General features: G+C 68.1%; 222 protein-coding genes, 1 tRNA gene, 2 pseudogenes and 1 riboswitch (2 of these 226 only partly in view). Of the genes and pseudogenes, 113 read left to right on the top strand and 112 right to left on the bottom strand.

Annotated elements, in window-relative coordinates:
- The 4 genes in view from G4H71_RS14245 to G4H71_RS14230 are tightly spaced (at most 35 nt apart) and all read right to left on the bottom strand, a layout consistent with a single transcriptional unit that may run on beyond the window.
- Positions 1–389, bottom strand: the 5' portion of a protein-coding gene (locus G4H71_RS14245; protein WP_072738921.1) for an arsenate reductase ArsC. The gene continues 46 nt to the left of window position 1, outside the view; only the first 389 of its 435 coding nucleotides appear in the window; it begins with the start codon at positions 387–389; its stop codon lies beyond the left edge, outside the window.
- A 25-nt stretch (positions 390–414) separates the two neighbouring features.
- Positions 415–1,065 (bottom strand): arsenate reductase/protein-tyrosine-phosphatase family protein, encoded by a 651-nt coding sequence (locus G4H71_RS14240; protein ID WP_072739021.1) that lies wholly within the window; start codon positions 1,063–1,065, stop codon positions 415–417.
- A 25-nt stretch (positions 1,066–1,090) separates the two neighbouring features.
- Entirely contained in the window at positions 1,091–2,131 is a 1,041-nt protein-coding gene (gene arsB, locus G4H71_RS14235) for an ACR3 family arsenite efflux transporter (protein WP_174561876.1), read from the bottom strand.
- Positions 2,132–2,166: 35 nt separating this feature from the next.
- The gene (locus G4H71_RS14230; RefSeq protein ID WP_072738919.1) at positions 2,167–2,574 is read right to left on the bottom strand and encodes an ArsR/SmtB family transcription factor; all 408 of its coding nucleotides are present in this window, start codon (positions 2,572–2,574) and stop codon (positions 2,167–2,169) included.
- A 63-nt stretch (positions 2,575–2,637) separates the two neighbouring features.
- Here G4H71_RS14230 and G4H71_RS14225 point away from each other — a divergent pair, with 63 nt between their 5' ends.
- From G4H71_RS14225 to arsA, 3 genes are read left to right on the top strand one after another with little or no spacing between them, the layout of a single operon-like run.
- Entirely contained in the window at positions 2,638–3,060 is a 423-nt protein-coding gene (locus G4H71_RS14225) for an arsenate-mycothiol transferase ArsC (protein ID WP_072738918.1), read from the top strand.
- Between the two features lie 58 nt (positions 3,061–3,118).
- Positions 3,119–3,511 carry an arsenite efflux transporter metallochaperone ArsD gene (gene arsD / locus G4H71_RS14220; RefSeq protein ID WP_072738917.1) on the top strand — a complete coding sequence of 131 codons (393 nt, stop codon included), beginning with the start codon at positions 3,119–3,121 and terminating at the stop codon, positions 3,509–3,511.
- A 57-nt stretch (positions 3,512–3,568) separates the two neighbouring features.
- Complete coding sequence (gene arsA, locus G4H71_RS14215) at positions 3,569–5,365, top strand: arsenical pump-driving ATPase (RefSeq protein ID WP_072738916.1); 1,797 nt, start codon at positions 3,569–3,571, stop codon at positions 5,363–5,365.
- A gap of 70 nt (positions 5,366–5,435) precedes the next feature.
- On the opposite strand, the gene G4H71_RS14210 is transcribed toward arsA, so the two are convergent.
- The 10 genes from G4H71_RS14210 to G4H71_RS14165 form a co-directional block, all read right to left on the bottom strand.
- The gene (locus G4H71_RS14210) at positions 5,436–5,783 is read right to left on the bottom strand and encodes a DUF3703 domain-containing protein (protein WP_054720545.1); all 348 of its coding nucleotides are present in this window, start codon (positions 5,781–5,783) and stop codon (positions 5,436–5,438) included.
- Between the two features lie 10 nt (positions 5,784–5,793).
- Complete coding sequence (locus tag G4H71_RS14205) at positions 5,794–7,758, bottom strand: heavy metal translocating P-type ATPase (protein ID WP_059384189.1); 1,965 nt, start codon at positions 7,756–7,758, stop codon at positions 5,794–5,796.
- Positions 7,755–8,126 (bottom strand): ArsR/SmtB family transcription factor, encoded by a 372-nt coding sequence (locus G4H71_RS14200; protein ID WP_054720048.1) that lies wholly within the window; start codon positions 8,124–8,126, stop codon positions 7,755–7,757. Before G4H71_RS14200 ends, G4H71_RS14205 begins: the two co-directional genes overlap by 4 nt.
- 148 nt (positions 8,127–8,274) lie before the next feature.
- On the bottom strand, positions 8,275–9,141 hold the full coding sequence (locus tag G4H71_RS14195) for a TniQ family protein (RefSeq protein ID WP_072738915.1): 867 nt from the start codon (positions 9,139–9,141) through the stop codon (positions 8,275–8,277).
- A 46-nt stretch (positions 9,142–9,187) separates the two neighbouring features.
- Positions 9,188–10,252 (bottom strand): ATP-binding protein, encoded by a 1,065-nt coding sequence (locus G4H71_RS14190; RefSeq protein WP_059384188.1) that lies wholly within the window; start codon positions 10,250–10,252, stop codon positions 9,188–9,190.
- On the bottom strand, positions 10,249–12,303 hold the full coding sequence (locus tag G4H71_RS14185) for a TnsB C-terminal domain-containing protein (RefSeq protein ID WP_172506154.1): 2,055 nt from the start codon (positions 12,301–12,303) through the stop codon (positions 10,249–10,251). Before G4H71_RS14185 ends, G4H71_RS14190 begins: the two co-directional genes overlap by 4 nt.
- Positions 12,300–12,989 (bottom strand): TnsA-like heteromeric transposase endonuclease subunit, encoded by a 690-nt coding sequence (locus G4H71_RS14180; protein ID WP_226435562.1) that lies wholly within the window; start codon positions 12,987–12,989, stop codon positions 12,300–12,302. Before G4H71_RS14180 ends, G4H71_RS14185 begins: the two co-directional genes overlap by 4 nt.
- Positions 12,990–13,218: 229 nt before the next feature.
- Positions 13,219–13,542, bottom strand: coding sequence for a hypothetical protein (locus tag G4H71_RS14175; protein WP_072738914.1), 324 nt, complete (start codon positions 13,540–13,542; stop codon positions 13,219–13,221).
- Entirely contained in the window at positions 13,539–13,820 is a 282-nt protein-coding gene (locus G4H71_RS14170; RefSeq protein WP_072738913.1) for an Asp23/Gls24 family envelope stress response protein, read from the bottom strand. Before G4H71_RS14170 ends, G4H71_RS14175 begins: the two co-directional genes overlap by 4 nt.
- 64 nt (positions 13,821–13,884) lie before the next feature.
- Positions 13,885–14,343: an Asp23/Gls24 family envelope stress response protein gene (locus tag G4H71_RS14165; protein WP_072738912.1), complete on the bottom strand. Its 459-nt coding sequence runs from the start codon at positions 14,341–14,343 to the stop codon at positions 13,885–13,887.
- 162 nt (positions 14,344–14,505) lie between these two features.
- Here G4H71_RS14165 and G4H71_RS14160 point away from each other — a divergent pair, with 162 nt between their 5' ends.
- Both G4H71_RS14160 and G4H71_RS14155 read left to right on the top strand, forming a co-directional pair.
- The gene (locus G4H71_RS14160; RefSeq protein ID WP_072738911.1) at positions 14,506–15,072 is read left to right on the top strand and encodes an RNA polymerase sigma factor; all 567 of its coding nucleotides are present in this window, start codon (positions 14,506–14,508) and stop codon (positions 15,070–15,072) included.
- Positions 15,069–15,527: a hypothetical protein gene (locus tag G4H71_RS14155; protein ID WP_139183311.1), complete on the top strand. Its 459-nt coding sequence runs from the start codon at positions 15,069–15,071 to the stop codon at positions 15,525–15,527. Before G4H71_RS14160 ends, G4H71_RS14155 begins: the two co-directional genes overlap by 4 nt.
- Positions 15,528–15,655: 128 nt before the next feature.
- On the opposite strand, the gene G4H71_RS14150 is transcribed toward G4H71_RS14155, so the two are convergent.
- Positions 15,656–16,627: a TauD/TfdA dioxygenase family protein gene (locus G4H71_RS14150; protein WP_072739020.1), complete on the bottom strand. Its 972-nt coding sequence runs from the start codon at positions 16,625–16,627 to the stop codon at positions 15,656–15,658.
- A 284-nt stretch (positions 16,628–16,911) separates the two neighbouring features.
- On the opposite strand from G4H71_RS14150, the gene G4H71_RS14145 reads away from it, so the two are divergent.
- The gene (locus G4H71_RS14145; RefSeq protein WP_072738909.1) at positions 16,912–17,649 is read left to right on the top strand and encodes an LLM class flavin-dependent oxidoreductase; all 738 of its coding nucleotides are present in this window, start codon (positions 16,912–16,914) and stop codon (positions 17,647–17,649) included.
- Positions 17,650–17,769: 120 nt separating this feature from the next.
- Entirely contained in the window at positions 17,770–18,540 is a 771-nt protein-coding gene (locus G4H71_RS14140; RefSeq protein WP_072738908.1) for an amidohydrolase family protein, read from the top strand.
- Between the two features lie 23 nt (positions 18,541–18,563).
- Here G4H71_RS14140 and G4H71_RS14135 read toward each other — a convergent pair whose 3' ends face one another.
- Together G4H71_RS14135 and purT are read right to left on the bottom strand one after the other, a co-directional pair.
- Entirely contained in the window at positions 18,564–19,046 is a 483-nt protein-coding gene (locus G4H71_RS14135) for a DUF456 domain-containing protein (protein ID WP_072738907.1), read from the bottom strand.
- Positions 19,043–20,245 (bottom strand): formate-dependent phosphoribosylglycinamide formyltransferase, encoded by a 1,203-nt coding sequence (gene purT, locus G4H71_RS14130; protein WP_072738906.1) that lies wholly within the window; start codon positions 20,243–20,245, stop codon positions 19,043–19,045. The genes G4H71_RS14135 and purT overlap by 4 nt, the downstream gene beginning before the upstream one ends.
- Before the next feature lie 206 nt (positions 20,246–20,451).
- Between purT and G4H71_RS14125 the strand changes: the two genes are divergently transcribed.
- Both G4H71_RS14125 and G4H71_RS14120 read left to right on the top strand, forming a co-directional pair.
- Positions 20,452–20,835, top strand: a complete 384-nt coding sequence (locus G4H71_RS14125) for a hypothetical protein (RefSeq protein WP_246442142.1) — start codon at positions 20,452–20,454, stop codon at positions 20,833–20,835.
- Entirely contained in the window at positions 20,832–21,407 is a 576-nt protein-coding gene (locus tag G4H71_RS14120) for a DUF3558 domain-containing protein (RefSeq protein ID WP_083343220.1), read from the top strand. Before G4H71_RS14125 ends, G4H71_RS14120 begins: the two co-directional genes overlap by 4 nt.
- 73 nt (positions 21,408–21,480) lie before the next feature.
- Here the strand turns inward: G4H71_RS14120 and G4H71_RS14115 are convergent, their stop codons facing one another.
- Entirely contained in the window at positions 21,481–22,320 is an 840-nt protein-coding gene (locus G4H71_RS14115) for a hypothetical protein (RefSeq protein ID WP_169847169.1), read from the bottom strand.
- 55 nt (positions 22,321–22,375) lie between these two features.
- A complete protein-coding gene (locus G4H71_RS14110) occupies positions 22,376–23,374 on the bottom strand; it encodes a hypothetical protein (protein WP_139183312.1) in 999 nt (332 codons plus the stop codon).
- Between the two features lie 176 nt (positions 23,375–23,550).
- Between G4H71_RS14110 and G4H71_RS14105 the strand changes: the two genes are divergently transcribed.
- The gene (locus tag G4H71_RS14105) at positions 23,551–24,732 is read left to right on the top strand and encodes an ISAs1 family transposase (protein WP_072740404.1); all 1,182 of its coding nucleotides are present in this window, start codon (positions 23,551–23,553) and stop codon (positions 24,730–24,732) included.
- A gap of 142 nt (positions 24,733–24,874) precedes the next feature.
- Here the strand turns inward: G4H71_RS14105 and G4H71_RS14100 are convergent, their stop codons facing one another.
- The 3 genes from G4H71_RS14100 to G4H71_RS14095 form a co-directional block, all read right to left on the bottom strand.
- A complete protein-coding gene (locus tag G4H71_RS14100; protein ID WP_072739338.1) occupies positions 24,875–25,180 on the bottom strand; it encodes a hypothetical protein in 306 nt (101 codons plus the stop codon).
- Positions 25,177–25,512, bottom strand: coding sequence for an SAV_915 family protein (locus tag G4H71_RS22900; protein ID WP_367890091.1), 336 nt, complete (start codon positions 25,510–25,512; stop codon positions 25,177–25,179). Before G4H71_RS22900 ends, G4H71_RS14100 begins: the two co-directional genes overlap by 4 nt.
- Before the next feature lie 158 nt (positions 25,513–25,670).
- A complete protein-coding gene (locus G4H71_RS14095) occupies positions 25,671–26,048 on the bottom strand; it encodes a VOC family protein (RefSeq protein WP_072739339.1) in 378 nt (125 codons plus the stop codon).
- A 143-nt stretch (positions 26,049–26,191) separates the two neighbouring features.
- On the opposite strand from G4H71_RS14095, the gene G4H71_RS14090 reads away from it, so the two are divergent.
- Positions 26,192–27,292 (top strand): CaiB/BaiF CoA transferase family protein, encoded by a 1,101-nt coding sequence (locus G4H71_RS14090; protein ID WP_072739341.1) that lies wholly within the window; start codon positions 26,192–26,194, stop codon positions 27,290–27,292.
- Between the two features lie 71 nt (positions 27,293–27,363).
- On the opposite strand, the gene yczR is transcribed toward G4H71_RS14090, so the two are convergent.
- Together yczR and G4H71_RS14080 are read right to left on the bottom strand one after the other, a co-directional pair.
- Positions 27,364–28,836 carry a MocR-like transcription factor YczR gene (yczR, locus tag G4H71_RS14085; protein ID WP_072739342.1) on the bottom strand — a complete coding sequence of 491 codons (1,473 nt, stop codon included), beginning with the start codon at positions 28,834–28,836 and terminating at the stop codon, positions 27,364–27,366.
- Between the two features lie 278 nt (positions 28,837–29,114).
- Complete coding sequence (locus G4H71_RS14080) at positions 29,115–30,647, bottom strand: alkaline phosphatase D family protein (protein ID WP_072739345.1); 1,533 nt, start codon at positions 30,645–30,647, stop codon at positions 29,115–29,117.
- A 220-nt stretch (positions 30,648–30,867) separates the two neighbouring features.
- On the opposite strand from G4H71_RS14080, the gene G4H71_RS14075 reads away from it, so the two are divergent.
- The 6 genes from G4H71_RS14075 (at position 30,868) to G4H71_RS14050 (ending at position 37,221) form a co-directional block, all read left to right on the top strand.
- On the top strand, positions 30,868–32,160 hold the full coding sequence (locus tag G4H71_RS14075; protein ID WP_072739347.1) for a lipase family protein: 1,293 nt from the start codon (positions 30,868–30,870) through the stop codon (positions 32,158–32,160).
- A gap of 144 nt (positions 32,161–32,304) precedes the next feature.
- Positions 32,305–32,841, top strand: a complete 537-nt coding sequence (locus G4H71_RS14070) for a methylated-DNA--[protein]-cysteine S-methyltransferase (RefSeq protein ID WP_072739349.1) — start codon at positions 32,305–32,307, stop codon at positions 32,839–32,841.
- Positions 32,842–32,875: 34 nt separating this feature from the next.
- Positions 32,876–34,132, top strand: a complete 1,257-nt coding sequence (locus tag G4H71_RS14065) for a helix-turn-helix transcriptional regulator (protein ID WP_072739351.1) — start codon at positions 32,876–32,878, stop codon at positions 34,130–34,132.
- Between the two features lie 136 nt (positions 34,133–34,268).
- The gene (locus tag G4H71_RS14060; RefSeq protein ID WP_072739353.1) at positions 34,269–35,354 is read left to right on the top strand and encodes an S-(hydroxymethyl)mycothiol dehydrogenase; all 1,086 of its coding nucleotides are present in this window, start codon (positions 34,269–34,271) and stop codon (positions 35,352–35,354) included.
- Positions 35,351–35,977 (top strand): MBL fold metallo-hydrolase, encoded by a 627-nt coding sequence (locus G4H71_RS14055; protein ID WP_072739354.1) that lies wholly within the window; start codon positions 35,351–35,353, stop codon positions 35,975–35,977. The genes G4H71_RS14060 and G4H71_RS14055 overlap by 4 nt, the downstream gene beginning before the upstream one ends.
- A gap of 113 nt (positions 35,978–36,090) precedes the next feature.
- Positions 36,091–37,221, top strand: a complete 1,131-nt coding sequence (locus G4H71_RS14050) for an NADH:flavin oxidoreductase (protein ID WP_072739508.1) — start codon at positions 36,091–36,093, stop codon at positions 37,219–37,221.
- A gap of 80 nt (positions 37,222–37,301) precedes the next feature.
- Here the strand turns inward: G4H71_RS14050 and G4H71_RS14045 are convergent, their stop codons facing one another.
- From G4H71_RS14045 to G4H71_RS14035, 3 genes are all read right to left on the bottom strand, one after another.
- Positions 37,302–37,760, bottom strand: coding sequence for a hypothetical protein (locus G4H71_RS14045; RefSeq protein ID WP_072739357.1), 459 nt, complete (start codon positions 37,758–37,760; stop codon positions 37,302–37,304).
- A 63-nt stretch (positions 37,761–37,823) separates the two neighbouring features.
- Positions 37,824–38,561: a ferredoxin reductase gene (locus G4H71_RS14040; RefSeq protein ID WP_072739359.1), complete on the bottom strand. Its 738-nt coding sequence runs from the start codon at positions 38,559–38,561 to the stop codon at positions 37,824–37,826.
- On the bottom strand, positions 38,558–38,920 hold the full coding sequence (locus G4H71_RS14035; RefSeq protein WP_169847181.1) for a hypothetical protein: 363 nt from the start codon (positions 38,918–38,920) through the stop codon (positions 38,558–38,560). Before G4H71_RS14035 ends, G4H71_RS14040 begins: the two co-directional genes overlap by 4 nt.
- Before the next feature lie 301 nt (positions 38,921–39,221).
- On the opposite strand from G4H71_RS14035, the gene G4H71_RS14030 reads away from it, so the two are divergent.
- Both G4H71_RS14030 and G4H71_RS14025 read left to right on the top strand, forming a co-directional pair.
- Positions 39,222–39,875: an SDR family oxidoreductase gene (locus G4H71_RS14030; RefSeq protein ID WP_072739362.1), complete on the top strand. Its 654-nt coding sequence runs from the start codon at positions 39,222–39,224 to the stop codon at positions 39,873–39,875.
- A 127-nt stretch (positions 39,876–40,002) separates the two neighbouring features.
- Complete coding sequence (locus G4H71_RS14025) at positions 40,003–41,043, top strand: iron-siderophore ABC transporter substrate-binding protein (protein ID WP_072739364.1); 1,041 nt, start codon at positions 40,003–40,005, stop codon at positions 41,041–41,043.
- Here the strand turns inward: G4H71_RS14025 and G4H71_RS14020 are convergent.
- On the bottom strand, positions 41,040–41,636 hold the full coding sequence (locus G4H71_RS14020; RefSeq protein ID WP_083343242.1) for a GbsR/MarR family transcriptional regulator: 597 nt from the start codon (positions 41,634–41,636) through the stop codon (positions 41,040–41,042). The genes G4H71_RS14025 and G4H71_RS14020 overlap by 4 nt on opposite strands.
- 35 nt (positions 41,637–41,671) lie before the next feature.
- Positions 41,672–42,961, bottom strand: coding sequence for an adenylosuccinate synthase (locus G4H71_RS14015; protein WP_072739365.1), 1,290 nt, complete (start codon positions 42,959–42,961; stop codon positions 41,672–41,674).
- A 249-nt stretch (positions 42,962–43,210) separates the two neighbouring features.
- On the opposite strand from G4H71_RS14015, the gene G4H71_RS14010 reads away from it, so the two are divergent.
- Together G4H71_RS14010 and G4H71_RS14005 are read left to right on the top strand one after the other, a co-directional pair.
- On the top strand, positions 43,211–43,864 hold the full coding sequence (locus G4H71_RS14010) for a hypothetical protein (protein ID WP_072739367.1): 654 nt from the start codon (positions 43,211–43,213) through the stop codon (positions 43,862–43,864).
- Positions 43,861–44,634 (top strand): site-2 protease family protein, encoded by a 774-nt coding sequence (locus G4H71_RS14005; protein WP_072739368.1) that lies wholly within the window; start codon positions 43,861–43,863, stop codon positions 44,632–44,634. The genes G4H71_RS14010 and G4H71_RS14005 overlap by 4 nt, the downstream gene beginning before the upstream one ends.
- On the opposite strand, the gene G4H71_RS14000 is transcribed toward G4H71_RS14005, so the two are convergent.
- A complete protein-coding gene (locus G4H71_RS14000; RefSeq protein ID WP_072739370.1) occupies positions 44,610–45,155 on the bottom strand; it encodes a winged helix-turn-helix transcriptional regulator in 546 nt (181 codons plus the stop codon). The genes G4H71_RS14005 and G4H71_RS14000 overlap by 25 nt on opposite strands.
- Positions 45,156–45,265: 110 nt before the next feature.
- On the opposite strand from G4H71_RS14000, the gene G4H71_RS13995 reads away from it, so the two are divergent.
- Positions 45,266–46,432 (top strand): thiolase family protein, encoded by a 1,167-nt coding sequence (locus tag G4H71_RS13995; protein WP_072739371.1) that lies wholly within the window; start codon positions 45,266–45,268, stop codon positions 46,430–46,432.
- Between the two features lie 6 nt (positions 46,433–46,438).
- On the opposite strand, the gene G4H71_RS13990 is transcribed toward G4H71_RS13995, so the two are convergent.
- Positions 46,439–47,395, bottom strand: coding sequence for a helix-turn-helix transcriptional regulator (locus G4H71_RS13990; RefSeq protein WP_072739373.1), 957 nt, complete (start codon positions 47,393–47,395; stop codon positions 46,439–46,441).
- A gap of 93 nt (positions 47,396–47,488) precedes the next feature.
- Here G4H71_RS13990 and G4H71_RS13985 point away from each other — a divergent pair, with 93 nt between their 5' ends.
- Positions 47,489–47,959 (top strand): pyridoxamine 5'-phosphate oxidase family protein, encoded by a 471-nt coding sequence (locus G4H71_RS13985; protein ID WP_072739512.1) that lies wholly within the window; start codon positions 47,489–47,491, stop codon positions 47,957–47,959.
- A gap of 208 nt (positions 47,960–48,167) precedes the next feature.
- Here G4H71_RS13985 and G4H71_RS13980 read toward each other — a convergent pair whose 3' ends face one another.
- The 4 genes from G4H71_RS13980 to G4H71_RS13965 form a co-directional block, all read right to left on the bottom strand.
- Positions 48,168–49,079: an aminotransferase class IV gene (locus tag G4H71_RS13980; RefSeq protein ID WP_072739374.1), complete on the bottom strand. Its 912-nt coding sequence runs from the start codon at positions 49,077–49,079 to the stop codon at positions 48,168–48,170.
- A 47-nt stretch (positions 49,080–49,126) separates the two neighbouring features.
- Entirely contained in the window at positions 49,127–50,050 is a 924-nt protein-coding gene (locus G4H71_RS13975; RefSeq protein ID WP_072739376.1) for a cation diffusion facilitator family transporter, read from the bottom strand.
- A 114-nt stretch (positions 50,051–50,164) separates the two neighbouring features.
- Positions 50,165–51,232, bottom strand: a complete 1,068-nt coding sequence (locus tag G4H71_RS13970) for an FUSC family protein (RefSeq protein WP_072739513.1) — start codon at positions 51,230–51,232, stop codon at positions 50,165–50,167.
- Between the two features lie 79 nt (positions 51,233–51,311).
- Positions 51,312–51,728, bottom strand: a complete 417-nt coding sequence (locus G4H71_RS13965; protein WP_072739377.1) for a DUF3151 domain-containing protein — start codon at positions 51,726–51,728, stop codon at positions 51,312–51,314.
- Between the two features lie 149 nt (positions 51,729–51,877).
- On the opposite strand from G4H71_RS13965, the gene G4H71_RS13960 reads away from it, so the two are divergent.
- Positions 51,878–52,882 (top strand): Rv0361 family membrane protein, encoded by a 1,005-nt coding sequence (locus tag G4H71_RS13960; RefSeq protein ID WP_139183323.1) that lies wholly within the window; start codon positions 51,878–51,880, stop codon positions 52,880–52,882.
- A 96-nt stretch (positions 52,883–52,978) separates the two neighbouring features.
- Here the strand turns inward: G4H71_RS13960 and fbaA are convergent, their stop codons facing one another.
- Complete coding sequence (gene fbaA, locus G4H71_RS13955; protein WP_072739379.1) at positions 52,979–54,016, bottom strand: class II fructose-bisphosphate aldolase; 1,038 nt, start codon at positions 54,014–54,016, stop codon at positions 52,979–52,981.
- Positions 54,017–54,221: 205 nt separating this feature from the next.
- Here fbaA and G4H71_RS13950 point away from each other — a divergent pair, with 205 nt between their 5' ends.
- Positions 54,222–54,947, top strand: coding sequence for a VTT domain-containing protein (locus G4H71_RS13950; RefSeq protein WP_072739380.1), 726 nt, complete (start codon positions 54,222–54,224; stop codon positions 54,945–54,947).
- Positions 54,948–54,970: 23 nt separating this feature from the next.
- Complete coding sequence (locus G4H71_RS13945; protein WP_072739517.1) at positions 54,971–55,633, top strand: DedA family protein; 663 nt, start codon at positions 54,971–54,973, stop codon at positions 55,631–55,633.
- Between the two features lie 25 nt (positions 55,634–55,658).
- Here G4H71_RS13945 and G4H71_RS13940 read toward each other — a convergent pair whose 3' ends face one another.
- Genes G4H71_RS13940 through G4H71_RS13930 form a run of 3 tightly spaced genes read right to left on the bottom strand, consistent with a single transcriptional unit; the run spans position 55,659 to position 58,122 of the window.
- Complete coding sequence (locus G4H71_RS13940) at positions 55,659–56,819, bottom strand: glycoside hydrolase family 76 protein (protein ID WP_072739381.1); 1,161 nt, start codon at positions 56,817–56,819, stop codon at positions 55,659–55,661.
- Between the two features lie 42 nt (positions 56,820–56,861).
- Positions 56,862–57,578, bottom strand: a complete 717-nt coding sequence (locus tag G4H71_RS13935) for a TrmH family RNA methyltransferase (protein WP_072739382.1) — start codon at positions 57,576–57,578, stop codon at positions 56,862–56,864.
- Positions 57,526–58,122 carry a DUF6636 domain-containing protein gene (locus tag G4H71_RS13930; RefSeq protein ID WP_072739383.1) on the bottom strand — a complete coding sequence of 199 codons (597 nt, stop codon included), beginning with the start codon at positions 58,120–58,122 and terminating at the stop codon, positions 57,526–57,528. Before G4H71_RS13930 ends, G4H71_RS13935 begins: the two co-directional genes overlap by 53 nt.
- A gap of 99 nt (positions 58,123–58,221) precedes the next feature.
- Between G4H71_RS13930 and G4H71_RS13925 the strand changes: the two genes are divergently transcribed.
- On the top strand, positions 58,222–58,668 hold the full coding sequence (locus tag G4H71_RS13925) for a hypothetical protein (protein ID WP_072739384.1): 447 nt from the start codon (positions 58,222–58,224) through the stop codon (positions 58,666–58,668).
- Here G4H71_RS13925 and G4H71_RS13920 read toward each other — a convergent pair.
- A complete protein-coding gene (locus G4H71_RS13920) occupies positions 58,652–59,392 on the bottom strand; it encodes a lysoplasmalogenase family protein (protein ID WP_072739518.1) in 741 nt (246 codons plus the stop codon). The genes G4H71_RS13925 and G4H71_RS13920 overlap by 17 nt on opposite strands.
- 221 nt (positions 59,393–59,613) lie before the next feature.
- The gene (locus G4H71_RS13915; protein WP_072739385.1) at positions 59,614–60,246 is read right to left on the bottom strand and encodes an SRPBCC domain-containing protein; all 633 of its coding nucleotides are present in this window, start codon (positions 60,244–60,246) and stop codon (positions 59,614–59,616) included.
- A 132-nt stretch (positions 60,247–60,378) separates the two neighbouring features.
- Here G4H71_RS13915 and G4H71_RS13910 point away from each other — a divergent pair, with 132 nt between their 5' ends.
- The gene (locus G4H71_RS13910; protein WP_072739386.1) at positions 60,379–61,173 is read left to right on the top strand and encodes a maleylpyruvate isomerase N-terminal domain-containing protein; all 795 of its coding nucleotides are present in this window, start codon (positions 60,379–60,381) and stop codon (positions 61,171–61,173) included.
- 93 nt (positions 61,174–61,266) lie between these two features.
- Here G4H71_RS13910 and G4H71_RS13905 read toward each other — a convergent pair whose 3' ends face one another.
- Both G4H71_RS13905 and gad read right to left on the bottom strand, forming a co-directional pair.
- Entirely contained in the window at positions 61,267–62,529 is a 1,263-nt protein-coding gene (locus tag G4H71_RS13905; RefSeq protein WP_072739388.1) for a hypothetical protein, read from the bottom strand.
- A 554-nt stretch (positions 62,530–63,083) separates the two neighbouring features.
- Positions 63,084–64,496, bottom strand: coding sequence for a glutamate decarboxylase (gene gad, locus G4H71_RS13900; protein WP_072739389.1), 1,413 nt, complete (start codon positions 64,494–64,496; stop codon positions 63,084–63,086).
- 227 nt (positions 64,497–64,723) lie between these two features.
- Between gad and G4H71_RS13895 the strand changes: the two genes are divergently transcribed.
- Complete coding sequence (locus G4H71_RS13895; RefSeq protein ID WP_072739391.1) at positions 64,724–65,989, top strand: MFS transporter; 1,266 nt, start codon at positions 64,724–64,726, stop codon at positions 65,987–65,989.
- A 134-nt stretch (positions 65,990–66,123) separates the two neighbouring features.
- Positions 66,124–66,636, top strand: a complete 513-nt coding sequence (locus tag G4H71_RS13890; protein ID WP_139183325.1) for a hypothetical protein — start codon at positions 66,124–66,126, stop codon at positions 66,634–66,636.
- A 71-nt stretch (positions 66,637–66,707) separates the two neighbouring features.
- Here the strand turns inward: G4H71_RS13890 and G4H71_RS13885 are convergent, their stop codons facing one another.
- The 8 genes from G4H71_RS13885 to clpB form a co-directional block, all read right to left on the bottom strand.
- Complete coding sequence (locus tag G4H71_RS13885) at positions 66,708–68,045, bottom strand: LLM class flavin-dependent oxidoreductase (protein WP_072739393.1); 1,338 nt, start codon at positions 68,043–68,045, stop codon at positions 66,708–66,710.
- Positions 68,046–68,121: 76 nt separating this feature from the next.
- Entirely contained in the window at positions 68,122–68,655 is a 534-nt protein-coding gene (gene pyrE / locus G4H71_RS13880; RefSeq protein WP_072739395.1) for an orotate phosphoribosyltransferase, read from the bottom strand.
- Between the two features lie 11 nt (positions 68,656–68,666).
- Entirely contained in the window at positions 68,667–69,521 is an 855-nt protein-coding gene (locus tag G4H71_RS13875; protein WP_072739397.1) for a TtfA family protein, read from the bottom strand.
- Positions 69,522–69,541: 20 nt separating this feature from the next.
- Positions 69,542–70,618 (bottom strand): ABC transporter ATP-binding protein, encoded by a 1,077-nt coding sequence (locus G4H71_RS13870; RefSeq protein ID WP_072739398.1) that lies wholly within the window; start codon positions 70,616–70,618, stop codon positions 69,542–69,544.
- On the bottom strand, positions 70,615–72,177 hold the full coding sequence (locus tag G4H71_RS13865; protein WP_083343245.1) for an ABC transporter permease: 1,563 nt from the start codon (positions 72,175–72,177) through the stop codon (positions 70,615–70,617). The genes G4H71_RS13870 and G4H71_RS13865 overlap by 4 nt, the downstream gene beginning before the upstream one ends.
- Positions 72,174–73,229: an iron ABC transporter substrate-binding protein gene (locus G4H71_RS13860; protein ID WP_072739400.1), complete on the bottom strand. Its 1,056-nt coding sequence runs from the start codon at positions 73,227–73,229 to the stop codon at positions 72,174–72,176. Before G4H71_RS13860 ends, G4H71_RS13865 begins: the two co-directional genes overlap by 4 nt.
- Positions 73,230–73,367: 138 nt before the next feature.
- Positions 73,368–74,210: a hypothetical protein gene (locus G4H71_RS13855; protein WP_072739402.1), complete on the bottom strand. Its 843-nt coding sequence runs from the start codon at positions 74,208–74,210 to the stop codon at positions 73,368–73,370.
- A gap of 126 nt (positions 74,211–74,336) precedes the next feature.
- The gene (gene clpB / locus G4H71_RS13850; protein ID WP_072739404.1) at positions 74,337–76,889 is read right to left on the bottom strand and encodes an ATP-dependent chaperone ClpB; all 2,553 of its coding nucleotides are present in this window, start codon (positions 76,887–76,889) and stop codon (positions 74,337–74,339) included.
- Positions 76,890–77,381: 492 nt separating this feature from the next.
- On the opposite strand from clpB, the gene G4H71_RS13845 reads away from it, so the two are divergent.
- The 11 genes and pseudogenes from G4H71_RS13845 to G4H71_RS13795 form a co-directional block, all read left to right on the top strand.
- A complete protein-coding gene (locus tag G4H71_RS13845; protein WP_072739405.1) occupies positions 77,382–77,654 on the top strand; it encodes a hypothetical protein in 273 nt (90 codons plus the stop codon).
- Complete coding sequence (locus G4H71_RS13840) at positions 77,651–78,637, top strand: ABC transporter ATP-binding protein (protein ID WP_083343246.1); 987 nt, start codon at positions 77,651–77,653, stop codon at positions 78,635–78,637. The genes G4H71_RS13845 and G4H71_RS13840 overlap by 4 nt, the downstream gene beginning before the upstream one ends.
- Positions 78,634–79,452 carry an ABC transporter permease gene (locus tag G4H71_RS13835; RefSeq protein WP_072739407.1) on the top strand — a complete coding sequence of 273 codons (819 nt, stop codon included), beginning with the start codon at positions 78,634–78,636 and terminating at the stop codon, positions 79,450–79,452. Before G4H71_RS13840 ends, G4H71_RS13835 begins: the two co-directional genes overlap by 4 nt.
- A complete protein-coding gene (locus G4H71_RS13830; protein WP_246442147.1) occupies positions 79,449–80,591 on the top strand; it encodes a sensor histidine kinase in 1,143 nt (380 codons plus the stop codon). The genes G4H71_RS13835 and G4H71_RS13830 overlap by 4 nt, the downstream gene beginning before the upstream one ends.
- Positions 80,588–81,208 carry a response regulator transcription factor gene (locus G4H71_RS13825; RefSeq protein ID WP_072739408.1) on the top strand — a complete coding sequence of 207 codons (621 nt, stop codon included), beginning with the start codon at positions 80,588–80,590 and terminating at the stop codon, positions 81,206–81,208. Before G4H71_RS13830 ends, G4H71_RS13825 begins: the two co-directional genes overlap by 4 nt.
- A gap of 125 nt (positions 81,209–81,333) precedes the next feature.
- Entirely contained in the window at positions 81,334–83,688 is a 2,355-nt protein-coding gene (locus G4H71_RS13820; protein ID WP_083343248.1) for an esterase-like activity of phytase family protein, read from the top strand.
- A gap of 220 nt (positions 83,689–83,908) precedes the next feature.
- Positions 83,909–85,063, top strand: a complete 1,155-nt coding sequence (locus G4H71_RS13815) for a globin domain-containing protein (protein ID WP_083343255.1) — start codon at positions 83,909–83,911, stop codon at positions 85,061–85,063.
- A gap of 88 nt (positions 85,064–85,151) precedes the next feature.
- Entirely contained in the window at positions 85,152–85,895 is a 744-nt protein-coding gene (locus G4H71_RS13810; protein WP_072739412.1) for an FAD-binding oxidoreductase, read from the top strand.
- A gap of 218 nt (positions 85,896–86,113) precedes the next feature.
- The gene (locus tag G4H71_RS13805; protein ID WP_072739414.1) at positions 86,114–87,307 is read left to right on the top strand and encodes a globin domain-containing protein; all 1,194 of its coding nucleotides are present in this window, start codon (positions 86,114–86,116) and stop codon (positions 87,305–87,307) included.
- Positions 87,298–88,044: a DivIVA domain-containing protein gene (locus G4H71_RS13800; protein ID WP_072739416.1), complete on the top strand. Its 747-nt coding sequence runs from the start codon at positions 87,298–87,300 to the stop codon at positions 88,042–88,044. Before G4H71_RS13805 ends, G4H71_RS13800 begins: the two co-directional genes overlap by 10 nt.
- 30 nt (positions 88,045–88,074) lie before the next feature.
- A pseudogene (locus tag G4H71_RS13795) lies at positions 88,075–88,875 on the top strand (globin domain-containing protein); the annotation flags it as partial.
- 23 nt (positions 88,876–88,898) lie between these two features.
- Here the strand turns inward: G4H71_RS13795 and G4H71_RS13790 are convergent.
- Positions 88,899–90,488, bottom strand: coding sequence for an AMP-binding protein (locus tag G4H71_RS13790; RefSeq protein WP_072739419.1), 1,590 nt, complete (start codon positions 90,486–90,488; stop codon positions 88,899–88,901).
- A gap of 317 nt (positions 90,489–90,805) precedes the next feature.
- Between G4H71_RS13790 and G4H71_RS13785 the strand changes: the two genes are divergently transcribed.
- The 8 genes from G4H71_RS13785 (at position 90,806) to G4H71_RS13750 (ending at position 97,722) form a co-directional block, all read left to right on the top strand.
- The gene (locus G4H71_RS13785) at positions 90,806–91,294 is read left to right on the top strand and encodes a flavin reductase family protein (RefSeq protein WP_072739421.1); all 489 of its coding nucleotides are present in this window, start codon (positions 90,806–90,808) and stop codon (positions 91,292–91,294) included.
- A gap of 62 nt (positions 91,295–91,356) precedes the next feature.
- Positions 91,357–91,433: riboswitch (Fluoride riboswitch) on the top strand.
- 15 nt (positions 91,434–91,448) lie between these two features.
- Entirely contained in the window at positions 91,449–91,892 is a 444-nt protein-coding gene (locus G4H71_RS13780) for a fluoride efflux transporter FluC (protein WP_072739422.1), read from the top strand.
- Positions 91,889–92,254 (top strand): fluoride efflux transporter CrcB, encoded by a 366-nt coding sequence (gene crcB, locus G4H71_RS13775; RefSeq protein WP_072739423.1) that lies wholly within the window; start codon positions 91,889–91,891, stop codon positions 92,252–92,254. The genes G4H71_RS13780 and crcB overlap by 4 nt, the downstream gene beginning before the upstream one ends.
- Positions 92,255–92,393: 139 nt before the next feature.
- A complete protein-coding gene (locus tag G4H71_RS13770; protein WP_072739425.1) occupies positions 92,394–93,575 on the top strand; it encodes a 3-ketosteroid-9-alpha-monooxygenase, oxygenase component in 1,182 nt (393 codons plus the stop codon).
- Positions 93,576–93,603: 28 nt separating this feature from the next.
- Positions 93,604–94,785, top strand: coding sequence for an acyl-CoA dehydrogenase family protein (locus G4H71_RS13765; RefSeq protein WP_072739426.1), 1,182 nt, complete (start codon positions 93,604–93,606; stop codon positions 94,783–94,785).
- A gap of 96 nt (positions 94,786–94,881) precedes the next feature.
- On the top strand, positions 94,882–95,787 hold the full coding sequence (gene bphC / locus G4H71_RS13760; protein ID WP_072739428.1) for a biphenyl-2,3-diol 1,2-dioxygenase: 906 nt from the start codon (positions 94,882–94,884) through the stop codon (positions 95,785–95,787).
- Positions 95,788–95,941: 154 nt separating this feature from the next.
- On the top strand, positions 95,942–96,727 hold the full coding sequence (locus G4H71_RS13755; protein WP_072739430.1) for an IclR family transcriptional regulator: 786 nt from the start codon (positions 95,942–95,944) through the stop codon (positions 96,725–96,727).
- Entirely contained in the window at positions 96,724–97,722 is a 999-nt protein-coding gene (locus G4H71_RS13750; RefSeq protein ID WP_072739527.1) for an alpha/beta hydrolase, read from the top strand. The genes G4H71_RS13755 and G4H71_RS13750 overlap by 4 nt, the downstream gene beginning before the upstream one ends.
- On the opposite strand, the gene G4H71_RS13745 is transcribed toward G4H71_RS13750, so the two are convergent.
- Positions 97,702–98,322, bottom strand: a complete 621-nt coding sequence (locus tag G4H71_RS13745) for a PadR family transcriptional regulator (protein WP_083343256.1) — start codon at positions 98,320–98,322, stop codon at positions 97,702–97,704. The genes G4H71_RS13750 and G4H71_RS13745 overlap by 21 nt on opposite strands.
- Before the next feature lie 191 nt (positions 98,323–98,513).
- On the opposite strand from G4H71_RS13745, the gene G4H71_RS13740 reads away from it, so the two are divergent.
- The 4 genes from G4H71_RS13740 to G4H71_RS13725 are packed head-to-tail and all read left to right on the top strand — an operon-like array spanning position 98,514 to position 101,041.
- On the top strand, positions 98,514–98,894 hold the full coding sequence (locus G4H71_RS13740; RefSeq protein ID WP_072739433.1) for a nuclear transport factor 2 family protein: 381 nt from the start codon (positions 98,514–98,516) through the stop codon (positions 98,892–98,894).
- A gap of 51 nt (positions 98,895–98,945) precedes the next feature.
- Positions 98,946–99,200: a hypothetical protein gene (locus tag G4H71_RS13735; protein WP_072739434.1), complete on the top strand. Its 255-nt coding sequence runs from the start codon at positions 98,946–98,948 to the stop codon at positions 99,198–99,200.
- 8 nt (positions 99,201–99,208) lie between these two features.
- Positions 99,209–100,384 carry an oxidoreductase gene (locus G4H71_RS13730; RefSeq protein ID WP_072739436.1) on the top strand — a complete coding sequence of 392 codons (1,176 nt, stop codon included), beginning with the start codon at positions 99,209–99,211 and terminating at the stop codon, positions 100,382–100,384.
- A 9-nt stretch (positions 100,385–100,393) separates the two neighbouring features.
- Positions 100,394–101,041, top strand: coding sequence for an NAD(P)-dependent oxidoreductase (locus G4H71_RS13725; protein ID WP_072739438.1), 648 nt, complete (start codon positions 100,394–100,396; stop codon positions 101,039–101,041).
- 9 nt (positions 101,042–101,050) lie between these two features.
- Here the strand turns inward: G4H71_RS13725 and G4H71_RS13720 are convergent, their stop codons facing one another.
- The 15 genes from G4H71_RS13720 to dnaK form a co-directional block, all read right to left on the bottom strand.
- Positions 101,051–102,187, bottom strand: a complete 1,137-nt coding sequence (locus G4H71_RS13720) for a lipase family protein (RefSeq protein ID WP_169847182.1) — start codon at positions 102,185–102,187, stop codon at positions 101,051–101,053.
- A gap of 57 nt (positions 102,188–102,244) precedes the next feature.
- Positions 102,245–103,075, bottom strand: a complete 831-nt coding sequence (locus G4H71_RS13715; protein ID WP_072739441.1) for a mycofactocin-coupled SDR family oxidoreductase — start codon at positions 103,073–103,075, stop codon at positions 102,245–102,247.
- A gap of 1 nt (position 103,076) precedes the next feature.
- Positions 103,077–103,874, bottom strand: coding sequence for a mycofactocin-coupled SDR family oxidoreductase (locus G4H71_RS13710; protein WP_072739443.1), 798 nt, complete (start codon positions 103,872–103,874; stop codon positions 103,077–103,079).
- A gap of 116 nt (positions 103,875–103,990) precedes the next feature.
- The gene (locus G4H71_RS13705; protein WP_072739445.1) at positions 103,991–104,713 is read right to left on the bottom strand and encodes an ABC transporter ATP-binding protein; all 723 of its coding nucleotides are present in this window, start codon (positions 104,711–104,713) and stop codon (positions 103,991–103,993) included.
- Positions 104,710–106,530 (bottom strand): branched-chain amino acid ABC transporter ATP-binding protein/permease, encoded by a 1,821-nt coding sequence (locus G4H71_RS13700; RefSeq protein WP_072739447.1) that lies wholly within the window; start codon positions 106,528–106,530, stop codon positions 104,710–104,712. The genes G4H71_RS13705 and G4H71_RS13700 overlap by 4 nt, the downstream gene beginning before the upstream one ends.
- A gap of 2 nt (positions 106,531–106,532) precedes the next feature.
- On the bottom strand, positions 106,533–107,390 hold the full coding sequence (locus G4H71_RS13695) for a branched-chain amino acid ABC transporter permease (protein ID WP_072739449.1): 858 nt from the start codon (positions 107,388–107,390) through the stop codon (positions 106,533–106,535).
- Positions 107,387–108,604: an ABC transporter substrate-binding protein gene (locus G4H71_RS13690; protein ID WP_371842812.1), complete on the bottom strand. Its 1,218-nt coding sequence runs from the start codon at positions 108,602–108,604 to the stop codon at positions 107,387–107,389. Before G4H71_RS13690 ends, G4H71_RS13695 begins: the two co-directional genes overlap by 4 nt.
- A gap of 100 nt (positions 108,605–108,704) precedes the next feature.
- The gene (locus G4H71_RS13685) at positions 108,705–110,318 is read right to left on the bottom strand and encodes a flavin-containing monooxygenase (protein WP_072739452.1); all 1,614 of its coding nucleotides are present in this window, start codon (positions 110,316–110,318) and stop codon (positions 108,705–108,707) included.
- Between the two features lie 29 nt (positions 110,319–110,347).
- Entirely contained in the window at positions 110,348–111,202 is an 855-nt protein-coding gene (locus tag G4H71_RS13680) for a metal ABC transporter permease (RefSeq protein WP_072739528.1), read from the bottom strand.
- Positions 111,203–111,258: 56 nt separating this feature from the next.
- The gene (locus G4H71_RS13675) at positions 111,259–112,044 is read right to left on the bottom strand and encodes a metal ABC transporter ATP-binding protein (RefSeq protein ID WP_072739530.1); all 786 of its coding nucleotides are present in this window, start codon (positions 112,042–112,044) and stop codon (positions 111,259–111,261) included.
- Positions 112,045–112,055: 11 nt separating this feature from the next.
- Positions 112,056–112,985 (bottom strand): metal ABC transporter substrate-binding protein, encoded by a 930-nt coding sequence (locus G4H71_RS13670; RefSeq protein WP_072739453.1) that lies wholly within the window; start codon positions 112,983–112,985, stop codon positions 112,056–112,058.
- Between the two features lie 110 nt (positions 112,986–113,095).
- Positions 113,096–113,488, bottom strand: a complete 393-nt coding sequence (locus tag G4H71_RS13665; RefSeq protein WP_072739532.1) for a heat shock protein transcriptional repressor HspR — start codon at positions 113,486–113,488, stop codon at positions 113,096–113,098.
- Positions 113,488–114,660, bottom strand: a complete 1,173-nt coding sequence (dnaJ, locus tag G4H71_RS13660; RefSeq protein ID WP_072739455.1) for a molecular chaperone DnaJ — start codon at positions 114,658–114,660, stop codon at positions 113,488–113,490. The genes G4H71_RS13665 and dnaJ overlap by 1 nt, the downstream gene beginning before the upstream one ends.
- A 22-nt stretch (positions 114,661–114,682) precedes the next feature.
- Positions 114,683–115,363 carry a nucleotide exchange factor GrpE gene (gene grpE, locus G4H71_RS13655; RefSeq protein WP_072739457.1) on the bottom strand — a complete coding sequence of 227 codons (681 nt, stop codon included), beginning with the start codon at positions 115,361–115,363 and terminating at the stop codon, positions 114,683–114,685.
- The gene (gene dnaK, locus G4H71_RS13650) at positions 115,360–117,222 is read right to left on the bottom strand and encodes a molecular chaperone DnaK (RefSeq protein WP_072739458.1); all 1,863 of its coding nucleotides are present in this window, start codon (positions 117,220–117,222) and stop codon (positions 115,360–115,362) included. Before dnaK ends, grpE begins: the two co-directional genes overlap by 4 nt.
- A 274-nt stretch (positions 117,223–117,496) precedes the next feature.
- Between dnaK and G4H71_RS13645 the strand changes: the two genes are divergently transcribed.
- Positions 117,497–118,093 carry a nucleotidyltransferase family protein gene (locus tag G4H71_RS13645; protein WP_072739460.1) on the top strand — a complete coding sequence of 199 codons (597 nt, stop codon included), beginning with the start codon at positions 117,497–117,499 and terminating at the stop codon, positions 118,091–118,093.
- Positions 118,094–118,109: 16 nt separating this feature from the next.
- On the opposite strand, the gene G4H71_RS13640 is transcribed toward G4H71_RS13645, so the two are convergent.
- Positions 118,110–118,367 carry a hypothetical protein gene (locus G4H71_RS13640; RefSeq protein WP_072739461.1) on the bottom strand — a complete coding sequence of 86 codons (258 nt, stop codon included), beginning with the start codon at positions 118,365–118,367 and terminating at the stop codon, positions 118,110–118,112.
- A gap of 236 nt (positions 118,368–118,603) precedes the next feature.
- On the opposite strand from G4H71_RS13640, the gene G4H71_RS13635 reads away from it, so the two are divergent.
- Positions 118,604–119,134, top strand: coding sequence for a DinB family protein (locus G4H71_RS13635; RefSeq protein ID WP_072739463.1), 531 nt, complete (start codon positions 118,604–118,606; stop codon positions 119,132–119,134).
- A 26-nt stretch (positions 119,135–119,160) separates the two neighbouring features.
- On the opposite strand, the gene G4H71_RS13630 is transcribed toward G4H71_RS13635, so the two are convergent.
- Positions 119,161–120,681 carry a multicopper oxidase family protein gene (locus G4H71_RS13630; RefSeq protein WP_072739464.1) on the bottom strand — a complete coding sequence of 507 codons (1,521 nt, stop codon included), beginning with the start codon at positions 120,679–120,681 and terminating at the stop codon, positions 119,161–119,163.
- Positions 120,682–120,802: 121 nt separating this feature from the next.
- On the opposite strand from G4H71_RS13630, the gene G4H71_RS13625 reads away from it, so the two are divergent.
- The 5 genes from G4H71_RS13625 to G4H71_RS13605 all read left to right on the top strand — a co-directional run bounded on the left by G4H71_RS13625 (position 120,803) and on the right by G4H71_RS13605 (position 127,204).
- Positions 120,803–121,423 (top strand): TetR/AcrR family transcriptional regulator, encoded by a 621-nt coding sequence (locus G4H71_RS13625; RefSeq protein WP_072739466.1) that lies wholly within the window; start codon positions 120,803–120,805, stop codon positions 121,421–121,423.
- A gap of 117 nt (positions 121,424–121,540) precedes the next feature.
- Positions 121,541–122,941, top strand: a complete 1,401-nt coding sequence (locus G4H71_RS13620; RefSeq protein ID WP_072739468.1) for a lipase family protein — start codon at positions 121,541–121,543, stop codon at positions 122,939–122,941.
- 155 nt (positions 122,942–123,096) lie between these two features.
- Positions 123,097–124,305, top strand: coding sequence for a hypothetical protein (locus G4H71_RS13615; protein WP_139183327.1), 1,209 nt, complete (start codon positions 123,097–123,099; stop codon positions 124,303–124,305).
- A gap of 145 nt (positions 124,306–124,450) precedes the next feature.
- Positions 124,451–125,767, top strand: a complete 1,317-nt coding sequence (locus tag G4H71_RS13610; protein ID WP_072739472.1) for a S1 family peptidase — start codon at positions 124,451–124,453, stop codon at positions 125,765–125,767.
- Positions 125,768–125,899: 132 nt separating this feature from the next.
- On the top strand, positions 125,900–127,204 hold the full coding sequence (locus tag G4H71_RS13605; protein ID WP_072739474.1) for a S1 family peptidase: 1,305 nt from the start codon (positions 125,900–125,902) through the stop codon (positions 127,202–127,204).
- 93 nt (positions 127,205–127,297) lie between these two features.
- On the opposite strand, the gene G4H71_RS13600 is transcribed toward G4H71_RS13605, so the two are convergent.
- Together G4H71_RS13600 and G4H71_RS13595 are read right to left on the bottom strand one after the other, a co-directional pair.
- Complete coding sequence (locus G4H71_RS13600) at positions 127,298–128,011, bottom strand: DUF8020 domain-containing protein (RefSeq protein ID WP_072739476.1); 714 nt, start codon at positions 128,009–128,011, stop codon at positions 127,298–127,300.
- Positions 128,008–128,742 (bottom strand): DUF8020 domain-containing protein, encoded by a 735-nt coding sequence (locus G4H71_RS13595; RefSeq protein ID WP_072739478.1) that lies wholly within the window; start codon positions 128,740–128,742, stop codon positions 128,008–128,010. The genes G4H71_RS13600 and G4H71_RS13595 overlap by 4 nt, the downstream gene beginning before the upstream one ends.
- Positions 128,743–129,150: 408 nt before the next feature.
- Between G4H71_RS13595 and G4H71_RS13590 the strand changes: the two genes are divergently transcribed.
- Together G4H71_RS13590 and G4H71_RS13585 are read left to right on the top strand one after the other, a co-directional pair.
- Positions 129,151–132,264, top strand: coding sequence for a (Fe-S)-binding protein (locus G4H71_RS13590; RefSeq protein ID WP_072739480.1), 3,114 nt, complete (start codon positions 129,151–129,153; stop codon positions 132,262–132,264).
- A gap of 236 nt (positions 132,265–132,500) precedes the next feature.
- Positions 132,501–133,496: a type IV toxin-antitoxin system AbiEi family antitoxin domain-containing protein gene (locus tag G4H71_RS13585; RefSeq protein ID WP_072739482.1), complete on the top strand. Its 996-nt coding sequence runs from the start codon at positions 132,501–132,503 to the stop codon at positions 133,494–133,496.
- Here the strand turns inward: G4H71_RS13585 and G4H71_RS13580 are convergent.
- Both G4H71_RS13580 and G4H71_RS13575 read right to left on the bottom strand, forming a co-directional pair.
- Entirely contained in the window at positions 133,436–135,376 is a 1,941-nt protein-coding gene (locus tag G4H71_RS13580) for a S9 family peptidase (protein ID WP_072739483.1), read from the bottom strand. The two genes, G4H71_RS13585 and G4H71_RS13580, sit on opposite strands and share 61 nt — an antisense overlap.
- An 18-nt stretch (positions 135,377–135,394) precedes the next feature.
- Positions 135,395–135,916, bottom strand: a complete 522-nt coding sequence (locus tag G4H71_RS13575; protein WP_072739485.1) for a pyridoxamine 5'-phosphate oxidase family protein — start codon at positions 135,914–135,916, stop codon at positions 135,395–135,397.
- 94 nt (positions 135,917–136,010) lie between these two features.
- On the opposite strand from G4H71_RS13575, the gene G4H71_RS13570 reads away from it, so the two are divergent.
- From G4H71_RS13570 to G4H71_RS13560, 3 genes are read left to right on the top strand one after another with little or no spacing between them, the layout of a single operon-like run.
- Complete coding sequence (locus tag G4H71_RS13570; RefSeq protein WP_072739486.1) at positions 136,011–137,273, top strand: pyridoxal phosphate-dependent aminotransferase; 1,263 nt, start codon at positions 136,011–136,013, stop codon at positions 137,271–137,273.
- A 51-nt stretch (positions 137,274–137,324) separates the two neighbouring features.
- Complete coding sequence (locus G4H71_RS13565) at positions 137,325–138,026, top strand: helix-turn-helix domain-containing protein (RefSeq protein ID WP_072739488.1); 702 nt, start codon at positions 137,325–137,327, stop codon at positions 138,024–138,026.
- On the top strand, positions 138,023–138,445 hold the full coding sequence (locus G4H71_RS13560; protein ID WP_072739489.1) for a hypothetical protein: 423 nt from the start codon (positions 138,023–138,025) through the stop codon (positions 138,443–138,445). Before G4H71_RS13565 ends, G4H71_RS13560 begins: the two co-directional genes overlap by 4 nt.
- Here G4H71_RS13560 and G4H71_RS13555 read toward each other — a convergent pair.
- Both G4H71_RS13555 and G4H71_RS13550 read right to left on the bottom strand, forming a co-directional pair.
- Positions 138,433–139,626, bottom strand: a complete 1,194-nt coding sequence (locus tag G4H71_RS13555; RefSeq protein WP_072739491.1) for an MAB_1171c family putative transporter — start codon at positions 139,624–139,626, stop codon at positions 138,433–138,435. The two genes, G4H71_RS13560 and G4H71_RS13555, sit on opposite strands and share 13 nt — an antisense overlap.
- Positions 139,627–139,628: 2 nt before the next feature.
- On the bottom strand, positions 139,629–140,183 hold the full coding sequence (locus G4H71_RS13550) for a hypothetical protein (RefSeq protein WP_246442151.1): 555 nt from the start codon (positions 140,181–140,183) through the stop codon (positions 139,629–139,631).
- A gap of 507 nt (positions 140,184–140,690) precedes the next feature.
- Here G4H71_RS13550 and G4H71_RS13545 point away from each other — a divergent pair.
- Positions 140,691–141,998: a YibE/F family protein gene (locus tag G4H71_RS13545; RefSeq protein ID WP_072739493.1), complete on the top strand. Its 1,308-nt coding sequence runs from the start codon at positions 140,691–140,693 to the stop codon at positions 141,996–141,998.
- A gap of 8 nt (positions 141,999–142,006) precedes the next feature.
- Here G4H71_RS13545 and G4H71_RS22805 read toward each other — a convergent pair whose 3' ends face one another.
- Both G4H71_RS22805 and G4H71_RS13535 read right to left on the bottom strand, forming a co-directional pair.
- Positions 142,007–143,674 carry a DUF7159 family protein gene (locus G4H71_RS22805; RefSeq protein WP_281392594.1) on the bottom strand — a complete coding sequence of 556 codons (1,668 nt, stop codon included), beginning with the start codon at positions 143,672–143,674 and terminating at the stop codon, positions 142,007–142,009.
- Positions 143,675–143,786: 112 nt separating this feature from the next.
- Positions 143,787–145,103 (bottom strand): UDP-glucose dehydrogenase family protein, encoded by a 1,317-nt coding sequence (locus tag G4H71_RS13535; protein WP_072739502.1) that lies wholly within the window; start codon positions 145,101–145,103, stop codon positions 143,787–143,789.
- 151 nt (positions 145,104–145,254) lie between these two features.
- On the opposite strand from G4H71_RS13535, the gene G4H71_RS13530 reads away from it, so the two are divergent.
- Complete coding sequence (locus G4H71_RS13530; RefSeq protein WP_072739504.1) at positions 145,255–145,773, top strand: arsenate reductase/protein-tyrosine-phosphatase family protein; 519 nt, start codon at positions 145,255–145,257, stop codon at positions 145,771–145,773.
- Between the two features lie 58 nt (positions 145,774–145,831).
- Here the strand turns inward: G4H71_RS13530 and G4H71_RS13525 are convergent, their stop codons facing one another.
- From G4H71_RS13525 to G4H71_RS13510, 4 genes are all read right to left on the bottom strand, one after another.
- Positions 145,832–147,196, bottom strand: coding sequence for a DUF2252 domain-containing protein (locus G4H71_RS13525; RefSeq protein WP_072739506.1), 1,365 nt, complete (start codon positions 147,194–147,196; stop codon positions 145,832–145,834).
- A 131-nt stretch (positions 147,197–147,327) separates the two neighbouring features.
- Positions 147,328–148,581, bottom strand: a complete 1,254-nt coding sequence (locus G4H71_RS22800) for a hypothetical protein (protein ID WP_185280449.1) — start codon at positions 148,579–148,581, stop codon at positions 147,328–147,330.
- A gap of 177 nt (positions 148,582–148,758) precedes the next feature.
- Positions 148,759–149,346: a DUF3558 domain-containing protein gene (locus G4H71_RS13515; RefSeq protein WP_083575212.1), complete on the bottom strand. Its 588-nt coding sequence runs from the start codon at positions 149,344–149,346 to the stop codon at positions 148,759–148,761.
- Entirely contained in the window at positions 149,343–149,684 is a 342-nt protein-coding gene (locus tag G4H71_RS13510; protein WP_246442154.1) for a hypothetical protein, read from the bottom strand. The genes G4H71_RS13515 and G4H71_RS13510 overlap by 4 nt, the downstream gene beginning before the upstream one ends.
- Before the next feature lie 354 nt (positions 149,685–150,038).
- Here G4H71_RS13510 and G4H71_RS13505 point away from each other — a divergent pair, with 354 nt between their 5' ends.
- A complete protein-coding gene (locus tag G4H71_RS13505) occupies positions 150,039–151,220 on the top strand; it encodes an ISAs1 family transposase (RefSeq protein ID WP_072740404.1) in 1,182 nt (393 codons plus the stop codon).
- Positions 151,221–151,431: 211 nt separating this feature from the next.
- Positions 151,432–152,361, top strand: coding sequence for a hypothetical protein (locus G4H71_RS13500; protein ID WP_139183378.1), 930 nt, complete (start codon positions 151,432–151,434; stop codon positions 152,359–152,361).
- 33 nt (positions 152,362–152,394) lie between these two features.
- On the opposite strand, the gene G4H71_RS13495 is transcribed toward G4H71_RS13500, so the two are convergent.
- Positions 152,395–152,982 (bottom strand): DUF3558 domain-containing protein, encoded by a 588-nt coding sequence (locus tag G4H71_RS13495; RefSeq protein ID WP_083575207.1) that lies wholly within the window; start codon positions 152,980–152,982, stop codon positions 152,395–152,397.
- On the bottom strand, positions 152,979–153,320 hold the full coding sequence (locus G4H71_RS13490) for a hypothetical protein (RefSeq protein ID WP_083575208.1): 342 nt from the start codon (positions 153,318–153,320) through the stop codon (positions 152,979–152,981). Before G4H71_RS13490 ends, G4H71_RS13495 begins: the two co-directional genes overlap by 4 nt.
- A gap of 412 nt (positions 153,321–153,732) precedes the next feature.
- On the opposite strand from G4H71_RS13490, the gene G4H71_RS22635 reads away from it, so the two are divergent.
- The 10 genes from G4H71_RS22635 (at position 153,733) to G4H71_RS13445 (ending at position 165,124) form a co-directional block, all read left to right on the top strand.
- A complete protein-coding gene (locus G4H71_RS22635) occupies positions 153,733–153,864 on the top strand; it encodes a hypothetical protein (RefSeq protein WP_255314924.1) in 132 nt (43 codons plus the stop codon).
- Positions 153,861–154,853 carry a hypothetical protein gene (locus G4H71_RS13485; protein WP_072740195.1) on the top strand — a complete coding sequence of 331 codons (993 nt, stop codon included), beginning with the start codon at positions 153,861–153,863 and terminating at the stop codon, positions 154,851–154,853. Before G4H71_RS22635 ends, G4H71_RS13485 begins: the two co-directional genes overlap by 4 nt.
- Positions 154,853–155,800, top strand: coding sequence for a hypothetical protein (locus G4H71_RS13480; RefSeq protein WP_139183213.1), 948 nt, complete (start codon positions 154,853–154,855; stop codon positions 155,798–155,800). Before G4H71_RS13485 ends, G4H71_RS13480 begins: the two co-directional genes overlap by 1 nt.
- Positions 155,797–156,312, top strand: coding sequence for an LpqN/LpqT family lipoprotein (locus G4H71_RS13475; protein WP_072740196.1), 516 nt, complete (start codon positions 155,797–155,799; stop codon positions 156,310–156,312). The genes G4H71_RS13480 and G4H71_RS13475 overlap by 4 nt, the downstream gene beginning before the upstream one ends.
- A 102-nt stretch (positions 156,313–156,414) precedes the next feature.
- Positions 156,415–157,212 (top strand): ESX secretion-associated protein EspG, encoded by a 798-nt coding sequence (locus G4H71_RS13470; RefSeq protein WP_083343005.1) that lies wholly within the window; start codon positions 156,415–156,417, stop codon positions 157,210–157,212.
- A 198-nt stretch (positions 157,213–157,410) separates the two neighbouring features.
- The gene (locus G4H71_RS13465; protein ID WP_083343020.1) at positions 157,411–158,490 is read left to right on the top strand and encodes a lipase family protein; all 1,080 of its coding nucleotides are present in this window, start codon (positions 157,411–157,413) and stop codon (positions 158,488–158,490) included.
- 89 nt (positions 158,491–158,579) lie between these two features.
- On the top strand, positions 158,580–160,541 hold the full coding sequence (locus G4H71_RS13460) for a cellulose biosynthesis cyclic di-GMP-binding regulatory protein BcsB (protein WP_072740197.1): 1,962 nt from the start codon (positions 158,580–158,582) through the stop codon (positions 160,539–160,541).
- A gap of 7 nt (positions 160,542–160,548) precedes the next feature.
- Positions 160,549–162,018 (top strand): hypothetical protein, encoded by a 1,470-nt coding sequence (locus G4H71_RS13455; RefSeq protein ID WP_072740198.1) that lies wholly within the window; start codon positions 160,549–160,551, stop codon positions 162,016–162,018.
- Complete coding sequence (locus tag G4H71_RS13450) at positions 162,009–163,484, top strand: glycosyltransferase (protein ID WP_072740199.1); 1,476 nt, start codon at positions 162,009–162,011, stop codon at positions 163,482–163,484. The genes G4H71_RS13455 and G4H71_RS13450 overlap by 10 nt, the downstream gene beginning before the upstream one ends.
- Positions 163,481–165,124, top strand: a complete 1,644-nt coding sequence (locus G4H71_RS13445) for an ArnT family glycosyltransferase (protein WP_072740200.1) — start codon at positions 163,481–163,483, stop codon at positions 165,122–165,124. Before G4H71_RS13450 ends, G4H71_RS13445 begins: the two co-directional genes overlap by 4 nt.
- A gap of 41 nt (positions 165,125–165,165) precedes the next feature.
- On the opposite strand, the gene G4H71_RS13440 is transcribed toward G4H71_RS13445, so the two are convergent.
- Positions 165,166–166,284, bottom strand: coding sequence for a cellulase family glycosylhydrolase (locus tag G4H71_RS13440; protein ID WP_072740201.1), 1,119 nt, complete (start codon positions 166,282–166,284; stop codon positions 165,166–165,168).
- A gap of 124 nt (positions 166,285–166,408) precedes the next feature.
- Between G4H71_RS13440 and G4H71_RS13435 the strand changes: the two genes are divergently transcribed.
- Positions 166,409–166,831, top strand: coding sequence for a DoxX family protein (locus G4H71_RS13435; protein WP_072740202.1), 423 nt, complete (start codon positions 166,409–166,411; stop codon positions 166,829–166,831).
- 6 nt (positions 166,832–166,837) lie between these two features.
- Here G4H71_RS13435 and G4H71_RS13430 read toward each other — a convergent pair whose 3' ends face one another.
- The 3 genes from G4H71_RS13430 to G4H71_RS13420 are packed head-to-tail and all read right to left on the bottom strand — an operon-like array spanning position 166,838 to position 169,695.
- Positions 166,838–168,433 carry a hypothetical protein gene (locus G4H71_RS13430; protein WP_072740203.1) on the bottom strand — a complete coding sequence of 532 codons (1,596 nt, stop codon included), beginning with the start codon at positions 168,431–168,433 and terminating at the stop codon, positions 166,838–166,840.
- Positions 168,423–169,067, bottom strand: a complete 645-nt coding sequence (locus G4H71_RS13425) for a signal peptidase I (RefSeq protein ID WP_083343003.1) — start codon at positions 169,065–169,067, stop codon at positions 168,423–168,425. The genes G4H71_RS13430 and G4H71_RS13425 overlap by 11 nt, the downstream gene beginning before the upstream one ends.
- Before the next feature lie 7 nt (positions 169,068–169,074).
- Positions 169,075–169,695, bottom strand: coding sequence for a SipW-dependent-type signal peptide-containing protein (locus G4H71_RS13420; protein WP_072740204.1), 621 nt, complete (start codon positions 169,693–169,695; stop codon positions 169,075–169,077).
- 311 nt (positions 169,696–170,006) lie between these two features.
- Between G4H71_RS13420 and G4H71_RS13415 the strand changes: the two genes are divergently transcribed.
- From G4H71_RS13415 to G4H71_RS13395, 5 genes are all read left to right on the top strand, one after another.
- Positions 170,007–170,732, top strand: a complete 726-nt coding sequence (locus G4H71_RS13415) for an HAD family hydrolase (protein WP_083343019.1) — start codon at positions 170,007–170,009, stop codon at positions 170,730–170,732.
- Positions 170,729–173,083, top strand: a complete 2,355-nt coding sequence (locus G4H71_RS13410; protein ID WP_072740205.1) for a glycoside hydrolase family 65 protein — start codon at positions 170,729–170,731, stop codon at positions 173,081–173,083. Before G4H71_RS13415 ends, G4H71_RS13410 begins: the two co-directional genes overlap by 4 nt.
- A gap of 98 nt (positions 173,084–173,181) precedes the next feature.
- On the top strand, positions 173,182–173,706 hold the full coding sequence (locus G4H71_RS13405; RefSeq protein ID WP_072740206.1) for a MarR family winged helix-turn-helix transcriptional regulator: 525 nt from the start codon (positions 173,182–173,184) through the stop codon (positions 173,704–173,706).
- Positions 173,622–175,292, top strand: a complete 1,671-nt coding sequence (locus G4H71_RS13400; RefSeq protein ID WP_083343018.1) for an MDR family MFS transporter — start codon at positions 173,622–173,624, stop codon at positions 175,290–175,292. The genes G4H71_RS13405 and G4H71_RS13400 overlap by 85 nt, the downstream gene beginning before the upstream one ends.
- A gap of 477 nt (positions 175,293–175,769) precedes the next feature.
- Complete coding sequence (locus G4H71_RS13395; protein WP_074700622.1) at positions 175,770–181,262, top strand: ATP-binding protein; 5,493 nt, start codon at positions 175,770–175,772, stop codon at positions 181,260–181,262.
- A 96-nt stretch (positions 181,263–181,358) separates the two neighbouring features.
- Here the strand turns inward: G4H71_RS13395 and G4H71_RS13390 are convergent, their stop codons facing one another.
- Positions 181,359–182,291, bottom strand: a complete 933-nt coding sequence (locus G4H71_RS13390) for a type IV toxin-antitoxin system AbiEi family antitoxin domain-containing protein (RefSeq protein WP_072737245.1) — start codon at positions 182,289–182,291, stop codon at positions 181,359–181,361.
- 250 nt (positions 182,292–182,541) lie between these two features.
- Between G4H71_RS13390 and G4H71_RS13385 the strand changes: the two genes are divergently transcribed.
- Positions 182,542–183,531, top strand: coding sequence for a sigma-70 family RNA polymerase sigma factor (locus G4H71_RS13385; protein WP_072737006.1), 990 nt, complete (start codon positions 182,542–182,544; stop codon positions 183,529–183,531).
- 26 nt (positions 183,532–183,557) lie between these two features.
- On the opposite strand, the gene G4H71_RS13380 is transcribed toward G4H71_RS13385, so the two are convergent.
- Complete coding sequence (locus G4H71_RS13380) at positions 183,558–183,962, bottom strand: VOC family protein (RefSeq protein WP_072737007.1); 405 nt, start codon at positions 183,960–183,962, stop codon at positions 183,558–183,560.
- A gap of 86 nt (positions 183,963–184,048) precedes the next feature.
- Complete coding sequence (locus G4H71_RS13375; protein WP_072737008.1) at positions 184,049–184,429, bottom strand: hypothetical protein; 381 nt, start codon at positions 184,427–184,429, stop codon at positions 184,049–184,051.
- Between the two features lie 303 nt (positions 184,430–184,732).
- Between G4H71_RS13375 and G4H71_RS13370 the strand changes: the two genes are divergently transcribed.
- Positions 184,733–186,133 carry a WS/DGAT/MGAT family O-acyltransferase gene (locus tag G4H71_RS13370; protein WP_072737009.1) on the top strand — a complete coding sequence of 467 codons (1,401 nt, stop codon included), beginning with the start codon at positions 184,733–184,735 and terminating at the stop codon, positions 186,131–186,133.
- Here the strand turns inward: G4H71_RS13370 and G4H71_RS13365 are convergent.
- Complete coding sequence (locus tag G4H71_RS13365) at positions 186,126–186,860, bottom strand: alpha/beta hydrolase family protein (RefSeq protein ID WP_072737010.1); 735 nt, start codon at positions 186,858–186,860, stop codon at positions 186,126–186,128. The two genes, G4H71_RS13370 and G4H71_RS13365, sit on opposite strands and share 8 nt — an antisense overlap.
- 46 nt (positions 186,861–186,906) lie before the next feature.
- Entirely contained in the window at positions 186,907–187,575 is a 669-nt protein-coding gene (locus G4H71_RS13360) for a TetR/AcrR family transcriptional regulator (protein ID WP_169847122.1), read from the bottom strand.
- Between the two features lie 98 nt (positions 187,576–187,673).
- Between G4H71_RS13360 and G4H71_RS13355 the strand changes: the two genes are divergently transcribed.
- Positions 187,674–189,164: an MFS transporter gene (locus G4H71_RS13355; RefSeq protein ID WP_072737012.1), complete on the top strand. Its 1,491-nt coding sequence runs from the start codon at positions 187,674–187,676 to the stop codon at positions 189,162–189,164.
- 34 nt (positions 189,165–189,198) lie between these two features.
- On the opposite strand, the gene dcd is transcribed toward G4H71_RS13355, so the two are convergent.
- Both dcd and G4H71_RS13345 read right to left on the bottom strand, forming a co-directional pair.
- Positions 189,199–189,768 carry a dCTP deaminase gene (gene dcd, locus G4H71_RS13350; RefSeq protein WP_072737013.1) on the bottom strand — a complete coding sequence of 190 codons (570 nt, stop codon included), beginning with the start codon at positions 189,766–189,768 and terminating at the stop codon, positions 189,199–189,201.
- Between the two features lie 9 nt (positions 189,769–189,777).
- Positions 189,778–190,410 (bottom strand): TetR/AcrR family transcriptional regulator, encoded by a 633-nt coding sequence (locus G4H71_RS13345; RefSeq protein ID WP_072737014.1) that lies wholly within the window; start codon positions 190,408–190,410, stop codon positions 189,778–189,780.
- 92 nt (positions 190,411–190,502) lie between these two features.
- Here G4H71_RS13345 and G4H71_RS13340 point away from each other — a divergent pair, with 92 nt between their 5' ends.
- The 10 genes from G4H71_RS13340 to G4H71_RS22630 all read left to right on the top strand — a co-directional run bounded on the left by G4H71_RS13340 (position 190,503) and on the right by G4H71_RS22630 (position 198,666).
- Positions 190,503–191,327: an oxygenase MpaB family protein gene (locus G4H71_RS13340; RefSeq protein ID WP_072737015.1), complete on the top strand. Its 825-nt coding sequence runs from the start codon at positions 190,503–190,505 to the stop codon at positions 191,325–191,327.
- Positions 191,328–191,435: 108 nt separating this feature from the next.
- Positions 191,436–191,867, top strand: a complete 432-nt coding sequence (locus tag G4H71_RS13335; RefSeq protein ID WP_072737016.1) for a PPOX class F420-dependent oxidoreductase — start codon at positions 191,436–191,438, stop codon at positions 191,865–191,867.
- A 167-nt stretch (positions 191,868–192,034) separates the two neighbouring features.
- Positions 192,035–192,108: transfer RNA gene (locus G4H71_RS13330), tRNA-Gly, on the top strand.
- 169 nt (positions 192,109–192,277) lie between these two features.
- Entirely contained in the window at positions 192,278–193,591 is a 1,314-nt protein-coding gene (locus tag G4H71_RS13325; RefSeq protein ID WP_083343002.1) for a tyrosine-type recombinase/integrase, read from the top strand.
- 17 nt (positions 193,592–193,608) lie between these two features.
- Positions 193,609–194,214, top strand: a complete 606-nt coding sequence (locus tag G4H71_RS13320) for a hypothetical protein (RefSeq protein WP_072737018.1) — start codon at positions 193,609–193,611, stop codon at positions 194,212–194,214.
- A gap of 244 nt (positions 194,215–194,458) precedes the next feature.
- Positions 194,459–195,085 (top strand): helix-turn-helix domain-containing protein, encoded by a 627-nt coding sequence (locus G4H71_RS13315; protein WP_083343001.1) that lies wholly within the window; start codon positions 194,459–194,461, stop codon positions 195,083–195,085.
- 32 nt (positions 195,086–195,117) lie between these two features.
- The gene (locus G4H71_RS13310; RefSeq protein ID WP_072737020.1) at positions 195,118–195,843 is read left to right on the top strand and encodes a hypothetical protein; all 726 of its coding nucleotides are present in this window, start codon (positions 195,118–195,120) and stop codon (positions 195,841–195,843) included.
- Between the two features lie 84 nt (positions 195,844–195,927).
- Positions 195,928–197,307, top strand: a complete 1,380-nt coding sequence (locus G4H71_RS13305; RefSeq protein WP_139183212.1) for a hypothetical protein — start codon at positions 195,928–195,930, stop codon at positions 197,305–197,307.
- 133 nt (positions 197,308–197,440) lie between these two features.
- The gene (locus G4H71_RS13300; protein WP_139183211.1) at positions 197,441–198,316 is read left to right on the top strand and encodes a helix-turn-helix domain-containing protein; all 876 of its coding nucleotides are present in this window, start codon (positions 197,441–197,443) and stop codon (positions 198,314–198,316) included.
- Between the two features lie 218 nt (positions 198,317–198,534).
- A complete protein-coding gene (locus tag G4H71_RS22630; RefSeq protein ID WP_255314909.1) occupies positions 198,535–198,666 on the top strand; it encodes a hypothetical protein in 132 nt (43 codons plus the stop codon).
- A gap of 618 nt (positions 198,667–199,284) precedes the next feature.
- Here G4H71_RS22630 and G4H71_RS22625 read toward each other — a convergent pair.
- A complete protein-coding gene (locus G4H71_RS22625) occupies positions 199,285–199,698 on the bottom strand; it encodes an HNH endonuclease (RefSeq protein ID WP_246442168.1) in 414 nt (137 codons plus the stop codon).
- 424 nt (positions 199,699–200,122) lie between these two features.
- Here G4H71_RS22625 and G4H71_RS13290 point away from each other — a divergent pair, with 424 nt between their 5' ends.
- From G4H71_RS13290 to G4H71_RS13265, 6 genes are all read left to right on the top strand, one after another.
- Positions 200,123–200,653, top strand: a complete 531-nt coding sequence (locus tag G4H71_RS13290; protein WP_072737022.1) for a hypothetical protein — start codon at positions 200,123–200,125, stop codon at positions 200,651–200,653.
- A 1,293-nt stretch (positions 200,654–201,946) separates the two neighbouring features.
- Complete coding sequence (locus G4H71_RS13285) at positions 201,947–203,170, top strand: Na/Pi symporter (RefSeq protein ID WP_072737023.1); 1,224 nt, start codon at positions 201,947–201,949, stop codon at positions 203,168–203,170.
- Positions 203,171–203,190: 20 nt separating this feature from the next.
- On the top strand, positions 203,191–203,487 hold the full coding sequence (locus tag G4H71_RS13280; RefSeq protein WP_072737024.1) for a hypothetical protein: 297 nt from the start codon (positions 203,191–203,193) through the stop codon (positions 203,485–203,487).
- A complete protein-coding gene (locus tag G4H71_RS13275; RefSeq protein WP_072737025.1) occupies positions 203,480–204,475 on the top strand; it encodes a PstS family phosphate ABC transporter substrate-binding protein in 996 nt (331 codons plus the stop codon). Before G4H71_RS13280 ends, G4H71_RS13275 begins: the two co-directional genes overlap by 8 nt.
- Positions 204,476–204,765: 290 nt before the next feature.
- Positions 204,766–205,320, top strand: a complete 555-nt coding sequence (locus tag G4H71_RS13270; protein ID WP_072737247.1) for an RNA polymerase sigma factor — start codon at positions 204,766–204,768, stop codon at positions 205,318–205,320.
- A gap of 88 nt (positions 205,321–205,408) precedes the next feature.
- A complete protein-coding gene (locus tag G4H71_RS13265; RefSeq protein ID WP_072737026.1) occupies positions 205,409–206,203 on the top strand; it encodes a GAF and ANTAR domain-containing protein in 795 nt (264 codons plus the stop codon).
- A 59-nt stretch (positions 206,204–206,262) separates the two neighbouring features.
- On the opposite strand, the gene G4H71_RS13260 is transcribed toward G4H71_RS13265, so the two are convergent.
- The 9 genes from G4H71_RS13260 to G4H71_RS13220 form a co-directional block, all read right to left on the bottom strand.
- Positions 206,263–206,532, bottom strand: coding sequence for a DUF4235 domain-containing protein (locus G4H71_RS13260; protein ID WP_072737027.1), 270 nt, complete (start codon positions 206,530–206,532; stop codon positions 206,263–206,265).
- 9 nt (positions 206,533–206,541) lie between these two features.
- Entirely contained in the window at positions 206,542–206,805 is a 264-nt protein-coding gene (locus G4H71_RS13255; protein ID WP_072737028.1) for a DUF3618 domain-containing protein, read from the bottom strand.
- Complete coding sequence (locus tag G4H71_RS13250) at positions 206,805–207,200, bottom strand: phage holin family protein (RefSeq protein ID WP_072737029.1); 396 nt, start codon at positions 207,198–207,200, stop codon at positions 206,805–206,807. Before G4H71_RS13250 ends, G4H71_RS13255 begins: the two co-directional genes overlap by 1 nt.
- Positions 207,201–207,279: 79 nt before the next feature.
- A complete protein-coding gene (locus G4H71_RS13245; protein ID WP_072737030.1) occupies positions 207,280–207,654 on the bottom strand; it encodes an STAS domain-containing protein in 375 nt (124 codons plus the stop codon).
- 463 nt (positions 207,655–208,117) lie between these two features.
- Positions 208,118–209,638: an alanine/glycine:cation symporter family protein gene (locus G4H71_RS13240; RefSeq protein WP_072737031.1), complete on the bottom strand. Its 1,521-nt coding sequence runs from the start codon at positions 209,636–209,638 to the stop codon at positions 208,118–208,120.
- A gap of 88 nt (positions 209,639–209,726) precedes the next feature.
- Complete coding sequence (locus G4H71_RS13235; RefSeq protein ID WP_072737248.1) at positions 209,727–210,383, bottom strand: GAP family protein; 657 nt, start codon at positions 210,381–210,383, stop codon at positions 209,727–209,729.
- Positions 210,384–210,514: 131 nt separating this feature from the next.
- Positions 210,515–212,194, bottom strand: a complete 1,680-nt coding sequence (locus G4H71_RS13230; protein ID WP_072737032.1) for a SulP family inorganic anion transporter — start codon at positions 212,192–212,194, stop codon at positions 210,515–210,517.
- A gap of 100 nt (positions 212,195–212,294) precedes the next feature.
- Positions 212,295–212,444 (bottom strand): hypothetical protein, encoded by a 150-nt coding sequence (locus tag G4H71_RS13225; RefSeq protein ID WP_169847121.1) that lies wholly within the window; start codon positions 212,442–212,444, stop codon positions 212,295–212,297.
- Between the two features lie 132 nt (positions 212,445–212,576).
- Complete coding sequence (locus tag G4H71_RS13220) at positions 212,577–213,734, bottom strand: AI-2E family transporter (RefSeq protein ID WP_072737249.1); 1,158 nt, start codon at positions 213,732–213,734, stop codon at positions 212,577–212,579.
- A gap of 330 nt (positions 213,735–214,064) precedes the next feature.
- On the opposite strand from G4H71_RS13220, the gene G4H71_RS13215 reads away from it, so the two are divergent.
- Together G4H71_RS13215 and G4H71_RS13210 are read left to right on the top strand one after the other, a co-directional pair.
- On the top strand, positions 214,065–214,934 hold the full coding sequence (locus tag G4H71_RS13215) for a hypothetical protein (protein WP_139183210.1): 870 nt from the start codon (positions 214,065–214,067) through the stop codon (positions 214,932–214,934).
- Between the two features lie 68 nt (positions 214,935–215,002).
- On the top strand, positions 215,003–215,974 hold the full coding sequence (locus tag G4H71_RS13210; protein ID WP_072737033.1) for a TIGR00341 family protein: 972 nt from the start codon (positions 215,003–215,005) through the stop codon (positions 215,972–215,974).
- 22 nt (positions 215,975–215,996) lie between these two features.
- Here the strand turns inward: G4H71_RS13210 and G4H71_RS13205 are convergent, their stop codons facing one another.
- A complete protein-coding gene (locus tag G4H71_RS13205) occupies positions 215,997–216,737 on the bottom strand; it encodes a methyltransferase domain-containing protein (RefSeq protein WP_072737034.1) in 741 nt (246 codons plus the stop codon).
- Between the two features lie 68 nt (positions 216,738–216,805).
- Positions 216,806–217,600 carry an SDR family NAD(P)-dependent oxidoreductase gene (locus G4H71_RS13200; RefSeq protein ID WP_072737035.1) on the bottom strand — a complete coding sequence of 265 codons (795 nt, stop codon included), beginning with the start codon at positions 217,598–217,600 and terminating at the stop codon, positions 216,806–216,808.
- Between the two features lie 79 nt (positions 217,601–217,679).
- Between G4H71_RS13200 and cynR the strand changes: the two genes are divergently transcribed.
- On the top strand, positions 217,680–218,573 hold the full coding sequence (gene cynR / locus G4H71_RS13195) for a transcriptional regulator CynR (protein ID WP_072737036.1): 894 nt from the start codon (positions 217,680–217,682) through the stop codon (positions 218,571–218,573).
- 77 nt (positions 218,574–218,650) lie between these two features.
- On the opposite strand, the gene G4H71_RS13190 is transcribed toward cynR, so the two are convergent.
- Both G4H71_RS13190 and G4H71_RS13185 read right to left on the bottom strand, forming a co-directional pair.
- A complete protein-coding gene (locus G4H71_RS13190) occupies positions 218,651–218,821 on the bottom strand; it encodes a hypothetical protein (RefSeq protein WP_169847123.1) in 171 nt (56 codons plus the stop codon).
- Positions 218,822–218,837: 16 nt separating this feature from the next.
- Positions 218,838–220,031 (bottom strand): NAD-dependent formate dehydrogenase, encoded by a 1,194-nt coding sequence (locus tag G4H71_RS13185; protein ID WP_072737038.1) that lies wholly within the window; start codon positions 220,029–220,031, stop codon positions 218,838–218,840.
- Positions 220,032–220,352: 321 nt separating this feature from the next.
- Here G4H71_RS13185 and G4H71_RS13180 point away from each other — a divergent pair, with 321 nt between their 5' ends.
- The 5 genes from G4H71_RS13180 to G4H71_RS13160 all read left to right on the top strand — a co-directional run bounded on the left by G4H71_RS13180 (position 220,353) and on the right by G4H71_RS13160 (position 223,786).
- Positions 220,353–221,003, top strand: a complete 651-nt coding sequence (locus G4H71_RS13180) for a DUF1345 domain-containing protein (protein WP_072737039.1) — start codon at positions 220,353–220,355, stop codon at positions 221,001–221,003.
- Between the two features lie 68 nt (positions 221,004–221,071).
- Positions 221,072–222,100, top strand: coding sequence for a bile acid:sodium symporter family protein (locus tag G4H71_RS13175; RefSeq protein WP_083342997.1), 1,029 nt, complete (start codon positions 221,072–221,074; stop codon positions 222,098–222,100).
- A 61-nt stretch (positions 222,101–222,161) separates the two neighbouring features.
- Positions 222,162–222,536 carry a VOC family protein gene (locus tag G4H71_RS13170; RefSeq protein ID WP_139183209.1) on the top strand — a complete coding sequence of 125 codons (375 nt, stop codon included), beginning with the start codon at positions 222,162–222,164 and terminating at the stop codon, positions 222,534–222,536.
- Positions 222,537–222,575: 39 nt separating this feature from the next.
- Complete coding sequence (locus G4H71_RS13165; RefSeq protein WP_139183208.1) at positions 222,576–223,445, top strand: ketopantoate reductase family protein; 870 nt, start codon at positions 222,576–222,578, stop codon at positions 223,443–223,445.
- Entirely contained in the window at positions 223,442–223,786 is a 345-nt protein-coding gene (locus G4H71_RS13160) for an ArsR/SmtB family transcription factor (protein WP_072737042.1), read from the top strand. The genes G4H71_RS13165 and G4H71_RS13160 overlap by 4 nt, the downstream gene beginning before the upstream one ends.
- Before the next feature lie 13 nt (positions 223,787–223,799).
- Here G4H71_RS13160 and G4H71_RS13155 read toward each other — a convergent pair whose 3' ends face one another.
- From G4H71_RS13155 to G4H71_RS13145, 3 genes and pseudogenes are all read right to left on the bottom strand, one after another.
- Positions 223,800–225,083 (bottom strand): RNA polymerase sigma factor, encoded by a 1,284-nt coding sequence (locus tag G4H71_RS13155; protein ID WP_072737043.1) that lies wholly within the window; start codon positions 225,081–225,083, stop codon positions 223,800–223,802.
- Between the two features lie 54 nt (positions 225,084–225,137).
- Positions 225,138–225,554: a YciI family protein gene (locus G4H71_RS13150; RefSeq protein ID WP_072737044.1), complete on the bottom strand. Its 417-nt coding sequence runs from the start codon at positions 225,552–225,554 to the stop codon at positions 225,138–225,140.
- Positions 225,555–225,684: 130 nt separating this feature from the next.
- A pseudogene (locus G4H71_RS13145) lies at positions 225,685–226,095 on the bottom strand (alpha/beta hydrolase); the annotation flags it as partial.
- A 153-nt stretch (positions 226,096–226,248) separates the two neighbouring features.
- Between G4H71_RS13145 and G4H71_RS13140 the strand changes: the two are divergent.
- Positions 226,249–227,243 carry the 5' portion of a tyrosine-type recombinase/integrase gene (locus G4H71_RS13140; protein WP_083342996.1) on the top strand. 184 nt of this gene lie beyond the right edge of the window, so 995 of the gene's 1,179 nt are visible here — the first part of the coding sequence; its start codon is at positions 226,249–226,251; its stop codon lies off the right edge, out of view.

Below are 227,243 nucleotides of genomic sequence, written 5' to 3'. Positions count from 1 at the left end.
ACCTTGGCTTTGATCTCGTCGCGGATCGGACGCACCGCCTCCACCCCTTGCCCGGCCGGATCCTCGAGCACCCAATCCCGATACGACTTGCCCGGAAACACCGGGCACGTGTCACCGCACCCCATGGTGATCACCACATCCGAGGCCTGCACCGCATCAACGGTGAGGATCTTCGGGCTCTGCGCGGAAATGTCGATACCCACCTCGGCCATCGCCTCGACGGCGGCCGGGTTGACCTGCTCGGCCGGTGCCGAGCCCGCGGAACGGACCTCGACCCGGTCGCCGGCCAGCGCGCTGAGGAATCCCGCGGCCATCTGGGAACGGCCGGCGTTGTGCACACACACGAACAGCACCGAGGGTGTGCGGGCGGTCGTGGAGTCGATGGTCATGGAACCAGACGTCCTTTCGTAGAAGTCAGACAGCGACAGAGTCGAGTTCGGCGAGAAGCGCACGCACCCGGGCGTCGATGCTGTCGCGGATCGCGCGCACCGCGCCCACCGTTTCGTCCTCCGGGTCGAGCAACGACCAATCGAGGTAACGCTTACCCGGATACACCGCGCACGCATCACCGCACCCCATGGTGATCACCACATCCGCGGCCGCCACCACATCGTCGGTCAGAGGTTTGGGATATTCGCCGCCGAGATCGAGCCCGATCTCGGCCATCGCCTCAACCACGACAGGATGAATCGCCTCTGCAGGAGCCGATCCGGCGGAGCGCACGTGCACCCGCCCCGCGCCGTGATGAGCCAGCAGTGCCGCGGCCATCTGCGAACGCCCGCTGTTGCGCACGCACACGAACAGCACCTCCGGCACATCCTTCGGCACGGCGCTCTCGGCCTGCGCCAGAGCAGTGAGACGTTCGCCCGCGAAGCGGGTGGCCAGCGAGGGCAGATGGGTGTGGATCTTGGCGGTGCGCCGCAGCGCCGCATACGACTCGAAGACCATCCGCTCGACGGTCTGCGCCGAGAACACCCCGGCATACTTCTCGGCGAGATGTTCGGCGCTGCGGTGCAACACCGCCTGAGGCATCAGTAATTCCGGCTGAGCAGCGTGCTCGGACATCATCGACTCCTGAGGTGGTCGGTCCTTACGACACAGCGGGGGCGGGCGAGCGGGTGAAGCGTTTCCGCAGTGCGAGCGAGACGTAGATGAGAGCAACCAGGATGGGCACCTCGATGAGCGGACCGACCACCCCCGCCAAAGCCTGGCCGGAGGTGACACCGAAGGTGCCGATCGCGACGGCGATGGCGAGCTCGAAGTTGTTTCCGGCGGCGGTGAACGCCAGTGTGGTGGTGCGCTCGTAACCGAGCCCGACCGCCGCCCCGAACAGGAACCCGCCACCCCACATGAGGATGAAGTACGCGAGCAGCGGCAGAGCGATCCGCACCACGTCCCAGGGCTGCGAGGTGATCTGCTCGCCCTGCAGGGCGAACAGGATCACGATCGTGAACAACAGCCCGTAGAGCGCCCACGGGCCGATCTTCGGCAGGAACGTGTCCTCGTACCACTCGCGGCCCTTGGCTTTTTCGCCGAAGTGGCGGGTCAAGAAACCGGCGACGAGGGGGATACCGAGGAAGATCAGCACCGACTTGGCGATCTGCCACGGCGAGACATCGAGGGTGGTCTGTTCGAGCCCGAGCCAGCCGGGCAGGACCGACAGATAGAACCAGCCGAGCACCGCGAACATGATCACCTGAAAAACCGAGTTGATCGCGACCAGTACGGCGGCGGCTTCACGGTCGCCGCACGCGAGGTCGTTCCAGATGATGACCATCGCGATGCAGCGAGCCAGGCCGACGATGATCAGTCCGGTGCGATACTCGGGCAGATCCGGGAGCAGCAGCCAGGCGAGGGCGAACATCAATGCCGGGCCGAGCACCCAGTTGAGGATCAGCGAGGAGATCAACAGCTTGCGATCGCCGGTGACGGTGTCGAGGCGGTCGTAGCGCACCTTCGCGAGCACCGGGTACATCATGATCAACAGACCGAGCGCGATCGGCAGAGAGATGTTGTCGATCTCGATGACGCTCAACGCGTCGCCGAGCCCGGGGATCAGTCGGCCGAGCAGCAGGCCGGCGACCATGGCGATGCCGATCCACACGGCCAGGAACCGGTCGAGGACCGACATCTTGCCGGCGACGGACCGGTTGTCGGTGGCGGTGGTCACGAGGCGGTCTCCTCGAAAGGTTCGGCCGGTGCGCAGGTGCAGGCCGAACCGGGCAGGACCCCGGATTCGGTGGCGAGCACCGCGGACAGTTGTTCCAGCGCTGCAGGGAGCAGCCGGTAGTACACCCAGGTGCCCCGGCGCTCGCAGTCGAGCAGTCCGGCTTCGCGCAACACCTTGAGGTGGTGCGAGATGGTCGGTTGCGACAGGTCGAACGCGGGGCTGATGTCGCACACACAGCTCTCCCCACCCTGATGGCTGGCGATCATGCTGAGCATGCGCAGACGCACCGGATCACCGAGGGCCTTGAACATGCGGGCCAGGTCGGTGGCCCAATCCGAGGTCAGGGGCTCACGGGCGAGCGGCGGGCAGCACGGCTCGGCCTCACTCGACAACTGATTCGACATGCGTCTATATTGACTGTCATCAATCCAGTAGTCAATCCGAGAACCTCGGGAAGGACCACTCTCGTGCCCACTGCTTCGGTGCTGTTCGTGTGCGTGAAGAACGGCGGAAAATCCCAGATGGCTGCCGCCCTCATGCGTAAGACCACAGGCGACCGGATCGCTGTCCATTCCGCCGGCACCACGCCCGGATCGTCGCTGAACGCACTGTCGATGCAGGTCCTCGGCGAGGTCGACGCCCCCACCGCAGGTGAGTATCCCAAGCCGATCGATCCGCAACTCCTCACCGAAGTCGACCTAGTGGTCACCCTCGGCGGCGAAGCCCACGTCGATGCGCCCGCCGGGGCGGTCGTCGAAAACTGGGACACCGATGAGCCGTCCGAACGCGGCATCGACGGCATCGAGCGGATGCGCCTGGTCCGCGATGACATCGCCGTCCGCGTCGAGGAGCTCGCTACCCGGCTGCTGTCCGACGCCGACGCCCGATAACCGAGTTCGTCCCGGAAACTCTGTTCGCCCTCGAGCACTGAAGGAATACCTGATACCTATGAGCACCATCGCAGTCTTCGAACCGGCCCTGTGCTGCAACACCGGCGTGTGCGGCGAGGACCTCGACCAGAACCTGGTCACCTTCACCGCCGACATGGCCGCGCTGACCGAGCAGGGCGCCGCCATCACCCGCCACAACCTGGCCAACGACCCACTCTCGTTCGCCCACAACGAGACCGTCAAGAAATTCCTCGAACTCGCCGGATCCGACGGGCTGCCGCTCGTGCTCGTCGACGACGTCACCGTCGCTACCGGGCGCTACCCGACCCGCACCGAGCTCGCCACCTGGGCCGGCCTCGAGGTACCCGCGCCGCCGTCCGGGGTGACGATGCTCGGGCTCGCCGACGACAACGACTCCTGCTGCACCCCGGGCGAGTCCACCTGCTGCTGACCATGTAGATCCGTATCCCGCCCGCCGATATCCCTCCGACGAGGAGTACCTGCTTTCATGGCTGCCGCCGACCCGACGTTTCTGACCGACCCGCCCCGGTTTGTGTTCTTCACCGGTAAAGGTGGGGTCGGTAAGACCTCCATCGCGTGCGCGTCGGCGGTGCGCCTGGCCCGGGCCGGCAAGAAGGTGCTGCTCGTCTCGACCGACCCCGCCTCCAATGTCGGGCAGGTCTTCGGTCTGAGTATCGGCAACACGATCACCGAGGTCCCCGCGGCGGCGGGGCTCTGCGCGCTCGAGATCGACCCCGAGGAGGCCGCCGCCGCCTACCGCGAACGCATCGTCGGTCCCGTCCGCGGGTTGTTGCCCGCAGCGGAGATCGCGTCGATCACCGAGCAGTTGTCCGGCTCGTGCACCACCGAAGTCGCGTCGTTCGACGAATTCACCTCACTGCTCACCGATCCCGACAACCGGGTCGCCGGGTTCGATCACGTGCTGTTCGACACCGCCCCCACCGGCCACACCATCCGGCTGCTGCAACTACCCGGCAACTGGACCGAATTCCTCGACCACGGCAAAGGCGACGCGTCCTGCCTCGGACCGCTCGCCGGACTCGACAAGCAGAAAGCCATGTACGCCGGCGCGGTCGAGGCGCTATCCGATCCCGGCCGTACCCGCCTGGTGCTCGTGGCACGCGCGAACCGTGCCGCTCTGGCCGAGATCGCCCGCACCCACAGCGAACTCGCCGCGATCGGCATGACGAGACAGCATGTGGTCGTCAACGGCGTGCTGCCCGACCCGGCCGATGACACCGACCCGCTGGCTACCGCCGTGTACCAGCGTGAGCAGGCAGCATTGGCGGGTCGCGGCGCCGCGATCGTCGCGCTGCCCACCGATCTGGTGGAGCTCAAGCCGGTCAACATGGTCGGTCTCGATGCTTTGAGCACCCTGTTCGACACCACCACCACCACCGCTGTGAGTGTCGACGACACCGAACCGGGTGTCGCCGCGGTCGCCGATGCTTCACTGGCGGATCTGGTCGATGCGATCGAGGCTGATGGCCACGGGCTGGTGATGTGCATGGGCAAAGGTGGAGTCGGCAAGACCACCATTGCCGCCGCGATCGCGGTGGCGCTGGCCCGCCGTGGTCATGACGTGCACCTGACCACCACCGACCCCGCCGCACATCTGACCGACACTCTCGCCGGGGAACTCGATCACCTCGTGGTCTCCCGCATCGACCCTCATGAGGCGAGCGAGACCTACCGCGACCGGGTGCTCGCGACCAAGGGCGCCGGGCTCGATGAGGCCGGCCGCGCCACCCTCGCCGAAGATCTGCTCTCCCCGTGCACCGAGGAAGTCGCGGTGTTCCAGGCCTTTTCGAAGGTCATCCACGAATCACGCCGCAAGTTCGTCGTCGTCGATACCGCCCCGACCGGGCATACTCTGCTGTTGCTCGATGCGACCGGCTCGTATCACCGGGAGATCGCCCGGCAGATGGGCGATGGCGGGCGCTTCATCACCCCGCTGATGCGGCTGCAGGACCCGGCGCAGACCAAGATTGTGCTGGTCACTCTTGCCGAGACCACCCCGGTGCTCGAGGCGGCCGGTTTGCAGGATGATCTGCGGCGCGCTGGTATCGAGCCGTGGGGGTGGGTGGTCAACAATTCCCTGGCCGCGGCGGCGCCCACCGCGCCGCTGCTGCGGCAGCGAGCGGTTGCCGAACTCGAGCAGATCGACACGGTCCGGGACGAACTCGCCAATCGGTGCGCGGTGATTCCGCTGGCCGTCAGCGAACCGGTCGGAATCACCGCGTTGGGACAGCTGGCCGAACGGCATCCGGCACCGGTGCGTTGATCCGCCAGCACCGGGCCGGGTCGTCCACTCATGTCGTTCGTGTGAGACATGCCTGAAGCCACGATTCGGATCACGCTGTGCCAGTGAGGACGTCGGTCAGATCGGCGGGAATCGGCATGGGGGTCATCAACCCTGCAGCGACGCGGCCGGTGTTGCCTTCGGGGTAACCCCCGAGCGCGGAACCGGGGGCAGCAACCATGATCCGGATGATCTGCCCAAGGGCTTCGCGACGGTCGCGTTGACGCACCGCGAGACCGAGCATGGCGAGGTGATTGCGAGTGTGCGGCCACGGGTAGGGCTGCGACAGGATGTGCGCGCGTTCGAGATGGGTCCACCGCTCGGCTGCAGTGTGAGTGTGTCGAGCGGCGGTCATCTCCGCGGCATACCAGGCTCGGACAGTTGCAGGCATTGGACTCATGGAAGGCCCTTCAGGAAGAAAAGGATTCTCGTACCCCAGGATTCGACGCAGGTGCCGCCGATCCGGAGATTGTCAGGGGGCGAGCGCGTCCGGCGCGGACCCCGTTGGCGATCACGATGATCTCGGCGACCTCGTGAACCAGGACAACCGCCGCCAGGCCGAGTACCCCGAACAGGGCCAGGGGCATCAGGACGGTGATGATCGCGAGCGAGAGGCCGACGTTCTGCAACATGATCGTTCGTGATCGGCGGGCATGCTGCAGGGCTTGAGGTAGATGCCGTAGGTCCTCACCCATCAGGGCGACGTCGGCGGTTTCGATGGCCACGTCGGTGCCCATCGCGCCCATCGCGATCCCCAGATCGGCGGTGGCCAGGGCCGGGGCGTCGTTGACACCGTCGCCGACCATCGCCGTCGGCCGTGTACCGCGGAGGGTGTCGATGATGTGGGCCTTGTCCTCCGGACGCAGATCGGCGTGCACCTCGTCGATACCGACATCGGTGGCCAACGCTCGTGCGGTGCGCTCGTTGTCGCCGGTGAGCATCGCCACGGTGTAACCGTCGCGGCGCAGCCCCGCGACGACGTCGCGGGCTTCGGGACGCAGTTCGTCGCGCACCGCGATCGCCCCGATCAGGGTGCCGTCGCGTTCGATGAGCACCGCAGTGGCTCCGGCGTGCTGCATCCGCTCGATATCGGCAGCCAGAGAGCCCGGGTCGATCCACCCGGGCCGGCCCAGACGGGCAGGAATGCCGCCGACGTGACCGGTCAGTCCGGCACCGGGGACCGCGTCGACGTCCTCGGCGGGGGTGTAGTCGTCGACGGCGGCGAGGATCGCTGCAGCGAGGGGGTGCTCACTGCGTGCCTCGAGCGCAGCGGCGACATTCAGAACGTCGGCGCGGGTGGCGCCGCCGGTGGTGGCAACGTCGATGACCTCGGGGCGGTTCCGGGTCAGGGTGCCCGTCTTGTCCAACGCGACGGTGCGGATCCGGCCCAACGCTTCGAGGGCGGCACCGCCCTTGACCAGGACGCCGAGCTTGGAGGCGGCGCCGATCGCGGCGACCACGGTCACCGGGATCGCGATGGCCAGCGCACACGGGGACGCGGCGACCAGCACGACGAGGGCGCGTTCGATCCACACCAGCGGATCACCGAATACGCTGCCGATCGCGGCGATCAACGCCGCGGCAACCATCACTCCCGGCACCAGGGGCTTGGCGATCTTGTCGGCCAGACGCTGGGCCTCGCCCTTGCGGGATTGCTCGGCCTCCACGATTTTCACGATCTTGGCCAGCGAGTTGTCCTGCGCGCCGGCGGTGACCTCGACCTCGAGCACGCCGGTGCCGTTGATCGACCCGGCGAACACCTCGGAGCCCGGTCCGGCCTCGACCGGCACCGATTCCCCGGTGATCGCGGAGGTGTCCAGGGCGGTGCGCCCGGTGCGGATGGTGCCGTCGGTGGCGAGCCGCTCCCCGGGTTTGACGATCATGATCTCCCCGAGCCCCAACTCCGCGGGGGCGACGGTCTGTTCACGGCCGCCGCGCAGGACGGTGGCAGTGTCCGGCACCAGATTCAGCAGGGCGCGCAGGCCCCGTCGGGTGCGAGTGACCGCGTACTCTTCGAGACCCTCACTGATGGCGAACAGGAACGCGAGCATCGCGGCTTCGCCGACCTCGCCGAGCAGCACGGCGCCGACGGCAGCGATCGTCATCAGGGTCCCGACCCCGATCTTGCCGCGGGCCAGCCGCTTGAGGGTCGAGGGGACGAAGGTGTAGCCGGCGACGACCAGCGCCACCGCCTCGAAGCCCGTCCCGAGAGCGTCGGGCCCACCGGTGACGCGGACGATCAGGGCCGCAATCAGCAGGACACCCGCGGCGGCGGCCGCCCGGATCTCGGTGACCTGCCACCACTTGTCGGGCTCCTGGTCGTCTTCGCCCTCGACGCGGGGTTCGTCGGGGCCGCATCCGCAGGCGTCGCTCATGCCGTCACTCCCGTGTCGGTGTCGGTGCCGTAGTTCGGGCACAGCGCGACGGCGTTGCCCGTGGCGGCCAGGAGGGTTTCGGCCGAGGCCAGCAGGTCGAGCAGTTCCAGTCGGGCCAGCGAGTAGAACACCTGCCGGCCCTGCGGGCGGCCTTGCACCAGGCCGCAGTCCCGCAGGCATGCCACGTGCGCCGACACTGTCGATTGCGCCAATCCCAGCTCGCCGACCAGGTCCGCTACTCGGGATTCCCCGGCGGCGAGGCGGCGCACGATGGCCAGGCGGGTGCCGTCGGAGAGACTGTGGAACAACGCTGCTGCAGAGTCGAGACTTTCACCGAAGCAGGTCGTCGCTCGCTCATTCATCGTCATAAAACGATGATATTGAGGAAACATGATTAATCAAGCGGAGGGAGCGGGACAACGCGCGTTCTACTCCGCCAGTGCGGACTCCGACAACGGTCGCGAATGATGACGGCTGGCGGATTCTCGGACCGGCTCGTCACGACTCAAGGGACGTTCACAGACTGGCCGGCTGGCTCCCAGCCTGGAACGGCCAACGGGTCGCATGCCAGTTCTGCCTCGCGGGAGGATCGCCTTGCTCAGACTGTCCAGGCCGGTCGCCAGGTCCTCGCACGGGAGAGCCGATCGTGTCGACGAATCGACGGCACAGCTCGTCGAGCACCTCGGTGATGGGCATGTCGGTGGTGCCGTAGCGCAACTGTCGGCTCGGCTGAAGGTCGGCGAGGGCAGCGAACTCGATCAGATTCTGCTGGGCATGACACAGCTTCGCCGGTGCAGCGAGGACAGCAGCGTCACGCAGGTCGTATCGGCAGAACGGTCTCACACGCCCCGGGCGTTGCGGTTCGCGAGCATGGCGCTGCGGGCACTGCCACGGCGGGGCCAGAGCGCTCATCCACGCCGTTCCTGTCCACGGCACCTGACCGCAGCCTTCGCATGTCGACTGCAGATACACCTGGTGGCGTACACAGAGCGGCAGCAGCGGATTGGCCCAGCCTGCATGCCACCACGGATCGGGTTCGGCCAGGCATCGGGCACAGAAACGCGATCCTCCCCGGTCGGGCCGAATGTGGCGGTGGTGCACCAGGTACCGTGCCGCGGCGGCATCGATCGGCCGGCCCCACAGGGCGGCGCGCAGGTCACCGGCAGGGACACCGAGGTGAGCGGCGATCCACCGAGCGTGCAGGCTCAGGTGCTCGAGAACGAGGTGATATCCGGTCGGGCTCCGCGGCACACGGAGCTCGCGCAAAATCTGGATCGGGGTCAGTTGGTAGCGACAGCCGACGCGCATCAGCCAGCCCGGCAGATACTCGGCGGGATGTAGTTGCACGGTGATCGGCCACCGGTCGACTCTTATCGTGGCCATAGTGGTTCCCCAACCACTGAGCCGGCCAGGGCGGGACCAGCCGGTATCAGCCGGTGCGGGCGGCGGATTCGCTGGCATTGTCGACGGTCGCGGTCGTAATCAACTCAGCAGTGACGGCTTCGACGCCGGTGACGATCGCGAGATACGAGATCCGGTCGAGCAGATTCGTCAACGACGCGATCCGCCCCTGGGTGCGGCGGTGCAGCAGCCGAGCATGCTCGCACAGCATCCCGTCATGGCTGCCGGCGAGGGTGAGGTGTTCTTCGGCGGTGCGCAGCAGCGCGAGCCAGCCGCGCATCCCGGTGTCGGTGTCGATGCTGAACGGGGCAACCGGGCAGCGGGTGGCGCGGCGGCTGGTCTGGGCGTAGACGGTGTGCTCGCCGAGCAGGCCTTCGTCGAAGAAGCGTTTGGCGGTCAGATTCACCCCGACGTAAATGAAGGTAGCGGCCATGTCGTTGGCCAAACCCTTGAGATGGTTCGATACCTCCAGGCCGTTGCGGTGCCGGAAGTCGACGAAGTGCAGATCGTCGAGCACGATCAACCGGGTACCGCAGGAGGTGACACAGTCCACCGCCAAGGCCCCGAGTTTCGAGGTGGAGGCACGGTCCACGGCCGGATGGCCGTAGAACCGCAGGATCTGCTGATTGAGGCCTTTGAGGGTGACCCCGGCGCTGAGCGGGATGAACGCCACCGGCCACCGTTGATGCCCCTCCACGGTGAGGGGTCCGTCGCGGCGCAGAACTCGCCGGTGGACGTCGCGGGCATAGCGGGTGGCGATGGTGGTCTTGCCGAGGCCGGGTTCGGCGTCGATGACCACCGAGCCGCGCAGCTTGTCGCCGTCCCGATACGCCGAGGCCATCACCTGATCGCAGATCCCGTAGGCGGCGGCGAGTTGGCTGGTCTTGATCGTCGGCAGGTTCGCGTTCCACACCATCCGGGCTTCGTTGTAGTCCTCGAGCTCCTCCTGCGACAGTCGGGACATCGCGGTGCGGGAGAGGACCTCGAACGGTTCACGCGGTGGGGCGGTGACGAAGGCGTGCCAGCCCTGTTTGCGGGAGAGCTGGTAGCGGACAGTGCCATACGTTGCCAGCCAGGTGGCCCAGGGGTTCATTCGTCGAACACCTCGAACACGTCTTCGTCGGGATGCTCCGCGTAGTACCGGTCGAATACGTCGACGTCGTCGACCACCTCCAACCGTTGAGTTCGACTGGTGGCGAGTTCGTCGAGCAGCTCGGCGACGCCCGGCACGGACGCAGTGTCGCGTTCGTCGTCGATACCGGACTGCTGTCCTTCGGTTTCCGGATGCGGGCGGTGGGCACTGAGTCGGCGGGCCAGGGCGCGGTCGCGGCGTGTCGCGACGTCGTCTCGGCTCCACGCGAGCAGCAGATCCCGTACCGCGGCGGCGGGATCGAAGTGGCGATGCTCGCGCACGGCGATGCGTTTGGCGTAGTCGGCGGCGTCCCTGCTGAACGGCTGGTTCAGGCAAGCGCCGTGCTCCCACACCAACTGATGCCAACGGTGGCTGTCCGGGTCCTGGAACCAGGCGTGCCGGATGTCGTGATTGTCGACGAAGATCGGCCACTTGCCGGCGTGCACACCGCCATACGGCGAACGGGTGGTGCGATACAAGGTGAGCCCGGATCCGTCGTAACGCAGTCCGTCGACCTCGACGCCGTAGTGCTGGATCGTACGCCAACGCACATCGAGGAACTCATACGCCAGATCCGGATTCGCCGGCAACAGCAGACCACCCGATTTGGCGACCCCGATCTCGAACATCTCGCTCGGCGAAAACCCCACCCGCGGCAGTTCCGGCACGCACAGCCCGTCATGTCGGGTGTGGTGATAGACCCGGCCCACCCATTCCCGGATGATCTGCTCGAGTTCGCTGGCGTAGTAGAACGCGGCGTCTTCGACGTCTTTGCCCCGTGAGTACACGTCCGGGCCCTTGTAGGCGGGCAGGTGCTGTAGCAGTGATTCGCGCAGGGTGCGGAAGAAGCGTTCGACGGTGGGTTTGTCGGTGGGCTTGTGCGGGATCGCCGGCTGAACGGTGATACCCAGTCGGGCGCAGACTCCGATCACATGAGAGGACAGGTACTGCTTGCCGTGATCGACGACGATCGCCTCGGGCAGACATGCCGGTAGATCCCCGACGCGTCGCTGGGAGATCCCGTCCGGGGACTCGGTGCCGACGAGCAGGTTTCGCGGCACCCCGTGATACGGCCAGAGTTGATCCGCAGTCGGGTCGGTGTCGCGGGCGGGAGTGATGCACTGGTACAGCACATTCGCCACGTCCTGGGACCGCGTCGACAGCGGTGTCAGGCGCAGTCCGAGGATGCAGCGGGTGAACAGGTCCATCGCCACGGTCAACTCCACCCCAACCCAGCGCATGGTGACCGGTTCCATCGCGAACACATCCAGCGCGGTGGTATCGAGCACCACGTACTCCCCCGGACGGGTCGCGCGCAGTCGGCCGAGGACACCGCGGGGCCGGTCCGCCACCGACCGCCGGCCTTTCGCGCTACCGAACGCGTGCCGCCCCTTCGACAATGTCTTCACCCGCCGGTATGCCGTGCTCAGGGAGGGCAACGGCACCATGCCCGGCCCGAATTCTGCTTCCAGGTCCTTGGCAACGGCATCGATGACCGCGCCGATCGTCGGGGTCGAGACGGTGACGTACCTATCGAGCACCCGCACACATGCTGCGTCCCACCGGTGATCGACACTGGTGGCGTAGCGGCTACGGATCCGACTGTCCGTGAGTCCGGCAACTCCTGCCGCGCGGTATCCGGCGATCCAGCGGTACAGGGTGCGCACAGAGACGTGAAGTTCCGCCGCTCTGGTGGCCAACACCGATTCGAGTTCGGCGCCGGAGGTCGCAACCTCGGTCAGGATGCCGCGGACGTGTTCGGCTCGTGTTTCCAGTTCCTGAATCTGGGTTGCGGTCAGCGAGGAGAGCACTACGGCAGCAGGGTCAGCGGAGGCGGTGTCGTCCGGCGGTGAGATCGCTGTTCCCCGTGCCGCGATCTCGGTGACCGCGACACGCTGCATCCGCTCTCCGGACCGGAGGGTGACATCGTGTCCCTGCAGCGCCACGACTTCCCATGAGCAGCCGTCGAGCCAGACCTTGATTCCTGCACGTAGTTCGACGATGTTGGTCACGGCGTGCTCCTTACACCGGACACCTGCGACTGTCCGGACAGCGGCACCGTCAGGTCCACCGACCACAGACCGGACCACAGCTTCGCCAGCACCGCGATTCGCGAGCCGGGCCTGTTCACCGATGCGGCGAGGTCGTCGAGGGTCATCCCGGGCACTGCGACGCTGTCGAGTGCCCTCATCACCGCGGGGTCGATCCACTCGCTACGACGAGCGCCCCCGAGGATTCGGAGGTTCGCCAGCACTACTGGGTTTGCACCGGTCCACACTTCATACGACCAGCCCCGACTCGAACACAGTCGTTCGGTCCAGGCGAACACCTGCGCAACTGCGTCGCGACGGGCGAACTCGGCGGGTTTGACGTCGACGACCGTGAATCCGCCGTCTGTGCGTTGGAGCAGCAGATCGGGCGCATGCCGACGCATGGTCTTCCCGTCCGGGCCGCACAGCCACATCGGCTGTGCGGCGATCCGCACCACTTCCGGTGCGTAGTCCGCCAGCCACAACCGGTCCAGTTCGAGTCGGCTCTCGTAGAGGACGTGGCCACGGTTGGTGGCCGACCAGAACATCCCGGAATAGTGGCGCTGATGGGGGTGACTGCGGACTTTCCGTACCGGCAGGCCCAGGATCATCCGATAGGGATCTGCCGCAGCGAGGGTCGTCGCGACAGGATCACCTGATTCCTGCACGTACCTGACCTCAACCTCGCTGGTCCGGGGCACTTTTTCAGGGTCCCGCTACTGACACGAATTTGAGAAACCGACACGCCGCTGACAGGCGACTGACATGAAATTGAGAAACTGACACCGAATCCGAGAACCTACAGCAGCAGGCCGGCGAGTAGTCCGACAGTGGAAGTGGTCATGATGTCCTCCGTTGATGGGATGGGGCGAAAGTGAGTTCGGAGTCCGGCAGCGGTCACAGAGCGATGTACCGGCGGCGGACCCCGGGTACCAGACGCGCGGGTGTCGCCGCCCGGAGCGCACGCCAGCGCACCCGGACGTGTCGGGCCAGGCGGGCACGTCGCCGGACGATCACGACGACCGGCTCCCGGGTGACCGGGCGGGCGTCGATCCGGAAGCGGGCGTCGATCCGGAAGCGGGCGTCGATCTCGGCGAGCGCCCGAGTGAACGACTCCGCGTCACCACCGAGGTCGGGGTGCAATCTGCGTGCCGCCTCGCGACGCGCCGATCGCCGGACCGCCTCCCGGCGAGGGTCGACGGGCCCCGGCACGCCGGTCACGACGGCTCGTCCCGCGGGACGATGTCCTCGACGGTGACGTCCACGACGCCGCCCACCAGGGCGGTCACGTCGTCCCGGATCCGCCCCGCGGTCTCCCGGATCGGAGCACCGACGTAGAGCGCCACATGGATCTCCGTGGTCTCGCCGTCGGTGCGCACGCCTACGACCCTCCGCCGGGGCAGGTACGTGGCGACCTCACCGAACATTCCACCGTGCAGGTCGTACACACCCGGCACGGCTCGCACCACCTCGGCAATGCTCTCGGCTGGCTCGGCCACCGTTTCCTCCTCGTGTCCTGCTTCACTCGGTCGGGTACGCCTCGGGCGCACCCGTCACCCGTTCCTACTGCACGCGTGTGGATTCCGCCGTCTCGTCGTCGCTTCCGTCGTCGAGGTGGATGTCGTGCACGGTGATGTTGACCTCCGTGACCTCGAGACCCGTCATCCGCTCGATCGCAGCGATCACGTTCCGCCGGATGCCACTGGCGAGGTCCGCGAGGGCGACTCCGTATTCGGCGACGATGTCGATGTCGACGGCCGCCTGGCGCTCACCGACCTCCACGGAGACTCCCTGGGACTGGTTGACGCTCGCGCCCGGAATACGTTCGCGCAGCGCTCCCACCACCCGAGTCGCGCCACCGCCGAGATCGTAGACACCGCTGACCTCGCGGGTCGCGATTCCCGCGATCTTCGACACGACGGTGTCGGAGATCGTCGTCGAACCGTGGGTCGAGGCCAGGGCGGAATCCTCCTTCTTCGCCACGTCCTTGACGGCGGTTGCGGTCTGCTCGCTGGTCGGCATGTGATGTCCTCTCTGTTGTGGGCTGGACATCCGTGTAGTCGGACGCCGACACCGAATCCGAATGCACGAATACTGTGACTCCACTCACGCCGATACCTGCTCCTGCCGATACTATGGGCCCCTCCGCGACAATGGGCGCGTGCGAACCGAGGAAGGAGTTCGGTGACATCGTCCGAACCGAGCGAGGCCGCTTCCGACCGGGATCTGGTGGATGCGGCGAGACTCGGCGATCGCGGCGCATTCGAGGACCTCGTCCGGCTCAACGGCCCACTGCTCTACCGCTACGCGCGGCGGATGGTGACAGACGAGGGCGTCGCCGCCGAGGTCGTCCAGGACACGTTCGTCGCCGCCTGGCGTCAACTGACGGACTTTCGCGGCGAATCGTCGTTCCGCACCTGGGTGTTCTCGATCTGTTCCCGCAAGATCACCGACTCGCGGCGGGTCAAACGCGCGCAGCCGATCGACGACCAGCTCCTGGTCCCGCTGCTCCCCACCGAACGGGACGCGGACCCTATGGTGGTCGTCCAGAACAGCGCATTCCTGGAGGCACTGGAATTGGCGCTGGCCGAGCTTCCCCCACGCCAGCGTGCCTGCTGGGTACTCCGGGAGGTCGAACAGATGACATTTCCACAGATCGGAGAGATCCTGTCCATGTCTCCCGATTCGGCCAGAGGGCATCACCACCGGGCCCGAACCACGCTCGGTCAGCGACTGATGAGGTGGCGATGAACGACGACAGCGACACAGCACTCTCGGCCGCCGCGCGGTCGCTCCGAGCCGCCCCCGAGCCGGGGTGGGAACGTATCAGCGGCGCCGTACTCGACGCCGTCCGCAGCTCGCCCCGAACCTCGTGGCCTCTGACGGCGGAGCCGACCGCCCCGAGTGGTGTGCAGATCCCTGCAGGCGCGCTGGCGGTCAGTGATCACGTGCTCCGCAGCGCCATCGCGAGCACGGTGCGCGACCGGCATCCGGGCCGGATCACCGTGATCGAATTCGGAGTCGACGGGCACGCGCTACGTCACATCGTCCTCGAGATCACGGCTCCCTTCGGGGTGGATCTGCGAGCGCTCTCCGACGAGGTCCGGCGCACGGCGGCGGAGGTGGCACGAGACGTCCTCGGCGACACCCAGCCCCCGGTGTCGGTCGACGACATCGACGTGGTCGTCTCGGACATCGACGAGTAGACCCTCTACCCCAGACCCTGCACCTCCCCAGACCCTGCAACCCGGGACGGCCGCGGGGAGGGTACGCGCGTACCCTCCCCGCGGCCGTCCCGTCCAGACCGGGCGCTCTCCCGGCGCAACGTCGCAGGCTACTTCTCGCCCCGGAAGAACGCTCCGGCAAGGGAAATGGACTCACGTCCGTCCGGACCGACCGGGACGTCACCCTCGAGCGTCGTCCGGTACAGCACCCGGGTGACGTCGAGATGATCGAGATCCGTCGGGGCCAGGTGCGCGGTGGCGCGATTGTCCCAGAATGCGACACTTCCCGGCGCCCAACGGAATCGGACGGTGAACGCCGGATCGGTGATCTGGGCGAAGAACAGGTCCAGCAGCCGGTCGCTCTGCGCCGGTGACACCCCGACGATGCGGCTGGTGAACCCCGGAGTGACGAACAGTGCCCGCTCACCCGTCACCGGATGCACGCGGACCACCGGATGCTCGGTCACCAGTGGGTTCTCCCGCGTCTTGCGGGCGTAGCTCGAATCCTCCGCCCACTGCGGGTGCCTGCCACCGAAACGGTGCTCGGCACGAAGACCGTCGGCCAGCCGGCGCAACGGTTCCGGCAGGGCCTCGTACGCGGCGACCAGGTTGGTCCACTGGGTGTCGCCGCCCTGCTCGGGCACCAGGTGTGCCCGCAGGATCGTGCCCGCGGGCGGATTGATCAGCGCGGTGACGTCGGTGTGCCACTTGTTGTCGTAGCTGTACTTCTTGCGCCCGAAGCGACGCTCGTACTTGCGGCTGTCGACGGCGAGGATCTGCGGGAAGCCCTCGGGTGCCTCGTCGTCGTACGGATGCGACGGCGTGACCTCGCCGAACCTGCGCGAAAAGGTCACCTGCTCGGCGTGGCCGATGTCCTGCCCCCGGAAGAACACCACCTTGTGACGGTGCAGCGCCTCGCGGATCGCGGTGACTTCGTAGTCGGTGAGCTCCCGGCTGAGGTCGACGCCGTGGATCTCGGCGCCGATGTGCCCGGCCACCGGCCGGACATCGAGTGCTTCGGCGGTGTCGAGTGTGGCCCCGGTGGCGGTGTCGCCGGGCGCAACGGTTGTCGCAGCGGTCATGGTGATCACTCCCTGTAGGTGGTGTCGCGTGTGTGTCGGACGAAGTGGAGACGCGTGGCGGCGAGCCGGAGACGCGTGCGAGAGCTGCCGGGCCGGCGCCGAGGCACTCCCACCGTGGCACACGCCCGCACCGGCCGCGCCGGTTGTATTCACGCTGATTCCGTATCGGATCGAGTTGTGTTCACGCTGCGGAGAACGGTTGTCACCGTGAGGTTTCCGTCCGTAGCGTCACGACTCGGACTACGCGGATCCGGCGCCCCTCTCCCCGCTTTCAGGAGGCCCACATGTCACGGCGACCGACCCTGCTGCACCAGTGTGAGAATCGCTCCGGGCCCGCACGGCACCGGCGGCCCCTGTACGGCCTGGCACTCGCGGAATCCGTTCTGGTGGAATCGATGAGGAAACGCAGGTTCGATCGGGTGGTCCGCTACGTGCAGCGCTCCGGTGCAGATTTCGTCGTCCTCGGCCTGGAGTGGCTGACGCCGTCCGGTCCGGCACCCACCGCGGCGCTGTCGACGAGTCTGTCGGCGGCTGCTCTCACCGCCGAGACCGATCATCTCGGGATCTTCGTCGCACCGGTGCCCGAGCTGGACCATCCGCTGAACCTCGCCCGCAGGCTGGCCACCCTGGAGCCGGCCAGCAGAGGCCGGATCGGCTGGCTCACCGGTGGCCGGGACCGCAGCTGGGATTCCCGTGACACGCCGCCGGCGCTGCCCGCACTCTGGTGGGCTCACGGCGACGACGACCCGGTCGACATCTGTACCGCCGATCTCGCCGTGCTCGATCGGGACACGCTCACGCTCCACCGCAACAGCATTCGTGAGGACACCCTGCTCCTCGCCGTCGACTCCCCCGATGACGAGGACGTCGACGGCCATGTCGCCACGGTCGACGATCTGGGCCGGCCGATCACCGAATGGCCCCGCCGGCCCCGATCCCGCACCGCGTACCGGCCCTCCTTCCACGCCGGGCTGCAGACCCGATCACCGAACTTCCATCGCCACGACGGTCTCGGAAACTGAGTCCGGCACGAGGACAGGCGAACTGCACCGAGTGCAATTCGTCTCTGCCCGCCGGGGCATGAGACAATCCGCCCTGCGACCGGCGCACGGGGGCCCGGTCATTCAGGGCAGGATGGACTCGTGTTCGACGCGCACCTACACATCATCGACCCGCGGTTTCCGCTGGTCGAGAATCACGGCTACCTGCCGGAGCCCTTCACGATCGCGGACTATCGCCGCCGGACGGCCCATCTCGACGTGAACGGCGGAGCCGTCGTCACGGCGTCCTACCAGGGAACGGACCAGACCTATCTCCGAGCGGCGCTGGCCGAACTCGGTCCCGGCTGGGTGGGAGTGACCCAGCTCGATCTGGACGCCACCGACGAGGACATCGTCGAACTCGACCGGGCCGGGGTGCGGGCCGTGCGATTCAATCTTCGGCGCAGCGTGAGCGATCTTCGGCTACTGACCGCGCAGGCGTTGCGTGCGTACGACATCGCCGGCTGGCACGCCGAGTTCTACGTGGACGCCACCCTGTTGCTGTCCCTGGAACCGGTGTTCGCGAAGCTTCCCGCGGTGAGTATCGATCACCTGGGGATGTCCACCCGCGGGCTGCCGTACCTCCTCGATCTGGTGGACCGCGGGGCCCGGGTGAAGGCCACCGGCTTCGGGCGGACCACCATCGAGGACGTCGGGGAGGTGCTGCGGCGGATCCACGCCGTCAACCCCGAGGCGCTCATGTTCGGTACCGATCTGCCCGGTAGCCGGGCGCGGCGTGTGTTCGAGGACCCGGATCTCGACATCGTGGCCGAGGCCGTCGGCGACCTGGACGGCTGGACCGCCGTGACGAGCGGCAACGCGCGCCGCTGGTACCGCTGCCCCGAGCCGGAACCCGGTGCCGCTCCGGAGTGAACCGGGCCGGGTCTGGGGTCAGTTCAGGTCTGGGTCAGCGCCGTGAGCCACACCGCCGTCGCCACCAGACCGCCGAACAGTTCCACGAGGATCGAGAGTCCGACGGCCTTGGTCGCGTGCCAGCTCGATGTCCAGGCGAGGCCCGGCCGGCGCAGGCGGCACCACTCGGCGGCATAGGTTCCGGCGACGAAGCCCGCGAAGAGCCCGACGACGGGGACGACGAAGAAGCCCACCAGCCCGGTGAGCCCGCCGACGACGATCGACCGGTTCGGCACACCGGCAACTTGCATCCGACGGCCCGGCCACGTGTACTTCACCACCCCGGTGGCCACCAGGACGGCGGTGGCGATGCCGAATGCCACCCAGGCCGCCGTGCCACCGGTGAACACCGCCCAGACCGTGATCGCGCCGAAGATCAGGATCACCCCGGGCAGAACCGGAACGACGATCCCGATCAAGCCGACCAGGATGACGAGCCCGACGACCAGCTCGGCGGCGCCGCTCACCCGATCGGGCGCACGGCGGCCGCGGCGGTCCGGGCCCGTGCGCGCGCCGTCTCCACGTCCGACCCGGTTGCCACGGCGACACCCATCCGGCGGCGCGGGAAACTCTCGGGCTTGCCGAACAACCGTAGGTCCGTCTCCGGTACCGCGAGGGCCTCCGCGACGCCCTCGTATGCGATGCCGGTGGCGTCCACCCCGCCGTAGATCACGGCCGAGGCCCCGGGCGCGAGCAGTGTGGTGTCCACGGGAAGACCGAGCACCGCCCGCGCGTGAAGTTCGAACTCGGACAACCGCTGCGTGCGCAACGTGACCAACCCGGTGTCGTGCGGGCGCGGGCTGACCTCGGAGAAGTAGACGTCGTCGCCCCGGACGAACAGCTCGACCCCGAACACTCCCCGGCCGCCGAGCGCACCGGTGACCTTCTCGGCCACCTCGCGGGAGCGGGCCAGCGCGGTCGCGCTCATCGGCTGCGGCTGCCAGGATTCGACGTAGTCGCCGGACTCCTGCAGGTGCCCGATCGGCTCGCAGAACGATGTCCGGACCTGACCGTCCGCACCGAGTGCCCGCACCGTCAGCAGGGTGATCTCGTAGTCGAAGTCGACGAACCCTTCCACGATGACCCGGCCTCGGTTGACCCGGCCACCGGCCAACGCGTACTGCCAGGCCGCCTCCAGTTCGTCGGCGGCGCGCACGGTCGACTGGCCCTTGCCGGACGAGGACATCACCGGCTTGATCACACAGGGGAATCCGATGCGCTCGGCGGCCGCTCGCACCTCGTCGAGCGATTCCGCGAACGCGTACGGCGACGTCGGCAGGCCCAGTTCCTCCGCGGCCAGCCGCCGGATCCCTTCCCGGTTCATCGTCAGCTGCGTGGCGCGTGCGGTGGGCACGACGGTGGCCAGGCCGCGTTCCTCCACGGTCGCGAGGGCGTCGGTGGCGATGGCCTCGATCTCCGGCACCACGTAGTGGGGTCGCTCCGAGTCGATCACCGCGAGCAGCGCGGCGGGGTCGGTCATGTCGATCGTGTGCGCGCGGTGCGCCACCTGATGGCCGGGTGCGTGGTCGTAGCGGTCCACCGCGATCACCTCGACACCGAGGCGTTGCAGTGCGATGACCACTTCCTTGCCCAGCTCACCCGAGCCGAGCAGCATCACGCGGGTCGCGTTCGCAGTGAGCGGCGTGCCGATGCGCAGTTCGTCCATGAAGAGAACTGTAGGCGCAGCCTCCGGGCCTGCAATCAGACGTTCTGCTCGAACAACGACAGCACGTTGTCGTGGGGATCGCGGAACCAGGCGACCCGGCCACCGTTGGGGCCTCGTTGTGTGGAGTGACTTGGTGACGTTCGAGGTGCAGCATGCTGTCTCGCCACGTAGCACTGGACGCTTCCAGGCTGGAAGGGTCGGTTAGCATGACGGCCGAGCACCACTATATGAGGACCCGGGGGGCACTGATGAGTGAGCAGAAACCGCTACATCTGACAGACGGCGCGATCGAAGAACTCGTCGGGATATGCGAGGACATCATCACGAATCTGGAGGAGGCGATGGGGAAGTCCGCGGCGCTCGACTGGGTAAGTGGGTTCGGCGGTTTCGATTCAGCCAATCAACTCGAGGTCGGATACAAGCGGAAGGGCTCTGGCGGCGAGGACTCCGTGTATGACCGATTGATCGACTTCAAGGAGGCTGTAGAGGCGATGAGGGATGCGTTTCGGGCAGGTGGTGACGCCTACGCGGATCAGGAAAGTGCCGTGATGCAAAAAATTGCGGGTATCGCCGGAGGAATCTCGTCGTGAGAGCCTGGGGTATCGTGGCATCGACCTGTGCGGCCGTTCTGGTTTCTGGATGCAGCGCAGGCGGCCAGGAGGGCAATTCGCCGTTTGCGAGTCCGTCGTCCACTTCGGAAATCCGTAAACCTAGGCTCACGGATCTGTCCGCTCGCCCAGATGTAATTTTTGATCCGTGTATGGATATTCCCGATGACGCATTGCGAGCAGCAGGCCTGGAGCCGTCGACGCGCTCGTTCGAGGACGTATCCAGTAGTGACCGCACCTTCCTGATTTGCGCCTATCGGCCGGGGCCCCGAGGAATGTACGTGAATATCGGCTCATCAAACTCGACATATGATGAGTATGTTGCGAAGGAGTCGGAGTCCGAACTCCACGAGTATGATATAGACGGCCGCCGTGCAGTAACCAAGCATGTTGGAAGCCGAGGGGGGAATTGCATACTTACCGTCGAGACCTCCTACGGAACCCTCGGCGTGACCCGCGACCTCTTCGACAGCGAGTTGCCCCGCGAGCAGTCGTGTGACGGCATCGATGACATGGCGCGGATATTTCTGAGCCATCTTCCCGAGGGTGCTTGAACGGTTCGAGGCTGTTCAGATTCCTCAGCCGGAAGGAACCCTGATAGGGACGTGCTTAATGGCCTGTTGGTTGTCATCTCCTGGATGAACTCATTCGTTCCGCCATTCGAACGTCGCGGCGGTACTGTTCGATCGTTCGACGGGAAGCCCACAGGGCGAGCACAACTATGAAAACGCCGATGGGAAGCATCTGTGATGGCGCGTCAGAATCTGACACGAATGAGTAGATGAGGAATGACGCCAAAGCAATCGCACCGATCCAGAATCCAATAGCGAAGTACGGGCGACGGACTCGGGCAGGGACGGCGGACGCCGGAACTGTGTTTTCGAGCTTGAGAACAGCAAGCGCCCGCGGCGAGATTTCGCACTTCCCAGAGTGAAGCGAGTGCAGAATCCCGTTGTAGGTGAGGTCCCATAATTTCGCGTTGACCTGCACGTCACGCAGCGACAGGCTTCTAATCTCTCTACCACTGCTGTCCGCGACCCGGAGCACTCTCTTGACCCCGTCGATGCCGAAGTCGATGCTGGTGAGTTCATAGGTGCTGACCCAATTCTTTCCATGCTGAACCCAGGACGCCCCTGCCGCGCACCAGTGCGACCGACTCAGCTGCCACATCACAGCCCCAAAAATGGGAAAGAAAGCCCAAATCACTTGCACCCCAGGGTCCGACAGATCGGTCAACCAGCCCCAGCCCGTGTTCGCGAAAGCCAACGCCGCAACCAGAGCGAATCCGAAGAACACCGCTTTCCACTGATCCCACACCGTATCCTGCACCCACTCCAGGACTGGCCCTTCGCTTTCGGGAACAGGTGGATGACCACGCTGATTGCGACGCCGAGGGGTAGGGCAATCACCCCTCAACTCGCGCGGCGCGGCGGGGGGACGCGGCTCACCACTGACGACATCGGGCATCGACGGCAACGTGGGGGTAGCACTATCAGGACTCACAAATTTCAACTCCGTGTGTCTATTTGAGTACTTTATCAACTGCGAGGGTCGCCCCGTAGCTCAGAACCAATCCACCACCGATAATCGCCCACACGGGTGCACCTGCTGTAAATAGCGCCGCAGACGCGGCTGAACCGACGATCAACCCCGCTGTATTCTTGGTCGTAATACGCGCGACGTCCCCACCGTCCTCGGCTGTCGTCGCTATTTCATGACCGGTTTGGAGCACCGTGATTCCGGTGCCGATCACCGGAATCCGGGGAGCGATCTTGCCTCCGGTGTGGATCAGATCATCGAGTGTCATTGCCGCCAATCGGGGAACCCTTGCGTTGGGGTTTCCTCCCGCCAGCCTCGCATTGAACGCTGCGGCATTTTCGGCATTTCCTACCCCGCCCGCAAATCCAACCATGGCACCGATTGCAGCCCTGCGGTAAGTCTCACTCACCGCCTCGGAAGCTATTGTTCTGTATGTCGCGACGTTGGCTGCGCGGGTCTGAGCAACATCGGTCCATTTGTCGTAATGCTTGACTGCTTCCCCGATCGTTCCCACTACCGCCTGGGCAACGAGCCAGGGGGAGTTTGCGATAAGGTCGGCACGCAACATCGCGAGGAAGCTTTCTTCATCTGTCAGCGCTTGTCTCAGCGCGGCGTGCGCTTCCTCCTCGATAACGCGGCCTTCGGAAGCGAGCTCGAGAGCTGCCGCATACGCTTCCTGCTGCTTCGCCAACTCGATCTCGTCGGCAAGAGATATCGGACCGGTGGATACTTTCCGAACCGGGTCGCCGATCCACTCGGGGTCCACAACCCTGGGTTCCACCACCAGACCCGCATGAGCAGCGATACTTGCAGCAAGATCCATACGGCACTTCACCGTGGTCAGCGCAGAAGCCAGCTCTTCCACCGCACTTGCGACAGTGTTCGCCGAGTCAGCGATCTTCCTGGAGACATCACGAACACCATCGACGCGGTCCCGGAAATTGTCGCCAGCGTCGCCCTTCCCCCACTCGGATCTGGACACGTCCCCAGACCTCCCGAGGAGGTCGATACCACAGGGCTCCGTAGTTGTTGAGTAGCGGAGCTGTGGCCTGGTGGTTTGGGTTCGTTGGAGCGTGTGGGGGCGGTGGAGCGGGCATGGGGACAGGGGCCGATCATGGGTGTGTCTTACGCATCCAGATCGTCCACAAGGAGTCACCCATGCCCGCCGGGACAGTGTCCCCGATCGACCCATGCCTTGACCAGCTGACCCGGTTTGTCGGTGGTGTCGTCGACGAGAAGCAGGTGCCGCGGTTGATGACTGCACTCGAAGTGGTGCCCGATCCGCGGGATCGTCGCGGTCGCCGGTACTCGCTGCCCTCGTTGATCGCGATTGCCCTGTGTGCGGTTGCCGCGGGCGCTCGGTCGTATTCGAGTATCGCGGATTGGGCCGTAGCTGCTCCGCGGGAGGTGTTGGTGCGCTTGGGTATCCGGTTCCGTGTGCCGAGCGAGGCCACGATCCGGCAGGTCCTCGGACGGGTCGAGGGGGATGGGTTGGATCTGGTGCTGGGCCGCTACCTGTCCGATGCCGGCGATAATGACAGCGGCGGCGAGCGGGTGGCAGTGGCTGTCGACGGTAAAACTGTCCGCGGTGCACGAGCCGGCGAGGAGTCGGCCCCGCACCTGGTTTCGGCGGTCACCCATACCGGTGGTGTGGTACTCGGGCAGTGCCGCACCGCGGACAAGTCCAACGAGATATCCGCTGTCCGAAGGTTGCTGCGAGGAATCGACCTGGTCGGTGCGGTCGTCACCGTCGATGCCATGCACACGCAGAAGGCCACTGCCCGGTGTCTGCGTGAGCGGTGTCGGGCCGAGTACGTGATGGTTGTCAAGGCGAACCAGCCTGGGCTGCTCGCCCGGATCCGGGAGCTGCCGTGGGAGCAGGTGCCGGTGGTGTGGTCCGACCCGCTCGAACGTGGTCACGGTCGTGAGGAGGCGCGGATCTACAAGATCGTCACCGTCACCCGTGGTCTTCGATTCCCGTACGCGCAGCAGGTGATCGAGATCACTCGCCGTCGCCGCCGGATCGGTGCCGACCGGTGGAGCATCGAGGTTGTGTACGCGATCTGCTCGTTGCCCTGTGAGCAGGCGCCACCGAAGCTGCTCGCGAGGTGGATCCGCGGGCATTGGTCGATCGAGAACAGGGTCCATTGGGTACGGGACGTGACGTTCGACGAAGACCGCTCCACGGTCCGTGCCGGTCACGGACCGCAGGTGATGGCGACGCTGCGGAATACAGCGATCAGCCTTCATCGACGGGCGGGGCAGTCGAATATCGCCCAGGCCTGCCGACGTGTCGCGGTAAACCCGCATCGTGCTGTCGACCTGGTCTTGAGATCCTGAACCCGCAGGTCGCGGCCCTGGGCCTCAACAACTACGGAGCCCTGGTCGATACCACCGGCAACGCCTTCGGCCAGAGTTCGGAGCCTGGTGGCACATGTATGGCATGCGTCCGGATTGCCGAATACCTTCACATAGATAGGCATCAGCGTCCGCCGGGGGGTAGATCGTCGCCGATCTTCTCGAGTTCCAGCCTGTTGAGATTCTCCGCCTCGAAGTAGTCTTCGCCACTAGTCTCCACGGCGTCAGCGAGAGACGTGACGGTGTCGACGAGTTGGGACATCGAGTTCGCGATGGCCACTAGTGCATCGCCGACACGGGCGGTGGACGGTCCCGCATCGGGAGCCTCCGGAGCCTGACTGCTCAGGTTCGCGAAGCCCTGCGCTGCTTGATGGAGCGGCGACGCGACTGCGTTGAGGTCACCTACCTCCATCTCGTTCGGCCCACTCATCTCGAACCTCCCCGCTTGTCGAGTGGCGACTCCAGCCATCTGTCAGGTAGATGAGAGTCTTCGTCCTCCCAATGAAGGTCCACGCTTTGGTTCTTCTGCTGCTCGATCGGCAGCGCACCGTCGACCAGAATGACACTGGCTCCGACCTGTCGTTGCACTTCGTGCAGCTTGTCGACGGCGACAGTCGCGGCCGCCTGGTGTGTACCGCAGCAACGTGTCAATTCGTGGGGGCTTGTGTATACGAGCAGTGCCATGGACTCGTCCGCGAGCCGTCGAAGCTCGAGTTGAATCGGCTCAGTTCCCCTTCGCGTGCGCACCGGCACATAGAGCATTCCAGCCCATGTGAGTTCATCGCACCCCCCCTCGGAACGTATTCGAGAAAGGTATCACGCGGGGCGCCCCACGCGAGCGTCTACTCCACCCACTCGCGACGCCCCTGCCAGCGCATATGCCTGCCGGGCCCGGAAGTCGCCGTCAAGCCGGCCTGCGATCAGACGTTCTGCTCGAACAACGAGAGCACGTTGTCGTGGGGATCGCGGAACCAGGCGACCCGGCCGCCGTTCGGCGTCGTCCAGGCGGCGTGCTCGTCCTGGTCGAGGCCCGGATAGACCGTGAACACGATGCCCTTCTCGCGCAGCGCGTCCACCACCGGGTCGAGGTCGTCGACCTCCCAGCCCAGCACCGTGTACCCGGTGTCCGCCTTCGACTGCACGAGCGTGACCCGCAGAGCAGCACCCCCGCCGTCGAGGACGAGGGCGAACTCGTCGCGGGCGACGAGTTCGAGACCGAGCGTGTCGACGTAGAACATCGCGGACACGTCGAGGTCGGTGCTGGCGACGAAACTGACGATGCGTCCCGGAAAGGCCATGGATCAACTCTGCTCCGCACGCCGCGCCGTCGGCAAGGAAACCGCTCACAAAGCGCTACTTCCCGTGACCCGCGGCACACAGATACTTTCGGACAAGTTAGCGTCGATTCGACAGGTTGTCGTGCACGGGAAGAGGAACCTACGTGTCTGCTGCATCTACCGAGAAGAAAGGCCCGCTCGCGGGCATCCGGATCGTCGAGTTGGCGGGCATCGGCCCGGGACCACATGCCGCCACCCTGTTGGCCGACCTGGGAGCCGACGTCCTCATCGTCCAGCGCCCCGGCCAACTGTCCCCGGAGGGCGTGCCGTCCGACCAGACCAAGCGCGGTCGCCGCGTGGTGGAGGCGAACCTCAAGGACCCGGAGCAGATCGAGAAGGTCCTGGGCCTGATCGAGCGTGCCGACGTCCTGATCGAGGGGTTCCGGCCGGGTGTGACCGAGCGGATGGGGCTGGGCCCGGACGAGTGTCTGGCCCGCAACCCGCGGCTGATCTACGGCCGGATGACCGGCTGGGGCCAGGAAGGACCGCTGGCGAACGCGGCGGGCCACGACATCAACTACATCTCGCTCACCGGCATCCTGCACGCCGTCGGCCGCAAGGACGAGCGTCCGGTGCCCCCGCTCAACATGGTCGGTGACTTCGGCGGCGGGTCGATGTTCCTGATCATGGGTCTCCTCGCGGCGCTGGTCGAGCGCCAGTCCTCGGGCAAGGGCCAGGTGGTGGACGCCGCGATGGTGGACGGCGCGCTCGCGCTTTCCCACATGATGTGGGCGTTCCGCGGCCGGGGCCTCTGGTCCGACGAGCGCGGGGTCAACCTGCTCGACACCGGCGCCCCCTTCTACGACACGTACGAGACCTCGGACGGCAAGTACATGGCCGTCGGATCCATCGAACCGCAGTTCTACGCCCTGCTGCTGCAAGGCCTCGAGATGGACCCGGCGGACCTGCCGAACCAGATGGACGTGTCGAAATGGCCGGAGATGAAGAAGATCTTCGCGGACAAGTTCCTCACCAGAACCCGCGACGAGTGGTCGGAGATCTTCGCCGGCACCGACGCCTGCGTCACCCCGGTGCTGACCTTCGACGAGGCCACCCGCAACGAGCACGTCGTCGCCCGCGAAGCCCTCGTCGAACTGGACGGTGTCACCCAGCACGCGCCCGCACCGCGGTTCTCGCGGACCCCGACGGACGTCCCGGCACCACCGGCTCGGGAAGGCGTCGACATCGACACCGTCTGGACCTGAGCCGGAAGTCCGGCACGGCCTCCGGGTCGTGCCGGACCCCCGCTCGGCGGCTGAATGGTGTCAGAGCGGGGTCAGAGCACCACGCCGGTGCGTTCGACGTCGTGGTGCGCCAGCGTCGCGTACGCCGCGGCGACAGCGGCGACACCACGACGCAGATCCTCCGCCGGCCGCGCGTACGGCAGCCGGAGGAACCGTTCGAATGCGCCCTCCACGCCGAACCGCGGCCCGGCTGCGAGCAGGACGCCGTGGCTCGGTGCCGTCGCGGCGAGGGCCGACGACACCGGGGTCGGCATCCGCAGCCACAGTGACAGCCCGCCGGCACCGACCGTCGGCTCCCACCCCGGTAGATGTTCGGCGAGCGCGCCGAGCAACGTACTGCGCTGCTCACGCAACTGCGCACGACGCCGATCGAGCAGGTCGGCGTCGTCGGCCATCAGCCGCGCGGCCGCGAGCTGATCCATCACGGGTGTCCCCAGGTCGACGGCGGCGCGGGCGCCGGCCAGGCGGGCGATGAGGGTCGGATCGGCCCGGATCCAGCCCACCCGCAGACCGCCCCAGAACGACTTGGCGGTCGAACCGATCGTGACGACCTCCGTCTTCGCGCCGCCGCGCCCGTACGAGGCGACCGACCCCGGGGAGGGCGCGTCGAGCCACAGATCGACCATCGTCTCGTCCACGACGAGCGTCATCCGCGTCTCGCGTGCCGTCTCTGCCAGCCGGGCCCTGCCCGGTCCGTCCAGGCACAGACCGGTCGGGTTGTGGAAGTCGGGGATCAGGTACGCCATGCGCGCGGCGGTCTGACGCGCCGCACTGCGGATGCCGTCGAGGTCCCAGGCCGCCGCCCCGCCGGCCTCCGGACGCACCGGCACCGGCACCGCCCGAGCACCCACCCGCCGGATCGCCTCCAGGGCATTGGGATACGTCGGGTGATCGACGAGGACCCGCTCTCCGGGAGCGGTGAGAACGCTGAGCAGCAACCGAAGTGCGTGCTGCGCCCCGGAGGTCACCATGATCTGGTCCGGCGTCGTGGAGAGACCACGGGCGCAATAGCGTTCGGCGATCACCTCCCGCAATTCCGGGACACCGACCGGCTCCATCCCGTGGGTCGGCAGATAGCGGCCCAACGACTCGAGGGCTGCCGCGTACGCGGACTCGATCTCCTCTTTCGGCGCCGCCATCGCGGCGTAACTCAGGTCGACGACCGAGGATTCGGCCCCCGGGAGGTGCGCGCGGACGACCGCCGCCGGACGGGTCGGAATCGCGACGGTCGACCGCGAGCCCTGGCGAGTGACGAGATACCCCTCCTCACGCAGTACCGAGTAGGCGGAGGTGATCGTCGTCCGGCTGACCCCGAGAACGGAGGCGAGTTCGCGCTCGCTCGGCAGGGCCACACCGAGGGGCACCCTCCCGTCGTGCACGAGCATCCGGATGCCGTCGGCGAGCGCCCGGTAGGTGGGCCGGGCAGCCGTACGTCTGCCCGGCCGGTCCTGCCAGTTGCCGAGGTCCCGGGTCAGGGTCCGGGCACCGAGCACACGCGTGATCATGGGGACCAGTATCGCCGGACTGGCTATTCGATTCCAAGCCAGTTCGGTCCATTCTGAGGAACATGATGACCGTAGCGATCCTCACCGCACTGACCCTGCTGTTCGCCGCGATCTCCCGAGCCGCGCCGAAAAACAGAGGTGAGCGTTTGTTTCGCCCGGAGCAGTTCCGTCCGGGAGCGCCACTCGGCGGGATCGTCCAGCACCACGACGAGCTCCGTCGATCAGACGAGCTCCGTCGATCAGACCAGTGACCCGGCACTGGACTGAGAGAACTGCGATCAGGCGGGCGGATCGAGCACCTGACTGAACAGCGTGGCCCCGGTGGAATCGAGGAGATCCACCCGCATCTGCCGGGTCTCGCCGTCGATGAAGACCTCGCCGAAGTGCTGGTAGCCGTCGAGCGGTGACAGGTTGGCCTCCGGCGGGGCGTGCACGAAGACCGCCTCCGGGCCGAAGGTGCCGTCGAGATCGTTGGGACCGAATCCGCCCGCGTGGAGCGGCCCGGAGACGAACTCCCAGAACTCGTCGAAGTCGGTGAATGCCGCCCGCTCCGGCGAATAGTGGTGGGCCGCGGTGTAATGCACGTCCGCGGTCAGCCACACCGTGCCGGTGATCCCCCGCGCCTTGATCGCCGAGAGGATGCGGGCAATCTCCGATTCGCGGCCCGACGGCATCCCCGGGTCACCGTTCGCGACACCTTCGAACGCCGTGTCCCCGTCGGGTACGACGAGCCCGATGGGGAGATCCGCGGCGATGATCTTCCAGGTCGCCGTGGAACGAGTCAGCTCGTCGATCAGCCAGTCGGTCTGCGCCGCACCGAGCACCTGCCCGGCCGGCCCCACGTTCGCGTCGTTCGCATCCTTGTAGGTGCGCATGTCGAGGACGAACACGTCCAGCAGCGGCCCGTACGGAATGGTCCGGTGGATCCGCCCGTCGACCGCCTCGCCGGGCTCGATCGGCAACCACTCGTGGAACGCCCGGAACGCGCGCTCCGCCAGCACGTCCACGTTCTTCTCGGTGTACTCGTCGAGGTCGAGGATCTCCCCGGGGTACCAGTTGTTGACGGTCTCGTGGTCGTCCCACTGGACGATCTGGGCGACGGACGAGTTGAACCGGCGGTAGTTCTCGTCAGTGAGGTTGTACGCGTACTGACCGCGGAACTCGTCCAGGGTCTGCGCGACGGCACTCTTCGGCTCGGTGACGATGTTGCGCCAGATGCGGCCGTCCGGGAGTTCGACGGTTTCCTCCAACGGCCCGTCGGAGTACACGACGTCACCGGAGTGCAGGAACAGGTGCGGGTCGCGCCGGGCCATCGTGTCGAAGACCGGCATGCCGCCGATGTCGGGATTGATCCCGTAGCCCTGGCCTGCGGTGTCACCGGACCACTGCAACCGGATGTCGCCCGGCGCGCTGGGCGCGGTACGGAACACGCCTGTCACCGGCTCCGACGTCGCGCCGTCGTCGCCCTCGAGCGTCACCCGATAGTGCACCTGCTCGCCGGACGGCAGGCCGGTCACCCGGAGCCGGCCCGTGCCGTCGCTGTCGGGAGTGAGCAGGCCGCCGACATGTCGCGTGGCATTCGTGAACGAATCGGTACCCGCGGTCTCCACGATCAGGGTCGCGGGCCGGTCCGAGCGCGCCCAGATCACCGCCCCGTCCCGCCGGACATCGCCGGCCGCGACGCCGTGGGTCAGGGTGGGCCGCTCCCGAACCAGCGCGGGAGCCGAGCCGCCGTTCGAGCAGGCCGCGGCGGGCACTGCCAGCAGCCCGAGTGCCGTGGTGCGGAGCAGTGCGCGGCGGGACAGGTACACGGTGAGTTCTCCTCGGGTCCGAAGTGCGGTGCGAGGGGGAGGCTGCCGGGGTTCCGCCAACGGTCGGTGAACGCGGCGTGAGCACGCGGTTCCCGGTCGGCGACGGGGTGGATATCCGGACCGGACAGGCGGAACTTACCCATCGGTAATACCCGGTGTTACAGTTACCGCCGCTGTGTGACAGCACACAATCGATCGTCTTTCTGCTGGGAGGATCTACATGAGGGCGCGACGCACTCGGAGTTGGCTGGCGGCCTCGGTGACCGCCGCAGCACTGGCAGGCGGCCTGGTCGCGGCACCCGCGACGGCGGGCGCGCAGACGGACTTCTACACCCCGCCCGCCGAACTCGGCGGCACCCCCGGCGAGATCCTGCGGGCAGATGCCTCGGACCTCGCGATCCGCGTCGCCACTCCGGACGGCGTCTTCCCGGCCCAGGGCACGCGCCTGATGTACCGCAGCAGCGACACCCACGGCGACGCCAACGCCGTCACCGGCACCTACCTCGAGCCGTCTCTGCCGTGGCACGGCGACGGCCCGCGGCCGCTGGTCGCGCTCGCGCCGGGCACTCAGGGCCAGGGCGACCAGTGCGCGCCGTCGAAGCAGCTGAACTCGCTGATCACTTACACCCCGCCGCTGGATCTGTTCACGGAGTACGAGCTGCTGTCGATCAACGCGATGCTGCTGCAGGGCATCGCCGTCGTCGTCACCGACTACGAGGGGCTCGGTACACCCGGCCACCACACCTACGTCAACCGCAAGGCCAGCGGTCACGCGCTGCTCGACGCCGCCCGCGCCGCCCGGAACCTGCCCGGCACCTCGGTGTCCCCGGACAGCCCGGTCGGCCTGTGGGGCTACTCGCAGGGGGGCGGCGCCGTCGCCTCCGCGGCGGAACTGCAGCCCACCTATGCCCCCGAACTGACACTGAAGGGCGCGTACGCGGGTGCACCGCCCGCCGACCTCGAAGCCACCCTCGAGCAGATCGACGGCACCTTCCTCACCGGCGCGATCGGCTACACCGTCAACGGGCTCGCGGACGCCTATCCCGAACTCCGCGACAACATCGACTCGGTGTTCAACGACCGCGGGCGGCAGATGCTCGCCGAGGTCGCGAACGCCTGTGTCGTCGAGACGGGCCTGCGCTACGGGTTCCAGCACACCAGCGACTTCACCAACAGCGGGGAACCGCTCAACGTGGTCGTCGAGGGCCTGCCGGACGTGAAGGCGGCACTGGCCGACCAGCGGATCGGACGCCAGAAACCCGCCGTGCCGGTGCTGATCCAGCACGGAACCCAAGACGACATCGTTCCCTACGGCCAGGGACGACAGCTCGCACTCGACTGGTGCGCACAGGGCGTCGACGTCCAGTTCACCCCGAACCCGACGCCGCCGATCCTGCCGAATGTCGCGGTCAACCATGTCGTTCCGCTGCTCGCGGGCATGCCGGAAGCGGTGTCCTACCTGAACGACCGGTTCGCGGATCGGCCCGCACCGAACAACTGCGGCGCTTTCTGACCGCACGGCGCTCCGGACGTCGCAGACCCTGTGGAGCGTCGCACAGCGCATACCCTGTGCGACGCTCCACAGCGCGTGCGAGGTGACGCGCGCATCGGGAGTCTGCTCGCGGAGTCTGTCGGGCACCACGCGCATACTGGGGACGTGACGACCGGATTCGCGTTGTTCGACACCGCACTCGGGACCTGCGCACTGGCGTGGCGTGCCACCGGCATCGTCGGCCTCCAGCTGCCGGAAAGCTCCCCCGAGGCCACCCTCGAGCGGATCGTCGCGAGTTTCCCCACGGCCACCGAGCACGATCCCCCACCCGCGGCACTCGAGGCGATGGAACTGATCCGCGCTCACCTTTCCGGTTCACCGGACGATCTGCGCTCGATCCCCCTCGATTTCGAAGACGTCCCCGAGTTCGACTGCCGGGTGTACGAGGTCACCCGCTCCATCGGCCCGGGCAACACCCTCACCTACGGCGACATCGCCCGCGAGATCGACGTCCCCGGGGCGTCGCAAGCCGTGGGCCAGGCACTCGGCCGCAACCCCATCCCGCTCATCGTCCCGTGTCACCGCGTCCTTGCCGCCGGCGGCGCGGTCGGCGGGTTCTCCGCAGGCGGCGGCACCGTCACCAAACGGGAGCTGCTCGCGCTCGAGCACGTTCCCGGATTCGACGATCCCACCCTGTTCTGACCACACGACGCTCCCGGACGACGGCCTGGCTAGGGTGACAGCCGTGGGACGGACGGAGCAGGTGGACGCGCTGCGCGAGGTTCTCGTCGGGGAACTCGCGGACATCGGCCGACGCTTCTCCCGGCTGATCGCAGACATCGTCCCGCACGCCGCGCTGGTCATCTTCACCCGCGAGTGCACCGGCCGGCCCCGCAAGGTCGCCGGCGATCCGGCGATCGTCGACCGCGTCACCATCACCGAACTCGACTCCCTGCGCGGCGAACTCGCACCGGGAACCGGAAGCCGTCGTACCGCCCGCATAGCCGGGCGCGACCGCGACGTCCTCGCGATCCTCGACCGCACCGACACCCTGCTCGTGCTGGTACTCCGCGACCACTCGCGCCCCGACGTCGACACCGTCCGGGCGCTGTTCGGCGTGGTCGCCACCGGGATCACGCTGCAGGTCGGCACCGCGAGCCCGGCCTACCTGGCGGAGTCACGGGCCGCGTCCGCGGAGCGGGCCCGCACCATCGCGGAGCTGACGGAAGTCCACGCCACCACCTTGGAGACGATTCTCGCCACCCTCCGGTCCACGGATCTCGACGATGCGCGGGCCCGCTCGTCGGCGCGAGAGACCGCCTCGGCAGCCCTCGTCGGGCTCCGCGCCGCCGTCGACGTCCACCGTGATCTCGCGGAGGAAGCCGTCGCCACCGCGTTCGCGCGGCTGCGCGGTGAGCTGCGCACGCTCATCCGGCACCGTGACGTCGCACTCGAGCTGGTCGAGCCTCCCGTCGGCGGGCGCGCACTGCCCGGGGAGGTGGCTCACGGTGCCCGCGCCGTCGTACGCGGCGCGGTGCTCGCGCTGTCCGACCAGACACGACTCCAGCGAATCCGGGTCGCCTGGGAGTGTGACGACGACGGGCTCGTCGTGGACATCCGTGACGACGGGGAGGGCGAAGCCGACGTCGCCGGACTCGCACACCAACTGCAGCCGCGCGTCGTGACTCTCGGCGGATCGCTCGAGACGGAGTCCACGACGGGGTGGGGTTCACACCTGTGTGCCCGCTTCCCGCTGACCGTCCCCGCGCCGGTTCCCGATCAGCCGCTGCTCGCGACGCTCGCCCCACGCGAGGTGGAGGTGCTCGGGCACCTCGTGGCGGGACGGCGCAACCGGACCATCGCCGAACGGCTCGGGGTCAGCGAGAGCACGGTGAAGTTCCACGTCGCGAGCGTGCTGCGCAAGCTGGCGGTACAGACCCGGGGCGAGGCAGCCGCCGTGGGCGCGCAGTCGGGTGTCGAACCGGCACCGTGACCCTGGCCGTTCGGACAGGTCGAACTCGCCGCCCGAACAGTCCCCCGCGGGCTCGGCGCGAACTACCGTCGTATGCGGACATCGCGATAGGCGAACACCGACATACGAGCACTCGACGCCGAACCAGGAGCAGAACATGCCGCAACAGGTACGAGGGATCATCTCGCGGGCGAAGGGCGCGCCCGTGGAGTTGGTGACGATCAACGTCCCGGATCCCGGTCCCGGCGAGGCCGTCGTCGCCATCGCGGCGTGCGGGGTGTGCCACACCGACCTCACGTACCGGGAGGGCGGCATCAACGACGAGTACCCGTTCCTGCTCGGTCACGAGGCGGCCGGCATCGTCGAGGCGGTCGGCGAGGGCGTCGACACCGTCGAGGTCGGTGACTTCGTCATCCTCAACTGGCGCGCGGTGTGCGGGAAGTGTCGCGCCTGCAAGCGCGGACGGCCGTGGTACTGCTTCGACACCCACAACGCGACCCAGAAGATGACCCTCGAGGACGGCACCGAATTGACCCCCGCGCTGGGGATCGGCGCGTTCGCCGACAAGACCCTCGTCGCCGCCGGTCAGTGCACCAAGGTCGATCCGACGGCCGATCCCGCCGTCGTGGGACTTCTCGGCTGCGGCGTCATGGCAGGTCTCGGTGCCGCGGTGAACACGGGCGGCGTCACGCGGGGCGACTCGGTCGCCGTCATCGGCTGCGGCGGCGTCGGTGACGCGGCCGTGATGGGGGCGCGGCTCGCGGGCGCGAACCGGATCATCGCGATCGACCGCGATCCCACGAAACTGGAGTGGGCAGTGGGGCTCGGCGCCACCCACACGATCGACGCCTCCACCGCCGACGTCGTCGAGGCGGTGCAGGAGTTGACCGGCGGCTTCGGTGCCGACGTCGTCATCGACGCGGTCGGGCGGCCGGAGACCTGGAAGCAGGCGTTCTATGCGCGCGATCTCGCGGGCACCGTCGTGCTGGTCGGCGTCCCCACCCCGGACATGACGCTCGAGATGCCGCTGGTGGACTTCTTCAGCCACGGCGGATCGCTGAAATCGTCCTGGTACGGAGACTGCCTGCCCGAGCGCGACTTCCCGATGCTGGTCGACCTGTACCAGCAGGGCAGGCTGCCGCTGGAGAAGTTCGTCACCGAGCGAATCGGCCTGGACGAGGTGGAGCAGGCGTTCGAGACCATGCACCGCGGTGAGGTCCTGCGATCGGTGGTGGTCCTGTGACTTTCCGCGTGGACCGAGTCGTCACGTCCGGCACGTTCTCCCTCGATGGCGGAACGTGGGAGGTGGACAACAACATCTGGCTGATCGGCGACGATTCCGAGGTGGTGATCGTCGACGCCGCACACACCGCCGCGCCCATCGTGGACGCGGTGGGCGATCGCACGGTGAAGGCGATCGTGCTCACCCACGGGCACGACGACCACGTCACCGTGGCCCCCGAGTTGTCGGAGCGGCTCGATGCCCCGATCCTGCTCAACCCCGCCGACGACGTCCTGTGGCAGATGACCCATCCCGGCGTCGGCTACCAGCCTCTCGAGGACGGCCGGCGGATCTCCGTGGCGGGCACCGACATCCAGGCCATCGCCACGCCTGGCCACTCCCCCGGATCCACGGTGCTGTACCTGCCCGAGGCCGGCGAACTGTTCTCCGGGGACACGTTGTTCTCCGGCGGCCCCGGGGCAACCGGACGTTCATATTCCGACTTCCCGACGATCATCGACTCCATCAAGGAGAAACTGTTCGTCCTGCCACCCGAGACGGTGGTCCGCACCGGACACGGCGACGGCACCACCATCGGCACCGAGGCTCCGCATCTCGAGGAGTGGATCGCGCGCGGGAGCTGATCCACCCCCGGGCCTGGGACGATGTCACACCGGTTCGATCTGAACGAACCGGTGTGACATCGTCCCGGCGTGGAGCCGGAATAACGGGCGTGACGGCGGAGTTGGACATTGTCGTGGCTGATACCGATCCGAAGACAGACAGTCTGTTCGAACCGTTCGCGCACAAGTCGCTGAAGCTGCGGAACCGCTTCGCGATGGCGCCCATGACGCGAGGATTCTCGCCGAACGGCATTCCCGGGGAGGACGTGGCGGCCTACTACCGGCGCCGCGCCGCGGGAGGCGTGGGCCTGATCATCACCGAGGGCACCTACATCCCCGACCCCGCAGCCGGGCCGATGCCGAGCGTGCCCCGTCTCTACAGCTCCGAGTCGCTGGAGGGGTGGCGCCGCGTCGTCGACGAGGTCCATGCCGAAGGTGGCGTGATCATCCCACAGCTGTGGCACACCGGGGTCGAGCGCGGCGAGCGGCCGCGGTTCAACCCGGACGTGCCGACCGTGAGCCCGTCGGGCATCGCCCTGGACGGATCGACACTCGGCCGAGCCTTCGAGACCGCCGAGCTCGACACCCTGCTCGAGGCCTGGGTGGCCGCGGCCGTCAACGCGAAGGACGTCGGATTCGACGGCATCGAGTTGCACGGCGCGCACGGGTACCTGCTCGACGAGTTCCTCTGGGACCGCACGAATGTGCGCGACGACGGTTACGGCGGTTCACTTCCCGCACGGGTGCGATTCCCCGTCGAGGTGGTCTCCGCGATCCGGGCCGCGGTCGGGCCGGAATTCGCCATCGTCTACCGCTTCTCGCAGTGGAAGTCGAATCAGTACGACGCACGGATCGCGAACACCCCCACCGAGCTCGAGCAGATTCTCACCCCGCTCGTCGACGCGGGCGTGGACATCCTCCACCCGTCGACACGCAGGCACTGGGAACCCGCCTTCGAGGACGAGCCCGGGCGCGACGGCACACTCGGCCTGGCCGGTTGGACGAAGCGCCTGACCGGCGTCCCGACGATCACGGTCGGCTCCGTCGGGCTGGATCGCGTGTTCACCACCGCGTTCACCGACGACGGCGACTCCCGTGCCGCCGGGCTCGAGGAACTGGTCCGTCAATACGAGAACGGCGACTTCGATCTCGTCGCCGTCGGCCGAGCGCTGATCTCGGACCCGCAGTGGGTCCGGAAGCTGCAGACCGGCCGCACGGACGAGCACATCCCGTTCTCCACGGAGCACCGGAAAGTCCTGCACTGACCCGAGCCGGAAACGAACCGTCGTCGCCCGGCTGACGAGCGACGGCGGTTCCGGTGTCCCCGAATCCGAATGTGCCGCACTCAGCGCGCGGTGAACTCGCCTCCGCCGGGCAGGTTCGGTGTGGACGGGGTGACGGTGACCTCCACCCGGCCCGGCCCCGGATCGAAGTAGCGCACCGTCCCTGCACCCGGGCCGTCCCATCCGGACAGGGCCCAGTCGGCCGAACCCGAGGCGCCGGTGTCGAGGTTGCGCCAGGTCAGTGTTCCGTCCACCAGACACACCGGCGTGAAGCCGAAGAAATGGGTCTCGAACCGAACGTAGTAGGGCTCCGGACCGTCGACGGACTCGTGTGCGGCGAGGTCGATACGGCCCGCGCAGACGGCGATCGAATCGGCTGAACCGTGCCCGACCGTGAACGTGGGCGCCAGCGGTGTCGGCGGCGCGACCTGCGCGGATGCCACCGCATTGCCTGCGAACATCAGGCCCACGGCAGCGAACGCGACGAGCGGGATCCGGATCATTCGCTGTGCTACCTTCATGCACCCACTGTCGCGCGAACGTACCACTCGTGTCCACCGTCACATTTCGGGCGTCGACTCCGATCAGGCGGACACCGCCAGCGGGTCGGCGTGAGTGAACCTCTCGACATGGATGCGCTCGGTCGGCCACCCCGAGACGCGCGCCATCTCGACGACGGTGTGCGCCATCGGCGGCGGACCGCAGACGTACAGGTGGGCACCCATCGGCTGCTCCACCAGGGCGGTACGCACCGAATCGAGCAAGCCGACCCGGGTGCGGTGAGCGGACAGTCGGTCGCCGCAGGCGTCGGACAGCTCGTCCAGATGCGCACCGAACTGGCGGCGGTAGCCGTACAAGACCCCGAACGACCGTGCGGACTGTGCCGCCGCCCTGGCGTGGGAGAGGACCGGGGCGACCCCGATCCCACCGGCGACGAACAGGTGGTGCCGTGCCGTCGGGACCGGTGCGAACCCTGCGACCGGCCGGCCGACCGTCACACGACTCCCGGGTTCGAGTGAATGCAGCCACGCGGATCCACCCCTCCCTGCCGGATCGAGCCGCACCGAGATCGAATAGTCGCCGGGCGCAGCACCGGCACCGGTGAGTGCGTAGGGGTTCCGTCGCGCGCGGCCGTCGGCGCCGGCACCGCACGTCACCGTCACGGAGCTCCCCGGCTGATACGGATCCAGCGATTCCCCCGCCGGGTCGACCAGAACCAATTCCCTTACTTCGCAGCTTTTCTCGACCACCCGGTCGACGACGAGAACACGGTCGTCGCCATCGGAGGACCCTGCGCGGGCAGCGCCGCCGTACCCCGTCATGCGTACTCCTCCTGACGCAGGAACGGGCGCGGCACGTCGACGACGTCGGTGCGGATCTCGGTGGCGAGCACGCCCGCCGCCAACGCCCGCTCCCGCGCGGCCGTCACGTCGTCCGCGGCACCGATCAGCATCAGCCGCCAGCCGACGGTCGCCTCCTCGACTGCCTGCACGAGCGCGGCGTGATCCCTGCTGCCGGATCCCGACCTGATCCAGTTCACTCTCCGGCCGCGCAACTGCCCGAGCATCCGGCGGGCCTGTCCGTCGCACCCGCGACCGAACGACACGATCGTGAAGTATCGCCCCTCGGCGAACCACCTGTCGGAGCTCCCGGGCGTCCCGGCCTGCACGTACGCGTTCATCTGTGCACTCTCTTCCGAGCCGTCGGCACCCCGCTCCCGGCGCCGGGATACGAGGGGAAGATCGTTCGCGGCGGCCACTCACCGGTGGCATGACAGGGATTCTAGGAGGCGGAATCGCATCGTCGGTTACACATCGGTTAACACGATGGATCGAAACCGGCTACCGGGCAAGGCCTTTGGTGAACACCATGTATCGCGCCACGCACAGCCCCCGCCGAGGGCAGGTCCCCGGCCCTGCTTCGAGCACTCCACACGCGGGTAGGCTGGCGAACGATCCGGACATCGTCGGAAGGAGTCTCCCGTGGCACGCGTCGCCATCATCGGCGGGCACGGCAAGATCGCTCTCCAACTCGCTCGAATCCTCACCGCACGCGGCGACGAGGTCACCTCCGTCATCCGCAACCCCGACCAGGCGGGCGAGGTGGCCGCGACCGGTGCCACGCCCGTGGTCGCGGACGTCGAAGGCCTGGTCACCGACCAGATCACGGACGTACTCCGAGGCCACGACGCCCTGGTGTGGTCGGCGGGAGCCGGGGGCGGCAACCCCGCGCGCACCTACGCGGTCGACCGGGATGCGGCGATCCGGTCCATGGACGCGGCGGCACGCGCCGGCATCGGGCGCTACGTCATGATCTCGTACCTGGGCGCGCGACCGGACCACGGCGTGGACCCGGAGAACTCCTTCTTCGCGTACGCCGAGGCGAAGGCCGCGGCGGACCAGTACCTGCGCGGTACGGAACTCGACTGGACCATTCTCGGCCCGAGCACCCTGACCTCCGACCCGGGCACGGGGACGATCACCGTCGACCCCGACGCCGCCTCGGGAACTGTCCCCCGCGAGGACGTCGCGCGGGTAGCGGCCGCGGTGCTCGAACGTCCGCAGACGGCGGGCAGGTTCATCGGCTTCATCGGCGGGGACACCCCGATCGACCAGGCTCTCGACGCACCGTCCTGACCCTCGCCGGTCCGACCGGCGAGAAGTGTCGCCGGTCGGGCCGTACCAAACTTTCATTTGAGTTGAAATTTCAAAGTAGGTAAGCCTATGCTCGCGGCGCATCGTCAGCCGTGTCGAAAGGCCCCTCATGAGATTCGCCCGTTCGCGAAGCGCTCGCCTCGCCGCCCTGTCGTCCGGCCTGATGGCCGTCGCCCTCGTCGTCGCGGGCTGCGGGACGGCGGACGACGCGGACGAGGCACGGGACTCGGACTTCGAGACCGTGACGATCGAGCACGCGCTCGGTCGGGCAGTGGTCACCGAGGAACCCGAACGCATCGTCACCCTGGGCATGGGCTCGGCCGAGACGGCAATCGCGTTGGGCACCGTCCCGGTCGGTGTCGAGGAGTACGCCTGGGGCAGCGACGACACCGGCTACCTGCCGTGGATCCACGAAGCGGTCACCGAACGCGGCGACGAACTGCCCGTCCAGTTCACCGGCGGCAGCGAGATCGACATCGAGTCCATCGCCGCCCTGGAACCGGACCTCATCCTCGCGCCCTGGTCGGGCATCACGCAGGAGCACTACGACGCACTGAGTGCCCTCGCGCCCACGGTCGCCTACGCGGAGAAAGCCTGGACGACGACCTGGGAGGAACAGATGCGGGTCATCGGTGCCGCGATGGGCAAGTCCGCGGAAGCCGAGCAGGAGATCGAGAAGATCAGGACGCAGTTCACCGACGCCGCGGCCGCCCACCCCGAGTACGCCGACGTCTCGTTCTCGTTCGTCTACAACACCGGGCCCGGCACGTTGGGGGTGTTCTTCCCCGAGGAACAGCGCGTCGCGATGGTGCGCGCCCTCGGCCTGACCGTCGACCCCGTCGTCGAGACGCTGCCCGAGAAGGACGGCACCGACTCCGCGGTCATCGGTCTCGAGAACGCACACCTGCTCGACAACTCGGATCTGCTGTTCACCTTCTACTCCGACGCGGTCAACCGCGCCGAGACCGAGGCACAGCCGGTGTACGCGCAGATCCCTGCCGTCGCACGCGGTTCGGTCGTCGCGCCGACGGAACAGGCGTTCGTCACCGGCTCGTCGATCATCAATCCGCTGACCGTGCCGTGGTCACTCGAACGCTACGTGCCGCTGATCGACCAGGCACTCGAGGCACTCCCCGAGCCGACGAACTAGTCGGCCCGGCTCGTGCCCTCGTCGTCACCGGATGCCCGCGCGTCGCGTTCCGCTTTGAAACGGTTCCACTCGCTGCGGAGCATCCGGTTGTCGATGATCCACCCCATGTAGTCACGCATGTTCAGGACGCGGACGTACGCCGGCCCGTTCGGGTCGGTGTGCGCGAGCGCCTCGGCAGCCAGGCGTCGCTGGTTCTCCAGATATTCGTGCTCGATCTCGAGGAAGCCGCCCCACACATCGGAATCCATGGCGTAGTAGTGAATCCGGTCGCGCGGCTTCCGGATGCGCTTGACGAATCCCCGGTCGATGAGCCGCCGGATGTACGTCGACACCGACCCCCGGCTCGCGTCCAGCGCCCGGGAGAGTTCCTCGGCGCTCACGCCCGGGGACTCGTCGATCAGGAGGTAGCCGGCGATCCGTCCCTCGATCCGGGACGCGCCGGTCGACTGCCAGTAGTCCGCGAACCGCTCGACGAACCATCGCTCGAAGCCCCCGTCGTTTTCGACACGACTGTCGCTTTCGACACGACTGTCGCCTTCGAAACCACCGTCGCCTTCGAAACCACCGTCGCCGACGGACGTCGCGTCACTCATGCGCCTCCCCGCGCCGCTCCCCTACCGCGGGGATGTCAGCGCACGACCTCGCGGCGGACGATCGTCTGATCGCGACCGGGGCCGACGCCGATGCAGGAGATGAACGCACCGGACAGCTCTTCCAGTCGCAGCACGTAGTTCTGCGCGTTGACCGGCAGATCCTCGAAGGTGCGGGCACCGGAGATGTCCTCCCACCAGCCGGGCATCTCCTCGTAGATCGGCTTCGCGTGATGCACCTCGGTCTGCGACATCGGCATCTCGTCGTAGCGCACGCCGTCGACCTCGTAGGCGACGCAGATCGGGATGGTGTCGAGACTCGACAGCACATCGAGCTTGGTGAGGAAATAGTCGGTGATGCCGTTGACGCGGGTCGCGTAGCGCGCGATCACCGCGTCGAACCAGCCGGTGCGTCGGGCTCGCCCGGTGGTGACACCCACTTCGCCGCCCTGCTTGGCGAGGTACTCGCCGTGGTCGTCGAACAGTTCGGTCGGGAAGGGGCCGGAGCCGACACGCGTGGTGTACGCCTTGAGGATTCCCAGCACGGTGGTGATCCGGGTGGGCCCGATTCCGGAGCCGACCGAGGCGCCGCCGGAGGTGGGGTTGGACGACGTGACGTACGGGTACGTCCCGTGATCGACGTCGAGCAGCGTGCCCTGCGAGCCTTCGAGGAGGACGATCTCGCCGCGCTCGAGGGCCTGGTTCAGCTGGAGCCGCGTATCGGCGATGCGGTGCTTGAACCCCTCTGCCTGGCCGAGGACCTCCTCCACCACCTGCTGCGGGTCGAGGGCCTTGCGGTTGTAGATCTTCGCGAGCACCTGGTTCTTGAATTCCAGTGCCGCCTCGACCTTCTGGGTGAGGATCTTCTCGTCGAGAACGTCCGCGACGCGCACACCGACGCGGGCGATCTTGTCCTGGTAGCAGGGCCCGATCCCACGTCCCGTGGTGCCGATCTTGCGGGCGCCGAGGAAGCGTTCGGTGACCTTGTCGATGGCCACGTGGTACGGCATGATCAGGTGCGCATCCGCCGAGAGCAGCAGCCCGCCGGTGTCGATGCCACGCTCTTCCAGACCGGACAGCTCCGTGAGCAGCACACCGGGATCGACGACGACGCCGTTACCGATCACGTTCGTCACGCCGGGCGTGAGGATTCCGGACGGGATCAGATGCAGCGCGAACTTGTCGCCGTTGGGCAGGACGACGGTGTGCCCCGCGTTGTTTCCGCCCTGGTAGCGAACCACCCACTGCAGGCGCCCGCCCAGTAGATCGGTAGCTTTGCCCTTGCCCTCGTCGCCCCACTGGGCGCCGATCAGGACGATTGCCGGCATGACGTTGTCTCCTACGGTCGACTCGCAGCCGAAGTCCGACCGCGTGGTTCTGCCGTCACTGGGCAGTGACCGGGGGAACAGTCTAGCCCAGGCCCCTGACCGACAGACCGGACGGCTTGTCCGGGCGACGTGATGCGCACCGCTCGACGATGCCGTGGTGAAGACCCGCGGGAGGGCTACGATGGCGGGCGTGCCGCCGCCGGGGCGGTGCGAGGCGATCCGGGCGAGGAGCGGCGTGTGACACCAGTAGTGCTCATATGCGGAGATGCACCCCTGCCCCTGGCTCTCGGTTCGCTCTCCGCCTCGAGTGCTCCCGCCGTCCCGGAAAAGGACGATTTCGACGAGGTGTTCTCCAAGCTCCAGGTGACGCCCGACCCCCGCCTGGTGGTGGTCGGCAGCGATGCGGCGTTCGCGGCGGCACTGACCCGGCTGATGCGCACCGAACGGCTCCACGTCGAACTCGCCTACGTCGCCGAACGACGCTCCCCCGCCACCGACGCCTACCAGTTGGCCACCGGCGCCAAGGCCGCGAGCGTGGCGCTCGAGGGCAAGGCCCGGGAGGTTCCACTCATCCGGGACGACGCCGGGATCGCGCTCGTCGGCGCCGCCACTCTCACCGGCCCTTCCGCGGGCGAACTGGTCGGTGAGGCCTACGTCGACGACACCCGGTTGTTCTCGGGAGTCGCGCCGCGGCTGAACGTCGCACCGGTGCCCGCCGCACCCGGCCTGCGCGCCGCGGTCGACCGGCGGTCCCGATGGCTGCCGCGCCGCTGGGTCGAGGGCCGCGCCGTCCAACTCGGCTCGCCCGAGGCGGCGCTGGTCCGTGACGGGGTGCCGAATCCCCGGATGCTGAAGCGCTCCACGTTTTACCGCCACGAGCACGACTGGCTTCTCGTCGGATGAGCCGGGCCGCCGCCCGGCGGGCACCGGTGCGTCCCAGCCCGGTGTTCCTGCTGGTGGTGGCTGTCGCCGTCGCCGGCGGCGTCGCGGCCTGGTTCGCCGAGCGCGGTTCGGTACTCGCCCACGTCGGCGTGTTCGTCCTGGTGGTCGCCGGATGGGTGGTGACGCTGTGCCTGCACGAGTTCGCGCACGCGTACACGGCCTGGCGCGCCGGGGACACCGACGTCGAGGTGCGCGGGTATCTGACGTTGAACCCGTTGAAGTACAGCCACCCGATGCTGTCGATCGGACTTCCGTTGCTGTTCATCGCGATCGGCGGGATCGGCCTACCCGGCGGGGCCGTGTACATCCGCAGCGGCCTGTTCCCGCCGAAGACGCAGGCGCGGGTGTCGCTGGCCGGTCCCGCGGTCAATGCGCTGTGCGCAGTCGTACTCTTGGCGGCGATCCGGGTCTTCGGGCTCGGCAGCGAGCAGCAGGTGTTCTGGGCCGGCGTGAGCTTCCTGGCGTTCCTCCAGGTGATGGCCACCGTCCTCAATCTGCTCCCGGTCCCCGGGCTGGACGGTTTCGGCGCCCTCGAACCCTTCCTGTCACCGCGGACGCGACGACAGTTCGACCAGTTCAAGCCGTACGGCCTGCTGATCATCGTCGCCCTGCTGTTCGTCCCGGCGATCAACGTGGTGTTCTTCGACGCGATCTACGGTCTCTTCGAGTTGTCCGGGGTGCCGCAGATCTACGCCCAGTACGGCAACTACCTCATGCGCTTCTGGCTCTGAGTCTCGGCGCCCGCCCGGTCCCGCTCCTGCGCGGCGAGAGCCTGTTCCTCGGTGAACGTGGGGCTGATCCTCAGCTCGCCGAGGGGAACTTCCCGTCCGGATTCGCTGCGTAGTTCGACGCGGACGAGGTCTCCGGTGAGGTCGTCTCGCAGTTCGAGCGGTGCCCGCTTCTGCAGGTACTTGTCGCCCCACTGCATCAGCGCGAAGACGGCGGGGATCAGGTCGCGGCCCTTGTCGGTGAGCACGTACTCGCTCCTGGTCCGGCTTCCGGGTTCCTTGTACGGCCGCCGCTCGAACAGCCCGTGCGCGGTGAGTTCCTTGAGCCTCGCCGCGGCGACCGCCTCGGTGATTCCGACGCGCTTGGCGAAGTCGTCGAACCGGGTCGTGCCGTAGTAGGCCTCGCGCAGGATCAGCATCGCGGATCGGGTGCCGATGACGTCCATCGACTTCCCGATGGAGCACTGCGCCGTGCGCCACCGTTCTCGATCGGAGATGAACCCGTCCAGCCGCGCCGCTTCCATGCACCCAGCCTACCTGACTTGCATTTGGCATAGTCAGATCGTAGGGTTCTGACTACGGAAATGCATAGCCAGCTGTCGATGCATCCATCGACGAACGGAAGGGACATGCCATGAGGGACGCAGTCGTCGTCGAGGCAGTACGCACCCCGGTCGGCAAGGGCAAGCCGTCGGGCGCGTTGCACGACATCCATCCGATCGACCTGATGGCCGAGAGCCTGTCGGCACTGATCGAACGCACCGGGATCGACCCGACCGTGATCGACGACGTCGTCGGCGGATGCGTCACCCAGGCCTCGGAACAGGGCCAGAACATCACCCGCGCCGCCCTGCTGGCCGCGGGATTCCCGGAAGCCGTTCCCGGCACCACGGTCGACCGCCAGTGCGGCAGCAGTCAGCAGGCGGTGCACTTCGCCGCCCAGGGAATCCTCGCCGGCGCGTACGACGTCGTCGCGGTCGCCGGGGTGGAGTCGATGTCCCGAGTACCGATGGGCACCAACGTCGTCGGCCGACAGAGCATGGGCGAACGCTTCGAGGCGCGGTATCCGGACGGCCTCGTCCCCCAGGGAATCAGCGCCGAACTGATCGCCGCCCGCTGGCAGCTGCCCCGCGCCCGGCTCGACGAGTTCTCCGCGTCCAGCCACCACAAGGCGGCCGCAGCCGCAGACGACGGGCTGTTCGCCAAGGAACTACTGACCTTGCCGCAGCTCGGCGTGGACGAGACCGTCCGCCCCGGCACGTCGGTCGAGACACTGTCCACACTGCTGCCGTCGTTCCACTCCGACGAATACGCGCGGCGGTTCCCGCAGATCGACTGGTCGATCACCGCGGGCAACAGCAGCCCGCTGTCCGACGGCAGCGCCGCCCTGCTGCTCACGACCAGCGAGAAAGCCGCCGAACTCGGACTCACCCCACGGGCCCGCCTCCACAGCTTCGCCGTCGCCGGTGACGACCCGCTCTACATGCTCACCGCAATCATCCCCGCCACCCGCAAGGTGCTCGAACGATCCGGACTGAGCCTGTCCGACATCGACCTGTTCGAGGTCAACGAGGCGTTCGCGCCCGTCGTCCTCGCCTGGGCACACGAGACCGGCGCGGACCTCGACCGGGTGAACGTGCACGGAGGCGCGATCGCACTGGGGCACTCCCTCGGCGCCAGCGGCGCGCGAATCATGACGACCCTCGTCCACGCGCTGGAACAGCGCGGAGCCCGCTACGGACTGCAGACCATGTGCGAGGCAGGAGGACTGGCGAACGCCACCATCATCGAAAGGATCTGATTCCCGCTACGCGTGGCGGTGGGCGACGGCCTCGCCCACCGCCCTCAGCGCCACCCGCAACGCTGCCGGGGCGAGCACCTCCACCCCGTCGCCGAGTGCGATCAGCTGGTCGGCGGCAACCTCCTCGCTCTCGAGCCGCAGATCCACGCTCACCCAGCCCTGGGCATCGGGTTCGCCGGGCTGCACCCGCGAGGCCTCGATCCCGACGACGTCGGGCAGCCGACGCCACCCTCGCGGCGACAGGCGGACCCGGCAGTCGTAACGCAGCAGCGAGCGGTCGAATCGTGCGGTGTGCTCGTCCCACCACTCGCCGAGCGCGAAATCCGTGGGACGCACCACCTCGTCGTCCAGGACCGTCGCCGACGCGATCCGCGACACCCGATAGGACAGGATCCGGCTCCGATTCCGGGCAACGAGATACCAGGTGCCCGCCTTCACCACCAGACCGAGCGGTTCGAGGTCACGGCAGCTCGTGTCGTCGCCGCGCGTGTACTCGATCCGCAACCGCCGGCCGCCCAGGGCGGCGGAGGCGACCGTCGGGAGCGCCCCGCCGTCCTCTCGGCCGCGGAACCATCCCGGCGCGTCGACGTACACGCGCTCGCGCCAGACCTGCGCACCCGCGCGCAACGGAACCGGCAGCGCGCCCAGCAGCTTGGTGCCCGCCGCGGACGCCGCGTCGCCGAATCCCAGATCCTCCGCGACGGAGGGCACTCCCAGCAGCATCAGCGCCGACGTCTCGGTGTCCGTCATCCCCGACAGCCGCGAGTGCCAGCCGTCGAGCAGCCGGATCCCGCCGCCGGGCCCGCTCTCGGTGTACAGCGGAACCCCGGCTGCCGACAGAGCCGCCACGTCCCGGTAGACGGTGCGTATCGAGACGCCGAGAGCATCGGCGAGCCGGCTCGCGGTGGTGCCCCGCCCGCCCTCGAGGCGCAGCATGATCTCGACCAGCCGACTGGACCGCATCCTCCGAGTCTAGAAATCCTTCCGGTCCGGAAGTCCCCGAGGCCGGAAAATCACTGACAGAAGATGTCAGTGACTGCCGCGCAGACTTTGTCCATGACCAGTTGGAAACAGTTCGACAGCGAAGCACCCGAACTGGCCGCGGCGATCCGTGCCCGGTTCGAGGCGCATCGACATCACGTCCTCGCCACGCTGCGCCGCGACGGATCGCCACGAGTGAGCGGCACCGAGGTGCAGTTCGGCGACGTCGATCTCATGCTCGGATCGATGCTCGGCGCGAGGAAGGCCCGGGACCTGCAGCGCGACCCGCGCTACGCCGTCCACGCCCATACCGGCGACGGAACGATGGAGGGCGGCGACGCGAAGGTGTCCGGCCGCGCCCGCGAGCTCGACGGACCGGAGTGGGAGGCCGTCGTCGCCGACTATCCACCCGAGATCCGCGAATGCCACGTCTTCGTGCTCGACCTCGACGAGGCCGTCCTCACCACCATCGAGGACGGCGACAAGATCGGCGTGCAACTGTGGCGACCCGGCCAGGGTGTGACACGCACTCTCCGCGCCGGGTGACCCACTCGCCCCTCCTCCCCGCAGGCGCCCACCCGCAGCACCTCCCGCCGGCTCCTTCCGCCGGCTCCCTCCGCGGGCTCTCCTCCTGGGTGAAGGTGGCCTTCAGCCGATCTGTCCGGTCGAATGGTCCCTTCGCCCAGCGACGTGGGGTGACCCAGCAGCTCAGATCGGGGTGACCCAGCAGCTCAGATCGGGGTGACCCAGCAGCTCAGATCGGGGTGACCCACCCGTGCTCGACATCGGTGCGCAGCGCCGCCGTGTGGCGCTTCCGCAGCGCCCCCGAGATCGGGCCCGGACGTCCGTCGCCGACGGCACGCCCGTCCACCTCTATCACCGGCGACACTCCGGCCGACGTACCGGTCACGAACACCTCGTCGGCGATGTACAACTCGGTGAGATCGACGGCCCGCTCGACCACCGGGATCCCGTCCTCGGCGGCCAGGGTCAGGATGGTGCGGCGGTTGATGCCGTCGAGGATGTCGGAGGAGACGTCCGGGGTCACCACGGTGCCGCCCCGGACGAGGAAGATGTTCGCCGCGCTGAGCTCGCACACGTGGCCCTGCGTGTCGAGGAAGATCGCGTCGTCGTACCCGGCGTCGATCGCGTCCTGCTTCGCCAGCACGGAGTTCACGTACGCGCCGTTGACCTTCGCCCGCGACGGGATGGCGTCGTCCGGGATCCGCCGCCACTGGCTGGTCTTGAGGCGCATCCCGTCCTGGGGCACGATCGGCACGGCGTCGTAGACGAACATGCTGACCGTGATCCCGCAGCCACGCACGCGGGTACCGGGAATCGACTCGTCCACGTGCACGCTGGCTCGCACGAACACGTCCCGCTGCGGGTCGTTCTCCGCGACGAGCTCACGGGTGGCAGCGGCGAACCGCTCGAAGTCCCACTCACCCGCGAACCGGTCGATGCCGATGATCTTGCAGGACTCCACCAGGCGCTGGAAGTGATCGGCCAGCCGGAACACCGAGCGAGTGCCGCCGTCGACCTGCACCGGAAAGACCGTGTAGACGCTGAGGCCGTAGAGCATCGCGGACGTCGCGACGCCCAGCTTCGCCTGATCGGCGTCGACGATCCGGTCACCGAAGAACACGCGGGAATAGGGTTCAGCCATAGAGCGAGGCTAGACGGCGCGGGCACGCGGCGGCGACGTATTTCCGGTCACCACGTGACGTCCTGCTCGCAACGGCGCCCGTGCGCGGTGGATTCGATCTGCACCGTGGCGTGTTCGAGCCCGTGCGATTCGAGAACCGCGCGCGCCCGCTCGAGAACCGGCGCGGCGTCACCGTCACTGGTCAGGTGCACGGTGGCGACGTCCATCCCGGTGGTGAGCGTCCACACATGCAGATCGTGCACCCCGGTCACGTCCGGGACGGCGGCCAGATCGGCGCCCACCTTCTCGACGTCGACGGTCGCGGGCGAGGCCTGGGTGAGGATCCGTAGCGATGCCGCGGCCAGGCGCACGGCCCGCGGAACCACCCACAGCGAGATGAGCACACCGACCACCACGTCGGCGTACGACCAGTCGAACACCAGCACCAGGAATCCGGCGACGAGGACACCGACGCTGCCGACCGCGTCGGCGAGCACCTCGAGGTAGGCGCCGCGGACGGCGAGGCTGTCCTTGGAATCGGCGCGCAGCATCACCATGACGACGATGTTGGCGGCGAGCCCGGCTGCAGCGGTGACCATGAGGATCGCGCCCGGAATCTCGGGCGGATCGCCGATTCGCTCGATCGCCTCGTAGAACACCCAGGCGGCGACGGCGAACAGCAGGAGCGCGTTCCCCATCGCCGTGAGCACCTCGGCGCGATGCCAACCGAAGGTCCGGGCGGCCTTGCTGCTGCCGCGCCGCGCGAGGATCAGCGCGACGAGGCCCATGGACAGCCCGACGAAGTCGGTGAGCATGTGCCCCGCGTCGGCGAGAAGGGCCAGCGAGTTGATCATGATCGCGACCGTGGCCTCGAGGACCAGGAATGCCCCGATGACGCCGAGGGCGATCGACATCCGTCGGATACGCCCCTTCGTCGGCCCTGCCTGTGTCACACCGGTGTGGCCGTGCGAATGGCCGTGTCCTGCACCCATGGCGTCGTTGCTCCCTCCGAACTCCGCCGATCATATGCACAACCATGCATATGATCAAGACCGTCGATTCGGAGCCGGGAAGCGTCTCCCCCGATTCCTGCCGTACCCCGGCAGCTACCGCTCCGGCGGATACGCGGGGTTGTCCACCGTCGGCGGCAGGGTCGCGATGGCCGAGATCCGCTTGAGCCCCGCCACCTGGAGCAGGTCCACCAGGATCGACCTGATCTGGGCGAACACCACAGTCGCGGAGACCCCGGCTCCCTCGAGAAGTTCGGGCTTCACCTCGGCCGCGACCGACCGCAGGACCCGGGCCGCCTCCGCCTGGTCGGGTTGCTCGCCGGGATCGGCGAGCGCCATCCGGCGCAGCACCTCCATCGAGTCCGCCACCTGGCCCACCTGGTTCACCAGTCGCGGGTCGAGGATCTCGTCGTCGCGGACCAGCGACAACGACCGCCGCGCGAGCACCCGGATGTTGCGCATCGCGTTGTCGATGGGGTCGACGACGGCGGCGAGCCGGCTGAGCCGCTGGCGGGTGTTCCAGTAGAACGGCGAGATCCGGCTGATCTCCCAACCACCCGCCACGTGTTCGCGCAGCGTGTCGATGGCCGGTTGAGTCGCGCGCGCCTTCTGCAATGCCGTCACGATCGGCTTGTCGTCGTTCGCGAGCAGCCCTTCGTGGACGAGCCGCAGCACCTCACCGGCAGAACCGAGAATCACGGCGGCATCCCGCCGGGCCCGGCCCACGGGATGGGTGGGGACGATCGCGACGATGGCGATACCGACCAGCCCACCGATCAAGGCATCGACCATGCGGTCGATGCCGGCGTTGTCACCCGGCGGAATGAGGGTGGCGACGAGAACCGCCGAGTTTCCCGCCTGCATCGCGATCATCGGCCCGCTGTCGAGGAGTACCGCCGCGGCCATCGCCAGCGCGACGACGACGGCGATCTGCCAGGTTCCCCCACCGATCACCGAGATCAGCAGGTCGCCGATCCCGACACCGACCGCGACGCCGAGGACGAGCTCGAAGGACCGGCGCGTCCGGGCACCGAGGGACAGACCCAGGGACACGACGGCCGCGATGGGCGCGAAGAAGGGACGCTCGTGACCGACGACCGTGGTGGCCACCCACCACGCCCCGGCCGCGGCGAGCGCGCACTGGAGGATCGGCAACGCGGAGATGCGCAGGCGCAGCGCCGAAGAGCGGAGCCGCTGCCGGCCCCGCGCCCTCGCCTCCGCGAAACTCCCCGCCGAGCTCAAGCTAGCCGAGGCCGAGTTCTTCGGCGGCCCGCGGATCGCAGTCCTCGAGCAGGTCGAGGCAGCGGCTGTACTCGTCGGTCTCGCCGATGGACTGTGCCGCCCTGGCCAGTACCGCGACGCACCGCAGGAAGCCGCGATTCGGCTCGTGGCTGTACGGCACCGGGCCGAAGCCCTTCCATCCGTTGCGGCGGAGCTGGTCCAGGCCGCGGTGGTAGCCGGTACGGGCATAGGCGTACGCGGTGATCACCTCGCCACCGTCGAAGGCAGCTTCCGCGAGGTACGCCCACGCGACGGACGCCGTCGGATGGTCCGCCGCCACCTTCTTCGGGTCCTCGTGGTTCAGCAGGGCCGATTCCGCATCGTCGTCACCCGGAAGCAGAACGGGCTGGGGTCCGAGCAGGTCACCGAAAGACGTCATGGGCCTATTGTGCCCCGTGCCCGTTCGCCGCGGATGCCGACCGTGGCTGCGGACGTCCCGGCCACGACACGGACGCCTACGGGGTGCGGACACGAAACCCCGCTAGGCTTCCCTTCGAGTTGACCGCTGCGCACATCGAGAGGTGCCCGTTGCAGGATCCTGAAGACACCGCGGCCGAATCGGCCGGCACGGGCCCGGCCGGCGAGACCCAGCCGGAGGCGAGCGAGGCCGAGACCCAGGCCATCGACGTCACCGGGGACTCGTCCGTGCCGGCGCCGAAGCCGGAGGGCGAGGCGAAGTCTCCCGAGAGCCCCCGGACGTCACCCGAGGCGAAGCCGACCCGGAAAGCACCCGAGGCGGGGTCGACTGCACCGACGACATCCGCCGACGACGCCGAGACGGTGGCGCTGCCCACCTCACCGCCACCCCCGCGTCCGGTGGACGCGACGACGCGTATCCCGGCAGACGCCGCGAAGGCAGCCGGGCCCGAAGGCGAGGTACCGCCATCGGAGGAGAAGACGGCGGCGATTCCACTCGCCGGCGGCGCCACACCGCCGCCTCCCCGGCCGGCGCAACCGGCACAGCCGCGTCCGGTCCAGCAGCCACCCCGTCCTGCACGGCCCGCCCCCGCTCCGTTCCCGGCGCAGAAGGCGGCACCCGAGCGGGTACTTCCGCGTACCCAGGAATCCCCGACCCGGGTGGAACCTCGGCCTTCCGGGGGGAAGCGTGGCTGGGTGATCACCGCCTCCGTCGCCGGGCTGGTGGTGCTGATCGCACTCGGCGTCACCGGCATCGTGCTGGTGAATCAGCACCGCACGGCGAATTCGCCCGAGGCGCAGGTGCAGACCTCCATCGACACGTTCGTCACTGCGCTCGGCGACGGCGACCTCGAGACGCTGCGCACCACCACCTGTGGCAGCCTCGCGGAGTACTACAACGGATTGACCGAGGAGGAGTTCGCCACGGTGCACCGCGCCGCGGTGGCCCAGCAGAACGTGCCCGTGGTCGGCCCGGTGGACGCCATCGAGATCACCGGTGACGTCGCGATCGCCCAGGTCCCCGCCCAGACCGCGGCGACTCCGGGCGAGCAGTCCTGGCGGACGTTCGATCTGGCCCGGGTGGACGATCAGTGGAAGGTCTGCGACCCGCAGTAGTTCCCGGACCCGGTGTTCGTCGCAGGAGCGTCGCACGAACGAAGGAGGGGCCCGCCGCGGTTGCGGCGGGCCCCTCCTGCACTTCTGCGACCGATATCAGCTGGCGGACACCGAGCGGCCGGACGACTTCAGGTCGTTGCAGGCCTCGACGACGCGGTCGGTCATCGATGCCTCTGCCTTCTTCAGGTAGCTACGCGGGTCGTAGACCTTCTTGTTGCCTACCTCGCCGTCGATCTTGAGGACGCCGTCGTAGTTGGCGAACATGTGCCCGGCCACCGGACGCGTGAACGCGTACTGGGTGTCGGTGTCGACGTTCATCTTCACCACGCCGAACTTCAGCGAATCGTCGATTTCGGACTTCAGTGAGCCGGACCCGCCGTGGAAGACGAAGTCGAACGGCTTGGAGCCCGCCGCCAGCCCCAGCTTCTCGGTGGCCACCTTCTGGCCCAGCTCGAGCACCTCGGGGCGGAGCTTGACGTTACCCGGCTTGTAGACGCCGTGGACGTTGCCGAACGTCGCGGCCAGCAGGTACTTGCCCTTCTCGCCGACGCCGAGGGCGTCGACCGTCTTCTCGAAGTCCTCCGGGGAGGTGTACAGCTTGTCGTTGATCTCGGCCTCGACGCCGTCTTCCTCGCCGCCGACGACACCGATCTCGACCTCGAGGACGATGTTCGCGGCCTTGGCGCGCGCGAGCAGATCCTGGGCGATCTCGAGGTTCTCGTCGATCTGGATGGCCGAGCCGTCCCACATGTGCGACTGGAACAGCGGGTTGCGGCCCGCCTTCACCCGCTCCTGCGAGATCTCGAGCAGCGGCCGGACGAAGCCGTCCAGCTTGTCCTTGGGGCAGTGGTCCGTGTGCAGTGCGATCGTCACGTCGTACTTGGCGGCGATGACGTGAGCGAACTCGGCCAGGGCCACCGCGCCGGTGACCATGTCCTTCACACCGAGGCCGGAGCCGAACTCGGCACCACCGGTCGAGAACTGGATGATGCCGTCACTGCCGGCATCCGCAAAGCCCTTGATGGCGGCGTTGATGGTCTCCGAGGAGGTGCAGTTGATGGCAGGGAACGCGAACGAGTGCTCCTTGGCCCGCTGCAGCATCTCGGCGTAGACCTCGGGAGTCGCAATTGGCACGGTGGCAATCCTCCAAAACGATTCGGTTCGGCACGCGCTGTGATCACCAGACGCGGCGCTTGGTCCCTGCAGTATGTCAAGACGGCCCCGAGGAGTCTCCCCTCACCTGCCCAGTGTGCGCCTTCCTCGGACCCGTCGCAGCGCTTCGGCAGCACGGACCTGCACCTTTCCGCCGCCACTCCGCGATCCCGGTAGTCTGTCCTGCGTGAGTATCCAGGCAGCATCCGACACTGTGAGCAACCTTGCCCTGTTGCCGGGATTCCTCGATCCGGTCAACCTGCTCAACTCCTTCGGCAACTGGATGCTCGGCGGCCTGCTGCTGGTCGTCTTCATCGAATCCGGCCTGCTGTTCCCGCTTCTACCGGGCGATTCGCTGCTGTTCACCGCCGGGTTACTGTCGGCACAGGAGAACCCGTTCGCACCCATCTGGCTGCTGCTGATCCTCATTCCGGTCGCCGGGTTCCTCGGCGACCAGTGCGGCTACTTCATCGGCAAGAAGGGCGGAGCGAAGCTGTTCAAGGACGACAACGCCAAGCTCTTCAAGAAGAAGTACATCGACGAGTCGCACGAGTTCTTCGAGAAGTACGGGCCGATCACCATCATCCTGGCCAGGTTCGTCCCCATCGTGCGTACGTATGCACCGCTGGTCGCGGGTGCCTCCCGGATGCGCTACCCGGTGTTCGTGTCGTTCAACATCATCGGCGCCGTCCTCTGGGGCGCGGGTGTCACTCTGCTGGGCTACTTCCTCGGCAACATCGCCTTCATCCGCGACAACATCGACGTCATCTTCATCCTCATCGTGTTGGTCTCGGTCCTGCCGATCATGTCCGAAGTGTTCAAACGCTTCCTCGCCGCGCGCCGCAACAGGACGCCACAGGTCGCCACGGTCGATGCCTCGGCGCCGGCCGCTCCCTCGGACACCACATCCTGAGCGGGAGCGACCACGCACCGGTGATGATCTCTGCCGCCGGCCTGGGACCGTTCGAGTCCGCCGGGCCCGCCCTGGTCTGGGCGATCGTGCTGACCTTCGTGTTCCTCGAATGCGCCGTCATCCTCGGATTGTTCCTGCCGGGCGACTCCATGCTGATCACCGCCGGGATCGTGCTGTCGACCCATACCTCGGGCGCGGGGCACGTCTGGGCGCTCTCCTTCGGGGCGATGATCGCCGCGATCTGCGGCAACCACGTCGGATACCGGCTCGGTCATCGCGCCGGAGACAGGATCCTCGCGCGCCGCGGCGGGAAGTACCTCACGGCCGAGAACCTGCACAAGGTCAACACCCTGCTCGACCGGCACGGCTTCTGGGCCGTCCTGGTCGCCCGCTGGATCCCGTGGGTGCGGACGCTGTGCCCCCTCGTGTCGGGGGCCGCCCGGATGAACCACACCAAGTTCACGGTGGCGAGCACGCTCGGCGCGATCGTGTGGGCTCCGGTGTTGCTGCTGGCCGGCTTCTACGCCGGCGGCTACCTGTCCCGCGCCCCGTGGCTGCTCCCCGTGATCCTGCTCGCGCTCGTCGCGATGCTCGTGGTGGGCACCGTCGTCGGTGTCCGGCAGTACCGGCAGGAGATGGCCAGGCCGATCGACGAGGTCGTGGTCGACGAGGTCGCCACCACCTGATCCGGGGCGCGGTGATCCCGGCGCGTCAGTCGGCGTCGGAGAACCGGCCGGAATCGTCGGACCGCCGGGAACCGGCGGAGAATCCCGCGGACGCCACGCTGTGCGCCGCTTCCATCAGCATCCATCCGGACAGCTGCACCGACAGATCCCGCTCGGGGATGTCCGACGAGCGCACCGATCCACCGGTGAAGCTCGCGATGCCCTCGCCCAGACCCGGTAGCCGCGCCTGCTTCGACCAGTCGTGGCCGAACAACGGCAGTTCCTCCACCTGGAGCCGGTGGCGCCAGGCCGCGTCCGCGGACCCGAGCACGATCGCCGCGGCCGTGCCCCGGGCTCGGACGTCGGCCTCGGACTCCCCCGGCAACACGGTGGCGACGAAGGCGAGGTAGCGGGCCAGGATCCCGCTGAACAAACCGCCGTCCCCACCACCCCCGCCGCGAATCACCCCGGACGAGGCCAGGTGGTGGTCGACGGCCGCGACAAGACGGTGGACCCGGTGACGGTGTCGCTCCGCGCCCGTCCGCACGGCCAGTTCCGTCTCCACGCCGAGCACCACGCCCTGACAGTAGGTGTAGATGGCGCGGTCGAGGTCGCCGTTCGGCCGGACACCGTCGAGAACGAGGTTGCTGCGCCGATCGCGCAGGTTCGCGTCGATCCAGTCCGCCATCGCCTCGGCCCGCCAGACCTTGCCGGTCCGGGCCAGCAGGATGGCGGCGGGCCCGTTGGACGGCGCGTTGAAGAAGTCCGAACCCCTGCGCCAGGGGATGCCACCGCCGCGACCCGGATCCCAGGCGTCGAACACCTGGTTCGCGAGGATGTCGACCGCGTGCCTGCGACCGAACGGCGCTCCCCGCTGCGCCCGCTCGAGAGCCAGTCCCAGCCAGGCCATGTCGTCGTAGTAACGGTTGGTCCAGCCGGACAGGTTGCGGATGCGGTGCCCCCGCGCCAGATGCGCCATCCGGCGGCGACGTTCGGGAGTGTGCTCGCGGTGGTACGCGTCGACCGCACAGTCGAGCAGGTGCGCCTGCCACCAGTAGTGCCAGCTGAGAAAAACCCGTTCACGTCGTACCGCGGGCCACGCGACGACGCCGAGCCGGGTTCCGGGCATCGCCCACAGCCGACGAAGATGCCGGCCGACGATCGCCGCCTCCGCGGCATCGGCACGGCGGGACCACACAGGACACATGAGTCGATCTTGCCTACTCGACGGGAAATCCGCAGGTGTTGTCTACCACGCTCGCCCGAGGTCCGCGTGCTGCCGGATCCAGGTGTGCATCGCGATGCCCGCCGCGACTCCGGCGTTGATGCTCCGCGTCGAACCGAACTGTGCGATCGACACGGTCGTGGACGCGGCCGCTCGTGCGTCGTCGGTGACTCCCGGGCCCTCCTGACCGAACAGCAGGAGGCACCGGCGAGGCAGCCGGGCAGTCTCGAGCGGTACCGAGCCGGGAGTGTTGTCGACGGCGACGACGGTCAGACCCTCGTCACGGGCGAACTCGGTGAGCGCGGCGACGTCCGGATGATGACGGACGTGCTGGTATCGGTCGGTGACCATCGCACCCCGGCGGTTCCACCGACGGCGCCCGACGATGTGCACCTCGGCGGCGGCGAAGGCGTTGGCCGTACGGACCACCGTCCCGATGTTCGCGTCGTGCCCGAAGTTCTCGATCGCCACGTGCAGGGGGTGCCGGCGGGCATCGATGTCCGCGACGATCGCATCCCTCGTCCAGTACCGGTACGCATCGACGACGTTGCGCCTGTCTCCGTGAGCGAGGAGCTCCGGGTCGTACCTCGGATCGTCCGGAACGGGACCGGCGTGCTCGTCGGCCCACGGGCCGACACCGTGCGGGTGCTCGCCCCACTCGGTGGGGCCCGGTTCGTCGCTCACCGCGTCAGAACGTCTCGTTGGAATCCGCCGCGACCGTGAAGCCGTGGGCCGTCTCATCGTTGACACAGGTCACCGCGTCGGCCGTGGTGCTGCACGTGTAGCCGAGTTTGCTCAGCGTCGCGCCCGCGGGCAGCACCGCATCCGGTTCGGGATCACCGGACGTGTACACGAGCCCACCGGCGCACATGAAAGCGCCCGGCCCGGAATCCTCCACCCGGACACCACTGCCCCAGTCGATCATGCAGTCGTCCGGGCGCGGCGGGATCGGGTCGGTCGGCCCCTGGCATCCGGCCTCGGTACGGTTCGGCAACTTGATGATGCCGCACTGGAATCCGCCGTCCGGCGAGGTGAAGTAGTACGACTCGTTGCGCTCGTAGACCAGGTCCACGAGCGTCGTCGTGGGCGCCTCGGTGGTGGTGGTCGGTGGGGCGCTCGGTGTGGTCGGATCGACCGTGGTCGTCGTGGTGGCCGGTGCGGTGGTGGTCGTCGCGGCGGTGGTCCCGGTGGTCGGAGCCGCCTCGTCCGTGGAGCCGGAGCAACCGGCCACCACCAGCGCCGCACCCGCGACCAGACACATACCCGTCCTCCGACGCCACGCCATTCGGCATACCTCCCGCAGTCTCGACAGCCGTCCCAGCACTCTAGCCGCGTCCCCGGGCACGGGCTCCGCCCGGGATTACCCTGAGTGAGGAGGCCCTCGATGAATCATCGGCGTATCGCACGCACCGTCGCCGCGATCACGGCCGGATACGTGATCGTGCTGGCGCTGTGGTCGTCGTGGCTGCTTCCGCACTCCCCGCCGGGAACCACGCCGTACCAGGTCATCGGGCTCCTCGCCGGCTACGGCTCGGCGCTGGGAATCGGAATGATGCTCTCCGGTCGGCCTTCTCGCGCCGACCGTCGACTCGAACGCCGGGGCATCGAGGGGTGGGCCCGGATCGCACGGGCCACGCCGTTGCGCCGCACCGTGGACGGTGGCGAGCTGACCGAGCTGGACCTCGACCTGACGGTGCCCGGATCCGCGAGCTACTCCGGCAGGATCGTCTACGAGGTGCGGCGCGAGGATCGGGCGCGGTTCGTCAGTGGGCAGGTGGTGACCGTGCTGGTCGATCCCGGCGACCGCGACCGCATCATGCTGTGCCCGTGACTCGGGATCCGGAACCTCGGCGTCGCCGGCTCAGCGCCAGCATCCCCTCGACCAGAAGCAGCTGCGCGACGGCGTAGGTGGCGAGGACGGCGCCCTCGGCTGCGGCCCGCGATCGTGCGCCGCGCAGCAACACCCGACGGCCGACGATGATGCCGTCGGACAGCAGGAACGCGAAGCCGCCGAGACCCAGCCAGCTCCGGCGGTCCCGGTTCGGGAGCGGCAGTCCCGCCACCTCGGTGGCGCCCGGAGCGAGGGCCGGGTCGGCGGCGAGGGTCGATGTCGTCGCGAGGGCCAGCCCGTAGCCGGTCAGTGGCGCCGACACCGGCCGGGATCGGGCCCGCAGGAGCGCGGACGCGCCGGCCCAACTCGCCAGCCGGGGCAGAGCGGCAGCTGGTGTCGGCCGGGCGCCGCGACGCGTGAGCAGCCCGATGTAGCTCGCCTGCATGACGGCGAACGACGAGGCGCCGGCCACCAGGCGGGCGTCCTCGTCGGGATCGATCATGAACACGTCGCCGACCGTCGCGGCGGCCAGGCCGGCGACCAGCAGAGCCGTGTCGGCCGGGTCGGTGTCGCGACGGCACCGCAGAACCCGCACCGCCAGCGACGGGGCGAGCAGAGGTTTCGCGATCTGTTGCAGTCGCTCGTTGCCGGTGACGCCCCCGACGACCGTCGCGACCGTTGCGGCGGCGAAAACCCCGTGTTCGACTGCCCATGCCTGTGCCATGGGAACGACGGTAGCGCGCACCCACATCCAGTCGGCGATCTGATGATCGAGTTCGGTGACGGCGTCCCGGACGTCGCGCTCGGCAGTGAGCCCGCGGACGGCTTCGGGGAGGTCGTCGAAGTCACCCCGCTCCTGAGCGATCCGAATCTGTCTGTCCACCCAGCTCGGTCATGACCTCCGTCCTCCTCGTGATCGACCCGCACTTCGAGTCCCGTGACGGGCTACTCCTCGATCGTCGTATAGGCAATGGTGGCGCGGTCGGCGGCCTGGCGTGCCGCCTTCTTCGGGGTACCGGAAGCGACACTCGCCTCGCGCCAGGCATCGCTGCTCACCGCCACGAATTGGCGGCCGTCGTTGGACCGTGCCCATCGGGCGCTCTCCGCCGGGCTCACCGGCCGGCCGGTACGCAGGTAGGTGGCCAGTCCGAGGAACGTCATGTCCCACCCGATTCCGCCCGCGCCCGGCCCGTACCGCGTCCAGAGATCTTCGTCGATCTCGGCGGCGTGCACCAGCTGGACCAGGGTGCCGCCGGAGTCCTCGGTGAACGTGACCTCGATGGTGCTGTCGTCGTTGCCGTACTGCCAACCGGCAGTGAAGCCGTGCGGCGGATCGCAGGTGAGGATTCGGCCCCCCGCGTTGCCCTCGAGCTGATAGCGCCCGTCCAGTTCCAGATCACCGGCGATCGGGAGGAACCAGCGCGGAATCTCCTCGAGCGTCGTGCAGGTCTGCCAGACCCGGTCGACCGGCGCATCGAAGTGCTGGGCGAGGGTGATCGTCCGGGCGCTGCCCACCTCGAGTTGCTCGGAGCCCACCGACCGGCTGACCGCTCTGATCTGCTCGATGACGTCGTTCATTCGATCGCTCCCTCCGGCGGCTGGTGCCCTTCCAGTATTTCGGCGACGGAGCCATCGCCGGGCGCCTATGGACGGAATCGACTATTGCCGTAACCTCACGTAACGGAAAAACCGCTCACAGGGGATGCATACATGACCACACGCGACTTCGCCGCGGCCCTCCACGCGGAGCGCCGCGACCTCCTCGCGTTCTGCTCGACCTTCGACGATGCCGAGTGGAACGCGCCGAGCCTGGCCTCGGGCTGGTCGGTTCGGGACGTGGTGGCCCATCTCGGTGCGACGTGCCGCGGCATGTTCTCCCCCGGCGCCCTGTGGGCGTTGCTGTCCTCGAACGATCTGGAGAGCACCAACGAGGCGCCGGTGCGTCGCCGGTCGTCGTGGTCGGCCGATCGAACGCTCGCGGAGTTTGCCACGTGGAGTGGACGGACGGTGACGTTGTTGCGCGCCTCCCGCGTGCCGGGGGTCGGTGCGATCCGGGTACCACTCGGTGAACTCGGCCGCTATCGCGTGGAGTCGTTTCCCGCGGTCTTCGCCTTCGACTGGCACACCCACGTGCGCTACGACATCGCAGAGGCGCTCGGGCGAGCGCCCGCTCCCAGCGACGACGCGCGGATGAACCTGGTCGTCTCGTGGATTCTGCAGGCGCTGGAACAGATGGGCTCCGATTCGACGGCATGGCTGGAGGATCGATTGACCCTCGCCCTCGAGGGGCCAGGAGGAGGCAGGTGGTCCGTACAGCCGGCCGGTGACGGTCGCCTACGGGTCTCGGCCGAGCCCGGACTGACGACACCTGCCACGATCCGCGGGCTCACGACCGACTTACCGGTATGGTCGACCACGCGAAAATCGTGGCGGGACTGCGATATTCGACTCTCCGGAGATACGGCACTCGCCGAACGGCTCCTCGACGGCATCGACATCGTCTGAGCACCAACTCTTTCGGATACCCGACACGCAACGCGTGAGCCCCGCCGACCTCGGTCGGCGGGGCTCACGCGTTGCGTGTCGCGTCGGCCTGGATCAGGCGACGGCCGGAGCCGGGGTGGGCTCGGGCACCGGCACGTGGATGCCGATACCGATGGCGTCGGCAGCCTCGTGCGTCGGGTTGAGGACGTTCTTGATCGCCTGATCCGCACCGTCGATCTGCGCGAGGATGCCCTCGCCGTTCGGCTGCGCGGCAATCGCGTTGCGGCCGTTGTCGAGTGCGGCCTGGAAGGCGTCGCTCGCGCCGCGGAAGCCGTCCGTGACGACGGTGCCGCCGGGCACCGACTCGATCTGCGCGACGACCTGACGGGTCTGCGCGGTGAGCGCGTCCTTGTCGAACGGAGCCGGAGGTGCGGGCTCTGCAGCCTCACCCATGTTCTCACCGGCACCGAACGCGCCACCGATGACACCACCGATCGCGCCGCCGACGAGACCGCCGACTGCGGCTGCAGGCACACCGGCGATGGCTGCACCCAGTGCCGCACCGCCTGCAGTGCCACCAAGTACAGCCGGGTTCGGAAGGCCGAGAGTAGGCGCAGACCAAATCGCGTACCCGATAGCCCCACCCGCCGCCGCACCTGCCAGCGCAAACGGCACGCCGACAATCGTTGCGCCGGTGACTGCGCCGATCGTTGCACCAGCGAGGGTGCCAGCCGCCACACGCTGCGAACGCGTGGTGGGGATACCGAGGGAGTTGAATGCGGTGGCACCCTGAGCCTCGAGGACGGCGGAGGTGTTGTTGATCATGTCTGCCTGATCCTCGGGCAGCCAGTCCGGCCGGTCACCCTTGATCATGCCGATACGGACCTTGCCGTCCTCGGCCTGGATCGGCTTCACGAGCCCACCCTCCGTGAGGAGGTCGGCCTCGGCGTCCTCGACCACCTCGGGCGCTGCCTGCTCGGGCTGAGGGGCCTGGTAGTAGTACGCCTGCTGCCCGCCGCCGTCGCCTTGGTAGGACGGGGCCGGGGCCGCGGGAGCGGCCGGGGCCGGCGTGGGAGCCTGCGTCGGAACGGATCCGGGCTCCGGGATGGTCTCGACGTTGCGGTACGGGCCGGGATCGAAGCCGGGCACGTACTTCCACTCGTTCGTGGTCGACGGCTTGGTGGTGACACCGGGCTGGCTGGGCGTTCCGGGCGAGGTCACGCCGGGCTGCGACGTGGTCGGCGGCGTGACGCCGGGCTGGCTCGTGGTCGGGGTCGCTCCGGCGTGCCCGGCACCCGCGATGACAGCCATCGCGGACACGGGAACCAGGGCAGCGCCGGCGATGACGGGCCGCCGTGCCTTCCGATGTTTCGCCATCAGTGGTTTTCTCCTTCTACCTGCGGGTTGCGAGTCGATTCGTCGAGATCGAGAAGTGGACCGCGTGCGATCCGAACGGCGTCACGCGCTTTCGGCGGTCGCTGTGGGTACTCGCTCGGGCGACAGAAGCCGCCGTAACGAACCCGCAGGGACGGACGACTACAGGTATGAACTGCTGGACGAATGTCCGATGAACTGTGCATCCGGCGTTCAACCCCCCTCCGCCGCATCGAGATCGGCCCCCTGAGATCTTTCTTCGATTCAGCACGATACAGACGGGCCGAATCGCCGATACAAGCGGTCCTGATCCACAGAGCCACAGGTCACGTCCCGCCTTGGCAGGTCGTGCGCGAGCAGATTACGGTAGCGAAATCGGACACCGCAACATTTCCGTGACCCGAGTTCCCGCCGATCGGAGACCGCGCGGTACGAACGAGCAGTACAGGACCACGGGGCGGAATCGACGCGCCCGCAATATGTGACGCAAACCACGTTTGGGCTGTGCCGAACCGGGTGGGCGCGGCGCCTGGACAGAGCGGTCGCGGACCGGATAGTCAGTGGTGGAAGCCGGGGTGTTGCCCCTCCGTCGGCATCGGCGCGGACAACGCGTCGAGGTAGGCGACATCCGACCGGAGGTCTGCCAACAGCGCGGTCGCGAGGTCCAGGCTCAGACCGTTGCGGACCACGATGCGCTGGACCGTCACGTCGGCGAGATCGTCGGGCATCGGGTAGGCGGGAACCAGCCAGCCCCTGGTGCGCAGGCGTTCGGACAGGTGGTAAAGATTCCAGTTGCCGGTGTGCCCGGCCCGCAATCGCCAGGCGAAGACCGGGATGTCGGACCCGTCGTTCCACAGCTCGAACGCGGGGAGCTTCGCGATCTCGCCGGACAGGAACTGTGCGACATCCAGGCAGCCCTGCTGCACCTTGGTGTATCCGTCCCGCCCGAGTCGCAGGAACAGGTAGTACTGCAACAGCACCTGAGCGCCCGGGCGGGAGAAGTTGAGGGCGAAGGTCGGCATGTCACCGCCGAGGTAGCTGACCGAGAAGATCAGGTCCGCGGGCAGCGCATCGCGCGTTCGCCACACCACCCACCCGAGCCCCGGGTACACCAGGCCGTACTTGTGGCCGGAGGTGTTGATCGAGACCACGCGGTCCACCCTGAAGTCCCACTCGAGGTCCGGTTGGCAGAACGGCGCGATCATCGCCCCGGATGCTCCGTCGACGTGAATCTTCACGTCGAGCCCGGTAGCTGCTTCGATCTCGTCGAGGGCATCCGCGATCTGCTTCACCGGCTCGTACATCCCGGTGTAGGTGACTCCCAGGATCGCCACGACGCCGATCGTGTTCTCGTCGACGTACGCAGCGAGATCGTGCCCGTCGAGCACCTTGTGGTCCTCGCTGATCGGTACGAGCCGCGCTTCGACATCCCAGTAGTTGCAGAACTTCTCCCAACACACCTGGACGGCACTCGACATCACCAGATTCGGCCGATCCGTGGACTTTCCGGCAGCGCGGCGCGCGTGCTGCCAGGTGCGTTTGAGCGCCAGGCCGCCCAGCATGCACGCCTCGGAGGAGCCGATCGTGGACGTCCCGATGGCATTCGCCGGATCCGGCGAATGCCACAGGTCGGCGAGAATCGACCAGCACCGCGTCTCGATAGCCGCGGTCTGCGGGTACTCGTCCTTGTCGATCATGTTCTTGTCGGCGGCCTCGGTATAGAGGCGGGAGGCGTGCTCGTCCATCCAGGTGCCCACGAAGGTGGCCAGGTTCAGCCGCGCATTGCCGTCGAGCATCGCCTCGTCGTGGACGATCTGATAGGCGGTCTGGGACAGGGATTCCCCGTCCGGGATCGTGAACTTGGGCAGTTCGCTGGACTCACCCGGCCGCACGAACAGCGGGTTGAGCGCCACCGTGTCCCGCAGGTTCGCCTTCTCCCGATGCCCGCCGGAGCCCTTGGTCAACGACATGCGCCCTCCTCGGTGCCCGTCCCGCGCCTCCGCCCGTCTGCGCAGGTGAAGCCGCCTTCGCATCGACGGTAGCGCCGCGCGCCGGACCCCGGTGGGGAAACCCGGAAGCACGGCCCGTTGATTTATTTCCTTAGTCTTGCTAACGTTTTTCGAGTTGCCACTCGCCGCTGGGTCGGCCGAGTTCCCGGAGCGTCCACGACGCCCCTGCCGTCTTCGCACCGAAGGAGGTGGCCGTGAGTTCCACGACCGCGACGGAGAACCACCACGCAGAATCGCCGAGACCCGGCCTCCTGCAACAACCGCGCGCCGTGTGGGCGGTGGCGTTCGCCAGCGTCATCGCCTTCATGGGGATCGGACTGGTCGACCCCATCCTCAAACCGATCGGGGAGGAGCTGGACGCCACTCCCTCGCAGGTGTCGCTGCTGTTCACCAGCTACATGCTCGTCACGGGTGTCGCCATGCTCGTCACCGGAGCCGTGTCCAGCCGGATCGGTGCCAAACGGACTCTGCTCCTCGGCCTCGGCATCATCGTGGTGTTCTCGGCATTGGCCGGCAGCTCCGACACCATCTCGCAGATCGTGGGCTTCCGCGCCGGCTGGGGCCTGGGCAACGCGCTGTTCATCGCGACCGCACTCGCCGCGATCGTGGGTGCGGCGAGCGGTGGTGTCGCTCGCGCGATCATCCTCTACGAGGCTGCGCTGGGTATCGGAATCGCCGTCGGCCCCCTCGTCGGCGGTGTGCTCGGCGACATCAGCTGGCGCGCTCCGTTCTTCGGTGTCGCCACCCTCATGGCGGTCGCGTTCATCTTCATCGTCGTCATGCTGCCGACAGCTCCGCCGCCGGAGCATCGCACCTCACTGGCCGCACCGATTCTCGCCCTTCGCCATCGCGGACTGCTCACCGTCGGAATCACGGCGCTGCTCTACAACTACGGCTTCTTCACGCTGCTCGCGTACACGCCGTTCCCGCTCGACATGGGTGCCTACCCGATCGGCTTCATCTTCTTCGGATGGGGCGTGGCGCTGGCGGTTTCGTCGGTGTTCCTCGCTCCGCGCCTGCAACGCCGCTACGGCACGTTGAACATGATGACGGCCTCACTGGCCCTGTTCGCCGCAGACCTGGCGGTGATGGCACTGTTCACCGACCAGAAAGCCGTACTCGTCGTCTGCGTGGTGCTGGCCGGACTGTTCCTGGGCGTGAACAACACCCTGATCACCGAGACCGTGATGATCGCGGCGCCGGTCGAACGCTCCACCGCATCGGCGTCCTACAGCTTCGTCCGCTTCGTGGGCGGCGCCGCAGCCCCGTGGGTGGCGGGCAAGCTCGGCGAACACAACGCGAACCTGCCGTTCTGGGTGGGCGCGGTGTGCACGGCAGCGGCCATCGTCGTGCTGACCACAGGCCGGGGCGTCCTCGCCCATGTGGACGACCACGACTCCGAGCCACACAGCGTGGACGAGGCACTCGCCGTCACCGCCGGGGATGCCGACTAGGACCGTCACCGCCTCCACCGATCCGGCAAGTTGGCGATACCGGGGAAAATGTGAGATTCTCCCTCCGCCGACCCCGACGATTCGTCGTATCGGCATCGAGCCGGGGGTCTCATATCATTACGGAGGGGAATTACGTGAAGCTTCGCAAGATTGCTGCGCGCGCATTCGGTGTCGTCAGCATTGCAGTGGCCACCATCGTGGGCACGTCCGGGATCGCGTCCGCCGCACCGGCACCGGCTGCCGGACTGTGGGGGCTCAACGGGGGCCAGATCCCGGTCGTCGGCCAGCACGCCTGGTGCAACGGAGTCGTCGACATGTATTTCGACACCGATCCGACGCGGCCTGCGCACGGAACAATCACACTCGTCTCACGCGGCATGAACGGAGCCGACCCGGATTGGTCGGCAAACCCGAAGTGCAAGGTGGACTTCACCATCATATGGTACGACGGCGTCTTCCCCTTCCACCACACCGTGAAGGTTCCTACCGAGTTCGGAGTTGAGCCCGGCGAGACCGTGACTACCGAGATCAACCCGGGATCGGGACTCATCTATCTCACCGCCGGTGCCACCTACATCGACACGGATACTTGGGGATTCGTGCCTCAGTACTCATACCCTGCGAGCGGGTACTTCCTCATCCCGTAGGCCGCAACACAACACAGGCACGCAACCCGTGATCGGCGAAGTGGCACAGCCACTTCGCCGATCACGGCGTTTCAGGCGCGGGCGTACTGGCTGGCCGGACGCGGCAGGCCGAAGTGATCTCGCAGCGTCGTGCCGGCGTATTCGGTACGGAACAGTCCACGCTCCTGCAGGATCGGGACGACCTGCGTCGTGAACGTCTCGAGCCCCTGCGGATACTGCGGCGGCATCACGTTGAAGCCGTCCGCTGCGCCCTGGGTGAACCACTCCTCGATCGTGTCCGCCACCTGTTCGGGCGTGCCCGCGAACACGCGATGTCCTCGCGCCCCGGCCAGCCGGTGCAACAGCCCACGCACCGTGGGCTTCTCGCGCTGCACGATACCCGCGACCACCTGCAGCCGGCTCGCCTTGTTGTCCGCGACATCACCCGCATCGTCGAACAGATCCTGCGGCACCGGAGCATCGAGCTCGACGTGACGCAGACTCTTGCCGATGATCGACTCCAACTGAGCCAGACCGTATTCCGGGATGGTCAGCTCGTTGAACTCGCGCTCGAGCGCGTGCGCCTGCTCCTCCGTGTCCGCGATGAACGGGCTGATCCCGGGCAGGATCTTCACGTGATCGGGATTCCGGCCGAACTCGGCGGCCCGGTTCTTGATGTCCTTGTAGAACACCTGCGCGTCCGACAGACGCTGGTGCGCGGTAAAGATCGCCTCCGCGTGCTGCCCGGCGAACGAGCGGCCGTCGTTCGACGATCCCGCCTGCACCAGCACCGGATATCCCTGCGGGGAGCGGGCCGCGCCGAACGGGCCGCGCACCTTCACATGCTCACCGGCATAGTTGATCTCGTGGATCTTCGCCACATCCGCATAGACGCCGGTCTTCTTGTCCACGACCAGCGCGTCGTCCTCCCAGCTGTCCCACAGCTTGACCACGGCATCGACGAACTCCCGTGCCCGCTCGTAGCGCTGGGCGTGATCGGGGTGGGCGTCGAGCCCGAAGTTGGCTGCCGCCTTGTCCGTTCCGGTCGTCACGATGTTCCACCCGGCGCGCCCACCCGAGATGTGGTCAAGGGAGGAGAACAGCCGCGCCAGGTTGTACGGCTCGTAGTACGTCGTCGACGCGGTCGCGATGAGGCCCAGGTGGGTGGTGACCGAGGCGATCGCGGTGAGCAGTGTGATCGGCTCCAGGCCGTACGTGGCGTTGTGCCGCACGTCGGTGCGCAACGCCGGGCCGTCCGCGAGAAACACGCCGTCGAGCTTCGCCGCCTCCGCGGTACGCCCGATGTCCTGGAAATACCGGACGTCGTAGACGCTCTCCGGACGGCTGTCGGGGTGACGCCAGGCGGCCTCGTGATGTCCGGTCGGATAGATGAAGGCGTTGAGACTCAAGCGGCGCGGTTCTTCGGTCATGAGGACGAGTTCTATCCCGGGAGCACCGTCGCCGCCCAGGGTTTCACCACCGCTGATCCGAAAGGACCGCCCGCGCTCAGCTCAGGCCGAGATCGGCCAGACCCAGCAGGGAACGGTATTCGACACCCTCCGCGGCGATGACCTCGTCCGCACCGGTGGCGCGATCCACCACCGTCGCCACGCCGACGACGGTCGCGCCGGCCTCGCGCAGCGCCCGCACCGCAGTGAGCGGCGAGATGCCGGTGGTGGTGGTGTCCTCGACGACGAGAACCCGCTTGCCGTCGACGTCGGGACCTTCCACCTGCCGCTGCATCCCGTGGGCCTTCGCGGCCTTGCGGACCACGAACGCGTCGATCGGACGCCCGGGGGCGTGCATGACGGCCAATGCGACCGGGTCCGCTCCCATCGTCAGCCCGCCCACCGCGTCGAACTCCCAGTCGGCGACCAGCTCGCGCAGCAGCGACCCGATCAACGGGCCGGCCCGATGATGCAGCGTGGCGCGGCGCAGGTCCACGTAGTAGTCGGCTTCCTTGCCCGACGACAGCGTCACCTTGCCGTGCACCACGGCCAACTCGCGCACCAGCCCGGCCAAGTCCTCACGATCGCTCATGGTCGATCAGCCTACCGACCGTCGTCAGCGGGCCTTCGTCGCTCCCGGATCGGTCCGGACGGACGATCCCCTGCCGGTGGCGGCACCGGCCTGGCCGGTCGGTCGGAGCGTTGCGGCAACCCCGGACGGCGTTCGCCGCCGTCCCGCAGTGCGGCGGCCCGCTCGGCGGGTGCTCGGCGGGCGGGCGCGACGCGACGCGGCTCGCCCGGCTCCGGATCGCCCGGGCGGCCCGGGTCGTGACGGACGTCGCGCATGCCCTTCGGTTCGATCACCGGGGGCAGCACGTGCAGGATCCCGGAGAGCCGGGCCACGGTCTCGATGGCCGCGTCCCAATCACGGCCGCTGCTGCCGAGCGGCAGGGACCCCAGCGTCCACTCGCCCTCGCTCCACAGCATCCCCACCACCGGCGGGATCGACTCCGTGAACGCCACCATGCGCTGGTCGCATGCGCGGCGGGCGATCTCGAGGTCCGTGGCGAAGACCACTCGCGGACCGATCGCACCGAGCAACTCGAGGTCGGAGTCCTTGGGCGGCGGGGTGGTCTTGAGCCGCAGGTCGATGTCGACGTCGGAACCGACCTCGCGCTCGACGGCGACGATCGTCGCGGTGTCCTCGAGGTCGAACAGGATGAACTTCTCCCCACGACGCTCACCGGTGACGACGTCGAGGGCGCCGAGGTACTCGTGCTTGGCCATCGCGGCCCGGTGGAACTGCGAGGGCAGCCGCGGATCCGCTCCCGAATAGCTGTAGCCCTGGGCCTTCGCCCAGATCTCGCGGACCCGGCCGGACTGGTCGCGCCGGGACCTGTCGAAGTACAGCAGCGCGCCCGCACCCGCGAGCATGATCAAGGCGAGAAGGAACCACATGGCTGTCATCGGGGGCCAGCCTATCCAGACCCGCTGCTCGAAGCCAGGTGCGCCGGGAAGAACACGACCGCGCCGACCACGTCGACGTCCACGGCGGCACCCGGCTCGAACACCACCCCGTCGGCGACCTGCACCGTGAGCTCGGTGTCCGCACGCCGCACCGTGACGATGGTGGACGGACCACCGAAGCTGGACCGGACCACCTCGAAGTCACCTGTCGCGGCCACGGTGAGCCGGATCTGTTCGGGCCGGATCAGCACCGAGCCCGCCCCGTCGCCGTTCCCGGTGACCGGCACCACGCCCACGGCCGTCTGCGCCCGCTCACCGCTGCGGTGCGCGTCGAGCAGCGATCCCTCTCCGATGAACCGGCCCACCGCCACGCTCGTCGGCCGGTGATAGAGCTCCTCCGGCGTGCCCTCCTGGCGGATGCCGCCGTCGAGGATCACCGCCACCCGGTCGGCGGTCCCGAGCGCCTCCTTGCGATCGTGCGTGACCAGCACCGAGCCGACACCCTGATCGCGGAGCAACCGCGCGACGTCCGCACCCACCCCGGCGCGCAAGCCCGCGTCCAGCGACGCGAACGGCTCGTCCATGAGCATCACCCCCGGCCCCGGCGCCAACGCGCGCGCCAGCGCCACCCGCTGCTGCTGGCCTCCGGACAACTCCTGTGGCCGCGCGTCGCCGAGCCCGTCGAGGCCCACCAGCTCGAGCAGGTCCGCGATGCGGCGGCGTCGGGCGGCACGCTCCGATCCGCGCAGCACACTCCACGGTCCGGACAGCCCGAACCCGATGTTGTTGCCGACGCTCAGGTGCGGGAACAGGGCGTTGTCCTGGGGCATCAGTCCGATACCGCGACGCTCGGGCGCCACGTGCACGTGCGGGGCGGACGCGGCGAGGGCGCGGTCACCGAGCCGGATGGTGCCGGCGTCGATCCGGTGCAGTCCCGCGATACTGCGCAGCAGCGTGGTCTTACCACCCCCGGACGGGCCGAGTACCGCCAGCATCTCTCCCGGCGGCACTCGTACCGACACGTCGTGTAGGACGGGGTCGCCGCCGTACGAGGCGGAGACGGCCTCGAGGGACAGGACCTCACTCATGCGTTCACCCTTCCCGAGGACGGCGGGCGCGCCGCCGTCTTCCCGAATGCCAGCCGGCCCAGGACCAGGGTGGGAATCACCGAGACCAGGATCAGGACCAGCGCGTAGGGCGCTGCCTCGCCGTACTTGAAAACCTGCGCTGTGGACCACAACTCGGTGGCGAGTGTGTCGACTCCGCGTGGCCGGAGCATGAGAGTGGCCGGAAGTTCCTTGGCGACCGTGAGGAACACCAGCGCAGTGCCGGCCGCGATTCCCGGCGCGGCGAGCGGAATGGTGACCCTCAGGTCGGTGCGGATCCGGCCGCTACCGAGCGTGCGCGAGACGTCCCCCAACGACGACGCCTGGGATTCGATGGCGGTTCGGCTGGACCCGACGGCCAACGGCAGGAACAGCACGACATAGGCGAGCACCAGCAGCACGGTGGTCTGATAGAACACCGGCACGGCACGGATGCCGAAGAACACGACCGCCAGGCCGACAGTGATACCCGGCAGACCGTGCGCGACGTAGACGGCGATCTCGGTGGCGCGGCTCATCGTCGACCGGGAACCGGCCGCGAACAGTGCCACCGGGAAGGCCGCGATCGCGATGACGAGCGCGGCGACCGTCGACAGTTGCAGCGTCGCGACGGTCGTGGCGAGCACCTCGCCCCAGTCGACGTGCAGCCGCAGCGAGTTCACCATCCACCGGGTCAGGCCCAGCACCGGGACACCGACCGAGACCACGAGAACGGCGCCGACCCCGGCGAGGGCGGGGAACTTCCAGTGCCCCAACCGATACGGTTCGGCATCTCGGGCGGCACCGGTACCGAGACGTGCCGTCGCCCCGCGGCGGAAGCGCCGTTCCAGCAACGTGCACGCCAGCGCCAGCAGCACCAGGACCACGCCGAGGATCGCGGCGGCGGTGCGGTCGAAGGCGCCGCGGTAGGCGTTGTAGATACCGAAGGTGAACGCCTCGTAGCGCATCAACGCGACGGCCCCGAAATCGCTGAGGGTGTAGAGGGCCGCGAGCAATGCGCCCGCCGTCGCCGCCGGCACGACCCGTCGTAGCTCCACGGTGAGTACGGTCCGTATCGGACCGCGGCCGAGGGTGCGCGCCACCTCCGCCGGTCCGGGATCCATCGAGGACAAAGCCGCGGCGACCGGCAGCATCACCAGCGGTGTGCAGGCCACACTGAGCACCAGCAGCGCTCCGGGAAGCCCGGCCAGACCGGGGAACTCGGCGATCCACACGTATCCGGCCACATACGACGGGATGGCCAGCGGCGCGGTGAGCGCGGCCGCCAGCAACCGGCGCCCCGGCAGGTCGGTGCGGACGGTCAGCCACGCGAGCGCGGTGCCCGCCACCAGGCAGATCCCGGCGACACCGACGGTGAGTACGACGGTGTTGATCGTCAGATCGAGGGTGCGCTGCCGCCACAGCAGCGCCATCGCCTTGTCCACTCCGCCGTCGAGAGCGCGAATCACCAGGTACGCCAGAGGCACCAGGGTCAGCGCGGCGATCACGAAAGCGGCCGCCCCGAGTACGGGACGGCCGCCGACGCCGGAGCGAGAGGTCATACGATCCCGAGCTCGGCGAGCAAGGCCTGGGTCTGCTCGAGCGAGGAGAGCTGGCCGAGATCGATGTCGGGGCCACCGAGTTCACCGATCGGGCGCAGATCGAACTGCGACGTCACCCCCGCGATCACCGGGTACTCGGCGGTCTCGTCGGCGAAGTAGGTCTGCGCGTCCACCGACAGCAGCGCCCGCACGAACTCCTGGGCCTCGGCCTGGTTGTCCGACGAGGCGAGCACGCCGACACCCGCGACGTTCACCAGGTTGCCGATGTCACCGGGGGCGAAGTAGTGCAGCTGGATCGGGGCGTCCGCGCCACGCTCCTCGACGAACGGGTACCAGTAGTAGTGGTTGGTGAGCCCGGTCGCGACATCGCCGTTGTTGACGGCTTCCATCAGCGCGCCGTTACCCTCGAACGCCACCGGATCGTTGGCGAGGAATCCCTCGAGCCACTCGCGGGCACCGTCGTCCCCGCGCTCGACGCGCAGCGCGGTGACGAACGCCTGGAACGAGGCGTTGGTCGGTGCGTAGCCGACCTGGCCACTCCACTGCGGATCCAGGAGCCCGTCGATGCTGTCCGGCAGATCCGCCTCGGCGACCTCGTCCTGGTTGTACGCGAGCACGCGGGCCCGAGCCGACGTCGCCACCCAGGTGCCGTCCTCGGCGCGGTACTCCGGCGGGACCAGCTCGAGGATGTCGTCGGGCAGGGGCGCCAGCGCACCGGCTGCTTCGAGCGCGCCGAGGGCACCGGCGTCCTGGCCGAGGAACACGTCGGCCGGGGACCGATCCCCCTCCTCGAGAATCTTCGCCGCCTGCGCGTTGGTGTTGCCCGAGTAGTCGACCTCGACGTCGAAGTCCAGATCGGCGGAGAGCTGCTCGATCAGGGGATCGATCAGGCCTTCGTCACGCCCCGAGTACACGACCAGGGTGGACGACTGGGCCTCGGCGGTGGTCGTTCCGTCCGCGGAGTCGTCTTGATCATCGGACCCACAGGCCACCAGGCCGGCGGCCAGCGCGGTCGCCGACACGGCGACCGCGAGTTTGCGCACAGTGAACATGAGTTCTCCTAAAGGACGAATCGGACACTGCGCGTCACACTAGCTACTGAGGACAGGCTTCGTATACCCCGGGGGTAGTTGTCCGGGACTGTTCTCCGGGAAATACCGGTGGACCGAACTCCTCGCCGCCGATTTCGGTCAGCCGGCGAGGATCATGTCGGCAGTCATGCGTCCACCCTCGACCGGGCTGCCCTGCACGATCAGTGTGGAGCCGGGCGAGAGGTCTGCCACCTCCTGCGCTCCGAACCCGATCACCTGCGTCTGCGCCGTCGTCTCGATGGTGAGCTGAGAACCTCCGGTCGTGTCGATGACCAGGGTCGACCCGTCGTTGCTCGTGAGGGTGCCCACCGCCGCACCGAGATCGCCCAGAGCCTCGCCGAGCCCGCCGGGCAGTGGGGCGAACGGCGATTCGCCGGGGGCCGTCGGGGCCGGCTCGTCGGTGGTCGCGGGGGGCGGAGTCGTGGTCGGCGCCGGTGGGCGGGTCGTGAGCGTCGGAAGCGCGGGCGCTGCCGTCTCGTCCGAGCCGCCACCGGAGCCCAGGAGAATTCCACCGCCGACCACGAGCAGGCCGACGACGGCGAGTCCCGCGACCACCAGCGGCCAGCGGCGGGGACCGTCCGGTTCCTGATCCTCCGGTGGCGGATAACCACCGTCGGGCGGATACCCGCCGGGCGGCGGATAGCCCGCAGCCGGATAGCCCGCAGCCGGATAGCCCGCGTAGCCGGGATGCTGGCCGCCCTGCACCGGGTAGGCCTGGGTCGGGTTCGGCGGCGGGGCATACGGATCGAATCGTGGATCGTACGGCGGGAGCTGCTGCGTCGGCTGGTAACCCTGGCCGTACGCGGCATTCGGGTCCGTCGTGTGGAACTGCTCGGTGACCTGCTCGCCGTACTGCTCGGTGGGCTGCTCGCCGTACTGCTGGATGGGCTGCTCGGTGGGCTGCTCGCCTTCCGGCCTGTTCCTGTTCTCCGGATCGCTCACGACGCCTCCTCGAGTCGGTGATCGTCGCCAGGGTAGTCGCCGTTCATGAGAAAGGTCTGTGACGAGGTGGAGCCGACCACCTCGTCACAGACCTGTTCACCTGCGGACCTGTTCGACGCGGGAAAGTCACCCGAGGACGAGGGTGTCCCCGTCCGCGGAGACGTTGACCGGCACCGTGTCCCCGTCCTTGACGTCGCCGGCGAGCAGCAGCTTCGCGAGCTGGTCACCGATCGCCTGCTGGATGAGTCGGCGCAACGGCCGCGCACCGTACTGCGGGTCGTAGCCGCGTACCGCCAGCCAGAGCCGCGCCGCACTCGACACGTCGAGCGTCAGCCGGCGTGCCGCGAGCCGCTTCTGCAACTGCGCGAGCTGGATGTCGACGATCGACTCGAGCTGCTCCTCCGACAGCGGTTCGAAGACGACGACGTCGTCGAGCCGGTTGATGAACTCCGGCTTGAACGCCACGCGCACCGCCGCCATCACCTGCTCCTTGTCGCCGCCGGCACCGAGGTTCGAGGTGAGGATCAGGATCGTGTTCCTGAAGTCCACCGTGCGCCCCTGTCCGTCAGTGAGCCGGCCGTCGTCGAGCACCTGGAGCAGCGTGTCGAAGACGTCCGGGTGGGCCTTCTCGACCTCGTCGAACAGCACCACCGAGTACGGGCGGCGCCGGACGGCCTCGGTGAGTTGTCCACCGGACTCGTAGCCGACGTAACCGGGAGGGGCACCGACGAGCCGCGCCACCGAGTGCTTCTCGCTGTACTCGGACATGTCGATCCGCACCATCGCACGCTCGTCGTCGAACAGGAAGTCCGCCAACGCCTTCGCGAGCTCGGTCTTGCCCACACCGGTGGGGCCGAGGAACAGGAACGATCCGGTGGGTCGGTTCGGGTCGGCGACACCGGCCCGTGCCCGGCGCACCGCGTCGGACACGGCGAGTACGGCCTGGTCCTGGCCGACGACCCGCTTGCCCAGCTCGGTCTCCATCCGCAGCAGCTTGGCGGTCTCGCCCTCCATCATGCGGCCGGCCGGGATACCGGTCCACGCGGCAACCACGTCCGCGACGTCGTCGGGGCCGACCTCCTCCTTGAGCATGACGTCCCCGTCGGAGGCGGCGCCGGACGCAGCGGCGGCCGCGTCGAGTTCCTTCTCCAACTCGGGAATCCGGCCGTACCGCAGTTCGGCGGCCTTGCCCAGATCGCCGTCCCGCTCGGCCCGCTCGGACTCGCCGCGCAGGTTCTCGAGCTGCTCCTTGAGCGTGCGCACCGAGTCGATGGCCTGCTTCTCGTTCTGCCACCGAGTGGTCAACTGGGCCAGCTTCTCCCGGTCGTCGGCGAGTTCCTGACGCAGCTTGACGAGTCGCTCCTGGGAGGCGGCGTCGGTCTCCTTCTCCAGTGCCACCTCTTCGATCTCGAGCCGGCGGACGATCCGCTCCACCTCGTCGATCTCCACCGGCCGCGAGTCGATCTCCATGCGCAGCCGGGACGCCGCCTCGTCGACCAAGTCGATGGCCTTGTCCGGCAGGAACCGTGACGTGATGTAGCGATCCGACAGGGCCGCGGCGGCCACCAGCGCGGAGTCGGTGATCCGCACCCCGTGGTGCACCTCGTACCGCTCCTTGAGGCCGCGCAGGATGCCGACGGTGTCCTCCACCGACGGCTCCCCGACGAGCACCTGCTGGAAGCGCCGTTCCAGGGCGGCGTCCTTCTCGATGTACTTGCGGTACTCCTCGAGCGTGGTCGCGCCGACCAGTCGCAGCTCACCGCGGGCCAGCATCGGCTTGATCATGTTGCCCGCGTCCATCGCAGACTCGCCGGTGGCACCGGCGCCGACGATGGTGTGCAGCTCGTCGATGAAGGTGATGACCTGCCCGGCCGAATTCTTGATGTCGTCGAGGACGGCCTTGAGCCGCTCCTCGAACTCGCCCCGGTACTTCGCGCCCGCGACCATCGAACCGAGGTCGAGGGAGATGACGGACTTTCCGCGCAACGACTCCGGCACGTCACCGGCGACGATGCGCTGGGCGAGACCTTCGACGATGGCGGTCTTGCCGACGCCGGGTTCACCGATGAGCACCGGGTTGTTCTTGGTGCGCCGGGACAGCACCTGCACGACGCGTCGGATCTCCGTGTCGCGGCCGATGACCGGATCCAGCTTGCCGTCGCGGGCACGAGCGGTGAGGTCCGTCGAGTACTTCTCGAGCGCCTGGTAGCTGCCCTCCGGATCCGCACTGGTGACCCGGGCACTGCCGCGCACGGTGGTGAACGCGTCCCGCAGTGCCTGCGGGGTCGCGCCGTGGCCCTTCAGTAACTCGGCGACGTCGGAGGTTCCTTCGGCGAGGCCGACCATGAGGTGCTCGGTGGAGACGTACTCGTCGTCCATCTCGGTGGCGAGGTGCTGCGCGGATGTCAGAGCGGCCAAGGCCTCGCGCCCCAATTGCGGCGTGGTGGTCGCACCGGACGCCTTCGGCAACCGGTCGACCAGAGCCCTGGCCTCGGTGAGTACCGCCGCGGGATCGACGCCGACCGCCTTGAGCAGCGGCGACGCGATGCCGTCTGCCTGGTCGATCAGCGCCACCAACAGGTGGGCGGGACGGATGTCGGGGTTGCCCGCCTGCGATGCGGACTGCAACGCAGCCGTCATCGCAGCCTGGGTCTTGGTCGTCGGAGTGAACGAATCCACTGGTCACCTCTCTGGCGCGATATACATCTGTGCGCGCGGCGAGTCCGGGTCGGACCCGACCGCGCGGTCTTGTCATATCACTCAACGCACGAAAGGTTGAGTCTGTTCCGCTCAACTCTACATCGGTCGAAATTTTCTGTACCCACCCTGAACCACCGTCGCACGGGCCGTCGGCAGCGGACGATTCCGATCCGCACACCGCCTCGGTATCCGCGCGCCGAATAGGGCCCGATTGCGCGCGCGGATCCAGAAGAGCTGTGCGGCTGACGGGCGCAACGACTAGCTCGCCAGCGCCGAGACCGATCGGACAAAGAGCGAGTGAACGCCGTCGCCGTCGAGACGAGATAGGTCACCATGTAGGCGAGAAGCCCGGCGCCATCCCGAACGCGGCGTCCGACATGACTTTTGTCATCCCCGAACCATGAAATCCCACGCGACTTCGATGATCGCGCGCACTACTCGTGCACGCCCGCGACCGCGAGGCTGGACACCATGAACAACGCATCCACTCGTCCCCGGGTCCACCGTGAGGCCGGCCTGCGGGAGGCCGGTCTCCACGATCTGCTCATGGACGCCTTCCGCGTCGGCCCCGCACCGACCCGGTCGCGCGAAGCCTTCGTCGTCGTCCTCACTCTGGTCCTCGTCGGCCTGATCGTCGCTCTCCTGCAGCCGGAGCCGGTGGTCGCCGCCATCGGCGGCACCGCGATCGCCGCCTACCTCGTGATCCGCTGGATCGTCGGAACCCGGAAGTGGGGGCAGCGATGAACGCCGTCATCACCGCACGTGGCCTGCGCCGGATCTACGGCCACGGCAAGGACGCCTTCGAGGCGGTCAAGGGCATCGACCTCGACGTCGGTGAGGGCGAGGTGTTCGCCCTGCTCGGCACCAACGGTGCGGGGAAGACCTCGACGCTCGACCTGCTGGAAGGCCTCGCCGCCCCCGACTCCGGCGACATCGAGATCTTCGGCCTCGACCCGCGGCGCGACCGCAAGAAGGTCCGGCCACAGGTCGGCATCATGCTGCAGTCCGGCGGCCTGCCCGCCGACCTGACGGTCAGCGAGACGCTCGAGATGTGGCGTGGCACCTGCACCAACCCGACGACCGCCGACGACGTCCTCACGCGCGTCGATCTCACCGACCGCGCCCACGTCCGGGTCGGCTCGCTGTCCGGAGGCGAGCAGCGGAGGGTCGACCTCGCGTGCGCGCTGCTCGGTCAGCCGCGGTTGCTGTTCCTCGACGAGCCCACCACGGGACTCGACCCGGAGAGCCGGCGTGGAACCTGGCAACTGCTGGCCGATCTCAAGGCATCAGGCGTCACGATGGTCCTCACGACGCACTACCTGGACGAGGCGGAAGCCCTTGCCGACCGGATCGCGATCATGCACAAGGGCGAGATCGCCCGGCACGGCACGCTGCGCGAGATCGTCGACGAGCATCCGGCGACGATCGCATTCGAGCACCCCGGGCTGCGTCTGCCGACGCTGGACGGCGCGCAGGTCGACGCACGATCCCGCGTCACCGTCGCCACCCACACGCTGCAAGACCACCTGCTCGCCCTGCTCGACTGGGCGCGTGAGCACCGCGTGACCCTCACCGGGCTCGAGGCCAGGGCCGCGTCCCTCGAATCGGTGTTCCTCGACATCGCCGGCTCCCCCGACGGCGCCGGTTCCTCCGGCATCGGGGATACGCCGGGCACCGAGACCGCCGACACCACGACCACCGCCACCCCGATCGGAGCCGCACGATGACCACCGCACTCGCCTCCCCCTCGGTCGGCTACGGCCGGCGGCCGCTCTCCGCGCTCGCCAAGGCCGAGTATCTCCAGTTCCGCCGCAACAAGACTCTCGTGTTCATGGGAACCGTGTTCCCCGTGGGGATCCCGCTGTTCACCTACTTCGTCGGTCGCGACGGCGGCGCACCGACACCGGCACTGACCGCGACCACCATCGAACTGTTCGTCCTCTTCGCGCTGCTGTTCGTCCAGTACTACTCGGTGCTGTCGATGGTCACCACGCGCCGCAGCGAGGGGGTGTTGAAGCGGCTGCGCACCGGCGAGGCGTCGGACTGGCAGATCCTGACCGCCCCCGCCGTACCGGGCTCGGTACTCACCCTCGCGGGTGCCGTCGCCGTCGCGGGAATCGTGTACGGCACGGGTGCGCCGGCCCCCGTCAATCCGGTTGCGACGCTGCTCGCACTCGCGGGCGGGCTCGTCGTCTTCTCGCTGCTCGCCCTCGCGACCAGTGGAGTGACGAAGAATGCGGAGGCCGCGCAGATCACCTCGATTCCCGTGATGACGGTCGCGATGGTGGGGCTGGCCTCGCTCCGGGGCATCCTGCCCGATCGGCTGGCGACGGTCGCCGACTGGACCCCCTTCGCGGCGATCTCCGATCTCGTCTGGCTCGGTGCCGCGGGAACACCGGCGACCACCGACACGTCCGCCACGGCGCTGGATTTCGCGGGTACCTTCGCCGAGTTCGGTCGGCCGCTTGCGACACTGGCACTATGGACCGTCCTGGCACTGGCTCTCGTCTACAAGACCTTCCGCTGGGACGACCGCGGGTGAGGCACTGGTCCACGTGGTGGCGTGAGCTCTCGGGTCCGGCGAAGTTCCGGCACTACACGCGGGTCACGCTCCACGTGGGCATCGTCTCGGTGGTAGCGGTGATGTCGATCGCCGGAGGCTCGGTGTGGCAGGCGATCACTCTCGTCGGCGCCGGGCTCGCGGCCATCGGTGCCGTGGAGGCCCAGCCGGCACTCTCCGCGTGGCCGAACGCGACCTACCGGCGGTGGGCGCTGCCCGCGGCCGCGACGGCACTGGCAGCCATCTGGCTGGCGTGTGCCGTCGTGACCCGCACCTCGACGGCGGAGACGGTCGCCGACGAGGCACGGGTCACCGGCATCCTCGTGACGTTGCTGGCGGCACTCACCGTCATCGCCTTCACTCCACACAAGTGGTCGGTCCTTCTCGGAGTCGGCGTGGCCACCGGGCTCGCGTTCGGCGCCTCCCCGGTGGCGGCCCTCCAGACCGCGGCGGCCGTCGTGGCCGTGGGCGCCCTCCTCGTCGGCACGACGCTGCTCACCCTGTGGAGCCTTCGGATCATCGACGACCTCGAACACGCGAAGGAGGTCGAGGCCGAACTCCAGGTCGCCGAGGAGCGCCTGCGTTTCGCGCGCGACCTACACGACGTCGTCGGCCGGGGCTTCTCGGCGATCGCGGTCAAGAGCGAACTGGCGGCCACCCTCTCGCGGTCCGGGGCGGCCGATCGCGCCGCCGCCGAGATGGACGAGGTCAAGGCACTGGCCGTCGAGTCGATGGGTGAGATGCGCACTCTGGTGCGCGGTTACCGCGACATCGGTCTCGAACGTGAAGTGGCCGGTGCCCGCTCGCTGCTGTCGGCCGCAGGTTGCCGACTCGACGTCGAAGGAGACCCGGCCGCGGTGCCCACGCGGTTCCACGAGGTCGCCGCCTGGGTCGTCCGCGAGGGCACCACGAACATCGTCCGGCACTCGTCCGCGACCTCGGCGACACTCACTCTCGGGCTTGCGGGAATGTCACTGCGCAACAACGGCGTCGTGGACGAGCCGGGTGAGGGATCGGGCCTGCGCGGGCTCGCCGACAGGCTCGCGGCTGTCGGCGCCGGGCTCGACACCACCGCGGCGGGCGACGAGTTCGTCCTCGAAGTCCTCTGGGAGGAAGCGTGATCCCTGTTCTGCTCGCGGACGACGAGACACTCATCCGCGCGGCCATGGCGACGATGCTCGACCTCGAGGCCGACATCGACGTCGTCGACCACGTCGGCACCGGCGAGGAGCTCGTCGCCGCCTGGCGGCGCCGGGTGGACGCCGGCGAGCCCGTCGCCGTCGCGGTCATCGATCTGCAGATGCCGGGCATCGACGGAATCGACACCGCCACCGAACTGCTCGCGCTCACACCGACCGCGGGCACGCTGATCGTCACCAGCCACGGCCGCCCCGGCTATCTCAAGCGGGCACTGTCCGCCGGGGTTCGCGGCTTCCTGCCGAAGACGACGTCGGCGGCGACGCTCGCCGAGGTCATCCGCACCGTCCACAAGGGCGGCAGGTACGTGGACCCGGAGCTGGCCGCGGAGGCGATCAGTGCCGGCGATTCGGTACTCACGGCCCGGGAGGCCGACGTCCTCGAGTACGCCGCCGACGGCGCCTCCGTCGAGGAAATCGCGAGGCACGCCCATCTGTCGCCGGGGACCACCCGCAACTATCTCTCGGCGGCGATGGCGAAACTCGGCGTCTCCAACCGCTACGAGGCGGCCCTCGAAGCGCGCAGGCGCGGCTGGATCTAGCCCCACCCGACGCTCCCCGGACATCGTCCGTTCACCGCGAGTCCGCACACCGGACAACCCGTTCCATCACGCTGCCCTCGGCTCCGCCCGGGTTCCCGGGCGGGCGAGAGACGGAGGACGGACACGTGACGAGACGGACAGGCCGGGCGCGACGACGCGCGGGCACGGTAGCGGTGGCGGCAGGGGCCGTTGCCGCGCTCGCGGCAGGATGCGCGAGCAGCGAGCAGGAGTCGGTCGCCTCGTCGAACGACATCACCACCGCGACGGCCGCGCCGATCGAGTGGAACGTGGAGAATCCACAGCGTTACCACCGGCTCGCGACTTACCCGATCTTCGAGAACCGCCCCGAGGGTGAGCCGATCGACACCGAAACGGTCGCGGAGATCTCCTCGGTCACGCCCGACGGCAACACGATGATCTACACCGACGCGACGGCACAGCGGATCGGCTTCCTCGACATTTCCGACCCGTCGACGCCGCGCGGACTCGGCACGCTCTCCCTCACCGAACTCGGCAATGCGGACGATCAGCCCACGTCGGTGATCGTGCACCAGGACTTCGTCCTCGTGGTGGTCGACACCACCGGCGGCGACTTCACCGCGCCGTCGGGGCGAGTAGACGTCGTGCGCATCGCGGACCGCACGCGGGTACACAGCATCGACCTGGGTGGCCAGCCCGACTCGATCGCACTGAGCCCGGACGGCACGTTCGCCGCGGTGGCGATCGAGAACCAGCGCGACGAGGACTTCACCCCCGAGGGCGGCGAGGAGGGGGACCTCCCGCAGCCGCCGACCGGGTTCGTCCAGATCGTCGACCTCACCGGTGAGCCGCAGGCGTGGACCACCCGGCGCGTCGACTTCGACGTCGACCAGGCGCGCGCGGCCGGACTGGACACCCCCGAGGACCTCGAACCCGAGTACGTCGACGTCAACGATCGTGGTGAGATCGCGGTGACCCTCCAGGAGAACAACGGCATCGCCGTGATCGACGGACCCACCGGCGAGGTGACGTCCCTCTTCTCGGCCGGTACCGCGAGCGTCGAGGACATCGACACCGTCGAGGACGGGGTGATCGACCAGACCGGCTCGATCACCGACCTGCCCCGCGAGCCCGATGCGATCGGGTGGATCGGCGACCGGTACCTCGCAACCGCCAACGAGGGCGACTGGAAGGGCGGCACTCGCAACTGGTCCATCTTCGACGCCGCGACCGGGGACCTCGTCTGGGACGGCGGCAACGAGTTCTCCCATCTCGCGGTCCGCACCGGTCTGCACAACGAGGGCCGCGCCGAGGCGAAGGGGCCGGAACCGGAGGGGCTGACGATCACCGAACTCGACGGGCGTCCGGTGGCACTCGTCGGATCCGAGCGCAGTAACTTCGTCGCCGTCTACGACGTCAGCGATCCCACCGACCCGCAGTTCCGGCAGATCCTGCCCGCCACCAACGGCCCCGAGGGCATTCTGGCCATCCCGGAGCGGAACCTGCTGGCGATTTCCTCCGAGGTCGACGATGCCGAGGCCGGCGTCCGCGCCTCGGTGACCCTCTACGGCTGGGGTGAGGAGCATGCGGCAGCCGGGGGCTCCCCGGCCTTCCCGTCACTGGTCTCCGGTGACGTCGACGGACTCCCGGTCGGGTGGGGTGCCCTCGGCGCGCTGTCCGTCGACCCGGAGGATCCCGACCGCCTGTTCACCGCCACCGACGACGCCTACGGCCCGGCCCGCGTCCTCGGCATCGATCTCACACAGACCCCGGCACTGATCGACCGGGAAATCGCGGTCACCGAGGACGGACAGCCGCTGACTCTCGACATCGAAGGGGTCGCGGCCCGCCGGGACGGCGGCTTCTACCTCGCCGTCGAAGGAGCCGAGGGACCGGAGAACGCGCTGCTCCGAGTGGCGGAGGACGGCGCGATCGAGGAACGCATCGGCCTCCCGGACGACATCGGCGCCGCGCTCGGCAGCCAGGGCCTCGAAGGCGTGTCGGTGCAGGGCAGCGGCGACGACGAGACCGTCTGGGTGGTGTTGCAGCGCGAACTGGACACCGACCCGCCGGGTGTCGCGCGCATCGGCCGGTACACGCCCGCCGACGGCGGGTGGCAGTGGTACGGCTACCAGCTCGACCCGACCGACGTCGACGGCGACTGGATCGGACTGTCCGAGATCACGGTGCACGACGGCGCGCTGCTGATCCTCGAACGCGACAAGCTGAACGGCCCCGCCGCCCGGATCAAGGCGATCCACCGGGTGGAGATCCCCACCGAATCGGGCGTGACCGGCGCCGACGAGGAGGTGACGGTCCTTCCGAAGACGCTGTACCGCGACCTGGCGCCGGATCTGCGGGCCACCCGCGGCTGGGTGCAGGAGAAGGCCGAGGGCGTGGCCGTCGCCGGGAACGGGAACCTGTACGTGGTCACCGACAACGACGGGCTCGACGACGCGACCGGCGAGACGGTCTTCCTGGACCTCGGGCCTGCGCAGTAGCCCCTTTCCGGATGCAGTGACACGTCCCGGAGCCGGGACCCCGTCCGGGGCCGTCGCGAGTTCTGCTCGCGGCGGCCCCGCTAGACTTTCTCCGAGTCCGCGAGCGGAACGGTTGGTGAGAGTTCACGAGCGGACGCGGTGAACGACGGCGGTGAGTACAGGGGGCCCGGTGGACACGGAAGGCGGAGTGACCGATCGTGCGGCCGCACGATTGAGCGCGATGGAGATCGCGCAGCTGCGGGCCAGTTTCTCGTCGATCACCCATGGCTCCCACGGGCCGTCCCACCTGGCCCAGCTCTTCTACGCGGCGCTGTTCTCCGAGCACCCGCAGTACCGGGCGCTGTTCCCGATCTCCCTGGAGGAACCGGCTCGCAAGTTCACCCGGGCCCTCGAGTTCGTCGTGGACAATCTCGAGGAGCCGGGCCCGATGACGGAACTGCTGGCCCAGCTCGGCCGGGACCACCGCAAGTACGGCATCACCGCCGGGCACTACGAAGCGGCCGGATCGGCACTGATCGCCGCGGTGCGGTCGGCCCTGAGCCACGTGCTGTGGACGCCCACACTCGACTCGGCGTGGAGCGGGCTCGTCTCCCTGCTCCTCACCACCATGCGCGACGCCGCGGACGCGGACGATCTGCCCGCCGCTTGGACGGCGACCGTGGTCGGTCACGAACGCCGGCTCGACGACCTCGCGATCGTGCGCCTCGAGTCCGACCAGCCGATCCCGTTCCACGCCGGCCAATACCTCAGCGTCCAGATTCCACAGCGTCCCAGGCAGTGGCGCTACCTGTCGGTGGCGATCCCACCGAACCCCTACGGCCAGATCGAGTTCCACGTGCGCCGGGTCTCCGGCGGATGGGTGAGCCCGGCCATCGTGAACGAGACCCGGGTAGGCGACCGCTGGCAGCTCGCCTCCCCGCTCGGTGGGCTCGAGGTGGATCGGGACAACGGGCTCGACGTGCTGATGATCGGGTCGGGAAGCGGGATCGCGCCGCTGCGGGCGCAGGTGATGGAGATGGCGCAGCACGGCAACAACCCGCGGGTGCACATGTTCGTCGGCGGCCGCTACCCGCGCGATCTCTACGACATCGAAGCCCTCTGGGAGCTATCCCTGAGCAATCCGTGGCTCACCGTCGTCCCGGTCTCCGAGGAAGACGAGAACCCCTGGTGGCACACCACTCCCGACCCCGAACCCCCACCCGGGATGCATCGTCGGCTGCACGGGCGGCTGGGCCGCGTCGTCGCCGAGTTCGGTTCCTGGGCGGACCGCCAGGTACAGATCTCCGGGTCTCCCTCGATGATCAAGACCACCGTGTACTCGTTGCGACACGGGGGCACTCCACCGGAACTGATCCAGCACGACCCCCTCGTCTGACACGAATGCCGCCGCACCGGCGTTGTGCGATGTCACCGGGACCGGGCGCTCGAGCTGCGTCGCTCCGTGGCGCCAGTATGATCCCGGCATGGAGCAGACCTGGTCCGCGACCGTCGTCGAACACCACCGGCTGAGGCGCGACCTCGCGGTGATCCGGCTGGTCGGGGACTTCGTACCGTTCCGACCCGGCCAGTACGTGGACGTGTCCGTCCCACAGCATCCGCAATTGCTGCGCCGGCTGTCCCCCGCGCTGCCCCCGTCACGCGACGGCAAGCTCGAGTTCCACGTGCGGACCGTTCCCGGTGGGTGGGTCAGCAGCGGGATCGTGGAGGACACCCGGGTGGGCGACCGCTGGGAGATCCACCCGCCACGCGGAACGATGGCGATCGATCCGGCCGGGCCCGACGTCGTCCTGGTGGCAGGCGGGACCGGGCTCGCACCGTTCCGCTCGATGCTGCTCGACCTCGCCAGGCACGACGATCCACCGAAGGTGTTCCTCTTCATCGGTGGCCGCCATCCGCGTGACCTGTATGCCGCGGACATGCTCTGCCTGCTGCTACGGCATCTGCCCTGGCTCACCGTCGTCCCGGTCGTCGAGTCCCTCGAGGATCCGCACACCCCGGACGAGTGGCACGAACAGTTGCGCGTCGATGTCGGGTTCGGCGACGAGGATCTGGTGCAGGGCACACTCGCCGACGTCGTCACGTCCTACGGCGCGTTCGTCGAGCAACAGGTCCTCGTGTGCGGGTCGGCGGCGATGGTGCGCACCACCCTGGATCGCCTGTACGCGACGGGCACTCCCGCAGAGAACATCCAGTACGACCCGTACTGAGCCGCCACGCTCGCGCTGCGTCACCGACCCGGTGTCCGAGCGACGACCGGGCAACCCGAAATCGGTTCTCCCAACTTGCCATCGGGCACCGATACCGATTAACTCTCGTTCTTACGTCCAGTCGGTTTTCGAGCGGAAGGTTGTGCCATGGCCCGGAGCTTCTCTACGCGCGAGCGTCGTGCGCGTACCGATGCCACCTCCGGGTCGATCCGGCGCCGATGAACATTTCCGCGCTACAGGCGAGTTGGCGCGCCGTCGTCGAGATCGGCGACGACGCGATCCAGCACTTCTACTCCCACCTGTTCCTGGCCCATCCCGAAGTGCGCGACATGTTCCCGGTGTCCATGTCCACCCAGCGGGATCGCTTCTTCGCCGCGCTCGGGCACATCGTCACGAATGTCGAGTCCCTCGGCGACGATCCGTCGTTCGTCCAGCACCTCGGCCGGGACCACCGCCGGTTCGGCGTGGTGGCAGCGCACTACCCCGCCGCAGGTGCCTCACTGCTCGCGACGCTCGAACACTTCCACGGCGACGCCTGGACGCCCGAGCTCGCCGCCGACTGGGGAGCGGCGTACGAGGCCGTCGCCGGGCTGATGGTCGCCGCGGCCGCGGACGCCGAGAAGGACACTCCTCCCTGGTGGGACGCGGACGTCGTGTCCGTCCAGCGCAAGGGACTCGACTTCGTCCTCGTGGAGCTGCAGCCGCGGATCCCGTTCCGCTACCGGCCCGGTCAGTCGATGGCGATCGAGGTCCCGCAGCGCCCGCGGCAGTGGCGCTATGTCAGTCCGGCCGCCGCCCCTCGGCCGGACGGCGTGCTCGAACTGCACATCGAGGTGATTCCCGGAGGCCAGGTCACCGGCGCGATCGCCCGCGACCTCGTGCCGGGTCACAGCGTGAAACTCGGTGCGCCCATCGGTAATCGCCTCACCATCGATCCGGACACGTGCGGCGATCTGCTCCTGATCGCGGGCGGCTCCGGACTGGCGCCGCTACGCGCGGTGATCCAGCAACTCGACCAACGGTGGGGGACGTCCGGGGGCGCCCCCAACGTGCTGCTCTTCCACGGTGCGCGCAATCGTGCCAATTTGTACGACCACGACTATCTGACCCACATGAGCAGCCGGGAGTGGTTCACCTACGTTCCCGTGGTCTCGGAGGATCCGACCTTTGCCGGTCACCGCGGACTGGTCGGCACCGTCGCCGCCGAAATGTACTGGTGGGAAGGCTATACCGCATTGGTGTGCGGCTCGCCCCCGATGGTCGAGCACACGATAGGCGAATTGACCCGTGTCGGCCTCGACCCCGAATCGATCAGCTACGAGGACTTCGCGCCGGCTGCTCCGTCCGATTCGACGCGAACCGCCATACCGTCCGGAACGACGAATTCACTCGAGGTGCATCCGTGGCGATAACACCCGACGACGTACGTACCGTCGTCTTCAAGAGTTCCTCCCTCCTTCGTCACGGATACGACATGGGCGAGGTCGACGACTTCCTCGACGAGGTCGCCCTCGCCATGGACGATCTGATCCGCGCACAACAGCACCAGTCCCCACAGCCGCCTGCGCCCCGCCCGGGACCTGCGCGCAGCGAATCGGTGCCCCCGCAGGAGGCCCCGCCCACACCCGACCAGCACCAGGTCGTCGGCGAACTGCGTGCGCGGGTGCGGGATCTGGAATCCGAACTCGCAGCACGCAAGGCTGCACCTGCACCAGCGCCGCCTCCCGCACCGCAGCCACGCCCCGCCCCCGGCAACGACCTGCTGCAACGGCTCGACGAACTCGAACGCGAGAACGAGCGCCTGCGCAAGGAATCCGAGAAGGACCTCATGGGCATCTCGTCACGCGCGGTCAATCTCCTCAGCCAGGCCCAGCGCACCGCCGATCAGACGATCGCCGACGCCGACAAGTACGCCCGCGACCTCGTCATGAATGCGCGTGCCCAGTTCCAGGAAATTCTCCAGCGGGCGCAGGCGCTGTCGAGGGTCTCCGGCAACGGGCTCGCCTCCGGCGCTTCGGGACCGACGACCACCGAACTCGAATACGTGCGGAGTTGCGCGCAGCTGGCCCAGGCGCAGCTGCACGCGCTGCTGGCGACGCTTCCCCCGGAGGTCTCCACACAATCCCGGCATCCCAGTGCCGAAATGTAAATGTTGCCTTCACCGAATGGAGACTGCCCGATGTTGTCGGTTGAGTCGAAGGAAGTCATCCGCGCCACCCTGCCCGCCGTGGGCGGAGCGATCGGAGACATCACGCCCCTGTTCTACGAGAAGCTGTTCGCCGCTGCCCCGGACCTCGAACGGAACCTGTTCAATCGCGGCAACCAGCAGGGACAGCAGCAGAAGGCTCTCGCCGGGGCGATCGCCACGTTCGCGACCCTCCAGGTCGAGCCGGACCAGGACAAGATCGATGCGACGGTGAGCCGGATCGCGAACAAGCATGCGTCGCTGGGCGTCGCCGCCGAGTCCTACGACGTGGTGCACAAGTACCTCTTCGAGGCGATCGTCGAGGTTCTCGGCGAGGCCGTCACGCCCGAGGTCGCGGCCGCCTGGGACGAGCTGTACTGGTTGTTCGCCCGCACCCTCATCGCAGCGGAGGCGGGTCTCTACGAGGCAGCGGGCGTGTCCGCCGGCGACGTCTGGCGCGGCGCCGTGGTGTCCGCACGCTCCGGCTCCGAGGACCGGGTGTCCTTCACCCTGGCCGCGGCCGATGGCTCTCCGCTCCCGGATTTCCAGCCGGGACAGTACATCTCGGTGGCGGCTCAGCTTCCGGACGGGGCCCGCCAGATCCGCCAGTACCCGCTCGACACGGTGACCACCGACGGAGTCTGGGCGTTCACCGTCCGACGTGTCGCGGACAGCACCCTCGAGGACGGGACACCGTCACTGCGCGGAGAGGTCTCGAACTTCCTGATCGATCACGTGTCCGAGGGCGCCGAGCTGACGGTGTCCCTGCCGTTCGGTGGCCCCGTCACGGCCGACGGGGTCGCCGCGACGGCCTGACGTCAGCCGACCAGTCGACCCTGCGCGCCCGCCCAGTAGCGGGCGCGCAGGGTCTTCTTGTCGAGTTTGCCCAACGGCGTGAGTGGCAGAGTTTCCACGAAATCGACCGACTTCGGTGCGTGCACACTGCCCTTCGCGGCCCGCACCTTCTCCACGAGCTCCTCGGCGGCCACCTGTCCCCCCTCGCGCAGGACCACGCAGGCCTTGACCGCCTCGCCCCACTTCTCGTCCGGCACACCGACGACGGCGACCGAGGCGACCGCCGGGTGTGCGGAGATGACGTCCTCGATCTCCCGGGGGAACACGTTGAACCCGCCGGTGACGATCATGTCCTTCTTGCGATCGACGATGGTCAGGAAGCCGTCGCGATCCCGGCGGGCGACGTCCCCGGTGTGCAGCCAGCCCCCGCGCAGAGCGGCCTCGGTCTCGTCCGGCTTGTTCCAGTACTCGCGCATCACGAGGGGGCCGCGCACACAGATCTCGCCGAGTTCGCCCTGCGGCACCTCGTTCAGGTCGTCGTCGAGCAGCCGGACGTCCAGCCACGGCACCGGTCGGCCGCAGGTGGCCAGGCGGGCCGGGTCGTCCGCGAGATGTTCCTCCCGACGCAGCACGGCGATCGTCATTCCGCATTCGCTCTGCCCGTAGAACTGGAAGAAGACCGGGCCGAACTTCTCGATTCCCTCCCGCAACCGGGCCGGCGACATGGCGGAAGCACCGTAGAAGAGGGTCTCCAGGCTCGACACGTCGCGGGACGCCAGGTCGGGATGGTCCATGAGGAGATAGATCATCGTCGGAACGAGCATGGTCGCGGTGATGCGGTGCTTCTCGATCGCCTCGAGCACGGCTCCCGGCTCGAAGGACGGCAGCACGTAGAGGGAGCCGCCGCGCAGCAGGGTCGGGATGAAGAATGCCGCGCCGGCGTGCGAGAGCGGGGTGCAGATGAGGAATCGAGGCTCGTCCGGCCACTGCCACTCGGCCATCTGGATCTGGTTGAGCGTCGCCCCGGAGCGGTAGGTGAGCACGACGCCCTTCGGCTTTCCGGTGGTTCCACCCGTGTAGACCATGCTGCTGGCGTCGTCGGCCGACACGTCCGGTGACCGCAGCGGCGCCGGGGTGAACGTCGCGGCCAGCGCCAGGACGTCGACACCGACCTCGGACGGACCCAACGACAACACGTTCTTCACCGAGCGGGCGGCCTCTTTCAGCTCGGCCGCCCGGCCCTCGAACGCGGTGGGGTCGAAGATCAACGTCTCGATCCCGGCGTCGTCGAGGATGTAGAGATGGTCGTCGAGCGAGCCCATCGGGTTGAGCGCACTGGCCCGGCAGCCGGTGATCATGGTGGCGCCCATACTGATGAGCACCTCCGGACGGTTCTTCGACAGCATGGCCGTGCTCGACCCGGTGGTGATGCCGAGCGAGGCGAGCGCCTGGGCGAAACAGCTGATCTGGTCGCGCATCTGCCCACCGGTGAGCACCACGTCACCGAGGTACAGGGCGGGCCGGTCGAGGTTGCGTTCGAGCGCGGCGATGAGCAGGTCCGGCGCATATGCGGGCCTGTACAGGTCGTTTCCGGTGACGGAGTCAACGCTCATCTCGATGCCATCCTTCGTGCCTCGCGCGGCGCCGACCGGGCGCCACCCTCGTGTGTTCCAGGTCACCGACACGATAGCCGCTTCTGCCCAAAACTGAAACCTGTTCTATTACAGTCGGGGGTTGCCGTGGAGACCCTCCGGACGCTCCCCGGTCGGTGTCGGCGCACCTTCGGTCGGGGGTGCGCCGACACGAACCGGAGAGCGCTGCCATGGCAGGGGGCGTGGCAGGGGCAGCCTCCCGACCAGCGAGACGCCACCTTGGCCCGGACCGGGGGATCGGGGACGGTGAGGTGATGCACCCTCCGGGAAGGACCAGAATGCCGCTCGAGCCCGCACTCGACACCACCCTGCTGCGCTCCGTCATGAGCAACTTCTGCACGGGTGTCACGGTGATCACCGCACACGACGGCAGTGTGCCGCTCGGTTTCGCCTGCCAATCGCTGACGTCGGTGTCCCTCGACCCGCCGCTGGTGTCCTTCTGCCCGGCACGCACGTCGCGGAGCTGGCCGAGGCTGCGGGAGGTGGGGACCCTGTGCATCAACGTCCTCGCCCACGACCAGCGCCCGGAATGCGCATCGTTCGCGACCAGCGGCGACGACAAGTTCGCCGGCATCGACTGGACGAGAGCAGGAAACGGTGCGCCCGCGCTGAGCGGAGCACTCGCCAGGATCGAGGTCACGGTCGAGGACGAGCACGACGCCGGCGACCACACCATCGTCGTCGCCCGGGTCGGCAACCTGGAGGTCCTGCGCGAGGACGGCCCACTCCTGTTCTACCGCGGCGGGTACGGACGGTTCGAGGGATAGCCGCCGGCACGCATCGACACCACGCACGGAGACACAGCACGCAGCGACACCGCACGGGCTACAATCGTGACGGCGATGGATCTCCGCCGGGGCACCTGCCCGAACCGCCTCACCCGAGGCTGATGGCTCCTTTCCCACCGGAAGGAGTGCGCCCGTGTCCGAGTTGCCGCCCGCGCCGGGACCACTGCATCTGCGCCCGGCGGCGATCGCCGCCGTCGCGGTGGGTGGCCTGCTCGGTACGTGGTGCCGCTACCAACTCGGCATCCATCTTCCCCCGGCCGAGGGGCACTGGCCGACGGCGACATTCGTCGCCAACCTCGTCGGCGCGTTCCTGCTCGGCATCCTCCTCGAATCGCTCGCCTCGGCGGGTGACGACACCGGACGCCGGCGCACCCTCCGACTGGCCGGCGGGACGGGCTTCCTCGGTGCGTTCACCACCTACAGCGCTCTCGCGGTGGAGACGAATCTGCTCGCCCGGGACGGCCACACCGGGCTCGCCGCCGGGTATCTCGCAGGGTCCGCGATGCTCGGGCTGCTCACCGCCACGCTGGGGATCGTCCTCGCCGGCGTCGCGCGCGAACGCAGGTCCCGCCGATGATCGCGCTGTGGGTCGCGCTGGCCGGCAGCCTCGGTGCCGTCGCGCGCTTCGTCGTCGACGGCGTCGTCCGTTCCCGGTGGGCCGGGGCGTTTCCCTGGGGCACCGTCGTCGTGAACGTCAGCGGGTCACTGCTGCTCGGCATCGCCACCGGCCTCGTACTGTTCCACGGCGCGCCGTCGGAGGTCACCCTGGTGGTGGGGGTCGGGTTCTGCGGCGGCTACACCACATTCAGCACCGCGAGCCTCGAATCGGTGCGGCTGATCGCGAACCGGCAGTTCACCGTCGCACTCGCGGCCACGCTCGGCACGATGCTCGTCACCACCGCGGCCGCCGCCCTCGGACTGGCCGTCACGGCCCTCTGACGATCACGCTTCCCTCCGGGCATTCCACCCAGCGGGAGGGAGGGTTTCTCCCGGCACCGACCCTGGCGAATTATGAGCCACATCACAGGCTCGGGTCCAGGATGTACCGAGTCCCGGATGCACCACGGAGGAATCACCGATGGCCCCCACCACTTCCACCACCGTCCACGGATCCGCTTCGGATGCCGAAGAGATCCGCATGATCGAGGCCGCTGCCGCGCCCACCCGCTTCGCGCGGGGCTGGCATCTGCTCGGCCTGGTCCGCGATTTCACGGACGGACAACCTCATCAGATCGACGCCTTCGGCACCTCGCTGGTCGTCTTCGCGGACAGTGCGGGAACGCTCAACGTCCTGGACGCCTACTGCCGACACATGGGTGGCAACCTGGCCCGCGGCACCGTCAAGGGTGACGACATCGCGTGTCCGTTCCACGACTGGCGCTGGAACGGCAAGGGACGCTGCAGTTCCATCCCGTACGCACGGCGTGTCCCGCCGCTGGCCCGCACCCGCGCCTGGACGACGCTCGAGCGCAACGGGCAGCTGTTCGTCTGGCACGACCCGCAGGGCAACCCTCCGCCGGAGGGCGTCACGATTCCGCACATCGAGGGCTACGGCACCGACGAGTGGACGGACTGGAGCTGGAAGACCCTTCGGATCAAGGGCTCCCACTGCCGCGAGATCGTGGACAACGTCGTGGACATGGCCCACTTCTTCTACATCCACTACTCGTTCCCCCGGTACTTCAAGAACGTCTTCGAGGGGCACGTCGCCACCCAGTACATGAACTCCACCGGGCGCGAGGACGTCATCAGCGGCACCAACTACGACGATCCGAACGCGGTGCTGAAGTCGGAGGCGTCCTACTTCGGGCCGTCCTACATGATCGACTGGCTCGAATCCGAGGCCAACGGCCAGACCATCAACACCGTCCTCATCAACTGCCACTACCCGGTGAGCAACAACGAGTTCGTGCTGCAGTACGGCGCCATCGTCAAGAAGCTCCCCGGTCTGTCCGAGGAGGAGGCGGCCGGCATGGCCGCCCAGTTCGCCGAAGGCGTCGAGATGGGTTTCGAGCAGGACGTCGAGATCTGGAAGAACAAGGCGCCCATCGACAATCCGCTCCTCTCCGAGGAGGACGGGCCGGTCTACCAGTTGCGCCGCTGGTACAGCCAGTTCTACACGGACGTCGAGAACCTCACCGACGACATGACCAACCGTTTCGAGTTCGAGATCGACACGACCCGAGCCGTCGACAGCTGGAAGCAGGAGGTCGCCGAGAACATCGCCTCCGGCAACACCATCGCCTCCCCCATGAGCTGACCCGCCACATCGAGAAGAAGGCACGATCATGAGTTACGAAGTCCTGGAACGGCTCGACCAGGTCGCCGACGACCTGTTCGTCGAGGGTGAGGAAGCCGAACGGCTCGGACGTCTGGCCGACGCCACCGCGAAGCGGATGAAGGATGCCGGCAGCATCCGGATGCTCCAGCCCAAGGAGTACGGCGGCTACGAGGTACATCCGCGCGAGTTCGCCGAGGCGGTGATGCGCACCGCGTCGCTCAATCCGTCGGCGGGGTGGGTGCACGGCATCGTCGGCGTCCACCCCTGGCAGTTGGCGTTCGCCGACCCGAAGGTGCAGGAGGAGATCTGGGGGCATGACAACGACACGTGGATGGCGTCGCCGTACATGCCGGGCGGGATGTGCGTTCCGGTCGACGGCGGATACACATTCTCCGGTAAGTGGTCCTTCTCCTCGGGCACCGATCACTGCGACTGGGCGTTCCTGGGCGCCTTCGCCTGCAATCCGGACGGCAGCATGGAGCAACCGCCCCGGATGCTGCACGTGATCATCCCGCGCAGCGACTACGAGATCATCGAGGACTCGTGGGACGTGATGGGCCTGCGCGGCACCGGTTCGAAGGACCTGGTGGTCCGTGACGCCTTCGTTCCCGAATACCGGGTGATGGACTGCGACGCGGTGATCGACGGCTCCGCGGTCCGCGAGTACGGGCGCACCGAGACGCTGTACCTGATGCCGTGGTCCACCATGTTCCCGCTCGGCATCACCGCCGCCACGATCGGCATCGCCGAGGGAATGATGCACCAGGCCAACGTGTACCAGGCCGAACGGATCAACGCCCAGGGCACCAAGATCAAGGACGATCCCTACACCTTGTTCGCGATCGGTGAGGCGACCTCCTCCCTCCAGGCCGCGCGGGATTCCCTGCTCGCCCAGGTCGACCGGATGTGGGACCTCGTGGATTCCGGCCGCACACCGACGTTCGAGCAGCGTGCCGTCGGCCGTCGCACCCAGGTGTCCGCGGCGTGGCAGGCGATCCGCGCCATCGACGAGATCTACCCGCGCTGCGGCGGCAACGCCCTGCGCATGGACAAGCCGCTGCAACGGTTCTGGCGGGACGCGCATGCCGGCCTGCACCACGCGATCCACGTGCCGGGCACGGTGTTCCACGCGACGACGCTGAGCTCGCTCGGCGCCGATCCGCAGGGCCCCCTCCGCTCGATGATCTAGCCCACCCACCACACCCGATGATCTAGCCCACCCACCACACCCGATGATCTGGCCCACCCACCACACCCGTACACCGAAACACGAAAGACAAGGCACATGACCGATCTGAAAGCTCTGGGCTACGTCAAGATCCAGACCACCGACATGGACCGCTGGCGCACGTTCGCGTTCGACGTCCTCGGATTCGCCGAGGGCGACGGGCCCGACGAGAATGCGCTGTACCTCCGCATGGACGAACGCGCCGCCCGCATCGTCGTGGTTCCCGGCGACAGCGACGAGGTGGTGAGCGTGGGCTGGGAGGTTCGCGACCACGCCGCGCTCGAGCGGGTCCGCCAGTCGGTCGAGAGGGCCGGCGTCGCCGTCAAACCGCTGTCCCTCGAGGAGGCCGACGCACGCAGGGTCGAGGAAGTGATCACCTTCCAGGATCCCGGCGGCACGACGCTCGAGGTCTTCCACGGCGCGGTCCTCGACCACAGCCCGGTCGTCACCCCGTTCGGGGCGCGATTCGTGACCGGCGCCCAGGGTCTCGGCCACGTCGTCCTGCCGGTGCTGGACGCGAATGCCTCGTTCGAGTTCTACACCGACGTCCTGGGATTCCTCCCCCGCGGCGCCTTCCGCATCCCGGCTCCGCCCGAGTTCGGCCCCGTCCGAATCCGTTTCATGGGCATCAACGAGCGCCATCACAGCCTGGCGCTGTGCCCCGCGCCGCACGGCGGCGCACCCGGGCTGATCCACGTGATGGTCGAGGTGGACACGCTCGACGCGGTGGGACAGGCACTCGACCGGGTCCTGAAGGACGGCTTCTCGCTGTCGTCGACACTCGGGCGGCACACCAACGACAAGATGGTCTCGTTCTACGTCCGTGCTCCCGGTGGATGGGACATCGAGTTCGGCACCGAGGGCATGAAGGTCGACGAGAACTACTACTCGGCCGAGGAGATCACCGCCGACTCCTACTGGGGTCACGACTGGTCAGGGAGTGAACCCCTCGCGGCGATGTAGCCCACCCTCACTCGGAGAAAGCCCCGCGGTCCACTACGGACCGCGGGGTTTTCTTCGTGACTCACTTCACAATCGTCAGGTATCGTGAGACTATTCCTAATCGAAACAGCCACGTCACAGGGTTTTGCATCGTTGCGCCTGCAAAGGAGATCTCATGACGATCCAGATGATCGATCCTCGGCCCACACCCGCGAAGACCGAGAACGCCGCACCCACCGCGATCCTCGACCGTGTGTCGCTGGTACTCGACGCCTTCGACGGCCCCGGCCGGCTGACACTCGCCCAGGTGGTCAAGCGCACCGGCCTGCCGCGCTCCTCCGCCCACCGCATGCTCGACCAACTCGTCCACATGCGGTGGCTGCGCCGGGAGGGCCGCGACTACGAACTCGGCATGCGGCTGATCGAACTGGGGTCCCTGGCAGTCCATCAGGACCGGCTGCACGCCGCCGCGATCCCGACCCTGCACGAGTTGCATCGCGTCACCGGCTTCGTCGTGCACCTCGCCGTCCTCGACGGCCCCGACATCGTCTACCTGGAGAAGATCGGAGGACGCCTCAGCGCCTCGGTGCCGACCCGGGTCGGCTATCGCCGCCCGGCCCGGGCCACCGCGGTGGGCAAGGCCCTGCTGGCCTCGGCGATACACGGAGACACCCGCGACCCGGAGCTGGCCAAGGTTCGCGAGCGCGGGGTCGCCTTCGAACGCGAGGAGTCCCTGCGCGGTTTCTCCTGTATCGGTGCCCCGGTGGGGCCGGAGGGCGAGGCAGTCGCAGCGATCTCGATCTGTGGCCCGGTCACGCACATGAAGCTCGACCACAAGCTGGCCGCGCCGGTGCGGATGGCGGCCGGTGCCATCTGGCGGGGCTACGAGGCGAGCCGGGTCCACGTGACACCGACGCTGCAACGCCGCGGCACCGGACTGTGGTCGGGGCGCGCCCGATGACCACTCACCCCGATTCCTCCCTCTACCCCGACTCACTGCACCCGGAGACCCGGGCGATGCTGGAGACCCTCGAGGCCGGGTTCCCGAAGCTCGAGACGATGACCGGGCCCGCCGCCCGGGAACTGATCCGGTCCAGGCGCGTACCCAACCCGCACCCCGAGCCGGTCGGATCGGTGAGCGAACACGTCCTCGACGGCCCCGGCGGCGCGCTCCGTGTGCGGCTGTACCGTCCCGTCATCGCGGCCACCACCGCTACCGCCGAGCCGACACCTGCCGTGGTCTTCGCCCACGGCGGCGGATTCGTGTTCTGCGATCTGGACACCCACGACGACCTGTGCCGGTCGTTGTGCAACGGCACCGACGCGACGATCGTCTCGGTGGACTACCGCCTCGCCCCGGAACACCCCGGCCCCGCAGCGGCCGACGACGTCCACGCCGCGTTCCGGTGGGTCCACGAGCGTGCCGCGGAGCTGGGGATCGATCCGGCGCGGATCGCCCTCGCCGGCGACAGTGCCGGGGGGAATCTCGCGGCGGTCACCGCCGTGCGCGCCCGGGACGAGGGCGGGCCGACGCCGAGTGCCCAGATCCTGCTCTACCCGGTGATCGACGACGACTTCGACACCGACTCGTATCGGCGGTACGGCCACGGCTACTACAACACGCGTGCCGCCATGCAGTGGTACTGGCGCCAGTACGCGCCTGGGGGAGCGACGTCGTCGCGCCTGTCGGTGTCCCGGGCGGAGAGCCTGAGCGGCCTCGCCTCGGCGCTGATCGTCACCGCCGGGCTCGATCCACTCCGCGACGAGGGCGACGCCTATGCGGAACGGCTCACGCGCGAGGGCGTGCCCACGGTGCACCGTCGCTACGACGGGCTGTTCCACGGATTCCTCACGTTTCCCGCGCTCGGCACGACGTTCGCGCCTCGTGCGGAGATCCTGAGTCTGGCCCGGACGTTGCTCGGCCGGGGAGCGGGATCAGCTCCGGGTGGTGTGTAGCGCTTCGACGATGTCCTCGACCGTCTTCCAACTGCCCGGGTCGTTCGGCTGCGGTAGCCCGCTGTCCTCGACGACCCGGGCTTCGGCGAACGCCTCTGCGGCCTCGTCGATCTCGTCGAACATCTGCTCCGCCAGCTCGATCTCGGCGTCGAAGTAGCGCACCGCCCAGCGCAGACTCATCCTCGGGTACGCCCATGCCGGCTCTCGGGTGGAGTGCTCGGCGTGCAACGCCGCCCGGGCGCGGAGCTCGCGCATGTTCTCGATGTGGGCGCGCACCAACGACTTGAGATGTTCGGGATCACTGAGGTGCCCCAGCCACAGCCGCAGCATCACACCGTGCTTGAGCACCGGGATCTCCACCGGGGCACCGCGTGACCAGGACCGTACGGCGTCGGTGCCCGCCGGGGTGATCGCATACAGACGGCGGCCGCGGACGCCCGGTTCGGACACCACGTGCGAGGTCACCAGACCGAGCGTCTCGAGCTTCTTCAGCTCTCCGTACACCTGGCTGACCGAGGGGCTCCAGTAGAAGAATCCGACGCTCCAGTCGACCCATTTCTTGAGATCGTTGCCCGTCAGTTCCTCGCCGAACGCGAGCATGCCGAGTACGGCCCAGCTGGTGGCGGGCAGCGGCGGATACGTCGGTTCCGCACCGTCGGTCGGCGTGTGCACTCTTGCGAGCCTACAACCGAAACACCCCGGCGAGGTGCACCCCGCTCACGGTGCAAGGCCTGTCCCGCTCGGCGGGACAGGCGCCTGTGCAGGCGGTTCTCCGGGGCTAGCGTGCACCCATGACCGCACCGCAGACCACCGACGTGATCACCGACACCGTCCGCCGCTACCTCGACGCCGTCGCGACCGGCACGGCCGCACAGATCGCCGGCCTCTACGCGCCCGACGCGACGGTCGAGGATCCGGTCGGCAGCGCCCCGCACCGTGGCACGGAGGCCGTCACGGCCTTCTACGCCGCCCTGGAGAACCTCCGGCGATCGACGGAGCTGCTGGCACTGCGCGTCGCCGGGAACGAGGCTGCGTTCCACTTCCGGGTGCGCACCGAGATCGACGGCAACGCACACGTGATCGAACCGATCGACGTCATGACGTTCGACGACGAAGGGCGGATCACCTCGATGCGCGCGTTCTGGTCCGCGGCCGACATGCGCCAGGCCTGACCACCCCACCCGATCGGTGTCACCGCCGATCGCTGTCACCTCGGAGGCACCGTGCAACCCATCTCCTGCCGCAACTGCGGAAACCGCGTCCTGGTGGAGAAGTACAGCAACGAGCACACCAGCGTGCAGTGGCTCTCCGATGCCGAATCCGCCTGCCCCGAGTTCTCCCGGCGTGCCGCACTGGGTGAATCCAGCAGGGAGATACCGACCTGCCCGTCGCTGCGGCAGTCGATCGACGAGCAGGCATACGAGGGCGCGTTGGCCCTGTCGTTGCGCAGCTACCCGACACCCGGCCGACTCGACTAGGAGTTCTCGTGACCGCCCAGCCCGACGTCCTCGCGCCCGCCCGACTCGGACCGATCACCCTGCGCAACCGCATCATCAAGGCCGCCACCTTCGAAGGTCGCACTCCGGGAGCGCTGGTCAGCGACGACCTCATCGAGTACCACCGGGCGCCTTCGGCCGGTGGCGTGGGGATGACGACGGTCGCCTACTGCGCCGTTGCCCCGGAGGGCCGCACCGAGGACGGCCAGATCTGGATGCGGCCCGAGGCCGTTCCCGGGCTGCGCCGACTCACCGATGCGGTGCACGCCGAGGGTGCCGCCGCGTCCGCGCAGCTCGGCCACGCCGGCCCGGTGGGCAACCAGCGGCTCACCGGCCACCGGGCGCTGGCACCGTCACGGTCGTTCAGCCCGCTCAGCATGCGGCCGATCCACGCCGCCACGGTCGACGACATCGAGCGGATCCGGCGCGCGCACGGCACGGCCGCCGAGCTGGCGATCGAATCGGGGTTCGACGCCGTCGAAATCCACTTCGGACACAACTATTTCGCCAGCTCGTTCCTGAGCCCCAAACTCAACCATCGCAAGGACGACTACGGTGGCTCGCTGGCGAATCGGGCCCGGGTGGTCCGCGAGGTGGCGCGCACCGTCCGCGACACCGTCGGCGATCGGATCGCCGTCCTCGCCAAACTGAGCATGGACGACGGGGTGCCCGGCGGGTTCTGGCTGGACGAGGCGATCCAGGTGGCGAAGTGGCTCGAGGAGGACGGCTCCCTCGACGCGATCGAACTCACCATCGGCAGCTCACTGCTCAATCCGATGTACCTGTTCAAGGGCGACGCCCCCATCCACGAGTTCGCCGGGGTCATGCCGCAGCCGCTCAAGACGGGAATCAAGCTGGTGGGCAGCAAGTTCCTGCATGCGTACCCGTATCGCGACCTGTTCATGCTCGAGGACGCGCGGCAGATCCGGGCCGCCGTCTCGATGCCGCTGGTGCTGCTCGGTGGCGTCACCGATCGCGCCGGAATGGACACCGCGATGGCGGAGGGTTTCGAGTTCGTCGCGATGGCCCGTGCCCTGCTGCGCGAACCCGATCTCGTCAACCGCATCGCGAAGGAACCCGACACCCGGTCGCTGTGTATCCACTGCAACAAGTGCATGCCGACGATTTACACCGGAGCCCGGTGTGTCCTCGTCGATCCGGTCTAGCATCGGGGAATGACCACCATCGCCGTCATCGGGGCCACCGGATTCGCCGGCGGACACATCACCGCCGAAGCACTCGCTCGCGGCTACGACGTCATCGCCGTCGCGCGCGACACCGACGGCCTCACTCCCGGCGAACACCTCACGCTCCGCCCCGGCGACCTGTTCGACGCCCTGTTCGTGGAGGCACTGGCCCGGGACGCGGACGTGGTGGTCCTCGCCGTACCGGGCCGGGAGATCCGAGGGCGCAAGGCCGTCGACGCGGTCCCGGCCCTCACCGACGCCGTCGTCGAGTACCGCAGGCGCCTCGGTGTCGTCAGCGGCGCGGCGTCGCTGCAGGTGAGTGCGGACGGGCCGCGACTGATCGACACTCCCGACTTCCCCGACGAGTATCGGCCCGAGGCGCTCGGCACCTGGGCGGTCCTGGACGAACTCGAACGCACGCTGGAGAACGTCAACTGGTTCGCGGTCAGTCCGTCCGCCGTGTTCGGGCGCGATCAGGACGTGCCCGCACGCGGCACGTACCGGCTCGGCGGCGACGTCCTCCTCACCGAGCCGGACGGCAACTCCTCGATCGCCGGGGCGGATTTCGCCACGGCCTTCGTCGACGAGATCGCCAGCCCGACGCACTATCGGGAGCGGTTCACCGTCGGATACTGACCGGCCCCCTTACGCCGGGGCGAGAATCCCGGCGAGGTACGGCAGCAACTGCGGCCAGGACGCGTCCACGATCCCGCCGTGCTCCACGTCGTACGTATGGAATTCGTACTGCGTACCGGCCACCTGGAACTCGCCGAGCAGTGCCAGCGTGGTGACGACGGGAACGGTGGTGTCGGCGTATCCGTGGGTGACGAGGACCGGCCGGTCGTAGCCGGCGGTCGGTACCGCCATGTACTGCTGGAGCCGGGATGCGAGTTCGCCGTCGAAGGCCGGCCTGGTCATGAGGGACCCGAGAGATGCTCCGCCGACGCGGTCGCCCCAGTCCTGCACGCACAGGGTCTCCAGACCGTCCACCAGTTCCGCGCCCGTGGGGGTGAGATACGCGGCCAGGTCGAGATCCGGTGCGGCGACCCGCAGGCCGGCCAGGGCGGCTGCGAAGTAGGCGGTGGCGCCGTCCAGCCCGGGGATCTCGGGCACGTACGGGCCGACCAGGGCGAAGGCCTTGTCGATGTTGGTCGCGGGCGCGAGCGCCGCGGTTCCCCGGAAGTCGAGTTCCGGCGCGCGCGATCCGGCGAGGTGCCCGGCGTTGAGCGCCGCGTGCCCGCCCTGGGACACGCCGACGACGGCCCAGGTGTCGGACAGATCGGGGTTCGCCGACACCGCTGCGCGGACCAGGTCGACGGTGGCGGTCGCCTCGGTGCGCGAATGGAGGTAGGGGTGCGGCGTCTCGGCCGTCGGCCCGAGCCCGAGGTAGTCCGGCGCCACCACGGCATAGCCCTGGTCCTGGAAGCGGGCGACGATGTCCGCGTCGTACCGGCCGTCCGTGGCGGTGAATCCGCACTGCGGCGCGAGCCCGCTGGTTCCGTGTCCCCAGGCGATCACGGGCCAGCCGCCGGGCGGCGGCGCCCCCTCGGGAACGAGCACGGCGCCCGAGGCGACAGTGGTTCCGCCGGTGGGTGATTCCGTCGTGTACTCGACGTACCAGGCTCGATCCGAGCCCGCCCAGCCCGGTGGGCGGGGCTCGTACGCCGTGACCGTGCCGTGCTCTGCCGCGGGCTCGGCCGTAGCCGTCACTCCGGGAAGAACGGTCACGGCGGCACTCGCGACCAGGAGGGTGGCCACGGACAGGACTCGTCGAACCGTCACCCCGCGATGGTATCGGCGGCGGACGATCCTCGACGGAGGTTCCGGCCGTTCGGCGATTCAGCGCTGGGTACTGCCCGCATCCACCGGTAGGGCCACCGAGGTGATGTACCTGGCCTCGTCGGAGGCGAGGAAGAGGCTGGCATTCGCCACGTCCTCGGGCTCGATCCAGGGGACCTGGAGCATGTTCATCGAGGTGGCTGCCTCGGCGAACTCCTCGATCGTGGGATTCTCACGGTCCGGGCGGAACACCCGCCGCACCGAATCGTTCTGGATCACCGTCGTGTTCACGTTCGTGGGATGGACGGTGTTGACCCGGACCCGGTGCGGCGCGAGTTCCTTCGCCAGCGCGCGCATGAGTCCCACCACTCCGTGCTTGGCCGCCGTGTAGTGCGCGACCCCGACCAGCCCGCGCAGTCCGGCGATCGAGCTGGTGAGAATCATCGATCCCCCACCACGATCGATCAGGTGTGGGGCCGTCGCCGTGCAGGTGTGCCAGACGCCGGTGAGGTTCACGTCGAGCATCGTCTGCCAGGTGGTCTCGTCCAGGTCCAGCGCCGGGCCCGAGGAACTGATTCCCGCCGTCGCGCAGACGATGTCCAGCCCGCCGAGCGAGTGCGCGCTCCGTGTCACCGCGGTCCGCAGGGCCTCCAGGTCGCGGACGTCCACCACGTGCGGCTCCACCCGCCGCCCCGCAGCCCGGATCGCGGACACGGTCTCGTCCAGATCCGCACGTCCGGAGGGCGGGGTGACGACGGTGTCGATCGGTCCGCACACGTCCACGGCGACGATGTCGGCACCTTCCTGCGCGAATCGCACGGCCTGCGCCCGCCCGATACCTCGCGCCGCTCCCGTGACCAGCGCGATCTTTCCGTCCAGTCGTCCACTCATCTCATACCTTCTGGGTCAGGCCGGCGTCGACGACGAGTTGTCCACCGGTCATGTATCGGGAGTCGTCGCACGCGAGGAAGAGCACGGCGTTGCTCACGTCCACCGGATCCACCCAGGGGACGGGCAGCAGGTTGCGCGCCGCCAGCACCGCCGCCGCATCGGCCTCGGTGGGATGCTCCACGTCCGGGCACAGGTTGGCGAAGACGCGGTCGTTGATGATCATCGGTGTGCGCACCGAACCCGGATGCACGGTGTTGACCCGGATCGACCGGGGACCGAGCTCGTTGGCCAGCGTGCGCGCCAGCCCGACCACCGCATGCTTGGCCGCAGAGTAGTGCGATGCCGAGGCGATCCCCTTCAGACCCGCGGTGGAGCTGACGAGCACCACGGACCCGCCGTGCGAGAAGTGTTCGACTCCGGCACGAACGGTGTTCCACGCCCCGGTGAGGTTGACGTCCAGCGACCGCTTCCAGGTGCCCGGATCGATGGTCCACGACGGGCCGGGGGTGTCGTACACACCCGCGTTCGCGACGACGACGTCGAGGCCGCCGAGGGTTCGGGCTCCCGGTTCGACGGCGGCACGCAGCGCCGACATGTCCCGGATGTCCGCGGTGGCCGCGATGCAGGTCCGGCCGGACGCCCGGACCAGATCGACGGTTTCGTCCAGATCGGCCTGCGCGCCGCCGAGGTCGAGTGCGACGATGTCCGCTCCTGCCGCGGCCAGGGTCACGCAGTGGCTGCGCCCCATGCCTCCGGCGGCGCCGGTCACCAGCACACGAGCGTCCTTCATTCGTTGCACGACAGAGCCTTTCGTGTGACGGTCGGTATCGGTGGAGACTATCGGGGAATGCACCGCCCGCACGGGCGCTCTCCCGGCGAGTGGGAGGTCGTCCGGTCCCGGGATCGAGGACGGCCTCAGTCGACCCGGCCGAAGTACGCGTCTCGCAGAACGGCGAGGTCGTCGATCTCGTCGGCCGGCGAGTCCATGACGACCTTCCCGATGTCGAGCACGGTGACGTGGTCGGCCACGCTCATCGCCGCCTCGACCGCCTGCTCGACGAGGAGCACCGCGAGGCCGGATTCCTTGAGGAGTTGCACGCGCTCCATCACCTCGGCCACGACGACCGGCGCCAGTCCGCCGGACGGCTCGTCGAGAAGGAGCAGCGACGGCTCGGCCATCAGCGCGGATCCGATGGCCAGCATCTGTTGCTGCCCACCGGAGAGTGACCCCGCGGGCATCGCGCGCTTGTCGGCGAGTATGGGGAACATCGCATACACGGGATCGAGGGCCGCCCGGAGCGCGGAGCGCCCACCCTTCCGGACGTACCCACCGAGCAGGAGGTTCTGCTCGACGGTCTGCCGCTGGAAGACGCGTTTGCCCTCCTGGACATAGGCGATCCCCCGCCGTACCCGTTGGTGCGGCGGGACACCGGCCAGATCCTCCCCGCCGAAGCGCACCGAACCCTGCATCACCCGGTTGAGGCCGGCGACCGCGCGCAAGGTGCTGGTCTTCCCGGCACCGTTGCGACCCAGCAGCGCGGTCACCCGCCCCGGGTGCACGTCGAAGGACACATCCCACACCACCCGCAGGTCCCCGTATCCGGACTGCAGGTTCCGCACCTCGAGCACGGCGTTCATCCGTTCACCTCGTCCAGTAGCGCATCCTCGTCGCCTGCCTCGACCCCGAGGTACTCACGGAGCACCCGCGGATGCCGCTGCACCTGCTCGGGCGGACCGGACGCGATCACTTTCCCCTGGGCCAGCACCACGATCTCGTCGGCGAGATCGAGGACGAGACGGAAGTTGTGTTCCACGAGCACCACGGTCGCGCCCGCGCTCCGCAGCCTCCGGATCACGTCACCGAGCCGCTCGATCTCGTCCTCGTCGAGGCCGGAGGCCACCTCGTCGAACAGCAGCATCCGGGGAGCAGCGACCACCGAGCGGGCCACCTCGAGCATGCGTCGCATCCCCAACGGGAGCGAGGTGGCGATCTCGTTGCGCAGGTGCGCCATCCCCACCAGCTCGAGTGCCCGTTCCGCTTCCACGACGTCGGCATGCGCGACCTTGCGGAACCGCGGAAGACGCAGCACCGCGGAGGCCATCGACGCCCGGTCCATCGAGTACCGGCCGGCGGCAACCGCTTCCAGCACCGTCACGTGCTCCGGGATGTTCGGGGTCTGGAACGTGCGCGTCACGCCCGCCCTCGCGACCCGCCCGGACGTCATCTTCTGAAGTTCCGTGTCGCCGAGCACCACTCGGCCGGCGTCGCAGCGGTAGAAGCCGCTGATCATGTTCAGCAGCGTCGTCTTTCCGGACCCGTTCGGTCCGATCAGCGCGGTCACCGAACCCGGCTCGGCGCGCAGGTCGACGCCGTCGAGCGCCTGATTGCCGCCGAACGCCTTGCGGACTCCCTCGACCACCAGCGGCGCACCGTCGACCCGAGGGACGTCGACTTCGCCGGTATCCGTCCGTGCCGGTGGAGCGGACCCGAGCCCGGCGGCGCGGTCCAGACGTCGCCCTCCGGCGCGGAACAGGCGCGTCAGTCCGCCCCCGAGCAGTACACCTCCGGCGATGAGGAACCCGCCGTACACCAACAGCGCGTACTCCTGGAAAGCGGTGGACTGGTTGGGGCCGAACTGCATCACCGCGGCACCGATCAGTGCGCCGTAGACGCTTGCCGCGCCGCCGAGGATGCAGGCAGCGAGTACCGCTGTCGCGAACGTGAACCCGAAGGCCTCCGGCGAGATGAACAGGTCCGTGTTGGCGAACAGGGCACCCGCCAATCCCGCCGGGAACGCGCCGATCGCGTATCCGGACAGCTTCATCCGGAACACCGAGACGCCCTGGGACGAGGCCAGTACGGGCGATTGTTTGAGCGTGCGGAACGCGATGCCGTGGCGCGAGGTGACCAGGTTCCGCATCACCGCGAACCAGCCGATCACGACCACCACGACGAGGTAGTAGAAGCCGTCGGTCTCGAGTTCGACACCGAACAGCGTGGGAGGCGCCATGCCGGTGAGCCCGTTGCGTCCGCCCGTGTTGCCGCCGAACACTGCGAGCACGTCCGGAACCAGCAGGACCAGGAAGAACGAGGTCATCGCGAGCGACCAGCTCCCCAGCCTCAGTCCCGGTATGCCGGTGACGATTCCGACGAGCAGCGCGACCGCTCCTGCCGCGGCGAGCTGGACCAGGATGTCCGTGTGCCCGGCCTGGGACAGCAGACCCGCGGTGTAGGCGCCGGCCGCGTACATCGCGGCCTGGCCGAGCGCGAGTTCACCCGCGTAGCCGAGGCTGAGATTGAGCCCGCTCACCACGAGCGCGAGGATGCACGCCAGCTGGATCTGGCGGGTCGTCGCCATGTCGGCCCCGAGAACCGGGAGGATCAGCACGACCAGACCCGCCGCCAGCGGGAAGATCCAGCCGGGCACCGCACGGAGCGCGCGCCATACCTGCATCGTCACACCACCCGTTCTCGAACCGCACCGAAGAGCCCGGCCGGTTTGACCATCAGAATCACGATGAGAACCACGAAGACGGCGATGTTGCTGTACTGGGCACCGAACTCGAGCGCCGTGAACGACTCGACGAGCCCGACGGTGAGCCCGCCGACGAGCGCGCCCGGTAGTGATCCGAAGCCGCCGATCGCCAGGGCCACGAAGCCCTTGATGGCCAGTGCCGCACCGAGCGTCGCGACCGCGAACGTCTTGGGACCCACGAACAGTCCGGCCGCGCCCGCCAGTGCGCCCGACGCCGCGAAAGCCCCGAGCGCCAGCCGCCGCACGTTCACTCCGCGGAGCATCGCGGCCTCGCGGTCCTCCGAGATGCCCATCAGGGCGAGCCCGGTCATCGTGTTGCGAGTGAAGTACCCCAACGCGATCACCAGGCCGACGGCGAGCGCCAGCAGCGCGATCTCCACCGGGTAGGTCCGGCCGCCGAGCACCGTGATCGGGTCCTGCGATCCGAAGAAGGGAACGCTGAGAGGTTCGGTACCCCAGATCAACTGGGTGGCGCCGTTGAGCAGTGTCGCCACCCCCAGTGTGGTGACCAGCTGGCTCTGGTGATCCGCGACCGGCCGCACCGCGACGATCTCCTCGATCGCCGCGAGCGCCGTCACCGCCAGGACGGCCATCACGAACACCACCACGGCGGGAAGTCGCAGCGTCACCAGCCCGGTGTAGGCGACGAACGTGCCGACCATCATCAGCTGGGCCTGCGCGAAGTTGAAGGTGTGCGAGGAGACGAAGACGATGTTGTAGCCGATCGCGACGAGCGCGTAGACCGCACCGAGCGCGAGCCCGGTCCAGACGATCGTCATGACGCGGCCGGGTTCCCGAACTGACCGTCGACGAGGGCGGTGGGCGCGATGAACCGCAGGGCGTCCGCGTCCGGGGCCGGACCGTGCGAATCCGCACTGAAATGGTAGCGGGGCAGGAAGGCCGTCTTCGCGGCCTCGAGCACCTCGGGAGTCTCCAGGGCCTGCGCCAGCTTCTCGGCATCCGTCGTGGTACCCGCTGCCTCCGCGGCGGCGGCCACCAGGGGGAACGCGTCGTAGTTGTCGGCCAGGATCAGCGGTGAGGTGATCGTTCCCAGCGAGGCCATCGTCTCGACCATGGTGTTCACCGCCTCGTCCTCGGGGTCGTACACGGTGCTCGCGAAGACCTGCACGACGAGGTTCGCCACCTCGGGCGTTCCCAGTACCCCGTTCGGCGGTGCGTGGGCGACCAGGGCGGTACCCGCCACCGACGTGTTGCCGATCAGGGGCACGTCCCAGTCGAGGCGCTGCAGCGACTGCAGCAGGTAGCCGAGCGGGGCGCCGTAGGCATCGACCGCGAGAGCCTCGGCACCGGCATTCTTCAACGACTGCAATTGCGGCGTCATGTCCAGGGACGCGACGTCGTACTCCTCGTTGCGCGCCAGTCGCAGTCCCGCATCGTCGACGGCACGCTCCATCTCACGGCCGAACTCCTCACCGTAGGCCGTACTTCCGTGGATCACGCCGACGGTCGAGTACCCCTGCTCCCGCATGTGTTCGACGATGCCGTCGGCGTTGTCTCCCGCACCGGGAGCGAGATCGAAGTTCAGGGGAAACTTCGACGGATCGGTGGAGTCCTGCGTCGGGGCGATGTTGAACGACAGGATGTCGTTCTGGTTCAGGATGGGCAGCACCGCGGCACCGACCGACGAGGGTCCCGAGTTGAGGAACAGATCCGGCGCGTTGCCCGACGAGATCGCGTTGCGCAGTTCCGTCACCGCCTTGGTCGCGTCACCGCCGTCGTCGACGACGGTCAGCTCGATCTGCCGCCCGCCGATTCCGCCCACCTCGTTCTGCACCTGGGCGCCTGCCTGTGCGGCGAGCACCGACGTCTGGGCGTTGGCGGCGAGGGCGCCCTGCGCACTCAGCCCTCCGGTGACGAGCACCCGGAACGGGCCGTCTCCGTCCGAACCGGAGCTGTCGCTGCCCCCGCAGGCCGAGAGGGCGAGGGCCGAAACCGCCACGGCGGCAGCGAGAGAACGCGTACGTGTCGTCAACATCGAATCTCCTGAATGAGCGGGCGAAATCCCGACGCTAGGTAGGTGATACAGGTCACGTCGACCGGATGTCCCGGTGACCGGGAGGTGCCGCGGTCGCTCACCGTGCGGTGAGGGTGAACCCCTTGTATCCCGCTTCCGCGACGTCGGTACAGATCCGCCCGTAGTTGCCGAATCCGCCGAGATAGAGCATGAACACGCGCGGCTTCCCCGGGATATTGGCGCCCATGTACCACGAGTTCGCGGTGGGGAAGAGCGTCTTGCTCGCCCGCTCCGCACACTCGGCGAGCCAGTCCTCCACCGCTTCCACGGTGGGCTCGATCGTGGCATAGCCGTGCTCGTCCAGGTGACGGATGCAGTCCGCGATCCAGTCGACGTGCTGCTCCGCACCGAGGATCATGTTCGCCAGCACGCTCGGACTGCCGGCCCCGGTCACCAGGAAGAGGTTCGGGAACCCGTCCACACCGAGACCGAGGTAGGTTCGCGGTCCGGCAGACCAGGACTCGCGCAGCAACCGGCCGTCCCGGCCACGGATGTCGATCCGGTCCAGCGAACCGGTCAGCGCGTCGAATCCGGTCGCGAAGACGATGGCGTCGAGGTCGTAGTGCCGGGCGGAGGTCGCGATCCCCGTGGGATCGATCCGCTCGATCGGGGTGGACCGCAGGTCGACGAGGGTGACGTTGTCGCGGTTGTAGGTCTGGAAGTAGTCGGAATCGGTGACGATCCGCTTCGTCCCGATCGGGTGGTCCTTGGGGATCAACAGCTCGGCGACCTCCGGGTCGTCGACGAGCTCACGGATCTTCTCCTCCGCGAACTGCCGCGCCGTCTCGTTCGCGGCGAGATCACTGGTCTGGTCCGGAAACGTCTTCGCGAACAGCACACCGCCGAGCCGCCACCGCTCCTCGTATGCGGCGCGGCGCTCCTCCTCGGACACCTCGAGCGCACCCACGGGCCGCGGAGAGAACGGCGAACCGCCGCCACTGAGCCTGGACAGTCGGCGCCGCTCCGCGTAGTTCGCCTTCTGCTGCCGCCTCGTCTGCTCGTCGAGCGGCTGGTTCCCCGCCGGGACACTGTAGTTCGCGGTCCGCTGGAACACGTACAGCTGCTCGGCCTGTTGCGCGATCAGTGGAATCGACTGGATACCGGACGATCCCGTGCCGATCACGCCGACCCGTTTGCCGGTGAAGTCCACCCCCTCGTGCGGCCAGTGCGCCGTGTGGAAGGTCTCCCCCGCGAACTCGTCGCGGCCGGCGATGTCCGGAGTGTTCGCGGCCGACAGGCTACCGGTCGCGAACACACAGAACCGCGCCCGCACGACGTCCCCGCGGTCCGTACGGACCGTCCAGGTGTCGGTGCCCGCGTCGAAGTCGGCGGACACCACCCGGGTGTCGAACAGGTACTCGCGGGCCAGGTCGAATCGCTCCGCCACGTGCTCGATGTACCGCAGAATTTCCGGCTGCGTCGCGTACTTCTCGGACCAGTCCCAGTCCTGTTGCAGTTCTTCGGAGAACGAGTACGAATAGTCGACGCTCTCGACGTCGCAGCGCGCGCCCGGATACCGGTTGAAGTACCACGTCCCACCCACGCCGGACCCGGCCTCGATTCCGCGCACGGTCAGCCCGTCCCGGCGCAGCCGGTGGATCGCGTACAGGCCGGCGATCCCGGCCCCCACGACAACGGCGTCGACCTGCTCTTCGTGTGCGTTTCGCTCCATGACGGCGACGCTAGGTCGCCGACCTCACCTCAGGAAACGGGTTCTCCCGGTGGATGGACCGCCCGCCGGCGCGCTGCCCTGCGCCGGGAGGACGCGACGGCCTTGCCGAACACACCCTGCTGTGGCGCGAACAGGTAGGCGAGAGCGAAGGCGATGCCCTGGGCGAGCACGATGGTCGCGCCGGGGGCGGTGTCGAAGAAGTAGCTCAGGTAGATGCCGAGCACCGCGCAGATCGCCGAGATCGCCGGCGCGAGCAGCAGCATTCGCCCGAACCGGTCGGTGAGCAGATAGGCCGTCGCGCCCGGGATGATGAGCATCGCGACGACCAGCACGACACCCACCGTCTGCAGTGCCACCACCGCGGTGGCCGCGAGCAGACCCAGCAGCAGTGCGCCGAGCACCCGGGGCCGCAACCCGATCGCGTGGGCGTGCGTGGCGTCGAACGCGTACAACGTGAAGTCCCGACGTTTGAGCACGAGCACCAGCAGGATCACCGCGGACAGAACCACGACCTGGATCAGATCCGAGGTACCGACCCCGAGCACGTTGCCGAAGATGATGTGGTTGAGATCGGTCTGGCTCGGTGTCACCGAGATGAGGACGAGGCCGAGTGCGAACAGGGTCGTGAAGACTATGCCGATGGCGGCGTCCTCCTTGATCCTGCTCGTGTCCCGCACGGCACCGATGAGCGCGACCGCGAGGAATCCGAAGATCATCGCGCCGATCGCGAACGGGGCTCCGAAGATGTAGGCCAGCACGACACCGGGGAGCACGGCGTGCGAGACGGCGTCGCCCATCAGCGACCAGCCGATCAGCACCAGCCAACAGCTGAGCACCGCACACACCACCGCGGTGACGACGGCGACGAGCAACGCGCGCACCATGAATCCGTACTGCAGCGGCTCGAGGAGGGATTCGAGCAGTGTTCCCGGCAACTCGGTCACGCGCCCTTCCGGTCCATCACGTCCAGTCCGAACGCGAGCGCGAGGTTCTCCGGGCGCAGCACCACGTCCGGGGTGTCGTGCAGGATCACGCTGCGGTTCAACAGGATCGCCTCGTCGGCCAGCGCGGGCAGCGCATGCAGGTCGTGCGTGGAGACCAGGACGCTCACCCCTTCTGCCGTGAGAGAGCGCAACAGGGCCACGATGGTGGCCTCGGACCGCTTGTCCACGCCGGCGAACGGCTCGTCGAGGAGCAGGATCCGCGCCTGCTGGGCGATGGCCCGCGCCACGAAGGCCCGCTTCTTCTGGCCACCCGAGAGCCGGCCGATCTGACGTTCCGCGTATTCGGTGAGTTCGACCCGCTCCAAGGCGCGATCCACGGCTTCCCGGTCGGCACGGCGAGGCCGGCGAGTGAAACCCATGTGCCCGTAGCGGCCCGTCATCGCGACGTCGCGCACCGACACCGGGAAGTTCCAGTCGACGTCCTCGTGCTGCGGTACGTACCCGATGGTTCCGGACCGGCGCGCCGCGGCGGACGAACCGCCCAGCACCCGCACCGTTCCGTGGTCCGGCGTCACCATGCCCATGATCGTCTTGAACAGCGTGGACTTCCCGGACCCGTTCATTCCGACGAGACCGACGATCCGGCCCTCCGGAACCCGCACCGACACCCGGTCGAGGGCGAGGACGTCGCCGTAGTGCACGGTGACGTCCTCGACCGCGACGGCGTCGCCGGTGTGGCGGTCGGCCGCGGCGCCCCCGACCGCGACGCGGTCGGCCCCGATGTCCCGAGTGGTCACTGCCGGCCTCCCGTGAGCGCGTCGATGACGGTGCGGCTGTCGTGCCGGATGAGGTCCAGGTAGGTAGGGACCGGACCGTCGGCCTCGGACAGCGAGTCCACGTAGAGCACGCCACCGAATCGCGCACCCGTCGCCGACACCACCTGCTGCATCGGGGCGTCCGACACCGTCGACTCGCAGAAGACCGCGGGCACCTCGTTGGCGCGGACGAAATCGATGACCCCGGCGACCTGTTGGGGTGTCGCCTGCTGCTCGGCGTTGACCGCCCAGATGTACTTCTCGGTCAGTCCCGCGTCGCGAGCCAGGTACGAGAAGGCACCTTCGCAGGTGACCAGCGCCCGCTCGTTGGCGGGGAGCACGGCGAGCGACGACACCAGTTCGTTCTGAACGGTCTGCAACTCCGCCGAATAGGCGCGGCCCCGCTCGGCGTAGGTGTCGGCGTTGTCGGGATCGAGTTCCGCGAACGCCCGGGCCATGTTGGCGACGTAGATCTCGACGTTCAGCGGTGACATCCAGGCATGGGGATTGGGCATGCCACGGTAGGCGTCTTCCGCGATGTCGATGGGCTCCACCCCGTCGCTGACGACGACGTGCGGAACGTCCAGGTCCGCGACGAACCGGGAGAACCAGGCTTCCAGGTTCATACCGTTGTCGAGAATCAGGTCGGCCTGCGAGGCGCGCCGGATGTCGCCGGGGGTGGGCTCGTAGCCGTGGATCTCGGCACCGGGCTTGGTGATCGATTCGACGCGCAGATCGTCACCGGCGACGTTGCTCGCGATGTCCGCGAGCACGGTGAACGTGGTGAGCACCACCGGACGATCGTCGTCGGCGTCGGCGAGGGCAGAACAGGACGTCAGGCTCGCCACGAGCGCCGCCCCGAGGACCGTCACCCAAAGTTTCGGTGACCCGAACTTCCTGATTTGCATCTACGAATAATAACTCACGGGACCCTTCACAACGGTCCCACCCGTCCCCCGACGCGCTCGGGGTCGTTCGGGGGCGCTCGCGAGTGCTCGGTGGGGGCCGACGCGCGTGATCAGCGCTGGTTGCGCGGCTTCCACACGACGAGGGCGTTGCTGCGGCTGATCGTCGCGGGCAGACGCTGGTACGCGCGGTGGATCTCCACGATCTCCGCTGCCATCTCGTCCACCCGGCGCTGCAGTTCCTCGACCTGATTGGTCAGCTCGATGATCCGTTTGATGCCGGCGAGGTTGACGCCCTCGTCCTGCGAGAGCCGCTGCACCTCGCGCAACAGCGCAACGTCCCGCGGCGAATACCGCCGGCCGCCGCCCGTCGTCCGATGCGGCGTGACCAGCCCCAGCCGGTCGTAGTTGCGCAGGGTCTGGGCGTGCATCCCGGCGAGTTCGGCCGCCACCGAGATCACGAAGATCTGGGCGTCAGGGTCGACGTCGCGGAAATCCTTCTCCATCACGCACCCGCCCACCCGGCCCTCGGATCGAATCCGCTGGCCTTCTCGGCATCGAGATACGTCTTCAGTGCCTCGGTCGCCGGGTCGTCCAACTTCTGCGGGACGGCCACCTTGACCGTGACGAGCAGATCCCCGGCGCCACCGCCGCGCTTGGGCACGCCGCGCCCACGCACCCGCAGTACCCGGCCGTCGGCGGTGCCCGCCGGGATCTTCACCCCGACGCGGCCCTCGAGCGTGGGTACCGACACGGTGGTGCCGAGCACCAGTTCGCCGTAGCCGACCGGGACGACCACGGTGAGATCGTCCCCGGTGCGGCCGAACACCTTGTCCGGGCGGACCCGGACGGTCACGTACAGGTCGCCCGACGGCGCACCGCGCAGACCCGCCTCACCCTGGCCTGCGAGCCGGATCTTCTGGCCGTCGCTGACGCCCGGGGGCACCCGCACGGTGATGGTGCGCGTGCGATTGGTGACGCCGTTGCCGTGGCACACCTCGCACGGCTCGTCGATGATGGAGCCGGTGCCTCGGCACTGGTCGCAGGGCTCGCTGAAACCGAACGCCCCCTGATTGCGATTGACGACCCCGGCTCCGTTGCAGCGGGAGCACACCCGGGGGCTGGTCCCCGGCTTGGCGCCGCTGCCGTGACAGTTGGTGCAGGCTGCCGGGCTGGTGAGCCGCAGGGGCACGGTCACCCCGAGCGTCGCCTCCCGGAAGTCCAGCGTGGTGTCCGTCTCGACATCGCTACCGCGGCGCGGACGGGTCGCCGTGCGGGTACCACCGGTACCGCGGTTGAACAGACCCCCGAAGAGGTCACCGATCCCGCCGTCGGCGCCGCCCTGGGTACCGCCGAACAGGTCACCGAGGTCGAATCCCCCCTGGAATCCGCCGGTGCCACCGCCGTAGCCGCCGCCGACGCCGGGCCCGAACCCACCGCTCGCGAACAGGCGTCTGGCCTCGTCGTATTCCTTGCGCTTGGCCGGATCGGACAGGACCGCGTGGGCCTCGCTGACCGACTTGAATCGCTCCTCGGCGGCGGTGTCCCCCGGATTGGCATCGGGATGCAGGTCCCGGGCCAGCTTGCGGTACGCCCTCTTGATGTCGTCCGCGGACGCGTCGGACGAGACGCCCAGCTCCTTGTAGAAGTCCTTCTCGATCCACTCCCGTTGGCTCACTGGGCGTCTCCTCCTCTCGCTCTTACTTCGTTTCCTCGGTGGCGGACTCGCCACCGGTGTCCGGCCGATCCGTCACGCCCACCATGGCGTGCCGCAACACCCGGTCACCGAACTTGTATCCCTTGCGCATGACCACACCCAGGACGGGGTCGTTGCCCTCGCCCTCGTGCTGGACGGCCTCGTGCAACTCCGGGTCGAAAGCCTCGCCCTCGGCACCGAACTCGCTCAGCCCCAGCCCGGTGAGGGTGGTCCCGAGTTTGTCCGCGATGGCCTTGAGCGGGCCCTCCTCGAGGTCGCCGTGCGCGCGGGCACGATCGAGATCGTCGAGGACGGGAAGCAACGCGGACGCCACGGACGCCTTCGCGCGCTCGGCATCGGCCTGCTTGTCACGTTCGACGCGGCGACGGAAGTTCGTGAAATCCGCCTGCAGCCGCTGCACCGTCTCGGTGAGCTCGGCCACCTGAGCGGACGCCTCGTCCGCGACGATCTCCTGGTCGGCCGCGGCCGCCTCGCCGTCGTCGAGCGCCTCCTCGGTGATGACCTCGGCCTCGTGCACAGCCCCTGTGTCCTCCGAGTCCGCGAGTCGAGAATCCGGGAGCGACTGAGGTTCCCCAGCCGCCTCCCGGACCTCACCGGTGTCGGGGTCGATCTTCCGCTTGTCCACGAAAGTCACCGGCTCGTTCTCGGAGCGATCCGAGGTCACTTCTTCTCCGTATCGGTCGGCTCGTCCACGACCTCGGCGTCGACGACGTCGTCGGCGCCACCGGCATCACCGGCGGCGGCGCCCTCGGGAGCCCCCTCGGCCTGGCCGGACTCGTAGATCGCCTGGCCGAGCGCCTGGGATTCGGTGGCCAGCTTCTCCACCGCGGCCTTGACGGCCGAGATGTCGCTACCGGCGAGCGCGTCGTTGGCCTCCTTGACGGCGGCCTCGACCTTCTCCAGAACGTCCTCGGACACCTTGCCCGCGTTCTCGCCCTCGCGCTGCTCCTTGACGAACTTCTCCGTCTGATGGACGAGGGACTCGGCCTGGTTGCGAACCTCGGCCTCCTCGCGGCGCTGCTTGTCCTCCTCGGCATGCGCCTCGGCGTCCTTGACCATCCGGTCGATCTCCTCCTTGGACAGGCCGGAACCGTCCTGGATCTTGATCGTGTTCTCCTTGCCGGTGCCCTTGTCCTTCGCGGTCACGTGCACGATGCCGTTGGCATCGATGTCGAAGGTGACCTCGATCTGCGGGACGCCACGCGGAGCCGGCGGCAGGTCGGTGAGCTCGAACGAACCGAGCAGCTTGTTGTGCGAGGCGATCTCACGCTCACCCTGGAACACCTGGATCTGCACCGACGGCTGGTTGTCGTCCGCCGTGGTGAAGGTCTCGGACCGCTTGGTCGGGATGGTGGTGTTGCGCTCGATGAGCTTGGTCATCACCCCGCCCTTGGTCTCGATACCCAGCGACAGCGGGGTGACGTCGAGGAGGAGCACGTCCTTGACCTCGCCCTTGAGGACGCCGGCCTGCAGGGCGGCGCCGACGGCGACGACCTCGTCCGGGTTGACGCCCTTGTTGGGCTCGCGGCCACCGGTCAGCTCGCGGACCAGGTCGGACACGGCGGGCATACGGGTGGAGCCACCGACGAGGACGACATGGTCGATGTCCTTGACGGCGATGCCCGCGTCCTTGATGACGGACTGGAACGGCGCCCGGGTGCGGTCGAGGAGATCGGAGGTGATCTTCTGGAACTCGCTCCGCGAGAGCTGCTCGTCGAGGAACAGCGGGTTCTTGTCCGCGTCCACGGTGATGTACGGCAGGTTGATGGACGTCGACTGCGAGCTGGACAGCTCGATCTTCGCCTTCTCCGCGGCCTCACGCAGGCGCTGGAGAGCCATCTTGTCCTTGGTCAGGTCGATGCCGTTCTGGCTCTTGAACTTCTCGACGAGCCAGTCCACGACGCGCTGATCCCAGTCGTCACCACCGAGGTGGTTGTCACCGGAGGTGGCGCGGACCTCGACGACGCCGTCGCCGATCTCGAGCAGCGACACGTCGAAGGTGCCACCACCGAGGTCGAAGACCAGGATGGTCTGCTCGTGGTCGCCCTTGTCGAGCCCGTAGGCGAGGGCGGCCGCAGTGGGCTCGTTGACGATGCGCAGCACGTTGAGGCCGGCGATCTGGCCGGCTTCCTTGGTGGCCTGGCGCTGGGCATCCTCGAAGTAGGCGGGAACGGTGATCACGGCATCGGTGATCTCCTCGCCGAGGTAGGACTCCGCGTCGCGCTTGAGCTTCATCAGCGTGCGCGCGCTGATCTCCTGCGAGGTGTACTTCTTGTCGTCGATCGAGGTGGACCAGTCGGTGCCGATGTGGCGCTTGACCGAACGGATCGTGCGATCGACGTTGGTCACCGCCTGGTTCTTCGCGGGCTGACCGACCAGCACTTCACCGTTCTTGGCGAAGGCGACGATCGACGGGGTCGTGCGCGAGCCCTCGGAGTTGGCGACCACCACGGGCTCGCCGCCCTCGAGCACTGCCACGACCGAGTTGGTGGTACCGAGGTCGATACCGACGGCACGAGCCATAGCCAGTTCCTCACTTTCGTTGTGCAGCTCCGGACCGAATCCGACCGGATTCAGCCCGGAGCTGCGCTGTTGGCGCTTGGTGAGCGCCCTCGGCTCAAGTTTGCACCCCACCCACGGCGGGAGTCAATTCAAGGTTGAGCCGAGTTCACTCAAGGTTGTCGATACGGTCAACGGGCCATGCCGTCGGTTTGTTCCCGGATGGCCACTTGTTCCCGGATTGCCCCCACTTCTTCCCGGATTGCCACAGACGACCGGCCGGGGTGAGGCTGTACCGGTGGATCGCACCCCGGACGTCGAACAGCGAGTGTGCGGCATCGTGCTGGCCGCGGGCGCCGGACGCAGGTTCGGTGCCCCCAAGGCCGGGATCGTGTTCGAGGGTCGCACGCTCGCCGAACGTGCCGCCGCGCTGCTCCTGGGCGGCGGCTGCGACGACGTCGTGGTCGTCACCGGCGCGCTTGCGCAGGGCCTCCGCCTCCATTCCTCGGCGAACCTCCACCTCGTGCACAACCCGCTCTGGAACACCGGCATGGCGTCGTCCCTGCGAGCCGGTCTGGACGCCGCTGCCGAGCGGGGTGCGGATGCCGCGGTGCTGACCCTGGTGGACCTGCCCTGGATCGGACCCGAGGCGGTGCGCCGGGTCATCGCCCGCCACCGCGAGGGAGCGTCCGTGGTCGCCGCCACCTACGACGGCCGACGAGGCCACCCGATCCTGTTCGCACGCAAGCATTTCGCCGATGTCGCCGCGAGCGCGCAGGGAGATTCCGGCGCGCGGCGATTCCTCGCCGCGCACCCGACGGTGGCCGACGTCGACTGCACCGACACCGGGCGGATCGACGACGTCGACGTGCCCGCCGATCTCCCCGGCCCGTGACCCCGCGCCGATCAGATCACGGGCAGGGATCGTCGACCAGGATCTTCACCGACGAATTGCTGGTACCCGAGTAGTCCGGGTCGTCGTCCTCGGTGTCGTTGGTCGTCCCGCCGTAGTACGGGTCGTCGTCCTCGGTGTCGTTCGTCGTCCCGCCGTAATACGGGTCGGGACTCGACGTACACGCTTCGCGGAGTATGTCGCCGCCCTGCGCGACGCCGGCTCCGCCGAGCACGAGGATGGTTGCCGCGCCGATCGCGGTGATTGTGCGAATCATGATGATGCGCTTCCTTCCGATACCGGCGGCGTCTTCTCGGCCGCCGCCGGCCTCCTAGTGGTCGTACCCGGGGTCCACCAGTGCAAACGCTCCACCGGTACAGACAGCGGGATCTGCCAAACCTCTTCGCGAAAAAATGTGGGAGTCCTCGCAGATCGAGGACCGTTGTCGTCCTCAATTGCCCGTAGCGTCCTTCTCATCGGAAGAACCACGCAACGACACGAGGAGCCACCGTCATGACGAACACCTCCGCCGGCGAGCGCGCCGACATCTCGTCCCTGCTCGACGACCAGCGTTCGAACTTCCTCATCACCGTGCGGGGGCTCGACGACGCCGCCGCACGGACCCGGTCCACTGTCAGCGACCTCACGCTCGGCGGCCTCGTCAAGCACCTCACGGAGACCGAACGCAGTTGGATCACGACAATTCTCGAACCGGAGAAGGTCGTCCCGTTCGACATGGACACTGCGATGGCGCAGTACTACATGACGGACGAGGAGACTCTCGACGGGCTGCTCGAGGAGTACGCGCAGGTGGCCCGCCGCACCGCGGACACGATCGCGACGATCGAGGATCTCGACGCTCTGATCGCGCTCCCGCCCGCGCCCTGGGATCCCGAGCCACAGCCGTGGTCGGTCCGCCGGATCCTGCTGCACGTCCTGCGGGAGACGGCCCACCACTCGGGCCACGCGGACATCATCCGCGAATCCCTCGACGGCGGGAACACCACGCAGGCGCTCGGCGAGGCCGCCGGACTGGAGTTCTGAGCCGCACCGAAGTTCCGCACCGCCGGTCATCGGTGCCCCGCATGGGCATCGTGGTCGATCACGGCCGGGCGCTCACCGGGGCCGACCACGACGAACTGCCCCATCATCCCCTGGTCCTCGTGCCGCAGAACGTGGCAGTGGAACATGTAGGGCACCGCGGGATCGGTGTAGTCCTCGAAACGCATGAGCAGACGGACGGTCTCGCCCGGCCGGACGTACACGGTGTCCTTGGCCCCGGACAGGGCCGGATCGTCGGTGTCCAGCACCCGGAACTGCACGTCGTGCACGTGGAAGTTGTGCGGCTGACCGTCGGTGTTGCGCACCTCCCACAGTTCGGTGGTGTCGACCTCCACGGCCGCATCGATCCTGGTCATGTCCATCGCCCGGCCGTTGATCGCGTTGCTGGAGAGTTTGAAGCTCCGGGTCACCGTCGGCTCCCCGAGATCGTCGAGTTCGGTGAGCCGGCGCGGGATCTCGGGGTTGTTCTCGAGTGCGGCGGCAGAGCGCAGTTCGAGGACGTCCATCGTGTCGACGCCGCCGCCGAACCGGGAGTTCCAGAAGTCCGCTCCCAGATCCGGTGGCGTACTGCGCAATACGGTGGAGGTCCCCGGCGGCACCTCCACGACGATCTCCGCGCGCTCGCCGGGTGACAGCTGCAACGAGTCCAGCTCGACAGGCTCGGGCAGCAGCCCGCCGTCGCTCGCGATCAGCGTGAACGTGAGGCCGGTGTCGAATCCGAAATCGTACGCGCGCGCATTGGAGGCGTTGAGCACGCGCAGTCGTACCCGCTCGGTGCTCACGTCGAGATAGGGACCGGGCGTCCCGTTGACCAGGATCTCGTCACCGAGAATCCCGATGCTACTGAGCATCTGGTCGGCGAGTGAGAGCTGGTCTCCGTCGAACTTCTTGTCCTGCACGATGACCGGAATGTCGTCGATCCCGTACCGGTCCGGCAGCACCGGACCGTTCGGATCATCGATGTAGAACATGCCGGCGATGCCCCGATACACGTGCTCCGCGGTCGACCCGTGCAGGTGCGGGTGATACCAGAGCGTGGCCGCCGGCTGATCGACCGTCCAGTGCGGTGACCACGTCTCACCCGGCTCCACCATCTGGTGCGGCCCACCGTCCATCGCCGCGGGCACGTGCATGCCGTGCCAGTGCAATGTGCTGACCTCTCCGAGCTCGTTCGTGACGTCGACACGCACCGGCTCGCCGCGGTCGGCCCGCAGCGTCGGCCCCAGGTAGTCGCCGTTCACACCCCAGGTCTGCGTGGCCGGACCCCGCCCGAGATCCGCCGTCCCGGTCTGCATTTCGAGCGCGAACCGCCGGGTGCCGTCGGCCTCGACGGTGGACTCGGCCAGCTCCGGAATCTGCAGTGCCCGAGTGAACTCCACCTGACCGGCAGTGTTCACCGGCGCCGTCACCCAGAAGTAGACGAACGCCGCGACCGAGACCGTCACGACGAACAGCGCAGCCACCGAGACGCCCGCGACCACCTGACGCCACGGCGACCTCCGCCGCCTGGATCCACCCGTTTCGTCCATGTCTCGATCGTTGCTCCCGGGCAGTGTCGGCCACATCCAGGAAGGCACCCAACTTCGCCGTGGGGGACGGCTCGGGGATCACCCTGAGAGCGCCGCACCGACCGCTCGCTAGGGTTGAGGGGTGCAGCCGGAGTCGAGTCGTTCCTACCGTGGCCGCTCGGCCGCCGAGCGTCGCGCGGATCGCCGCGCCCGCTTCCTCGAGGCCGGGCTGATCGTGTTCGCCGACAAGGGATACGCACAGAGCACGGTGACCGACGTCTGTGCTGAGGCAGGATTGTCGCGTCGCCAGTTCTACGAGGAGTTCTCGGACCGGGAGAGCCTGCTCGTCACCATCTACGACCGGATCCAGGCAGACGCCCGCGCGGCGATCGAATCCGCTCTCGCCACCGGCCGCACCGGCTCGCTCGACGAGATCGCGGCCACCACGATGACCGCGTACGTGACCGCAGTCGGCGCCGACCCTCGCCGCGCGAAGATCGCCTTCGTCGAGATCGTCGGGATCAACGAGAAGATCGAACGGCACCGGCTCCGGCAGCGGCTCGTCTGGGGCGAGCTTCTCGAGGCCGTGGCGCGTTCGTTGGAGGGCGCCCGCACTCCGCCCGGTGGATACCTGCTGGCCGGATCCGCATTCATCGGGGCGGTCAACGGGCTCGTGCACCAGTGGAGCCTCACCGAGCCCCGGCAACCGGTGGCGGACCTGGTGGACATCCTGTCGACGATCCTGGTCGCCCTCCTCACCTGATCCGGGGCGTGACCGGCACGCCACCCGAGCCTTCCTTGCGGTACACGTCACACCTGCGTACTGTCACGCCTCAAAGTTGAGACACCAACGTCTCAACTATGGACGGGGAAGGTCACGATGGGGACGACCAGGAGGAAGCGGATGTGGGCGGCCGCTGCGGCGGCGGCACTCGGAATCCAGATCATGCTCGGCGGCACGGCAGCGGCCGAGCCGGATCCGGTACCGATCGCACCGGCACAGGTCGTGCCCACCCCACCCGAATTCGACGGCGCGTTCTACGACCCGCGCTCCGACGTGGTCGCCGCCGCACAGCCCGGTCAGATCCTCGCCGCCCGGCAGGTGAACCTCGCACACTTCTCCCTCGTCCCACTCAACGCCGATGCCTGGCAGGTGTCGTTCCGGTCGACGAACACCCGGGGCGAGCCGATCGCGGCAGTCACCACGCTGATGAAACCGCGGGGCGGCACCGCCGACGCCGGACGCCATCTGCTGTCCGTCCAGGTCGCCGAGGATTCCCTGGCCCGTTACTGCGCCCCGTCGTATGCGTTGCAGCAGTTCTCGGCGCCGAGCCCACTGACCGGGCAGGTCGTCGTGCCGCTCGAGTTCCTGTTGCACGCAGCGGCAGCACTGCATCAGGGGTGGGCCGTCGCGATACCCGATTATCAGGGCCCGAACTCGGCGTATGCCGCGGGGCCGCTGCACGCTCGTATCGTTCTCGACGGCATCCGGGCCGCCGAGAACTTCGAGCCGTTGCAGTTGTCGGGCGCCGACACCCGGGTCGGGCTGATGGGCTATTCGGGCGGAGCCATCGCGACCGGTCACGCCGCCGAACTGCACGACTCGTATGCCCCCGAACTGAATATCGTCGGCGCGGCCGAGGGCGGTATTCCCGCGGATCTCGGGGCACTCGTGAACCTCGCGAACAACAACCTGGGTGCCGGAATGATCCTCGGCGGTGTCATCGGAGTCTCCCGCGAGAGCACCGAACTGGCCGAGTTCCTCGACCGCACCCTCACCCCCGAGGCCCGGCTCCTGGTGGCCGCCAAGGATCCGCTGTGCGTGTCGTACCAGTCCGCACTCCTGCCGTTCTCGAACATGAAGGGGATGATCGCGACGGCGGGAGATCCGCTGGACGACCCCGTCGTCCGCGAAGTTCTCGACGACATGGCGATGGGCAAGCACACTCCCCGCACGCCGATGTTCATGTATCAGTCGAACCCGGACTGGCTGATTCCGGTGGGGCCGGTGAACGACCTGGTCGACACGTACTGCCAGGACCCGAATGCCCGGGTGCAATATACCCGCGACCACGCCAGCGAGCACCTGTCGCTCGAGCCGATCGCGGCCCCGGCCGCCATGATGTGGATGCGCGATCGGATGAACGGGATTCCCGTCGAACCCGGATGCTCCGTCACCGACGTACCGTCCATGGCCCTCGACGACGCGACGATCCCGGTCTGGACCGAGATCGTCGGCGAGACGCTGGCCGCACTGTTCGGTAAGGCCACCGGAGCCTGACGCGCGCGTCCCCTTCCCTCCTCCCCTCCTTCCTGGATGGGCCGGGGACCCGCGGATGACGCCGGGATCGCCAGCTCGTGTAACCATTCGACTCCGGAAAGCGACATATTTCGCGCCGGGGAAGAACCTCGGCACGTGTGTGAGTGAGGATTGTGATGACCACCGGAGTCGGGCTGTGTGTCGGTGACGACCGGGCGACCGCTGTCGTGGCAGCCCCGGGTACCGAACTGCGGACCCTCGAGTTGCCGTCGATCATCTCCACTGCGCCGGACGGTACGGTCCGGCTGGGGGAGCCCGACGCGGACGCAACCGACATCGTCCGCAACGTCCTCTCCCGCGTCGGCGAGCCCGAAGGAATCGACTACGCGGGAACCATGACGCGGGCGGAAGACCTCGTCGCGACGGCGCTGTTCTGCCTCTTTCGGGACGCCGCGCAGGGCCTCACCGGCGAGGTCCGCGTCACCGCGACCCACCCCGCCGGCTGGGACGCCGACGCCGTGGCGGCGCTGCGCGAATCCCTCGACTACATGGGACTCACGGACGCCGACCTGATCTCCGACGCCGAGGCACTCCTCGCCGCGAACGTCGCCGAGGAACCTGCCGCCTCCGGGGCGGCCAGCGGGGACGAGGCCGACGAACCGGGCTCGGACGAGACCCGCATTGCCCAGGGCGCAGCGCTGATCGCCGCCGGGTCGGCGCTGACCGCCGCCGCCACCGACGCGGACACCGAATCGATCCCGCCGTTGCCCGGCGCGGCCCACACCGCCTATTCCGCGGTACTCCCCGAAGCGCTGGGTGCCACCGCCGGATCCGGACCCGTCGCCATCGGTACCGATCAGGCTCCTGCCTCGGCCGCGTTCCCGGGCACTACCCCGACGCGCAAGCCCGACCGGCGGCCGCTGTACGTGGGCGCCGCCGCTGCGGCTGCACTCATGCTCAGCGGTGCGCTCATCGCCACTGCACTGCAGGTACGGGGATCGACCGAGGTGCCCGAGATCCGCGACGGTGCCGTGGCATCGACCCGCTCAGCCCAGCCTGTTCCCCGCGGGCCGGTCTCGTTCCCGACGGTGACCCCCCAGCAGATCACGACGGCCCCACCGACGACGAGCGAGTACATCCCTCCCCCGCCACCGCCGCCGCCCGTCGTGGTGACCACCACCGAGGCGTTGCCACCGCCACCGCCTCCACCGCCACCGCCTCCACCGCCTCCGCCACCGCCTCCACCACCGGTCGAGACGACCACGCCACCGGCGACCACCGATCCGACTCCGGATCCACCCGACGAGGATGACGGCGAGGACGGCGAGGACGGCGAGGACGACGGCGCCGTGGACACGGGCCCCACGACCGATCAGAACTCCTGATCGCGGCTGGACCCCGGGTAGCGCGTGCGGGCTCCGCGAGTCCGGGTACTCCACCCGTCCGGGTGTTGCGTGGGTGACATAAGGTAAGTCGCTGATCCACCGACGACCCCGTCATCCCCGGACTCCAGAACCCAGAAGGGACCGCATGCGTAACGTGCTGGCGCTCCGCGCCGCAGTCGTGGGCGCCTCCGCGATGCTGCTGCTCGCGCCGTTGGCCACCGCTGCTCAGGCCGCTCCGACCACCTCGGGAAGCACTCAACTCGACGCTGCGGAACTGCCCGCGGAACTCGTCGAGGCGATCACCCGGGATCTGCGGATCAGCCCGCAGGAGTATCTCGATCGCGCCGCGCGGGCACAGGAGCTGGGCACATACGCGCAGAACTTCCGCAGCGAGCGTCCCGAGGACTACGCCGGCGCCTGGATCGGGACGGACGGCCAGCCGGTCGTCGCCGTGACCTCCTCGGAGGCCGCGGAGAAGGCCGCACAGGACGGTTACACCACCAAGTTCGCCCCGGTGTCCGCCGCGAGCCTGGAACAGACGCTCTCCGAACTGAACTCGTGGATCTCGGGTCTGCCGAAGGACATCTCGTCGCAGATCAACTCGGCGTCGATCGACGTCCTCGACAACCGGGTCGTCCTCGACGTGGTCAACAGCCCGATCGGCCATGCACTGAACCTGCCGACGCTGCTCGCCAACGTCAAGGTCATGCTGAGCCCCGGGCAGGGCGGCCCCGTCGAGCCCGGCCCCCTCGCCGGTGACACCTACATCACCACCGAGCACGCCCTGCAGGACACGCCGACGGACGAGATCACCCTGTGCTCGCTCGGATTCAACGCGGTGGACGGCGACGGCACCCCGGTCAACATCAGCGCGGGCCACTGCAATCCGGCGCTCGGCGCGAACTCGCCGGTGTACCTGCCCGACCACGCGGACATCGACGCCAGTCCGCGAATCGGACAGTTCCGGTCCTCCTCGGTCGGCAGCGCCACCGACGGTCTCGACTACTCGGTCATCGCGCTCAACGACGCCGGTGTCCGGGCGGGCCTCGACCGTCCCGCCGTCCGCGGTGCGAACGGCACGACGCTGACGATCACCGGCACGGCTCGCCCGGTCGTCGGTGCACCGATCTGCAAGTCCGGCCAGACGTCGTCGTTCACCTGTGGCGTGGTCGCCGCCGATCACGTCGAGTCACAGCTGTTCGTCGCGGACGGCACGAGCCGGCTGGTGCGCGGATTCGCCGGTACCGCCTGCACCCTCGCGGGCGACAGCGGTGGCGCCATCGTGACCGGCACGCTGGCACTGGGTATCACCAGCGGCTCGAACTCGAGCGGCGCACCGAACTGCCTGGAAGCGAACCTGGTCCTCGCGCCGCAGGGTGGCACCGCCAACCTGGGTATCCCGATCAACGACATCGTCGACGCCGTCGGTACCGGTCTCACCGTGCGGACCGCCCGGGACTGACCGGACCGGACAACGAGAACCCGAGGTGGGGGTCGACGGACTAGGTTCGTCGACCCCCAACCCATATAGTCGTGTCCGACCGTACTCGGACCGGTGCCACGGGCGCCGGTCCGAGCTGACAGAAAGGCCCCCATGCGAAGCTCTCTCGCACGTCGTGCCGCCGTGTTCGGCTCGGCCGCGGTGCTGCTGCTCCTCCCGATGGGCGCAGTGGCACAGGCCGAACCGGTCGAGCCGCAGGTGTCGGACCAGGCCGCGAAGCTGCCGGCCGAACTGATCGACGCCCTGGCTCGCGATCTCCAGCTGTCCCCGGACCAGTACCTCGAGCAGTCCGAGCTGGCTCAGAAGCTCGCCGAGTTCGCCGAGATCGCCCGCGAGCTCTACCCGGAGGCGTTCGCCGGGACCTGGCTGGACCAGGGCACTCCGATCGTCGCCCTCGCACCCGGCGACGACCGTGACGCCGCCGAGTCCGCCGCGACCGACGCCGGATTCACCGTGCGCGACGTCGCGCAGAGCGAGCAGGGCCTGCAGACGCAGATCGCGAAGCTCGGTAGCTGGCTGGACACGCAACCGCCCGCCGTCGCCGACCTGGTACGGGGCATCACGCTCGACGTCGTGAACAACGGCCTGGTGCTGCGGGCCGACACCACCGGCGGACTGCAGCTCCCGGACTTCCTGAAGGATGCCCGGATCGTTCCGGCACCGGCCCCGATCGAACCGGCTCCGCACGACCTGACACCGATCGCCGATCCGCTCCCCGGCGATGCGCTGCTCGGCGGAGATCCCTACGGCGCACTCGGCGGCGACGTGGGCCTGCGCTGCTCCCTCGGATTCAACGCGACCGACCGTTCGGGTCACCCGGTCAACATCACCGCCGGACACTGCGACCCGAACCGCGAGGCCGCGGGCACGTCGGCGTCCTCGGAGGCGTTCGCCCTCGCTCCGAACGGCACCGGCCCGCGTCTGGGCACCTTCAGCAAGTCGGTGCTCGATCGCTACGACTACGCGCTGATCCGCGCCGACGACGGCGCGCGGCACCGGTTCGAGAACAACGGAGTCCGGGTTCCCGGTGCGGCACCCCTCGCGATCACCGGAACCGCTGATCCCGTCGTCGGGGCCCCGGTCTGCAAGTCCGGCCTCACCACCGGATTCACCTGCGGCGTGGTCAAGACCGTCAACCAGGACGTCGAGGTCGGCTCCCGGGTCATCCAGGGCGGCTTCTCCACGAGCATCTGCGCACTGCAGGGCGACAGCGGCGGCACCATCGTCACCGGCACCTCCGCGCTGGGCATCTCGAGCGCCTCCAATGTCGGCCAGTACCCGCTGTGCCAGATCGCCGACGTGGTCACGTTCGTGCTGGGTGAGAGCCCGGAACTGTTCGCGACGCCGATCAACACGATCCTCGCGGACAACCCCGGATTGCAGATTCGCACTTCCTGACACGGGGCACTTCCCGATACGGACGAAGCGGCCCGGACCTGTACAGGTCCGGGCCGCTTCGTCTGTGCAACCGGCGGATGCCGCCCTGGCGGGTCAGGCGGGTGCCGGCTCTTCCTCGCCCGGGGGCACGAACGGGGTATTGATGATCGTGAGGTACTGGATGCCGAGGATCACCAGGGCTGGACCGCCGACGAAGATCGTGCCGGCGAGGGAGCCCGCGCTGACACCTCCCATCAGACCGGGAAGGCAGCCCACCGCGGGAACCACGATGCAGCCGACGACGAGGCCCACGACCCCGAACACGAGCGCGAACACCAGACCGCCGATGAGAGTGGCGTATCCGAGGTAAGAACTGAACTCACCCAGAGCGTTGCTGTCGCGCTCCGCCTGGGTCTGCGGGCCCTCCTGGGCGATGTCGCTCGGCGACGCCGCAGTCGCCTTCACCGACTCGACCACGTCCTGCGGAACCTGCGGCGTCAGCGTGAGCGTGCGGTCGACGATCTCCTGGTCGATCCGGAAGACCTGCTCACCGACCTTCAGGGTCAGCGGAACCGCGGCAACGACCTTGCCGCTGCCGTCGACCACCTCGACCGTGTCCCCGTCCCCGGAGACTCGGAAGAGACCGGAATCGATGGTGGACACGACGCTGTCGCCGTCGATCCGCGCCTCGTAGCCGATGTCGCCCTCGGACTGCGCCGGGGCGGGCGCTGCCAGCGCCGGGGCGGCATGTGCCGTCCCGGCGTAGAGGCCGAGCGAAGCGATCGTCAGCGCGGCGATCGCCACCGTTCTGCGCAACCGGCCGATCATGCCGCGGGCACCGCTTCCGGCTCGACGAACGGGGAGTTGATCGTGTCGAAGTACTGGATGCCGAGGATGATGAGCGCGCCACCGCCGACGAAGATGGTGCCCGCGAGTGCGGTGACCGGAGCGAATGCCAGCGCACCACCGATGCAGCCCGGGATCGCACCGGTGAATCCGAGGAATGGCGTCAGCGCGCCGCCGGTGAGGCCACCGACGAGGCACCCGAGGCCGCCGCCGATGATGGCCGCGACGATCGAGGTGATCGCGGTGGTGATACCCAGTTGCTGCTGGAAGTTCCGCAGAGCCTCACGGTCCCGCTCTTCCCGGGTCTCCGGGCCGGCGATGTCCGAGAGCTGCAGCCGATCGGCGGCCGGGACGACCGTGGCCGCGGCCGGGTCGAGGTCCGGGGTCAGGCGGAGCACACGGCCGGTCTCGTCCAGCGCAGCGCGCAGCGGGTGCTGGATGTCGTCGAGGCGGAAGAAGGTGGGCACGGTGGCCGCAAGGTTTCCTGCGTCGTCGCGGACCTCGATGGCACCGTCGACTCCGTTGAGCACGAACGCACCGGCATCGATGGTCGCGACGGCGGAATCGCCCTCGCGATCGACGGTGTAGTTGATCCCCGGCGCGACCTGCTCGGCAGGCGCCTCCGGGGCGGGAGTGGCAGCGGACGTACCTACACTGATCCCCAACGCCGCGATGAGCAGCATCGAAGTCGTGGTGAGCCGTCGAAGATTCATGAAGTGGACCCGTTCCGTGTAACGAAGCAAACCGACGGGCCGACATTATCCTTTTGGTCCTGGTGAGCGGGGCGCCACGAGTGGCAGTGTGATACGTATCACTATTTTGCGAAACGAACGGTAAACGCGCGTCTACCAGCACATTTCTCGCCGACGCCATCGCACCACCAATGCCGCCCCGAGGGCGAGGCGGCGTCTTTCCCGTGCCGGAGCGCGGGTTAGGACATCCTTCCGAAAGGCGCGTGACCACTACCACCTAACGTGGACCGAGACTCGACGCCTTTACCACGTCACCACAGGTTACCGGTGAGTAGACAACTCAAGTTACCGGCGGGTAACTTGCGAGGCGTTAAGATCCTTTGCAGTCCGAGGTGGCCAGCCCGCCGCCCTGAAACGAAAGGCCGCGACATGAATGCCCTGACGATCACGTTGGGCACCATCGGCGTCCTGCTGAGTATTCCCGCCTGGGGGTCGTTCTTCCGCGGTGTGTGGAGGATCGTCAGCGCGATCCGGATCGGTCAGCCCGCTCCGGATCGTTGGCGTCCGTTCTTCCCGCGCGTCAAGCAGGTGGCTGTGGAGGTTCTCGCGCACACGCGCATGAACAAGTTCCGCACCGTCGGCTGGGCCCACTGGTTGGTGATGATCGGCTTCCTGCTGGGGTCCATCGTCGCGATGGAGGCCTACATCCAGACCTTCAACCCCGAAGGTCACTGGCCCCTCATCGGCGGAACCGGCGTCTACCACTTCGTCGACGAGTTGCTCGGTATCGGCACCGTCATCGGCATCATCGCGCTGGTCATCATCCGTCAGCGGAACCATCCGCGTGACCCGGCCCGGCTGTCCCGCTTCGGTGGCTCGAACTTCCGCGCCGCCTACTTCGTCGAGATCGTCGTCCTCATCGAGGGCCTCGGCATGATCCTGGTGAAGTCGAGCAAGATCGCCACCTACGGCCACGCCAACCCGTGGACCGACTTCTTCACCATGCGCGTCGCCGAACTGCTTCCGGCGAGCCCCGAGATGGTGTCGACGTTCGCATTCGTCAAGCTGATGTCCGCGATGGTGTGGCTGTACGTCGTCGGCCGCAACATCAACTGGGGCGTCGCCTGGCACCGGTTCTCGGCCTTCTTCAACATCTACTTCAAGCGCGAGGACGACGGCGACGTCGCACTCGGCGCGGCCAAGCCCATGATGTCCGGCGGCAAGCCGATCAACATGGAGGACGCGGACCCGGACAACGACACGTTCGGTGCCGGTGCCATCGAGGACTTCTCCTGGAAGGGCTGGCTGGACTTCACGACCTGTACCGAGTGCGGCCGTTGCCAGTCCCAGTGCCCCGCCTGGAACACCGGTAAGCCTCTGTCGCCGAAGCTGCTCATCATGTCGCTGCGCGACCACGGCTACGCCAAGGCCCCCTACCTGCTCGCCGGCGGCCGCAAGGACATGGGCGGCGACGAGGTCGGCCTGGTCGACGCCGAGGGCAACCCGCTCGAGGACAAGCTGGCCAAGATCCCCGAGGCTGCCCGCGACGAGGCCACCCGCAAACTGGTCGGCGAGACCAAGGAACTGGTCGAGGGCGGCGAGCTCGCTCCCGTCATCGACGCCGAGACCCTCTGGTCCTGCACCAGCTGTGGCGCATGCGTCGAGCAGTGCCCGGTGGACATCGAGCACGTCGACCACATCATCGACATGCGCCGCTACCAGGTCCTCATCGAGTCGGAGTTCCCGTCCGAGCTGGCCGGCCTGTTCAAGAATCTCGAGAACAAGGGCAACCCCTGGGGACAGAACTCCAAGGACCGGCTCAACTGGATCAACGAGATGGACTTCGACATCCCGGTCTTCGGCCAGGACGCGGAGACCTTCGAGGATTACGAATACCTGTTCTGGGTCGGCTGTGCCGGTGCCTACGAGGACCGCGCCAAGCGCACCACCAAGGCGGTCGCCGAGCTGCTCGCCACCGCGGGCGTCAAGTTCATGGTCCTGGGTGCCGACGAGACCTGCACCGGCGACTCCGCTCGCCGCGCCGGTAACGAGTTCCTGTTCCAGCAGCTCGCGATGCAGAACATCGAAATGCTCGACTCCGTCTTCGAGGGCATCGAGGACGTGCGCAAGCGCAAGATCGTCGTCACCTGTGCGCACTGCTTCAACGCCCTGGGCAACGAGTACCCGGAGGTGGGCGGCAGGTACGAGGTCGTACACCACACACAGCTGCTCAACCGTCTGGTGCGCCAGAAGAAGCTGATCCCCGTGGCCTCGGTCGGCGAGGACGTCACCTACCACGACCCCTGCTTCCTGGGCCGTCACAACAAGGTGTACGACGCACCGCGTGAACTCATGGCGGCGTCGGGATCGACGCTCAAGGAGATGCCGCGGCACGCCGAGCGCTCCATGTGCTGTGGTGCCGGTGGTGCCCGCATGTGGATGGAAGAGAACATCGGCAAGCGGATCAACGTCGATCGCGTCGACGAGGCCCTCGAGACCTCGACGACGAAGATCGCCACCGGCTGCCCGTTCTGCCGTGTGATGCTCACGGACGGTGTCACCGCCCGTCAGGAGGAGGGCAAGGGCGAGGGCGTCGAGGTCGTCGACGTGGCCCAGCTGATGCTCTCGTCGATCAAGCGTCTCGACGCGGCGGAGCTCACCGAGAACATCAAGGTGATCCCGCGGCCGAAGGCTCCCGTCGCGGCCGAAGAGGTTGCCGAGGAGCAGGAGCAGGCACGCGTCGAGGAAGTCGAGGAGGCTGCCGAGACCCCGGCCGCCAAGGAGGCTCCCGCAGGCAAGGGCCTGGCGATGAAGGGCCTGGCGAAGGCACCGGGCGCGAAAGCTCCCGGGGCTAAGGCACCCGGTGCGAAGGCACCCGGCAAGGGTCTCGGAATGGCCGGCAAGGCGAAGGCTCCCGGTGGGGCCAAGCCGACGGCTTCGGACGATGCTCAGCCGGCTGCTCCCGCAGCGGAGGCCCCCAAGGGCCCGGGTCTACAGATGAAGGGCGCGGCCAAGGCACCCGGCAAGGGTCTGCAGATGAAGGGCGCCGCCAAGGCACCCGGCGCCAAGGCGCCGGCAGCTGCGGATGCCCCCGCCGAGGAGACGACCGCAGCGGCTCCGGCTCCCAAGAAGGGCCCGGGTCTACAGATGAAGGGTGCCGCCAAGGCACCCGGCGCCAAGGCAGCGGCACCGAAGGCGCCCGAGGCCGAGGCACCTGCCGCCGATACACCGGCGAGCGAAGCACCGGCCGAGGCGCCGAAGGCACCTCCGGCGCCCAAGGCAGGCGGGCTGGGCTTCAAGTCCGGCGCCAAGGCCCCGGGAGCACGCAAGGCTGCCCCGGCCACGCCTGCTGCCCCGGCCGAGCCTGCCGCGGACGAGGCTCCCGAGCCCGCGACCCCGGCAGCCGAAGCACCGGCCGAGGCGGAAGCACCCGCCACCGAGGCCTCGGCCGCAGAACCTTCGACGGCCCCCGAGCCGCCGAAGGCGAAGCCCGGCGGACTCGGCTTCAAGTCCGGCGCCAAGGCGCCCGGCCGCAAGAAGTAGCCGCATCACCACGAATGCCCCTGCCGGACGGCGGGGGCATTCGTGGTTCGGGGGCCGGACCCAGAGCTCACAACGGAATTGTCGGGTTCACAAGGGCTACGACGCGTCGGGAGCATTGTGAACCCGACAATCTCGTTGTGAGGTCTGTCTATCCACAGGTCTCAACTCGTCCACAACGGAGCGACGACGTGGGCTGAGCAGACCCACCTGACACCGGATCTCGACACAATGCCGGTATGGGGGAACCGAGCATCATCACGCGGGAATCGGCGCGAAGCCGTGGACTCAGCGACCGCGAGATCCGCCGACTGGTCGACTCGGGGACATGGGTCCGGGTGATCCGCGGCGTCTATGTGCCTCGCTCTGCATACACCGCCCTCGACGTGGTGGAACGTCATCGTCTGCTCTGCGAGGCAACCGTGTCCGTCGGCGGCGATCTGGTTCTCAGCCACGTGTCCGCCGCCATACTCCACGGCTTCACCGTGTGGAACGTCCCACTCGAGCGGGCTCACGTCATCCGCGACAAGCCCACCGGCAACAGCATCTCGAACAGCCGAATCGTGCATGCCGGCAGGCTCGCACCGGGCGATGTCACCGATCTTCGGGGAACCGCGGTCACCACCCCGGCTCGAACGGTCGCGGACCTCGCTGCCACATTGCCGTTCGAACAGGCGCTGGTGATCGGGGACCACGCTCTGCGGACCGCACACCTCGTCCCCGAAGACATCGCCCATGCGCTGCACCCCTCACACCCAGGAAGTCGGAAAGCCTGCCGCGTCGCACGATTCCTCGAACCGGGCAGCGAATCCGTCGGTGAATCGCGGAGCCGTGCAGCGTTCATCCGCGAGCAGCTCCCTCTTCCGGTCACTCAGGCCGACGTCTTCGACGCGGCAGGCAACCATCTCGGTCGCGTCGACTTTCTGTGGAAAGAAGACGGTGTGATCGGGGAGTTCGACGGGCGGATCAAATACGGTCGGCTGGTACCCGAAGGATCCACTCCGGAGGACGTGTTGTGGGCCGAGAAGCGCAGGGAGGACGCGCTCCGCGCGGCGGGGTGGCAGATCGTCCGCTGGACCTGGGACGATCTGTCGAACACCGACGAGCTGACGGCACGGATCCGGGCCGCCCTCCTGCGCGGCCGACAGGCGGCCGCACCGGCAGGACGAGTGCGCTACTCCGGACGCCAGAGTTCGAGTTCGGGGATCCCGGGCGGCGTGAAGCCGAGAACCTGACCGTAGAAGGACAGTTCGGCATTGCGCGCACTGATCTGGGTCTCGGCTCTCCGGAAGCCGTGGGATTCACCCTCGTATGCGATGTAGGCGTGCGGGATACCCTTGCGCACCAGGGCATCCCGAAAACGCTCGGCCTGGGCCGGCGGAACGATCGGATCGTCGAGGCCCTGGAGGAGCAGCACAGGGCAGTCCAGCGCATCGACGTTCTCGAGCGGGGCCCGGCTCGCGTACAGCGCAGCCGCCTCCGGGAGGGGGCCGATGAGCCCGTCGATGTACCGGGACTCGAAGTCATGGGTCTCCTCGACGAACCTGTCCAGTTCCGCGACTCCGTAGTACGAGGTGCCGCACGCGAACACATCGGAGGTCGTCAATGCCGCCAGCACCGTCCACCCGCCCGCCGAGCCGCCTTCGATGGCCAGCCGGCCGGCGTCGGCCAGGCCCAGTTCGGCCAGCCCGCGCACCGCGGTGACCACGTCCTCGACGTCCACCACACCCCACTGTCCGCGCAACCGGTTGCGGTACTCACGACCGTATCCGGTGGATCCGCCGTAATTGACGTCGACGACCCCGATCCCGCGACTGGTGAAGAACGCGAACACCGGGTTGAGCGACGGCGCGACGTGCGCAGTCGGTCCGCCGTGCACGAACGCGACGTAGGGAGGCGCCTCCCCGGGTGGACCATCGAACTCCGGATTGCGCGGTGGATAGGCGACGACGTGCACCTCGCGTTCGCTCCCGCGCACCGTCAGTTGCCTGGCCTCGGGCAGGTACGCGGCGTCGGGCAGCGCGGCCACGGACAGGCGCACCGTGTCGACGTCCCCGCTCGCCAGGTCGAGGGTGCGGATCCCGGACGCCACCCGCGCGCCACCGGTGCGGGCGAGCACGGTGTCCCCGCGCAGGTCGGACAGGACGACCGTGGTGAGATCCTCGAGGTCGGTGTCCATGAGCGCGCCGGTACTCGGATCGAGCACGGCGAGCGCGTCGGTCCCGACGGTGCGGACCGTGAGCAGTGTCCCGTCGGCCCGCGGCAGGTACCAGCGTGCGCCGAGCATCCACAACGGGCCACCGAAGTCGGCGTCCATGGGGCACAGCGGAATCGGATCTCCGCCGTCCGCGGCGACGCGGTAGAGATTCCACCATCCGCTGCGATCGCTGATGACGTACAGCTCGCCGGAACCGATCCACTCCGGCTGCAGTACCGATTCCTCCGTTCCGCCGAGGAGAACCGTCGGCTGCCCCACTGCCTGCCCGTCCTGCAGGTATGCCACTCGTAGTTCCGTTCCGTCCCAGGGCATCTGCGGATGATTCCAGGCGATCCACGCGATGCGGGAACGGTCCGGGGACACCCGCGGGTACGCCAGGAAGTCCGATCCGCCGACCACGTGCCGCACCCGCGAGGGATCGTCCGCGGCCGAACCGTCCAGGGGCACCACCGCGATGTCGCGAGTGATCGCTCCGTCCCCGGCGTGCGACTCACGGACGGCCCAGATCTCGCCGTCGACGACGGACAGGTCGCCGTACCGGACGGCGCACGAGTGGGACGGCTCCGGCGTCAGCGGACGCGGTGTCGACCCGTCGAGCAGGTACAGGCGCTGGTCGGTGAACTCGGCGAACACCAGTTGGTCGGCATCCGTGACCGTCCAGGCGCCGCCGCCGTACTCGTGGACCCGGGTGCGCGCGTTCCACGGCGGCGGCAACACGTCCACCGGGCCGTCCGCACCGTGCCTACGGATCGCGATTCGTCCGGCCTCGGCGGGACGCAGTTCGGCCCACCACACCTCGTCACCGACGAATCGCCCTCCGTCGACGGGATGTCCGGCGGCCGCGAGGTCCGCGGCGGTGATCGGTGACGACCAGGATCCGAAGGGCGCAACAGTCATGTGTCCACCCTAAGTGGGTCACCGCGCGAAACCGCCCCATTCGAATCGGGTCTGACCCGAAACGCCCTTCGCGAACGCGAACACCGCAGCGGCGTCGATCCGGTAGACGAGGGGGCTCGAATGCTCGTGGTGGAATGCGCCGTCCCGCACGTCGAACTGCCACTCCGGCCCGTACTTGCGCAGGTACTCCGCCGCGACGTCGCGCAGCGCACCGTCCTCGGCGAGCAGGCCCGCCGTGCCCTCCACGACGACGTCCGTCCCCGCGTCGAGGGCGGCGGTGCCGGTCGTGACCGTCACGGCGGGATTGGACGCCAGGTTGCGTGCCTTCTGCTCCTCCGCGCCCGTGCAGATGTGCAGCGCATCGGCGACCCACACCCCGATCAGCGGTGTCGTATGTGGCCGGCCGTCGGGCCGCACGGTGGACAACCAGTACAGCGGCGCGGCGCTCAGCTGTTCGCGGACCTGCGGCCACGGCGTCGGCTGCGCGTCGGGGTCACTGAATCGTCGGTCGAGTCGGACGGACGGGTCGGGAAGAGTCATCACGGCTCCCTTCGGTTCGGGTTCTGTCGGTGATGACCGTGTTGCCACCCGAAACTCATCGGTGCCGGAATACCGTTTGCACGCGGGTGGGACAATGGACGTCGTGAGCACATCCGAACCCGTCCGCCACCGTCAGCAGGCGCGCCGTCTGGAGCAGTCCACCAAGCTGCAGAACGTCGTGTACGAGATCCGTGGACCGGTGCACGCGCACGCGGCCCGGCTCGAGGCCGAGGGCCACCGGATCATGAAGCTGAACATCGGTAACCCGGCTCCGTTCGGGTTCGACGCTCCCGACGTGATCATGCGGGACATGATCGCCGCTCTCCCGTATGCGCAGGGCTACTCCGAGTCCAAGGGCATCCTGTCCGCGCGCCGCGCGATCGTCACCCGTTACGAGTTGGTTCCCGGATTCCCGGACCTGGACGTCGACGACATCTACCTCGGCAACGGGGTGTCCGAGCTCATCACCATCACGATGCAGGCGCTGCTGAACAACGGCGACGAGGTACTCATCCCCGCGCCGGACTACCCGCTGTGGACGGCGATGACGTCGCTGGCCGGCGGCACTCCGGTGCACTACCTGTGCGACGAGGGCAACGACTGGAACCCGGACATCGCCGACATCGAGTCCAAGATCACGGACAAGACGAAGGCGTTGCTGGTCATCAACCCGAACAACCCCACCGGGGCGGTCTACTCCCAGGAGGTGCTGCAGCAGCTCGTGGACCTGGCGCGCAAGCACGAGTTGCTGCTGCTCGCCGACGAGATCTACGACAAGATCCTCTACGACGACGCCAAGCACATCTCACTGGCCTCGCTCGCACCGGACCTGCTGTGCCTGACGTTCAACGGCCTGTCCAAGGCGTATCGGGTGGCCGGGTACCGGGCCGGGTGGCTCGCCATCACCGGCCCGAAGGACCATGCGAGCGGCTTCATCGAGGGAATCGACTTGCTCGCGTCCTCACGGCTGTGCCCCAACGTGCCCGCCCAGCACGCGATCCAGGTCGCGCTCGGCGGCTACCAGACCATCGACGACCTGGTGTTGCCGGGCGGCCGTCTGCTCGAGCAGCGTGACGTCGCATGGGAGCGACTCAACATGATCCCCGGGGTCTCGTGCGTGAAGCCCAGGGGCGCGCTGTACGCGTTCCCGCGCCTCGACCCCGAGGTGTACGAGATCCACGACGACGAGAAGCTGGTGCAGGATCTGCTTCTCCAGGAGAAGATCCTGGTCGTGCAGGGCACCGGGTTCAACTGGCCGGACCACGACCATCTGCGGATCGTCACCCTGCCGTGGGCCCGGGATCTCGCAGTGGCGATCGAGCGGTTCGGGAACTTCCTCACCACCTACAAGCAGTAGGATGTGTGCGAGGCGACACGCGCGTCGCTTTCGTATGTCTTTGGGGGATTCATGGTCACCAGCACCCGTGCGCGTTTCGGGCAGTACGTCTATCACCGACGCCGCCTGCTGAATCTGACGCAGGACGAGGTGACGGCCGCCGGCGGGCCGTCGGATGCGGCCCAGACCCGCGCCGAGAACGGGACCGGTCCCGATCCGAGCATCGAGACGCTCCGGAAGCTGGACCTGGCGCTGCGGTGGGCCCCGGGCAGCGCCGCCCGCACGCTCGAAGGCGGGGAGCCGGTACCGCTCGAGTCGTCGGAGTCACGTCGTATCCCCGCCGAACGGCCGCCACTGCGCCTGGGTCCCTCACAGATCCCGCTCGACCTGGAGACCCTCGTCGAACTGCTCGCGCCGCACGGTGCGGTCAACAGGATCGCCGAGGAACATCCGGGTGTGCCCGGTTTGTCCGATGCGGCAGCGGAACTGGACCGAGTGGTGTCGAAGATCACAGGTGCGTACGTGACCCGGCTCCTCGAGGTGAACGGCGGGCCTTCCGGTCCGCGGCAGCCGCTCCTGGAGTTCGCGTTCGGTCACCTGCTCGAGGCGCCGCCGTCGACGGCCGATCCCGTGGAGCGCGAGGAGGCGCTGTACCGGCGCTACCTGTACGGGCGGGGACACGACCTCGACGCGGCCACCCGGGAGCGGTACCGGCGCCGCTGGGAGTCGGCAACGGACCACGTGGGCGCTGCATCGAACGGGCCGGCGGCATGAGCGCGCGCCCGCTGCCCCTGGCAGACCGGATCAACCGCCTCTTCGCCGTCGCCCACGAACGCGGGGGCGCCGAGCCGGACGTGGACGCGGTGGCGCACGGGGTGTCCGAGCGTCTCGGCCGACAGGTCTCCGGAGAGATGCTGCGGACGCTCCGGGACGGCACCGACACCGCGGACCGCGCCCTGCTCGCCGCGCTCGCCGACCACTTCTCGTGCCCGGCCGAGTACCTCCTCGACGAGAATCCGCGGCATTTCGATCTGCTGTTGCGGTTCGAGATCGCGGTTCGCGACGCCGACGTCCGGCACCTGTCGATGCGGACTGCCGGTTCACCCGGCGTCGCGACGGACGAGGAACTCGAACGGATGATCGGCCTCCTCGAGACGTTGCCGCACGCCGGAAGCGTCGATCACGAACACTGACCGGTGAGGTCGGCGGATCCGAGCCCACCGCTCCACGTCTCGGCGAACCTTCCCGCCTCGTCCCAGACGTCGCCGATCGCGGCCAGTTCGTGGGCTTCGTCGCGCAGGTCCGCGGACGCTGAGCCCACGTTCCATCCGTGCGTCGGGGCCTCGCTGCGACGCGCCCGCACCGCCAGGTGCAGTCCGACCGCGACGTGCCAGGGCGACGAGCGCTCGTCGCACCGTCGACGCCACGCGGACGGCACGAACGGGGCCACCAGCAGAGCCGCGTCCCTGGTCTCGACGCAGGTGCGGTGTAACCGGCCTCGTTCGCAGAGCTCCCGCGCGTCCCGGCTGCGCACGTCGAGAACGACCTCGGGAACGGCGGCGGTGAGGGTGCGCCACATCGGCTGGATCCGTCGTCGGGTGCGCCGGTAGCTGCGGGTCCGGTCCACCCGCCGGACGAGCGGTACCGACGCGATCACCGTGGCGGCGAGAACCACGCCGAGCCGAATCCACCCGTCGGTGTCGTACGCGACGGCCGGCTCCCCGCTTCCCGCGAGGGTCTGCGACACGCTCGTGGTGAGCACCATCGACATGTCCACCACCTCGAAGGCGGCGATCGCCGCGACCATCAGGTAGGTCCGCCGCTGCGGGCCCCGGAGATCCGGCGGCCGCCCGGTGCCGGCTCGCACCCTCGGGGCCTGCGCCGGCTCCCGGAAATGGGTGACCGCGGAGCGGAAGACGAGCAGCGCCGTGACGAGGAGCGGCACCGCGTAGACGGCGGTGGCCGCCGTGGCGAACCCGCTGCCGCCGACACCGCGCACACCCTCGGCGGCCGCACGAGCCGACAGCAGTACGTGCACCACCCCGAGGAGGAGCGCGACGCCGAGCGCGATTCCGTGGATCCGCGGGAACCGCCCGGCTCCGTGCACCCAGGCGGACAGCAACGCGACGAGAGAGGCGACGGTCAGCAGCACGAACACGTTGGAGACCCAGCGGGTGGCGCCCGCTCCGAGGGTGCCGTCCACCACTTCCGTGACCGGTGGTGTCCGGGCCGTGACGGCGAGGCCCGCGAACAGCAGCGCCGACGTCATCCGCCGCTCCGCGGCGCCGTCCCGTTCGACGAGTACCCGCGCCGCCACGACGCACCACACGGCGACGAACACCACTGTCTCGAAAAGCGATCCGGAGGACGTCATGATCAGAACGTGTCGAGGAACCGGGAACGGGCGTCCTCCGGATCGGCGCTGCGCCTGGACGCCATCACGAACGTGGCGAACAACTCGGCCTCGTACTCCTGGTCGGCCGAGTAGCTCGACCGGCCGAAGACCCGACGCACACCCGACTCGTCGAATCCCGGGACGGCCCGCCGCAGCGAGTCCCGGTCGACGGTGTCGTCGTCCCGCGCGGTGCGGTCGTGCCCGAGGGTCATGTGAGCGATCTCATGGCAGATGATGTGGGTGGCGTGCTGGTCCGACGTTTCGGACGCGTACAGCACCACGTCGTCGTCGGTGCGAGCCACCCACAACCCGAAGTGCCCGGCGCGGACCAGCCGACCCGGTACGGGCACGACGTGCAGCCGCCGCCCTCGACGCTCGGACACCCTGCGCACCAGTTGGTCTCGGTCCCACGATTGCGGTACGTCCAGGTCGGCGAGGATCCGCCGGAGCTCACGCCCCGACCGCCGCGCCGGCGGGGCCGGGTGCGCTCCGCGTACGCGGGATCGCCACCACATCGCCGACGACACCGACCACACGTGACCACCTCCCTACCCGCGGCCGATTCTAGGCGGGAGGTCGCTCCGGACACGCCCGGACGGCAATTCCGCGCGCCAGTTGACGAATCCCCCCCACTTGTCGGTAGATTGGCTTCCGGCACTTTCGAGTGCCTCGAGCACCTGCGACCCCTCCCCCCCTGTGGGCGCAGGTAGGTGGCGGGGTCAACCCCCCCTGTACCCCGCCACCCAGCTCGGCAAATCTCCCCGAACCTCGGCCCCGACTCCGGGGAACTCCACCCGCTGGGAACCCCGCCAGGTCCACGCCGTCACCGGGAACCCACCCCTCACACAGGGTTCCGCGAAGTGAGCACCCCGTGACCGTGTCGGTGCATCGCCCGTGGACGACCTCGACGGGTGCGCCGATATTCAATCACACGAGCGACATGGAAGCCACACGCAAGGGCCACGGCAGCCTGACGACGGCCGGGCAGGCGCAGGCCGTCGGGTCCACGTCGACGGGGGCCCATCAGTCGCTACGCTGGCCGAATGTCGACGCAGCACAGTGGGGGGCACGGCCACGGTCACGGCCACGACGGACCGGTGCCGGTGGGCCCGACGGCGGCGAAGGTCGTCATCGGGCTCCTGGTCGTGATCGGAATACTCGTCCTCGGTGGCGCGGTGGCCCTGTGGCCCAGCGAGCATGCCACCGAGATACCCGAACAATCCGAGGCCGCCGGTCTGCGCGGACCCAAGATCACCGAGTCGGGAACCGTGGTGCGCCAGGACATCGGGCCGTGCGGGTCCCCCTCGACCGGACGCGCGTTCAGTGGGGAGCCCACCCCGCCGACCTCGTACGCGTACGAATGTCAACGCAGTCTGGTGCGGATCGAATCCGGTCCCGACGCCGGATCGCAGACTCTCCTCGAGATCATTCCCGCCCCGGGGCAGCCGGACCTGCGTGTAGGCGAGCACATCAGGATGATGCGGCAGGAATCGGTCACCGGCGAGACACAGTACGGGTTCGAGGACTACGCACGTGGTCTCCCGCTGCTCCTCGTGGCGGCCGCGTTCGCGATCGTCGTCGTGCTGGTGGCCCGGGGACGGGGTCTGCGTGCACTGATCGGCATCGTGGTGGCGTTCGGGGTACTCGTATTCTTCACGCTCCCCGCGCTTCTCGACGGGAAGGCGGCGGTACCCGTCGCACTCGTCACCGGTGCCGCGATCCTCTACGTGGTGCTGTATCTCGCCCACGGATTCTCACTACGCACGAGTTCCGCGCTCCTCGGCACGCTCGCCTCGATGGCGCTGGCCGCCGTGCTCTCCTGGGCGACGATCGAGGTGACCCGGCTGACGGGGCTCTCCGAGGAGCAGAACACCAACATCCAGACCTATATCCAGCACGTGAGCATCACCGGCCTGCTGCTCGCGGGATTCATCATCGGATCGCTCGGTGTCCTCAACGACGTCACCATCACGCAGGCGTCGTCGGCGTTCGAGCTCGCCGCTCTCGACCCGGACTCGTCCCGGCGCGAGATCTTCGGCTCGGCGATGCGCGTGGGTCGCGACCACATCGCCAGCACCGTGTACACACTGGTACTCGCCTACGCCGGTGGAGCACTTCCGTTGCTGCTGCTGTTCAGTACGGCGGGGCGTTCGATCCAGGACGTACTCACCAGCGATGCCGTCGCGATCGAGATCGCACGTTCGGCGGTCGGTGGTATCGCGCTGGCACTGTCGGTGCCGTTGACGACGGCCATCGCGGTGCTGCTCGCTCGCCCGGTCGGTGGCGGGGCCGTACCGGGAAGGGCAACTCCGGCACGTCGTTCGTCGTCCCGGGGCAGGCACTCCCGCTGACGGGAAAATTACGGCCGGGGCGGGGGAAACTGCGGCAGTTCGGGCAACTGGATCTGCGGCAGCTCGATTCCCGGTAGCCCCGGAATGGTCGGCCGGGGCGGGGGCGGTGGTGGCGCGGGCGGCTGGCTCGGGATCCGGATCTGCGTCTGCGGCGCGGGAGCAGGAGGCTCGGGCGTCGGTTCCGGCGGAGGGGGCGGCGGCAGTTCGGAGGCGACGGGCCGCTGTGTGGCCGGGGCGGTGGTGGTCGGCTCGAGTTGCGAGGTGTTCTCGCTGGATCCGAAGAGTCCTCCGCCCCAACCCAATCCGACACCGATCACGGCGACGGCCACCAGCGCACCACCCGCGAGCGCGGCGGCGCGAATCTGCGACCGTCCCACCTTCGGCGCGGGCGGCGGCGCCGCCGACGACAGCCAGGACGGCTCGGTTCCGGAGGCAGCGTCCGGCACCGGAGCCGACTGCAGGAAGGCCGGCTGACCGGCGAACGGGATCGGCGGCTGCGCCTGGACGTCCGGGGCAGCCGGCACCGGAGCCGTCGGTACCTCGCCCGCAATCTGCTGCTCCTGCCCCACCGGCACGTCGACCGACGGAGGGGACGCCACGGAGGTCTCCGGCTGGTTCAGGGTGGCGGGAACCGGCTGGGGCGCAGGGGAGTCCGCGGAATCGGCCGCGCTCGACAATGTCGTCGTCGGGATCGTTCCGGCCGGGGGAAGTACCACTGCGGGAGCGGGGGCCGCCGGCTGCTCCGGGGTGGGCGGAGGCACGGGTACCGGAGCCGAGACGGGCGCCGTGCCGGCGTCCGCCTCGGGCATCGGCACCTGCGCGATCCGGGCGGCCAGCAACGCGGCACCCTCGGACGTCACGGTCTCCGGGTGCTCGGGAATCACCACCGGCAGCGCGAGCCACGATTCCACGACCGACTGCACGATCGGGATGCGGGCACCACCGCCGAGCAAGACCACCGCGTCCGGTCGCCGTCCGGATCGTTCGACGACGTCCCGCACGAGCCGCGCCGACGATTCCACGGTGGGCCCGATCAGTGAGTCGAACACGTCACGCGAGAGCAACAGCAGGCCCGCGGGTCCGGGAACACACACGGCGCCCCCGCTGGAGAGCCGTTCCTTCGCCTCCCGGCACTGGACGTCGAGGGCCGCGGCGGCCTGCGCATCCGGCGGAGGGGTCAGTCGGCGACCGGAGATCTGGTTGTCCCGGATCAGGCGATCGAACACGTCACCGCCGACCTGGTCGGTGCGCTGCCAGGCCAGGACGGTTCCGCTGGCACGCTCGACGACGCTGACGGTCAGTCCGGAACTGCCCAGGTCGTAGAACACGAGGGTCGCGAAATCACGCAACGCCCCGACGTGTTCGAGGAAGGTGAGCGTCGCAGCCACTTCCGGGAGCAGTTGGTAGCCGCCGAGCCGCTGCCGGGCGAGTGCGGCACCCATCACCTCGGCATGAGGTTCGTCGCGGCAGGCGACCGCGGTGACCTGTGCGGCGTCGACGGACTCGAGAACGACGCCGATCGACTGAGCCGCGATGTCCTCGGGGCTGGCGCCGACGCTGCTCACGGTCTGTGAGTGGAAGCGGCTTCCGGGAGCGTCGGGTGGAGCCGGGCGCGACAGGCGCACCGCGCTGGCGCCCACGGACACCCCGAGAACCGAACCCACTTGCTGCCTCACTCGTCGTGCGGGGTCCTTCACACGGCCCCCCGATCAGTTGCCGCAGTCTATCGAAAGACCTCGCCGTGGCTACCCCGGAGTAGGTACTGCTGCCCTCACCTGCCCGGGGGACTCATCCCCGTCCCAAAGCACGGTGCTGCCATCCGTGACGAATCCACAACTCGCGATCCAGGCAGTTGCGGCCGTCGACGATCACGCGTCTGCGGACGACCTCGTCGAGTTCGGTGGGATGCAAGCGGGTGAACTCGTCCCATTCGGTGAGAACGAGCACCGCGTCCGCACCGGCCGCCGCCTCGACCGCCGAGGTCGCATAGCCCAGGGTGGGAAAGAGCCGTCGGGAGTTGTCCGCCGCCTGGGGGTCGTAGACGTTGACGACGGCGCCGTGCAACTGCATCATCCCGGCGACGTTCAGCGCCGGTGAATCGCGTACGTCGTCCGAGTTGGGCTTGAACGCGGCACCGAGGACGGCGATGTTGGCGCCCAGGAGTGACCCCTCGCACATCTCGGTGGCCAGCTCCACCATCTTGCTGCGACGACGCATGTTGATGCTGTCCACTTCGCGGAGGAAGTGCAGTGCCTGATTGGCACCGAGTTCGCCTGCCCGCGCCATGAATGCCCGAATGTCCTTGGGGAGGCAGCCGCCACCGAACCCGAGCCCGGCGCCGAGGAAGCTGCGGCCGATACGCGCGTCGTGCCCGAGCGCGTCGGCGAGGACGGTGACGTCGGCACCTGCGGCCTCACAGACCTCGGAGACGGCGTTGACGAACGAGATCTTGGTGGCGAGGAACGCGTTGGCGGCCACCTTGACGAGTTCGGCGGTGGCGAGGTCGCTGACGAGGTAGGGCACTCCGTCCGCGAGCAGCGCCGCGTACAGCTCGCGCAGCACGTCGGCACCGTGGCCGCCCGGCTCGATTCCGACGACCAGCCGGTCCGGGTGCAGCGTGTCCTGCACGGCATGCCCCTCACGGAGGAACTCCGGGTTCCAGGCGACCTCGACCGCATCGCCCGCCGGCGCGAGTTCACGCGCCCGGGCGCCCAGCGCCGCGGCGGTCCCGACCGGGACCGTCGACTTGCCGACGATCGTCGCGGCGCCGTCCAGGCGCGGTGCCAGCCCCTCGACCACCGCTTCGACGTGCGAGGTGTCGGCGGCGTACTCACCCTTGCGTTGCGGAGTGCCGACGGCGACGAAGTGCAGGTCGGCGAAAGCCGCGGCCTCGTCGTAGGACGTGGTGAACGCGAGCCGTCCGCTGTCGAGCCCGCGGCGCAGCACGTCCTCGAGCCCCGGCTCGTGGAAGGGCACCTGTCCGCCCGTGAGTTTGGCCACCTTGCCCGCGTCGATGTCGACGCCGAGGACGTCGTGTCCGAGTTCGGCCATGCACGCGGCATGGGTGGCTCCGAGGTATCCCGTTCCGAAAACCGTGCAGCGCATGCCCCGTTACTACCCAGCGCACATGAGCGATGCGGATACCCCGCGGGTACCGCAGGCGAACAACAGCGAACGGATCTCCTCACCAGGTATCCACCGCCACGCGACCGTCTCGGATACGACGGAGCGAGCGGCGGGTCCTATGCTTTCGCGCATGCATGTTCTCTTCGTCTGCACCGGAAACATCTGCCGCTCCGCCACGGCGGAACGGTTGGCCGTCGCGTATGCCGAGGAACTGGGCATCGACGACCTGACTGTGGAGAGTGCGGGCACCCACGCTGTTGCAGGGCAGGAGATGGAACCGACGGCGGCCAAGGTCCTCGAGGGGCTCGGCGGCGATCCGGACGGGTTCACCGCCCGGATGCTCACCCCGGAGATCGCCTCTGCGGCGGATCTGGTGCTGACGATGTCCGAGCAGCACCGGGAGGCGGTCCTGTCCGTCGCCCCGTCGCAGTTCCCGAAGACGTTCACGCTCAAGGAGGCGGTGCGCCTCACCGATGCAGTGGGCGCGACCACCGTCGCCCAGCTCGCGGAAGCCCGCCGGGACCACCGCAACACCGGTGACCCGGAAGATGTTTCGGACCCGATCGGCAAGGACGAGGAGACCTACCTGACGATCGGTTCGGAGATCGCGGAGCTGTTGGGGACGCTCACGCGCGCGGTGCGCGGGTAGATCGTCTCCACCGGGCGCGATCGGCGGACCGTCGTCACCTGACGCTGACGCCGGTTGCTCAGACACCACGCTCGACAGGAAGCCGCCCGGCCTCTGCGGCCCGTTCCAGTGCCGCGAAATCCGCCTCGACCACATCGGCATAGGCGGCAGACCAGTCCGCGAGGGCCAGCGGAACCCGGTCCCCGGAACCGGCGTAACCCGCCACCGTGGGCGCAGCGGGCGACTGGCTGTGAGCGCGGGCCAGTAGCTTCCCACACACCTGTCCGTACTCGACGAACTGCGCAGACGGCAGACGGGACAGCTCGACGGAGCCTTTCATGTCACGGAACTGCCGCCAGTAGTAGTCGACGCGGACGTCCCGGCCCCGATCCCCGGCGAAGCCCACGATGTGCCCGAGAAACGGATCCGACTGGGCCTGCAGGATGCGTTGGCCGGCCACCACACGTCGGCCCTCCGCGAAATCCGATGCGTCCGTGCTGCCCGGGATGGTCGCCGGCATGCCGCCGTACGTCGTGAGCACGGACGGTTGCGCCTCCTTTGCCTGGAGGAACACCGCGTCCCCGTCCGGACCCTCCAGTGCCAGCACGTAGCAGCGAGTTCCGACACTCCCCACACCCACGACGCGCAGCACCACGTCCGTGGGCCGGTACTGCGACAGTAGGAAGGCACTGTCTTCGCGCAGTGTCCCGCGGTACTGCGCGTACAGCGCCTCGATCTCGGCCGCGCTGGCGTGCTCCACGTGGCGCGTCACGGGTGCCTGGTCCACGATCCGCAGCTGTCCGTCGTCACCGCGAGTGGTGATCTTGGCGAGCACCTGCTCCGACGTGCGGGTGCGGGCCTTCGTCGTCACCTTTCGCGTGATTCGCCGCGACGCACCCGTCAATGCCGCTTCGAGGTCATCCGACGAGACCCGGACGAAATACCGTTCGAAAGGACTGAGCTGCACCAGCTCGACGAGTGTCGTCACATACGACTGCACCGCGGTCACTGTCGCGGCCCGGCACTCGTCCTCGGACAGACCGAGATCGCGTCCGCCGATGTACACGCTGGCGGCGAGCCGCTTGACGTCCCATTCCCACGAGGCTACTCCCGCCTCGTCGAAATCGTTCAGGTCGAACAGGAGCGTGCGCTCCGGTGAGGCGAAGAACCCGAAATTGCTGATGTGTGCGTCTCCGCACGACACGACCCGTGGTCCCGAAACCGGTTCCACGGCAAGGTCTGCGGCCATGACGGCAGCGGTGCCACGGTAGTACGCGAAAGGGGAGTCGAGCATCCTGCCGACACGGACTCCGATGAGGTCGGCCAGCCTGGTCCGATGCTGATCCTCGAGGATCGCGAGCGGGTCGCGATCCGGGAGACGCAGCGTCGCCAGCTCGCGCCGCGGCAGCGTCTTACGGAGATTCTTGCCGGCGTTCTCGGTCATCGTGCACTCCCGATCCGGGGTCGTGGCTGTCCGACCATCCTTCCACGGGAGGTGGGGTGCTGGCTGGGCACGATCACGCCGCAGAGACGTTTCCGGTGCCCTGACAGCGAGGATCCGGCGGGGCTTTCGGGTCAGGCGCCGATAACCGGGGGAGCCACCGGATCGAGGTCCCCGATCAACTCGTTCCCGTTCTCCATGTTGACCAGGTAGCTCGGAGTCTTGTGTTCCTTGTCGTCGTCGCGGGCACCGCCTCCCATGGCGCCCATGCCCATCGGCATACCCATGCCCATCCCCGGACGGCCCATCGACGGCTTCGCCGCCGCCGCACCCGCCGCGGCTGCCGCCCCGGCACCTGCGCCCGCTCCGGCACCGGGCGGGATGGCCCCGGGCACCATCGCGCCGCCCTGGTTCTCGCCCCGCTGGTCGTCCCGACGACGGGCCGCGCCGCCTCCGGCGCCACCACCGATTCCGCCGCCGCCACTCGAACCGCGTCCACCGGCACCGGCGCCGTAGACGCCGCTGGCCCCGGTGCCCGTGCCCGAACCGGCTCCCGCGCCTGCCCCGAGACCGTTCTGCGCGGATGCCGCCGACGTGGAAGCCGCCGAGCCCATACCGCTTCCAGCGCCACCTTGCTGGCCACCGGCACCCTGCCCGGCGAGAGCGTCGACCCCCGCAGCCTGTGTGTTCGCCGCGTCTTCCGCGCCGGGGACACCGCCTGATGCTCCCGTTGCGGATCCGCCCCCGCCGCCGGTGCCGGCGCCACTTCCCCCGCCCGATCCGCCGCCGTACCCGAAGCCACCACCGGCGCCGCCACCGTTCGGGCCGTCCGGCTTGGGCAGACCGGGCACGTTCGTTCCCGCCGACGTGTAACTGGGGGCGTAGAGACTGGTCAGCTTGTCGGCTGCGATGCGCTGTGCCTCACGCTGCTGCTCCACCAGATCCATCGCGGCGGGCGCCGACAGGATCGTGAGTGGAGTAGCCATCACGGGCGGCGGGACCGACATCTTGACCGTGCTCGCCGACATCTGTAACGCATTGAGCTTCTGCGAAATCACGTCGAGGGCGCCCTCGAACTGACCACCCGGCGCGGCGAGACGTCCCGCAGCGGCGGCGGCGCTGTCCGCTGCGGCGCCTCCCCAAAGTTCTGTGATGCGCCCACGCAGATCATCCAGCATGGATTCGATCTCGAGCGTCTCTCCGACTCGTCCGAAGCCTCCCGCGAGGCTGCCGATCCTCCCCGGATCGATCTCCTGCGTCCTGGAGTACATGTCAGCGTGGGACATGCCGTGGAAATTCTCCATCGTCCCGATATACGGCGGGTCCGGCTCGAGTCCGAGTTCCTCCGCCAACCGGTCCGCGGCGTCGGAGTTCGGCGCAATTCCCATACTCGCGAGAAGTTGCGTGAGGAGGGTGCTCGCTCCCCCGGTACTCGCCGTCGCGGGGGAAGGCGCACTCGGCGCTACCGACGGCGTCAACAACGGCAATGGGAACGGCGCCTCGGACGGTGGTGTCGCCGTCACGGAAGGATTTCCCAAAAGGAAGTCTTCGAGATCGGACATCGCCTACGCCCCCTCAGGCAGATAGTTCAGGAAAATCCGTGCTATATCGTCCATACCGTCACACCACTGCTCGCGGGTCATGTCACGTTCGAAGAGGTCTCGGGTGAGGCCAAGTATGCCGATACCGATCTCCACAGTAAGTGTGCAGTTGATCCCGGAAGTCCCCGACCGAAGATCGACCGCACGCCGGCCGTCGAGCTCATATTCGCGCAGATCGTTCCCGGCTTCCTTTGCCACATACTCGTCATACGTCGAGTTCGAGGACGCGATGCCCACGTATGCGTCCGCTGGTGGGGACATGAATGCACAGATCAGAAAGGTCCGATCAGGCCCCGGGTAGTCTTCGTACGCCTTCGTCGATGGATCCAGTCCTGCCTCGACCAGTGCCTCGTCCGGGATGTCCAGGCATGGATCGAAGATCACGTCCGGACGCGCCGACTGATCGGTGAACCGAGGCTCCCGCACCTCCGACGTCGGCGCCTGCCCCGTCGCCGATACCTCGCCGGTGTCGTCATCGCCACTGCACCCGGCAACCGACGCAGCCACCGCAACTACTATCGCGGCCGCACCGATCGTTCGCGTCACTGTCACGACGAAATCTCCCCGGCGATCAACGCAATCTTCTGCATCACGACACTCTCCTGATCCGCGTAGGCATCGCCACCCGCCTCGAACGCCTCCCGCATCGCGATGATCGCTTCTTCGAACTCGGTCAGCCTGGCCTGGACGGAGTCCTCGCCGTCGACAGCCTTGCGCTTATAGCCGGCCTCGAGTTGTTTGGCCGAGTCGAAGCCACCGAACCCGCCCGCCAAGTTGAGGATCCTGGCCTGTCCCTTCGCCGTACGCACGTTCGTCAGGATGGCGTCACACATCCCGACGAGTTCCTCGATCGCCCCCTCATCGAGGCGCAACGGCTTCTGCTCACTCACGGTTGATCCCCCCACAGCTCGTCTCGCTCGCGATGTATGCCGGACATGCTAGCCGAACACGACCAGGACACCCGATCGGACGTGCCCCTGATCTCCACAACACACCTGAACAGGAGATACACGCAGGCATCCTCCGAAGACACCCTGCTGACCAGCAGTCCGAATCGAACGCAGGTGTTACCTTGTGACCTCGACAGGGGGCCGTCGGCCAGGGCTCCGTAGTTGTTGAGTAGCGGAGCTGTGGCCTGGTGGTTTGGGTTCGTTGGAGCGTGTGGGGGCGGTGGAGCGGGCATGGGGACAGGGGCCGATCATGGGTGTGTCTTACGCATCCAGATCGTCCACAAGGAGTCACCCATGCCCGCCGGGACAGTGTCCCCGATCGACCCATGCCTTGACCAGCTGACCCGGTTTGTCGGTGGTGTCGTCGACGAGAAGCAGGTGCCGCGGTTGATGACTGCACTCGAAGTGGTGCCCGATCCGCGGGATCGTCGCGGTCGCCGGTACTCGCTGCCCTCGTTGATCGCGATTGCCCTGTGTGCGGTTGCCGCGGGCGCTCGGTCGTATTCGAGTATCGCGGATTGGGCCGTAGCTGCTCCGCGGGAGGTGTTGGTGCGCTTGGGTATCCGGTTCCGTGTGCCGAGCGAGGCCACGATCCGGCAGGTCCTCGGACGGGTCGAGGGGGATGGGTTGGATCTGGTGCTGGGCCGCTACCTGTCCGATGCCGGCGATAATGACAGCGGCGGCGAGCGGGTGGCAGTGGCTGTCGACGGTAAAACTGTCCGCGGTGCACGAGCCGGCGAGGAGTCGGCCCCGCACCTGGTTTCGGCGGTCACCCATACCGGTGGTGTGGTACTCGGGCAGTGCCGCACCGCGGACAAGTCCAACGAGATATCCGCTGTCCGAAGGTTGCTGCGAGGAATCGACCTGGTCGGTGCGGTCGTCACCGTCGATGCCATGCACACGCAGAAGGCCACTGCCCGGTGTCTGCGTGAGCGGTGTCGGGCCGAGTACGTGATGGTTGTCAAGGCGAACCAGCCTGGGCTGCTCGCCCGGATCCGGGAGCTGCCGTGGGAGCAGGTGCCGGTGGTGTGGTCCGACCCGCTCGAACGTGGTCACGGTCGTGAGGAGGCGCGGATCTACAAGATCGTCACCGTCACCCGTGGTCTTCGATTCCCGTACGCGCAGCAGGTGATCGAGATCACTCGCCGTCGCCGCCGGATCGGTGCCGACCGGTGGAGCATCGAGGTTGTGTACGCGATCTGCTCGTTGCCCTGTGAGCAGGCGCCACCGAAGCTGCTCGCGAGGTGGATCCGCGGGCATTGGTCGATCGAGAACAGGGTCCATTGGGTACGGGACGTGACGTTCGACGAAGACCGCTCCACGGTCCGTGCCGGTCACGGACCGCAGGTGATGGCGACGCTGCGGAATACAGCGATCAGCCTTCATCGACGGGCGGGGCAGTCGAATATCGCCCAGGCCTGCCGACGTGTCGCGGTAAACCCGCATCGTGCTGTCGACCTGGTCTTGAGATCCTGAACCCGCAGGTCGCGGCCCTGGGCCTCAACAACTACGGAGCCCTGGGCCGTCGGCACAGAGCAATAGGTCGAGGATCTGGACCATAAGGGGGACTCGTGGACGTTGATCCGGACGCGCTGCGGCGCTTCTCGAACTCGGTGTACGGAGCAGCGGAAACGCTCTCGAACACTGACGTGAGCACGTCATTCGCGATCTCGCAGGACGGGGGCCAATGAGATCCCCATCGAACGAAGAACGTGTAGCTGTCCAGCATTTCTGGCCACAACCGCTGAGAATCTCCTGGATTATTCTCCTGGCACTGCTCGGCGCGCTCATTCCATTTACATCCGAAATGATCTTTCGCGGTATTCTCGAGGGAGAATCCGGTGTCGTCTCGGGTTCACTGGGCGCGCTGGCCATTCTCATCTCAGGGCTGATCGGAACAACAGGAAAGGTTGCCGCTCATCGGAATCTTTCGCCGAGAATTCGGGAAGCGACCGCTCAGGCACAGGGCCGGGGAGTCGTGGTACCGAGCGTCACCCTTCGCCATGCGTGGCTGATCTTCATGCTCGCCGGTGCCGCTGTATACGGCCTGGCAGCGTCGCTATTGTGGCACGTCGTCGGGAACGACACGTTGATTGCCAACAGTCGCGATCCCGACGTCGGGGCGACCGTGCTCGGCATACTGGGGGCGGGAGCCGTGGTCATGCTGGTGCTGCTCACCCCTTTCCTGTCCTGGTCACAGGTGATACTGATCCCGGAAGGAATTAGACGTATCCACCGGCCGCGGGTGCCCATTTTCTCGAAGGGATACGACACGTCCATCCCTTGGGATTCCATTGATCGAGTCGAACCAGACGTCATGAGTCGTGGATATTCCCGGAACATGCCGATCATCAACCTCCACCACAACCTGGAAATATCTGATCGTCCACATTACGACGGGGACGGCCGCCTCACGCTACTCTTGAACGACCTCGTAGCAGAACCCAATACGCTTCTCGCTCTGATCGAGGACGTGCACGCCAATCCAGAGCGGCGGCACCTTCTCGCCACCCCGGAAGCCCGGCTGCTACTCACTCCACCACCTCTGCGAGAACGGTGGGCGGCAGCGAAACGGCTGAAGCGTGAGGCCGGGGAAGCAGAGCGGTCGAGCACGTGACTCGATCCGGCCCACCACGTCGGAGAGGCATACTCACGCCCCCTCAGGCAGATAGTTCAAGAAAACCCGTGCTATATCGTCCATACCGTCACACCACTGCTCGCGGGTCATGTCACGTTCGAACAGGTCTCGGGTGAGGGCGAAAATGCCGATACCGATCTCCACGGTAAGTGTGCAGTTGATCCCCGAAGAGCGCATTCGAAGATCGACCGCCCGCCGACCGTCGAGCTCATATTCACGGAGATCGTTCCCGGCTTCCTTTGCCACGTACTCGTCGAACGTCGAGTTCGACGACGCGATATTTACGTATACATCCGCTGCCGGGGACACAAAAGCGCAGATCAGGAAGGTCCGATCAGGCCCCGGGTAGTCTTCGTACGCCTTCGTCGATGGATCCAATCCTGCCTCGACCAGTGCCTCGTCCGGGATGTCCAGGCATGGATCGAAGATCACGTCCGGACGCGCCGACTGATCGGTGAACCGAGGCTCCCGCACCTCCGACGTCGGCGCCTGCCCCGTTGCCGATACCTCGCCGGTGTCGTCATCGCCGCTGCACCCGGCAACCGACGCAGCCACCGCAACTACTATCGCGGCCGCACCGATCGTTCGCGTCACTGTCACGACGAAATCTCCCCGGCGATCAACGCAATCTTCTGCATCACGACACTCTCCTGATCCGCGTAGGCATCGCCACCCGCCTCGAACGCGTCCCGCATCGCGACAATCGCTTCCTCGAACTCGGCCAGCCTGGCGTGGACGGAATCCTCACCGTCCGCGCCCTTGCGTTTATAGCCGGCCTCGAGCTGTTTGGCCGAGTCGAAGCCACCGAACCCGCCCGCAAGGTTGAGGCCCGCAGCTTGCCTCATTGCCGTCCGCACATTCGCCAGGATGGCGTCGCACATCCCGACGAGTTCCTCGATCGCCCCCTCATCGAGGCGCAACGGCTTCTGCTCACTCACGGTTGATCCCCCCACAGCTCGTCTCGCTCGCGATGTATGCCGGACATGCTAGCCGAACACGACCAGGGCACCCGATCGGACGTGCCCCTGATCTCCACAACACACCTGAACAGGAGATACACGCAGGCATCCTCCGAAGACACCCTGCTGACCAGCAGTCCGAATCGAACGCAGGTGTTACCTTGTGACCTCGACAGGGGGCCGTCGGCACAGAGCAATAGGTCGAGGATCTGGACCATAAGGGGGACTCGTGGACGTTGATCCGGACGCGCTGCGGCGCTTCTCGAACTCGGTGTACGGAGCAGCGGAAACGCTCTCGAACACTGACGTGAGCACGTCATTCGCGATCTCACAGGACGCGGTGCAAGGGAGCGAGTTCTCGAATGCTGCGGAAGCTGCGTTCACTGCTGCGATGACCGGGTTCCAGCACGTCGCCCTTCGCCTGATCCAAGTCTCGGAGATCGCCAAGGGATCGTCGGACGACTACGAGGTGACCGAGGGCGACTTCATCGGAATGCTCGACGCGATGGACGTGTCCGAATGACCTCGACAGACACTCGGGCGACCACCATGACCGTCTCCTTGGTGCGAGCGTGGCGGCCCGCCGACCTCACGGAAACTGCACGCGGCACAGACATGCTCGTCGAGAGGTTCGATGCGCAGGTCGACAGGGTGCGCAGCGACCACTACACGCTCACCGAGACGTGGTCCGGCGACGCTGCCGAGGCGGCCGACCACCGCATCGCGCAGGAGTGCAAGCTGGCCTCAGCGATCAGTGAGGCACTGGCGGGCGTTGCCGCGGCCTACCGAGACGGCGAGCCGGCGCTTGCTGCCGCGAGAGCCAATGTCCTCGGACACGTCGAGCACGCGAGGTGGAGCGGCTTCTACGTCATGGACAACGGCGAGGTGACGCTGCCTCCGGAGACGGCGGGCGATGCAGCGACGATCGCGACGCTGAGAGAAGAAGCCGAAGCACAGACCGCCCTGGTCCAGGACGCGTTGCGGCAGGCCGTCGAGGTGTCCATGGACGTCACCGCCGCGCTACGCAGTGCTACCGAAATACTGGATGACGCAGCAGCCGCCGCACGCGTGGGACAGATCGTCGAGGACGGCGATGGATTCAGTTGGGCGCCAGACGTTCCAGCGACGGTGGCGGCCTCGGTCGTCGGGACGATGAGTAGTGCTATTGGTGACGGCTTGAAGTCCGTTGCGGACAGCGCAGATAACGCGTCTCGGACAATTGCGAAAGGCATGAGACCGTTCGGGACCGTGCTCGGAACCATTCCGGCCATTTCGAATGACATCAAGGGCGGCATGGACCCCACCAAGGCGGTTGTGACCGAGAGTGTCGGGGCGGCGGCCGGCGCTCTAACCGGGGTATGGGCTGGAGCAAAGGCTGGCGCCCTGGTCGGGTCCGGGGCTGCGCCGGGCGTCGGTACTGTTGTGGGTTTCGGTGCGGGCGCTGCGACCGGACTTATTGTCGGATATGCCGTTCCGAAAGCTGGCCAATATGTTTGGGGATTATTCGAGTGATGTCTGGTACCGACTCGAGTGTTTCAGAATATCGAATTGCGGCCGCCTGGTCGCAGCCCTTCAGCGTGGCAAATGCCTTGGTTTCGCTACTGTTCTCCCTACTTGCCTTGCTCCTGTGGGTTGCGGCCGCTGCCACGTATGTGGTTGATGGTGACGCGGTTGCGGCAATAGGTTTTTCGTGCGTCGGCATACTCGTGTCGATTCTTGTTGTCACAGCCCTCCGGAGCACCGGTTTCAGGAACTTCTCACCCGGTCGAGCAGTAAGAAATGTGAGATCGGATGACCATGGGGCGGGCCTGGCCGTCGCCAGTGGCTACAACGTCGCCAACTTGATCGGGGCAGCGATCTGCCTTGGTTCCGGCTACTGGGCGATGCTGTACGTGGCCTCTCGCGGAGGCGATGCGACCACTCTCGTCTCCCGCGGCCGGGCGACTCAGCAATCCGAATCCAGCTATATACTCCTGGGTGCCATCACTCTACTGATCGGGTTGGCTCTGATCGCTATCCGCATGCGGGCCAGCGTAACCATTTATGAATCCGGAATTCAGAGGATGGAATCTTTCAGATTCACCTTCCATCATCGCCGGACCACAACCTTCCTGGGGTGGGACGAGATGGCCGGCGTCGTTCGAGACGTAAAGATCGTGCCGACGGGGTGGGGCTCGCAAAACATACCGGTCCTCCGTCTGGTTCGGTCGGAAACCGCACCCGGACAGTCGAATCTCGACACCGCACAGAGTGTCGGATTGGCCGTCAATCGACTTCCTGTCGATGCGCAGACGTTGTACTCATTGGCAAAATCCATGTTCGACTCAGAAGATCGACGTCGACTTCTCGCCACCGCCGAAGCCCGGCTACTGCTCACTCCACCACCTCTGCGCGAACGGTGGGCGGCAGCGAAACGGCTGAAGCGTGAGGCCGAGGATGCAGAGCGGTCGAGCACGTGACGAGCGGAATCCTGGACTACCTTGCCGAACTCGGAGTCGAAAGCCGCCCGTGCGATCACGCCTCTGTGGGCGTCCACCCCGAGATCCCCGTTCTTCCGGGCTGGGAAGTGGTTCCGGCGGAAGTGCTTCCCTCCGCATTCCAATTACTCGTGCCGAGTTCCTACCCCGCGAAGAAGTGGCGCCCGAATGCCGTACTGATGCACGGCCAATTGTCCGCCCCGGTCGATGCGAACCGACTCCTCGCCCACGCCGACGAAGACTCGGCCGTACTCCCCGGATGGTCGGTGACCAAGGAATCGCGCGATCCATGGCACGGGCACCCGTCGTACTTCGTGGAAGGGACGTACGCGATCGAGGATCTCAACCTCCTCGCGATGACTCGATACGTCGTCCCGACCGGGCCCGACGGGCGCATGTACCTGACGCAGCTCACCATCACCATTCCTGCGGCGGAGCAGACACGTTTCGGCGTCGACGCCGTCACCATGAACGCGGCACTCGCGATCCGTTGAGAGCAGTGGCGTAGATGCCTGAGCTGGGCCCACATGCACCCTGCTGCTAGCATCCAGCCTGCATTCGCGAGAAGAACCGCGTGAAGAACATTGGGGGGAATCGTGGCGGGCGAACCTGGCTCGAGCTGGCTGCTGTCGTCCGGACAGTTCGACGTCATGTGGTCCGCCACCGGCCTCGATCGCATGCCCTACCCGCTCCATCACATCCCCGGCGGCAAGTACGCCGACGACGCCTTCCGTATCCGCACCGGACTCGAGCAGTGGTACCGCGACAACGACGACCAGCGGCTGCGGGCCTCGATCGACGTCCTCCGCAGCCCGGACCTGTCGGTGAGCGTGTTCGTGCCCACCGCGGACGGCGCACACTTCCAGCGCCGCGGTGCGGTGCGTGGACGTGTTGCCGTGGTCGCGGATCAGGCCCCCGAACGACACCGTGACACCATCCCGGACGACGCCTCGACCACCGGCGACATCGACCTGAGAGTCCAGGTCGCCGGCGCCGCCCCGGACCTGGGCTGGCTCACCCGGAAACTCCTGCGCGATCTGCCCGGCAACGAGCCCGGCCGCACGTCGGTCGTCACCGCACACGCGAAGGACCTGCACCAGGTGCCGGACGCCCAGCAGTCCTCCGTCCTGCAGAACACCGCCGTCTCCGGTGCCGCCCTGATGCGCCGAATCCTCGCCCGGCGCACCGCGTGTGGCTACGTCGTCGTGCACGGCCCCCGCGTGGGGGCCGATGATTCGGTGCTCGACAGCCTCACCTGGGTCGACGTCGCCGACGACGGGCGCTACCTCTACGCGGAGGACGACAAGGTGACACTCCGGGCCGCAGACCGTGACCTGATCGCCGGTGAACTCGAGCAGCGCGTCCGTCGCGTCCTCGATTCGCGCACCACCTGATCTCGATCCCTTCGGAGCACCGAAGCTGTTTCACCGCAACATTCTTCGGCGAGACACCACCGCGGAGCATCGACGAAAGACCCCCGCGGGCCCGTGTCCGGATGGTATGCACTGTGGTGCCGATATCCCCACCCGAGGAGCACAGCCTTGCCGACCCGCCTGCGTACCGCTTTGATCACCGCAGCATTGACCGCCGGCATGCTCGGCGCCGCCCCCACCGCTGCAGCCACCCCCGCAGGGGACACCGCCCCCGGGACCGTCACGGACGCAAGGCCACTCGCCGCAGACAAGTGGCTGACCGGCACCGCGGACGCATCTCTGCTGACCTACTGGTCGGTGGGCCCCCACGACCGGCCGATGCAGAGCACCGGCGTGGTCTACCTCCCCGAAGGCACGGCACCCGCGGACGGCTGGCCCGTGATCTCCTACGCACACGGGACGACCGGCATCGCCGACCACTGTGCACCGAGCGTGACCGGCGCGAGCGACCGGTTCGCCCGCAACCTCGAACACTGGCTGTCCCAGGGTTACGCCGTCGCCACCACCGACTACGTCGGGCTCGGCACCCCCGGGGTGCATCCCTATCTGGACGGGCGCTCCGCGGCGCACAGCGTGATCGACATGGTGCGCGCCGCGCGCGCCGTCGAACCGAGCCTGTCGGACTCGTGGGTGGCGATGGGTCAGTCGCAGGGCGGCCAGGCCACGATCTTCGCCGCACACCACGCCACCCGTTACGCGCCGGAGCTCGACTACCGCGGCGCAGTGGCCACCGCAGCCCCCTCCAACATCGAGAATCTGGTGTTCCTCGGCGGACCCGAGTTTCCCGATCTCCCCCTCTCCGGCACCACCGCCTACATCGCCTCGATTCTCACCGGGGTGCGCGCCCACTACCCCGACGTGGACGTCGATTCGTACCTTTCGCCGCTCGGCCGCAGCATCCTCGACGACCTCGAGCACAATCTCTGCTACGGCGACGTGAATGCGCAGTACGGCGACGCCACCATCGGACAGTTGTTCTCCCGTCCCGTGGACGGGGCCCTCGTCGACGCCGCACGCGCCGTTCTGACCGTCCCGACAGCCGGCTTCGACCGCCCCCTGTTCGTCGCCCAGGGACTCGAAGACATCGACGTCCCGCTGCCCCTGACCCTGAAACTGATCGCGGACATGCGGGCGAACGGCGTGGACGTCGATTTCCGCACCTATCGTGCCGCACACACCGGCACCCCGTTCGCCGCCGAGGAGGACATCACGGCGTTCGTCGCCGATCTCTTCCGGTGAGCGGTCGCGCCGAATCCGGCCCCGGCACCGGGCATCTCCACTAACCTCACACGCGGACGTGCCCGTCGCTGCCCCTGGGAGGCCTGCCGATGCCTGGTCGCTTCCGACGTTCGGCTGTCGCCTTCGTCGCGGTCCTCGCCATGGCGATGTTCGGCGGTGTTCCCGCCTCTCATGCGCAGGAGCCGGAACCCGCTGCCGGCCTCGTCGTGCTGGGCTCCCGCGCACTCGGGTTCGGCGAGGACGTGCCGTTCCGTGGCAACCACGACGAGGTCACGGTGACCGTGCCGGTCCCGACCGGGCTCACGCCGAGATCTCTCGACGCCGTGGTCGAGATGCCTGCCGACGTTCAGCGCGGATGGATCGACGTGGAATCGGACGGACGAACCCTGGCGCGCATCGACCTACCCGGCGCCCCCGCCACCGACGCCCCGGTATCGATTCCGTTGGACGGTGCCACGGTGGACCGCAATGCCGTCGCCGTCACCCTGCGGATCACGCTCGTCCCCCTCGAAGCGATCTGCCCGCAGGACTGGTTCGGCCGCAGCGTGACGCTTCGCGACACCCGCGTCGTCTACGACGGCACACCCACGGATCCCACCGTGATCGCCGACTTCCTCCCTCCGGTGCTCGAACGTCTCGACGTCTACGTCCCCGAGTCACCGACCGACGCGGAAAGTGCCGCAGCGCTGGCGTTGAGTACCGCGATCGTCGCCTACTACGGCGCCCAGCCGGTGCAGGTCCGGGTGCGCCCGCTGCCGGGAACCACGACCACGCCCACCGAAGCGGACGGCCCCTTCGAGCGGTCCGTCGTCGTCCGGGAGACAGGGGACGCCGCAACCGAACTCGTCCCGGCACCGGCGGGCCCCGGAGCACTCGTCCTCACCGGCGACGACCGGACCCTGATGGATCAGGCCCGGCTGGTCACCAGCCATGTGTCCTCCGTCGCCGTCGACGCGCGCGCGATCGCCGGCGCGATGGACCGTCCGCCGCAACTCGCACCGGACAGCACCACCCTCGGCGGGCTGGGGCTGGGGACGCTCACGGCGCGTGGTGTGGGCCAGGTCCAGGTGGAACTCACGATCGACCAGTCCCGCCTCGGACGCGCGTCCGGAAATCTGCGTATCCACCTGCAGGGCAACTACAGCCCACCCCCGGACAACCAGAGCGGGCTGCTCACGGTCTCCATCGGCGACCAGGTGCTCGACAGCTGGCCGGCAGACGACACCGGCACGATCGACAGGTGGATCGACGTCCCGGACGAGGATCTCGGCCGGTACACCACCCTCGACGTCACGTTGCAGAACACCGGCGGCACCAACCAGTGCGGGCTCGAGCAGCCGTCCACACTGACGATCTTCCCGCAGAGCGAGGTGTCCAGCTCGGCCACACCCGGCAACCCGAGCGGCTTCCAGGCACTTCCCCAGGCACTGCTGCCCGCGGTCCAGGTGGCCGGCACGGTCGGCGGATTCGACGACACCGCACGCGCCGTCGCGATCCTCACCGGGCTGCAATCGCTCACCACGGTGTCACTCGACCCCGAGTGGGTTCCCGTCGACGAGGCGGTGTCCTCCGGCGCGCCTGCGGTCCTCGTCGTCGCCGACGGCGCGCTCCCGGAAGGCGTGAATCCACCGCTGACCGAAACGGACGGAGTCACGCTCGAGCTGGCCTCTCCCACTGCCGACGGCAGCACGACGCTGACGCTCGGGTCGCAGACGAACTTCGCCGCACTCCAGGCCTGGGTCGACAACGGACGCGAGGTGCTGCTCGCGGGTTCCACGGCGGACCCGGCGGAACTCGACCGCACGCTGCGGTGGCTGGCCGCCGACCCGGATCGGTGGGCGGGCCTGAGCGGCGACGTCCTCTTCACCGCCGAAGGGCGTGACCCGGTGGATCTCTCGCTCCCCCCGGACTCGTCGCAGCAACCGTCCGAGAGCCTGCCCGGTGTGGCCGTCGCGGTGCTGTACACCGCCGGCGCCCTCGCCGTGATCGGTGTGATCCTCGCGGTCGTCGCGGCCACCCGACCGCGACGTTCGCCGCACGACGCCGACTGAGCCGCCCATGCTCAGGAGCACACCGGCGTCGATCGCGATCCGGCACCTCGGCGTCCGCTGGGCGATCATCGTCATCGCAGGTGTGATCGGTTTCGCCAAGACCTGGGACGCCGTCCTCACCAGCGTGGCCAGCGGTACGACCATCGCCTACGTGTGGGGGATGCCGTTTCTGTGCCTCGTCGCGGCGACCGGCCTCGCACTCCGCAAGCGGCCGGGCCTGCCCATCCACGACCGGCAGACCGACGTCATCGTCGGAGTTCTCGGGATGGTGCTCGTCCTGGCAGTCCTGTGGTTGTTGATGCCGCGCTTCGGTATCTACTACTGGCTCGTACAGATGGATGTGGTCGCTGCCTGGATCTTCACCGCGGCGAGTGCGGTCCTGCTGTTCGGGCTCCGGCCCGTCGCGAGCTACTGGCCGGTGTGGCTGCTGCCGTTGATCATGACGCCACTGATGTATCGGATGCTCGCCACGTTGCTCGGCGGGAGCCGATTCGCCTACGGGTTCGTCATGGTGGTTCTCGCCTCCGTCGCGATCGCGATCGCGGTGGGCCGCACTCGGCGTCGTGCACTCGTCGCGTTCTTCTGTTCGATCGCGGCAGGCACGGTGGCGCTCTCCGCGGCGATCCTGCTGCTACCCGAGGTCCGGGGCTGGATCCTCCAGGTGTTCCCCGGCCTGCTCGGTGCCGTCGTCACCGGAGCCGGCTTCTACCTGTACCAGCGTCGCGGAGCGAGCCTGGCTCCACTCGACCGCCCGCTCCGGCAGCCGGCCGTGTCCCGGTCGGTGTGGTCCGGGTCGCTGGTGGTGGCGGTGGTCGCGGTCCTGGTGCTGCTCATCCCGCTTCCGCCGCGGGCAGACCTGCGCGGATTCACCCCGGGCCCGCCCGCCACCGGGGAACCCACGCTGATCGTGCCCTCGGGCTGGTCCGAGACGGCACTGACCGAGTACGACTGGCAGCGTTCCTATTTCGGGCGCGAATCCACCCTGAACCGGCAGACGATCCGTACCGACCGGCCGCACCCGGACTGGGACGATCAGAACCGCCCCCGGATCGTGCAGATCGACACCCTCACCACCGAACACCCCTCCCGGGTCCGGGCCCTCCCCGCCCATGACATGTACCGGCTGGACAACGCCCGGGCGAGCGACCGGATCCCCGTCGACATCGGCCGCGGGATCACCGCACTGTTCGTGACCGTCATCGACGACAGTCTTCTCCTGACCTGGTCGCGGCTACAGTTCGAGTGGTCCCGCGGCGACGGCACGTATCAGCGGGTGATCCTGATCAGCGTCGACAACCACAACGCCGACGCCTACTTCCCCCAGCCGACTCCCTCGATGCTCGTCAACCTCGGCACCGCGGCGCAGATCCTGCTGCGTGGCGCCTCCGCGGTGACCGACGAGAACCCCGAGTACAAGGACCGCGGCATGCTCGAGACGCTCGGCAGACAACTGGTGGAGGCGCAGTCATGGCAGTGAGCCCGCACCGAAGGTTCGACCACGCCTACCAGGAGGCGGCACTGCACGACGCCGTCGACGGCCTGCGCGAACGCGCGCCGATCTCCTCCGCGTCGGTCGCGTTCACGCCCGGACAACGCACGATCGGCCTGAGCCTGCTCGCACTACTGATCGTGTGCGGGGTCCTCCTCACCGTACCCACCCTCGTGCTGTTGACGTTACTCAGCACGCTCGCCTACGTCGCCACCATGGTGGATCGGCTGGTGCTGTTCTATCGAGGCCTCGACGACAGCACCATCATCCGGATCAGCGACGAGGACGCCCGCGCGATCCCGGACGAGGACCTGCCCACCTACACGATCCTGGTCCCGGCCTACGACGAGGCGGAGGTCATCGGGCAGGTCGTCGCGAACATGGAGGCCCTCGAGTACCCCGCGGACAAGCTCGAGGTACTGCTGCTGCTCGAGGCGGACGACGAGTCGACCATCGCGGCGGCGGAGAAGGTCTGTCACGGGACGGTGACCCGCATCCTCACCGTCCCGGCAGCGGAGCCGCGCACCAAACCGAAGGCCTGCAACTACGGGATGCACTTCTCCGACGGCGAGATCGTCACCATCTACGACGCCGAGGACGGCCCCGATCCGCTGCAACTGCGACGGGTGGTGGCGGCGTTCCGCCGGCTCCCCGAGAACACGGCGTGTGTGCAGTCGAAGCTGGCTTTCCACAACGGTTCCCAGAATCTGCTCACGGCCTGGTTCACCGCGGACTACGCGCTGTGGTTCAGCTTCATCCTGCCCGGGCTGATGCGCAGTTCGTCGCCGATCCCGCTCGGCGGGACCTCGAACCACCTGCGCCGCTCGGTGCTCGATCGGATCGGCACCTGGGATCCGTACAACGTCACCGAGGACGCCGACCTGGGTGTACGGATCGCCGAATCCGGCTATCGCACCGCAGTTCTCGACTCGACGACCCTGGAGGAGGCGAACAGCGACACCATCAACTGGATCAGGCAGCGGTCCCGCTGGTACAAGGGTTATCTGCAGACGTGGCTGGTTCACATGCGGCGACCGAGGCACCTCCTGCGAGCGCTCGGGCCGATGGGCTTCTTCAGGTTCACCGCGCTCATGGCGGGCACCCCGGTCATCGCCTGCCTCAACATGGTGTTCTGGCTGATCACCCTGTCCTGGATCCTGGGGCAACCGGCGCTCATCCAGCAACAGTTCCCGCCGTACGTGTACTTTCCGGCGCTGATATCGCTGGTCTTCGGCAACATGGCGGTGCTCTACATGAACGTCATCGCCTGCCGCGAGACCCGCAACTCTGCGCTGCTGGTCGCGAGCCTGACCTCGCCGCTCTACTGGGTCCTGATGAGCATCGCCGCGATCAAGGGCACGTACCAGTTGCTGCGCAATCCGTCGTACTGGGAGAAGACCGCGCACGGGCTGCCCGGCACCGGGAACGACACGCCGAGTGGGGGCCCGGCGTGAGAGTGCGTCCGACGGTCGGGCTCTTCTGGGCGACCACCGCCGTCTACGTCGCGATCGGACTGTATCTCTCGGTGGGGCACGGGTATCTGATGGGCGATTCGCTGAGCCGGGTCGCCGCGGCCCGCAGCGTGATGTTCAGCCGCGACCCACACCTGGCCGCTATCGGTTTCATCTTCACCCCGCTCACCGCTATCGCCCAGCTGCCCACGGTGTTCCTGGGCCAGTGGTGGGTCTCGCTCACCTCGTGGGGAGTCACCGGAACGCTGATGTCCGCCCCGTTCATGGCGGGCGCAGTGGTGCAGATGTACAAGATCGGGCGCGATCGTGGGGTGCCCCCGTGGCTGATGTGGACCGTGACGCTGGTGTTCGCGCTCAATCCGATGGTGCTGTTCTACGGCGCGAACGGCATGAGCGAGGCACCGTTCCTGTTCTGCGCCTGCTGGGCCGCGCGCCGGCTGATCCGCTGGTGCAGCACCGACGACGTCCACGACCTGGTCGGCGCCGGACTCGCTCTCGGTCTCGGCTATCTGGCCCGGTACGACGCGCTCGCGGCGGCCGGGTTCGTCACCCTCTTCGTGCTGGGAGTCGGGTTGTTCCGTCACGGGCGCAGCGGCATCCGCGGTACCTGGCGTCAGGCGCTCCTGGATGCGGTGCTCGTCGCTCTCCCCAGCGCACTGGCCTTCCTCGGCTGGGCGTTCACCAGCTGGCTGATCACCGGCCAGGCCCTGCAACAGTTCTCGTCGACGTACGGCAACGCCTCGATCCTGGAGCAGAGCGGCGGCGGTGCCGTCGACCCCCTCGACGCGTTCGGATATTCGCTCGCCGAGATCTTCGTGATGGGTCCCGCACTGCCGGTGCTCCTCCCGGTGGTGCTGATCCTCGCCCTGCAACGACGAGACCTGGAGGTCGCGGCCTCGACGCTCCTGTTCGGCTCGCTGCTCCTGTTCGCGACGTACACGTTCGTGGCGGGCCAGACCTTCCCCTTCCTGCGCTTCTACTTCTCGGCGCTGCCTCTGATGGCATTGGCCGTCTACCAGCTGGCGCCTCCGCGCGGGCAACTGCACGCACGACGACCGGGTCCGTACCTCCACGACCGGCCACCGACACGTCCGATCCGCCCACCGATCGCGGCGCTCGCCGCCACGTCGATGGTCGTCTCGGCGGGCGTGACGGGGGTGCTGATGCTCGATCCCCAACTGTCCGTGCAGCAGTTCGCCCTGCGCGCGGTGGTGTTCCCGGATCGGCCCGGCCCCGACGAGACCGCGGCGCACGCGCGGCGCATCGTCGCCTCGTTCCAGACCGAACGCGAGATCGCCGATTACATCGACTCACTGAACCTGCCTCGGGGATCGGTGCTCATGGACACCGTGTACGGATTCGCGGTCTTCACCGCCACCGAACGCCCGGACACGTTCGTGATCCCCTCGGACGAGGACTTCACCGGAATCCTCAACCGCCCCGCCGAGAACGGGGTCCGCTACATCCTGGCCGTCCCCAACACCGGGCGCGGCGAATCCGATGCCGTCAACCGCCGCTTCCCCACCCTCTACGACGACGGCGGCGACGTCGCCACGCTGGAACTGGAGATCCCGAACACCGGTGACAACCAACCGACCTGGCGGCTGTACCGGGTGTACTGACCCGGGCTCGCCGCGGGTGGCGGCCGGGCAGCCAGGTTGCCCTATCCGAGTCGGTTCTGCCGGGCGAGGAGTTCCCGGACCGGGTCGTCGGGCCCGATGTCGAAGGTGCATTCGGCCTCGCGCGGGTCCGGCACGAAGGCCCACAGCAGTGCGCCCGCCGTGCCGGCCCGGCGTTGCCCGTCGATCTTGCGGGTCACGTCGTCCACCCGCTGGGCGGCCGACGCGCATCCCGGTGAATCCCCTGCGTGCTGGCCGATCTCGGTGACGACGAGCGGCTTTCCCACCTCCTGGGCCTGCCGCAACCGCACGGCCAGGCCGTTGTAGGCGTCTCCGGGCAGCGGCACTCCGTCCGCGCCGTAGTCGTGGTATTGGAGGACATCGAGGTACGGCGACTCCGCCAGCCGCCGGTACTCCGGACCCGCGGTGCCGCACTGGCCGCCGCCGATCGTGCCCACCGTGATCAGATGCCGCGGGTCGATGTCCCGGATGATCTCTCCGACGTCGTCGACGAAGCGGCGCAGCACCTGGTGCCCGTCCGGAGCACACGGCCCGTCCCGGCTCAGCAGCGGCTCCGGCTCTCCGATGGTCTCCCACATCGCCAGCGCCGGCGAGTCCTTCCACCGATCCACCGCGATGCGTACCCACTGCTCGTAGCTCGTCGTCGGCGTGAATCCCCGCTCCGCTGCCGCGGAACCGTTCGCGCGGCGCGGGGCGCGCCAGCCGTCCGCGTACCAGTCCCTGGTCTTGAACACTTCGTCCGCGCATGCCCCGTCCCACGCCGACAGCACCGGCAGAACCAGCTGGCCGTGCCGCTCCGCGGCCTGGAACACCCGATCGATCGGCCCGAAATCGTATTCGCCGGTGACACGATTCGTCGCGAGCGAATCGAACGCGTTGAACCGGGTGAGCGAGTGCGGGGGCAGGGAGGCGAAGAACGAGTCCAGATCGACCATCGCGCCGCAGCCGATGTTGACGGACCAGTCCGTGGCCAGCTGGTAGGCGTTGAGGCCGGCCGGCCACCACGGCGTACCGTCCAGCGTCACACCCGACGGATTCGCCTCCACCCGTGGCGCGGTCGGCGTCGACGTCACCGGGGCCGGGGACGTGCACGCCGTCAGCGCGACCGCGGCCGCGACGACGAGCACCCTCACGACCCGCATGCGCCCAGCGTGCCACCACGACGCGGACCGCGCGGCGGATCGTCCGGAACCCGTCGAGCGCGCGGGCGGCGAGGCGGGTCGGTGTGACCGATGAGTTTTGCCGCGGCACCCGGTCTCACCCTGCATGAATACTTCGACTGCATCCACGTCCCCGGCGGCCGCGGCCGCCCCGATCTCCGCCCGCGCGCGGATCGCCGGCTGGATCCTCACCGGGCTCGCCGGCCTGTTCCTGCTGTTCGACGTCATCGTCCACCTCGTGCACCCCGAGTCGGCCACCGAGTGGGCAGATGATCGGGGCCTGCCCTACTACATGCTCACCACGATGGGAGTCCTGCTGGGGATCTCCCTGGTGCTCTACTTGATTCCGCGCACCGCGGTGCTCGGCGCCGTCCTGATCACCGCCTACCTGGGCGGCGCGGTGTGGGAGAACATCCGCTCGGAGGAGGCGTTGTTCGGCTACATCCTGTTCCCCGTGTACATCGCGATCGTGGTGTGGCTCGGTCTCTATCTGCGGGACGCCCGGGCCCGCGCCGTTGCACCCTGGTGAGCGAGGTCAGCCCGTCCGTAGCCTTCGGCGTGGGCTCCGGGTCGTGGTGGTGGTGGTGGACGTAGCGGGGGTCGCCTGATCGGACGCCACGGGCTCCACGGGTGGAGCCGGTTCGGCCGTCGGTGTCTCGGTGGTCGTCGGTACCACCGTGGCGACCGGCGGCTCGGCCGGCGGCGGCTCGGTGGGTGGCGGTGCGGCCGGTGCGCCGGTACTCACGGGCGGGCCGGTACCCGCCGGTGGGCTGACGGGCGGCAGCGTGAAGTACCAGCCGGGCGTTCCCTCCGGATGCCACAGCATCGCCGACGCGGGGCCGGCCCCGACGTCCATGCCCACCCATCCGTCGTAGTCGAGACCGGGGCGCAATCGGGACGGGAAACCGTTCCGATCACCCAGGTCCGCGGCACCGACCTTCCTGCCCACCCCCTCGGAGACGGCACGGAAATCCGCCGCTTCGGGAGCTGCCAACTGCTCGACCACATCCTCCACTCTCATCCGGACGGCGAGTCGGGAGGTGCTGTCCCAGGAGGCGTCGTCCACGGTTCCCGTCGCCACTCGCGTCCCGTCGGCATCGTGGATGTCGAAGGGCCGACCGAACACCACCGACACGGGGCCGGCGGGCGCCCCACCGGATTCCGCTGCCTCGGACTCACCGTTCTCGGTGTCCCCGGCTCCAGGTTCCCCGGCCCCAGGTTCCCCGGCCCCGGATTCCGCGGGGCCCGAATCCGTGTCGCTCTCGATGCTCACCTCGTCGGCCGTCATCACTTGCTCCGGCGACATCGGCATCGGACCGGCGATGCTCGCCAACGGCCCCGGCGCCGAACCGATCGCGCAATCCGCGCTGAGCACGTTCATGTCCATCCTCCACTGCGGCACCAACCCCAGCAGAAGACGCTCCTCGAGCTGCAGACGCAGCCGGGACACGGCCGAGGTGCCCGTCGTCGTCTGCACGTGCGTCAGAGTTCCCACGTAGCTGCGCAGCAGTCCGGTGACGTTGATCGGCGTCGATGCGTTGGGCCCGGGAATCGCCACCGTGCTGTTGAGCACCCGCAGGGTTCCCCCCGTCAGTGGCCCGGCCTGCGGCGGCGAGCCGTCGGCGGGACACAGCGCACTGGTCGAGAACACTCCGGTGGTCTCCACCGAGTTTCCGCTCAAAGCGGTGTTGCGCACGACGAGGTTACGCATCTGCGACGACGCCGACGCGTCGTTCACACCCAGCTCCGGTCGGCACGAGGTGGCGTCGGCGGAGTAGTACGACGCGCAGGAGTTGCCCTCGGCGCTGATGTTGAACAGGCCGAGGAAACCACTCGACGAGAACGACTGCCATCCCGTCGCCGTCGTGCCTCGTGCCGTCTGGTCGCGCAGCGCCTGCGCGCCGGGAAACTCTCCCGACGTGATGAGCCGGTCGATGAACGCGTTGGACGAGCGAGCCCGGGCGTATCCGACCGGCACGTAGTCGGGGTCGACCCCGAATGTTGCCGCACCCCAGTTCGAATCCTGCCAGGACGCCAGCACCGGCCCGGAGTTCCCGCCGATCAGGGCGCCGGCACCCAGACACGCGATGGCGGCAGCGGCCACCGCCCGACGCCGGTCGCTACGGGACACCGGTGGCCTCCTCGTCGTCGGGCTCGGTCATCTCGGCCTCGGCGGTCTCGTCGCGCCGGGGCCAGAACGCCCACAACACGAGCCCCGCCGCAGCGATCGTCAGACTCGCGAGCACCCGGGGATCGGAGAGCCACACGACACCCCTCGCCAGCCCGGGAACATGCCACACCACCTCCCGGACCGTGCTCACCCGGTACATGCCCGGGTCGGGGTTGGGGTTGTCGTCGCCCTGCATCGCGACGAGGACCTCGCCCCCGGTCTGTGGATGCACCTCGATCACCCGGTGGCTCACCGGCAGCTGACCGGGGCGGTCCACCGTGATGACGTCGCCCACCTGCACGTCGGTCGCCGGAATCTCGCGGACCAGGGCCAGCGATCCCTGCGGGATCGTCGGTGACATCGAGCCGGTCTTGAACATGATGAGCGAATAGTTGAAGACCACCGCACAGATGACCGCCGCGATACACACGACGCCCGCCGCCGCGAGAACGTTGAGCACGACGTTCTCCACGACCGCCCATCTCGACCGTCGGAGCGGCGGGCTCGGCGCCGATCCGCCCTGCGCGGTCTGTGGGGTCACCGGCTCCGTGGTTCCCGGCTCCGTGGTTCCCAGCTCCGGGCTTTCGTCGGCCATCCGCGTGTCAGTCGCTGGTCGCCTGCATCTCCCACGCCGCGTCCACCGTCTGGGCGAGGCCGGACGGATTGGTACCCGCGGGGAGCGTCACCGTGTAGCAGAGCCAGTTGTCGGCGCCTGCCGCCATGGTGAACGGTGTCGATGCCCCGACCGTTGCCAGCTTTCCGGTGACGATCTGAGTGCCGCCGGTGCCCGTGCACGCACCGGGATTGGTGGACCCGTGGTCGTACACCGTGACGTCGAGGGCCTGGGCCAGCGTGTTCGCGCCGTCCACGACCGGCGAGGCGACGGTGACCGTGGAACCGAGGTGCCCCTCGGTTTCGCGCAGACCGAACAGGGCGTGGACCGAGTCTCCGGGTGTGAGCGACCCCGGGTCGATCGCTCCCAGGTCGAACTGCATGGAGCCGGCGTCCGCCTGGATCTGGAACTCGTGCCAGCTCGTGCCTCCGTCGACGCTTCCCTGCATGTTCCAGGATTGGTCGCCGGTGCCGAAGGTGGCGTCGCCCCAGACCGAGTCGTTCCAGGCAGCGAGTGTGACGACGGCCCCGACTCCGAGGACGAGTCCGGAGGCCAGTATCGCGCGCCGCTTCCGGCGGCTTCGTTCGCGAGTGAGTTGGTCGGTGGTCATGACGCGTCCCTTGTCGTGGAGTAGGACCGGGCGGATGGTCGCCGTCCGGGATCCAACGTGTGGAACATCACGTTCGGATTTCGAGCGGACATGGCAGTGCCGCAAGCACATTCATGTCCCGAATCGGTCCCGACCGGCAACCCCGCGACTTGCCGACTGAATGGGACGATACCGGCACCGCCCCGAACGCGGACGCGAAAGGAAATGTTTCCTCCCACGCCCGCCCGGCGGCGACACGGACACTCGGTGACCGACCCGAGATCCGGAGATTCAGCGGAACCGTCGATCGGAGCGGTAGCGTCGAAATCGTGATAGGTCTGCCCGATTCGATCTCGGCGTGTTTGTTCGATCTCGACGGAGTGTTGACGAGCACGGAGGTACTCCATCGGAAGGCGTGGAAGCGCACTTTCGACGATTTCCTGCGCACCAGGGAGGGTACGCATTTCGCGCCGTTCACCGATGCCGACTACCTCTCCTACGTCGACGGCAAGCCGCGAGCGGACGGTGTCCGGTCGTTCCTCTCCTCGAGGGGCATCACCCTGCCGGAAGGTGGACACAACGATCCCCACGGCGCCGAGACCGTCAACGGCCTGGGCAATCGCAAGAACAATCTGCTGCTCGCCGTCATCGACCAGGAGGGCGTCAGTCCGTACCCGGGGTCGGTGCGCTACCTCAGCGCCGTGTACGAGGCAGGCCTGAAGATCGGTGTCGTCACCTCGTCGGCCAACGGCAAGGCGGTGCTCGACGCCGCGGGCCTGAGCCGCTACGTGCACGTGCGTATCGACGGGGTGGTGATCCGGGATCGCGGGCTCCGCGGTAAGCCCGCACCGGACTCCTACCTCGCCGCGGCCGAGGCACTTGCCGTGAGCCCCTCGGGGGCAGCAGTTTTCGAGGACGCGATCTCGGGCGTCGAAGCCGGACGCGCGGGCAGTTTCGGCCTGGTCGTCGGCGTGGACCGCGTCGGTCAGGCCTCGGCGCTGCGCACCCACGGCGCCGACGTCGTGGTGAGCGACCTCGAGGAGTTGATGACGCCGTGAGCGAGGACGAGGAGAAGGGCTACGAGATCGCGCCGTGGCGGTTGCGCTGGCGCGGCCTGGACCTCCACGAACTCCATCGCACCGAGTCCACGTTCGCCCTGTCCAACGGCCACATCGGGATGCGCGGCACCTTCGAGGAGGGCGAACCGCGCGGCCTGCCCGGCACCTACCTCAACGGGTTCTACGAACGCCGGCCCCTGCCGTACGCCGAGGCCGGGTACGGCTACCCCGAGGACGGGCAGACCGTCGTCAACGTCACCGACGGCTCCATCATCCGGCTCCTCGTCGACGACGAGCCCCTCGACATGCGTTACGGCACGGCGCTCTTCCACGAGCGCACCCTGGATTTCCGGGCCGGGACGCTGCGGCGGGTCACCGAGTGGGAGTCCCCCACCGGCCGCCGGGTGCGGATCACCTCCGAACGGCTGGTGTCGTTCACCTCCCGCGCCCTGGTCGCGATCCGGTACGAGGTGGAACCGCTCGACGGCGAGGTCGAACTGGTGGTGCAGTCGGATCTGCTCGCCAACGAGCCGATCGAGTCCGCAACGAAGGATCCCCGGGTGGCGGCCGCCCTCGACGATCCGCTGGTGGCGGACGCGGCGTCCGCGAGCGACATGCGCGCGACGCTCGCCCATCACACCCGTTCGTCCGGGCTGCGGATGGCCGCGGCGATGGATCACCAGGTCGAACCCCTGGAGGCGGCGCAGTGCCGGATCCAGGCCGAGGGCGACCTCGCCCGGCTCACCATCGCCGTCGACCTTCCCGCCGACGGAAAACTGCGGCTGACCAAGTACGTGGCCTACGGCTGGTCCGCCCAGCGGTCCTCCCCCGCGCTGCAGGCGCAGGTGGACGCGGCACTGGCCCAGGCGGTGGAGACGGGCTGGGACACACTGGCGCACCGCCAGCGCGAGTTCCTCGACCACTTCTGGTCGGTCGCGGACGTCGAGATCGACGGCGACACCGAACTGCAGCAGGCAATCCGGTTCGCCCTGTTCCACGTGATCCAGGCCGGGGCGCGCGGCGAGACCCGCGCCATCCCGGCGAAGGGTCTCACCGGCCCCGGCTACGACGGGCACGCCTTCTGGGACACCGAGATGTTCGTGCTCCCGTTGCTCACCTACACCCTTCCCGATGCGGCGCGGGACGCGCTGATGTGGCGGTACCGCACCCTCGACAAGGCGCGGGCGCGCGCCCGCCAGCTCGGGCAGGCCGGGGCGATGTTCCCGTGGCGCTCGATCAACGGTGACGAGTGTTCGGGCTATTGGCCCGCCGGCACCGCGGCATTCCACGTCAACGCGGACGTGGCGAACGCGACCGCCCGGTACCTGGCCGCCACCGACGACGAGCAGTTCGCCGAGGAGTGTGGCATAGAGCTGCTGGTGGAGACGGCGCGACTGTGGATCTCGCTCGGACATCACGATGCACACGGAGAGTTCCGTATCGACGGGGTGACCGGGCCGGACGAGTACAGCGCGATCACCGACAACAACGTCTACACGAACCTCATGGCGCAGCAGAACCTGATCGAGGCGGCCCGATACTGCGAGCGCTATCCGGCCGTCGCCCGGTATCTGGACGTCACCGAGGAGGAGGCGGCACGCTGGCGGGCTGCCGCCGAGCACATGCGCATCCCGTACGACGAGGCACTCGGGGTGCACCCCCAGTCGGACGGGTTCACCCACCACGCGGAGTGGGACTTCGCCGGGACACCCGCGGAGAACTACCCGCTGCTGCTCCACTACCCGTACTTCGATCTCTACCGGAAACAGCTGGTCAAGCAGGCCGACCTGGTGCTCGCGATGTATGTGCGCGGCGACGCCTTCAGCTACGAGCAGAAGGCGGCGAACTTCGCCTACTACGAGGCCCTGACGGTGCGGGACTCGTCGCTCTCGGCCTGCGTGCAGGCGGTGATGGCGGCCGAGGTCGGCCACATGGAACTCGCGTACGACTATCTCGCGGAAGCGGCGTTGACCGATCTGCACGATCTGCACGACAACGTCCGGAACGGGCTGCACATCGCCTCGCTCGCGGGCGCATGGATGGCCTGCGTGGCGGGGTTCGGCGGGATGCGGGACTGCGGCGACCGGGTGGAGTTCGCGCCCCGGCTGCCGCCACGGCTGACCCGGATCAGCTTCAACCTGCGGCTGCGCGGGCGTGAGGTGCGGGTCGACATCGGCAAGGAGGAGGCCACGTACCACCTGCGGTCGGGTGCCCCGATGCGGCTGGTGCACCACGGCACGGACTTCAAGCTGGGGGCGGCACCCGAGCGGATGCCGATCCCGGATCTGCCACCGATCTCGCCGGTGCGGCAGCCGCCCGGACGGGCACCGATCGCCCGTAGCGAGCTGTGACGAGGGCTTGCACCGCCCCTTACGAGTTGTTTACTTGCGGCAACCATCTATATAGTTGTGTTCGTTAAGTAAGTCTCTTCTCTCCATTCGAGGCCACCGTGTCCGTCACCCGACCCACTTCCGAGGATCTCGTCGACGAGATCTTCCTCTTCGGCCGCGCCCTGCGCGACGCCCTCAATGCGGGCGAGAGCGGTTCGCTCCCGCCCGCCTTGAACGGCGTGCTGTTCGTCCTCGCCGGCCACGGCGAATGCCGGCAGAACGAGCTCGCATCGGAGCTCTACGTCAGCCAGTCCTCGCTCAGCAGGCAGATCGCCGAGTTGGTCGACCTCGGACTCGTGGAACGCCGACCGGACCCGTCGGACGGACGCGCGTTCCGGATCGACGTGTCCGAACAGGGCTGCTCCTACATTCGGGAGATCAAGGCCGCGCGCGCCTCACAACTTCAATCGCTCCTCGACGGATGGACCGAGGAGGACGCCGCCGCCGCGGCGATCTCCGTCCGCCGGCTCAGGGAAACCTTGACCGAGCGGCAACCGCGATCCACGCCCTCCCCGGCGCCGTCCTCGAGCCCCACGGCCTCCTCGGGGGCCACGTTTTCATCGACAGGAACACCACACGCATGACACACACCGACTCCGCGGCACCCACCGCACCGGAATCCGGCATGACCCACCGCCAGATCCTCGAAGCCCTCGTCGGCCTGCTCGCCGGACTGTTCACGGCCCTGCTCAGCACCACGATCGTCGCCACGGCGCTGCCCACCATCATCGGCGACCTCCAGGGGTCCCAGACCGCCTACGCCTGGGTGATCACGACCGCACTGCTCGCGAACGCGGCCTCCACGCCCATCTGGGGCAAGCTCGCCGACCTGTTCAACAAGAAACTGCTGGTCCAGCTCTCGCTGATCATCTTCGTCGTCGGATCGATCGTCGCCGGCTTCGCGCACAACGTGCCCGTCCTCCTCGTCGCCCGCGTCATCCAGGGCATCGGCATGGGCGGACTCACCGCGCTCGTGGTCGCGATCATCGGCAGCATCGTCTCGCCCCGCGAACGCGGCCGGTACTCCGGGTACATGGGCGCCGTCATGGCCGTGTCCATGTCCGGCGGCCCGATCCTCGGCGGCGTCATCGTCGACAGCCCACTCGGCTGGCGGTGGACGTTCTTCGTCTGCGTGCCGCTCGCCGTCGTCGCGCTCGTCCTGCTCCAGCGCACCCTGCACCTCGACACCGAACGCAAGTCGGACGTCTCGATCGACTGGCTCGGCGCGGCCCTGCTCACCGCGGGCGTCTCGGTGCTGCTCATCTGGGTCTCCTTCGCGGGCAAGGCCGACTACTACGCCTGGATGTCCGCGCAGTCGGCGATCCTCGTGATCACCGGACTCGCGCTGCTCGCCCTCACCGTCCTGGTCGAATCGAAGGCCAAGGATCCGATCATCCCGCTGAAGATCGTCACCGAGCGCACCACCGGGCTCGCGATCATCGCGTCCGTCGCCGTCGGCATCGGCATGTTCGGTGCCACCACGTTCCTCGGCCAGTACTTCCAGACCGCCCGGGGGTACAGCCCGACGGCGGCAGGCATGCTCACCATTCCGATGGTGGCCGGCATGCTCGTCGGGTCGGTCGTCTCGGGTCAGCTCATCACCCGATTCGGCAAGTGGAAGCCGTTCGTCGTCGGCGGATCGATCCTGCTCATCATCGGCTTCGCCCTGCTCGGCACGCTCGACCACGAGACCGGCCTGGTCCCGGTGGGCGTCTACATGGCGATCGTCGGCCTCGGCATGGGCTCGCTCATGCAGAACCTGGTGCTCGCCGTGCAGAACACCGTGAGCGTGCAGAACATCGGCGCGGCGTCGAGTTCGGTCGCCTTCTTCCGAACCTTCGGCGGTGCCATCGGCGTCTCCGTCCTCGGGTCCGTCCTCGCGACCCGGGTCGCCGACCTGTCGGCCCAGGGCTTCGCCGCCATCGGCATCGACACGGGCGGGTCCGCGGCCGGCGGCAACCTGGACATCGGATCGCTGCCGGAGCCGATCCAACTGGTGATCCGGGCCGCCTACGGGGATGCGACCGGGCGGATCTTCCTCATCGCGGCCGGCTTCGCCGTGATCGCCGCGATCGCGGTCGCACTCCTGCCCAACCGCCCGTTGCGCCGCACCATCGACCTCGAGGTCGAACCCGGGCTCACCGAGGAAGAACTCGCACCGCGAAGCTGAGACACCACCCACCTGTCAAGCGGTACCGACAGTTACATCATTTCTCACCGAAGAATCGAAATCGGGCTACCGACGAGTATCAGAGTTCGTACTCGTCGGTAGCCCGTTTTCATTACTCACCGGTAAGCTCCGGATCCGTAACTTCTCACGAAATTGTTGCGGCACACAGACATTCACTGCGACAGCGACATTCACGATTTCCCGGGCCGCCCACCGCATGAAGAACATGACAGCGGCTCTGAAATAATGCATGCTTGCCTTCGGTCGAGGCGGTACGAGGAGCTGACGCGTAATCCCGCAACCGCCCGGCGCGATACACACGCGGTAGCCGAGACCGAAGCCGTCGTCATCCGCTGACGAGGCCCCGTGCCGGGAACACGGGACCGATCGGGCCGGCCTCAGGCCGTCGTACCCACGGCGGCACCGCTGCCGTGGGTTGTGTGGGGGATACCTCGGAGAAACGGAAGACAAGACGGAATGTTCAAGCGCATAGCAGTGGTCAATCGCGGCGAGGCCGCGGTGCGGCTGATCCGAGCCGTACGCGAACTGAACGCCGAGAGGGTCGGCGCCGGCGCGATCACCACGATCGCGCTGCACACCGAGGCCGAGCGCCGGGCGATGTTCGTGCGCCAGGCGGACGAGTCCGTCACACTCCGCCGCACGTCGGCGGCCAGCCCCTATCTGGACCATGCCGAGCTCGGACGGGCACTGCGCGAGGCGCGCGCCGACGCGATCTGGGTCGGCTGGGGCTTCGTCGCCGAGGACCCGAGCTTCGCGGACATGGTGCGCTCGCTGGGCATCACGTTCATCGGCCCGAGCCCGGAGGCGATGCGCCTGCTGGGCGACAAGGTCGAGGCGAAACTTCTCGCCGAGAAGGTGGGCGTCCCCGTCGCACCCTGGTCCGGCGGTCCCGTCGAGACCCGCGCCGACGCCCGCCGGCACGCCCATGCCATCGGCTACCCGCTCATCATCAAGGCCCGCAGCGGCGGCGGCGGACGCGGCATCCGCAAGGTGTGGTCGGAGGACGAGCTCGAGCTCTCGCTCGAACGCACCCAGGGCGAGGCCGAGCGTTCCTTCGGCGACCCGGTGGTGTTCATCGAACGCCTCGTCACCGAGGCCCGCCACGTCGAGGTCCAGGTCATCGCGGACGCCCACGGCAACGTGTGGGCACCGGGCGTTCGGGACTGCTCGATCCAGCGCAAGAACCAGAAGGTCATCGAGGAGTCGAGCTCGCCGCTGCTCACCCGCGAGCAGTCCGACCACCTGCGGACCGTCTCCGCCGAGCTCGTCCGCGCCGCCGACTACCAGGGCGCCGCCACCGTCGAGTACCTCTACCAGCCGGAACAGAAGATCTTCACGTTCCTCGAGGTCAACACCCGGCTGCAGGTCGAGCATCCGATCACCGAGGCGACCACGGGCATCGACCTGGTGAAGCTGCAGATCCAGGTCGCCGCCGGGCTCCCGCTTCCCGGCGAGTGCCCGCCCGAGTTCGGCCACGCCGTCGAGGCCCGGCTCAACGCCGAGGACGCCGACAACGGGTTCGCTCCGGCGCCCGGCACGGTGCAGCTGCTCAAGTTCCCGCTCGGCTCCGGTCTCCGAGTGGACACCGGCATCGACTCGGGTGACGTCATCCCGCCCGACTACGACTCGATGGTCGCCAAGATCATCGCCTGGGGACGGGACCGATCCGAGGCACTGGCCCGGCTCCGCACCGCACTGCGCGAGACCACCGTCGTCCTCGACGGCGGCACCACCACCAAGTCCTTCCTGCTCGAACTGCTCGATCGCGACGAGGTCGTCGACGCCACCGCCGACACCGGCTGGCTCGACCGCACCGGCGTCGGCACCGCGACCGGCCCCAGCCGCACCGCCGACATCGCCCTCCTCGCCGCCGCAATCGACGTCTACGACACGGAGGAGGCCCGCGAGCGCAGCAACTTCATCGCCTCCGCCCGCGGCGGCCGCCCCCGCGCCAGCCATGCCATCGGCCGCACCATCGAGCTCAGCTACCAGGGCCAGCCGTACAAACTGGTGGTCGGGCAGGTCGGCCCGCACAGCTACCACCTCGACGGCGACTGCGGGCCTCTCGACGTGGAGATCGACCGGCTCGGGGAGTTCCAGAGTCGGCTCACCCTGGGCGAGCGCCGCTTCCACGTGGTTTCCGTCGCCGGGCCCGCCTATCACCTCGTCGAGGTGGACGGCATCAGTCACCAGATCAGCCAGGACGAGGCCGGCGTGGTGCGCGCCCCGGCTCCCGCCGTCGTGGTGTCCGTCCCGGTCGCCGTCGGCGACGAGGTGGAGGCCGGATCGATCCTCGTCGTGCTCGAGTCGATGAAGATGGAAACCGCGATCCGCGCCCCCCAGGCGGGGACGGTGCGCGAGGTGCTCGCCACGGTCAACTCCCAGGTGGACGCCGGGGCCGCGCTACTGCGGGTCGACGAGGCCGCCGAGGAGGCCGCGGCCACCACGACGGCCCGCGTCGAGTTCGGGATCCCCACCCCCAGCGCAGCCACCGGCGATCCGGACGTGCGCCTCGAGGCACTCGACCGGCTCGGCTCCCTGCGTGCCGTCGTCACCGGCTACGACGTGAGCGGTACCCGCACCCGTGCCCTGCTCGCCGACTACGAACATCTGCGTGGCCAATTGGCCTGCAACGACGTGGATCTCGTCCAGGCGGAGCTCGATCTGCTCACCGCGTTCGCCGACGTCTGCGAGCTGTCCCGCAACCGCCCGACCGTCGGCGAGGACGGGGACGAGCGAGTACACAGCCCGCGCGAGCACTTCCACACCTACCTGCATTCGCTCGACGCCGAACGCGAAGCGCTTCCGGACTCGTTCCGCGCCAAGCTGTCCCGTGCTCTCGTCCACTACGACGTCACCGAGCTGGAGCGAAACCGCGAGGTGGAGGAGGCGGTCTACCGCATCTTCCTCGCGCAGCAGCGCATCGAGAACCAGATCCCCGTCGTGGCCACGCTGCTCGAACGCTGGCTCACCGCATCCGCCGTGACCGCATCCGCGTCGGCGGAACTCGGCGACGTGCTGGACCGGCTCGTCGTCGCCACCCAGGCCCGCTTCCCAGCCATCGGTGACGTCGCCCGCAACCTTCGCTACCGGGTGTTCGACGAGCCGCGCGTGCGAGCCAACCGGGAACAGATCTACGACTCCGTGCGCGGCAGCCTCGCCTATCTGGCCGAGCGCCCCGACGCGGCCGACCATCACCAGCGGATCGAAGCGCTGGTCGCCACGCCGGAGTCTCTCCTCGACCTGTTGGCACGCAAGATCTCTCAGTCCGACGGCGAACTCGGCACCCTGCTCGAGGTGGTCACCCGGCGGCACTACCGGATCCGGGATCTCACCGACGTCAAGCTCACCGATCATCACGGACATCCCTTCGTCACCGGCCGGTTCGAGTTGCGCGGCGATCAGCTGAATCTGATCTCCACGGCCGGCACCCACGCCGAACTGGCCACCAGCCTGGACGCGGTCGAGCATGTCGGCGCCTCGGTCGCCGATCCCGGAACCGTGGTCCTCGACCTGTATCTCACCTGGGACGACGCCCCGGCGGACCCGGACGAGTTGGCACGGAGCCTGCAGTCGGCGTTGTTCGCCCGCGAGTTCGTCACCGGGTGCCGCCGCGTAACGGTGTCCGTGTTCGACAGCACCGGCGCCGACGTGCGCACGACGACGTTCCGTCGTACCGAGAACGGTCCGGTCGAGGACCTGTCGATCCGCGACATCCACCCGCTCACCGGGCAACGCCTTGACCTCTGGCGCCTGTCCAACTTCGACGGCACCCGGCTGCCCGCGGCGACGGACACCTACCTGTTCCACCTCGTCGCCAAGGAGAACCCGACGGACGAACGGCTCATCGCCTTCGCCGAGATCCACGACGCCACACCGCAACTGGACGGAGACCGGATCGTCGGGTTCCCGTCGATCGAGCGGACACTCGCGGCGTGCCTCGACAGCATCCGGCGGGCCAACGCGGGCCGGGGGCGCAAGCGCCGGCTCGACGCCAACCGCGTGGTGCTCTACGCCTGGCCGACGGTGGAGTTGTCCGCGGAGCGGCTGTCCGTGATCGCCCGAAACGTCGCCCCACTCACCGTGGGCGCGGGTCTCGAACAGATCATCATCATGGCGCGACTGGCCGAACCCGGCAGCGAGGCCCGCGATCTGGCACTGCGCTTCTCCTATCGCTCGGGGGCCGGTGTCGTCGTCGACGTCACCGATCCGCCGGCCGAGCCGATGGCGCCGCTGGACAACTACACGCAGAAGGTCCAGCGCTCCCGCGCGCGGGGCACCGTCTACCCGTACGAGCTGATCCCGCTCCTCACCGGCAAGGGCGGCCGGTTCGTCGAGCACGATCTGGACGAGCAGGGTGCCCTGGTACCGGTCGACCGCCCGTACGGAAAGAACACGGCAGGCATCATCACGGGCGTGGTCACCACCCCCACCGCGCTCCATCCCGAAGGCATGACCCGGGTGGCACTGTTCGGTGATCCGACGAAGGCGCTCGGTTCGGTGGCCCAGCCGGAGGCGTCGCGCATCGTCGCCGCGATCGATCTCGCCGAGGAACTGGGCGTCCCGGTCGAATGGTTCGCGCTGTCGTCCGGTGCCGAGATCTCCATGGAACGCGGCACCGAGAACATGGACTGGGTCTCACGCGGGCTGCGCCGGATCATCACGTTCACCCAGGGTGGCGGCGAGATCAACATCGTCGTCGCCGGCATCACCGTCGGCGCGCAGCCGTACTGGAACGCCGAGGCGACGATGCTCATGCACACCAAGGGCATCCTGGTGATGACCCCGGACAGTGCGATGGTGCTCACCGGCAAGAACTCGCTCGACTACGCCGGCGGGGTGTCCGCGGAGGACAACTTCGGCATCGGCGGCTACGACCGGGTGATGGGCCCCAACGGCCAGGCCCAGTACTGGGCCCCGGACATGGCGACCGCCGTGGAGGTGCTGTTCGGGCACTATGCGCACTCGTATCTCGCTCCCGGAGAACGCTTCCCGCGCCGGGCCCCGTCGTCCGACCCGATCGACCGGGACGTGCGCACCTTCCCGCACGTGCACCCGGCGAGCGACTTCACCACCGTGGGCGACGTGTTCTCGGCGGAGACCAACCCGGATCGGAAGAAGCCGTTCGACATCCGGTCGGTGATGCGCGCGGTGGTGGACCAGGACCACGGCGTCCTCGAGCGCTGGGCCGACATGGCCGACGCCGACACCTCGGTGGTCTTCGACGCCCATCTCGGCGGCTACCCGGTGAGCATCATCGGGATCGAGTCCCGGGCCATCGCACGAAAGGGCCAGTTCCCGGCGGACGGTCCGGACCAGTGGACGTCGGGCACCTTGTTCCCCAAGTCGTCCAAGAAGACGGCGCGCGCGATCAACGCCGCGAGCGGGAACCGCCCGGTGGTCGTGCTGGCCAACCTGTCCGGATTCGACGGCTCGCCCGAGTCGATGCGCACCTGGCAGCTCGAGTACGGCGCCGAGATCGGCCGGGCCATCGTCAATTTCGACGGCCCGATCGTCTTCTGCGTGATCTCCCGGTACCACGGCGGCGCGTTCGTCGTGTTCTCCGGTGCGCTCAACGAGAACATGGAGGTGCTCGCCGTCGAGGGCTCGTACGCCTCGGTGCTGGGCGGTGCCCCCGCCGCCGCGGTCGTCTTCACCAGGGACGTCAATGCCCGCACCGATGCCGACCCGGCGGTGCGGGAGCTCGAGACGGCACTCGCCGCGGCTACCGACGAGGCCGAGCAGGCCCGGCTCCGCGTCGAACTGGAATCGCTGCGCATCGCCGTCCGTTCGGACAAACTCGGCGAAGTGGCCGCCGAGTTCGAGGGCATCCACGACATCGAGCGCGCTCTCCGCGTCGGCTCGGTGCACCGGATCGTTCCGGCCGAGACCCTGCGCACCGAGCTGATCGAGTCGGTCGAGCGGGGAATGGCGCGCGCGCTCGCCTGATCCGTCTCACCCGAGCCGCGCCTGCACCTCCTCGCGCTCCTTGCACCCCCAGTTGTCCGCAACTGGGGGTGCAAGCGGCTGATCAGGGTGCAACGCTCACCGGTACGGATGGGTGAGCGCGTGCCGGATACGTTCGGCGAGCATCCGCGGCCTGGACAGGTCGGCCCATGCCCACCGGACGACGCGCAAGCCGAGATCCCGCAAGGCTTCCTCACGCAGCTTCTCCGCGTACACCACGTCACCAGGTTCCTGACCGGGGCGCAGGAGCCGACCGTACTTGACCCGGCCGTCGAACTCTCCGATCACCCGTTCCTCGTCCCACAGGAAGTCGACCCGGCCGACCAGTCGACCCTTTCGATCGCGAACTTCTCCCTGCAGCAACGGAATCGGGAGACCCTGCTCGTGGAAGAAGGCTCGGCTCCGCGATTCACCGACACTCTCGCTGTCGCCGTCCATCGCCGATACGGCCCGTCGTGCGGCGGCGATTCCGTGACGTCCCGCCGCACGGAGGAGTTCGAGGTCGAGGTGACCCGGTTCGAGTGCACGGTGCCTCAGGGCGGCATCCCCGGCGACGATCGCCGCTTCGAACGGCAGCGTGCACGCGAGGTCGACGACGGTGCGCGCCGGATCGGTGACGCGGAAGCCGTCCACCTCGGCCACGGAGCCGTGCAGCGGCGAGCCGTGGACGAACGCCGCGCGCCGCGTCCTTCCCCGTCCGGCCCGATCGCGGGTCACGTGCACGCGGTCGAGCGGAGTCGACCACAGCGGCAATCCGTACAGAACCGCGGCGCTCTGGTGGCTGAACGCAGCGTCGGGAGCCAGGACCGGAGCCAGTGCCTCGATCTGCAGGCGGTGACGTCCGGCATCGTCGGCGCTCTCGATGGTGTCCTCGTCCACGTACGCACCGCGTCCCAGCCTGCGGATTCGGCCACTCCGGGAGAGTCCGCGGATCTCGTGATCGGCCCAGCCCTCGGCCAGCGCCTGGCTTCTCCGGAACACACCGTTCCCGATGGGCAACTGTTCGCTCATGCGCCGATACTGCGTGGATGCCACGGCACGTCAGAGTGCCTACCGCGCGTTCGAGCGCATCCTGTGGATACCTGAGACCCCTGTGGAGAACGCGCCTTACACCTCCTCGGGTCCCTTGCACCCCCAGTTGTCGGCAACTGGGGGTGCAAGGGGCTGATCAGGGTGCAAGCCGAACCGGCGACGACGCGGGGCGGCCGGGGTGCGGACGAATCCTTCCCTCGTGTCGGAGGCCGGGGCTACGCTTTCCACTATGACCACAGCGTCCACGGCTCCGGCGTACGACGAGGAATTCCTCCAGCTCGCGGAGCCGTACAGGCGGGAGCTGCTGGCCCACTGCTATCGCATGATGGGCTCGCTCCAGGATGCGGAAGACCAGCTCCAGGAGACGATGCTCCGGGCCTGGAAGGGGTACGGCGGGTACAAGAAGCAGGCGTCGCTGCGCACCTGGCTGCACCGGATCGCCACCAACACGTGCCTGACGGCCCTGAACGGGTCGTCCATGCGTCCGTTGCCCAGTGGGCTCGGATCGCCGGAGTCGGATCCGGACGGAGACCTGGTCGAGCGGCACGAAGTGCCGTGGCTCAGCCCGATCCCGGACCGGATGCTCGAGCGCGAGGACGACCCGGCCTCCGTCGTCACCTCACGGGAGTCGGTGCGGCTGGCGTTCATCGCGGCGCTGCAACACCTACCGCCCCGGCAACGGGCCACGCTCATCCTGCGGGACGTCCTCCAGTGGAAGGCGGCCGAGGTCGCGGACGCCGTCGGGTCCAGCACCCAGGCCGTCAACAGCCTGCTCCAGCGGGCACGGGCACAGCTCCACGAGGCGATGCCCCGTGAGGAGACTCTGGTCGAGCCGGACTCGCCCGAGGCACGCGAACAGCTCGAGCGCTACGTCGCCGCATTCGAGAACTACGACGTCGACGCAATCGTGTCGATGTTCACCGAGGACGCCGTCTGGGAGATGCCGCCGTTCGACGGCTGGTATCGCGGTGGGCCCGCCATCGGGCAACTCATCGCGGGCAACTGCCCGGCCGACAAGGCCGGAGACATGCGTCTGCTGCCCACCTCGTCCAACGGGCAACCGGCGCTCGGTCTGTACATGCGTGGCGAGGACGGGGTGCACCGTCCGTTCCAGATCCAGATCCTCGAACTCACGACGCGCGGCGTCGGCCACGTGGTCACGTTCTTCGACACCGGATTGTTCGACCTGTACGGCCTGCCGCCGGTTCTGACCGACTGATTCGGCCGGAACCGGGGCACCGGCCGTCACTCGGGAACGACGGCCGGGTCCATCCACATCACTTCCCAGACGTGGCCGTCGAGGTCACGGAACGCACGGCCGTACATGAAGCCGTGATCCGCGGGCGTGCCGTAGTCGGAGCCGCCTCCCGCGACGGCGATGCCGGCGAGTTCGTCGACCTCGTCACGGCTGTCGGCGGAGATACAGATCAGCGCCTCGGTGCCCTTCGAGGTGTCGGCGATGTCGCCCTCGAGGAACTCACGGAACTTCGGCTCGACGAGCAGCATGACCATCGCCTGGTCGTTGACGACCATCGCGGTCGCGGTCTCGTCGGTGAACTCGGCGTTGAACTCGAATCCCAAGCGCCCGAAGAACTTCACGCTCGCGTCGAGATCCTTGACCGGGAGGTTGAGGAACAGCATCCGGGACATGGCGGTCTCCTTCTCGGTGGTTGTCCCCCACCGGGGACGTTCACCGGTACAGACCGCGGCACCCCGTGGAACTCATCGGTGCCCGGTCAGTCGGTGCGGACGACCTCGTCTGCCAGGGTCTCGTCGCCACCGCGGTATGCGGCCAGTGCGTCGGCGAGGGTGCGTTCGAGCTCGCGCGCGTAGGCCTCCTGCGCGGCGAACAAGCCGAGTGCGCTGCCGGTCTGGTCCGTGCCGGTGCCCACCGCCGCGCGGCGGATCCGGTCGGCGAGATGACGCGCGGACACCAGATCCGGTACCGACTCACCGAGGCCGAACCGGTCGACGTCGAGCTCCGCCCTGGTGATCGCGGCGAGATCCGCCATCTCGTCGGCGAGCTCGCGGCAGGCCGCCATCATCTTCTCGATCGCGACCGGGTCCATCGCCAGCGTGGCAGCCGACGACGGCGCGGTGAGATCTGCATCTCCCATGGTGTGATTCCCCCTCCGAGACGTGTGCGCTCGGGTGACAATCTACCGCCGGCCGAGTTCCTGTGGTTCGCCCCAGGACAACCTCGCGAACGAATCCCGCTTATTCGGACATTTGTCTAGTGGCGCGGACGGTCAGGAAAGGGTACAAATACCTACCAACGAGTTTGTTTGTGACCATCTCCATATCTGACAGTTACCGATTGGTAGCGCACACACCAGCTGGGCAGCGCCGCCCGAGGAGTTCATCTCGTGGTTCCCACCCGCGAGAAATGAGCGACGCACAGGAGAGAAAGGCCCGACCTGATGTTGCTACCCATGTCACCGCTGGACTCGATGTTTCTCATCGGGGAGTCCCGTGAGCACCCCATGCACGTCGGCGGGGTGCAGGTGTTCCAGCCGCCGGAAGGCGCCACCGCGCGCGACTACCGGCTCCTGCTCGCCGACGCCCTCGCGGGCGACCGGATCGTCGCACCCAAGCTGGCGAAACGGCCGGTCCGTGGCCTGTCCACCCTCGGCCAGTGGGCGTGGAAGGAGGATACCGAGATCGATCTCGGCTACCACGTGCGCCGCCACGCGCTGCCCGAGCCGGGCGGCGATGCAGAGCTGTTGCAGCTGTGCTCGCACCTGCACGGCGCCCTCCTCGACCGCACCCGGCCGATGTGGGAGATGCATCTGATCGAGGGGATGGCCGACGGCCGCTTCGCCGTGTACGTCAAGGTCCACCATTCGGTGACGGACGGCGTCTCGGCGATGAAGATGCTGCGCAGTGCACTCAGCGAGGATGCGGACGAACGGGACATGCCGGCGCCCTGGCAGCTCGGACGCTCCACCCGGCCCCAGCCCGCGCCGCTCGAGACGTCCACACCCGCCGCGTTGTCGTCGATTCCCGGTTCCGCGGTCCGGATGGCACGCTCCGCAGTCGGCGAGTTCGCGGGGATGATGCCGTCTCTGGGCACCACCGTCTCGCGGGCGGTGCGCGGGCAGGGCGGCCCGATGTCGATCTCGGCACCTCAGACGGTCTTCAACGTCCCCATCAGCGGCGCCCGCCAGTTCGCGGCATCGAGCTGGCCGCTCGAGCGACTTCGACTGGTGGCCAAGCTTTCCCGGTGCACGATCAACGACGTCGTCCTCGCCATGTCCGGTGGAGCCCTGCGCAGCTACCTGGACGAGCGCGGCGCACTGCCGGACAGCCCCCTGGTGTCGATGGTGCCGGTGTCCCTGCACGACCAGATGGACACCACCGGCAACGGCATCGGCGTCCTCATGTGCAGCCTGGCCACGAACGTCGCGGACCCGGCGGACCGGCTCGCCGCCGTCGCGTCCTGCATGCGCGAGGGCAAGGAGGCGCTGCGGTCGATGAGCCCCACCCAGATCCTGGCGATGAGCGCGCTCGGTGCGTCGCCGGTCGGGGTCAGCATGCTTCTCGGCCACAACACGCTGGTCCGGCCGCCGTTCAACGTGATCATCTCGAACGTCGCCGGCCCCAAGGCGCCCATGTTCTGGAACGGTGCCCGGCTGGATGCCCTGCATCCGGTGTCCATCCCCGTCAACGGTCAGGCCCTCAACATCACCTGCACCAGCAACGACGACGCCCTGTCGTTCGGTATCACCGGCTGCCGTCGGGCCGTGCCGAACCTGGAGTCGATACCCGCCCGCATCGGCCACGAGTTGCGGCTGCTCGAGCAGGCTGTCGGGATCAGCTGAGGAATCGGCCGAAGAACGCGACCACGTCGGCGGGACGGATGTGATCGTCCGAGACGTGGTCCCCGGTGACCTCGATCAGGTCGACATCGGTGCCCGCGCGGCGTAGTCCCTCCACCCAGGGTGCGGTGACGGTGTCCACCGCCGAGATCCGGTCCGCCCGCGAGGCGTACACGCGGATCGGCGGATAGTTCGCCGGCACGTGCCGGGCCGCGTCCCACTCCGCCGTCCGGTGCAGCACGTCACTGCCGTCCAGGGCGAGCCCGTAGGCGGCGGTGAGCGAGCGGCGCCCCTCCTCGCCCCGCTTCCACACGTTCGGCAGCGACAGCGACGGCGCGAGCAGAACGGTTGCCGCGACCTCGATCTCGCCGAGCCGGAGAAGATTCGCCGCCGCGTTGGCGCCCATCGACTCGCCGATCACGAACAACGTCGGCACGTCGTGCCGCCGCCGCACCCATCGCACCAGAGCCGCGATGTCACTCTGCGCCAGACGATTTCCCCACTGATCGCCGTGCATGTTCGGTCCCGCGACGAGGTGGCCGGCACCCAGCAGAGCGTCGAGCAAGGCGATCCGGTCGTCCTCGAACAGCGACAGCTCGTCGCCGGACCGGCCGTGCAGGTACAGGACGAGCCCACGCGGGCGGGCCTGCTCCGGTTCGACGAGGACTGCGAGATCACCCGATTCCGGCACGACGAACCGTCCGTGCGGAGCGCGGTGATCGAGGGACACCTGCCCAATCTATCCCCGGACGTGCCCGGATGCCCGGTCGGCGGGCCTAGCCGCGGGCGGTGAACTTCGCGTCCAGCGCCACGGACAGTTCGTCGTCGGTGAGTGCGGGCGGCACCAACCGCGCTCGCTCTCCGTCGATCCGCAGCCCGTCGACGAGGAGCCCGAGCACGCGCCGCCACACGTCGTCCCCGGCGCCGAAGTCCACGGCCGACTGCACGGTGTACGAGATCAGCCCGAGGTCCGTGCCCTCGACGTCCGGACGCAGGGAGCCGGCTGCCTTGGCGCGAGCGACCAGCTCGGCGGTCAATTCCCGCACCTGGGTCTGCATCTCGGTGATCCGGGTGCGCAGTTCGTCACCGAGGTGGGCGGACGTCGCGGGCGACGGCGGCCGCCCGCCCACGCGGACGAGTTCCCGCAGCGCCCGGTCCCCGGCCATCATCCGGGTGCTGACTTCGAGGAAGTGCACGAGGCCGTCGAACGGGTCGTCGTATTCCAGCGCCGCCCGTGCCTCCGCGACCACCGCGAGCAGTCGGGTGTCGAACAGCGTCGCGATGAGGGCTTCCTTGTTCTCGAACCTGCGGTAGACGGTGCCCACACCCACCCCGGCGCGTGCGGCGACGTCGGCGAGCTTGGCATCGAGGCCCCGCTCGGCGAAGACGGCACGCGCGGCGATGAGGATCCGGTCGAGGTTCGCCTGGGCGTCGCTGCGCAGCATGGTGCCCAGTGTACTAAGCGGAATCATTCGTTCCGCTTTCGTGTTATCGTCGTCGTCGCACGATGCCGCCCTCTGCCCGGAAAGAGGCACCCTCCTCGATGACCTCCGTCGACTCACGCCCCGATGCGCCCTCGACCCCACCGATCCCGTCCGCGCGCCGGTGGTGGATCCTCGCCGCCCTGTCCATCGCGCAGCTGATGGTGGTACTCGACTCCACCATCGTGAACATCGCTCTCCCCGTCGCCCAGCAGGATCTCGGGTTCGACGACGGCGGCCGGCAATGGGTGATCACCGCCTACTCGCTCGCCTTCGGCAGCCTCCTGCTCATCGGCGGCCGGGTGAACGACCTGTTCGGACGGAAGAACTCGTTCGTCATCGGGCTGATCGGATTCGCGGGCGCGTCGGCCCTCGGCGGCTGGGCACCCACATTCGAGGTCCTCGTCGGCGCCCGCGCCTTGCAGGGCGTGTTCGCGGCCCTGCTCGCCCCGGCGGCCCTGTCGCTGCTCACCGTGACCTTCGCCGGCTCCCGTGACCGGGGCAAGGCGTTCGGCATCTTCGGTGCCGTCGCCGGTGCGGGCGCGGCGGTGGGCCTGCTGCTCGGCGGCGTCCTCACCGAGTACCTCTCGTGGCGGTGGTGCCTCTACGTCAACGTGGTCTTCGCGGGCGTGGCCCTGGTGGGCGCGCTCCTGCTGTTCCCCCGCCACGTGAAGGAGGAGCACGCCAAGGGCCTGGACTGGCTGGGTGCCGCCGTCGTCACCGCGGGCCTGTTCCTGCTCGTCTACGGCTTCTCGCACTCGGAGACCAACGGCTGGGACGATCCGCTGACCATCGGATTCCTCGCCGCGGGAGTCGCGCTCCTCGCGCTGTTCGTGATGGTGCAGCGTTCGGTGGCGCATCCGCTGCTGCCGCTGCGCGTGCTCCTCGACCGGGTACGCGCCGCGTCCTACCTGATCATGCTGATCTCGGCGGTGGGACTGTTCGGGGTCTCCCTGTTCCTCACCTTCTACCTGCAGCAGTCGCTCGGATTCAGCCCCGTCGTGACCGGTGTCGCGTTCCTCCCCATGACCGTGGCGATCGCGCTCGCCGCCTCGATCACCGGATCGGTCCTGACCACCCGGGTGAGCCCGAGGATCACCGCCACCGCCGGCATGCTGCTCGGTGCCGCGGGCATGGCGTCGCTGACACTGATCGGGACGGACTCGTCCTATGTCAGCCACGTGCTGCCGGGGCTGATCCTCGTCGGGCTCGGGCTCGGGCTGATCTTCGCCAACGGCATGGGATTCGCCACCATCGGCGTCGACAACGCGGACGCCGGCGTCGCGTCCGCGACGGTGAACACCGCCCAGCAGATCGGCGGGGCGATCGGCATCGCACTGCTCAGCAGCGTGTCCGCGGCGGCAGCGACATCCTTCGCCACCGAGTCGGGCCCGTCGGCCGATCTCGCGGAGGCCGCGGCGATCGCCGGCTTCCAGTCGGCGTTCTGGTGGGCGGCCGGCTTCTTCCTGGTCGGCGCGCTGGTGGCGGGCGTGCTGTACGAGAACCGCATCCCACGGTCGGAGCCGGGCGCGGATCCCGTTCTCGTGCACTGATCGCCCGGGCCGCTCGGCAGCCGGGCGGCCCGCATCAGTCGCGGGCGAAGTTCAGGTACGCCTTCGACGGGGTCGGGCCGCGCTGACCCTGGTACTTCGAGCCCACCGAGGCGCTGCCGTACGGGTTCTCCGCGGCGCTGGACAGCCGCAGGATGCAGAGCTGGCCGATCTTCATTCCCGGCCACAGGGTGATCGGCAGGTTCGCCACGTTGGAGAGTTCGAGCGTGATGTGGCCACTGAAGCCGGGGTCGATGAACCCGGCGGTCGAGTGGGTGAGCAGCCCGAGCCGGCCCAGGGAGGACTTCCCTTCCAGGCGACCGGCCAGGTCGTCCGGCAGCGTGCACACCTCGAGGGTGGACCCGAGCACGAATTCACCGGGGTGCAGCACGAACGGCTCGCCCGCCGCCGGCTCGACGAGACTGGTCAGCTCGTCCTGCTGCTGCGCCGGGTCGATGTGGGTGTAGCGGGTGTTGTTGAAGACCCGGAACAGACTGTCGAGCCGGACGTCCACGCTCGACGGCTGCACCAGCGTGGGATCGAACGGATCGAGGCCCAGGCGTCCGGCGTCGATTTCGGCACGGATGTCACGATCGGAGAGAAGCACCCGTCGAGGTTAGCGGGTGTGGATCGCGAGGGAGAGGAGCAGTTCGGTGCAGATGTCCACGACCTCCTCCTCGCCCAGGGTCACGGTGCCGTTCAGCCAGGCGGTGAGGGTCTGCGCGAAACCCCCGACCATGAAGTGCGCGGTGAGGTCGACGTGCGGGGATTCGGGGACGTCGTAGTAGTCGACCGTCTGCCGGGTCACGAGTCCGGCGAACAACCGCGTGCTGTCGAGCCGGCGCTGCGCCAGCTGCGGGTCCGCCGCGGCAGCGGAGAACAGCACGTGCGCCTTGCGGGGATCCTCGGCGAGACTGCGGACGATGTTCTGCACCGCGGCCTGCACGATCTCGCGCTCCCCGACACCGGTCGCGGCGGCCACCGCGGTGAGCGTGGTGTGGACGATCTGTTCGACGACGTGGTCGTACGCGGCGACGGCCAGGGCGTCCCGGTCGCCGAAGCTCTCGTAGAAGTAGCGGGTGGCCAGGCCGGACCGCTTGCAGACTCCACGCACCGACAACGCCTCGCCACCGCCGAGCATGTCGAGAGCGGCCTCGATCAGCTGGCGGCGACGCTCGCTGCGTCGGGCCTCCCCGTCCTGGCCGCCGTAGACGCGGTCGGTGACCGGCCCGTCTCGTGTGGGTGCCATGACTCCATCCTGTCATCCAGGTCTGGACGCGAATCATATATGTGAGTACGGTCGTGATCAGATAGCGTTGACGAGGAGATCCGGAGGAGAGCATGTCGGCACCACAGGACACGTCCGAGCAGTTCATGCCCGTTCTGGACGGCGTCGGGCTCGTTGCCGGCGCGGCGAACGTGATCATGCAGTTGGGCAGGCCCGCAGTCGGATACGGCGTGTACGAGAGCAGGGTCGAGAGCGGACGCCTGTTCGACCATCCGGTCAAGCGGACCCGCACGACGCTGACGTATCTGGCCGTCGCCGCGCGCGGATCGGACGAGGAGAAGGCACAGTACCGGAAGGCGGTGAACCGCTCGCACGCCCAGGTGCGCTCCACCGCCGACAGCCCGGTGGAATACAACGCGTTCGACAAGGATCTGCAGTTGTGGGTCGCGGCGTGCCTGTACCGCGGGTTCGAGGACGTGCACACGGCGATGCACGGCCCGATGGACCCGGCCGACCGCGAAACCGCGTATCAGCTGGGGTCGACATTCGGGACCACCTTGCAGATGCCGCGCGACATGTGGCCGGCGGACCGCGAGGCGTTCGAGAAGTACTGGGACGCCGCACTCGACGAGGTGCACATCGACGACACCATCCGCGAGCACCTGCTGTCCGTGGCGCGTGTGGAGTTCTTCGGTCCCGTGGTCTCGAGGCTGTTCAGCCGGATCAACCTGTTCTTCACCACGGGTTTCCTGCACGAGCATTTCCGCGAACAGATGCGGCTCGAGTGGACGGCGAAGGACCAGAAGCGTTTCGACCGGATCATGCGGGCCACCGGAGCCGTCAGCAGGCGGCTACCGATCCCCGTCCGCGAGTTGCCCTACCGCCTGCTGCTGCGGGATGTGCGCCGTCGGATCGCGGCGGGCAAGCCGCTCGTCTGAGCGGGCCGGCCGTCGCCCTCGGCGCTACGCTCGGAGGAGCGACGTTTCACTCCCTCGAGAGGACGGCACCATGACCTGCACCGCGATCGACGCCTCGGAGCTTCCGGCATGAGCGGCAACACTTTCGATCCCCGGAACCTGCTCGCGGAGAGCCGACTGGGCATCCTCGCCACCATCAAGTCGGACGGGCTCCCCCAGCTGTCACCGGTCACCCCGTTCTACGACCGGGACGCCGACGTCATCTACGTCTCGATGACCGAGGGGCGTGCCAAGACGAGGAACCTGCGCCGGGACCCGCGCGCGGCCCTCGAGGTCACCAGCAGCGACGGGTGGGCATGGGCCACGGCCGAGGGCGGAGTGACCCTCACCGGACCGGGCACCGACCCCCACGGACCGGAGGTGGAAGCCCTCGTGGACTACTACCGCGCCGCCGCGGGCGAGCATCCGGACTGGGACGAGTACCGCGCGGTGATGGTCTCCGACCGGCGGGTGCTCATGACGTTGACGGTGAGCCGGGTGTACGGCGAGAAGATCCGGTGACGGCAGGCTCCGGAACGGCGGCAGCCGATCGTTGCGCTCAGGTCACGGTCTGCTAAAGTTCTGGCCGCAGGGTATTGGGCCTGCCTATGGGCGCCCAATATCATGCGCGCCGATGTAGTTCAATGGTAGAACATCAGCTTCCCAAGCTTGCATCGGCGAATTGAAATGCCGGTGTGGTGTAGTGGCAACACGCGACCTTCCCAAGGTCGAATTGCGGGTCCGATTCCCGTCACCGGCTCCACTGTCGCCGCTGGTCAGACCCGGTAAACGGGTCCGGCCGGAGACGATGGCAAGACCGCTGGTCACACCGCCTCACGGGCGGGGTCGACGTTACGGCAGCGGGTGCCGGGTACCCACAAATTCGTGTGCGTGCCCACAACGTGCCCACGCCGACGAAAGACCCCGATTCCATGCCCACACCACGCCCCCGTTCGTTCGGTTCCTGCCGCCGCCTGCCCTCCGGAAGGTGGCAGGCGCGATATTCGATGCCGGACGGATCGCGCCACGGCGCGCCGACGACGTTCGACACCCGCAAGCAAGCCGAAGACTGGTTGTCGTCGGTCCGCGTCGACATTCTGCGCGGCGTGTGGGTCGATCCCACCGCGTCGGCGGTGACCTTCGGCGACTACGCCCGCGACTGGTTCGACTCGCGCCAGCTCGCGCCCCGCACCCGCGACCTGTACGACGGACTGCTGCGGCGGTGGGTCGAAACGGAACTTCCCGCCAGCCGGGGCGCGCTCACCCTCGCCGACGTCGAAGTCGGCAAGATCACCACCGCCGTGATCCGCCGCTGGCACGCCGCCGTCGTCGACGCCGCCGCCGCGTCCGCCGCGACGACCGGGCCGGTCGACCGCCGCAACCCGGCGCGTGTGTGGGCAGAGTCCGACGCCGGTAGGCAACTTCTCACCACGGGCGGCATTCCGGCCCCGAAGCGCTCCGGTCGTCTGTCCCCGGCCGTGATCGACGCCTACCGGGCCGCCGGGTCGCCGCCGATACCGCGATCGACGCCACGCGGGGACGGCCGCACTCAAGCGGCGCAGGCGTACCGCGTCGTGCGCGCGATCCTGACCACTGCCGTCGACGACCGGCTCCTGCCGTCGAATCCGTGTCGTCTGCCGGGCGCGGGCACGACCCGCCCGGCGGAACGTCCGATCGTGGGCCGGGCCGACGTGCACGCCCTCGCCGACGCGATGCCGCCGTATCTGGCCGCGTCGGTGTTCGTTGCTACCTGGTCAGGGCTGCGCGCCTCCGAACTGTTCGCCCTCGACCGCTCCCGCGTCGATCTCGACGCCGGGTGTCTGCGCGTCGACCGGTCCCAGATCGTTCTGCGCGGCCGGTTCGTCGGGTACGGTCCGCCGAAGTCCGACGCCGGACGGCGGACCGTGCACCTCCCGGCGTTCGTGGTCGCGGTGCTGCGCGAGCACATCGACACCCACACCGGCCCCGGCCCCGATGCCCTGGTCTTCGCGCGCCCCGATACCGGCGGCCCCGTCGTCGACTCGATCCGTAATCGGGCATTCGGCAAGGCGCGCAAGGCAATTGGTCGCCCCGATCTGCGCTGGCACGATCTGCGGCACACCGGGGCGACGATGGCCGCCCGCGCCGGGGCGACCCCGCGCGAACTACAGCACCGGTTGGGGCACGCGACCGGGGCGGCTGCGGCGATCTACCAGCACCGCGACGACGCGCGCGATGCCGAACTCGCGCGCCGCATGGCCGGGTAATGCTAACGTCCCCAGACATGAGCTGCGCACCGGTCCGTGACCGGGCCGCCCGCACCAGGGCGGCCCGGCGGCCCGGTGCGCGTGTGTCGCTGCGCGGCTCGATCGGCAATCGGCCCGCAACGCCCGCCGACGTGGCGGCCGTGCACGCGACGAACACCGCCCGCGCCGCACTCGCCGACGCCGCGACCAACGCCGCCGTGTTCGGCAACGGATCGCCCCAGCACCGCGAAGCGCTCGACGTGCTGCGGGCTGCGATGACGAACGAGAACATCGCGCACGTCCGGGCCGAAGTCGACCGTGCCCGCCGCCGCCGGTCCGCCGCCAGTCTGCGCGTGGCGCTCGCATACATTGCCTACCGCCGCGATGTCACCGGAACCGCCGACGCCGACGATTACGACCTGTCGTCGAGCCTCGCCGACGCGTCGATACGCGAAATAGACGAACTGGCAACGCTTCTCGAGTACCTACTCACCGTCGACGCGATCACCTCCGACGACCGGACCGCCCGCGCCGACACCTCCGACGCACCCGAGAACGGGCCGCCGACACCGGCCGCCCTGTTCGTCGACACCCTCACGATCGCTCCCGGCGCGCCGTCCGTGCCCGCCCTGTCGGCTCACTGATTCCACCCGAAGACCCCTTCGGCGGATCACACCGACCGGGCGGGTTTCCGCATGTTCGGGTAGGTCCGTAACCCTTTCCGTCCCTGCGTCTTTCCCGTTCGCCGGGTGTTCCGTCACAGTGACACGAAAGATTCGGGCGCGGCCCCAACCGCGACACGCGCCGCCGCCGACAGGACGAACTCCCCCGGACCTCGACCGGGGTCGATAGGCGCACGCGATCGGGCCGCGCCTGCGAACTGCCGCCATGACAACAACACTGAACGCCGACGCTTTGGAACAGATCGACCCGCACGGCGTCGAAGACGTCGACCGTGACGAGATCGCCGACAACCGAATGTTGACCCTCGCCGAAGCCTGCGACTATCTGTCCGTCTCGCGGGCGACGATCTACCGCGCCGCGATCGCCGGGAAGGTCACAATCTACCGAATCATGGGTAGCCGCAACGCAACCCGTGTTCGTTTCACAGACGTGGAGGCACTGCTCGAACCCGTAGACGTCTCCGACGGATCGACCGCTCACCCGACCGACCGCGCCAACCGTGCGGCCGGGACGTCCGCACGCAAGCAACAGGCACAAGCTCGCGCCGCCCGCCGCGCCCGCGACAAAGCCGACAACGACAACTCCGGCGTCGCGCCCGAAGCGGACACGTCCCGGCCCGTGATTCAGGGGCCGCGACGTCGACAGGTCGGCAAGTGGCAGCGCACCACGTGCCCGGAGTGTGGACTCTCTGCCGCCTATTCACCGATCAACGGCCGGATCGCGCTGCACTACCTACCGGGCGCGGGCCTGTGCACGGTAGGGCACCGCGTCGATCAGACCGCCGTGTTCATCCCGCTCGACGACAAACCAACTGAGGACGTAACCCGTTGAGCCTGAACATCTTCCGTAAGGGGAAACATCGCATGTCCACACACACACCGGCACCGATCGCCGTCACTCCGCTACCCGAAGGGCACGACGTCAAAGGATCGTTCTGGTACGTCCGACCCGAACACCGCGCCGACTACGTGAGCCTGTCGACGGCGGATCTGCCGCACCGTGAACGCAAAGATCTACGCCGACAGTTGGCGTCGATCCTGTACGACGACGCCCTGAAGACGTGGCGCGCCGACACGCTCGCCGACTACATGCGCCGCCACAACGTGAACGAGTACCAGGCACTGAAGTACATCGGCGACCTGTCCGGCCGGGTCGCGGTCGGCGTCGACACGTCACAACAACTGCACGAACGATTCGACGTCGGCGGGTCCGAATGGCCGTCCGACGCCGAACCGCGCGTAGAACACCTGTGGAGACTGCAACGCTCGAAGTGGCTCGCCGATAGCCGCGCGAAGGCGTCGGACTACGCGGCGTCGAACCGATGCCCGATGTGCCACGACGTCGCCCCCGCGCACCTCCCGGCGTTGCGGGTCACACGCCGCACCCCGGCCCCCGGCGTTCCGCCCGTGAACATCTGCGGCGTGTGTGAGGCCGCGATCGCTCACGTCCACTCCGAACGCGCCACGAACGCCGTCGTCGTGGACGGCAAGTCACGCCGGGATCTCGCTACCGAGTACTTGGACGCCCACAACACGAAGGGGACACCGTCGGTGCCTGCGGGGTCGCTCGCAGTGCACGCCCATCGGTAACACCCTTTCCCTGATCGGATCGCCGCCCGGCCGTCCGCATGCCCGGCCGGGCGGCGATCCACTATTCCCCGAAACGGAATCACAATGCATTGCACCACTATTAGAAAACTCGACCGGAGCGACGGGCCGATGCTCGCGGCCACGATCGAGCACGGTAACCGACTGGTCTACAAGTTCCGCAGTAGATCCGCCGCCGACATTCTCAACGACTCTGTCATGGCCGCTGTCGACGGGAACGTCGACGGGAACCGTAAAGCCATCGAGTTGATCGGCCGCGCTCTGATCGACGCGGCGTCCGGCGACAACGACGCCGAACTCGACGATGTCTGTCACGTTGCCTTCTGGTATCTCGGGTTGATGACTCCGGCGGCCGGGGGGCTGCTCGTCGATCCCCCCTACGACGTTCCGGATCTACGCCGCGATACCGCAGCCGCCGACGACCCTATCGGTTTGACTGCTGCCGCGTGGCATGCCCTGCGCATGCGCTCCGTGTCTCACCCGTTCGGGTGCTCCCTAGTCCTGTTCGCTCTCGCATGGCACGGGTCGCTGGGCGCCGAAGCGATCACGACGGCAACCGGGTTGCCCGAAGACGAAGCCACTACCCACATCGACACTCTCCTCTCTGAGAACCTGATCAACGTTCACACCGTCGACCCCGTCGGCGTCGTCTTTGCTGCGCACCTCGACGCCGCCCCTGCCGAACTCCGCAATCGTGTTGCGTCGAACTCTGCCGTTCTCGAATGGGCGTGGACACTCGACCGGATCGACGGACGCCCGATGCATCGGTTTACTGCCGTGCTGCTCGCACTGTTCCGCGATCCCGACGCCACGCACACAGTCATTGAGCTAGCCGACGCTCGCCGTGATCTCGCGGCGTCCGGAGTCAATCAACCCGCGCTTGCGATCGCGCTTGCCTGGCTCGACGGCCGGGGTTGCCTCACCGGATACGAACTCGCACACGGCCACCTGAACTACGCGCTGAACATCACGGGTAGTTCTGCCATTCGAGACATCACGGTTCACAGCGGGGGCGTCGAGCCGGAGCCGCAACCCGACGAACTACCCGACGAGATACCGACCGAACGTGAATATCGCGCCGCCGCCGAGCACCGCCCCGCCGCTCCGGATCTGCTCGCCGTCGTCGTCGACCATCACACGCCCGCGCTCGACGTGTTCGGGGCGGACTCCGACGAACTGCGCCTGTTCGACGTGATCGTCGATCGGATCGTGTCTCCTCGCGGCCGTGTCCGGCGTGACGGGAACGGCAACCTTGCGCAGTGGGCGACGAACTCGACACTTGCGGACCTCTCCGGTCTGCCTGATCGGTCGATCTATCCGGCCGCGTCCGCGCTCGAAGACGTCGGGGTGCTGGCCGCAAATTGGGTCTGGTCGATCCCCGCCGACGGGTCCGACCCTCACCCGCGCCGTGTGTGGAGTCTCGTTGTCCCGCCGCAACTCCGCTGACAAGGCGGCCCGGTTCCCCACGCGAAAGGGAACCGGGCCTGTGAGTCCCAACCATGAACAAGGGGGCGGAATCGGTGCCCACTCTACCAACCCACCTCGACCGGCCGGGGGGTGAACCATGCCGGGTAAGGGCGTGAGCCGCAAGATAGAAGATTGGGTTTGGAAAGTGCCGCTCGACCCCTCGCCTAGGGCGTCGGTTCGGACGCAGCGCGGAATCTTGGCATTCATCGCCAAGCACGCGGGCGGGTCCTATTCGTCGTGGCCGTCCGTTCGCCTGATCGCTACCCCGTTCGGGATGACGCCTAGGGGCGTCCGGTTGGTGCTCGACGCTCTCGAACTCCAAGGGTTGATCTTGCGCGCCCGGCGGGTCACCAAGCACGGCGACGAAACATCAGTTCGCTACTACATCAACCACCCGGACGCGCCGCACGTGACCGGCATCGGGGGCGGCGATGACACGTTCGACGAACTCGTCGCTGCGGGCGCTCGCCAGATTGAAGCGGTCGAACGGGCGAATGCGTCGAATGCGTCGCATTCGAATGTGCACATTCGAATGCGTCCACGACACCCGGCGCGCGATTGGGCGGATTCCGACGGCGGTCGCGCCGCGCTGGCCGCCGCCGGAATCCCGGCCCCGAAACCACGCGGCCGATTGTCTCCTGCCCTGCTCAGCGCATGGAACAACGGGACCGGGAACGACCCCGCCGACCCTGTGGATAACCCGCCGTCGAGCGCGTCGGAATCGGTGCCGGAATCCGGTAGGTCGGGGAACTGCCGTTCAGCACCCCCCCTGAACGGCAGTTCAGCACCGGGGGAACTGCCGTTCAGTACCGGGGGAACCGCCGTTCACCCTCTACGAGAACCAAGAAGGGAACCAACAACAGAACCAACAACAGATGAACCGATCGGGAACCTCGCGCGCGCACCTCACTTGACGCCTGTGGACAAAGCCGATCGCGACGACACCGACGACGACGCTCGGGCCGCCGACGATCCGGTGTCGTCGTGATCCCGGCCCGCGTTGTGGTCGTGGCCGGGTTGACTGACGGCCGGGACGGGGACGGCTCCGGTCGTGGCCGGGTTGTGCTCCCGGCTCCCGTAAGCGCCTGTGAGGGTTCACGGGTAAGCGGATGCACCGGGGCGGCCGGTTCGTGCGTCTCAGTCGATCTGAGCGGGCAAGGCGACGCCGTCGACACCGCCGCGCCCGGTGTGGGTTGCGCTGCCGTCGTGACTGTGGCCGGGTTGACCGACGGCCGGGACGGGGACGGCTCCGGTCGTGGCCGGGTTCTAGGTGACGCTCTCGTGCTCGGTGTCGTCGACGTCGTGCACGCGATCGGCCGGCCGGGGTTGACGTCGTGACCGGGATCGTGCTACCGCTTCGGGGCGACACGTGCCGCTGGTGCGGCAACAGGTCCGCGTTCCTCGCTAACGGGATCTGCAACCCGTGCCGCCGCCGCTGGCCGGACGTACCCGAACAGTTCTGGTGCTCGCACTGCTCCCGGACTCTGCCCGTGGTCGACCCGCTCGAATGGTGCAACTCCTACGCCGCCCCGCCCTACCGCACGCCGTGCCCGGCGTGTGCTGCTGGCCGATCACCGGGGCCGGGTGATGCGTGGTGATCCGGCACGATGAAACAACGATCGCGAACGCTCACGCGTCCGCACCGCCGATCACTCGCACGAACGCAACGAGACAGCACGAAACGCGCTGCACTGCACAACTATTCAATGATTCGGCTATGAATCACGCGCTCGAATGCTGTAGAGTGACAACGACGCTCGAACGATCGAACAACGCTCTGACCTGCGGCGATTCTTTTGGACGGGCGTCCATCCCAACCCCGCGCCGTGCATCTCAATTTTTCCGGAAGGTTTCCGGAAGGGCGGCCAAAATACCGGGGTCGATCAACCGAATCGACTGTTACGCAACAGTTTCGGCGAAAGTGGACCTATACCGAACGGGGCCGGGAATCAGGCTCTAGCCGAACCAGTTTCGGGACGGTTTGACCTTCGGGAACTTCGCGCGCAACGTCGCCCGGAACTCTTCGGGGTCGCGATCACCACGCGCGTAGTTGCAGCTCGCACAACAGGGCCGCAAGTTCACGAGATCGTCGACCGAACCGCCCTTACTGAGCGGTGTCACGTGATCTGCCGTCGTTGCTTCGGCGCGCTGGCACAACCAGCACAACGTGCCGTACATCTCGAACACGCGTGGTTTCATCCGGCCCGCGATCCGCGACCACTGCAACCGCTTGGCGCGCAACTCCGCCGCCTGCTCCGGTGTGCGTCGTTTCGCTGCTCGCTGCCGCGCCATCTCCGCCGCGATCGCGGGATCGTACGACCCGACCGGATCGTTGCGGAGTCCCGCACCCGGCCCGCGTTTGACCGGCATAGATGCGCTACGCCGTGGTATGCCGCCCCGTCTCGCCGTCATGCCACGACGTCTACCACGGCGCGCCGACACGTGCGCCGGTATCGCGCTCGCGCTCCGGCCCCTTCGTGTGATCCGCCGTCACCAACTTTTCAAACGACGACAGGAAACAGGCCGGGTAACGGCATCCTCCGGGGGCGCGCCGCGTCGCTCAAGTGGACGAACCCGGACGACCACATGAAAGGCAGATAGCAGGATGCGAGCATGGAAAGCGGCACTGTCCGCAATCGGATTCAATGCGTCGGCCCCGGACATAGCGGCCGGGCTCAAAGACGCTTTGGAGGCAGCACAGGCGCAAGTAGCGGCCGACCGTAGCGAAGCGCACGCCCTCACGATCAAAGCGGGCCGATCGGCCCGTGACGCCACAATCACCGCCGCCCGCCGAATGCTGCACGACGCAACCCAACCCGACGACGCCGACGCGTTCGACGCCCTGCTCCGTGAGGTTGGGATACCGCGCCGCCCGGCCGTCAACCCGGCCGACGTGTCCGTGATCCCCGCCGACGAACACCGCATCGTCGCCGCGCTCGCCGACCGGGGGCGATCCATCGAACGCGCCCTACGCCGCGCACCCGCCGCCCCGGCCGCGATCCCTGCTGTCCTCCCGTCGAAGCTCGACGACGCCCGCCGGGCCGCCGACGCCGCCGGACGGGACGCCGACGCCTACCGGACCGCGCTCCGGTCGTGGATCGTCGACGTCGAACGCACCACAACCGCCCTTGTTCGCGATACCGCGCCCCTGCTCACTCTGTACTCCGTGCGCGCCGAGCAATACGAACACGCCGCCCGCCGGGCCGGACGCCCCACCGAACCGCCTACCGCGCTCACTCACGGTTACGCCGACTACGCCACGATCGGACAGGGCGGCCGGGACGTCCTCACGGCGTGCCACCGAGCACGGGCCGCCCTCCGATGAATACGCCAAACACACACGGCTGCAACGATTCTGACACGCTCACCTACACGGCCGCACATAAACGCGTCTACCGCACACGCGGCAAAGCGACCACATATCAGTGTGTCGACTGCGGCCGACCGGCCCGTGATTGGTCGTACGACGGGACCGACCCGAACGAGATCGTCGAGCACATCGGCGGGTTCGTCGATCGACCCGTTCGTCGGTTCAGTCTCGACGTCGCCCGATATTCGCCGAGATGCCGCAAGTGCCACGCGACCCGCGATCTCGGCGGACCCCGCAAACCGCACTGTCTACGTGGACACGAGATCGCCGCGCACGGTCGGGATGCACTCGGTCGGTGCAGACAGTGCCAGCGAGACGACGACCGCCGACGCCGCCAGCGACGCCGCGACCGCACCAACGGCTGTACTTCGTAGGCGCGACGGTCTGTCGTACGAAACAACGATGCTCTTCGTTGTCCAGGTAGTTGTGCCATTCGGGATACCACGGTTCGTCTACAGGTTTGTCTGCTGCGCTTCGTAGTACATCGCCGCCCGACGATCAGACGGGGCGGGTCGACTTCGGCCCGGATACCGACCGACGACAGTTCGGCCCGGACGTGTCGAGCACTTCCAGCGCGATTTCATCGACCGACATTGCCGATGTCGGAACAGATCGGCCGCGCCGGACGTGACGTCGGCCGTCTTCGGAATGGTCATTCAGTGGAAGATCACCGGAACCCGCCAACCATTGGTTGAGCACTTCGAAGAACCACGGGGTCGACGTGTTCGACTGGCAACGATCGTTCGAACGGTTCGTGCCCCGTGCCCAGAGCGTGCCCAGAGCGTGCCCAGAGCGCCGTTGTTTCACGTTGTTGCACGTTGTAACACCCGTGGTATGTTTGCCCTGGTGAGTGACCCAATCGGGCCGCCCACCAGCGCACACGAACCGGGTATTGGATAGCTTCCCAAGCTGAATACGCGGGTTCGATTCCCGTCATCGGCTCCACCACATTCCAGCAGGTAGAGGGCGTTCCCACTCGCGGGGCGCCCCTTCTTCGCTCCTTGACACCGGCCGCCCCGACGGCTCGATGCCGAGGCCGGGTCGGCGCGTTCCGGCGCAGCGTTCACCCCGCGTCGAGGGCCGGCGAGTGCGACGTGACAGCGTGCGATACCGTACCGCGGAACCCTCGTCCGTTTTGTCACGTTCCTCTCCTGTTCACCCTGCGATAGTCGTGTGCATGTGTTGTCGTGATGATCTGTAGCCGTAAAAGGGTCCACCCCTGCTTACCGTTCCCGGAATGGAGCGTCGATGGCTACGCCACCGCTGGAAGGCGCCACTGAATCACCCTCTGGTGCCAGTGCGGCGCTGAAGGGCCCTCTCGATTATCTCGGATGGTCTGAGCGCAGCCAGAAAGTCATCAATTGGCTCGGCATCGCATTCGGCATCTACACATTGATCACTGCTGTCGGTCTCATCGGCGCGGGCTTCAAGTCCGCCACCGGCGGTCAAGCCGGAGAACTGTTCCAGTTCGCCTCGAACCCGTTCATCGCGTTGATGATCGGCGTGCTCGCAACAGTCGCGACCCAGTCGTCGACAACGACCACGGCGATCACCGTCGGCATGGTCGCGGGTGGCCTGCCCATCGCGATCGCCGTGCCCGTCATGCTCGGCGCGAACATCGGCACGACCATCACGAGCACGCTGGTGAGCCTCGGCATGGTGCGCGACAAGGATTCGTTTCGCCGAGCTTTCGGTGCGGCGAGTATCCACGATTTCTACAATTTGCTCGCCGTAGCCATATTCCTCCCGCTGGAGTTGATGTTCGGGATACTGGCGAAGAGTTCGGAATGGCTTGCGAACCAGACGTCGGGCTCGGACGGCGGGATCATCGCGGCGGTCTTCTCGGGGATCGGTTCGACGGTGCAGGCATTCACCACACCGGGGACGGCTGTGGTCAAGTGGATTGCCGGTCCGCTGCCCGACCCGTGGTTCGGCATCGCACTGATCTTGATCGGCGTCGCGCTGATCCTCCTGGTCATCACGCTCATCGCCAAGCTACTCAAACTCCTCATGGTCGGACGTGCGGAAAAGGTCCTGCACACGGCGATCGGGCGCGGCCCGATGAGCGGAATCGCCTCCGGGCCGATCATCACCGTCATGGTCCAGTCGTCGTCGACCACCACGAGCCTCGTCGTCCCGATGGCCGGGTCAGGCATCTTCACCCTGCGTCAGGTCTATCCCTTCACGCTGGGCGCGAACATCGGGACAACGGCGACTGCACTGATCGCCGCGTTCGGATTCAGCGGTGTCGAAGCAACTCTCGCCCTCCAGGGCGCCTATATCCATGTCCTGTTCAACCTGTTCGCTATCACACTGATATTCGGCCTGCCGTTCCTGCGCCCACTACCTGTCATGGGCGCGCAGTGGCTGGCAAATCTCGCTGCGGAGAAGAAGATCTACGCGGCAGTCTGGGTGTTGGGCGTATTCATCGCCCTCCCGCTCGTTCTGATCGCGCTGAGTGTCTTGCTGTAACCGAGGACTGGGAGCGTCACATGACCGACGACACCGATGCACGTAGACGCGACGACTTGGAACGTGAACTCGAGCGATCCCTGGCGGACGCGGAGGACACCGTTGCGCTCCTCCGACGCGAGTTGGCGTCCCGGAGGACCCATCGCCTGCAGCACGCCGAGATCGACCGGCTCGCCGAGCACTTGGCGAACAGCCGCGTGCGCTGGCACGAGGTCCGCGTCTTCTTCGAGGAAGCGTTTCGCGAAGTCGCGCACGACGGTAGCGAGGCGGGGGACGGATCCGGCAGCGACGCGGGCAGGCACCCGGGCCATGCGTGAGCGACTGAGGGGGACAGCCATTGTCGCCGCCGCGGCGCTGACTGCCTCACTGGCAGCCTGTGGCGGCAACGGAGAATCGACCCCGATCGAGATATCCGGTTCGGCGACCGTCGCTCCTGTCACCGCAGCCATCGCCCGCGACGGACGGTTCGCGGTCGACATCGCGGCGGAGGGAACGCTCGCCGGGTTCGAGCGGTTCTGCGCGGGCGAGACCGCGATCAACAACGCCTCCGAGGCGATACCCGGAGCCGGGCAGCGGATCGACTTCGTGCAGATGTGCGCGGACAACGGTGTCGAGTTCATCGAACTGCCGATCGCGCTCGACGCGCTGAGCCTGGTCCGCAACGAGAACAACAGCTTCGCCTCCGACCTCACGTTCGACGAGCTTTCCCGTATCTGGTCGCCGGATTCGGACGTGCAGACGTGGCAGGACGTCCGCGAGGAGTGGCCGGACCGGCAGATTTCACTCTTCGGCCGGCCGGAGGGCTCGGCGACGTTCGAGTACTTCACCCACTTCGTGACCGGAGAAGCCGGCCGGATCCGCAGCGACTACCGGGCCACGGATGATATGGCAGAGCTCGCCGGCTGGGTTGCCGAGGACGACGACTCGCTGGGATTCATGGGCGTGGGCAACTATCTCGCCGCCGACGAGGAGTACCGGGACAGGATCAGCAACGTCGCGATCGACGGTGTCACTCCGTCCCGCGAGAACGCACAGTCCGGCCGCTACACACCGTTGACGCGGCCACTGTTCCTCTACGTCTCGACGGACATGTTGGACGATCCGAATGTCGCCGAGTTCGTCGAGTACTACATCGACACGGTGAACGAGATGCTGCCGCGCGTGTACTTCTACGCCCTGCCCGACGCCGCCTACCCACTGGTGCGGCAGCGCTTCGACGATCGCGTCACCGGGACGATGTTCGGCGGAGACCCGTTCAGCGACCTGCCGGTCGTCGACGCGCTGGGGTCACCGCCTTCGCGGTGAACCGCGCAGGTTCCCGCCACGTCGCGCAGGTTGCAGTATGCGCGGATGCCTGCAACTTGCGCGCAACTCCGACCGTGCACAGCCCTGGCCGCCCAAGATCCACAGCTACTACTCGGCATCCACGGTCCCAGCCCGGGTCGGGCCGTTTCTCGACCCGACATTCCTGACGCTAAGGTGAACCCGCGGCCGCAGTAGCCGCTCGCCTCTCCTCCATGACGGCGCCGTCATGGGAGGAGTGCGTCGATTTGCTGGTGCCACCGGTTGCCGTTCAGTCCGGGTCGACTCCGACCGTGCACTCCGACGTCGTCCGGAGGGACGAGCACGAACTGCTACGCCGCGCCGCCGACGGGGATCGAGCAGCGTTCGATCAGTTGGTGAGAGGCCATGCGGCGGCGCTCTACCGGTACGCGCGCGGAGCCGTGCGCAACTCCGATGTCCACGATGTCGTGCAGGAAACATTCATCGCGGCGTGGAGGCAGATCCCGGGCTTCCGGCAGGAGTCGTCGTTCGAGAACTGGCTCGTCGCGATCTGTCGGCGGAAGATTGCGGATCTCTACCGGTCGTATCGATCGGTGCCGGTCGATACCGACTCGTTCTCCACACTGCCTGCCGCCACGACGTTCGAGACCAGCGCAGTGGCGACGAGTGCAGCCTTCGTCGGCGCCCTGTCGGTGGCGTTGGCGCAGCTACCGGACCGCCAACGCGACGTCTGGATCCTCCGGGAGGTCGAGGGCCACACGTTTCCGGCGATCGGCACCCGCCTGGGGTTGAGCGCCGACGCCGCGCGGGGCCACCACCGACGCGCCCGGGCAAACCTGGCCCACGAGCTGGCTCACTGGAAGTAGAACCTGGCAGCGGGACACTGCCCTGGGTGCCGCAGCAGGAATAATCGACGAGGACACGGATCAGATGGCACGAGGGAACGGTGAACGTATGGATGGCACGAAGCAGGTCGAGGACTCCGTTCCCGTCATCGGCACAGAATCGGCGATCGACCCTCTCGTCACCGGCGCGGACTCACGCCTCGACGCGATCACCCTGGGAAAGCTGCTGGTCGCGCTCGGGCAGTCGATCGACGACGAGGACGGGTTGATCGTGCTGCTCCAGCGGGTCGTGGAGTCCGCGACGCAGACCATCGTCGGTGCGGACAGCGCGGGCGTGACCATCGCCCTCGGCGGACGCGTCTACACCGCCGTCCACACCGACGAGCGCACACTCGCCGTCGACGAGCAGCAGTACGAGGCCGATGAGGGCCCGTGCCTGCATGCCGCCCGCACCGGTGAGGTGACCCTGGTCGACGTGGACGGTGCCGAGCAACGGTGGCCGGAGTTCGCGCTCGCAGCCCGCGCCGAGGGGATTCACTCGTTCCTCGCCGCTCCGCTGCGTGCCGGGGAGTCGTTCGGAGCGTTGAATCTCTACGGACGGGGTCCCGCGGCATTCGATGCGATAGACGCCCAGATCATCGACATCCTCACCTCGTCCGCGTCCAGCGCCATCGGCGACTTCTCCCGCTACCAGTCTGCGGTGGAAGTCGCCGACAAGATCCGAGCCGCGATCGCCCACCGGGCGCCGGTCGAACAGGCCAAGGGCATCCTCATGTCCTCACTCGGAATCGACGCGGACGCGGCATTCTTCGTTCTGCGTCGGCAATCGCAATCCACCAACCGCAAACTACGAGAGATCGCCGCCGAGATCGTCGACAACGCCGCGAGGCGTAGCCCACGATGACGATCGGGGTGGTGGCCGCCCTACTCGCGGACTCTTCCTCGCTGCCCGAGTGACGGTCGTCAATTCGGATCGCTGTGAGTCATCGCCTCGTAGCCGCGGGCACCGGCACGATCGACGGCAGCCCGCACGAGACCGAAGACCAGCCCTTGGAGCGCCGCGGCAATGAGGACTTCGCTGGTGCTGCGCTGAAGATCCTGGGGCTCGGGCTTTCCGGGCTCGGAAGAGATCCGCTTCCAGATCTGGTTGAAGACGGCGCCCGCGGCGAGGCCGCCGATCACGCTCGTCCCGATCGACAACGGCTTGTACAGAGCCTTCGACACAACGCTCATCACTGTCTCCTATCGGCGCCGACGCCGGACCACGACGGCCGCGACGATTGCCGACACCACGGCGACGGCGGCGATGACGACGAACGGCTGATTCTCCCGCACCGTGACGGCGGCAGCGTGCGCGGTATCGGCGGCCGCGGCGTTCGCCCGGGCCGGCACATCCAGCTTCTTCGTCAGGGCGTCGACCGTCTCAGCGAGTTCCTCGCGCTGCTGCGCAACGGGAGGCGAGCCGTCGGCCGACGTGTGGTCCGGTCCTTCGAAGGGGCTGGTCATCAGAGGTGCTCCTTCACAGTCGTAACATCTTTCCGGACGCTCTGGGCGGTGCGCTCGGGCACCGGCGGTACCGCCGACTTGGCGCGCTGAGCCCCGAAGGCGGCCACACCGCCTCCGACGACGAGAAGGGCTCCGCCCACGATCAGCGCGGCCAGCCAGGCCGGCACGGCATTCGCCAGTCCGAGAACCGCGGCTGCCACCAGGGTTGCCAGCCCGAAGAAAACGAGCAATGTGCCCGCCCCGGAGATCCCGACACCGATCCCGACGCGCGTGCTCTTGGTCCTGACCTCCTCCACCGCATCTCGGATCTCGGTCTTCACCAGCTCGGTCGTCTGCTGCTGTAGCCGTTCGACGAGTTGCACGGTCGAGAGCTCATCGGGTGTTGGTTCGGTCATGGATTTCACCTTCCTCGATGGCGGCACAGGGGACTACACCTGCGCCCGGGCCGGGGTGGCCGACCTGAATGCGGTCTTCTCAGACCGCAGGGGCCAACGACCGGTGACCACGGGTTTCCACTTCACGAACGGCGTCGTAAATGCTTGCACACGAGGGCCATTGGGCGTCGAGCGCGGCGGCGCGGAGCATCCGGGCCACGGAGCGACCGTAGACGACCTCGAATTCGAGCCCCTTGTCGCGCTCGGCTTGCTCCAGCGTGTCGAACAATCCCAGCCCCGCGGAGCCGAAGAAGTCGACGCCGGAGAAGTCGACCACGAGTGTGCGGTACTCCTGCACGCGCACACGCAAATTCTCACGCAGGGGTGGAGCGCTGACGATGTCGATCTCGCCGCTGATCATCAGCACCGCGGATTCGAAACCCAAAGGCACCGTGGAGAACTGGACGTCTCCCACTGTCGGAAACACTGGAGACGTGAGTTCGCTGATTCGAGCATCCATCAATGACACTGGCATAGCTCTCCCTTCATCGAACACCTGAACGGCGACGCGAGGGGCCAATGCAACGGAGCTGGCACACCCCCGCGCTCTCGAGCGTGCGGGCTGTCTGCTCAACCTCCGTCCCGACGCTAATACAGTTGGCGCACAGACCACAACCGCACAGCACAATCGGGAGGCTCATCCGGATCTCGATGTGGCGGCGCGTCCACACCCCTGAACAGCAGTAACTCAACGTCCCGGCGCCGACAGCCAGGGCGAAAACTCGCGTCGGGACCACCGATGCGGAGGCAGGGGGCGACGTCGCCGATCGCACGGTCCCAGGCACCGCTCCTGACCGCATGGGCGTCGATGCACGCGAAGTTCTCGAGGACCTTTCTGCCCCTCTGCGTGGCGAACCGGCGTCACTGCGCCCCGCAGCTCACTCGGTTCCGTCGTCGGCCTCCCGATGCAAACGATCACGGTGCTTCTCGTCGCGGTACTTCTGCGAGATGACACCGAGCGGGCCGGTGACGGTGCGCTCGTCCTCCCAGCATTCGATGCCGCGTACACCCGGCAGCCTGTCCCGGGTGAACACCGGGTCGTGCCCGTCCCGACGCTGCTGGGAATAGTCCTTGACGAGCTTCATCGCCACGCCGGAGAGCAGCATGATCGCAATCAGGTTGATCAACGCCATGATGCCCATGATCCCGTCGGCGAGGTTCCAGATCAGGTCGGCCGAGGCGATCGAACCCAGGAACACCACCACGATGACAGCGTTGCGGAACACGGTGAGCACCCTCGGGCGACTGGTGATGAACTGGATGTTCGTCTCGCCGTAGTAGTAGTTGCCGAGTACCGAGGTGAATGCGAGCAGGAAGATGATGACGGCGAGCATGATGCCGGTCCAACTCCCCAGGGCGTCGGCGATCGCATTCTGGGTGAGGTAGATACCGCGCGGAGCATCCGAGAGGTCGGGAGCCGATACCAGGATGATGAACGCGGTGATGGAGCAGACCAGCCAGGTGTCGAAGTAGACGCCCAGAGTCTGCACCAACCCCTGCTTGACCGGATGTGTCACCGCGGCGCTCGCGCCGGCGTTCGGCGCCGATCCCAGGCCGGCCTCGTTCGAGAACATGCCGCGCTTGACACCGGTCATGATGATGGTGCCCAGCGTGGCACCGAGCACCTGCGAGTCACCCCACGCCTCGGTGAAGATCGAGGCGAATGCGGCAGGCAACTGCTCGGCGTTGATGCCGACGATGATGATGCCGATCATCAGATATGCGAAGGCGACGATCGGGATCGCCGCCTGGGACACCGTGGCAATGCGGCGCACTCCACCGAAGATGACCATCGCGGTCAGAACCGCGAGAACACCGCCCACCAGAAACGGAATCCAGGAGGGCGATTCATCTCCGCCGGAGACTCCGACGATGGTGGCGGTCAGGGTGTTGGCCTGCAACGAGCTGAAGGCGAACGGAAAGCACATGATCAAGGTGATCGCGAACGCGATTCCAGCCCAACGCTTACCGAGACCTCGCTCGATGTAGTAGGCGGGCCCGCCGCGGAACGCCCCCTTGTCGCGCACCTTGAAGAGCTGACCGAGGGACGATTCGACGAGGCTCGTTGCGGCGACGACGAGCGCCATGAGCCACATCCAGAAGATCGCGCCCGGGCCGCCGATCGCGATGGCGGTGCCCACTCCCGCGATGTTGCCGACACCGACCCGCGACGCCGCCGAGACGGTGAATGCCTGGAAGGCGGAGATCGACTGCGGCCTGCCTTCCTCGTCGAGCGGGGATCGATCGGTGACGGTGCGGAACATCTCCGGAATCCACCGGAGCTGGATGACCCCCGAACGGATCGTCATGTACAGGCCGACGAACACCACGATCGGGGTGAGGAGCCAGGTCCACAGGTGGTCGCTCATCTCGGCGACGAGGCTCTCGATTCCGTCCATCCGGCCAGTATGGAGCGGCAGCATTCCGAATGTGATCCACAGGGACGGCCGCCGACCAGATGTAACACGGTTGAGACGTCCGGCGGTCTCAGACGAGATCCACGATTCCCCGGACGGTGAACAGCGCACCGAATCCGAACAGCACGGCCAGCGTGAGACTTCGGCTGTTGCGCAGCATCCATGCCTGTAGCCGATCCAACCCGACGCGAGCACGGTCCCCGAGCAGGCGATAGACCCCGATGGGTACGAGGAAATCCAGGGAAGCGGCGATCAGCAGCAGCAGTGCCGCGACCAGTGCAGCGGTGGGGCTCACGGTGGAGCTGGCGATGATGCTCATACCGGAGATCATCAGGAACAGGTTCGGGTTGATCACTCCGAGCGCCACACCCAGGACGAAAGCCTTCCGTGGGCCCGCTGATTCGAGTTCACGCAGAAGTGCGGGGTGGTCGGCATCCGGGCGGGGCGGGCGACCGGCGATCCAGCATCCGACGGCGAGGAACACGAGCCCCACCATCAGCCCGGCACCGTGCGACGTTTCCGGGGGCGTCGATCCGGGATCGGAGGCGCCGCCGAGGAGCGCGGACACCGCGATCATGACGTAGACGACGAGGAACCCGGCACCGAACGCGCTCGCATTGCGGATCGGTTCGCGCGAATGGAGCAGCAGTATGCATCCGATGATCGCACCGGGCGTGATCACCAGCCCCAACATCTCCGGGAGCAGCTGCACCAGCACTTCGGCCATCGTCGCCTCCATCGCCCGATGGCCGGCCTACCGCCTGCGGTAGGTCTCCGGGGCCCGGGGCCATACAATCCACGGTAGGGAGGGTGTGGGGCGCCGCTCATCACACGTTGCGGGTGAACTTCACCCCGTTCTCACTGGTCGTCCCGGTCGTGCAGCCACACCCGCGCCTGCGCGTACGCGGCGATCGTGGATTCACCGAGCACCGGGCCGGCGGTGAAGAACTCGAGACGCACCCCCTGCGCGGTCAGGAGTTCGTCGGTCCAGAGCTCACGGATTCGAGGGTCCACACCGCTCAGGCACAACTGGCCGTCGACCGCGTCGAGGCGCCGTGCGTAGTCGGCGACGACCGCCAGGAAGGTGGCACTGGCCGTGGTGCGTCCCCGCAGACGGAGGATCACCACCGGGGATCTCGCTGTCGCCGGATCGGGCAGTTGGGCCTGCAACGTGCGGGCCCCGGCGTAGAACAGGCTGCCGTACACATCGAGTATGGCGATCTCGTTGTCGGCCAATTGCTTCGGCGCCCGGCTCTCCACCAGTCGATCGCCGTCCACCTGCAGGCGCACCACCTTCAGGTCGAGCGCTTCCTGGTTGAGTTGCAGCAGGAGTGACAACGCCACTCCGATGCCCACCGCCGCCGTCACCGGCAGCAGCAGGGTGGCCACGAAGGTCACGACGAGGGCGATCCGCGAGCTGTATCCGCTGCTCCAGATCGCCGAGATGCGCGAGGGGTCCAGGGAACCGAGTGCCGCGACGATCAGCACGGCGGCCAGGGTGGGCATCGGTACCTGGCCGACCAACCCCGCGAAGGCCACCAGAATGGCCAACATCCATATCCCGGACCAGATCGCTGCCCAGCGGGTGCGCGCACCCGCAGCACTGTTGAGCGCGGTCTGACCCACCGAGCCCCCTACCGGCATACCGCGGAACAGCGCCGCGGCCACGTTGCCGACGCCCTGCGCGGCGAAGTCCCGGTTGGACGCCGAACGGGAGCCGTCCGGATTGGGCGAGGCCTCGGCCACCCCGGCACCCTGAACCAGAACGATCACCGCCACCGCGAACGCCGCGCTGACCAATGAGGGCGTCAGCAAGGTGAAGTCCGGCAGGGCCGGCAGCGGAAATCCGGTCGGGATCTCGCCCGCTTCCGACACCCGCGTCACCGAGTCCCACCCGAGGATCAGGACGAGGGCGGTCGGCACGACCAGCGCCCCCAACGATGCGAACAGTTGCAGCCTCGTGCGGGCCACACCGGCCATGAGCGCCAGTGCAAGAGCCCCGATCACCAGCGACGCCCCGTCGATACTGCTGGGATGAGTGAGCACGTCCAAGGCCTTTGCCGCCGCCAATCGGCCCTCCGCGTCCGCCCCGACCAACGCCGGCAACTGACCGAGGGCGATGTTGGCGGCGATTCCGGCCAGGAAACCGGTCATCACCGAATGCGAGACGAACCGCGTGTACCGGCCCAGCCGGAGCGCCGAGGCCACGATCATCACCAGGCCGGCGATCAGTGTGAGGAGCACCAGCGCCGCAGGCCGGTCTTCCGGTGCCACTCCGGTGAGGGCGGACCCCGCGGCGAGCGCCGATGCGCTGGTCGTGGTGACCACCATCAGCCGGGTGCTGGTGGAGAATCCACCGAACAGTCGCCCGGCCATACTCGCGTACAGACCGTGCACGGGGCTCACCCCCGCCAGCACGCCCGCGGCCATTCCGTCCGGCACACTGCCGATCGCGCCGGGCAGGCCCGCGACAACATCGGACCTGTTCATGCGTTCGCGGGGAAGCGCGTCGCGCACCCGACGCCACGGCCCGTTCATGAGCACCTACACGTCACATGCACTCCGTCCTCGCCCCGATCCTTCCGCCGACAGCCGCCGCCCCACAGCCGCACCGATGCGGGGCGGCGAACCGGTGGCGCTACGGCGTGACGATGGCGAAGTCGGGGTCGGGTCCGTCGAGGTAGCCGATCAGTTCCGTCAGCTTGCCGGAATCTCCCGCGGCCCGTCGACGCGCGGCGCGATCGCATCGCAGGCCTGCTCCACCGTCAGGGCCGCCGCGCCGTGGCATCGGTCTGGCTGCTCATGGAATCCCTTTCGTCGAGCCGGCCGGCTGCAGCCGGATTCACTCGTCAGCGTTCCACCCGCTCCGGCAGCCGGCCTCACCCGACAAGGGTGATCCGACCACCCGCGCCCCGGTCCGCTACCCCGGCACCGGATCGCGAGAGCCGGGACCGTCAGCGCTCGTGGGCGGATGCTCCTTCTCGTCCTTTTCGTCGTGCACCTTCTCGTCGTCCACCTTCTCGTCACTGATGAGGACGATCGCCCAACGCGCGGAGGGATCGATGTCGAGCAGTAGCGCCTTGACCAGCAGGGTCAGCGGTATCGCCAGGAGCGCGCCCAGGGCACCGAGAACCCAGGACCAGAACACCAGAGACAGGAACGTCATGGTCACCGTGATGCCGACGGCATCGCCGACGAACTTCGGTTGGATGATCGACTGGATCACGAAGTTGATCACCGAATAGAGGACGATCACCCACACCATCAGCGTCGGCCCGCCGTCGAGGAGCGCCAACAATGCCGGTGGGATCAATCCGATGACGAAGCCGATGTTGGGGATGTAGTTGGTGATGAACGACAGCACCGCCCACGCCAACGGCAACGGGACACCCATCAACCAGAGCGCGGCACCGTCACACACGGCCACGATCAACCCGAACACCGTGGAGACCAGGAGGTACTTACGGGTGCCCACCGTGAACGTGGCGATCGCGTGGCGGATGTCGGGCCGCAGTCCAGCGACGACGTCGAGCCGGCGGCCCACCGTCATCCCGTCGACGGCCATGAAGAGCAACAGGGCCAGCACGAACACCAGATTCGACGCCAGCGACAGTATGCCCTCGAGTACGGTCTCCAACAGACCCACCAACCGCGCCAGGTCGACTCCCGCCAGGGTGTTCCGAATCTGCTCGTCGTTCACGCCCGCGTCGGCCAGCATCGCGCGCAGTCCCGCGAACAGGTCGTCGAACGCCTGCTCGTACTGCGGCAGGACGGTCGCCAGTTGGGCAGTGGTCAACACCAGTGCCCCGACCAGTGCGATCAGGATGGCGTAGACCGCGAGGACGGCGGCCACCATTCCCATCCACGGGCGCAGTCCCCGGCGCACCGCCCACCCCTGGACCGGCTGCACCGAGATCGTCAGCATCAGCGCCAGGAACACCGGCCCGATGACGCCGGCGAAGACCCGGATACCGGCAACCGCCACGACCGCGCCCGCCGCGGCCAGCAACACGATCAACCCGCGCGGGATCGACCAGGGCACAGCGGCCGGATCCGCGACGGCAGGTGTGTCGGGCACGTCGGGTGTGTCGGGGATCTTCGGAGGAGGAGGATCGGGGGAATCGGGTACGGACGACGAACCGGCCCGGTCGTCCTCGGGAACACCTCCGGTACCGTCCACCGGCCACTCTCCTCTCCTGCGGCGCACGCGTGTCGAACCGACGGTAGGGGGACCCGCACGGTGGTGACGTCATCCGTGGCGGGTGAATGTCCCGGCTGCCGTTGCGGTGTGATGCCGGTGTCGGCTCGTCGGCAGAGTTGACGACGTCCGCGCGTCCGGCGAGGAAGAATGCTCTTCGGCGGCGAATCGTTCGCGCACACGCCGGCTCACCGGGAAGGGACTGCTCGCATGGCGCCGTCGACGGAAAGGGATCGACGAGAACAGGGATACCCCGCGCTGCTGCGTGCCGTCTTTCGCGGCCGTCCGGCCGGACGCACCGTCACCCGCGTACTGGTCGGCCTGGCGCGTATCGAGTGGGTGGATCGATCGATGACCCTCGCTGCCCAATTGTTCACTTCGGTGCTCCCGGTGATCATCGCGGGATCGGTCTTCATGGACTCGACGATCGCCGGTCGCAGCCTCCTCACCCAGCTCGGATTCGATCCCTCGACGGTGATGCCACCCGGCGAGTTCGAATCGACCTCGTCCGCTGCGGCATTCGGGGTCGTCGGGCTCCTGATGGTCGTCGTGTCCGGTACCTCCTTCGCCCGTGCGCTCGCCCGGACGTACGGACGAGTCTGGACGGTGCCGGTGATCGGGCTCGCACAGAGTTGGCGTTGGTTCTCGGTACTGTTCGCGGTGATTGCGTCGTCCGTGCTGGTCGGGGTGATTCAACTGTCCGCGTCAGGCGGTCTCGTGGTCGCCGGGCAGTGGATCGTCTGGGCCTGTGTGTGGACCCTCTGCCCCTATCTGCTCACCCTGGGAGCCGTCTCGGGTCGAGTGCTGGTGTGGACCGGCGCCGTCACCGCGACATTGATGACCGCGATCCACACCGTCGGCCGGGTGCTGCTCCCGCACGCCACGGCGGAGGCGCAAGCACACTTCGGGACCCTCGGCATCGTGTTCACCGTCATCGGCTGGCTGTTCGTGCTGTCGCTGGCACTCGTTGCCGCGCCGGTCGTCGTTGCCGCGCTTCCCGTCGGCGAGGGGACCGAACCAGCCGGCGACACGAGTGCGGATCCGCCGTCTTCCACGGGATTCCGGGACGAGCAGGCGTAGGCTTCCGGCGAGCGACGCGTCGTCGATCCTGTTGTCACAGGCCCTGGTTCGTGAGGCGGTGGGTTCCCATGCTGAAGATCGTCCCCGACGGACAACGCCGGACACTGACCCAGCTCGACGAGCGCCTCGACCTGTCGGTCGGGGACCGAGACGCCAAACGGTCCGCTTTCTGGGTCATGCTGACGCTGTCCGCGGTGATCGCCGTGGCCGGTGTCGTGGGCGATTCCACCGCCACCGTGATCGGTGCGATGATCGTCGCGCCCCTGTCGACGCCCATTCTCGGTGTCGGCCTGGGCATCACGACCGGACGCGGTCACCTGATCCGGCACAGCCTGTTCTACGTCGTCGCCGGAATCGTCCTCGTCGTCGTCCTCGGTGTCGTGTTCGCGCAGTTGCTACCGAATCCGACGAACGTGTTGAGCAATTCGCAGGTACTCGGCCGCACGTCCCCGACACTGATGGATCTCGCTGCCGCGCTGGCCACCGGCCTGGTCGGCGCCATCGCCATCGCCAGGAAAGACGTCGGTGACGTACTCCCGGGTGTCGCCATCGCCATCTCGCTCGTACCGCCCCTCGCGGTGGTGGGAGTGTGCCTGGGCTCCGGCGCCCCCTCCCTGGCCGCGGGCGCCTTCGTCCTGTTCGCCTCCAACGTCGTCGCCATGGTCATCACCGCCACCGCCGTGTTCGTCGCCGCCGGGTACGCCCGGGAAGCCGGGATCGTCGCCGGGTCCCGACGAGGGCGGGCGTACGCGGTGCTGGCCGTCGTGCTGTTCGCGGTTACCGTCCCGATGGTCGTCAACTCCCTGTCCTCGGTGTGGTCGCGTCAGATAGCCACGGCGGCGGAACAGTGGCTGGCCGACACCCCGGGAGCCGAGGTCACCGATGTCACCTGGCAGGGCGGGACCGCCACCGTCACGGTCCTCGGTCCCGCGACACTGCCGCCGCTGGACGGACTCGAGGAATCGGTCCATGCACTCATCCCGTGGGACCCGGACGTGCAGGTGGTACACACGGTCGGTACCCGCCTCGTGGGGAAGTGATTCGCGCCCGACCCGGAGGCACTCACTCCTCGGGTCGCCGCGCCTCGACAAGGTGACGAGTGGAGTGAGCGACGAAGGGGCCCTCGATGCGAATCCGGTCGTGCAAGTCGCGCAGGCGGTCGAGGTACCTGTCCACGGTGAAATCCGGGACCCACCAGATCACCTTCCGCAACAGATACACGACGGCGGCGACATCGTGAATGGTGATCTGCAGCTGCGCGGTCCGTAGATCCACGATCTCGAGCCCGGCCGCTTCGGCGGCCGCCACCTCGTCGTCGGGATGGCGGGAGCGACGAGCCTGCGGTTGTGGGCCCAGGAAGTACTCGATGAGTTCGAACGCGCTGGCGGGCCCGACATGCTGAGCGAGATACCGCCCTCCCGGCGCCAGGACCCGGTGGATCTCACTCCACCACACCGTCGCCGGATGACGACTGGACACCAGATCGAGAGCATTGTCCGCGAACGGAAGCGGCGGTTCGTCCGGATCGGCGACGACGGCGACGCCACGGGGGTGCAGCAGTCGCGTGGCTTTGCGCACGTTCGGCGGCCACGACTCCGTGGCGACCGCGACGGCGGGGAACGTCGATGCTTCGGCCGGCACCTCCCCACCACCGGTCTGGATATTGAAGGGGGCGGATGCCGTCGCGAGTCGCGCTGCCAGCGTCCGGACAGATCCCCACGGCGGGCGTTCCCCGGCCGCTCGGCCCTCAAGCCATGTGAAGTCCCAACCGGTGACGTCCGCGGATGCGCCGGCATCGATCAGTTCCTCGAAGGATTCGCTCGTTCCCCGACGATCTCACGGACCGCCGAATCTCAGGGACGATCATCGGGTCAGGGCAGGATCGAGTCGACGTATCCGCCGTCGACACGGACCGCCGCGCCGGTCGTGGCCGAGGCCAGCGGGGACGACAGGTAGGCAACCATGTTCGCGATCTCCTCCGGCTCGATCAGACGCTGCAACAACGATTGTGGACGGAACTTCAGCATGAACTCACGCTGCGCCTCCTCCCACGGCAGCGCGCTGTCGACGAGTTCGTAGACGAAGTCCTCGACACCGCCGGTGTGGGTGGGGCCGGCGATCACGGAGTTCACCGTGACGCCGGTACCCGCAGCCTCCTTGGCGAATCCGCGGGACACCGCGAGCAGGGCGGTCTTCGACGTGCCGTAGTGGATCATCTCGGCCGGAATGACGATCGCGGAGTCGCTGGCGATGTTCAGTACCCGGCCCCACCGGCGCTCCATCATGCCGGGCAGAACCGACCGAGTCAGACGGACTGCGCTGAGCACGTTGGTCTCGAAGTAACGGCGCCATTCGTCGTCGCTGATCTCCAACGCCGGTGCACTGCCGAAGATCCCCAGATTGTTGACGAGGACGTCGACGTGGGGCAGCGCGGCCGACACGGCGGCGGCGCCCTCCTCCGTCGTCACGTCGCCGGGCGCAGGTATCAGATCCCGAGCAGGCTCCGCACTGCGCAAGCCCTCGATCGCCGTGTCCACCGCCTCAGGACGTCGACCGTTGACCGCCACCTGCGCTCCGGCATCGGCCAGTGCTGCCGCGATCGCGGAGCCGATGCCCTGCGTCGATCCGGTGACGAGTGCGGTCTTTCCCGAGAGGTCGATGCGCATGGCTCCACGGTAGCGGCAGCCCGATAGACCGAACCGAACACACGGACGATTGCCATCGCTCGGTTCTATAGTTGCAGGCATGGAGCTCCGCCACGTCCGCTACCTCCTCGCCGTCGCCGACCACGGCAGCTTCAGCAGGGCGGCGGAGGCGCTGCAGGTGTCGCAGCCGACGCTGTCCCAGCAGATCAAGCAACTGGAGACCGGTCTGGGTGTTCAGCTCCTCGACCGCTCCGGACGCTCGGTACGGCTCACGGATGCGGGCGAGGCATACGCTCGCCATTCGCGGCTGGCGCTACGCGAGCTCGAAGCCGGAGAGCGAGCGGTACACGACGTCCAGGATCTGTCCCGCGGACAGGTGCGGCTGTCGGTCATCCCGACGATCACCGCGTATCTCACCGGGCCGCTGCTCCACCGATTCCACCGGTCGTATCCGGGAATCACACTGTCGGTCACCGAGGCCTCCCAGTCGCGGATCGAGGCGGCCCTGCTGACCGACACCGTGGACCTCGGGATCGGGTTCGGCGAATCTCGGACCGCCGGAATCCGTTCGTCCCCACTGTTCATCGAGAGGCTCGGGCTCGTCGCATCCTCGGTGAGCCCCCTCGCGCGTCGGCAGTCTCCTCTGCCGATCGGCGATCTCGCCCGCGTACCCCTCGCGCTGCTCACCCCGAACTTCGCCACCCGCATGCGGATCGACGACTACTTCTCCGAGCAGGACATCACGCCGAACGTCGTCCTCGAAGCCGATTCGATCGGCGCACTGCTCGAGGTGGTCCGCCGCGGTGCGATGGCAACGATCCTGCCCGGCGCCATCGCCGACGGCCACGCCGACTACCTCGCACCGATCTCACTCGAACCGGAGCTGCCGACCCGCGGGATCGAGCTGTTGACCCGGACCACCGCGTATCGGAGTGCGGCGGCTCGGGCTTTCGACGACGTCGTGTCGAAGGTGGTCGTCGACCTTCGGCTGTGACTCGGTCAGAGCATCGCGGACGGCGACATCGGTCGGCGGACGAGCGTCCGCCGACCGATGCACCTGCGCGACCGGCGCTACGCCTGTTCCCGCTCGGCCTCGTCTGCGGCCTCGTTGCGTTCTCGGACCAGCGCGAGAGCATCTCGCGCCGCCTCTTCGCTCGGATACGGACCCATCCTGTCGAACACTCCCGGCACCTTGCCGCGGGTGACCCGGCCCGTCGAGACCTCGTAGTACCAGTCGCTCATGTCCACGCCTCCCCCGTCACGCGTCACCGGAGCTACCCGGTGTGCCCTTTCCGTCCGTGCTGTACGACTTGGCTCCGGTCCCGGCGAGCGTGCCGCCCTCGACGATCAGGTACTCGTCCCGGATCGGCTTCCCGTCGAGGAAGGCCTCGAGGATCTCCCGGGTGCCGGCGGCGTAGCGCGCCTGGGCCGACAACGACGTACCCGAGATGTGCGGGGTCATCGCATTGTTCGGCATCGTTCGCCACGGGTGGTCCGGGCCCGGAGGCTGGGGGTACCACACGTCGCCGGCATAGCCGGCCAGGTGACCGGTCTCGAGAGCACGGACGACGGCGTCACGTTCCATGATCTCGGCACGCGCCGTGTTCACGATGTAGGAGCCTCGCCGCATCTTCCCGATCAGGGCGTCACCGAAGAGGTGATGCGTCTCGTTCGTCAGCGGGGCATGGATCGACAGGACGTCGACGTTCGTCGCGAGGGACTCGACATCGGGATGGAAGGTGAGGTCGAGTTCCTTCTCCAGTTCGGCGGGCAGCCGCCGCCTGTCGTTGTAGTGCAAGTGGACACCGAAGGGCGCCAACCTCTTCATCAACGCGATGCCGATACGGCCTGCGGCCAGGACACCGACATCCATCCCTTCGAGATCGTAGGAGCGGGAGACGGAATCGGCGATGTTCCACCCGCGCTTCGTGGTCACCCACTCGTGGGAAGGGACGAAGTTCCGCACGAGGTCGAGGATCAGCATCATGGCGTGCTCGGCCACACTGATGGAGTTGCTGTACGTCACCTCGGCGACCGTGATCCCCCGGCGCATCGCGGCATCCAGATCGACGTGATCGGATCCGATACCGGCAGTCACGACCAACTTCAGCTTCTTCGCCTTGTCGATCCGCGCGGCATCGAGATAGGCCGGCCAGAACGGTTGGGAGATCACGACATCGGCGGTGGGGAGCTCGCGCTCGAACACCGAGTCCGGACCGTCCTTGTCGCTCGTGACGATCAGCTCGTGCCCGGCCTCGTCGAGGAACCGGCGCAATCCGAGTTCACCCGAGACCGATCCGAGGAGCTCACCCGGGGTGAAGTCGATACCGGACGGGCTCGGCAGGGTCTGTCCGTCCGGATAGTCCGTGACCGCGGGAATGCTGTCGCGGGCATAGGCAGGTGGATAACCGTCCAGAGGGTCCGGATACAGGACGACGAGAATCTTGGCCATGGCAAGGCCACCGTTCCGAATTGTAAGAATTCATTCACTTCGCGACCGCATTTCCAGAAATACTCCGACGGCCCGGAATCGGCAAATAGGCCGCAGCGACAGCCGTTATCGTTCGCGTCTATATCGGCGAATTCATTCCCGCCGAACAGGGCGTATAAGACCAGCGTATAGCCGGTATCGTTCGAGGCTATAGGTGATCTTGTCGATATTGACATGCCGGTCCGGGGAGAAATACGGTTGTTTTCACGAGCTCGCTTTCCCGTAATTCGTCACGAAAGACACGGCGCTCGACACCGGAACGACTACGAGGAGGACGACGGTATGCGAGTGCGACTCCCCACCTCGGCTGTCCCCCGGCTCGGAATTTCGTTGCTTCTCGGCCTCGCGGTGGGCGCGGTCGGCGCACTGACCGCCTCCGCCGCGCTGGGTGCACTCGCAGGCATCGCGGCAGCAGCGGCGGCGTTCGTCGCCGCAGGGTGGGCAGTGCTGTGGCCGATGGGCCCGGAGGACACCCACCGCAACATCAGGCGCGAGGACTTCAGCCCGCTCACCGACGAACTCGTCGTCGTCGCCGCCGCATCGGGCGGGCTCGGCGGCATCGTCGCCCTGCAGGTGGCGGGCGGGTCGCAGGCCGGAGCGACACAGGCCGCCGCCGCCCTGTTCGGAGTATTCATGACCTGGGCGTGTCTGCATCTGATGTACGCGACGCGCTACGCGTTCCTCTACTACGAGGGCGCGGGCGATCCGGCAGCGAAGGGTGGAATCGACTTCAATTCCACCGATCCACCGGCATTTCGCGACTTCTTCTATTTCAGCTACAACCTCGGCATGACCTACCAGGTCTCCGATACCGACGTGTCGAGCCGGGAAATCCGGGCGGTCACGCTGCGTCACTGCCTGCTGTCGTACGTCTTCGGCGCGGTCATTCTCGCGACGGCGATCAACCTGGTCGCCGGCATCGTCACCGGCTGACCACACCGGCCGACACCACTGGCACAAGGACTCGAGAGTTCTTCGAGGGAAAGGGCCGGGGATCACCCATGCGCGAAAGATGTTTCGGCACTCTCTCCCGGAGACAGGTCGGCAGCTTCCTCCGGATGATCGGCTTCGACGGATTCATCCTGTCCGTCCACGCGGCGGTGATCGTCGCCCTCGTCTTTCCCGTGTCGGGCCCGGCGGTGCCCTGGGTCGACGGCCTCGCCGGCTTCTCCATCGGCGTGCTGTTCTTCCTGTACGGCGTCCGCATCGCACCGTGGGACGCCGTCGCCGGACTCACGCATTGGCGGCTGCATCTGACGGTGCTCACCTTCACCTTCGTCGTGTTCCCCGTCATCGGGGTGGCACTACGGTGGGTTCCCGATGCCGTACTCGATCCTCGCCTGTACGCCGGCATCCTGTTCACCTGCCTGGTTCCCTCCACCGTCCAGGCCTCGATCGCGTTCACCGCGCTCGCGGGAGGCAACGTGCCGGGCGCGATCACCAGCGCCTCTGCGTCCAATCTCTTCGGAATGTTCCTCACTCCTGCACTGGCATTCGTGTTGATGTCCACCACGGGACAGATGGGCTCCCCCGGCTCGGCAGCACTCGGAATCGCCGTACAACTGTTCCTGCCGTTCGTCCTGGGCCAGCTGGCGCGTCCGCTGGTCAGCGGTTGGGTGGCCCGTCACGCGGGCACGCTGAAATACGTCGGCAGAGAATCGGTCGTCCTCATCGTGTACTCCGCGTTCTCGGCCGGAGAGCGAGACGGCGTCTGGGAATCGGTTGCCCGCACCGCACTGCTCCAGTTGACCCTGCTGTCGATGGCCGTCGTCGCATTCATGTTGTGGTTCACTCGATTCGCGGCGGAGCGAATGGGTTTCGAACGCCCCGACGTCCGGGCCATCCAGTTCTGCGGAACGAAGAAGGCGCTCGTCTCCGGACTACCCATGGCGGCAGTGCTGTTCGCCGGACAGCCCGTCGGCCAGATCGTCCTGCCGCTGATGGTGTTCCATCAGGTCCAGCTCATGATGGGCGCCTGGCTGGCGAACAGATACCGCCGCACACTCGCCACCGAGGACGGTTCACCCTGACCTCGGGAGGCCCGGGCCCTACCATCGAGGGGACGACGACCCGACAACCCCTGGAGTTCCGGTGCCCGGTATCGCGCGATTCTCACTCACAGCCCTCGACTGCCCGGACACGGTGGCGCTCGCCGAGTTCTACAGTGCGATCACGGGCTGGCCGATCCGCCCCTGGGACGGCGACCCGTCCTGGGTGGAACTCGTGAGCCCGGCGGGCGCGACGATCGCGTTCCAGCAGGTGCGTGGTCACCGACCGCCGGTGTGGCCCGGCAACGACCATCCGCAGCAGGCACACATCGACTTCGACGTCCCCGACCTGGACGCCGGCGAGCAGCAGGTACTCGCGATCGGGGCGCGCAAGGCCGAGATCCAGCCCACCCCGGACAGCTTCCGGGTCTTCCTCGACCCGGCCGGCCACCCGTTCTGCCTGGTGAAGGAAGGCTGATATACCCGCATATCCGGATATATGGGTAGTGTACCGGGGATGAGGATATTGATCGTCGGAGCCGGCGCCGTCGGCACGGTTCTGGCCACCACGCTCGGTGGCTCACACGACATCGTTCTGGGCTCCCGACGCGGACCGATGCAGGTCCACGGAGCGTTTCCGCTCTCCCGGCGATCCGCGAGGGCCGACGCAGCCGTCGTCACGACCCGGGCACTCGACGACGTGGCCGAAGGGCATTGGGACGCGGTGATTCTGACCGGAGCCGTGTCGGAGACCGAGGACGTCGTCGCACACATCTCGGCGGCACACCCGGCCCCTCTGTTCGGCACCGTCAGTCAGGTTCCCAGCGAGATTCGACGTCTCCGGTCACTCGTCGGCGCGGAACGCCTCGTCGTGCTCGCCCCCGGGTTCCTCGCGGTCCGGGGTGAGAGCTCGGCCGGCACCGGCTACTGGGTGCCACCGAGGAGCCCACTCGTCACGGTGTCGGGCGCCGGCGCCGGCACGGTACGAACCTGGTTCACGCAGGCGGGTACGCGCGCGAAGGTCGGCGAACTCCGGGACATTCTCGCGCAAGCCGCGCTGACGATGCCGTTCATGGCCGAACTGACCATCCTCGGTGGGGACTGGGACCGGCTGGCCCGGCAACCGGGCCGTGCCCTCGCCGGGGCACGCGAGGCCCGAGCAGCAGTCGGAGCCCCGATTCGGGTGGCGCCCCCGACATGGACGGTGGGGCTCGCGCTCCGCGCGGTCCCCACGTTGGTGCCGTTCGACTTCCGCACCTACGCCGCCGAACACTTTGCCCGGCAACGACGTCAGACCGAAACCCTGCTGGAGGACTGGATCGAGGCCGGATCCGCGACCACCCCCGTCCTCGCCGAGTTGCTCGTCGAGTCCAGGACGACGACATGACCGGCGGCGCGGCCGAACCCGCGTCGGTGAGCGACGAACTCGGCGCACTTCTCCCGGTGTTCAAGGCCCTGTCGGACCCGACCCGGCAGGAGATCGTGCGCGTACTGCTTCGCGCCGAAGGCGAACCGGTCTCCGTGTCCGTGATCGTCGATGCCACCGGCCTTCCGCAGTCCACGGTGTCGCGCCACCTGTCCGTGCTGAAGACCACCCACATCGCGACCGACTCCCGCCACGGCACGGAGCGCCGCTATCGGATCACCCTCGACCGCGGACACCTGGCCGCGTTGGGACGACTGACCGACGAACTGCGACGGTGCGCGTCGGCGGACGACGCCGGCTGAACCTGGCCGTTCGTCAGCCGAGGTCGGCCAGCTTGCGCAGCAACACCACTCGCTCACGGGTGTTGCCGCACAACCGCACGGCACTCTCCCACTCGGCGCGCGCCTCGTCCACCCGTCCGAGCCTCACGAGCAACTCGCCGCGCACGGTCGGTAGCAGAGGGGACGATGCCAGAGCGCCGTCCGCGACCAGTTCGTCGACGAGCGCGAGCGCCGGAGCGGGTCCCTGTGCCATCGACACCGCCACTGCCCGGTTGAGATCGACCACCGGCGAGGGTGCGATCCGGCCGAGCGCCTCGTAGACGAGCACGATGCGCTCCCAGTTCGTCTCCTCGACCGACGGTGCGACGGCGTGACATTCGGCGATCACCGCTTGGAGGCCGTACGCGCCGAGACCCCTCCCGGTGTGTTCGGCACGCTCGAGTGCGGCCCGGCCGCGCCTGATCGCCGCGCGATCCCAGCGCCGACGGTCCTGATGCTCGAGGAGTACCGGTTCACCGCCGGGGCCGGTACGGGCGGGAAACCGAGCCGCAGTCAGTTCGAACAGAGCCAGCAACCCGTGTGCCTCGGCCGAGTCGGGAACCAGCCGGGCCAGCACGCGAGCCAACCGCTGCGCCTCGCCGGCGAGATCCACTCGGATCAATTCGTCTCCGGAGCTGGCCGAGGACCCTTCGGTGAAGATCACGTAGACCACGCCCAGCACCGAGGGGAGCCGTTCGGCCCGGTCGGCGGCGGCCGGCACCTCGAACGGCACCCGAGCCGCCCCCAGGGTCTTCTTCGCCCGGGTGATCCGAGCCTGGACCGTGGGGGTTGGAACGAAGAACGCCCTGGCGATCTCGTCGCTGGTCAATCCGCCCACCACGCGCAACGTGAGCGCGACCCGCGCCTCCCGCGGGAGCACCGGGTGGCAGGCGAGGAACATCAGCGCGAGGACGTCGTCGTCGATCCGGTCCGGATCCCACAGCACGTCGTCGTCCCGGCTGTGCTGGGCCGGCCTGCTTCCGGACACGGCACCGCCGTCGCCCAGATCGCGTGCGAGGGCGGCATGGCGTTCGTCGAGAGCGGAGCGACGCCGGAAGCCGTCGATCGCCCGGCGACGACCCACCGTGAGCAGCCATCCCGCCGGATTGCGGGGCACGCCGTCTCGCGGCCAGGTCACCAATGCCTCGGCCAGTGCCTCCTGAGCGAGGTCCTCGGCCCACGCGAAATCGCCGGTGTACCGGGCGAGCGCACCCACGATCCGAGCCGACTCGATCCGCCAGACCGCGGCGACGGCCTCACGTCCGGGGTGATCGGCCATCGCCCGTCGCCCCGGTGTCGCCCGTCGAGTCACGCCGCCGCCACTCGCAGTTCGTCACAGCTGACCCGTGGCCTCGCGCCACTCCCGTTCCTTCCGGATCCACTCGTTGTCCTGCGGGAACTCGTCGATCGTGGTGACCCGGCGGATCTCGGCTTTGCTGCCCGGCCCGGCCATCGGGGCGCGCTTCGCCCACTCGACGGCCTCCTCCCTCGACGCGACGTCGAGGATCCAGAAGCCGCCGAACAGTTCCTTCGTCTCGCCGTACGGACCGTCGGTGACCACCGGCGGCTCGGACGAGTAGTCGACGACCACCCCGGGCTCGGGATCCAGGCCCTCCGCGGCCAGCAGCACCCCGGCCCGGACCATCTCGTCGTTGAACCGGCCCATCGAGTCCATGATCTCGTCGACATCGACATCCTGGAACGCCGCGACGGTCTCGTCGGTGCCGCGCATGATCAGCATGTACTTCATGATTCTCGTCTCCTCGGGTATCCGGGCTCCTTCTCGAACCCTGCCACCCCTAGGTCGAACGGGTGGCACATCGAATCGACACTTCCGAGAGAAATTCCTCGACGTGATGCCGGTGGGAGGAGACGTGACGTCAGTCGGAGGAGCCGGTGGCCGGGCCGACGGGGACGTGGCGGCCGAGGAAGGCCAGCTGGTCCCGGACCACGCGTTCGAACGCGTCGCCGGAATAGATGGCGAAGTGTCCGTCGGCGTAGGTGACGACCTCCCCGCGAGGCGCGGTGGCCGCACTGCGCAGGGTGGGGCCGGCCGGTGCGACGGAGTCGGTCTCGCAGACGGCGAAGAGGATCGGCACCTCGATGCGCGAAGCCCGACGTCCGGGCCGGTAACGCAGGATGTCGAACGCGGCACGGGCGACCACCTCGTTGCGGAAGTCGCTGCCCGCCGGGACCAGCGCCAGATAGCCGGGTTCGGCGTCGGGTGCGGTCATCAGCGCGGTGGTCCGAGGCGGACCGGCCGTCGCGATCGTGTGGGGTTCTCCGCCGAGCTACCGGAGTACGTGCAAGTTCCTCCGGCATCCGGATGGGGGTATGCGAAGCTTCGTCCAGGTAGAAAGGCTGCACCGCCCGCCGTGTCATAGTCGTAGGATTTCGCTTCAAAGTCACGAAATCCATGAGTTACTGCGGTAATCTTCCGATTCATGACGGATTCCGATAGTCGACACCTGAGTACGGTGTTGAATGTCCAGGAATTGCGTCTCGACGGAACCGAGGTGATCGGCGACACCGAGTTGGCCGAAGTGGTGGCGCTCCACCGGCCGCAGCTCGACGGCTCTGCTTTCGATATGGAGCGCGGGTTCTTCGTCGACACGGTCGCGGAGTATCGGTGGGCACGTGACGCTGCAGGTTTGGCGCGCAGCACGCTCGACCAGCTGGTGAAGCCGGTAATCGAGGTGTGCGATTTCTTCAACGAAGTGCCGTGGCGCCTATCGCCACGGCAGTTGGATCAGTACTTCTCGGGGCCGGGGAAGCGGGCCACGAGTACCGTCAGATTGAAAATGAGCCGCATCGACGGCTACTTCGCGTTCCTCGAACAGCGCTACGGGGCAGAGATCAGCCGCCGGTTCGGTGTCGTGGTCGAGTCGCCGGTCGATGAGTTCAACCGGCCGGTGCACCGGGGTGACTTCGGTCTGCGTGTTCCACCGTCGCAGCGGGCCATGCGCGAGTTCTTCGCTCGGTGGCGTGAGTCCCTGGTCTCGGCTCGTAAGTGGTCGGTTTCCTGCCGTGACTATGTGATGGCCCGACTGGCATACATGTCGGGTGTCCGTTCGGCCGAGCTGTGCGCGATGAGGATCACCGATGTGCACTGGGAGTTGGGTCAATGGGGACGGATCATGGTGCACGGGAAGGGATCTCATGGATCGGGACCCCGCGATCGATTTGCCTACCTCTTCGAGGACGGACGGGAACTGCTGTGGTGGTACATCGAGCAGGTCCGGGGCGAATTCAGCGACGACCCACGAGCGCCCCTGTTTCCCTCCGAACGGATACCGACAGCGTTGAGCATGACCGGTGTTGTTACCGCAGCGTCTCCGGTGACTCCGGCGACTTTCCGTCGCGCCCTGCATCGGGCGAGTACACAGTTTCTGACCGGGCCGGTATCGAGGGTGCACCCACACCTTCTGCGTCACGCCTG

Source organism: Rhodococcus triatomae, from assembly GCF_014217785.1.
In the GTDB taxonomy this organism is placed as follows: Bacteria; Actinomycetota; Actinomycetes; order Mycobacteriales; family Mycobacteriaceae; genus Rhodococcus_F; species Rhodococcus_F triatomae.
The sequence above is the reverse complement of the archived record's forward strand: the minus strand, read 5'-3'. Positions and strand labels throughout refer to the sequence as shown.

Bases quoted from the DNA above. Each gene is read 5' to 3' on its own strand.
- G4H71_RS14240 (WP_072739021.1), bottom strand. From the start codon at position 1,065: ATGTCCGAGCACGCTGCTCAGCCGGAATTACTGATGCCTCAGGCGGTG.
- arsB (WP_174561876.1), bottom strand. From the start codon at position 2,131: ATGTCGGTCCTCGACCGGTTCCTGGCCGTGTGGATCGGCATCGCCATG.
- G4H71_RS14230 (WP_072738919.1), bottom strand. From the start codon at position 2,574: ATGTCGAATCAGTTGTCGAGTGAGGCCGAGCCGTGCTGCCCGCCGCTC.
- arsD (WP_072738917.1), top strand. From the start codon at position 3,119: ATGAGCACCATCGCAGTCTTCGAACCGGCCCTGTGCTGCAACACCGGC.
- arsA (WP_072738916.1), top strand. From the start codon at position 3,569: ATGGCTGCCGCCGACCCGACGTTTCTGACCGACCCGCCCCGGTTTGTG.
- G4H71_RS14210 (WP_054720545.1), bottom strand. From the start codon at position 5,783: ATGAGTCCAATGCCTGCAACTGTCCGAGCCTGGTATGCCGCGGAGATG.
- G4H71_RS14205 (WP_059384189.1), bottom strand. From the start codon at position 7,758: ATGAGCGACGCCTGCGGATGCGGCCCCGACGAACCCCGCGTCGAGGGC.
- G4H71_RS14200 (WP_054720048.1), bottom strand. From the start codon at position 8,126: ATGACGATGAATGAGCGAGCGACGACCTGCTTCGGTGAAAGTCTCGAC.
- G4H71_RS14195 (WP_072738915.1), bottom strand. From the start codon at position 9,141: ATGGCCACGATAAGAGTCGACCGGTGGCCGATCACCGTGCAACTACAT.
- G4H71_RS14190 (WP_059384188.1), bottom strand. From the start codon at position 10,252: ATGAACCCCTGGGCCACCTGGCTGGCAACGTATGGCACTGTCCGCTAC.
- G4H71_RS14165 (WP_072738912.1), bottom strand. From the start codon at position 14,343: ATGCCGACCAGCGAGCAGACCGCAACCGCCGTCAAGGACGTGGCGAAG.
- G4H71_RS14155 (WP_139183311.1), top strand. From the start codon at position 15,069: ATGAACGACGACAGCGACACAGCACTCTCGGCCGCCGCGCGGTCGCTC.
- G4H71_RS14150 (WP_072739020.1), bottom strand. From the start codon at position 16,627: ATGACCGCTGCGACAACCGTTGCGCCCGGCGACACCGCCACCGGGGCC.
- G4H71_RS14145 (WP_072738909.1), top strand. From the start codon at position 16,912: ATGTCACGGCGACCGACCCTGCTGCACCAGTGTGAGAATCGCTCCGGG.
- purT (WP_072738906.1), bottom strand. From the start codon at position 20,245: ATGGACGAACTGCGCATCGGCACGCCGCTCACTGCGAACGCGACCCGC.
- G4H71_RS14125 (WP_246442142.1), top strand. From the start codon at position 20,452: ATGACGGCCGAGCACCACTATATGAGGACCCGGGGGGCACTGATGAGT.
- G4H71_RS14115 (WP_169847169.1), bottom strand. From the start codon at position 22,320: ATGCCCGATGTCGTCAGTGGTGAGCCGCGTCCCCCCGCCGCGCCGCGC.
- G4H71_RS14105 (WP_072740404.1), top strand. From the start codon at position 23,551: ATGCCCGCCGGGACAGTGTCCCCGATCGACCCATGCCTTGACCAGCTG.
- G4H71_RS14100 (WP_072739338.1), bottom strand. From the start codon at position 25,180: ATGAGTGGGCCGAACGAGATGGAGGTAGGTGACCTCAACGCAGTCGCG.
- G4H71_RS22900 (WP_367890091.1), bottom strand. From the start codon at position 25,512: ATGCTCTATGTGCCGGTGCGCACGCGAAGGGGAACTGAGCCGATTCAA.
- G4H71_RS14095 (WP_072739339.1), bottom strand. From the start codon at position 26,048: ATGGCCTTTCCGGGACGCATCGTCAGTTTCGTCGCCAGCACCGACCTC.
- yczR (WP_072739342.1), bottom strand. From the start codon at position 28,836: ATGATCACGCGTGTGCTCGGTGCCCGGACCCTGACCCGGGACCTCGGC.
- G4H71_RS14075 (WP_072739347.1), top strand. From the start codon at position 30,868: ATGAGGGCGCGACGCACTCGGAGTTGGCTGGCGGCCTCGGTGACCGCC.
- G4H71_RS14060 (WP_072739353.1), top strand. From the start codon at position 34,269: ATGCCGCAACAGGTACGAGGGATCATCTCGCGGGCGAAGGGCGCGCCC.
- G4H71_RS14045 (WP_072739357.1), bottom strand. From the start codon at position 37,760: ATGAAGGTAGCACAGCGAATGATCCGGATCCCGCTCGTCGCGTTCGCT.
- G4H71_RS14040 (WP_072739359.1), bottom strand. From the start codon at position 38,561: ATGACGGGGTACGGCGGCGCTGCCCGCGCAGGGTCCTCCGATGGCGAC.
- G4H71_RS14035 (WP_169847181.1), bottom strand. From the start codon at position 38,920: ATGAACGCGTACGTGCAGGCCGGGACGCCCGGGAGCTCCGACAGGTGG.
- G4H71_RS14025 (WP_072739364.1), top strand. From the start codon at position 40,003: ATGAGATTCGCCCGTTCGCGAAGCGCTCGCCTCGCCGCCCTGTCGTCC.
- G4H71_RS14020 (WP_083343242.1), bottom strand. From the start codon at position 41,636: ATGAGTGACGCGACGTCCGTCGGCGACGGTGGTTTCGAAGGCGACGGT.
- G4H71_RS14015 (WP_072739365.1), bottom strand. From the start codon at position 42,961: ATGCCGGCAATCGTCCTGATCGGCGCCCAGTGGGGCGACGAGGGCAAG.
- G4H71_RS14005 (WP_072739368.1), top strand. From the start codon at position 43,861: ATGAGCCGGGCCGCCGCCCGGCGGGCACCGGTGCGTCCCAGCCCGGTG.
- G4H71_RS14000 (WP_072739370.1), bottom strand. From the start codon at position 45,155: ATGGAAGCGGCGCGGCTGGACGGGTTCATCTCCGATCGAGAACGGTGG.
- G4H71_RS13995 (WP_072739371.1), top strand. From the start codon at position 45,266: ATGAGGGACGCAGTCGTCGTCGAGGCAGTACGCACCCCGGTCGGCAAG.
- G4H71_RS13990 (WP_072739373.1), bottom strand. From the start codon at position 47,395: ATGCGGTCCAGTCGGCTGGTCGAGATCATGCTGCGCCTCGAGGGCGGG.
- G4H71_RS13985 (WP_072739512.1), top strand. From the start codon at position 47,489: ATGACCAGTTGGAAACAGTTCGACAGCGAAGCACCCGAACTGGCCGCG.
- G4H71_RS13980 (WP_072739374.1), bottom strand. From the start codon at position 49,079: ATGGCTGAACCCTATTCCCGCGTGTTCTTCGGTGACCGGATCGTCGAC.
- G4H71_RS13975 (WP_072739376.1), bottom strand. From the start codon at position 50,050: ATGGGTGCAGGACACGGCCATTCGCACGGCCACACCGGTGTGACACAG.
- G4H71_RS13965 (WP_072739377.1), bottom strand. From the start codon at position 51,728: ATGACGTCTTTCGGTGACCTGCTCGGACCCCAGCCCGTTCTGCTTCCG.
- G4H71_RS13945 (WP_072739517.1), top strand. From the start codon at position 54,971: ATGATCTCTGCCGCCGGCCTGGGACCGTTCGAGTCCGCCGGGCCCGCC.
- G4H71_RS13940 (WP_072739381.1), bottom strand. From the start codon at position 56,819: ATGTGTCCTGTGTGGTCCCGCCGTGCCGATGCCGCGGAGGCGGCGATC.
- G4H71_RS13935 (WP_072739382.1), bottom strand. From the start codon at position 57,578: ATGAGACGGCCCACGGCTTCACGGTCGCGGCGGATTCCAACGAGACGT.
- G4H71_RS13930 (WP_072739383.1), bottom strand. From the start codon at position 58,122: ATGGCGTGGCGTCGGAGGACGGGTATGTGTCTGGTCGCGGGTGCGGCG.
- G4H71_RS13925 (WP_072739384.1), top strand. From the start codon at position 58,222: ATGAATCATCGGCGTATCGCACGCACCGTCGCCGCGATCACGGCCGGA.
- G4H71_RS13920 (WP_072739518.1), bottom strand. From the start codon at position 59,392: ATGGCACAGGCATGGGCAGTCGAACACGGGGTTTTCGCCGCCGCAACG.
- G4H71_RS13915 (WP_072739385.1), bottom strand. From the start codon at position 60,246: ATGAACGACGTCATCGAGCAGATCAGAGCGGTCAGCCGGTCGGTGGGC.
- G4H71_RS13910 (WP_072739386.1), top strand. From the start codon at position 60,379: ATGACCACACGCGACTTCGCCGCGGCCCTCCACGCGGAGCGCCGCGAC.
- G4H71_RS13905 (WP_072739388.1), bottom strand. From the start codon at position 62,529: ATGGCGAAACATCGGAAGGCACGGCGGCCCGTCATCGCCGGCGCTGCC.
- gad (WP_072739389.1), bottom strand. From the start codon at position 64,496: ATGTCGTTGACCAAGGGCTCCGGCGGGCATCGGGAGAAGGCGAACCTG.
- G4H71_RS13885 (WP_072739393.1), bottom strand. From the start codon at position 68,045: ATGACCGAAGAACCGCGCCGCTTGAGTCTCAACGCCTTCATCTATCCG.
- pyrE (WP_072739395.1), bottom strand. From the start codon at position 68,655: ATGAGCGATCGTGAGGACTTGGCCGGGCTGGTGCGCGAGTTGGCCGTG.
- G4H71_RS13875 (WP_072739397.1), bottom strand. From the start codon at position 69,521: ATGTGGTTCCTTCTCGCCTTGATCATGCTCGCGGGTGCGGGCGCGCTG.
- G4H71_RS13870 (WP_072739398.1), bottom strand. From the start codon at position 70,618: ATGAGTGAGGTCCTGTCCCTCGAGGCCGTCTCCGCCTCGTACGGCGGC.
- G4H71_RS13865 (WP_083343245.1), bottom strand. From the start codon at position 72,177: ATGACCTCTCGCTCCGGCGTCGGCGGCCGTCCCGTACTCGGGGCGGCC.
- G4H71_RS13860 (WP_072739400.1), bottom strand. From the start codon at position 73,229: ATGTTCACTGTGCGCAAACTCGCGGTCGCCGTGTCGGCGACCGCGCTG.
- G4H71_RS13845 (WP_072739405.1), top strand. From the start codon at position 77,382: ATGAACAACGCATCCACTCGTCCCCGGGTCCACCGTGAGGCCGGCCTG.
- G4H71_RS13840 (WP_083343246.1), top strand. From the start codon at position 77,651: ATGAACGCCGTCATCACCGCACGTGGCCTGCGCCGGATCTACGGCCAC.
- G4H71_RS13835 (WP_072739407.1), top strand. From the start codon at position 78,634: ATGACCACCGCACTCGCCTCCCCCTCGGTCGGCTACGGCCGGCGGCCG.
- G4H71_RS13815 (WP_083343255.1), top strand. From the start codon at position 83,909: ATGGAGATCGCGCAGCTGCGGGCCAGTTTCTCGTCGATCACCCATGGC.
- G4H71_RS13810 (WP_072739412.1), top strand. From the start codon at position 85,152: ATGGAGCAGACCTGGTCCGCGACCGTCGTCGAACACCACCGGCTGAGG.
- G4H71_RS13805 (WP_072739414.1), top strand. From the start codon at position 86,114: ATGAACATTTCCGCGCTACAGGCGAGTTGGCGCGCCGTCGTCGAGATC.
- G4H71_RS13790 (WP_072739419.1), bottom strand. From the start codon at position 90,488: ATGAGCGTTGACTCCGTCACCGGAAACGACCTGTACAGGCCCGCATAT.
- G4H71_RS13785 (WP_072739421.1), top strand. From the start codon at position 90,806: ATGCCGCTCGAGCCCGCACTCGACACCACCCTGCTGCGCTCCGTCATG.
- crcB (WP_072739423.1), top strand. From the start codon at position 91,889: ATGATCGCGCTGTGGGTCGCGCTGGCCGGCAGCCTCGGTGCCGTCGCG.
- G4H71_RS13770 (WP_072739425.1), top strand. From the start codon at position 92,394: ATGGCCCCCACCACTTCCACCACCGTCCACGGATCCGCTTCGGATGCC.
- G4H71_RS13765 (WP_072739426.1), top strand. From the start codon at position 93,604: ATGAGTTACGAAGTCCTGGAACGGCTCGACCAGGTCGCCGACGACCTG.
- bphC (WP_072739428.1), top strand. From the start codon at position 94,882: ATGACCGATCTGAAAGCTCTGGGCTACGTCAAGATCCAGACCACCGAC.
- G4H71_RS13755 (WP_072739430.1), top strand. From the start codon at position 95,942: ATGACGATCCAGATGATCGATCCTCGGCCCACACCCGCGAAGACCGAG.
- G4H71_RS13750 (WP_072739527.1), top strand. From the start codon at position 96,724: ATGACCACTCACCCCGATTCCTCCCTCTACCCCGACTCACTGCACCCG.
- G4H71_RS13745 (WP_083343256.1), bottom strand. From the start codon at position 98,322: ATGCTCGCGTTCGGCGAGGAACTGACGGGCAACGATCTCAAGAAATGG.
- G4H71_RS13740 (WP_072739433.1), top strand. From the start codon at position 98,514: ATGACCGCACCGCAGACCACCGACGTGATCACCGACACCGTCCGCCGC.
- G4H71_RS13725 (WP_072739438.1), top strand. From the start codon at position 100,394: ATGACCACCATCGCCGTCATCGGGGCCACCGGATTCGCCGGCGGACAC.
- G4H71_RS13715 (WP_072739441.1), bottom strand. From the start codon at position 103,075: ATGAGTGGACGACTGGACGGAAAGATCGCGCTGGTCACGGGAGCGGCG.
- G4H71_RS13705 (WP_072739445.1), bottom strand. From the start codon at position 104,713: ATGAACGCCGTGCTCGAGGTGCGGAACCTGCAGTCCGGATACGGGGAC.
- G4H71_RS13700 (WP_072739447.1), bottom strand. From the start codon at position 106,530: ATGCAGGTATGGCGCGCGCTCCGTGCGGTGCCCGGCTGGATCTTCCCG.
- G4H71_RS13695 (WP_072739449.1), bottom strand. From the start codon at position 107,390: ATGACGATCGTCTGGACCGGGCTCGCGCTCGGTGCGGTCTACGCGCTC.
- G4H71_RS13685 (WP_072739452.1), bottom strand. From the start codon at position 110,318: ATGGAGCGAAACGCACACGAAGAGCAGGTCGACGCCGTTGTCGTGGGG.
- G4H71_RS13680 (WP_072739528.1), bottom strand. From the start codon at position 111,202: ATGGTGCGCGCGTTGCTCGTCGCCGTCGTCACCGCGGTGGTGTGTGCG.
- G4H71_RS13670 (WP_072739453.1), bottom strand. From the start codon at position 112,985: ATGCAAATCAGGAAGTTCGGGTCACCGAAACTTTGGGTGACGGTCCTC.
- G4H71_RS13665 (WP_072739532.1), bottom strand. From the start codon at position 113,488: ATGGAGAAGGATTTCCGCGACGTCGACCCTGACGCCCAGATCTTCGTG.
- dnaK (WP_072739458.1), bottom strand. From the start codon at position 117,222: ATGGCTCGTGCCGTCGGTATCGACCTCGGTACCACCAACTCGGTCGTG.
- G4H71_RS13640 (WP_072739461.1), bottom strand. From the start codon at position 118,367: ATGATTCGCACAATCACCGCGATCGGCGCGGCAACCATCCTCGTGCTC.
- G4H71_RS13635 (WP_072739463.1), top strand. From the start codon at position 118,604: ATGACGAACACCTCCGCCGGCGAGCGCGCCGACATCTCGTCCCTGCTC.
- G4H71_RS13630 (WP_072739464.1), bottom strand. From the start codon at position 120,681: ATGGACGAAACGGGTGGATCCAGGCGGCGGAGGTCGCCGTGGCGTCAG.
- G4H71_RS13620 (WP_072739468.1), top strand. From the start codon at position 121,541: ATGGGGACGACCAGGAGGAAGCGGATGTGGGCGGCCGCTGCGGCGGCG.
- G4H71_RS13615 (WP_139183327.1), top strand. From the start codon at position 123,097: ATGACCACCGGAGTCGGGCTGTGTGTCGGTGACGACCGGGCGACCGCT.
- G4H71_RS13610 (WP_072739472.1), top strand. From the start codon at position 124,451: ATGCGTAACGTGCTGGCGCTCCGCGCCGCAGTCGTGGGCGCCTCCGCG.
- G4H71_RS13605 (WP_072739474.1), top strand. From the start codon at position 125,900: ATGCGAAGCTCTCTCGCACGTCGTGCCGCCGTGTTCGGCTCGGCCGCG.
- G4H71_RS13600 (WP_072739476.1), bottom strand. From the start codon at position 128,011: ATGATCGGCCGGTTGCGCAGAACGGTGGCGATCGCCGCGCTGACGATC.
- G4H71_RS13595 (WP_072739478.1), bottom strand. From the start codon at position 128,742: ATGAATCTTCGACGGCTCACCACGACTTCGATGCTGCTCATCGCGGCG.
- G4H71_RS13590 (WP_072739480.1), top strand. From the start codon at position 129,151: ATGAATGCCCTGACGATCACGTTGGGCACCATCGGCGTCCTGCTGAGT.
- G4H71_RS13585 (WP_072739482.1), top strand. From the start codon at position 132,501: ATGGGGGAACCGAGCATCATCACGCGGGAATCGGCGCGAAGCCGTGGA.
- G4H71_RS13580 (WP_072739483.1), bottom strand. From the start codon at position 135,376: ATGACTGTTGCGCCCTTCGGATCCTGGTCGTCACCGATCACCGCCGCG.
- G4H71_RS13575 (WP_072739485.1), bottom strand. From the start codon at position 135,916: ATGACTCTTCCCGACCCGTCCGTCCGACTCGACCGACGATTCAGTGAC.
- G4H71_RS13570 (WP_072739486.1), top strand. From the start codon at position 136,011: ATGGACGTCGTGAGCACATCCGAACCCGTCCGCCACCGTCAGCAGGCG.
- G4H71_RS13565 (WP_072739488.1), top strand. From the start codon at position 137,325: ATGGTCACCAGCACCCGTGCGCGTTTCGGGCAGTACGTCTATCACCGA.
- G4H71_RS13560 (WP_072739489.1), top strand. From the start codon at position 138,023: ATGAGCGCGCGCCCGCTGCCCCTGGCAGACCGGATCAACCGCCTCTTC.
- G4H71_RS13555 (WP_072739491.1), bottom strand. From the start codon at position 139,626: ATGACGTCCTCCGGATCGCTTTTCGAGACAGTGGTGTTCGTCGCCGTG.
- G4H71_RS13545 (WP_072739493.1), top strand. From the start codon at position 140,691: ATGTCGACGCAGCACAGTGGGGGGCACGGCCACGGTCACGGCCACGAC.
- G4H71_RS13535 (WP_072739502.1), bottom strand. From the start codon at position 145,103: ATGCGCTGCACGGTTTTCGGAACGGGATACCTCGGAGCCACCCATGCC.
- G4H71_RS13530 (WP_072739504.1), top strand. From the start codon at position 145,255: ATGCATGTTCTCTTCGTCTGCACCGGAAACATCTGCCGCTCCGCCACG.
- G4H71_RS13525 (WP_072739506.1), bottom strand. From the start codon at position 147,196: ATGACCGAGAACGCCGGCAAGAATCTCCGTAAGACGCTGCCGCGGCGC.
- G4H71_RS22800 (WP_185280449.1), bottom strand. From the start codon at position 148,581: ATGGGAATTGCGCCGAACTCCGACGCCGCGGACCGGTTGGCGGAGGAA.
- G4H71_RS13505 (WP_072740404.1), top strand. From the start codon at position 150,039: ATGCCCGCCGGGACAGTGTCCCCGATCGACCCATGCCTTGACCAGCTG.
- G4H71_RS13500 (WP_139183378.1), top strand. From the start codon at position 151,432: ATGAGATCCCCATCGAACGAAGAACGTGTAGCTGTCCAGCATTTCTGG.
- G4H71_RS22635 (WP_255314924.1), top strand. From the start codon at position 153,733: ATGACCGGGTTCCAGCACGTCGCCCTTCGCCTGATCCAAGTCTCGGAG.
- G4H71_RS13485 (WP_072740195.1), top strand. From the start codon at position 153,861: ATGACCTCGACAGACACTCGGGCGACCACCATGACCGTCTCCTTGGTG.
- G4H71_RS13480 (WP_139183213.1), top strand. From the start codon at position 154,853: ATGTCTGGTACCGACTCGAGTGTTTCAGAATATCGAATTGCGGCCGCC.
- G4H71_RS13465 (WP_083343020.1), top strand. From the start codon at position 157,411: ATGCTCGGCGCCGCCCCCACCGCTGCAGCCACCCCCGCAGGGGACACC.
- G4H71_RS13460 (WP_072740197.1), top strand. From the start codon at position 158,580: ATGCCTGGTCGCTTCCGACGTTCGGCTGTCGCCTTCGTCGCGGTCCTC.
- G4H71_RS13455 (WP_072740198.1), top strand. From the start codon at position 160,549: ATGCTCAGGAGCACACCGGCGTCGATCGCGATCCGGCACCTCGGCGTC.
- G4H71_RS13450 (WP_072740199.1), top strand. From the start codon at position 162,009: ATGGCAGTGAGCCCGCACCGAAGGTTCGACCACGCCTACCAGGAGGCG.
- G4H71_RS13440 (WP_072740201.1), bottom strand. From the start codon at position 166,284: ATGCGGGTCGTGAGGGTGCTCGTCGTCGCGGCCGCGGTCGCGCTGACG.
- G4H71_RS13435 (WP_072740202.1), top strand. From the start codon at position 166,409: ATGAATACTTCGACTGCATCCACGTCCCCGGCGGCCGCGGCCGCCCCG.
- G4H71_RS13425 (WP_083343003.1), bottom strand. From the start codon at position 169,067: ATGGCCGACGAAAGCCCGGAGCTGGGAACCACGGAGCCGGGAACCACG.
- G4H71_RS13420 (WP_072740204.1), bottom strand. From the start codon at position 169,695: ATGACCACCGACCAACTCACTCGCGAACGAAGCCGCCGGAAGCGGCGC.
- G4H71_RS13395 (WP_074700622.1), top strand. From the start codon at position 175,770: ATGTTCAAGCGCATAGCAGTGGTCAATCGCGGCGAGGCCGCGGTGCGG.
- G4H71_RS13390 (WP_072737245.1), bottom strand. From the start codon at position 182,291: ATGAGCGAACAGTTGCCCATCGGGAACGGTGTGTTCCGGAGAAGCCAG.
- G4H71_RS13385 (WP_072737006.1), top strand. From the start codon at position 182,542: ATGACCACAGCGTCCACGGCTCCGGCGTACGACGAGGAATTCCTCCAG.
- G4H71_RS13380 (WP_072737007.1), bottom strand. From the start codon at position 183,962: ATGTCCCGGATGCTGTTCCTCAACCTCCCGGTCAAGGATCTCGACGCG.
- G4H71_RS13375 (WP_072737008.1), bottom strand. From the start codon at position 184,429: ATGGGAGATGCAGATCTCACCGCGCCGTCGTCGGCTGCCACGCTGGCG.
- G4H71_RS13370 (WP_072737009.1), top strand. From the start codon at position 184,733: ATGTTGCTACCCATGTCACCGCTGGACTCGATGTTTCTCATCGGGGAG.
- G4H71_RS13360 (WP_169847122.1), bottom strand. From the start codon at position 187,575: ATGCTGCGCAGCGACGCCCAGGCGAACCTCGACCGGATCCTCATCGCC.
- G4H71_RS13355 (WP_072737012.1), top strand. From the start codon at position 187,674: ATGACCTCCGTCGACTCACGCCCCGATGCGCCCTCGACCCCACCGATC.
- G4H71_RS13345 (WP_072737014.1), bottom strand. From the start codon at position 190,410: ATGGCACCCACACGAGACGGGCCGGTCACCGACCGCGTCTACGGCGGC.
- G4H71_RS13340 (WP_072737015.1), top strand. From the start codon at position 190,503: ATGTCGGCACCACAGGACACGTCCGAGCAGTTCATGCCCGTTCTGGAC.
- G4H71_RS13335 (WP_072737016.1), top strand. From the start codon at position 191,436: ATGAGCGGCAACACTTTCGATCCCCGGAACCTGCTCGCGGAGAGCCGA.
- G4H71_RS13325 (WP_083343002.1), top strand. From the start codon at position 192,278: ATGCCCACACCACGCCCCCGTTCGTTCGGTTCCTGCCGCCGCCTGCCC.
- G4H71_RS13320 (WP_072737018.1), top strand. From the start codon at position 193,609: ATGAGCTGCGCACCGGTCCGTGACCGGGCCGCCCGCACCAGGGCGGCC.
- G4H71_RS13315 (WP_083343001.1), top strand. From the start codon at position 194,459: ATGACAACAACACTGAACGCCGACGCTTTGGAACAGATCGACCCGCAC.
- G4H71_RS13310 (WP_072737020.1), top strand. From the start codon at position 195,118: ATGTCCACACACACACCGGCACCGATCGCCGTCACTCCGCTACCCGAA.
- G4H71_RS13305 (WP_139183212.1), top strand. From the start codon at position 195,928: ATGCATTGCACCACTATTAGAAAACTCGACCGGAGCGACGGGCCGATG.
- G4H71_RS22625 (WP_246442168.1), bottom strand. From the start codon at position 199,698: ATGCCGGTCAAACGCGGGCCGGGTGCGGGACTCCGCAACGATCCGGTC.
- G4H71_RS13290 (WP_072737022.1), top strand. From the start codon at position 200,123: ATGCTGCACGACGCAACCCAACCCGACGACGCCGACGCGTTCGACGCC.
- G4H71_RS13285 (WP_072737023.1), top strand. From the start codon at position 201,947: ATGGCTACGCCACCGCTGGAAGGCGCCACTGAATCACCCTCTGGTGCC.
- G4H71_RS13280 (WP_072737024.1), top strand. From the start codon at position 203,191: ATGACCGACGACACCGATGCACGTAGACGCGACGACTTGGAACGTGAA.
- G4H71_RS13275 (WP_072737025.1), top strand. From the start codon at position 203,480: ATGCGTGAGCGACTGAGGGGGACAGCCATTGTCGCCGCCGCGGCGCTG.
- G4H71_RS13265 (WP_072737026.1), top strand. From the start codon at position 205,409: ATGGATGGCACGAAGCAGGTCGAGGACTCCGTTCCCGTCATCGGCACA.
- G4H71_RS13260 (WP_072737027.1), bottom strand. From the start codon at position 206,532: ATGAGCGTTGTGTCGAAGGCTCTGTACAAGCCGTTGTCGATCGGGACG.
- G4H71_RS13255 (WP_072737028.1), bottom strand. From the start codon at position 206,805: ATGACCAGCCCCTTCGAAGGACCGGACCACACGTCGGCCGACGGCTCG.
- G4H71_RS13250 (WP_072737029.1), bottom strand. From the start codon at position 207,200: ATGACCGAACCAACACCCGATGAGCTCTCGACCGTGCAACTCGTCGAA.
- G4H71_RS13240 (WP_072737031.1), bottom strand. From the start codon at position 209,638: ATGGACGGAATCGAGAGCCTCGTCGCCGAGATGAGCGACCACCTGTGG.
- G4H71_RS13235 (WP_072737248.1), bottom strand. From the start codon at position 210,383: ATGGCCGAAGTGCTGGTGCAGCTGCTCCCGGAGATGTTGGGGCTGGTG.
- G4H71_RS13230 (WP_072737032.1), bottom strand. From the start codon at position 212,194: ATGAACGGGCCGTGGCGTCGGGTGCGCGACGCGCTTCCCCGCGAACGC.
- G4H71_RS13225 (WP_169847121.1), bottom strand. From the start codon at position 212,444: ATGCCACGGCGCGGCGGCCCTGACGGTGGAGCAGGCCTGCGATGCGAT.
- G4H71_RS13215 (WP_139183210.1), top strand. From the start codon at position 214,065: ATGGCGCCGTCGACGGAAAGGGATCGACGAGAACAGGGATACCCCGCG.
- G4H71_RS13210 (WP_072737033.1), top strand. From the start codon at position 215,003: ATGCTGAAGATCGTCCCCGACGGACAACGCCGGACACTGACCCAGCTC.
- G4H71_RS13200 (WP_072737035.1), bottom strand. From the start codon at position 217,600: ATGCGCATCGACCTCTCGGGAAAGACCGCACTCGTCACCGGATCGACG.
- cynR (WP_072737036.1), top strand. From the start codon at position 217,680: ATGGAGCTCCGCCACGTCCGCTACCTCCTCGCCGTCGCCGACCACGGC.
- G4H71_RS13190 (WP_169847123.1), bottom strand. From the start codon at position 218,821: ATGAGCGACTGGTACTACGAGGTCTCGACGGGCCGGGTCACCCGCGGC.
- G4H71_RS13185 (WP_072737038.1), bottom strand. From the start codon at position 220,031: ATGGCCAAGATTCTCGTCGTCCTGTATCCGGACCCTCTGGACGGTTAT.
- G4H71_RS13180 (WP_072737039.1), top strand. From the start codon at position 220,353: ATGCGAGTGCGACTCCCCACCTCGGCTGTCCCCCGGCTCGGAATTTCG.
- G4H71_RS13175 (WP_083342997.1), top strand. From the start codon at position 221,072: ATGCGCGAAAGATGTTTCGGCACTCTCTCCCGGAGACAGGTCGGCAGC.
- G4H71_RS13165 (WP_139183208.1), top strand. From the start codon at position 222,576: ATGAGGATATTGATCGTCGGAGCCGGCGCCGTCGGCACGGTTCTGGCC.
- G4H71_RS13160 (WP_072737042.1), top strand. From the start codon at position 223,442: ATGACCGGCGGCGCGGCCGAACCCGCGTCGGTGAGCGACGAACTCGGC.
- G4H71_RS13155 (WP_072737043.1), bottom strand. From the start codon at position 225,083: ATGGCCGATCACCCCGGACGTGAGGCCGTCGCCGCGGTCTGGCGGATC.
- G4H71_RS13150 (WP_072737044.1), bottom strand. From the start codon at position 225,554: ATGAAGTACATGCTGATCATGCGCGGCACCGACGAGACCGTCGCGGCG.